Source organism: Olivibacter sp. SDN3 (assembly GCF_014334135.1).
In the GTDB taxonomy this organism is placed as follows: domain Bacteria; phylum Bacteroidota; class Bacteroidia; order Sphingobacteriales; family Sphingobacteriaceae; genus Olivibacter.
The window spans coordinates 5,880,209-6,110,894 of the sequence record NZ_CP060497.1 but is presented as its reverse complement, the minus strand read 5'-3'; the positions used below and the strand labels follow the sequence as shown (position 1 = coordinate 6,110,894).

The 230,686-nt window shown below is 40.0% G+C and carries 203 protein-coding genes, 3 tRNA genes, 2 pseudogenes and 1 riboswitch (1 of these 209 only partly in view); of the genes and pseudogenes, 113 read left to right on the top strand and 95 right to left on the bottom strand.

Features of this window, described 5'->3' with window-relative positions:
- Positions 1–337: 337 nt before the first annotated feature.
- The gene (locus H8S90_RS25850; protein WP_187340616.1) at positions 338–1,435 is read right to left on the bottom strand and encodes a pseudouridine synthase; all 1,098 of its coding nucleotides are present in this window, start codon (positions 1,433–1,435) and stop codon (positions 338–340) included.
- A 212-nt stretch (positions 1,436–1,647) separates the two neighbouring features.
- On the opposite strand from H8S90_RS25850, the gene H8S90_RS25845 reads away from it, so the two are divergent.
- From H8S90_RS25845 to H8S90_RS25835, 3 genes are all read left to right on the top strand, one after another.
- Positions 1,648–2,439 carry a lytic transglycosylase domain-containing protein gene (locus H8S90_RS25845; protein WP_187340615.1) on the top strand — a complete coding sequence of 264 codons (792 nt, stop codon included), beginning with the start codon at positions 1,648–1,650 and terminating at the stop codon, positions 2,437–2,439.
- A gap of 364 nt (positions 2,440–2,803) precedes the next feature.
- The gene (gene uvrA, locus H8S90_RS25840; protein WP_187340614.1) at positions 2,804–5,635 is read left to right on the top strand and encodes an excinuclease ABC subunit UvrA; all 2,832 of its coding nucleotides are present in this window, start codon (positions 2,804–2,806) and stop codon (positions 5,633–5,635) included.
- 20 nt (positions 5,636–5,655) lie between these two features.
- Positions 5,656–5,976, top strand: coding sequence for an iron-sulfur cluster assembly protein (locus tag H8S90_RS25835; protein ID WP_187340613.1), 321 nt, complete (start codon positions 5,656–5,658; stop codon positions 5,974–5,976).
- A gap of 70 nt (positions 5,977–6,046) precedes the next feature.
- Here the strand turns inward: H8S90_RS25835 and H8S90_RS25830 are convergent, their stop codons facing one another.
- Both H8S90_RS25830 and H8S90_RS25825 read right to left on the bottom strand, forming a co-directional pair.
- Positions 6,047–7,327, bottom strand: a complete 1,281-nt coding sequence (locus tag H8S90_RS25830; protein ID WP_187340612.1) for a cation:proton antiporter — start codon at positions 7,325–7,327, stop codon at positions 6,047–6,049.
- Between the two features lie 34 nt (positions 7,328–7,361).
- Positions 7,362–7,856, bottom strand: a complete 495-nt coding sequence (locus tag H8S90_RS25825; RefSeq protein WP_187340611.1) for a cation:proton antiporter regulatory subunit — start codon at positions 7,854–7,856, stop codon at positions 7,362–7,364.
- A 202-nt stretch (positions 7,857–8,058) separates the two neighbouring features.
- Positions 8,059–8,260, top strand: a riboswitch (cobalamin riboswitch).
- Between the two features lie 162 nt (positions 8,261–8,422).
- Between H8S90_RS25825 and metE the strand changes: the two genes are divergently transcribed.
- Both metE and H8S90_RS25815 read left to right on the top strand, forming a co-directional pair.
- Positions 8,423–10,747, top strand: a complete 2,325-nt coding sequence (gene metE, locus H8S90_RS25820) for a 5-methyltetrahydropteroyltriglutamate--homocysteine S-methyltransferase (protein ID WP_187340610.1) — start codon at positions 8,423–8,425, stop codon at positions 10,745–10,747.
- 71 nt (positions 10,748–10,818) lie between these two features.
- Positions 10,819–12,309: an NAD(P)H-hydrate dehydratase gene (locus H8S90_RS25815; protein WP_255501746.1), complete on the top strand. Its 1,491-nt coding sequence runs from the start codon at positions 10,819–10,821 to the stop codon at positions 12,307–12,309.
- A 36-nt stretch (positions 12,310–12,345) separates the two neighbouring features.
- Here the strand turns inward: H8S90_RS25815 and lipA are convergent, their stop codons facing one another.
- Positions 12,346–13,227 (bottom strand): lipoyl synthase, encoded by an 882-nt coding sequence (lipA, locus tag H8S90_RS25810; RefSeq protein ID WP_187340609.1) that lies wholly within the window; start codon positions 13,225–13,227, stop codon positions 12,346–12,348.
- A gap of 105 nt (positions 13,228–13,332) precedes the next feature.
- On the opposite strand from lipA, the gene H8S90_RS25805 reads away from it, so the two are divergent.
- Positions 13,333–13,746, top strand: coding sequence for an OsmC family protein (locus tag H8S90_RS25805; RefSeq protein ID WP_187340608.1), 414 nt, complete (start codon positions 13,333–13,335; stop codon positions 13,744–13,746).
- Here H8S90_RS25805 and ytxJ read toward each other — a convergent pair.
- The 4 genes from ytxJ to H8S90_RS25785 form a co-directional block, all read right to left on the bottom strand.
- A complete protein-coding gene (ytxJ, locus tag H8S90_RS25800; RefSeq protein ID WP_187340607.1) occupies positions 13,730–14,062 on the bottom strand; it encodes a bacillithiol system redox-active protein YtxJ in 333 nt (110 codons plus the stop codon). The genes H8S90_RS25805 and ytxJ overlap by 17 nt on opposite strands.
- Before the next feature lie 6 nt (positions 14,063–14,068).
- On the bottom strand, positions 14,069–14,824 hold the full coding sequence (locus H8S90_RS25795; protein ID WP_187340606.1) for a hypothetical protein: 756 nt from the start codon (positions 14,822–14,824) through the stop codon (positions 14,069–14,071).
- A gap of 386 nt (positions 14,825–15,210) precedes the next feature.
- Positions 15,211–15,702, bottom strand: a complete 492-nt coding sequence (gene ribH / locus H8S90_RS25790) for a 6,7-dimethyl-8-ribityllumazine synthase (protein WP_187340605.1) — start codon at positions 15,700–15,702, stop codon at positions 15,211–15,213.
- Between the two features lie 18 nt (positions 15,703–15,720).
- Positions 15,721–16,374: a tetratricopeptide repeat protein gene (locus tag H8S90_RS25785; protein WP_187340604.1), complete on the bottom strand. Its 654-nt coding sequence runs from the start codon at positions 16,372–16,374 to the stop codon at positions 15,721–15,723.
- A gap of 120 nt (positions 16,375–16,494) precedes the next feature.
- On the opposite strand from H8S90_RS25785, the gene H8S90_RS25780 reads away from it, so the two are divergent.
- The gene (locus H8S90_RS25780) at positions 16,495–17,622 is read left to right on the top strand and encodes a DNA replication/repair protein RecF (RefSeq protein ID WP_187340603.1); all 1,128 of its coding nucleotides are present in this window, start codon (positions 16,495–16,497) and stop codon (positions 17,620–17,622) included.
- Positions 17,606–17,896, top strand: coding sequence for a DUF721 domain-containing protein (locus H8S90_RS25775; RefSeq protein WP_187340602.1), 291 nt, complete (start codon positions 17,606–17,608; stop codon positions 17,894–17,896). The genes H8S90_RS25780 and H8S90_RS25775 overlap by 17 nt, the downstream gene beginning before the upstream one ends.
- Here H8S90_RS25775 and H8S90_RS25770 read toward each other — a convergent pair.
- The 3 genes from H8S90_RS25770 to H8S90_RS25760 are packed head-to-tail and all read right to left on the bottom strand — an operon-like array spanning position 17,886 to position 20,179.
- Positions 17,886–18,404, bottom strand: a complete 519-nt coding sequence (locus H8S90_RS25770; RefSeq protein ID WP_187340601.1) for a shikimate kinase — start codon at positions 18,402–18,404, stop codon at positions 17,886–17,888. The two genes, H8S90_RS25775 and H8S90_RS25770, sit on opposite strands and share 11 nt — an antisense overlap.
- 18 nt (positions 18,405–18,422) lie before the next feature.
- Complete coding sequence (locus tag H8S90_RS25765) at positions 18,423–19,610, bottom strand: BT_3928 family protein (protein ID WP_187340600.1); 1,188 nt, start codon at positions 19,608–19,610, stop codon at positions 18,423–18,425.
- Between the two features lie 8 nt (positions 19,611–19,618).
- Positions 19,619–20,179, bottom strand: a complete 561-nt coding sequence (locus tag H8S90_RS25760) for a DUF1599 domain-containing protein (protein ID WP_187343194.1) — start codon at positions 20,177–20,179, stop codon at positions 19,619–19,621.
- A 399-nt stretch (positions 20,180–20,578) separates the two neighbouring features.
- Here H8S90_RS25760 and folP point away from each other — a divergent pair, with 399 nt between their 5' ends.
- Both folP and H8S90_RS25750 read left to right on the top strand, forming a co-directional pair.
- On the top strand, positions 20,579–21,358 hold the full coding sequence (gene folP / locus H8S90_RS25755; protein ID WP_255501745.1) for a dihydropteroate synthase: 780 nt from the start codon (positions 20,579–20,581) through the stop codon (positions 21,356–21,358).
- Between the two features lie 18 nt (positions 21,359–21,376).
- Positions 21,377–22,396 carry a YCF48-related protein gene (locus H8S90_RS25750; RefSeq protein ID WP_187340598.1) on the top strand — a complete coding sequence of 340 codons (1,020 nt, stop codon included), beginning with the start codon at positions 21,377–21,379 and terminating at the stop codon, positions 22,394–22,396.
- On the opposite strand, the gene H8S90_RS25745 is transcribed toward H8S90_RS25750, so the two are convergent.
- Both H8S90_RS25745 and H8S90_RS25740 read right to left on the bottom strand, forming a co-directional pair.
- Positions 22,385–23,530: an MFS transporter gene (locus tag H8S90_RS25745; protein ID WP_187340597.1), complete on the bottom strand. Its 1,146-nt coding sequence runs from the start codon at positions 23,528–23,530 to the stop codon at positions 22,385–22,387. The genes H8S90_RS25750 and H8S90_RS25745 overlap by 12 nt on opposite strands.
- Positions 23,531–23,584: 54 nt before the next feature.
- Positions 23,585–24,700, bottom strand: a complete 1,116-nt coding sequence (locus H8S90_RS25740) for a M42 family metallopeptidase (RefSeq protein ID WP_187340596.1) — start codon at positions 24,698–24,700, stop codon at positions 23,585–23,587.
- 196 nt (positions 24,701–24,896) lie between these two features.
- Between H8S90_RS25740 and H8S90_RS25735 the strand changes: the two genes are divergently transcribed.
- The 3 genes from H8S90_RS25735 (at position 24,897) to H8S90_RS25725 (ending at position 27,460) form a co-directional block, all read left to right on the top strand.
- Positions 24,897–25,745, top strand: coding sequence for an alpha/beta fold hydrolase (locus tag H8S90_RS25735; RefSeq protein ID WP_187340595.1), 849 nt, complete (start codon positions 24,897–24,899; stop codon positions 25,743–25,745).
- Between the two features lie 85 nt (positions 25,746–25,830).
- Positions 25,831–26,355 carry a pyridoxamine 5'-phosphate oxidase family protein gene (locus H8S90_RS25730; RefSeq protein WP_187340594.1) on the top strand — a complete coding sequence of 175 codons (525 nt, stop codon included), beginning with the start codon at positions 25,831–25,833 and terminating at the stop codon, positions 26,353–26,355.
- A gap of 139 nt (positions 26,356–26,494) precedes the next feature.
- Positions 26,495–27,460: an isopenicillin N synthase family oxygenase gene (locus H8S90_RS25725; RefSeq protein ID WP_187340593.1), complete on the top strand. Its 966-nt coding sequence runs from the start codon at positions 26,495–26,497 to the stop codon at positions 27,458–27,460.
- A 69-nt stretch (positions 27,461–27,529) separates the two neighbouring features.
- Here H8S90_RS25725 and H8S90_RS25720 read toward each other — a convergent pair whose 3' ends face one another.
- On the bottom strand, positions 27,530–28,969 hold the full coding sequence (locus H8S90_RS25720) for an NAD-dependent succinate-semialdehyde dehydrogenase (RefSeq protein ID WP_187340592.1): 1,440 nt from the start codon (positions 28,967–28,969) through the stop codon (positions 27,530–27,532).
- A gap of 214 nt (positions 28,970–29,183) precedes the next feature.
- Here H8S90_RS25720 and H8S90_RS25715 point away from each other — a divergent pair, with 214 nt between their 5' ends.
- From H8S90_RS25715 to gldN, 4 genes are all read left to right on the top strand, one after another.
- The gene (locus tag H8S90_RS25715) at positions 29,184–30,221 is read left to right on the top strand and encodes a DUF4271 domain-containing protein (RefSeq protein WP_187340591.1); all 1,038 of its coding nucleotides are present in this window, start codon (positions 29,184–29,186) and stop codon (positions 30,219–30,221) included.
- Positions 30,222–30,242: 21 nt separating this feature from the next.
- Positions 30,243–31,007, top strand: a complete 765-nt coding sequence (locus tag H8S90_RS25710; RefSeq protein WP_187340590.1) for a uroporphyrinogen-III synthase — start codon at positions 30,243–30,245, stop codon at positions 31,005–31,007.
- 247 nt (positions 31,008–31,254) lie between these two features.
- On the top strand, positions 31,255–32,553 hold the full coding sequence (locus H8S90_RS25705) for an SUMF1/EgtB/PvdO family nonheme iron enzyme (protein WP_187340589.1): 1,299 nt from the start codon (positions 31,255–31,257) through the stop codon (positions 32,551–32,553).
- Positions 32,554–32,561: 8 nt separating this feature from the next.
- On the top strand, positions 32,562–33,428 hold the full coding sequence (gene gldN, locus H8S90_RS25700) for a gliding motility protein GldN (RefSeq protein WP_255501744.1): 867 nt from the start codon (positions 32,562–32,564) through the stop codon (positions 33,426–33,428).
- Positions 33,429–33,524: 96 nt separating this feature from the next.
- Here the strand turns inward: gldN and uvrC are convergent, their stop codons facing one another.
- Genes uvrC through H8S90_RS25685 form a run of 3 tightly spaced genes read right to left on the bottom strand, consistent with a single transcriptional unit; the run spans position 33,525 to position 40,292 of the window.
- A complete protein-coding gene (gene uvrC, locus H8S90_RS25695) occupies positions 33,525–35,321 on the bottom strand; it encodes an excinuclease ABC subunit UvrC (RefSeq protein ID WP_187340588.1) in 1,797 nt (598 codons plus the stop codon).
- Between the two features lie 2 nt (positions 35,322–35,323).
- Positions 35,324–37,561, bottom strand: a complete 2,238-nt coding sequence (locus H8S90_RS25690; RefSeq protein ID WP_187340587.1) for a penicillin-binding protein 1A — start codon at positions 37,559–37,561, stop codon at positions 35,324–35,326.
- Between the two features lie 13 nt (positions 37,562–37,574).
- Entirely contained in the window at positions 37,575–40,292 is a 2,718-nt protein-coding gene (locus H8S90_RS25685) for a tetratricopeptide repeat protein (RefSeq protein ID WP_187340586.1), read from the bottom strand.
- Positions 40,293–40,674: 382 nt separating this feature from the next.
- Here H8S90_RS25685 and H8S90_RS25680 point away from each other — a divergent pair, with 382 nt between their 5' ends.
- The 10 genes from H8S90_RS25680 (at position 40,675) to H8S90_RS25635 (ending at position 48,430) form a co-directional block, all read left to right on the top strand.
- On the top strand, positions 40,675–40,974 hold the full coding sequence (locus H8S90_RS25680; RefSeq protein ID WP_370525674.1) for an AtpZ/AtpI family protein: 300 nt from the start codon (positions 40,675–40,677) through the stop codon (positions 40,972–40,974).
- A 437-nt stretch (positions 40,975–41,411) separates the two neighbouring features.
- Positions 41,412–42,584 (top strand): F0F1 ATP synthase subunit A, encoded by a 1,173-nt coding sequence (gene atpB, locus H8S90_RS25675; RefSeq protein WP_187340584.1) that lies wholly within the window; start codon positions 41,412–41,414, stop codon positions 42,582–42,584.
- Positions 42,585–42,632: 48 nt separating this feature from the next.
- The gene (gene atpE / locus H8S90_RS25670; RefSeq protein WP_105727133.1) at positions 42,633–42,836 is read left to right on the top strand and encodes an ATP synthase F0 subunit C; all 204 of its coding nucleotides are present in this window, start codon (positions 42,633–42,635) and stop codon (positions 42,834–42,836) included.
- A 134-nt stretch (positions 42,837–42,970) separates the two neighbouring features.
- Entirely contained in the window at positions 42,971–43,465 is a 495-nt protein-coding gene (locus H8S90_RS25665; RefSeq protein ID WP_187340583.1) for a F0F1 ATP synthase subunit B, read from the top strand.
- A 33-nt stretch (positions 43,466–43,498) separates the two neighbouring features.
- Positions 43,499–44,035, top strand: a complete 537-nt coding sequence (gene atpH, locus H8S90_RS25660) for an ATP synthase F1 subunit delta (protein ID WP_187340582.1) — start codon at positions 43,499–43,501, stop codon at positions 44,033–44,035.
- 48 nt (positions 44,036–44,083) lie between these two features.
- Entirely contained in the window at positions 44,084–45,658 is a 1,575-nt protein-coding gene (gene atpA / locus H8S90_RS25655; protein WP_187340581.1) for a F0F1 ATP synthase subunit alpha, read from the top strand.
- 36 nt (positions 45,659–45,694) lie between these two features.
- Positions 45,695–46,582, top strand: a complete 888-nt coding sequence (gene atpG, locus H8S90_RS25650) for an ATP synthase F1 subunit gamma (RefSeq protein ID WP_187340580.1) — start codon at positions 45,695–45,697, stop codon at positions 46,580–46,582.
- Positions 46,583–46,675: 93 nt separating this feature from the next.
- Positions 46,676–47,326: a hypothetical protein gene (locus tag H8S90_RS25645; RefSeq protein ID WP_187340579.1), complete on the top strand. Its 651-nt coding sequence runs from the start codon at positions 46,676–46,678 to the stop codon at positions 47,324–47,326.
- 62 nt (positions 47,327–47,388) lie between these two features.
- Entirely contained in the window at positions 47,389–47,607 is a 219-nt protein-coding gene (locus H8S90_RS25640) for a hypothetical protein (RefSeq protein ID WP_187340578.1), read from the top strand.
- A 163-nt stretch (positions 47,608–47,770) separates the two neighbouring features.
- Positions 47,771–48,430 carry a hypothetical protein gene (locus H8S90_RS25635; protein ID WP_187340577.1) on the top strand — a complete coding sequence of 220 codons (660 nt, stop codon included), beginning with the start codon at positions 47,771–47,773 and terminating at the stop codon, positions 48,428–48,430.
- 26 nt (positions 48,431–48,456) lie between these two features.
- Here H8S90_RS25635 and H8S90_RS25630 read toward each other — a convergent pair whose 3' ends face one another.
- A complete protein-coding gene (locus H8S90_RS25630; RefSeq protein ID WP_187340576.1) occupies positions 48,457–49,488 on the bottom strand; it encodes a gliding motility lipoprotein GldB in 1,032 nt (343 codons plus the stop codon).
- Between the two features lie 107 nt (positions 49,489–49,595).
- Between H8S90_RS25630 and H8S90_RS25625 the strand changes: the two genes are divergently transcribed.
- The 3 genes from H8S90_RS25625 to H8S90_RS25615 all read left to right on the top strand — a co-directional run bounded on the left by H8S90_RS25625 (position 49,596) and on the right by H8S90_RS25615 (position 52,794).
- Positions 49,596–50,291: an outer membrane beta-barrel protein gene (locus tag H8S90_RS25625; protein WP_187340575.1), complete on the top strand. Its 696-nt coding sequence runs from the start codon at positions 49,596–49,598 to the stop codon at positions 50,289–50,291.
- A gap of 97 nt (positions 50,292–50,388) precedes the next feature.
- Positions 50,389–52,032: an NAD+ synthase gene (locus tag H8S90_RS25620; RefSeq protein ID WP_187340574.1), complete on the top strand. Its 1,644-nt coding sequence runs from the start codon at positions 50,389–50,391 to the stop codon at positions 52,030–52,032.
- Positions 52,033–52,233: 201 nt separating this feature from the next.
- Positions 52,234–52,794 (top strand): DUF4136 domain-containing protein, encoded by a 561-nt coding sequence (locus tag H8S90_RS25615; protein ID WP_255501743.1) that lies wholly within the window; start codon positions 52,234–52,236, stop codon positions 52,792–52,794.
- A 40-nt stretch (positions 52,795–52,834) separates the two neighbouring features.
- On the opposite strand, the gene lnt is transcribed toward H8S90_RS25615, so the two are convergent.
- The 3 genes from lnt to rsmI all read right to left on the bottom strand — a co-directional run bounded on the left by lnt (position 52,835) and on the right by rsmI (position 55,868).
- Positions 52,835–54,469 carry an apolipoprotein N-acyltransferase gene (gene lnt, locus H8S90_RS25610; RefSeq protein WP_187340573.1) on the bottom strand — a complete coding sequence of 545 codons (1,635 nt, stop codon included), beginning with the start codon at positions 54,467–54,469 and terminating at the stop codon, positions 52,835–52,837.
- A 1-nt stretch (position 54,470) separates the two neighbouring features.
- On the bottom strand, positions 54,471–55,103 hold the full coding sequence (locus H8S90_RS25605) for a PH domain-containing protein (protein WP_187340572.1): 633 nt from the start codon (positions 55,101–55,103) through the stop codon (positions 54,471–54,473).
- Between the two features lie 99 nt (positions 55,104–55,202).
- Complete coding sequence (gene rsmI, locus H8S90_RS25600; RefSeq protein WP_187340571.1) at positions 55,203–55,868, bottom strand: 16S rRNA (cytidine(1402)-2'-O)-methyltransferase; 666 nt, start codon at positions 55,866–55,868, stop codon at positions 55,203–55,205.
- Between the two features lie 239 nt (positions 55,869–56,107).
- Here rsmI and serS point away from each other — a divergent pair, with 239 nt between their 5' ends.
- The gene (gene serS, locus H8S90_RS25595) at positions 56,108–57,379 is read left to right on the top strand and encodes a serine--tRNA ligase (RefSeq protein ID WP_187340570.1); all 1,272 of its coding nucleotides are present in this window, start codon (positions 56,108–56,110) and stop codon (positions 57,377–57,379) included.
- Positions 57,380–57,416: 37 nt separating this feature from the next.
- On the opposite strand, the gene H8S90_RS25590 is transcribed toward serS, so the two are convergent.
- Together H8S90_RS25590 and H8S90_RS25585 are read right to left on the bottom strand one after the other, a co-directional pair.
- Positions 57,417–58,622: an FAD-binding oxidoreductase gene (locus H8S90_RS25590; protein ID WP_187340569.1), complete on the bottom strand. Its 1,206-nt coding sequence runs from the start codon at positions 58,620–58,622 to the stop codon at positions 57,417–57,419.
- Positions 58,623–58,688: 66 nt separating this feature from the next.
- Complete coding sequence (locus H8S90_RS25585) at positions 58,689–59,015, bottom strand: hypothetical protein (protein WP_187340568.1); 327 nt, start codon at positions 59,013–59,015, stop codon at positions 58,689–58,691.
- 231 nt (positions 59,016–59,246) lie between these two features.
- On the opposite strand from H8S90_RS25585, the gene H8S90_RS25580 reads away from it, so the two are divergent.
- Positions 59,247–59,957: a hypothetical protein gene (locus H8S90_RS25580; RefSeq protein ID WP_187340567.1), complete on the top strand. Its 711-nt coding sequence runs from the start codon at positions 59,247–59,249 to the stop codon at positions 59,955–59,957.
- Positions 59,958–60,021: 64 nt separating this feature from the next.
- A complete protein-coding gene (locus tag H8S90_RS25575; protein WP_187340566.1) occupies positions 60,022–60,681 on the top strand; it encodes an HAD family phosphatase in 660 nt (219 codons plus the stop codon).
- A 17-nt stretch (positions 60,682–60,698) separates the two neighbouring features.
- Here H8S90_RS25575 and H8S90_RS25570 read toward each other — a convergent pair.
- The 4 genes and pseudogenes from H8S90_RS25570 to yihA form a co-directional block, all read right to left on the bottom strand.
- Positions 60,699–61,276: pseudogene (locus tag H8S90_RS25570) on the bottom strand (TIGR00730 family Rossman fold protein).
- Between the two features lie 7 nt (positions 61,277–61,283).
- Positions 61,284–62,987, bottom strand: coding sequence for a M3 family oligoendopeptidase (locus H8S90_RS25565; protein ID WP_187340565.1), 1,704 nt, complete (start codon positions 62,985–62,987; stop codon positions 61,284–61,286).
- Positions 62,988–63,248: 261 nt separating this feature from the next.
- Positions 63,249–64,103, bottom strand: coding sequence for a UbiA-like polyprenyltransferase (locus tag H8S90_RS25560; protein WP_187340564.1), 855 nt, complete (start codon positions 64,101–64,103; stop codon positions 63,249–63,251).
- Between the two features lie 11 nt (positions 64,104–64,114).
- Positions 64,115–64,729: a ribosome biogenesis GTP-binding protein YihA/YsxC gene (gene yihA / locus H8S90_RS25555; protein ID WP_187340563.1), complete on the bottom strand. Its 615-nt coding sequence runs from the start codon at positions 64,727–64,729 to the stop codon at positions 64,115–64,117.
- A 160-nt stretch (positions 64,730–64,889) separates the two neighbouring features.
- Between yihA and ubiE the strand changes: the two genes are divergently transcribed.
- The 12 genes from ubiE (at position 64,890) to H8S90_RS25495 (ending at position 76,768) form a co-directional block, all read left to right on the top strand.
- Positions 64,890–65,624 carry a bifunctional demethylmenaquinone methyltransferase/2-methoxy-6-polyprenyl-1,4-benzoquinol methylase UbiE gene (gene ubiE, locus H8S90_RS25550; RefSeq protein ID WP_187340562.1) on the top strand — a complete coding sequence of 245 codons (735 nt, stop codon included), beginning with the start codon at positions 64,890–64,892 and terminating at the stop codon, positions 65,622–65,624.
- The gene (locus H8S90_RS25545) at positions 65,621–66,445 is read left to right on the top strand and encodes a hypothetical protein (protein ID WP_187340561.1); all 825 of its coding nucleotides are present in this window, start codon (positions 65,621–65,623) and stop codon (positions 66,443–66,445) included. The genes ubiE and H8S90_RS25545 overlap by 4 nt, the downstream gene beginning before the upstream one ends.
- A gap of 31 nt (positions 66,446–66,476) precedes the next feature.
- Positions 66,477–67,241 (top strand): SDR family oxidoreductase, encoded by a 765-nt coding sequence (locus tag H8S90_RS25540; RefSeq protein WP_187340560.1) that lies wholly within the window; start codon positions 66,477–66,479, stop codon positions 67,239–67,241.
- A 147-nt stretch (positions 67,242–67,388) separates the two neighbouring features.
- Positions 67,389–67,844 carry a GatB/YqeY domain-containing protein gene (locus H8S90_RS25535; protein ID WP_187340559.1) on the top strand — a complete coding sequence of 152 codons (456 nt, stop codon included), beginning with the start codon at positions 67,389–67,391 and terminating at the stop codon, positions 67,842–67,844.
- A gap of 108 nt (positions 67,845–67,952) precedes the next feature.
- Positions 67,953–68,711: an alpha/beta fold hydrolase gene (locus tag H8S90_RS25530; protein ID WP_187340558.1), complete on the top strand. Its 759-nt coding sequence runs from the start codon at positions 67,953–67,955 to the stop codon at positions 68,709–68,711.
- A gap of 178 nt (positions 68,712–68,889) precedes the next feature.
- Positions 68,890–69,555, top strand: a complete 666-nt coding sequence (locus H8S90_RS25525; RefSeq protein WP_187340557.1) for a CBS domain-containing protein — start codon at positions 68,890–68,892, stop codon at positions 69,553–69,555.
- A gap of 154 nt (positions 69,556–69,709) precedes the next feature.
- The gene (locus tag H8S90_RS25520; protein ID WP_187340556.1) at positions 69,710–70,600 is read left to right on the top strand and encodes an NAD kinase; all 891 of its coding nucleotides are present in this window, start codon (positions 69,710–69,712) and stop codon (positions 70,598–70,600) included.
- A gap of 73 nt (positions 70,601–70,673) precedes the next feature.
- Positions 70,674–71,498 (top strand): DUF6089 family protein, encoded by an 825-nt coding sequence (locus H8S90_RS25515; RefSeq protein ID WP_187340555.1) that lies wholly within the window; start codon positions 70,674–70,676, stop codon positions 71,496–71,498.
- An 8-nt stretch (positions 71,499–71,506) separates the two neighbouring features.
- On the top strand, positions 71,507–72,247 hold the full coding sequence (locus H8S90_RS25510) for an isoprenyl transferase (protein WP_187340554.1): 741 nt from the start codon (positions 71,507–71,509) through the stop codon (positions 72,245–72,247).
- A gap of 115 nt (positions 72,248–72,362) precedes the next feature.
- The gene (gene bamA, locus H8S90_RS25505) at positions 72,363–74,927 is read left to right on the top strand and encodes an outer membrane protein assembly factor BamA (RefSeq protein ID WP_187340553.1); all 2,565 of its coding nucleotides are present in this window, start codon (positions 72,363–72,365) and stop codon (positions 74,925–74,927) included.
- Between the two features lie 541 nt (positions 74,928–75,468).
- Entirely contained in the window at positions 75,469–76,005 is a 537-nt protein-coding gene (locus tag H8S90_RS25500; RefSeq protein WP_187340552.1) for an OmpH family outer membrane protein, read from the top strand.
- Between the two features lie 130 nt (positions 76,006–76,135).
- Positions 76,136–76,768 carry an OmpH family outer membrane protein gene (locus tag H8S90_RS25495; RefSeq protein WP_187340551.1) on the top strand — a complete coding sequence of 211 codons (633 nt, stop codon included), beginning with the start codon at positions 76,136–76,138 and terminating at the stop codon, positions 76,766–76,768.
- A 67-nt stretch (positions 76,769–76,835) separates the two neighbouring features.
- Here H8S90_RS25495 and H8S90_RS25490 read toward each other — a convergent pair whose 3' ends face one another.
- On the bottom strand, positions 76,836–78,089 hold the full coding sequence (locus H8S90_RS25490; RefSeq protein WP_305082283.1) for an MFS transporter: 1,254 nt from the start codon (positions 78,087–78,089) through the stop codon (positions 76,836–76,838).
- A 216-nt stretch (positions 78,090–78,305) separates the two neighbouring features.
- On the opposite strand from H8S90_RS25490, the gene hemA reads away from it, so the two are divergent.
- The 9 genes from hemA to H8S90_RS25445 all read left to right on the top strand — a co-directional run bounded on the left by hemA (position 78,306) and on the right by H8S90_RS25445 (position 87,729).
- Positions 78,306–79,550 carry a glutamyl-tRNA reductase gene (gene hemA, locus H8S90_RS25485; RefSeq protein ID WP_187340550.1) on the top strand — a complete coding sequence of 415 codons (1,245 nt, stop codon included), beginning with the start codon at positions 78,306–78,308 and terminating at the stop codon, positions 79,548–79,550.
- Positions 79,551–79,696: 146 nt separating this feature from the next.
- On the top strand, positions 79,697–81,340 hold the full coding sequence (gene hemC, locus H8S90_RS25480) for a hydroxymethylbilane synthase (RefSeq protein ID WP_187340549.1): 1,644 nt from the start codon (positions 79,697–79,699) through the stop codon (positions 81,338–81,340).
- Between the two features lie 235 nt (positions 81,341–81,575).
- Positions 81,576–82,544, top strand: a complete 969-nt coding sequence (hemB, locus tag H8S90_RS25475; protein WP_187340548.1) for a porphobilinogen synthase — start codon at positions 81,576–81,578, stop codon at positions 82,542–82,544.
- Between the two features lie 76 nt (positions 82,545–82,620).
- Entirely contained in the window at positions 82,621–83,985 is a 1,365-nt protein-coding gene (hemL, locus tag H8S90_RS25470; RefSeq protein WP_187340547.1) for a glutamate-1-semialdehyde 2,1-aminomutase, read from the top strand.
- 30 nt (positions 83,986–84,015) lie between these two features.
- Positions 84,016–84,882 carry a sensor histidine kinase KdpD gene (locus H8S90_RS25465; protein ID WP_187340546.1) on the top strand — a complete coding sequence of 289 codons (867 nt, stop codon included), beginning with the start codon at positions 84,016–84,018 and terminating at the stop codon, positions 84,880–84,882.
- Position 84,883: 1 nt separating this feature from the next.
- The gene (locus tag H8S90_RS25460) at positions 84,884–85,594 is read left to right on the top strand and encodes a response regulator transcription factor (RefSeq protein WP_187340545.1); all 711 of its coding nucleotides are present in this window, start codon (positions 84,884–84,886) and stop codon (positions 85,592–85,594) included.
- Positions 85,595–85,597: 3 nt separating this feature from the next.
- A complete protein-coding gene (locus H8S90_RS25455) occupies positions 85,598–86,110 on the top strand; it encodes a tol-pal system YbgF family protein (protein WP_187340544.1) in 513 nt (170 codons plus the stop codon).
- A 3-nt stretch (positions 86,111–86,113) separates the two neighbouring features.
- The gene (gene hemE, locus H8S90_RS25450; protein ID WP_255501742.1) at positions 86,114–87,151 is read left to right on the top strand and encodes a uroporphyrinogen decarboxylase; all 1,038 of its coding nucleotides are present in this window, start codon (positions 86,114–86,116) and stop codon (positions 87,149–87,151) included.
- Positions 87,152–87,195: 44 nt separating this feature from the next.
- The gene (locus tag H8S90_RS25445) at positions 87,196–87,729 is read left to right on the top strand and encodes a CopD family protein (RefSeq protein ID WP_187340543.1); all 534 of its coding nucleotides are present in this window, start codon (positions 87,196–87,198) and stop codon (positions 87,727–87,729) included.
- Between the two features lie 330 nt (positions 87,730–88,059).
- Here H8S90_RS25445 and H8S90_RS25440 read toward each other — a convergent pair whose 3' ends face one another.
- The 9 genes from H8S90_RS25440 to rpmB all read right to left on the bottom strand — a co-directional run bounded on the left by H8S90_RS25440 (position 88,060) and on the right by rpmB (position 96,731).
- Positions 88,060–91,107 (bottom strand): DUF2723 domain-containing protein, encoded by a 3,048-nt coding sequence (locus H8S90_RS25440; protein ID WP_187340542.1) that lies wholly within the window; start codon positions 91,105–91,107, stop codon positions 88,060–88,062.
- A gap of 95 nt (positions 91,108–91,202) precedes the next feature.
- Complete coding sequence (locus H8S90_RS25435) at positions 91,203–91,553, bottom strand: MmcQ/YjbR family DNA-binding protein (RefSeq protein ID WP_187340541.1); 351 nt, start codon at positions 91,551–91,553, stop codon at positions 91,203–91,205.
- Between the two features lie 4 nt (positions 91,554–91,557).
- A complete protein-coding gene (locus H8S90_RS25430) occupies positions 91,558–91,707 on the bottom strand; it encodes a hypothetical protein (RefSeq protein WP_187340540.1) in 150 nt (49 codons plus the stop codon).
- Positions 91,708–91,830: 123 nt separating this feature from the next.
- Entirely contained in the window at positions 91,831–93,423 is a 1,593-nt protein-coding gene (gene bshC, locus H8S90_RS25425; protein ID WP_187340539.1) for a bacillithiol biosynthesis cysteine-adding enzyme BshC, read from the bottom strand.
- Positions 93,424–93,515: 92 nt separating this feature from the next.
- A complete protein-coding gene (gene rimO, locus H8S90_RS25420) occupies positions 93,516–94,847 on the bottom strand; it encodes a 30S ribosomal protein S12 methylthiotransferase RimO (protein WP_187340538.1) in 1,332 nt (443 codons plus the stop codon).
- 14 nt (positions 94,848–94,861) lie between these two features.
- On the bottom strand, positions 94,862–95,824 hold the full coding sequence (gene ftsY / locus H8S90_RS25415; RefSeq protein WP_187340537.1) for a signal recognition particle-docking protein FtsY: 963 nt from the start codon (positions 95,822–95,824) through the stop codon (positions 94,862–94,864).
- A gap of 181 nt (positions 95,825–96,005) precedes the next feature.
- Positions 96,006–96,191: a DUF4295 domain-containing protein gene (locus H8S90_RS25410; RefSeq protein WP_187340536.1), complete on the bottom strand. Its 186-nt coding sequence runs from the start codon at positions 96,189–96,191 to the stop codon at positions 96,006–96,008.
- A gap of 42 nt (positions 96,192–96,233) precedes the next feature.
- Positions 96,234–96,416, bottom strand: a complete 183-nt coding sequence (gene rpmG, locus H8S90_RS25405) for a 50S ribosomal protein L33 (RefSeq protein ID WP_187340535.1) — start codon at positions 96,414–96,416, stop codon at positions 96,234–96,236.
- 81 nt (positions 96,417–96,497) lie between these two features.
- A complete protein-coding gene (gene rpmB / locus H8S90_RS25400; protein ID WP_187340534.1) occupies positions 96,498–96,731 on the bottom strand; it encodes a 50S ribosomal protein L28 in 234 nt (77 codons plus the stop codon).
- A 269-nt stretch (positions 96,732–97,000) separates the two neighbouring features.
- Between rpmB and H8S90_RS25395 the strand changes: the two genes are divergently transcribed.
- From H8S90_RS25395 to lpxB, 7 genes are all read left to right on the top strand, one after another.
- Complete coding sequence (locus tag H8S90_RS25395; protein ID WP_187340533.1) at positions 97,001–98,584, top strand: MFS transporter; 1,584 nt, start codon at positions 97,001–97,003, stop codon at positions 98,582–98,584.
- Between the two features lie 11 nt (positions 98,585–98,595).
- Positions 98,596–98,823 (top strand): DUF6814 family protein, encoded by a 228-nt coding sequence (locus H8S90_RS25390; RefSeq protein WP_187340532.1) that lies wholly within the window; start codon positions 98,596–98,598, stop codon positions 98,821–98,823.
- Between the two features lie 176 nt (positions 98,824–98,999).
- Positions 99,000–100,922, top strand: a complete 1,923-nt coding sequence (acs, locus tag H8S90_RS25385; RefSeq protein ID WP_187340531.1) for an acetate--CoA ligase — start codon at positions 99,000–99,002, stop codon at positions 100,920–100,922.
- 76 nt (positions 100,923–100,998) lie between these two features.
- Positions 100,999–101,184, top strand: coding sequence for a CsbD family protein (locus H8S90_RS25380; protein WP_187340530.1), 186 nt, complete (start codon positions 100,999–101,001; stop codon positions 101,182–101,184).
- Positions 101,185–101,283: 99 nt separating this feature from the next.
- Positions 101,284–102,057, top strand: a complete 774-nt coding sequence (surE, locus tag H8S90_RS25375; protein WP_187340529.1) for a 5'/3'-nucleotidase SurE — start codon at positions 101,284–101,286, stop codon at positions 102,055–102,057.
- Between the two features lie 71 nt (positions 102,058–102,128).
- Positions 102,129–102,398, top strand: coding sequence for a hypothetical protein (locus tag H8S90_RS25370; RefSeq protein WP_187340528.1), 270 nt, complete (start codon positions 102,129–102,131; stop codon positions 102,396–102,398).
- 16 nt (positions 102,399–102,414) lie between these two features.
- Positions 102,415–103,539, top strand: a complete 1,125-nt coding sequence (gene lpxB / locus H8S90_RS25365) for a lipid-A-disaccharide synthase (RefSeq protein WP_187340527.1) — start codon at positions 102,415–102,417, stop codon at positions 103,537–103,539.
- On the opposite strand, the gene H8S90_RS25360 is transcribed toward lpxB, so the two are convergent.
- Complete coding sequence (locus H8S90_RS25360) at positions 103,516–105,603, bottom strand: TonB-dependent receptor (RefSeq protein ID WP_187340526.1); 2,088 nt, start codon at positions 105,601–105,603, stop codon at positions 103,516–103,518. The genes lpxB and H8S90_RS25360 overlap by 24 nt on opposite strands.
- Positions 105,604–105,708: 105 nt before the next feature.
- On the opposite strand from H8S90_RS25360, the gene H8S90_RS25355 reads away from it, so the two are divergent.
- Positions 105,709–106,551, top strand: coding sequence for a hypothetical protein (locus H8S90_RS25355; RefSeq protein WP_187340525.1), 843 nt, complete (start codon positions 105,709–105,711; stop codon positions 106,549–106,551).
- Here H8S90_RS25355 and H8S90_RS25350 read toward each other — a convergent pair.
- On the bottom strand, positions 106,548–106,904 hold the full coding sequence (locus tag H8S90_RS25350; protein ID WP_187340524.1) for a hypothetical protein: 357 nt from the start codon (positions 106,902–106,904) through the stop codon (positions 106,548–106,550). The two genes, H8S90_RS25355 and H8S90_RS25350, sit on opposite strands and share 4 nt — an antisense overlap.
- A 196-nt stretch (positions 106,905–107,100) precedes the next feature.
- Between H8S90_RS25350 and H8S90_RS25345 the strand changes: the two genes are divergently transcribed.
- Positions 107,101–108,642: a peptidase M61 gene (locus H8S90_RS25345; RefSeq protein WP_187340523.1), complete on the top strand. Its 1,542-nt coding sequence runs from the start codon at positions 107,101–107,103 to the stop codon at positions 108,640–108,642.
- A 93-nt stretch (positions 108,643–108,735) separates the two neighbouring features.
- On the opposite strand, the gene H8S90_RS25340 is transcribed toward H8S90_RS25345, so the two are convergent.
- The 3 genes from H8S90_RS25340 to H8S90_RS25330 form a co-directional block, all read right to left on the bottom strand.
- The gene (locus tag H8S90_RS25340; protein WP_187340522.1) at positions 108,736–109,110 is read right to left on the bottom strand and encodes a GreA/GreB family elongation factor; all 375 of its coding nucleotides are present in this window, start codon (positions 109,108–109,110) and stop codon (positions 108,736–108,738) included.
- Between the two features lie 447 nt (positions 109,111–109,557).
- On the bottom strand, positions 109,558–110,031 hold the full coding sequence (locus tag H8S90_RS25335) for an OsmC family protein (protein WP_187340521.1): 474 nt from the start codon (positions 110,029–110,031) through the stop codon (positions 109,558–109,560).
- Between the two features lie 18 nt (positions 110,032–110,049).
- On the bottom strand, positions 110,050–110,517 hold the full coding sequence (locus H8S90_RS25330; RefSeq protein WP_187340520.1) for a nucleoside triphosphate pyrophosphohydrolase family protein: 468 nt from the start codon (positions 110,515–110,517) through the stop codon (positions 110,050–110,052).
- Positions 110,518–110,903: 386 nt separating this feature from the next.
- On the opposite strand from H8S90_RS25330, the gene H8S90_RS25325 reads away from it, so the two are divergent.
- Complete coding sequence (locus H8S90_RS25325) at positions 110,904–111,254, top strand: single-stranded DNA-binding protein (protein ID WP_187340519.1); 351 nt, start codon at positions 110,904–110,906, stop codon at positions 111,252–111,254.
- A gap of 63 nt (positions 111,255–111,317) precedes the next feature.
- Here the strand turns inward: H8S90_RS25325 and H8S90_RS25320 are convergent, their stop codons facing one another.
- The 4 genes from H8S90_RS25320 to H8S90_RS25305 all read right to left on the bottom strand — a co-directional run bounded on the left by H8S90_RS25320 (position 111,318) and on the right by H8S90_RS25305 (position 113,996).
- Positions 111,318–111,803, bottom strand: a complete 486-nt coding sequence (locus H8S90_RS25320) for a hypothetical protein (protein WP_187340518.1) — start codon at positions 111,801–111,803, stop codon at positions 111,318–111,320.
- 49 nt (positions 111,804–111,852) lie between these two features.
- Positions 111,853–112,557 carry an SDR family oxidoreductase gene (locus H8S90_RS25315; protein ID WP_187340517.1) on the bottom strand — a complete coding sequence of 235 codons (705 nt, stop codon included), beginning with the start codon at positions 112,555–112,557 and terminating at the stop codon, positions 111,853–111,855.
- 183 nt (positions 112,558–112,740) lie between these two features.
- On the bottom strand, positions 112,741–113,658 hold the full coding sequence (locus tag H8S90_RS25310; protein WP_187340516.1) for a lysylphosphatidylglycerol synthase transmembrane domain-containing protein: 918 nt from the start codon (positions 113,656–113,658) through the stop codon (positions 112,741–112,743).
- Positions 113,659–113,669: 11 nt separating this feature from the next.
- Complete coding sequence (locus H8S90_RS25305; protein WP_255501741.1) at positions 113,670–113,996, bottom strand: hypothetical protein; 327 nt, start codon at positions 113,994–113,996, stop codon at positions 113,670–113,672.
- A 370-nt stretch (positions 113,997–114,366) separates the two neighbouring features.
- Between H8S90_RS25305 and H8S90_RS25300 the strand changes: the two genes are divergently transcribed.
- The 6 genes from H8S90_RS25300 (at position 114,367) to H8S90_RS25275 (ending at position 122,345) form a co-directional block, all read left to right on the top strand.
- Entirely contained in the window at positions 114,367–114,885 is a 519-nt protein-coding gene (locus tag H8S90_RS25300) for a hypothetical protein (protein WP_187340514.1), read from the top strand.
- A 113-nt stretch (positions 114,886–114,998) separates the two neighbouring features.
- A complete protein-coding gene (locus H8S90_RS25295) occupies positions 114,999–115,148 on the top strand; it encodes a hypothetical protein (RefSeq protein ID WP_187340513.1) in 150 nt (49 codons plus the stop codon).
- 49 nt (positions 115,149–115,197) lie between these two features.
- Complete coding sequence (locus tag H8S90_RS25290) at positions 115,198–115,761, top strand: RNA polymerase sigma factor (RefSeq protein ID WP_255501973.1); 564 nt, start codon at positions 115,198–115,200, stop codon at positions 115,759–115,761.
- A gap of 66 nt (positions 115,762–115,827) precedes the next feature.
- Positions 115,828–117,009, top strand: coding sequence for a FecR family protein (locus H8S90_RS25285; RefSeq protein ID WP_187340511.1), 1,182 nt, complete (start codon positions 115,828–115,830; stop codon positions 117,007–117,009).
- Between the two features lie 219 nt (positions 117,010–117,228).
- Complete coding sequence (locus H8S90_RS25280; RefSeq protein WP_187340510.1) at positions 117,229–120,540, top strand: TonB-dependent receptor; 3,312 nt, start codon at positions 117,229–117,231, stop codon at positions 120,538–120,540.
- An 11-nt stretch (positions 120,541–120,551) separates the two neighbouring features.
- Positions 120,552–122,345 (top strand): RagB/SusD family nutrient uptake outer membrane protein, encoded by a 1,794-nt coding sequence (locus H8S90_RS25275; protein WP_222852195.1) that lies wholly within the window; start codon positions 120,552–120,554, stop codon positions 122,343–122,345.
- Positions 122,346–122,383: 38 nt separating this feature from the next.
- Here H8S90_RS25275 and H8S90_RS25270 read toward each other — a convergent pair whose 3' ends face one another.
- Entirely contained in the window at positions 122,384–125,416 is a 3,033-nt protein-coding gene (locus H8S90_RS25270) for a DUF2723 domain-containing protein (RefSeq protein ID WP_187340509.1), read from the bottom strand.
- Positions 125,417–125,789: 373 nt separating this feature from the next.
- Here H8S90_RS25270 and H8S90_RS25265 point away from each other — a divergent pair.
- The 7 genes from H8S90_RS25265 to H8S90_RS25235 all read left to right on the top strand — a co-directional run bounded on the left by H8S90_RS25265 (position 125,790) and on the right by H8S90_RS25235 (position 131,799).
- A tRNA-Gln gene (locus tag H8S90_RS25265) sits at positions 125,790–125,860 on the top strand.
- 69 nt (positions 125,861–125,929) lie between these two features.
- Positions 125,930–126,886 (top strand): ribose-phosphate pyrophosphokinase, encoded by a 957-nt coding sequence (locus tag H8S90_RS25260; protein WP_187340508.1) that lies wholly within the window; start codon positions 125,930–125,932, stop codon positions 126,884–126,886.
- Positions 126,887–126,938: 52 nt separating this feature from the next.
- Entirely contained in the window at positions 126,939–127,526 is a 588-nt protein-coding gene (locus H8S90_RS25255; protein ID WP_187340507.1) for a 50S ribosomal protein L25/general stress protein Ctc, read from the top strand.
- A gap of 317 nt (positions 127,527–127,843) precedes the next feature.
- On the top strand, positions 127,844–128,404 hold the full coding sequence (gene pth, locus H8S90_RS25250; protein ID WP_187340506.1) for an aminoacyl-tRNA hydrolase: 561 nt from the start codon (positions 127,844–127,846) through the stop codon (positions 128,402–128,404).
- Between the two features lie 24 nt (positions 128,405–128,428).
- The gene (locus H8S90_RS25245) at positions 128,429–128,773 is read left to right on the top strand and encodes a Spx/MgsR family RNA polymerase-binding regulatory protein (protein WP_187340505.1); all 345 of its coding nucleotides are present in this window, start codon (positions 128,429–128,431) and stop codon (positions 128,771–128,773) included.
- A 176-nt stretch (positions 128,774–128,949) separates the two neighbouring features.
- Positions 128,950–130,905 (top strand): M1 family metallopeptidase, encoded by a 1,956-nt coding sequence (locus H8S90_RS25240; protein WP_187340504.1) that lies wholly within the window; start codon positions 128,950–128,952, stop codon positions 130,903–130,905.
- Positions 130,906–131,067: 162 nt separating this feature from the next.
- Entirely contained in the window at positions 131,068–131,799 is a 732-nt protein-coding gene (locus tag H8S90_RS25235; protein ID WP_187340503.1) for a hypothetical protein, read from the top strand.
- 7 nt (positions 131,800–131,806) lie between these two features.
- Here H8S90_RS25235 and H8S90_RS25230 read toward each other — a convergent pair whose 3' ends face one another.
- The 9 genes from H8S90_RS25230 to hisG all read right to left on the bottom strand — a co-directional run bounded on the left by H8S90_RS25230 (position 131,807) and on the right by hisG (position 140,541).
- Positions 131,807–132,724, bottom strand: a complete 918-nt coding sequence (locus tag H8S90_RS25230) for a WD40 repeat domain-containing protein (protein ID WP_187340502.1) — start codon at positions 132,722–132,724, stop codon at positions 131,807–131,809.
- 424 nt (positions 132,725–133,148) lie between these two features.
- The gene (hisIE, locus tag H8S90_RS25225; RefSeq protein ID WP_187340501.1) at positions 133,149–133,736 is read right to left on the bottom strand and encodes a bifunctional phosphoribosyl-AMP cyclohydrolase/phosphoribosyl-ATP diphosphatase HisIE; all 588 of its coding nucleotides are present in this window, start codon (positions 133,734–133,736) and stop codon (positions 133,149–133,151) included.
- A 42-nt stretch (positions 133,737–133,778) separates the two neighbouring features.
- Positions 133,779–134,567, bottom strand: coding sequence for an imidazole glycerol phosphate synthase subunit HisF (gene hisF, locus H8S90_RS25220; RefSeq protein ID WP_187340500.1), 789 nt, complete (start codon positions 134,565–134,567; stop codon positions 133,779–133,781).
- Positions 134,537–135,286, bottom strand: coding sequence for a HisA/HisF-related TIM barrel protein (locus H8S90_RS25215; RefSeq protein ID WP_187340499.1), 750 nt, complete (start codon positions 135,284–135,286; stop codon positions 134,537–134,539). Before H8S90_RS25215 ends, hisF begins: the two co-directional genes overlap by 31 nt.
- Before the next feature lie 20 nt (positions 135,287–135,306).
- A complete protein-coding gene (gene hisH / locus H8S90_RS25210) occupies positions 135,307–135,897 on the bottom strand; it encodes an imidazole glycerol phosphate synthase subunit HisH (RefSeq protein ID WP_187340498.1) in 591 nt (196 codons plus the stop codon).
- A 51-nt stretch (positions 135,898–135,948) separates the two neighbouring features.
- Positions 135,949–137,094: a bifunctional histidinol-phosphatase/imidazoleglycerol-phosphate dehydratase HisB gene (hisB, locus tag H8S90_RS25205; protein WP_187340497.1), complete on the bottom strand. Its 1,146-nt coding sequence runs from the start codon at positions 137,092–137,094 to the stop codon at positions 135,949–135,951.
- A 153-nt stretch (positions 137,095–137,247) separates the two neighbouring features.
- A complete protein-coding gene (gene hisC / locus H8S90_RS25200) occupies positions 137,248–138,297 on the bottom strand; it encodes a histidinol-phosphate transaminase (protein ID WP_187340496.1) in 1,050 nt (349 codons plus the stop codon).
- A gap of 26 nt (positions 138,298–138,323) precedes the next feature.
- The gene (gene hisD, locus H8S90_RS25195) at positions 138,324–139,625 is read right to left on the bottom strand and encodes a histidinol dehydrogenase (RefSeq protein WP_187340495.1); all 1,302 of its coding nucleotides are present in this window, start codon (positions 139,623–139,625) and stop codon (positions 138,324–138,326) included.
- A 64-nt stretch (positions 139,626–139,689) separates the two neighbouring features.
- Positions 139,690–140,541, bottom strand: a complete 852-nt coding sequence (gene hisG, locus H8S90_RS25190) for an ATP phosphoribosyltransferase (RefSeq protein ID WP_187340494.1) — start codon at positions 140,539–140,541, stop codon at positions 139,690–139,692.
- Between the two features lie 524 nt (positions 140,542–141,065).
- Here hisG and H8S90_RS25185 point away from each other — a divergent pair.
- The 9 genes from H8S90_RS25185 (at position 141,066) to H8S90_RS25145 (ending at position 153,066) form a co-directional block, all read left to right on the top strand.
- On the top strand, positions 141,066–143,513 hold the full coding sequence (locus H8S90_RS25185; RefSeq protein ID WP_187340493.1) for a glycoside hydrolase family 31 protein: 2,448 nt from the start codon (positions 141,066–141,068) through the stop codon (positions 143,511–143,513).
- 136 nt (positions 143,514–143,649) lie between these two features.
- Positions 143,650–145,563, top strand: a complete 1,914-nt coding sequence (gene glgB / locus H8S90_RS25180) for a 1,4-alpha-glucan branching protein GlgB (protein WP_187340492.1) — start codon at positions 143,650–143,652, stop codon at positions 145,561–145,563.
- 57 nt (positions 145,564–145,620) lie between these two features.
- Complete coding sequence (locus tag H8S90_RS25175) at positions 145,621–147,045, top strand: glycogen synthase (protein ID WP_187340491.1); 1,425 nt, start codon at positions 145,621–145,623, stop codon at positions 147,043–147,045.
- Position 147,046: 1 nt separating this feature from the next.
- A complete protein-coding gene (locus H8S90_RS25170; protein ID WP_187340490.1) occupies positions 147,047–148,321 on the top strand; it encodes a glucose-1-phosphate adenylyltransferase in 1,275 nt (424 codons plus the stop codon).
- A 219-nt stretch (positions 148,322–148,540) separates the two neighbouring features.
- On the top strand, positions 148,541–149,815 hold the full coding sequence (locus H8S90_RS25165) for a dihydroorotase family protein (RefSeq protein WP_187340489.1): 1,275 nt from the start codon (positions 148,541–148,543) through the stop codon (positions 149,813–149,815).
- A gap of 8 nt (positions 149,816–149,823) precedes the next feature.
- Positions 149,824–150,495, top strand: coding sequence for a hypothetical protein (locus tag H8S90_RS25160; protein WP_187340488.1), 672 nt, complete (start codon positions 149,824–149,826; stop codon positions 150,493–150,495).
- Between the two features lie 7 nt (positions 150,496–150,502).
- Positions 150,503–151,096 (top strand): DUF4199 domain-containing protein, encoded by a 594-nt coding sequence (locus H8S90_RS25155; RefSeq protein ID WP_187340487.1) that lies wholly within the window; start codon positions 150,503–150,505, stop codon positions 151,094–151,096.
- A gap of 14 nt (positions 151,097–151,110) precedes the next feature.
- Positions 151,111–152,061 (top strand): glycosyltransferase family 2 protein, encoded by a 951-nt coding sequence (locus H8S90_RS25150; protein ID WP_187340486.1) that lies wholly within the window; start codon positions 151,111–151,113, stop codon positions 152,059–152,061.
- Between the two features lie 18 nt (positions 152,062–152,079).
- Complete coding sequence (locus tag H8S90_RS25145) at positions 152,080–153,066, top strand: glycosyltransferase family 2 protein (protein WP_187340485.1); 987 nt, start codon at positions 152,080–152,082, stop codon at positions 153,064–153,066.
- A 5-nt stretch (positions 153,067–153,071) separates the two neighbouring features.
- On the opposite strand, the gene H8S90_RS25140 is transcribed toward H8S90_RS25145, so the two are convergent.
- Positions 153,072–153,428 carry a PleD family two-component system response regulator gene (locus H8S90_RS25140; RefSeq protein ID WP_187340484.1) on the bottom strand — a complete coding sequence of 119 codons (357 nt, stop codon included), beginning with the start codon at positions 153,426–153,428 and terminating at the stop codon, positions 153,072–153,074.
- Positions 153,403–154,965: a PAS domain-containing protein gene (locus H8S90_RS25135; RefSeq protein ID WP_187340483.1), complete on the bottom strand. Its 1,563-nt coding sequence runs from the start codon at positions 154,963–154,965 to the stop codon at positions 153,403–153,405. The genes H8S90_RS25140 and H8S90_RS25135 overlap by 26 nt, the downstream gene beginning before the upstream one ends.
- 474 nt (positions 154,966–155,439) lie before the next feature.
- Between H8S90_RS25135 and H8S90_RS25130 the strand changes: the two genes are divergently transcribed.
- Entirely contained in the window at positions 155,440–155,802 is a 363-nt protein-coding gene (locus H8S90_RS25130; protein WP_187340482.1) for a two-component system response regulator, read from the top strand.
- A 46-nt stretch (positions 155,803–155,848) separates the two neighbouring features.
- Positions 155,849–156,049 carry a YwbE family protein gene (locus H8S90_RS25125; RefSeq protein WP_187340481.1) on the top strand — a complete coding sequence of 67 codons (201 nt, stop codon included), beginning with the start codon at positions 155,849–155,851 and terminating at the stop codon, positions 156,047–156,049.
- A 76-nt stretch (positions 156,050–156,125) separates the two neighbouring features.
- Here the strand turns inward: H8S90_RS25125 and H8S90_RS25120 are convergent, their stop codons facing one another.
- Positions 156,126–156,791, bottom strand: coding sequence for a DUF4397 domain-containing protein (locus tag H8S90_RS25120; protein ID WP_187340480.1), 666 nt, complete (start codon positions 156,789–156,791; stop codon positions 156,126–156,128).
- Between the two features lie 344 nt (positions 156,792–157,135).
- Here H8S90_RS25120 and H8S90_RS25115 point away from each other — a divergent pair, with 344 nt between their 5' ends.
- Positions 157,136–157,861, top strand: a complete 726-nt coding sequence (locus tag H8S90_RS25115) for a 3'-5' exonuclease (protein WP_187340479.1) — start codon at positions 157,136–157,138, stop codon at positions 157,859–157,861.
- Entirely contained in the window at positions 157,858–159,339 is a 1,482-nt protein-coding gene (locus H8S90_RS25110; RefSeq protein WP_187340478.1) for a DUF294 nucleotidyltransferase-like domain-containing protein, read from the top strand. The genes H8S90_RS25115 and H8S90_RS25110 overlap by 4 nt, the downstream gene beginning before the upstream one ends.
- A 7-nt stretch (positions 159,340–159,346) precedes the next feature.
- Here H8S90_RS25110 and H8S90_RS25105 read toward each other — a convergent pair whose 3' ends face one another.
- The 7 genes from H8S90_RS25105 to H8S90_RS25075 all read right to left on the bottom strand — a co-directional run bounded on the left by H8S90_RS25105 (position 159,347) and on the right by H8S90_RS25075 (position 175,808).
- Complete coding sequence (locus tag H8S90_RS25105; RefSeq protein ID WP_187340477.1) at positions 159,347–160,660, bottom strand: gluconate:H+ symporter; 1,314 nt, start codon at positions 160,658–160,660, stop codon at positions 159,347–159,349.
- A gap of 290 nt (positions 160,661–160,950) precedes the next feature.
- Positions 160,951–162,579 carry a RagB/SusD family nutrient uptake outer membrane protein gene (locus H8S90_RS25100; RefSeq protein WP_187340476.1) on the bottom strand — a complete coding sequence of 543 codons (1,629 nt, stop codon included), beginning with the start codon at positions 162,577–162,579 and terminating at the stop codon, positions 160,951–160,953.
- 12 nt (positions 162,580–162,591) lie between these two features.
- Entirely contained in the window at positions 162,592–165,666 is a 3,075-nt protein-coding gene (locus H8S90_RS25095) for a TonB-dependent receptor (protein WP_187340475.1), read from the bottom strand.
- Positions 165,667–166,098: 432 nt separating this feature from the next.
- Positions 166,099–167,604, bottom strand: coding sequence for a RagB/SusD family nutrient uptake outer membrane protein (locus H8S90_RS25090; protein ID WP_222852194.1), 1,506 nt, complete (start codon positions 167,602–167,604; stop codon positions 166,099–166,101).
- 18 nt (positions 167,605–167,622) lie between these two features.
- Positions 167,623–170,805 carry a TonB-dependent receptor gene (locus H8S90_RS25085; protein WP_255501740.1) on the bottom strand — a complete coding sequence of 1,061 codons (3,183 nt, stop codon included), beginning with the start codon at positions 170,803–170,805 and terminating at the stop codon, positions 167,623–167,625.
- A 329-nt stretch (positions 170,806–171,134) separates the two neighbouring features.
- A complete protein-coding gene (locus tag H8S90_RS25080; RefSeq protein ID WP_187340474.1) occupies positions 171,135–172,646 on the bottom strand; it encodes a RagB/SusD family nutrient uptake outer membrane protein in 1,512 nt (503 codons plus the stop codon).
- A 24-nt stretch (positions 172,647–172,670) separates the two neighbouring features.
- Positions 172,671–175,808: a TonB-dependent receptor gene (locus H8S90_RS25075; RefSeq protein WP_255501739.1), complete on the bottom strand. Its 3,138-nt coding sequence runs from the start codon at positions 175,806–175,808 to the stop codon at positions 172,671–172,673.
- A gap of 416 nt (positions 175,809–176,224) precedes the next feature.
- Here H8S90_RS25075 and H8S90_RS25070 point away from each other — a divergent pair, with 416 nt between their 5' ends.
- Positions 176,225–177,241, top strand: coding sequence for a LacI family DNA-binding transcriptional regulator (locus H8S90_RS25070; RefSeq protein WP_187340472.1), 1,017 nt, complete (start codon positions 176,225–176,227; stop codon positions 177,239–177,241).
- Positions 177,242–177,258: 17 nt separating this feature from the next.
- Here the strand turns inward: H8S90_RS25070 and H8S90_RS25065 are convergent, their stop codons facing one another.
- Entirely contained in the window at positions 177,259–177,822 is a 564-nt protein-coding gene (locus H8S90_RS25065) for a UbiX family flavin prenyltransferase (RefSeq protein WP_187340471.1), read from the bottom strand.
- 28 nt (positions 177,823–177,850) lie between these two features.
- Positions 177,851–179,752, bottom strand: a complete 1,902-nt coding sequence (locus H8S90_RS25060; protein ID WP_187340470.1) for a gamma-glutamyltransferase family protein — start codon at positions 179,750–179,752, stop codon at positions 177,851–177,853.
- Between the two features lie 395 nt (positions 179,753–180,147).
- Here H8S90_RS25060 and H8S90_RS25055 point away from each other — a divergent pair, with 395 nt between their 5' ends.
- From H8S90_RS25055 to H8S90_RS25025, 7 genes are all read left to right on the top strand, one after another.
- Complete coding sequence (locus tag H8S90_RS25055) at positions 180,148–181,470, top strand: glycoside hydrolase family 71/99-like protein (protein WP_187340469.1); 1,323 nt, start codon at positions 180,148–180,150, stop codon at positions 181,468–181,470.
- A 22-nt stretch (positions 181,471–181,492) separates the two neighbouring features.
- Positions 181,493–182,059 (top strand): LacI family DNA-binding transcriptional regulator, encoded by a 567-nt coding sequence (locus H8S90_RS25050; RefSeq protein WP_187340468.1) that lies wholly within the window; start codon positions 181,493–181,495, stop codon positions 182,057–182,059.
- An 85-nt stretch (positions 182,060–182,144) separates the two neighbouring features.
- Positions 182,145–183,422 (top strand): Gfo/Idh/MocA family protein, encoded by a 1,278-nt coding sequence (locus tag H8S90_RS25045; RefSeq protein ID WP_187340467.1) that lies wholly within the window; start codon positions 182,145–182,147, stop codon positions 183,420–183,422.
- Positions 183,423–183,563: 141 nt separating this feature from the next.
- Complete coding sequence (locus H8S90_RS25040) at positions 183,564–183,947, top strand: hypothetical protein (protein ID WP_187340466.1); 384 nt, start codon at positions 183,564–183,566, stop codon at positions 183,945–183,947.
- Positions 183,948–184,032: 85 nt separating this feature from the next.
- Positions 184,033–188,382: a CusA/CzcA family heavy metal efflux RND transporter gene (locus H8S90_RS25035; RefSeq protein WP_187340465.1), complete on the top strand. Its 4,350-nt coding sequence runs from the start codon at positions 184,033–184,035 to the stop codon at positions 188,380–188,382.
- A 1-nt stretch (position 188,383) separates the two neighbouring features.
- Positions 188,384–189,541, top strand: a complete 1,158-nt coding sequence (locus H8S90_RS25030) for an efflux RND transporter periplasmic adaptor subunit (protein WP_187340464.1) — start codon at positions 188,384–188,386, stop codon at positions 189,539–189,541.
- 79 nt (positions 189,542–189,620) lie between these two features.
- A complete protein-coding gene (locus tag H8S90_RS25025) occupies positions 189,621–189,905 on the top strand; it encodes a GNAT family N-acetyltransferase (RefSeq protein WP_187340463.1) in 285 nt (94 codons plus the stop codon).
- 13 nt (positions 189,906–189,918) lie between these two features.
- Here the strand turns inward: H8S90_RS25025 and H8S90_RS25020 are convergent, their stop codons facing one another.
- Together H8S90_RS25020 and H8S90_RS25015 are read right to left on the bottom strand one after the other, a co-directional pair.
- A complete protein-coding gene (locus H8S90_RS25020; RefSeq protein ID WP_187340462.1) occupies positions 189,919–190,524 on the bottom strand; it encodes a DUF502 domain-containing protein in 606 nt (201 codons plus the stop codon).
- A gap of 41 nt (positions 190,525–190,565) precedes the next feature.
- Entirely contained in the window at positions 190,566–193,034 is a 2,469-nt protein-coding gene (locus H8S90_RS25015) for a bifunctional UDP-N-acetylmuramoyl-tripeptide:D-alanyl-D-alanine ligase/alanine racemase (protein ID WP_187340461.1), read from the bottom strand.
- A gap of 58 nt (positions 193,035–193,092) precedes the next feature.
- On the opposite strand from H8S90_RS25015, the gene H8S90_RS25010 reads away from it, so the two are divergent.
- From H8S90_RS25010 to H8S90_RS25000, 3 genes are all read left to right on the top strand, one after another.
- Positions 193,093–193,581 (top strand): regulatory protein RecX, encoded by a 489-nt coding sequence (locus H8S90_RS25010; protein WP_187340460.1) that lies wholly within the window; start codon positions 193,093–193,095, stop codon positions 193,579–193,581.
- Between the two features lie 100 nt (positions 193,582–193,681).
- Positions 193,682–193,754, top strand: a tRNA-Gly gene (locus tag H8S90_RS25005).
- 51 nt (positions 193,755–193,805) lie between these two features.
- A tRNA-Leu gene (locus tag H8S90_RS25000) sits at positions 193,806–193,891 on the top strand.
- Between the two features lie 42 nt (positions 193,892–193,933).
- Here the strand turns inward: H8S90_RS25000 and H8S90_RS24995 are convergent.
- The 7 genes from H8S90_RS24995 to H8S90_RS24970 all read right to left on the bottom strand — a co-directional run bounded on the left by H8S90_RS24995 (position 193,934) and on the right by H8S90_RS24970 (position 198,647).
- Positions 193,934–194,320, bottom strand: a complete 387-nt coding sequence (locus H8S90_RS24995; protein WP_187340459.1) for an L-rhamnose mutarotase — start codon at positions 194,318–194,320, stop codon at positions 193,934–193,936.
- A gap of 6 nt (positions 194,321–194,326) precedes the next feature.
- The gene (locus H8S90_RS24990) at positions 194,327–195,247 is read right to left on the bottom strand and encodes an MFS transporter (protein ID WP_222852193.1); all 921 of its coding nucleotides are present in this window, start codon (positions 195,245–195,247) and stop codon (positions 194,327–194,329) included.
- Positions 195,248–195,255: 8 nt separating this feature from the next.
- Complete coding sequence (locus H8S90_RS26065; protein ID WP_222852192.1) at positions 195,256–195,582, bottom strand: hypothetical protein; 327 nt, start codon at positions 195,580–195,582, stop codon at positions 195,256–195,258.
- Positions 195,583–195,836: 254 nt separating this feature from the next.
- Positions 195,837–196,772 carry an IS3 family transposase gene (locus H8S90_RS24985; RefSeq protein ID WP_255501942.1) on the bottom strand — a complete coding sequence of 312 codons (936 nt, stop codon included), beginning with the start codon at positions 196,770–196,772 and terminating at the stop codon, positions 195,837–195,839.
- The gene (locus H8S90_RS24980; RefSeq protein WP_187339052.1) at positions 196,700–196,999 is read right to left on the bottom strand and encodes a transposase; all 300 of its coding nucleotides are present in this window, start codon (positions 196,997–196,999) and stop codon (positions 196,700–196,702) included. The genes H8S90_RS24985 and H8S90_RS24980 overlap by 73 nt, the downstream gene beginning before the upstream one ends.
- 16 nt (positions 197,000–197,015) lie before the next feature.
- Complete coding sequence (locus H8S90_RS24975; protein WP_187340458.1) at positions 197,016–197,705, bottom strand: alcohol dehydrogenase catalytic domain-containing protein; 690 nt, start codon at positions 197,703–197,705, stop codon at positions 197,016–197,018.
- Between the two features lie 9 nt (positions 197,706–197,714).
- On the bottom strand, positions 197,715–198,647 hold the full coding sequence (locus H8S90_RS24970) for an aldo/keto reductase (RefSeq protein ID WP_187340457.1): 933 nt from the start codon (positions 198,645–198,647) through the stop codon (positions 197,715–197,717).
- Positions 198,648–198,788: 141 nt separating this feature from the next.
- Between H8S90_RS24970 and H8S90_RS24965 the strand changes: the two genes are divergently transcribed.
- From H8S90_RS24965 to H8S90_RS24950, 4 genes are read left to right on the top strand one after another with little or no spacing between them, the layout of a single operon-like run.
- The gene (locus H8S90_RS24965; RefSeq protein ID WP_187340456.1) at positions 198,789–199,325 is read left to right on the top strand and encodes an AraC family ligand binding domain-containing protein; all 537 of its coding nucleotides are present in this window, start codon (positions 198,789–198,791) and stop codon (positions 199,323–199,325) included.
- Positions 199,326–199,364: 39 nt separating this feature from the next.
- A complete protein-coding gene (locus tag H8S90_RS24960; RefSeq protein ID WP_187339052.1) occupies positions 199,365–199,664 on the top strand; it encodes a transposase in 300 nt (99 codons plus the stop codon).
- Positions 199,577–200,527 carry an IS3 family transposase gene (locus H8S90_RS24955; RefSeq protein ID WP_187342851.1) on the top strand — a complete coding sequence of 317 codons (951 nt, stop codon included), beginning with the start codon at positions 199,577–199,579 and terminating at the stop codon, positions 200,525–200,527. Before H8S90_RS24960 ends, H8S90_RS24955 begins: the two co-directional genes overlap by 88 nt.
- A gap of 39 nt (positions 200,528–200,566) precedes the next feature.
- Entirely contained in the window at positions 200,567–200,923 is a 357-nt protein-coding gene (locus tag H8S90_RS24950; RefSeq protein WP_187340455.1) for an AraC family transcriptional regulator, read from the top strand.
- A 60-nt stretch (positions 200,924–200,983) separates the two neighbouring features.
- Here H8S90_RS24950 and H8S90_RS26345 read toward each other — a convergent pair whose 3' ends face one another.
- The 5 genes and pseudogenes from H8S90_RS26345 to H8S90_RS24935 form a co-directional block, all read right to left on the bottom strand.
- On the bottom strand, positions 200,984–201,928 hold the full coding sequence (locus tag H8S90_RS26345; RefSeq protein ID WP_255501972.1) for a RagB/SusD family nutrient uptake outer membrane protein: 945 nt from the start codon (positions 201,926–201,928) through the stop codon (positions 200,984–200,986).
- A 15-nt stretch (positions 201,929–201,943) separates the two neighbouring features.
- Positions 201,944–202,366 (bottom strand): annotated as a pseudogene (locus H8S90_RS26340) (RagB/SusD family nutrient uptake outer membrane protein); the annotation flags it as partial.
- Positions 202,367–202,642: 276 nt separating this feature from the next.
- Positions 202,643–204,997, bottom strand: a complete 2,355-nt coding sequence (locus tag H8S90_RS24940) for a SusC/RagA family TonB-linked outer membrane protein (protein ID WP_255501971.1) — start codon at positions 204,995–204,997, stop codon at positions 202,643–202,645.
- On the bottom strand, positions 204,912–205,694 hold the full coding sequence (locus tag H8S90_RS26335) for a TonB-dependent receptor plug domain-containing protein (RefSeq protein ID WP_255501737.1): 783 nt from the start codon (positions 205,692–205,694) through the stop codon (positions 204,912–204,914). The genes H8S90_RS24940 and H8S90_RS26335 overlap by 86 nt, the downstream gene beginning before the upstream one ends.
- A gap of 671 nt (positions 205,695–206,365) precedes the next feature.
- Positions 206,366–208,009, bottom strand: coding sequence for an alpha-L-fucosidase (locus H8S90_RS24935; protein ID WP_187340453.1), 1,644 nt, complete (start codon positions 208,007–208,009; stop codon positions 206,366–206,368).
- Between the two features lie 459 nt (positions 208,010–208,468).
- Between H8S90_RS24935 and H8S90_RS24930 the strand changes: the two genes are divergently transcribed.
- The 3 genes from H8S90_RS24930 to H8S90_RS24920 all read left to right on the top strand — a co-directional run bounded on the left by H8S90_RS24930 (position 208,469) and on the right by H8S90_RS24920 (position 210,170).
- Positions 208,469–208,681: a hypothetical protein gene (locus tag H8S90_RS24930; protein ID WP_187340452.1), complete on the top strand. Its 213-nt coding sequence runs from the start codon at positions 208,469–208,471 to the stop codon at positions 208,679–208,681.
- 56 nt (positions 208,682–208,737) lie between these two features.
- Positions 208,738–209,052: a type II toxin-antitoxin system VapC family toxin gene (locus H8S90_RS24925; protein WP_255501736.1), complete on the top strand. Its 315-nt coding sequence runs from the start codon at positions 208,738–208,740 to the stop codon at positions 209,050–209,052.
- Positions 209,053–209,684: 632 nt separating this feature from the next.
- Entirely contained in the window at positions 209,685–210,170 is a 486-nt protein-coding gene (locus H8S90_RS24920) for an SRPBCC domain-containing protein (protein ID WP_222852190.1), read from the top strand.
- Between the two features lie 214 nt (positions 210,171–210,384).
- Here H8S90_RS24920 and H8S90_RS24915 read toward each other — a convergent pair whose 3' ends face one another.
- From H8S90_RS24915 to H8S90_RS24875, 9 genes are all read right to left on the bottom strand, one after another.
- Positions 210,385–211,737: a TolC family protein gene (locus H8S90_RS24915; RefSeq protein WP_255501735.1), complete on the bottom strand. Its 1,353-nt coding sequence runs from the start codon at positions 211,735–211,737 to the stop codon at positions 210,385–210,387.
- A gap of 73 nt (positions 211,738–211,810) precedes the next feature.
- Positions 211,811–214,978: an efflux RND transporter permease subunit gene (locus H8S90_RS24910; protein ID WP_187340450.1), complete on the bottom strand. Its 3,168-nt coding sequence runs from the start codon at positions 214,976–214,978 to the stop codon at positions 211,811–211,813.
- Between the two features lie 28 nt (positions 214,979–215,006).
- The gene (locus tag H8S90_RS24905) at positions 215,007–216,089 is read right to left on the bottom strand and encodes an efflux RND transporter periplasmic adaptor subunit (protein WP_187340449.1); all 1,083 of its coding nucleotides are present in this window, start codon (positions 216,087–216,089) and stop codon (positions 215,007–215,009) included.
- Between the two features lie 162 nt (positions 216,090–216,251).
- Positions 216,252–216,665: a hypothetical protein gene (locus tag H8S90_RS24900; RefSeq protein ID WP_187340448.1), complete on the bottom strand. Its 414-nt coding sequence runs from the start codon at positions 216,663–216,665 to the stop codon at positions 216,252–216,254.
- Positions 216,666–216,773: 108 nt separating this feature from the next.
- On the bottom strand, positions 216,774–217,958 hold the full coding sequence (locus tag H8S90_RS24895; protein WP_187340447.1) for a class I SAM-dependent methyltransferase: 1,185 nt from the start codon (positions 217,956–217,958) through the stop codon (positions 216,774–216,776).
- A 2-nt stretch (positions 217,959–217,960) separates the two neighbouring features.
- Positions 217,961–219,232 (bottom strand): aspartate kinase, encoded by a 1,272-nt coding sequence (locus H8S90_RS24890; RefSeq protein WP_187340446.1) that lies wholly within the window; start codon positions 219,230–219,232, stop codon positions 217,961–217,963.
- 22 nt (positions 219,233–219,254) lie between these two features.
- Positions 219,255–220,052, bottom strand: coding sequence for a DUF3298 and DUF4163 domain-containing protein (locus H8S90_RS24885; protein ID WP_187340445.1), 798 nt, complete (start codon positions 220,050–220,052; stop codon positions 219,255–219,257).
- A gap of 56 nt (positions 220,053–220,108) precedes the next feature.
- Positions 220,109–220,558 (bottom strand): GNAT family N-acetyltransferase, encoded by a 450-nt coding sequence (locus tag H8S90_RS24880; RefSeq protein ID WP_187340444.1) that lies wholly within the window; start codon positions 220,556–220,558, stop codon positions 220,109–220,111.
- A gap of 71 nt (positions 220,559–220,629) precedes the next feature.
- Positions 220,630–221,295: a YggS family pyridoxal phosphate-dependent enzyme gene (locus H8S90_RS24875; RefSeq protein WP_187340443.1), complete on the bottom strand. Its 666-nt coding sequence runs from the start codon at positions 221,293–221,295 to the stop codon at positions 220,630–220,632.
- A gap of 163 nt (positions 221,296–221,458) precedes the next feature.
- Between H8S90_RS24875 and H8S90_RS24870 the strand changes: the two genes are divergently transcribed.
- A complete protein-coding gene (locus H8S90_RS24870; RefSeq protein WP_187340442.1) occupies positions 221,459–222,088 on the top strand; it encodes a DUF4296 domain-containing protein in 630 nt (209 codons plus the stop codon).
- Positions 222,089–222,141: 53 nt separating this feature from the next.
- Here the strand turns inward: H8S90_RS24870 and H8S90_RS24865 are convergent, their stop codons facing one another.
- A complete protein-coding gene (locus tag H8S90_RS24865; RefSeq protein ID WP_187340441.1) occupies positions 222,142–222,846 on the bottom strand; it encodes a DUF1080 domain-containing protein in 705 nt (234 codons plus the stop codon).
- 502 nt (positions 222,847–223,348) lie between these two features.
- Here H8S90_RS24865 and H8S90_RS24860 point away from each other — a divergent pair.
- Complete coding sequence (locus H8S90_RS24860; protein WP_187340440.1) at positions 223,349–225,721, top strand: endonuclease MutS2; 2,373 nt, start codon at positions 223,349–223,351, stop codon at positions 225,719–225,721.
- Between the two features lie 36 nt (positions 225,722–225,757).
- Here the strand turns inward: H8S90_RS24860 and H8S90_RS24855 are convergent, their stop codons facing one another.
- Complete coding sequence (locus H8S90_RS24855) at positions 225,758–227,257, bottom strand: MDR family MFS transporter (protein WP_222852189.1); 1,500 nt, start codon at positions 227,255–227,257, stop codon at positions 225,758–225,760.
- A gap of 231 nt (positions 227,258–227,488) precedes the next feature.
- Here H8S90_RS24855 and H8S90_RS24850 point away from each other — a divergent pair, with 231 nt between their 5' ends.
- The 3 genes from H8S90_RS24850 to H8S90_RS24840 all read left to right on the top strand — a co-directional run bounded on the left by H8S90_RS24850 (position 227,489) and on the right by H8S90_RS24840 (position 229,504).
- Entirely contained in the window at positions 227,489–227,647 is a 159-nt protein-coding gene (locus H8S90_RS24850; protein WP_187340439.1) for a hypothetical protein, read from the top strand.
- A 453-nt stretch (positions 227,648–228,100) separates the two neighbouring features.
- The gene (locus tag H8S90_RS24845) at positions 228,101–228,796 is read left to right on the top strand and encodes a CoA transferase subunit A (RefSeq protein WP_187340438.1); all 696 of its coding nucleotides are present in this window, start codon (positions 228,101–228,103) and stop codon (positions 228,794–228,796) included.
- A gap of 48 nt (positions 228,797–228,844) precedes the next feature.
- Entirely contained in the window at positions 228,845–229,504 is a 660-nt protein-coding gene (locus H8S90_RS24840) for a 3-oxoacid CoA-transferase subunit B (protein ID WP_187340437.1), read from the top strand.
- On the opposite strand, the gene H8S90_RS24835 is transcribed toward H8S90_RS24840, so the two are convergent.
- Both H8S90_RS24835 and H8S90_RS24830 read right to left on the bottom strand, forming a co-directional pair.
- Positions 229,501–230,136, bottom strand: coding sequence for a uridine kinase (locus H8S90_RS24835; protein ID WP_187340436.1), 636 nt, complete (start codon positions 230,134–230,136; stop codon positions 229,501–229,503). The two genes, H8S90_RS24840 and H8S90_RS24835, sit on opposite strands and share 4 nt — an antisense overlap.
- 94 nt (positions 230,137–230,230) lie before the next feature.
- Positions 230,231–230,686, bottom strand: partial view of a LysM peptidoglycan-binding domain-containing protein gene (locus tag H8S90_RS24830; protein WP_187340435.1) — the 3' portion only. The gene runs 489 nt beyond the window's last position; the window shows 456 of its 945 coding nt (coding positions 490–945); its start codon lies beyond the right edge, outside the window — the gene reads right to left on this strand; it ends in the stop codon at positions 230,231–230,233.

The following is a 230,686-nucleotide window of genomic DNA, read 5'->3' as shown; positions in this document are numbered from 1 at the left end:
ATGTCACCGTGGTCCCCGACGGGTATGTTCGTGTGCGTCAGCTCCAGTGAAGTTGTAGGGGGGCTCCTGATCTGCTCGGTTAGTTGGGTTTTGTGATGCTCCGTATCCCTTTAGGTGTACATGCAAATCTAGCAGTATAAAATGAGATGACATTGATACTGTAAGTAGCTCAATAGCGGTGTGTTAACAAATAGTTTAATGGTGGTGATTAACTAATCAGAAGAGGGTAAATGTACGCTTAAGGAATTCGTTATGACTTTCCTTTTCCTCAAAAGCGTGTGAAGTGAAAGGGCGTCATCATTTATATATAATAACGCCCTTTTGATGTAATGGTAGTTTATTTAATAAAATGTTTTAACTGCACAATTTCTTTTTCTTCAAGATATCTCCAGCGCCCTCTAGGTAGATCCTTTTTGGTAAGGTTAGCATAAATTACCCGATCTAACTTAAGTACATCGTAACCTAATGATTCAAAAATACGCCTTACAATCCTATTCTTTCCACTGTGAATTTGAATGCCAACCTCTTTTTTACTGGCACCAACCACATAACTTATATCATCTGGTTTAATAAAACCGTCTTCTAACTCTAATCCAAAGCCTATTTTATTGAAGTCGCCTTGCGTTAGGTTTTTGTTTAACTCTACCTGATAGATTTTCATTATACTATTTCTTGGATGAGAGAGTTTCTCCGCCAAGTTTCCATCATTGGTGAGTAACAATAAACCAGTTGTGTTCCGGTCTAAACGTCCTACGGGATAAATACGTTCTTTAGAAGCTTTTTCTACTAAGTGCATAACCGTACGGCGTTCTTGAGGATCGTCTGTGGTCGTGATATAATCTTTTGGTTTATTGAGTAAGACATAAACCATTTTTTCTCTTTTAAGTTTTTCTCCATTGTAACGAATTTCATCCTTTGCCACATCTACCTTTGTGCCTAATTCGGTTACGACAGAACCATTTACTGTAACTACACCAGCCTGTATCAATTCATCTGCTTTTCGGCGAGAACAAATGCCCGCGTTGGCTATATATCTGTTAAGGCGAATCAGCCCGTTATCTTCTCGTTCTTTCGAAAAATTGCTATCATTTACTCTACTGCGGCTTTTGCCGAAGCTTTTTTTATAGGTATTTGAAGGGCTATACTTCCGATCGTCAGCGTCTTTATCTTTATAATCTTTATGAGAAAGTCTTTTAGATGATTTAAAATAGGAGCTTTCATTTCCTTTCTTTTTCCAAGAATCCTTATAATCACTCTTAAAAGAATCATTTTTAAAAGACTTTTCTGTAGCTTCGCTCTCATTACGTTTTCTACCCGGCCGGCTATCACCTTTATGAGTATCTTTACTTTTGTAACCAGATGTTCCCTTGGAAAAAGATTGTTTTTGAGAGGTGGATTTGTCGTCCCGACTGTTCCTTTTGTTCCTGAATGGCATAATTTTTTTTGTACGTATGATGTGTGCGCAAAGATACTTAAAAATGTTGATAAATAGTTGTTTGTGGATTGTTTTAGAAAAAAAACAGACCTAAAGTATAGTTAAAATCTTTCGCTTTTGCAAATGGTTTTTTGTAACTATTTGTATTTTAAGTAAATAATTTGTATATTTGCAACCGCTTTTTTGCTTAACCAAAACAGAGAGGTAAAAAAATGATAAAAAAACACCTATGTACTTGCATGGTGGTTTTATTAGCTTTGGTTCTTTCAAAGATGTTTATCTATAGTACGCCTATAAATAAGGAAGCTAAAAATACCATTCCGTCCGGTACACTAAGTGTTGTAGAAGCTGTCAAAAAAGAGACAGGTTATTCAACATTGAATTTTGCAGATGAATATTTACCAACTGGGGATGTAAATATTGAGAAGAAGATAAAACGTTCTTTAAAGGCTTATTCTTTTGAAAAGTTGAGAACATATAAGTTACATAAAAATGCAAAAGCTTGGTTCCCGATAATTGAGCCGGTTCTGGAAGAATACAACATTCCCGAAGATTTCAAATATATACCTTTAGTTGAAAGTGGTTTAATAGAAGGGACTTCTCATAGAGGAGCATCTGGTTTATGGCAATTTATGCCTGCGACTGCTCGTGCTTTTGGCTTGAAAGTGAATGGTGCGGTAGATGAAAGACATGATGTACAGAAGTCAACTGTTGCGGCGTGTAAGTATCTAAATGCACTTTATAAAGAGTTTGGTAATTGGACATTGGTTGCAGCAGCGTATAATGTAGGAAGTGGAAGCTTGCGAAAAACTATACGCATGCAAAATCAAGATGATTATTATCAGCTAAAGCTCAATAAAGAAACGAGTAATTATGTGTATAAGCTCATCTCTACCAAGGAAGTAATTGAAAATCCGTGGGATTATGGTTATAAGATAGAAAAGAGAGATACAAAATTAGCCTTGGAAGATGTAGCTAACGCTAATGAGAATAACCAGATGTGATCGCTTTCCGTAGAAATGCAAGAAGAATAGGCTGAGTTCTAGATTTAAATAGGACAGCTTCATAGAGAAGCGAATAATAGATACCTGTTATTCGCTTTTCTTTTTTCTGACGTTATGCTGAAGATTTGATTTTTAATAAAATTGAGTGATTACCATATAAGTAAGCCTAACGTAAATTTATTAATGCAGATTGGGGTTTTTAATGTAGAGATGGGGTTAGCTGTTTATTATACGGGTTTTTAGACCATTTTCAAAAGTTGTTATGAGTTCCAATTACGGACAATTTTGTCTAAGTTTGTATTTGTCTAGCAACTCCATTTGTTAGAGTTGAGTTAGGGCATAAAGCTATTTTTTGTATATATACATGAACGATAAATTACCCGTTGATTTAGGTGATCAAAGTGAACTGGAAGTATTTGGCGCTAGGGTGCACAATCTTAAAAATATAGATGTTGTTATTCCAAGAAATGAATTAGTTGTTATTACCGGATTAAGTGGCAGTGGGAAATCTTCGTTGGCATTCGATACGATTTACGCCGAGGGTCAACGTAGATATATGGAGACCTTTAGTGCTTATAGCAGACAATTTATGGGGGGAATGGAACGGCCAGACGTTGATAAAATTGCCGGACTAAGCCCTGTCATAGCTATTGAACAAAAAACAACTAGTAAAAATCCACGGTCTACTGTCGGTACAATTACGGAGGTATATGATTTTTTGCGACTATTATATGCGCGAGCAGGACAGGCATTTTCTTACGTTACGGGGAAGAGAATGGAACGCATGTCGGAAGACCAAATAGTTGATCAGATATTAAACCAATTCAATGGTGAATCTATTAATATTTTAGCGCCATTGATTAAGGGACGTAAAGGACATTATCGGGAATTGTTTGAACAAATCAGAAAGCAGGGATATGTTAAGGTAAGGGTCGATGGTGAAATTGTTGATTTGACGCCGAAGATGCAGGTCGATAGATATAAGATACATGATATCGAGATGGTTGTCGACAGACTTCTTGTAAGTGAAAAGGATAGGAAACGTTTGCACACGTCCTTACAACAGGCAATGAAGGCAGCAAAAGGGATTATCAAAATAAGTGATCAAGGTAACAAAGAATATTTCTTTAGCCGTTATTTGATGGATCCAGAAAGTGGAATATCATATGATGAACCCCAACCAAACACATTTTCTTTCAATTCTCCGTACGGTGCCTGTGAAAAATGTGATGGTTTAGGTTATACCTTTGAAATCGACGAGCAATCAGTAATACCTGACCCGAAAATAAGTATACTAAAGGGGGGGATCGCCCCTTTAGGAGAGTATAAGGATAATTGGACTTTTCAACAGTTAAAGGCCCTGGCTAAGAAGTACGAATTTTCGCTGTCTTCTCCAGTAGAAAGTTTGTCTGCGCAACAATTGGATATATTGCTTAATGGTGCACCTGATTTAATTACAGTGCCTGTTACCTATAATAAATGGAATGTTAAAGAGTATAAGGTTAGTTTTGATGGTATATTTAAGTTGTTAGAGGAACATGCGGAAAAGAAGAGTGACGATTTAGACCTTTTCCGTGCAAAGAAAACTTGCCCGGTATGTAATGGTGCTCGACTTAAAAGAGAGCCACTTCATTTTAAAATCGCTGGAAAAAACATTTTCGATTTAGCCTCAATGGATATTGCTTCTTTATCCTCTTGGTTTGATCATGTTGACGCTAAATTAGACGAGCGGCAAAAAATAATAGCCGAAGAAATTTTAAAAGAATTAAGAAGCAGACTACGTTTTTTATTAAATGTAGGGTTAAGCTATCTAACTTTAAACCGTACTGCAAAAACGCTTTCGGGGGGAGAAGCTCAGCGGATACGGCTAGCCACTCAGATAGGTTCGCAGTTGGTAAATGTGTTATATATTTTGGATGAGCCAAGTATAGGCCTTCATCAACGTGATAATGAAAGGTTGATAGAAGCGTTAAAAAACCTACGTGATATTGGAAACTCTGTATTGGTAGTTGAGCATGATAAGGATATGATTCTTGAAGCGGATCACGTTATTGATATGGGGCCAAGCGCTGGATTAAACGGTGGTTTAATTGTGGCACAAGGTACGCCTTCACAAATAAAAAACGCTGAAACATTGACAGCGGATTATTTGAATGGAAAAAGGGAGATCCGTGTGCCAGCAGTTAGGCGGTCTGGTAATGGACTCAAGCTTCGATTGGAAAATGCAAATGGCAACAATTTAAAAAATGTAACAGTGGAGTTCCCACTAGGAAAATTATTGGCGATTACCGGTGTATCAGGAAGTGGAAAATCTACCCTTATCACGGAGACCTTGTATCCTATTCTAAACCATCATTTTTTCCGAGCAAAGAAAATACCTATGCCCTACAGAACGATTGATGGGTTAAATCATATAGACAAAGTTATTGAAATCGATCAAACACCTATTGGGCGGACACCGAGATCAAACCCTTCTACCTATACAGGTGTTTTTTCTGATATAAGGAGTTTGTTTGTTCAGCTTCCGGAAGCGAAAATTCGAGGGTATAAACCTGGACGGTTTTCGTTTAACGTGAAAGGGGGACGATGTGAAGTGTGTCAGGGAGCGGGAATGAAAGTTATTGAAATGAATTTTCTACCCGATGTACAGGTGCCTTGCGAAGCATGCAATGGGAAGAGGTATAATAGGGAAACGCTGGAAGTAAGGTATCGTGGTAAATCTATTAGTGATGTGTTAAATATGAGTATTGATGAAGCAGTTCCTTTTTTTGAATCAATACCGTCAATATACAGAAAGATAAAGACTTTGCAAGATGTTGGACTGGGATATATTACTTTAGGACAATCTTCCGTAACTTTGTCTGGAGGTGAAGCGCAAAGAGTTAAGTTGGCTACTGAATTATCTAAAAAAGATACGGGAAATACTTTTTATATACTTGACGAGCCTACAACTGGCTTGCATTTTGAAGATGTTAATGTTTTATTGGGGGTGTTAAACCGTTTAGTAGATAGGGGTAATACAGTGCTGGTGATCGAACATAACTTAGATGTTATAAAAGTGGCCGACTGGATTATTGACTTAGGTCCGGAAGGGGGGGCTGCAGGGGGAAATGTGTTATTTAGCGGAACTCCTGAGGAGATGTTGAAAAATCGGAAAAGTGAGACTGCCCGATTCTTGAAGGCCGAATTAAATTAAAAGTTAAAGGAGGAAATCTTATGATTGTAATTGATAAATTAGGTGTTGCCGATAAGATTACGGAGCAGTTGGAGACGATATTTGACCCAGAAATCCCTGTGAATATTTGTGAGTTAGGCTTGATTTATGAAGTAAACACAAAGGAAGACGGTACCGCAAAGATTATTATGACCTTGACAGCTCCTGCTTGTCCGGTAGCGGGAGAACTTTTGGATGAGGTACAAAGAAAAGTAGCAGGAATTGACGGCGTAAAAAATGCTTTAGTGGAGCTTACTTTTGACCCTAAGTGGGATAAAAGTATGATGAGTGAGGAAGCTCGTTTGGAACTGGGTTTTATGTAAACGCCAGTGGTCAAATGCAGGAGGCAAGTAAGACTAGCCTTGTACTAATAGTTAATGTGATAAGTTTAATTTAAGTTTCCTTATCTGAAGATAGCTGTTCTTTGTTCGCTTCGGCCTCAGCTTCCAAAGCTTCAAGCGTTTTTACCGGCTGTTTGTTTTTCGCGTATAATCCCCCGCCAAATATTCCGTGCCATATGTTTCTCGATTCTTTGGTTAAGATAGGAGCCACGATTGCCAGTATCAAGACGTAGACTACTACGAAAGATTGAATGATAGGATTCAGACCGCCTGCCTTTCCAATATTTGCCATGATAATAGAAAACTCTCCTCTAGCGGCTAACGTAAAACCTATGTCAAAGGATGTCTTTGTTTTTAAGCCAGCAAACCGCGAGGCAAAATAACCAGAAGCAACATTTCCAATAATTGTGACGACAGCAGCTATAGTGGCCCATACCACGGCGCCGCTAAGGGTGAAAGGATCGATAGAAAGTCCGAAACTAAAAAAGAACATTGCGCCGAAGTAATCCTTATAAGGGTATACCATTTGCTCTATTCGTTTGATGTATTGAGAATCCGCAAGAACTAGCCCTGCCATGAGTGCTCCGATCGCCTCGGCAACGTGAATGGTTTCGGAAAATCCAGCTACCAGGAAAAGTAATGCGAAGATGATTAAAATAAAAATTTCAGAAGATTTGACATTTAATATTCTGTCGATATAAGGAACTAATCTTCTGCCTAAGATCAAGAATATGAGGATAAAACCTAATGCGAGCAAGGAAGTACTGGCTACCGTCCAAAATGACCCGCCGCCAGTTAGCACTAAACCTGATAAAAAAGAGATATGCATGGCAATAAATAAATCATCAAACATGATCATCCCCATGATAACTTCTGTTTCTGCGTTTGCAGTTCGTTTTAAATCCGTTAACACTTTTGCTACTATCGCAGTGGAAGAACTGGTCATGATTCCACAAAGAATCATCATTTCTGCAAATGGAAGGTCCATCAACCATCCTACTACAAGACCAGACGTAAAATTTAAGGCAACGTAGATAGATCCTCCCGATACGATTGCTTTTCCCGACTTTAGGAGTCGGCCAACAGAAAATTCAAGACCTAAATAGAAAAGCAAAAACAGCACTCCCAGCCTACCCATGAAATCAATGAAAGGTTTACTTTCGGTGAATTGTAAATCGACAATTCCTAACTTTGGTGCATGATCCCCCAAAACCATACCTATTAAAATAAAAAAGGGTATGACAGAAAAACGAAGTTTATTGGCAACGGCTCCAACGAAAGCTACAAGGCCAACGGCAATTCCTATTTCTAATATAAGGGTCTCTGTATGCATATACTCACATGGTTAAAAAAAAATAGGATCAGTGTTAAACGGTTTGATAACCTCGAAGAAGTTCCTTTAAAGCTTTGATATTGCTGCGCTTTCCCGCAACAACTAATGTAGTGCCAGGAGTAATTTTGTAATCGGGACCTGGGTTTATTATGCTCTCTTCATCCTTTATCGCCGCAATGATAGACGCTCCGGTTTTTTGCCTAACTTCAAGCTGACCAATAGTTTGCTGATTGATTAAAGCCTTGTCTTCTACCTTTAACCATTCAATCACCAAATCATTAACGGCAAGCTCCATAGTTTCCAGAGCTTTTGGCTTATATGATAGCCCTCCGATTATACCAGCGATTTGGCGAGATTCCTCGTCATTGAGTGTCATCACACATTTTGACTCGTTTTCTTCCTCGTCTAATCGGTATAATTCACGGTTCCCGTCATCATGGATAACCACCACCATATTGTCACCTGCTCCAGTTACAATTTGGTATTTTTTACCTATACCAGGTAAGTCACTTTCCCTAACGATAGACATTTTTGACTTAAGTTTAATTTAATAATAAATCTTAAATGGTGTGTTCTACACCAAGCTACTCCTTTTTTGACAGCTCGAATTGGAATCGTTCCGCCTTATCCAAATAGTAAAGAATATACATCTAGATGTATACTTTTTACAAATGAATTGCAAAGTTACAGAATTTATCTTAGGTTTGAGGCGACTTGTTAATAACAATTACTCAGATTGAGCACTTAGTGGTTTCTCTTAAGGAGAATTAATAAGGAACCGTGTGAGAATCACGGGCTGTCGCGCAACTGTAAGCATTCTCCCAATAATAATGGGATAGGTTTTACATACCACAGTCACTGTTCCAATGGAATGGGAAGACGTAAAACGGACGAATGCAAGCCAGGAGACTTGCCTTTAAGTAGTTTGACAGGCTTTCGCGAATAGAAGCAATGTCAAGGCCCAAAATAGAGCAAACCTTTCCAAAAAAGAGATGTTTTGGTAATAGGGTATGCTATGCCTTGCTGTATACTTTGTTGAAAGCCCGAGGAAGTTTTATAGAAACAAGAATATTTGTTTAATTAAACTATTAATTTATGTTGCTTACAAACAATCTGGGTTACCCGCGTATTGGTGCCCAACGGGAATTGAAAAAGGCTTGCGAAGCCTTTTGGAGTGGTAAAATTTCGAGGAAGGAATTGCTGGAAGCTGGACTTAAAATCCGTACTTCCAATTGGAAAATTCAGCAGGAAATGGGGATAGACCTTATACCTTCTAATGATTTCTCATTTTATGATCAAGTGTTGGATATGACCCTAATGGTAGGAGCAATACCCCAACGGTACTATAACCTTGCCGCTAACAAAAGTGCTGAGCACGAATTGGAACTTTATTTTGCGATGGCCAGAGGTTTTCAGCATGACGGTATAGACGTTACGGCTATGGAAATGACTAAATGGTTTGACACGAACTATCATTATCTGGTGCCGGAGTTTATCAAAAATCAAAACTTCAGTTTGTTTTCTGAGAAAATAATCAATGAATATTACGAAGCTAAGCAGTTGGGTATTGAAACAAAACCAGTCTTAGTTGGTCCTATCAGTTATTTATTACTAGGGAAAGAAAAAGAGCAAGGTTTTAATCGCTTGGATTTAATTGATAGTCTATTACCTGTATATGAGCGGATTATTGAGGCATTGAAAAATTATGGTGTCAAGTGGATTCAATTAGATGAGCCTTTTTTATCGCTGGATTTGGATGATAAAACCCTGGCCTTGTACAAGCAGGTTTACAAGCGACTGGCGAAAAGCACAGGTGGAATTAAAGTGATAGTAGCAACTTATTTTGAGGGTTTAAAAGATAATGCTGAAGTAGCGTTAAACCTTCCGGTTGACGCCTTACATATTGATCTCGTAAGAGATCGGCAACAGCTGGAAACGATACTGCGTTTAATTCCTGAAAAATTGACACTCTCTTTGGGGGTGGTTGATGGCAGGAATATTTGGAAAAACAATTATGATAAGTCCTTAGAGCTGATTGACACAGCTACAAAAAAACTAGGTGAGAACCGGGTGTGGGTTGCACCTTCATGCTCTTTACTTCATGTTCCTTGCGATTTGGACAACGAAGATAACGAGAAGACCTTACCCAAGGAGGTGAAAGATTGGTTGGCTTTCGCTAAGCAAAAATTAGAAGAAGTAAAAGATCTTTCCGTATTAGCTGAAAATAGGCAAGAAAGTTCGCCTGCCTATCAACATTACATTGAAAATCAAACCTCTCAGGAACGCAGAAGAACTTCTACCCTTATCCATCATATTGATGTGAAAGAACGAGTTGCGACAATTGCAGATGAGGATATACAAAGAAAGAGCACTTTTCCAGAAAGGAAAGCAAGACAATTGGAAACACTGAAACTACCGTTGTTTCCCACCACAACTATCGGTTCTTTCCCCCAAACAAAAGAAGTGAGAAGCTGGCGAGCGAAATTAAAAAAGGGAGTTATTACCAGGGAAGAGTATGACGAGCTAATAAAAGAGGAAACCAAAGATGCGATTAAGTGGCAAGAAGATGCTGGGCTGGATGTTTTGGTACATGGGGAGTTTGAGCGTAACGATATGGTAGAATATTTTGGCGAGCAGCTGCAAGGTTATGTGTTTACAAAAAATGGTTGGGTTCAAAGTTATGGCTCTCGTTGTGTGAAACCCCCTGTTTTATTTGGAGATGTGAGTAGGACACAGGATATGACGGTATATTGGACTTCTTATGCACAATCGCTTACATCGCTACCAGTAAAAGGAATGCTTACTGGGCCGGTAACTATTCTGCAATGGTCATTCGTGAGAGATGATCAACCTCGTTCTGAAACTACGTTTCAGATAGCATTAGCCATAAGAGACGAGGTGCTCGCTCTGGAAAAAGCCGGGATTAAGATTATTCAGATTGACGAGCCGGCGATCCGCGAGGGTTTACCTTTACGTAAAGCTGACCAGCGTAACTATTTGAATTGGGCAGTTAAAGCATTTAGACTATCTGCTGCGGGTGTTGCAGATGATAGGCAGATTCATACACATATGTGCTATTCTGAATTTAATGATATCATTGCTGACATTGCAGCACTCGATGCAGATGTGATTACAATTGAAACGTCGCGATCGCAAATGGAGCTGCTAGATGCTTTTGCTAATTTCAACTATCCGAATGATATTGGTCCCGGAGTGTATGATATTCATTCACCACGTATTCCCAGTAAAGAAGAAATGATCCTTTTACTGGAAAAAGCTAAGGCAGTGATAGATTATAAACAGTTATGGGTAAACCCAGATTGCGGTCTTAAAACCAGGGCATGGCCAGAAACAAAAGCAGCACTCGATGCTATGGTTGGTGCAGCTAAAGACTTGCGTAGCGTGAAAGAGACCGTTTAATAGGGTATTCATTTTATACCTTAAAGCAGTATACTATTTGTATACTGCTTTTTTTCTCGCTAACTTTCGCTATGCGTAATTTACTAAGAGCACAGCAAATGCGTGCGGCAGATGTTTATACTATTGAAAATGAACCTATTTCTTCCATTCAGTTGATGGAAAGAGCTTCCGCGGCATTTGTTGAAAAGTTGGCTTCGTTATTACCTTTAGATGGTCTTTCCGTTTTAGTGTGTTGTGGAACAGGTAATAATGGTGGAGACGGTTTGGCTATCGCGCGTTTACTTTATCAAGTTTACGCTGCTGATGTGTATGTTTGGATTATTATGTATAATGATCGTAAAACGGAAGATTTTGAAGTAAACTATCAGCGATTACGGGCTTTACCGATTCCTATAAAGGAAATAGCTGAAGCAGAAAGTTATCCTGATGTTAATCAGGATGTTATTGTGGACGCTATGCTTGGTTCGGGGCTTAATAAACCTCTTGCCGGTAACTGGCTGGCTTTAGCGAATTATCTCAACCAAACTGGGAAGAGAACGATTGCCGTTGATATCCCAACGGGCATGGCTGCAGATGGTAATATAGCGGCAACGTGGAGTTCGATAATTGCAGAGGATGTAATCACGTTTCAACGTCCAAAAATTAGTTTTGTTTTTCCGGAGTCTGCCCGTCTAATGAAAAGGTTTCACGTCGTAGATATTGGTCTAAACGAGAAATTTATTGAGCGTCTGCCAAGTGATTTTATCGAAGTTACCAACCAAGATATCCGGGAGATATTGAAGGAAAGAAGTCCATTTAGTCATAAAGGAACGTTTGGACATGGTTTAATTGTTGCAGGCAGTGAGAATACTATGGGTGCAGCTTTATTAAGTGCGGAAGCTTGCTTATTTACGGGGGCGGGGTTAAGTACTTTATGTGTTCCAAAGAGTGGTTTTTTAGCAATGAATACTCGTTTGCCTGAAGTAATGTTATTGGAACGTGGTAAGCAAATTGACGTTGTAAAATACAATGCCTTGGCTATCGGGCCTGGACTTGGAACAGGGGAAAAGGAGAGGAAACTGCTGAAGGAATTGATTTTTACCGAATCGCTCCCTGCTTTGGTATTGGATGCGGATGCTTTAAATATCCTGTCTATAGAAAAGGAATTATTGAATCACTTACCGATGGGTACTATATTAACACCGCATATGCGAGAGTTTGATCGTCTGTTCGGAGCAAGTGATAATTGGTTTGAACGGGTGAGTAAAGCCAAGGAGGAGGCATCAAAGCGGAACTTGATGATCATTTTAAAAAATAGGTTCACGTTCATTGCAGCGCCAGATGGTAAGGTATATGTGAATTTTACCGGTAACCCCGGTATGGCCAGTGGTGGTATGGGAGATGCGCTTACCGGTATTTTAGTTTCCTTATTAGCGCAGGGTTATACATCGAGTGAAGCAGCCATTTTGGGGTGTTATTTGCATGGAAGAGCGGGCGACCTATTGGCAGAAGAAGGGTTTGCGGTAATACCGGCCAGCCAATTAATACAAAAGCTCCCCAGTACCCTGGGGAGCTTTTTATAAGCTGACGGGGAATGAAATATGTTATATATTTAATAATTATTGCATGTCAAACAAATGCTTTTCAGCGTGGTAAGAAGACCTAACTAATGGTCCACTTTCAACATACTTGAATCCCATTTTTAAACCGATTTCCTGATAATATTTAAACTGATCAGGTGTGATCCATTCGACTACCGGATGATGTGCTTTCGTGGGCTGTAAATATTGGCCAAGCGTAAGGATATGTACGCCAGCGTCATATAGATCCTGCATTGCTTCAATAATATCTACTTCTGTTTCACCAAATCCAAGCATAATACCTGACTTTGTCCGTAAACCGGCAGCAGCTATTCTTCGCAGACACTCCAGACTTCTGTCATATTTCGCTTGAATACGAACCTCTCTTGTCAGGCGTCTAACGGTTTCGAGGTTATGAGAAACAACTTCTGGCCTTACGGCCAGAACCCGTTCTAAATTCTCCCAGTTTCCTTTAAAATCAGGGATAAGTGTTTCAAGCGTAGTATCAGGACTTTCTCTTCTAATAGCATTTACTGTTTCTGCCCAGATCGAAGATCCACCATCTTTTAGGTCATCCCTATCAACTGATGTGATGACACAGTGTTTTACTTGCATTAATTTTACAGAAGTAGCAACACGCATGGGTTCATCTAATTCAACGGCTTTAGGCCTTCCCGTAGCTACAGCGCAGAATGAACAGGAACGTGTACAAATATTTCCTAAGATCATAAAAGTGGCAGTGCCTGCACCCCAACATTCACCCATATTTGGGCAGTTTCCACTTTCGCAGATGGTGTGAAGCTTATGTTCGTCAACTAAACCTCTTACATGTTTGTATTCTTTACCAACAGGTAATTTTACACGTAACCAATCGGGCTTGCGTTGCTTTTGATTGGCGGGAATAACAGGTAGTTCAATCATAAGACAAAAGTAACTAATAATTTTTTATTTTAGCGACGTATTAGCACAAGGCTTGAATATTGATCAATTAAAATTCATGCATATTACATTCTTATTATAATTCAAATGGCAACCGTAGACACCGTTTATTTAGGAGATTTAAGAACTGAAGCAAAACACGTTCAATCCCAAACAAAAATCATAACAGATGCACCAGTGGATAATCAGGGTAAAGGAGAGGCTTTCTCGCCAACGGATTTGCTGGTAGCATCGCTAACAAGCTGTATGTTGACTATCATGGGTATCGTATCAAGAACACATAATATATCATTGGGCGGTATCAAGGCAGAAACAACTAAAATTATGCAGGCAGAACCCCGAAAGGTATCTGAGATTCACATTATATTTCATTTTGCTGATGATATTGTTTATAACAGCAAAGAAAAAGCACTGCTGAAGAAAGCGGCGGAAACGTGCCCTGTTTATTTAAGCTTAGCTTCAGATATTAAGAAAACAATTACCTTTAACTGGGTATCTTGATGCTAACTTTTGCTGCCTCGATGTCATTGTGTGATTCGCTATAGATACATTGGTTGCCTTTTACCAATAAAACCTGTGGCGATTCATGCCTGATGTTCCAGCGTTCCGCTATTTCATTTGAAATTGATCGGTGTTTGATAAGATCTAACAAATAGATTGGTGTTTTCTCAGGAATTAAGTCTCCTTCAAATTCAAATTGTCTTTTAGCCATGCTACTAACCGGGCAGCGTGTGCTGTGTTTAAAAATAACCGTATAAGAACCTGAGTGAACTATGCTATCCAGCTCCTCAATACTTTCGAGTTCAATCCATTTCATATGAATCTATGGCTTGGTAAATTTATCTGCTTCAACATTGATTAATGCCGAAACAATTGGGTAAGAAATGTTAACACTGCTATTGGCATCAGCAAAATTGGTTGGCAGAATTAATCCGCCGCCCACTTCTTTAAAGCTAGATGTATTAAAGTTATAAAGAACACTACCGTCATTAGCAAACGCCTGCCATTGGAAAATACGCCCGGTATTCGTGTCTATAAACAATTTTGAAGGGAATTCTCCAAAGTTTGGACGACGTATCTTGATATCCACAACATAGTAACGGTTGCTACCAATAAGTTCCTGTTCATTAGTTGCAGTAACGTCAGCTGCCTCTATAAGTTTTGGTGGGAATAGCCAAAATGAGTCGCTGTAAAAAGCATTTAATATTGGTTTTAACCATCTTGAGGATGAATCACTATCCGCAATTACGCTATTATTTACGTAAACCTTACCAGCTCTTGTTTTCGTATTAAATAGAACGGTAAGCTTCTGTTGATCGTTAGTAGTTCCTTCAAATCTACAGTTATTGTTTACTCGGTCCCAAATGTACGAATGCTCTCCGGGAATCATATCATGTAGCTCTGTTTCACAACTAAACATAAAATACCGGGCTTCTTCCCAACTTTGCCGGCCGCCCATCCCTTTCCATAACAGCTCCAGAACCTGATCTCTTGTTTGGGCGCTAATTGATAAAGGAAAGGAGAGGGAGATAAATAGGAGCAGTGTATATCCTAAGATTTTTTTTTGGTGAATAAACATTTGTCCTCGTAATTATTTATAACACTTAATTCTGATGTAACAGTCTAGTCAAAAGATAATCAATGAGCTAAGAACTAAATGCCTTTGTTATAAAACATTAATGGAAACAAGCTTGGTAATAAATTGTTTTTTCAGCATTGTAGCATTTCTGATATTTTCTCTGAATAACCATATTAACGGATGCCTTTTGTTTTAGGGTATGTGTTATACGCTGGGCAAGTCTTATGAGAACAGCTTTGGAGTGTCATCAGACCTAGTGACAAAAAAGCGATTGCATCAAGAAATTTTTTCCCCATACTGGTAGACCTTATAGAACACTTGGTAAACATACCCTAAATAATAATCACTATCAAGTTTTTTACGTAATAGCGATTCAATGCTTAAAATCAGTTTATCGTTTTGCTGATATGCGCCATTTGAATAGCTGTTACCGCTGCTTCCTCTCCTTTGTTACCGTGTTTGCCTCCGGAGCGGTCCAATGCTTGCTCTAAGGTATTTGTTGTTAAAACTCCGAAGATTACAGGCTTATTATATTTCAATGAAACGTTCGTGATACCATTTGCTACAGCGTCACATATGAAAGTGAAATGAGGAGTATCTCCCTGAATAACACAACCAATGCAAATGACAGCATCAATATCCTTTTTTCGTAAAGCTATATCAGCTCCTGAACTCAGTTCATAACTCCCTGGTACCTGTATTACCAAAATATTTTTTTCCAGAGCACCTTTACTTAATAATAAGTTATAGGCCCCTTCATAAAGAGAACCGGTAACTTGCGCGTTCCATTGCGCTACCACAATAGCTATCTTTAAGTTTGCTGCAGAACCAACCTCTATATGTGAAAAATCTGACAGACTTTTTAAATGAGTAGCCATATCTATTATTTAACTGATTTAGTGCGTTGAACTTCTAGCAATGTAGCCATCAATGATTGATGCCTCATAACTTTGTGGATAGTCGCTTTTGATTTTGTTATAAGCCTCTAATGCTGATTTATAGTCGTTTTGCGCTTCGTTAACTAAGCCTAATTTCTTTAAGAAAAGAGGGGATGTAAACGAATTGTCACTTTTATTGGCAGCTTTTTTATATTGATCAGCGGCTTTTTTATAGTCTTTTAATTCAACATGGGCATCGCCTAACAGGCCAGCTATAAGTGGGTCTAATACCGGACTTCCGGTGTCACTATATTTAGACAACGCAGCAACGGCTTCTTGATATTTACCTTGACGTAAATATAAACCGCCCAGATAAGCATTGGCTATATTTGCAGATTTGGTATTTGAATATTCTTCAGCTATTTCTTTAAAACCTGGATAAGACCCGTCTCCATCAATCGCTCTACCCTGAAGAGAGTCGATCAAAGCGTATTCTTCTGCTTTAAACATCTCGTTAGTAGCGCGTTCCGCTCTTGGTGCTAGATAGAATCTCTGGTAGCCAATATATAATAATATTAAGATTACAATGCCAATTGCGATAAATGCTAGGCTTTTTTGATTGTCGCGGACAAAACTTCCAGTACCGCTACTTTTTGTGTTATTAACGCTCACCTTATCTTTTGGTTAATTTGAATTGTTCAGTTTTAATTTAAGATTGCAAAAATACATTTTTAATACTTAGATACAATAGTGAAACGTGAAAACACCTATTTTTCTTTACCTTTGTGTTATATGTGGGTAAAAGAATTAACAGCTATAAACTTTAAAAATTATGCAGAAGTTTCGTTAGCCTTTACACCGGGTGTCAATGCCTTTACTGGAGATAATGGAGCTGGTAAAACAAATATATTAGATGCGCTACATTATTTGTCGTTGTGTAAAAGCTACTTTAACCCAATAGATTCTCAGCAAATAAAGCAAGGGACAGATTTTTTTATGTTACAAGCGGTTTTTGTAAAAGACGAACAACATGATCTACTGGCTTGTAGTTTGAAGCGAAATCAAAAGAAACAATTTCGAAGAAATAAAAAAGATTATCAGCGCTTAGCTGATCATATTGGGGTATATCCATTGGTTATGATAACACCAAATGACTCGGTGATTGTTACCGATGGAAGTGAAGAGCGTAGAAAATTTATTGATAACGTTATTTCTCAAACAGATAATCGATATTTGGATGATCTTATATTTTATAACAAATGTCTTTTAAGTAGAAATATGGTGTTGAAGCAACAAACGGAGGCTGGTCGATACGATGACGAACTTTTAGGTGTTTACAATGAACAGCTGGTTTCTGTTGGGCAGCAGATCTTTGAAAAGCGGAAGTCGTTCATGTCAAAGTTTGTGAAAATTTTTAATAATCATTATCGTTTTCTTACGGACGACGTAGAAAAGGTTGAGTTGGTTTATGAGTCGCAGCTTTTACAAAAAGATTTCAAGCTTTTGTTGCAGGAGTCTATCAAGAGAGATAGAGCACTTGAACGTACCACAACAGGCATCCATAAAGATGAACTGACATTTTCTATTAGTGGAATGCCACTTAAAAAGTTTGGATCTCAGGGGCAGCAGAAATCATTTTTAATTGCGTTGAAGCTAGCTCAGTATAGCTTTTTATGTGAAGAAAAGGGCTTTAAGCCCTTGTTATTGTTGGACGATATTTTTGACAAGCTAGATGAGAAGCGCATCAAAAAGTTAATGAAGATGGTTTCGGACGATGATTTTGGGCAAATATTCATAACCGACACCAGTACTGAACGTGTTGAAAATACTTTCCGGGATATCGCGATGGATGTTCGTATCTTTGAAGTTGTAAGTGGAACAATCGATGCGGCAATAAAAGAATATGGGCAGAACGAATGACAAAACATTAAAGGAAGCGATCAATCAATACCTCGATGTACTTAAATTACGGAGAAAGTTTGATGAAACCTATTTGCTAGCGGCCTGGCCAGACCTCATGGGCCAGGCAATAGGTAATAGAACAAAGCAGCTCTTTATCCGAGATAAAAAACTGTTTGTTAGAGTCGAATCATCCGTGATTAAAAGCGAATTATTGTTAATGAAAACGCAGATCATAGGAAAGATGAACGAGTATGTTGGTCGCCCGGTGATAGAAGATGTGATCATTCTCTAGCGGTGATTTTTTTGGCCAGTTCCTCTAAATCAAGCTCAAGAACGTTTACGTAATGATGGGCTTTAGCATAATATGGATCTCTTAAAAGCATTCTCTCATTAATGAGCGATAGTATTCCATCTTCATCTAGATGTTTGATTAAAGGTCTTTTATCTTTCTTACTTGCCGCAAGTCGTTGTGCAAGGGCCTGGGCAGGCATTTGTAGATAAACCGTTATTCCATGTGTGTTCATCCAATCCATATTATCAAAAAAGCAAGGAGCACCTCCACCTGTAGCAATTACAGCCGGTGGTATTGTATGAAGACTCTTTAGAATTTCTCTTTCTCTTTCCCGGAAGGCCGTTTCACCATGCTGTTCGAAGTAAGTAGTAATTGGCATTTCCTCTTGTTGAACGAAGAGCTCGTCTAAGTCGATAAAACTGCTATTTAAAATACGGGCTAATTTTTTACCATTGGTCGTTTTGCCAACGCCCATGAAGCCAACTAAAAAAATGTGTTTCGTTAACATGATAGCGGTAATACCTTCTTAATCTAAATTGGAAAAATAGTTGTCGGCCAATGCTTCATATGTTGGAAGGGTATGGTAATGCCATTTCTTTATGACATAACCGTTCTTCATTAAAATAATTCCGGGGTTAGCTCTTACCATGCTCTTTAGAGGAACCGCGTCTGCATAGAAAGTCTCCATGAACAGGTTTATATGATCGTTTAGCTCGTCAACTTTTTGTGCAGCGCTAGAGGTGAGTAAAACTGTTCGGATATTATATTGTTCGGCAGCGTTAATAGCGATTTCGTTTATTTGCTCTAGGGCATTTTGATTTGCTCGGTCTAAATTATAGCTAACGATCAAAAGGTTGTAATAAGGATTTTCAATGATTTCTTTCGTATATTCTACACCTCGAGCATCTGTAATATTTAAATCTTTTATAGGAGCATCATACCCGACTTTAACAAGTTTACTCTCCGGATCACCAATGATTTCCCAATTTTCATCCTTCCAAAATTCCTGCGCCAGATATATCTTGTCCGTCACCTTTTTTATCTCTCCTGATTCTTTATGTTTTAGCGTGTAAGAAATTTCATATTCGTCCATAGGTGCTCCTTCGGGGATACGCATTAACTCAGGCAAGTTATTACCTTCTTTATACGGTAGAAAATCTATGAAAGGAAGGAAATTGTAGGTATAGACCCCTATGCCTAGACTGAAAACAATAGTGGCGGATAGCGTAAGTGCTTGACTAATCTCATGATGGAAAAGTGGTATAATTTGTTCCCGAAAATAGAAAATTATACCAATAAAGACTAAAAGAATAAGATCCTTACTGAACGATTGCCAAGGTGTTAATGGAATGGCGTCACCAAAGCATCCGCAGGAGGTTACAACGTTGAAAAATGCAGAATAAAACGTAAGGAATGTGAAAAATAAGATGAGTATCAGTAATCCGAGGGCCACTTTTTTTCCATATAAACCCAATAATAATAATATGCCAAGCACCATTTCTAAACTGCATAATAGGATAGCCCACATGACGGCTTGGTTCTGGAAAGCGATGAGATGAAACACTTCGAAGTATTCCTGTAGTTTGTAGCCAAAACCTATAGGGTCATTCGCCTTAATAAGTCCGGAAAAGATAAACAAACAGCCAACAAAAATTCGGCTAAATACTAGTAAGTAATTTCTTTTAGGGCTGTATTTGTACGAAATAGCCTGCATAATAATTGCTAGATTTTTTTTGTAGGGAGTCCGTTTGAAAGAGTCAGTTTAATGAGCGCAAAAACTGCATAATTTAACATGTCCTGATAATTGGCTTTCACACCCTCTGATGCCAATGTTTTGCCATAGTTATTTTCTATTTGTTTTACTCGGAAAATTTTCATTAAAATAAGATCTGTTAGGGAACCGATTCTTAGATCTCGCCATGCTTCGCCATAATCGTGATTCTTAGACGACATTAAATCCTTTGCTTCTTTTATGCAGTGGTCGTACAGGTTTTCCACAGTCTCGATGGAGAGATTTTCGTCGGATCCACTAGGCAATTCCAGTTGTATTATGGCAATTACACAATAATTGATTATGCCGATATACTCTGAAGGAACGTCGTCTGCCACCTTGGATACTTTGTTTTCTTCAATTGTCCTGATTCGTTGGGCTTTGATGAAAATCTGATCGGTTACCGAAGGCAGACGCATAATACGCCAAGCCGTTCCGTAATCGACGGCCTTTTTTAGGAATAGGTCTTTACACTGCTTTATTATCAAGTCATAATCAGCAGAGGTGTTCATTTCTCTTGTTTCTGTACTTATTTTCATCCTAACAGGTAAGTTCAAATGCAAACCTACTATAAAATTTCTCTTTTTCGAATTATTTAGCCCCTAGAAATAGAAAAAACTGATGTTTACTTCCGCATCGCTAAATTTTGATGGCGATTGTGAGATTGTTGTATTTAATAGGAATGTGAGCGTCTTTTAAAAAGCCCTGTATTATAGTAGATATTTTGAGGATATTGTACAGGAGAAGCAATTGCTCATGAAGCTTTTTTCGTTATTATGTATTCATGAATGCAAAGCATTTTATATAAGTTTGCGCTATAGAGATTGAACTAGGTGTTTAATTTATTTTTTTGTTGTATGCAACTGTGTAATATAAACGGAAATTTATTGGACTTCAAAAGCCCTAAAATAATGGGTATACTCAATATAACTCCGGATTCTTTTTTTGACGGAGGTAAGTATCTTCGCATAGACGATGCTCTTCATCATGTTGAGCGGATGCTGAACGAAGGTGCTGATATCGTTGATATAGGGGCTTATTCGTCCAGACCGGGAGCGGCAGATATCAGTTTACAGGAAGAGTTGAATCGGTTAATACCTATTATAGCCCGAATTTCGACAGCTTTTCCAGAGGCAACGCTATCGATCGATACTTTTCGATCGGTGGTGGCCAAAGAAGCGATTAATAGTGGTGGGCATATCGTTAATGACATATCAGGAGGTAATTTAGACGAAGAGATGTTTTCTACTGTCGCTAAATTAGGGGTGCCTTATATTTTAATGCACAGCAGGGGCAATCCCAATACAATGCAGAGGGAAACGGTTTACAATAATTTAATTGACGATATTATATTAGATTTTTCAAAGAAAATAAAATTACTTCATGCATATGGGGTGAAGGATGTGATATTGGATCCAGGTTTTGGTTTTGCGAAAACATTACATCAGAATTACGAGTTATTAAATGGAATTGAAAGATTAAAAATTTTAGGTATGCCGATTTTAGGAGCATTGTCTAGAAAATCAATGATATATAATTTGCTGGAGATTTCATCTGCCGATGCCTTGAATGGAACGACCGTATTGAATACGTTGCTGTTAACCAAGGGTATACAGATTATTCGGGTGCACGACGTCAAAGAAGCCGTGCAAGTCCGAAAGCTAGTTAATGAAGTAAATTCTTATAACTAAATAATTTGAACGATATAAATGAAAAAGGTTTTTTTTATTTGTTTATTTTTAGCGTTACGTATACCAACGTTAAGTGCTCAGGAGTTTGAACTAACTAAATTAGCAGAAAAAGAAGGTGTGAGCTTCAGGGGGATTTCTATTCCAACAGACCGTGTTGCTTGGATTTCTGGCACCAATGGAGCCATTATTAAAACCGATGATGGGGGAGAGAATTGGCAATGGTTGACAGTCGATGGATTTGAAGAGATGGATTTTAGATCGATAAAGGCATTCTCCAAAGAAAAAGCAGTTATTGTAAATGCAGGTAGTCCGGCAGTGGTGTTACTAACTACGAATGGCGGAGAGTCGTGGGAGCGCGTCTATAGTTATGATCATAACGATGTGTTTTATGATGGGATTGATTTTTGGGACGATGAAAGGGGGATTATTTTTGGTGATCCTATAGAGGGAAAACTTCAGTTGCTGATAACCGAGGACGGCGGAGAGAGCTGGAGCGATCAGAGTGATCAAGCAAATGTAAAGTTGAAAAAAGGTGAAGCAGGCTTTGCAGCAAGCGGTACGAGTATCCGCACAGAAGAAGGTGGATTGGTGTGGATAGGAACCGGAGGCACACAAGCACGTCTTCTTTTTTCATTTAATTATGGTGAATCTTGGAATAGCTATAAGGTGCCCATAGAGCAGGGTGCGGCTTCACAAGGTATTTTTTCCTTAGCTGTTAATGGTCAGAAGCAATTAATAGCTGTTGGGGGAGATTACGAGCATTATAAAAACAACAATAATGTGATCCAGCTGTCGGGCAACGGTACATCGTGGACTGTGCCAAAAACACGTCTATCTGGATACAAATCCTGCGTTGAATATATCGACGACCAAGTGGTGGTTGCAACTGGAACTTCTGGAACCGATGTTTCTATAGATGGCGGGCAGCATTGGAAAGCATTGTCGGATATGGCTTTTCACGTGGTAAAAGCTTCGGCCGACGGTAAATTGGTGTTGTTGGCAGGGGAAAATGGAAAAGTTTATCGCCTATCGTTTTAGCCAATTGAAATAGGCGTTTATTAAAATTAACAAGCTTATTCCTACGCAGAATACCTCCCATCCTCCAATGAGGAACAAGCATATACCCATGGCAGACCCTAAGGCTCCTCCTAAAAAGGTAGCGGTCATAAAAACGGTATTAAACCTGTTTCTCGCATCGGGGTTTAAAGAATATATAAGGGTTTGGTTGCTGATCTGTAAAGCTTGATGGCCTATATCGATCAGTATAATACCAACGATCAATAAAAAAATATGGTTATTGGTAAAGTAAAAACCAATATACCCTAGGAGCTGTAATAATAGGCCAAAGAGTGATATTTTCCTAACTGTGGTATTGTTTCCTGAACTTCTTTTTCCTATCAGTGGTGCTGCAAGTGCGCCAGAAGCTCCTATTAGACCAAATAAACCAATCTCCACAGTGTTGAACTCAAATGGTTTATCCGTTAGTAGTAAGACCATAGTCACCCAAAACGCGCTTAAGCATGCAAAAGAGATGGCGCCGCTTATTGTAGCGGTTCTGAGCAGTGGATAGGTCTTTACATAATTAAATATAGATAAAAGCAGATCGCGATAATTCCCTGTGTATGTTGGCGTGTTTTTCGGGAAGGTTTTCCTCATGATCAGAACCAGTATAAAACACATGGTAGCTGCGATGAAATACATTTGGCGCCATCCGAGCACATGACCTACATAACCGCTTAATGAGCGAGAAGAGACAATGCCAATGAGTAATCCCCCCATAAGTACACCTATGGTTTTGCCACGTTTTTCATTGCTAACCAAAGTTGCAGCTAGGGGTATAATTAGTTGTGGTACAACGGAGAATAGGCCTATTAAAAAGCAAAGTATCTGCAATAGAAGAAATGATTTTGCAAAGGCCGCGGTCAACAATGCAACTATTGAAATTGTGGTAGTCACCACAATTTGTTGTTTCCGTTCAAAAAGGTCTCCCAGCGGGACGAAGAACAGGAGGCCTGCAGCATAGCCAAGTTGCGTAATATAGGTGATGCTGCCAGCCATTGTTTCACTTACCCCAAAATCATGAGCTATAAGTGGTAATAACGGCTGGCAGTAGTATAAGTTCGCTACGGTCAAACCGCAACAGATCGACATAAAAAGTGTCAAGTTTCTCATTTTGTATCATAACCCGGATACCCCATTTGCAAAAACACGTTGTTCAAGCAATGGTTATGCCTTAAATGACCTGAAGTCCTGACCATTTTTAATTTTTTGTAAGACTTCGTAAATTAACCGTATGACATTGTCTACATCTTCCTTGTGAATCATCTCTACTGTAGTGTGCATATACCGTAAAGGTAAAGATATAAGCGCCGAAGGAACACCGCCATTAGAATAAGCGAATGCATCTGTGTCCGTCCCTGTTATTCTGGAGGAAGCCTGTCTTTGAAAAGGTATTTGTTTTTCTTCCGCAGTTTCTATCAGTAATTTATTTAAGTTAATCTGAACAGCGGGAGCATAAGAAATTACTGGACCTTTGCCACAGGCAAGGTCACCTTGCGTAATTTTGTTGATCATTGGTGTTTGCGTATCATGTGTAACATCCGTTACGATAGCAATGTTAGGTTTGATGCGTTGGGTAATCATTTCGGCACCTCTTAAGCCAACTTCTTCCTGTACTGCATTTACGATATACAAGCCAAATGGCAATTTTTTTTTATTTTCTTTCAATAAGCGGGCTACTTCTGCAATCATAAAACCACCGGCTCTATTGTCCAGTGCCCTGCCCACATAGTACCTGTCGTTGAGAACCATAAATTCGTCTTCATAGGTGATTACAGATCCAACATGAATACCAAGTTGTTCTACTTCTTCCTTAGTTGTACATCCGCAATCCAGAAAAATATTTTTCAATGAAGGGGATTCTTCCTTTTCACCTCCTCTTGTGTGTATTGCGGGCCAACCAAAAACAGCCTTAATAATTCCTTTATCGCCGTGTATGTTTACTCTTTTGGATGGAGCGATTTGATGATCAGATCCTCCATTACGTATCACATATATAAGCCCTTCTTTTGTGATATAATTTACAAACCAGGAAATCTCATCCGAGTGAGCTTCTATAACCACTTTATACTCAGCTTCCGGATTTAGGACGGCAACAGCTGTGCCATAATTGTCGATAAACGTGTCGTCTACATAGGGTTTAATGTAATCTAACCATAAACGTTGTCCTTCCCATTCATAGCCTGTTGGAGAAGGGTTGTTTATATATTTTTCGAAGAATGTTAACGTTTTTGCTGTAATAACAGGAATATGTTGCTGTTCGTTATTTTTTGTTTTTGCCATAACTCATTTATATAGTAGTTGCTGTTGAGGGCGTTTTAAGAAACCCTGAACAAAAGAGTAGGCAAACTTACAAAATATTTCCTGATGACCCATAAGGTAGTTTTATACCTTAAATGAGGACTACTGATAGTTACTAATTAAAACATTCAGTTTTGGTATATGTTATTAATCGTATGACATATCAAAAATTTCTATCATGAATTTTATCGAAAAAAACAGTAATCAGCAAAAGCAAGACCGACTGGTGCTTTGTTACGAAGATTTGGGAGAAGGGCAACCCATTCTATTTATTCATGGCTGGCCCTCTAACCATTTGATGTGGGAAGCGCAAGTGAGTTTTTTTGTTGAGCAAGGTTATAGATGTATAGCATATGATAGAAGAGGTTTTGGCATGTCATCCAGGCCCTTGCATGGATATAACTATGATAATTTTGCCGACGACCTACGTGAGATTATTTTACAGCTTGATCTTCAAGAGGTTCTTCTAGTAGGTTTTTCAATGGGTGGAGGAGAAGTTGCACGCTATTTTACGCGATATGGGAGCGACCGTATAAGCAAAGCTATATTATTAGGAGCCGTAACTCCTTATCTCTTGAAGAGCGAAGATAATCCTGATGGAATAAAGAAAGAGGTATTTGACGAAATGGTTGCTGGGGTAGAAGCAGATAGGCCTGCTTTTTTAGAAACCTTCTTTAATGATTTTTTTGGCGTGAACTTAGTTAACAGAGCGGTAAGCAAACCTATGTTAGAATATCAGCGCTCCATCGCATTAGGAGCTTCACCAAATGCTACTTCACAATGCATAAGGGCTTTCTCTGAAACCGATTTCCGGAAAGATTTGACCAATATCGATGTGCCCACTTTAATTGTTCATGGTGATGCCGATAAGATAGTTCCTGAGGACGTTAGTGCCAATATATCAAGTGAATTGATTAGCAATAACCAATTCATCCTGTACCCTGGGGCTCCACATGGCTTTTTCTTAACCCATAAGGAACGATTAAACAGCGATATACTGAATTTTATAAGAGATAATCTTAGCTGATTTACAAAGACAAAAAGGTAGAACCGGCATTGGAGATACTAACGGTAGTATCAATCAATGGGTATTAAATAGTAATTAATTTGTTATGAAAAATAGAACAGCAGTGAAAAGTCTAGAAGGAACGGAAGCTTTAGATAGAATCAAAGAACTTATTGAGCGTATAGAAACCTGTTTCTTTTGTAGTGACATAAAAACAGGCGTTCCGTTATCTGCGAGGCCGATGACAGCTTTAGAAGTTGATAGTAAGGGTGATATTTGGTTTATCAGTAAGAGAGACAGTACAAAAGATGTTGAGATAAAGGAAGATCCATTCGTTCATCTGCTGTTTCAAAAAGATCAAAAGAACGGCTTTTTGAATATTTACGGGTTAAGTGAGGTCCAAAATGATCGAGAAAAAATAAAAAAGCTGTGGTCGCCCGGATCGATGGGGGTCTGGTTTGACGGTCCAGATGATCCGGAGATCTCCCTGATAAGGGTCAGCCCGTTACAAGGTCACTATTGGGATGACGCCTATGGAGGGCTGGTATCAATGCTGAAAATTGCCACCTCCAGTTTACTGGGAACCGCATATGGGGAGAATAATGATGAAGGAGAGTTGAAATTTGACTGAATCGAAATTAAGGGGGATGTTTTGTTGTGGAAAACGTAATGAATTGAAACTTAACGATCGATCGGGTTAATCCATAATTAATTTACCCGTATTGAAAAAGCTTTGTATCTTTAGGTTATTACTTAATATGAGCACTTTTATGGCAAATACTGTTAATATCCCCCGATTAGATTTATTACATTATACGGAAGGAACTATTGAGCAAAGAAAGCAGTTTTCGGAAGATATAGGCCAAGCCTTTGCTGAGACAGGTTTTGTAACTATAGGTAACCATGGGATGGACAAAGCATTAATAGGAGAACTGTATGACGTGGTACAACAGTTTTTTGCTTTACCTGAGGAAGAGAAAAACAAATATGAAATACCCGGCCTAGCTGGTCAACGTGGGTATACCGCGAGGGGAAGAGAAAAAGCCAAGGATGCCAATACTCCTGATTTAAAAGAGTTTTGGCAACGAGGGCAAACCGTTATCGGTGACGATGTATTGAAGGAATCGTATCCTGATAATGTAATAGTGGAAACGTTGCCCCGTTTTAATGCCATTACGGAAGAAGTTTATCGGAGATTAGAAATTATTGGTAGATCTTTGTTAAAAGCGATTGCGATATATTTAAATCTTGATGAGGATTATTTCGAAGACAAAGTGAAAAATGGAAATTCCATTCTGCGAGCTATTCATTATTTTCCGATAGAAAATCTGGAAGAGATAGCATCAGATGCGGTGCGGGCAGGTGCTCATGAAGACATTAACTTGATCACATTGTTGATTGGGGCAAGTGCGGATGGTTTACAGGTGTTAACTCGGCGTGGAGATTGGTTTCCTGTGAAGGCTCAGGGGGAAGATATCGTGGTAAATGTAGGTGATATGTTACAACGGTTAACGAATAACCAGCTAAAATCCACCACACATAGGGTGGTAAATCCTCCAAAGGAACTGTTGAAGACTTCTCGCTATTCTGTACCGTTTTTTTTACATCCCAAAGCTGAAATGAGTTTAGCGGCACTGTCTAACTGCGTGGATAAGGATCACCCTAAAGTATACGTTGAATGTACCGCAGGAGAATATTTAGAAGAAAGACTACGGGAAATCGGATTAAAGATGTAGTATCAATAGCTGTTTGTTATCAGCGATATAAGGTTAAATATCGTTTTAACCTTATATCTTTTTATTTTCTCATTCCAGTCCAAAACATAAGTATTTCATTTCCATATATTCCTCTAAGCCGTACTTAGAACCTTCTCTTCCTAATCCAGATTCTTTTACCCCGCCAAAGGGAGCTATAGCTGTCGAGATTCCACCTTCATTAATACCGACCATGCCGGCCTCAAGGGCGGTTGCCACACGCCAACATTGTTTTACATTGTCACTATAAAAATAGGCTGCTAACCCGAACTCGGTGTCATTGGCGATTTGTATAGCTTCTTCTTCGGTATCAAACCTAAATAGTGAAGCAACGGGACCGAACGTTTCTTCATGAGCTATTTTTGCATTTAAGGGAACATCAGTCAACACCGTTGGCTCATAAAATAATCCTGTAATAGGCTTTGCACCAAGTAGCACTTTTGCTCCTTTTTTTATGGCATCGTCGACATGCTCTTTTACTTTCTTTAGGCCATCTTTGTTAATCAGTGGACCTATTTTTATATTTTTTTCTAAGCCATTCCCTACTTTAAGCCGACTGATTGCTTTGGTGAGTTTTTTCGAGAACTCATCGAAAATACTATCTTGCACTAAGAAACGGTTTACTGCCACACATGTTTGTCCAGAGTTTCGAAACTTTGATGCAATAGCACCTTCCACAGCGGCGTCAATATTGGCATGTTCAAATACAAGGAATGGGGCATTCCCTCCCAATTCAAACGATACATTTTTTATAGTGGAAGCGGCTTGTTGCATGAGTGTTTTACCAACACCGGTAGATCCGGTAAAAGATAACTTTCTAACCTTACCATTTGTGCTAAGTAACTTGCCGATGCCCTTAGAATCCTTACTCGTTATAACGTTGAATACACCATCCGGTAGGCCGGCCTCTTGAGCAAGATGGGCAATTGCGATTGCTGTTAAAGGCGTTTGAGAAGCTGGTTTAAGTACTACGGTGCATCCGGCGGCCAATGCCGGAGCGACCTTTCTCGTGACCATCGCTAAAGGGAAGTTCCAGGGGGTAATAGCCGCTGCCACACCGACTGATTGACGTAGTGTCACAATTTGTTTACCGTTTTCGGGAGGCGTAATCTGGTCCCCGTATGCTCTGAATGCCTCCTCGGCGAACCAGCTGATGAAAGAGGCACCATATTTGACTTCCACTTTACTTTCTTCAAGCGGTTTACCTGATTCTAAAGTCATTATCTCGGCAAGCTCCGAAGAATGTTTAATGATCAGGTTATACCATTTACGTAGGATCTCACTCCTTTTAGCAATGTCCGTTGTTCGCCAGGTAGGCCATTTGTCAAAGGCTATATCGATGGCTTTTTCCGCTTCTAGCAAGGAAAGGTCGCTTACTTCAACAATGATCTCACCTGTTGCGGGGTTTATGACGTCAAATGTTTTTTTACTTTCTATAGCACGTCCATTGATAAAGGCTGTACCTTTTATTAATTTATTTTTAGATCGCATCTTATAAGATATTAATGTATACTAGTTTGTTAGACATGTCTTAAAATTAACAGCTGGCAATGTAGATAGTTTTTTCTATAGGAGAAACCACAAGCCTGCAATAAAAAAACTGAATTTTTCATATTAATGAAACAAAAGCGCGAATAATTTATAGTAATGAGAATAAAGCATTAATTTTGTAAATTATTTTTTCTATACAACGTTTAAACGCTAAATGCTAAAATTGCGATTGTTATTTTCATTGTTATTTTCGTTGATACTAACGTCAGCTTATACACAGCAAGATAGCGCAGTGAAACGGGATAGTGCTGTACCGGAGCAACGGAAGGTGTCGCCTGCGGCGTCTCTCAGGTATTTAGTGCAGGATTCTGCTCGATTTGCTAGAGTTTTAGAGAGACAACGTGTAAAAGATTCTTTGGCAAATGTAGCAGACTCGTTAAAAGCGATTCGTGATTCACTGCAATTTTTGTATTTAAAACCATTGCCGCCTGACAGTAGAAATCAATTTTTAGATAGTTTACGAAAACATTATATTATTAAACATGGCGACGCACTTACCTGGGGTAAGGATATCACTTTTATTAGCAGTAAAAGTTTGGGAAATCCAAAGGTACAGCGGCAACCCTGGGTGTTAATGATCATATTTTTATTGCTGCTCTTTTTAGCACTTATACGTCTGTTCTTTATGAAGGATTTGCACGCTATTGCAACATCTTTTTATAGTAATCGTGTACTGTTACAGATTAGTAAAGAAGACAATCTAATTACTTCATGGCCTTTTATTTTTTTGTACCTGTTGTTTGGGTTTACTGTAGGACTTTTTCTTTATCTATATGTTAATTATTCAGGAGTGCAAACTGCCTATTATAACATTGCGTTATTTTTCAGTTTATCATTGATGGTGTTGGTTTTGTTTACCTTTAAAATATTGATCACCAGGGGTATAGGTTTTGTTTTTGGGATACAGCGATTAGTTAGAGACTATATTTCTATATTATATTTAAGTTATTTTAATGCCGCTATAATTTTCCTACCACTTATTTTGGTGTTGAGTTTAATACCCACATATATGGTAAAATATTGGTTATTAATATCTTGTGTTATTGTTTTTTTAGTCTTTATGATGCAGTTCTTTAGGGCATTCAGTACGGTATTAAAGAGCTATCAATTTTCAAAATTTTATTTATTTATTTATCTTTGCACCCTCGAAGTTGGTCCAATCCTTATATTGATTAAGGTGTTGGGCGTTTAACCGAAACTAAAATAGACTCACGTGGTAGCAGAAGACAGAGAAAAAAAAGTAAAAAGTATCTTAGTAACTTTACCCAGGCCTGAGAATGATAAGTCGCCTTATTTTGCTTTAGCAAACAAATACAATTTAAAGCTAGATTTCAGAGCCTTTATACATGTAGAGGGGGTTCCGGCAAGGGATTTTAGAAAAGAGAAGATAAATTTGGCTGATTTTACCGCCGTAATTTTTACCAGTAGAAACGCTGCAGATCACTTCTTTAGAATTTGCGAGGAAATGCGTTATGAAGTGCCAGCCGATTTAAAATATTTTTGTTTATCGGAAACGATTGCGCTTTATCTACAAAAGTATATTCAATATAGAAAACGTAAGATATTCTTTGGTAAGCAAACGGCACAGGATTTAGAAGAGGTGTTAAAAAAACATACCAAAGAGAAATTTCTTTATCCTTGTTCTGATGTAGCAAACGAAGAAACCCAGAATTGGCTTCAGGACAATGGCTATGATTTTACTCCAGCGGTGTTGTTTAAAACAGTTGTCAGCGATCTTTCAGACTTGGCTAATGTCTTTTACGATATTATTGTTTTCTTTAGCCCTTCCAGCATTCAGTCGTTGTTTGAAAACTTTCCTGATTTTAAGCAAAACGACACACGTATTGCCGCATTTGGTCCTACTACGCATCAAGCCGTTGCCGACAGAGGGTTGATCTTAGATATTGCTGCTCCCACACCAGAGAACCCGAGTATGACAATGGCTGTTGAACAATACATCAAGAAAGTTAATAAGTAATTTCAGTACACATTACCTTTAATGTGTTATAGCATGATATCGTAGGCCCAGTGTAATAAGCACTGGGCCTTTTTTCGTTATGTGGTGTTCCGGGATAGGGTAATGCTAGCATGTCTTTCAAATAATGAACAAAATGAACGTCAGGCCTGCTATTAACTCCATTTATATTTGTTGAAAGACTGCTTGTTCGGCAAACAGAGATGCTTACTACTATGTTAGTGTCTCTCAGCGTTCATTGTTAAAAAATATGAGGAAATTTTACTTTTGTTGTTTCGTGTTGATATCGTTAGTACTTGTTATGGGATGTGGTAACCGAAAAGCAGGTGGTGAACTAACTGGGGTACGATTAAAAGGTTTGAAAACGAGCAAAGCTCCAAGAGGCATGGTCTTCATTCCTGCAGGAAGTTTTATAGCAGGTCAATCTGATGAGGATATTACCAGTGCACAAATTGCGCAGAATAGGCAATTCACCCAATCTGCTTTTTTTATGGATGAAACCGAAATATCAAATAGTCAATATCGGCAATTTGTGAATTGGGTGAGGGACTCCATTGCCATTACTCAATATTTGAACGACGCATCTTTTTTTATTCAGGGGACGGAAGGGGAAAGCAGTGGACAACGATTTATTGACTGGCAAAAAGTAGGTGATGGCAGTGGGATATGGGGTGGAAAAAATGACAATAGAGCTGCATTGAATCAGATGTACTACCAGGGAGACGATCGCATATTTGGGAGAGATGAATTAGATGTACGGTTATTGAAGTATCATTACGAAATTTATAATCATCGCATGGCAGCAGCGAATAAAAACAATAAATCGATGCGGCGTTCTGATTTCATTGTTCGAGATACCATTGGTATCTATCCAGATACCCTGGTGTGGTTAGCAGATTTTTCATATGCGCAAAATGAACCTATGGTGGAGGGGTATTTTTCTCATCCGGCATTTCAGGATTATCCTGTCGTTGGTGTTAATTGGCGGCAAGCGAGGGCCTTTGCGGTTTGGCGTACTCGGTTATATGAAAACTATGCACAGCGAATAGGATTATCTCGCCTGGCACGTTTATCGTACGAATTACCCTCTGAACATCAATGGGAATATGCAGCGAGAGGCGGTCTAAACGGAGCTCCATATCCTTGGGGAGGTCCCACTATAAGAAATGCCAAAGGATGCTTAATGGCAAACTTTAAGCCAGGAAGAGGTAATTATGCAGACGATGGCGGTGCATATACTGTTCCTGTTCATTCTTATTTCCCTAATGACTATGGCTTATATAATATGGCAGGCAATGTTGCCGAATGGACGGCTTCTTCTTTTGAGGAGTCTTCTTCTTCTTTTATACATGACATGAATCCTACATACCCGTATGAAGCCAAAGGTAGCGATCCCGAAATATTAAAACGTAAAGTAGTAAGGGGTGGTTCATGGAAAGATATAGGTTATTTTTTACAGAATTCCACACGGACATATGAGTATCAGGATACGGCTAAATCGTATATAGGTTTTCGATGTGTAACCTCTTACGCCGGGCGTGATTTATAGCATGACACATGATGAATAGACCTTTTTTTATTATTTTACTTATATTAATAAGTAGAGCATATGGACAGCAAGAAAATCTATCTAATAGTGTAACTCCTATAGCAGATGGCCCACCTATCGATGGTTACTATCTTAAATCTGATATGGAGAACAGAAAAGTAATTCCATACTCCGATATCCGAAGTGTGGATGTTATGTACAGTAAACGTGTGTGGCGTGAGATCGATTTACGTGAGCGATTAAATGCCAGTTTCGCCTCTCCTAAGTCGAGGCTTATCGATGTGTTAATGCGAGCGATACAGGCTGGAGAATTAACCGCATATGATCCTACTCCTACGGTTGAAGATCCTAATGGAGATAGCTTTAAAGTGCCATTAAATCCAGACGAATTAATGGCCAATTTGGCGGATAGTGTTTTTGTCCCTGAGTTTGACAAGGAAGGAAACCAAGTAGGAGGGACCTTTCAGTCTGGCGAATTTAACGCAGACAGTGTGGTGAAGTTTCGAATCAAAGAAGATTGGATTTTTGATAAGCAGCGCTCCGTATTCGAGCCTCGTATAATAGGTATAGCTCCTTTAATCAGTATAAAAGCAGCCGATATCTATCTTGAACCTCAACCGGCGTTTTGGATTTATTTTCCAGAGGCAAGGCACATCTTAGTTAATAAGGAGGTGGTCAATAGAAATAATGATGCGACAGGTTTGAGCTATGACGATGTGTTCGTTAAAAGGATTTTCTCAAGTTATGTGATTAAGCAGTCAAACCCGGAAGATTTACGTATAAAAGATTATAAGCAAGGTATTGACCGTTTGTATGAGTCTGAACGGATAAAGCAGGATTTGATGGACTATGAACATGATTTGTGGAGTTATTGACACTGTTGCAGTAATTGTACGACCTCTTTTTACTGTATACCCTTTTACCGTAGCTTGCGGCAGGTAATTGACCGCTGAGATAATTTGACCATTGTGTCAGGCAAAATAAGTTATTACAGCATCGGCTTGTTTGGGGCTAAGGACCTTCAATAAATCTTTTTTTGCCGCCTCTTTTATTTTCTTCACGGATTTAAACGTCAGTAACAGTTTTTCTGCACTTGTTTTGCCAATACCGGGGATTTGTTCCAATTCTGTCTGAAAGGTTTTACGGCTTCGCTGGTTCCTGTGAAAAGTAATTCCAAAACGATGGGCCTCATCGCGTAAGTGCTGGATTATTTTTAATGTTTCCGATCTTTTGTCCAAATATAAAGGATACTGATCGCCAGGGTAGTACAATTCTTCTAAACGTTTTGCGATACCTATTACGGTTACTTTGGAGGCAATAGCTAATTTTTTTAAACTTTTCATAGCCGCTGATAGCTGACCTTTACCACCATCAATAATAATCAGTTGAGGTAAGGGATTGTCTTCTTCCAACAATCGTTTATAACGGCGGAATACCGCCTCTTCCATGGTAGCAAAATCATTAGGTCCTTCCACGGTTTTGACGTTAAAATGCCGGTAGTCTTTTTTTGAGGGCTTACCATCTTTAAAAACCACTATAGCCGAAACAGGATATTTTCCCTGGAAATTGGAATTGTCAAAACATTCGATATGTTTAGGCAGTACATTTAAACGTAAGTCTTCCTTCATTTTGTGGAGAATACGTTCTGTTCTAACTTCGGGATTTAGTTTCTCGTATTGGTCTAATCGTTCTTTCTTGAAAAAACTTACATTTTTATGAGATAGGTCCAGTAATTTTTTTTTATCGCCTAACTGCGGAACTGTCTGTTTAAAATCGGGACTTTCTATGTCTAGCGTAAAAGGGACAATAATTTCTTTAGATGAACTTTTGAAACGCGTTCTCAGTTCCTGCACAGCCAGACCGAGGAGTTCTTGATCACTTTCATCTAGGCGTTTTTTCAGCTCGATGGTTTGGGTTTGTATAACTGTGCCGTTCATCACTTTCAAAAAATTAACGAAGGCGTAACTTTGATCGGATGCAATACTAAATACATCGACATCGTTGATGCTATTGCTTACGATAGTAGATTTACTTTGATAGTTACTTAAAAGTGCCAATTTCTGTTTCAGGTGATGGGCTTCCTCAAAGTCTAAATTCGCAATGGCACGATCAAGGTTGTTTTTTAGTTGTTTAAAGACAACAGTTGTTTTTCCATTGAGAATATCTTTGATACTTTCAATGCTTCGGTTATAATCTTCTTCCGTTTGGTACGCTTGGCAGGGGCCTTTACAGTTGCCGATTTGATATTCCAAACAAACCCTGAATTTACCTTGTGCGATATTCTTCTCTGTAAGGGGTAAATTGCAGGTGCGTAACGGAAACAGTTCTTTGATCACATCAAGTAGCGCATGCATCATACCTACCGAAGCATAAGGGCCATAATATTTTGATCCATCTTTGATAATTTTCCTTGTCCAGAAAATTCTTGGGAAACGTTCGTTTTTGATAACAATCCAGGGATAGGTCTTGTCATCCTTCAGCATCACGTTATACCTTGGCTGGTGTTTTTTTATCAAGCTGTTTTCCAACAGCCAAGCGTCAGTTTCGGTATCAACGATGGTAAACGTAATCCGATTGATTTTGCGTACCAGTACACTCGTTTTAGTGTTATAGGTATGTGCATCTTTGATAAAATAAGAACCGACCCGATTCCTTAAATCTTTGGCTTTACCGATGTATATAAGCGTTCCCTGTTTATCATAATATTGATAAACGCCAGGTTTGTGGGGGATCTTTTTTAACTCACTTCGATAATCAAATACTTCCATGTTTAGAAATCCAATCGATCATCAATCTTCGATTCACTTTCTGTTGGATAGTCATATTGATACTTGTTGCAATCTAGTTCACGCTGTAGCCCGCCGGGCGGTAACTCAAAATCACCTTGCGAGTAGTTGAGGTCTTTGTCGGCATACACCTTTTGCATATACAACCCAAACATAGGTAGCGCCGCATTGGCACCTTGACCTAATGCAGTACTGCTAAAATGGATACTTCGTTCGTCAGCACCCGTCCATACACCACTTACCAGTTCTGGAGTAACACCAATGAACCAGGCATCTGAATTACTTTGGGAAGTACCCGTTTTTCCACCAATGGGATTCGTCAAATGGTATTTCCAACGCACACGCCCACCGGATCCCTCGTTAACAACTCCTTTCAGCATATCCACGATTACATAGGCTGACTGATCGTTCATCACCACCTTGACTTTTTTCTGATGTTCGTAGATAACCGTTCCATTCTTATCTTCAATACGTAACAAATAAATCGGTTGGGTCCATACACCATGGTTTACAAAAGCAGAATAAGCACCCACCATGTCGTATACCGAAGCGTCAAATGTCCCTAAGCTGATAGAGGGGTAGGCGGGTACGTTGGAGCTGATACCTAAATTTTTAATGAGATTAGCTACATTCTGAGCGCCTACGCGTTGTATGACATCAGCGGTGGCCCAGTTCTGTGAGTTAGCAAGCGCTTTTTTTAGTGTAATCGGCCCAGCAACTGTGTTTTCGCTTTTTGGTTGCCAGCCGTCCACATTGATCGGTGAATTTGGCACGCGGAAACAGGGCGAATAGCCATTATCTATGGCTACAGCATAAGTGAAGGGCTTTGCGGTAGAACCTACCTGACGGGTTCCCATCCGTACCTGATCATATTTGTAATGCTGGAAATTGATACCGCCCACCCAAGCTTTCACATGACCTGTTTGAGGTTCCATAGACATCATGGCATTTCGTAATATCAATTTATTATATTTGATAGAATCCAATGGCGTCATGACGGTGTCTATTTCGCCCTTCCAGCTGAAGACGGTCATTTTGGTAGGTGTATTAAAATCCTTTTTAATTTCCTCTTCTGAGTGGTCGCTATATTTCAACCATCGGTAGCGATCCGATTGTTTAACACCTCTATCCAATAGATTTTCGAGTCCTTTAAAGGGGTCCCTGCCTTTATATTGATTGTTGAAGGTGACTTGTAGTTCACGCATCATTTCTTTTTGTGCTTCTTCAGCATGAGCTTGCATGCGCGAATCGATAGTTGTGTAAATCTTTAACCCGTCTCGGTCAAGGTCATAAGGTGTCCCATCTGCTTTCGTGATCGATAGCTGATTGAAGACGTTTTTGATATCATTCTTTAAAACTGCTCTGAGGTAGGGTGCTAAGCCGTCACCATAAACACTTGCCCGGAATGTTAACCCAATAGGTTTCTCCTTATAAGCGGCAGCTTCTGCCGAGGTGATAAAACCTGCGGTCCGCATTCTGTCGAATACTGTATTACGGCGTTTAAGAGCGTTTTCAGGATAGCGAATCGGCGAATAAATACCGGGTCCCTTTAACATGCCTACTAGCACTGCCGCCTGCGGTGCGGTAAGTTCTGCAGGAGTGGTGTTGAAATAAGTCCTCGCAGCGGATTTTATTCCATAAGTGTTATAAGCACCAAAATCTACGGTATTTAGGTACATGGTGAGAATTTCTTCTTTCGTATAATTTCTTTCCAGTCGTACCGCCGTAATCAGCTCCTGAAATTTTTGGATAATGCGTTTGCCAGGAGTGCGGGCACGCCCATCAGAAAAGAGATTAAGTGCCAACTGTTGCGTAATGGTACTAGCGCCTTGCTTTTTTCCTATAAGATTATAAAAGATAATGGTAAAAGTACGTTTAAAATCTACACCCGAGTGCGAATTAAAGCGTATATCTTCTGTGGCTATAAGCGCTTTTATCAGCGCAGGAGACAACTCCTTATAAGTAACATTAGACCGATTTTGTACATAATAGGTTCCAAGTAACGCGCTGTCTGCAGAAATGATTTCAGAGGAAAGGTTACTTTTAGGGTTTTCGAGGTCTCTGAAAGATGGTAATTCTCCGAATAGACCAAGTCCGACACTTACGAAAAATAAAAAACCTAACAAAATTAGTCCGACAAACAATTTCCAGAAAGAAAAAGTATAACGTTTAATATCGCTGTTGGTTAACTTATTGTTTTTTTTCTTGGTGTTTCGTTGCATTTTGTTTCTTACCTTAGAATTGTTCTGTATACTTTATGAAATAATCATTTACCTGATCGAAGTCTGTTAACAGTTGAAGGTTGTGTTCTGTAATGATAAACGTATGATAACTTCCACTTGGTATTTTCATGATTGTTTTTAACAAGGGGCTGATCCGTTCTTGATATGCTATTACCTCATCAAAAGTATTAAATTTGCTAATATATAACAGTTGCAGTTCATCATCTACCCGCTTTATCTGATGCATTAAATTCTTCGATGAATATTGTCCCCGGTTGAATTGCCCGATTCCATATCTCGAAGGACTTAGGTTCACTTTTGCACTCGCTACGTTAATAACGAAACAGTAAGTTGCTGAGTCTGGAAGCATATCAAGATCTCTGAAACTGTTGGTATGCTGAGGTCTCTGATAGGCGCCTACATTAACCTTACCTAAACTTACTGTCCGATTAAAAGGTGTCACCTGTATTTCCGGTTGATTGCCCGGCAAATTTCCTGCCAAAATACGGCGAGCGGAAGGACCGGCTGATTGATGGTTAAATACGAGTTCAGGCCATTTTGTTAATATGGGTTCGTCTACAAACTGTTCTCTTCCTTCTTCAATAACCATCAATGCTATGTTTCTATCCTGCAAAGATAATCTATTCGAATCAATATAGTTCAAATGTTGTGACACTAAGGGAACAATGAGTTGATCATCAGGATAGTTTAATTGAATATTTTTCAATGATGTTTCGAAGATTTCCATCGTTTTTGTTTTACCTACTGCCATTGCTCTTAAGTAAGCCATTTGTGCATAAATACTTTTATATTGATCGTTTTCAATAATCGTATTTAGACTGTCTGCTAATTGCATCACCTGTTGGTATTTGCGATCAACATATAAGTTGTAGGCGGTTGTGTATATATCATTGAGCACCTGGGATTCTTTGGCCAACTTATCCAGATATTGTGGGTCTCTGATAATTTTTGTATATATTGATTCAGGTGAGGAGATCAGAAGTTGTTCTTTGTGATATTCCTGTTTTTCGTCTCCCTGTTCGGTGTAAAGCCTATACAGATTATAATCTATCAGATCTTTTTCTTTTAATTCTGGAAAGCGATCGATCAATTGTGTATAGATCTTTATAGCGGCCACACCATCTCTGAGATTGTCACGGTATATTTCGCCGAGGCTTAAATGCGCATCAATAATTTTTCTATTCGATGAGTCCCTAGCGGTAGAAGTGAGTGGAATAGTTCTGATGAAGTTTTCCTTCAGGGACGTTAATGTTTCGATATTGTTTACAACAAGCTCTTGTTGCGGAGCGGCTGATGTGGGATGGTCTTCTGTTCCGGTATTGGATGAATTGCTGTTGGAAAAACGCCAGTTATCGGTTAACGAACGGTTGCCCCAGCGTCTCTTAAATGCGGTAGTTCCACTGCTTATAGCTGCAGGATTATTGAAGTAGAAGCGGTTATCAGCATGGCCGGTATAGTGATCGGGAGAGAGGTGTTGTCCGTCAAACACATTCGTATTCGCTTGCGGAGTATCGTTTTTTACAATATCTTTTTGTATGGTTTCTTTACGTTCAAAGATACTGTCGACTGCGTTGATGCGGGAATTTTCAGGTAATTCTGCTAGTTTTTGCAATTCATCTTGCTCGGCGATGATTGTATACTGTGCGATCAAATCGTCAAGATGATCTACTTTTGCACGTATGATGTTATACTTAGGAAAGTCGCTAGAAGCTAGTGTTAACGTGCTGTCGTAATAATTTTTGGCCAGTTGGTAGGCAGCTTGATCAAAATAGAGATCGGCCAAGCGGTTGTAAGTTTTTGCCCGCTGAAAACTATTATTACTGTGTGCGCTAAGAGAGAGATTATAGTGTTTGATCGCTTCTCCTTCATTGTTGTTAGCAAGGTAAGTTTCGCCTATGATGTAGTAAATCTGGTCGGTAAAATCTTTGTACTTATCATTTCTGATCATTTTACTCAATTTAGCAAAGGTATTTGTCTGTAACGAGTCGCCAGTAATTTTTTGCATATCAATCTGATTCAGCCCTGCGTTGAAGGCCATCTCAAAAGACGCATTACTTTTCACTACTTTGTTGAAATGTAGGTCTGCTTCCAAATAGTTGTTTTTTTTCTGTAATAACTGGCCAATAAGATAATGCCATCTAAGTTTTTCTTTCTTTTTATTGCTCGTTGCTATTGCTTGATTTAAAAGATCTGTAGCGTTTTCATTATCGCCTATAGCTAAAAGATATTGTGCTTTTGTAGCGTAATACAATGGAGGGATATTTTTTCTGGTCGAAGTAATCATTAAGGCCGAGTCAAGCGCCTTACCAGCCTGTTGTAGGTAACCTATTTGTAGTAATGATTTTCCTTTCCATACAAGTGATAACTCCAGTAATTTACCTTGCTGTTCATTTACAGTGTTGGCAACATATGAGAAGAATTCAGCCGCATGGTAATAATTACCTTTTTCAAAGTTTGCTTTCGCCATTAAAAAGTAGGCATCATTGACATATTTGCTATCACTTTTGTCGTTTATAATCGTTATCGCCTTTTGAATAACAGAATCCATTGCGTGGTTGTTGGTGGTAATGCTCGACTCGTATGGCTCTATAAAAATGGGGAGTAAACGCTGATAGTTTTCTTTATATCCACCTATTCTATTTTTTTCTGCCTCATTAAGCAGTTTATTTGCGTGATATAGAATATTAAATTTGGTTGTCAGATTTTGCATCAGATCAGTTCTGTTCTTTTTTTCCTGCTTTGACAGAAAGCAGCCTGACGCGGACATACAAAGAATTATGAGGGAAATGAGGTACTGAAGCCTGCACCTCAGGTATTTACTTTTTAGCGCATTACCGAATTGCAATGTGGTAGTTGTACTGGTAAAAGCGGTGTGACCTATGGTGTGTTTCTGGCGACGGTCCATCAAAAAAATATATATGCAAAGTTAAGTTGCTCAATAGTAATCTAAAAATTTTCTTGATTTGGATTTCGTGATCAGTAATCCGTACCCGATTGCTACAAAGCCCGCATAAACTTACTATAAAATTCTGTTATTTTTCAATAACTTTTCATCCATAAAAATGAACTGATAAGGAGTAAACTATAAGGCTATGTGCTTTTCAAGTTTTTGTATATTCACACGCATTTCCCTAAGTTTGCAGGATACTATGAGCCAATCCGATTTAAATAACAATAGGCCATCGAAAAAGCAAGGATATAATAACTATGTATATTATACAGGGTTAGGCTTTCAAATGATAGCGACTATTGGTTTGTTCGCTTTTATAGGTTATAAAATAGACGTTAATAAAGCGGGAGAGGTTGGGTTATATACGGCTATTTTATCCTTGATTGGAGTTTGCGTCAGTTTGGTTGGAACGATATATGCTGTCACGAAGAAAAATAAATAGCCTATTTAGTCGGCCGTTTCTATTATAGCACCTATGGGATTAACAAGGTTTACCATTTATTACATAGTCTTCGGGTCATTTTTGGCTGGACTAGTGGGACTGATTAAATTTTTTTTTCCTCAGGTACTGCTTTTCACTCCCAACTTTTGGATGATTTATTTCTTTTTGTTTTTGCTGACCTATATCGCTTATGTAATTTCTTTTTTAGGCATAAATAGGAGCGCCCAAATAGGTGTTTTTGCTATCATGGGAGGAATAATTATCAAATTATTATTTGCCATGACCTTTGCATTGGTCGTTGTTCTTAAACTTTCTGAGAACCAGTTAGTTTTCGTTCTGAACTATTTTTCTTTATATTTATTATTTACACTCTTTGAAGTTATGTGTTTGTTGCGTAACTTGCGCCACCAAAATAATAAGTAAAAATCACTGAATAAATGAAATTTAGCCACTTTTTGACTTCAAAAAAAATAGGAATACTTGCTTTTTTCGCCGTTTTCTTCACTTTTTTGAATGCCAATGCCCAAGATCATGCACATGACCACTCGGTTGATTCTATTTCTGAAATGCCTGTAGCACCAGGCCATCAGGACAACCATGAAGAAAAGGCGTTTGATATTAATAGCTTTATTTTTCATCATATTGGAGATGCCCATGAATTTCATTTTTGGGGACATGGTGATAAGTGGACAGGATTGTATTTACCTATCATCTTATATACAGACAATGGTTTGCTAAGTTTTAGCTCGAAAGAGTTCCATTTGAATGATGATGGGAGTGTAGTGGTAGAAAAGGCGGGTATGCGTTTTGTCCGTTCGCACGGTAAAATTTACTATGCGTCGGAAGAGCCTTCGCATGGAAGTTATGTACATCATACTACCAATGAAAAAGGGGAAGAGACAGTTACCAATAAACGTCCGATTGATTTTTCTATTACAAAGAATGTATTTACGATTTTTTTTTCTGTAGCCCTGCTTCTTGTTATTTTTCTAACAGTGGCTAACGGTTACAAGAAAAGGGAGGGGAGAGCACCGAAAGGCTTGCAGTCTGTTTTGGAACCTATTATACTTTTTGTACGGGATGATATTGCCAAGCCTAATCTAGGGCATAAATACGAACGTTATATGCCCTATTTACTTACCGTATTCTTTTTCATTTGGGTGAATAATATGTTAGGATTGGTTCCTTTTTTTCCAGGTGGAGCAAACGTTACGGGAAATATTGCAATAACGATGGTGTTAGCATTATTTACACTTATTATCATTTTGTTTAGTGGGAATAAGTATTACTGGGGGCATATATTTAATCCGCCGGTTCCGTGGTGGCTAAAGCCGTTGATGATTCCTGTAGAGATGATAGGTGTATTTACAAAGCCATTTGCCTTGATGATCCGTTTGTTTGCAAATATAACAGCAGGTCATATTTTGGTATTATCCTTATTGTGCCTTGTTTTTATTTTTAATTCGCTAGCAGTGGCTCCCGCTTCAGTTTTCTTCGTTGTATTTATAGGAGCTATTGAACTGTTGGTGGCATTTATACAGGCATTTATCTTCACCATATTATCTGCACTTTTTATCGGTATGGCTATAGAAGAGCATACTGATCATTAGCATTATATTAAACATTATTGTTAAACTAAATATATAAATTAAATTAAAATGACTGGAACATTAGCTGCAATTGGAGCAGGTCTAGCAGCCATTGGCGCTGGATTAGGTATTGGTAAAATTGGCGGTTCTGCTATGGAAAGCATTGCTCGCCAGCCGGAAGCTGCTTCAAAAATTCAAACTGCGATGTTAATTGCGGCTGCCTTCATTGAGGCGGTAGCTTTATTCGCTGTGGTTGTTTCTTTAATTGCTTAATTAGGGAAATAATTGAAAAACCATTCATCAAGGAACCTGCCTTCGGGATTGCCGTCTGTGGGTTCTTTTTTGGTATGTTTATTTAGGTATTTAACGTTTAGTGTAATAGAATTGAATTTTAAATAACAAATTATATGGATTTACTTATCCCCGAAATTGGTTTGATTTTTTGGCATACCATTTCCTTTCTTCTTTTATTGTTTCTTTTAGCTAAGTTTGCGTGGAAGCCGGTTATGAAAGCTATCGGAGAGCGAGAGCGCTCCATTGAAAATGCATTGGATGCAGCAGAAAAAGCAAAGCAGGAAATGGCACGCTTGACCAGCGAAAATGAGCAATTGTTAAAAGACGCTCGTGCTGAAAGGGATCTGATTTTGAAAGAGGCCAAGGAAATCAAAGAGCAATTGTTAAAAGATGCCAAAGATCAGGCACAGGTTGAGGGTAACCGGATGATCGAGAAAGCACGTATCGAGATAAACAATCAAAAGGCAATAGCTTTAGCCGATGTTAAAAACCAAGTGTCGAAGTTATCCTTAGAAATTGCCAGCAAAGTTTTACAACAGGAGTTATCTGATAAGGGTAAACAGGAAGCCTTAGTAGGAGAATTGTTAAAAGAAGTAAAGTTAAACTAATAGGGTCAGTCCATTAGCTAATAATTGAAAGACATGTCAGAATTTAAAGTTGCATCCAGATACGCAAAAGCTTTATTAGATCTTTCTGTAGAACAACACGCAATTGATGAGGTTAAAACAGATATGGAGTATTTCATTTCCGTATTAAAGCAGAATTCCGAATTGCAGGCTGTATTAAAAAATCCGATCGTTCAGCAGGACAAAAAGAATACTATCCTGTCTTTGTTGTTTCAGGAGAAATTTCATCCTAGCGTATTGGCCTTTTTTAAGATCATGGTGAATAAAGGGCGTGCGGAAATTTTGTATGGTACGTCCAAAGAGTTTATTAGAGCGTACAACGAATACAAAGGCATCGTGCATGCGAAGGTTGTTTCGGCAACAGCTTTATCTGATGAAAATAAAACTGTATTAACAGCGCTTATCAAAACTTCTACTGGCCATGAAGTAATTTTGGAGAACCAGGTAGATCCAACACTTATTGGTGGATTTGTGGTAACTGTAGGAGACAAACAGGTAGACGCGAGTTTATCAGGAAGATTGAATAAGCTGGAGCGGGCTTTTCATTCGTAGTTAATCGTATTATTATTGTATAAAAAATATTAAAATTAAGATAAAACAATGGTAGAGGTAAGACCAGATGAGGTATCGGCAATCTTAAGGGAACAATTGTCGAACTTTAAATCAGAAGCCGAGCTTGAAGAAGTGGGTACAGTACTCCAAGTGGGTGACGGTATTGCAAGGGTTTACGGCTTAACCAAAGTTCAATCAGGCGAATTGGTTGAATTTGACAACGGGTTACAGGGAATAGTATTGAACCTTGAAGAAGATAATGTGGGTGTGGTATTATTAGGTCCGTCAGATGAAATTAAAGAAGGGGACACGATTAAGCGGACGAATAAAATCGCATCGATACAGGTTGGAGAAGGGATGCTGGGTAGGGTAGTTAATACCTTAGGCCAGCCGATTGATGGGAAAGGGCCTATAGCTGGAAAAACCTACAACATGCCTATCGAGCGTAAAGCGCCTGGTGTTATCTATCGCCAACCAGTAAATGAACCTCTACAAACAGGTATTAAAGCGATAGATGCAATGATTCCGATTGGACGTGGTCAACGGGAGTTGGTTATCGGTGATCGTCAAGTAGGTAAAACTGCGGTTTGTATCGATACGATTATCAATCAGAAAGAATTTTACGATGCAGGTGAGCCTGTTTTCTGTATTTATGTAGCCGTTGGTCAGAAAAATTCTACCGTAGCGAACATCGTACGTACATTGGAGGAAAAAGGAGCTCTTGCTTATACGGTAGTGGTATGTGCTTCTGCTGCAGACCCAGCACCGATGCAGTTTTACGCCCCGATGGCGGGTGCGGCTATTGGAGAGTATTTCCGAGATACAGGGCGTCCGGCATTAATTGTTTATGATGATTTATCAAAACAAGCGGTAGCGTATCGTGAAGTATCTTTACTCCTTCGCCGTCCTCCAGGTCGTGAAGCATATCCCGGTGACGTATTCTATTTGCACAGCCGTTTATTGGAGCGTGCAGCTAAAATCAATGCGTCTGATAATATTGCACGCGGTATGAACGATCTACCTGATTCGATTAAAGATATAGTAAAAGGTGGAGGCTCGTTAACGGCTTTGCCTATTATAGAAACGCAAGCAGGAGATGTATCGGCGTATATTCCTACCAATGTTATTTCCATTACTGATGGACAGATCTTTTTGGAATCCAATCTTTTCAATGCTGGGGTTAGACCTGCTATTAATGTAGGTATATCGGTGTCACGTGTTGGGGGAAATGCGCAGATTAAATCGATGAAAAAAGTTGCAGGTACGCTGAAGTTAGATCAGGCGCAATACCGCGAGCTGGAAGCTTTTGCTAAATTCGGTTCCGATCTTGACGCTGCCACTAAAGGAGTGCTTGATAAAGGGGTGCGTAATGTAGAGATACTTAAACAAGGTCAATTTGCACCGGTAGCTGTGGAGAAACAAGTGGCTATCATCTATGCGGGTGTAAAAGGTTTGTTCCGTAATGTTCCTGTGAATAAAGTGAAGGAGTTCGAAGCTAATTATTTGCAACAACTAGAGTTACGTCATCCAGAGGTTTTGAAAGATCTCAAGGCTGGTAAATTTACGGAAGATATTACGGCTGTTTTAGATAAGGTAGCAAAGGAGATTGCGGCGAGTTATTAATAAATTTATTTAGTTCGCAACTCACAAATTTAAAATATGGCTAATTTAAAAGAAGTAAGAAACCGGATAACCTCTGTAAGCTCCACACAACAGATTACTAGAGCGATGAAGATGGTATCTGCTGCTAAATTAAAGCGGGCGACAAATGCTATCGTTCAGCTGCGTCCGTATGCAGACAAGCTACAAGATATTTTGTCGAACTTGTCTTCTTCTGTAGAAGGAACATCTTCTCCTTTTATGACTAACCGTAAGCCACGCAAGATATTGCTGGTAGTAGTTACTTCGAATAGAGGTTTGGCTGGAGCATTTAATGCAAATGTTATAAAAACCGCTAACTTACTGATAACTAAAAAATACAGTGAGCAACATAAAAAGGGCAATGTAAAAATTGTTGCAATAGGGAAAAAAGGACAAGATTATTATAAAAAAAATAAATACGAAGTTCTGGGTAATCACGTCGAGCTATTCTCGAAGTTGAATTTCGAAAATACAGCTAAGATCACGGCATCCATTATGCAGGGCTTTTTAGATGGCGAGTTTGATAAAGTGGAACTGGTATATAATCAGTTTAAGAATGCAGCGGTTCAGGTATTAAAAACAGAACAGTTGTTGCCATTATTGCCCGCAGTTACGGTAGAAGAAGATAAGGCTCCGTTAGCCGTTGATTATATCTTAGAACCTTCGAAGGAAGAGATCATCGAGCAACTTATTCCTAAATCTATTAAAATACAGTTGTACAAAGCGGTACTGGATTCCCATGCTTCGGAACACGGGGCACGGATGACTGCTATGGATAAAGCAACAGATAACGCGGGAGAGTTGCTAAAGTCGTTGAAATTATCATATAACCAAGCAAGACAAGCGGCTATTACTACTGAACTTACAGAGATCGTGAGTGGTGCGGCTGCGCTCTCAAACGGCTAAGAGACGTTTGTGTCTAACTACTTGTTGATTGTCTAAAAAACCTCTTTGGAAACAGAGAGGTTTTTTTTTATTTTCATCCGTAAATATCATTGGATGATCTATCGCTGTCGCTTTATCTGTTTATTTCTTGCTTTGTTCACGATAACGAACATACAGGCACAGCAAAAGCGCCTGAATTTTGAAGTCGAAGGCGGTATTTCCCGCTATCAGTCAAATGAAATCAATGGTATATTCCCCTTGGGGATTAACCTATTCTTCGGTCCAAAGTGGGTGATTGGCACAGCAGAACGTATTTATATTAAAGGATCGATAGGTATAAAATGGCATTTTCATAACTTGGATGATAATTTTACAGAACATTTAGCCACTTTACGAGGAGGACCGGAATTTCAATATGAGGCGTTTACTTGGGGAGATATGGTGCTTATTCCTACCTTTAAGCTGGACTTTGCCTGGTGTACAAATTTTGATACCCAGGGAAATATTTATGATGCAATAAATGACGAATTTGTAAATGTGCACTCGGAAGATTATATGAGCGGTTGGGGCTTAGGAAGAGAGCTCGGTTTAAAAGTTGAAATAAAACGGAGATGGTATTTGCGAACCAGTTTTGAGTTGTTCAGACCTCGTCTTGTGGTAAGGAATACCGTTATACAGGGCGATATGGGCGCATCATATATACATTTACCAGCAAAGTCTTTTAATCTGAATAGCTTTAACCTAACCATTGGTTTTAATATTTAAAAAACGAGCAGCATATTACCCGTTTTAGAGAAAAAATTTTACTTTTGTACAAACAATACATTATGGCAAACCCAACAGAACAAAGACCGCACGTTAGTACCGATAATAACGCAAATCAAACGCATTATTATGTAACTTTAGTAATCGCTGTAGCTTTTGGCTTGGCGGGTGCTTTTTTCCGATTCATACAAGATTCATTTTTATTTACTTCCATTGCTAATATCTTATTGATCATTGGAAGTTTTATTGCTTTTAGAACGGTTTTCCGTATTATGAAGTAAAATTTTCTAACAAGGATAATATTAAGGGTACAGGCTTTCGCCTTGTACCCTTTTTTTATGAAGATTAAACCCTGTCGGCCTGCAGTAGTCCAACTAAATGAATCAAGTGGCGGTCAAACCGTTGGTTAGTTCATTTGTTTGATAAAATAAATGTATGTTAGTGATGAAGGCACAAATAATCATAGCTGGCTTGTTGATATGTTTCTCCATAAGTTCGGCTTACGCACAGGAGGGAGATAGCGTACAGTATATTCAAAAGCTCGAAATAGACAAGAGAAAAAAGAAAACCTTTGCCGTAAAACAGCGGGACTCAACGATGCTGTTAACTATCGATACCCTGATAATGAAAGATAGAGCTACCTTGGAATTCTTTGGTAAGAAAAAGGTGCAATTGACTGTAAAACATGCCGAAATTCCGGAAGAGGCGTATATTGTTGGTACAGATAGCAAGAATAACGGAAGTGATATGGATATTGATATCCGTTTCGAAAGATTGGGTAAACTATACATCTTAGCTGGTGGGAGAGATGCCAACAACGGTTCACGTACCCATCCCAATGGTAACGGAGGGAATGTAAAGGTCCGCTACGATCAGTCTGGGATAATCCCTCAGCAAGAAAATAAGCATAAAACTGGCTACCTAAAGATCGACACCCGCGCAGGTGGCTATCGTGTTAATCCGCAGACAGATCTTTATAATATCTATACGCAAATAGGAATGGGAATACGTAGCGGTGCAGGTCGGTTAGGTGGGGTGCCGCAAGGGCAGATTTATTCTGGTTCGCCGGGAAGGGACGGAAAGAGTGAAATAGTAGGATACTAGTAAAGGGTATTCGTTTCGCATGGCAACTATCTGCCCTTGTACTTGGCGTCTTTTAAAATTTGTTGGGCGTCTTGCATCGCTAGCAGTTCCTGCAATGATGAAGCATTTTCCTTCATATATTTTTTTACTATTTGCCACCCAATAAAAACACCTAACTTAGGAGCAGATTCGTTGTTTTTACCTAGGTCTGGCGTGAAGGGAGCTTCTCCCAGGTGTTTTTGTATTTGATGATAATCAGTATTGAAGAGTAAATCTTCTGTTAAGAGCCAGGCCCATATATCAGTTTCATAATTTTGCGCCCAAGCCATTTGAGCAGACGTGTAACCCAATTTCAAGCTATCAGCCAACGCTGGCACTACCTGGTCCATCAAATACATTATTTTTCCATTATAGACCATCAACGATAACAGGTCGGGTGTTGTGAATGATGGCTCGGGATATATTTCTTCTCGTATATACGCTTCTACAGTTCTTGGAAGGATGTTTTCGGGAGTGAACCTCCGGGAAACGTATCGGGGAATACTTTGGATTAATGCCGGATAAAATTTGGATTCACTTCCCAGGAACATATCTAAACCGATGCCGATATATTCGTCATTAACCGGAGTTTGCACAGTAAAGCCAGAAAAAAAGGAAACAAATCGAGGGATTTTTACCTCAGGGAAGTAATATAAGATATGTTTGAATGCTCCAGTTAATTGCTCGTCGTATGAAGAAAGGTCGGGGAAAGTCTCTGAAATATTTTTTTTCAGCTCTTTATAATCACGATTCTGTAATATTTCCCTAAAATTAGTGAAAAGTTCAGCTGTGTCTTGTAGATTTCCAACTTGAAGCATGTGCATAATATAGTCGCCATAGAATTGCCCATACTGTTCTTGCCATTTCCGGTGTTTGGTTGGTATGTTGTTGGGGTTAAGGCTGTCAAGCGCCTGGTCTAAACGTTCAATTTTTATATTTAAGGTTATTTTGCTGAGATCTGGCTTATGTTGTCTGGTGCAAGATACCAGGATTAGAGTAAAAAAAAAGAGGTAGATTTGCGTACTTTTGAATACTATCATAAATATGGATGTGCATGCTAAAATACAAACATTAAAGACGCAGTCCAAAAAAGATCTAACAGCGCTGGATATGTTAGCAGGTAACAATAACGAGGAAAAATTTTAAGATGAAAATAAATTTATTTATGCCCTTAGCAAAACCATTATTAGGAATCGTTCTTTCTTTTTTTTCTTTTTATGCGGTTGCTCAAGACTATAATGAATCTTTTTATGACAGTAAACGTATGAGCCTTGGTATTACATTTTCACCCAATGTTAGTTGGTTGCGCTATGGAGATGTTGATGTAGAAGGAACTAAAGCCAAAATGGGATATGCTTATGGTTTACTTGCAGATTTTGCTTTTTCAGAAAACTATTATTTTTCTACCGGGTTTTTAATCAATACACTGAATGCGGAAGCCCGTAGATATACGACGGTGCCGGAGAATCAGCAAAGGTTTGTCGAGGTAAATGACTATAGGCTTCAGTATGCAGAGATCCCTTTTGGAGTAAAGCTAAAAAGCACGCAGCGCTATTACAGAAGTTATTATGGCTTATTTGGTTTTACAGCGGGTATAAAAATTAATGCTAAACAGGAAGTTACCGCAGAAAATGGTACGTTGCTTCAGGAATCGAGGAATTTAAAAGGACGGGCAGATTTGTTCCGGTTAGGACTTCAGGTTGGAGGCGGAGTAGAATGGCAACTGGATCATAACTTACGTTTGATGACAGGGCTAAGTTTCAACAATGGTTTTACACGGGTTATAAAATCTGATAGTCCAAGAAATTCATTTGTATCATTTAACTTTGGGATTTTATTTTAATCCAAGCGACCGATAGTTCATTGTAAGTAAGACGCGATAAACGTGTTAAGATAACGTAAAAAACAAATTACCTCAACATAAGAAGGAAAAAAACACCATGATTGTAGCGATTGCCCAACTCAATTATCATATAGGGAATTTTGAAGAAAATACTGAGAAAATTATCGACACCATTTATGAGGCTAAAGCGCAAGGGGCCGACCTCGTTGTTTTTTCTGAATTAATTATTGGAGGTTATCTTGCTAAGGATCTGCTAAAATATAGCGCTTTTTTGGATGCGTGTGAAGAAAGTCTTCACCATATAGCCCAAGTTTGCGATGGCATAGCTTGTATTGTAGGCGCGCCAATTAGAAACAGCAGTAAACACGCCAAGAGTCTATTTAATGCAGCGATATTTATTGCAGACCAGGAAATTAAGCATATTGTGCATAAAACCCTGCTTCCAGATTATGATATATTTGATGAGCATCGTTATTTTGAACCGAATAATACCTTTAAGCCAATTACCTTTAAGGGGGTTAATATCGCCTTAACCATTTGCGAAGATCTTTGGAACAGCCTACCCCCATTTTTATATAAACGGGACCCCATGAAAGAGCTGTCGCGCTCGCAACCTGATGTGATGATCAATATAGCGGCTTCTCCTTTTTCTGAAAAGCATTTCCCTACCAGATTATCCGTTGTGGAGAGTCAGGTTCAGAAATATGAGATACCCGCATTTTATGTAAATGGTATCGGTGCGCACGCGGAGATTATTTTTGATGGTAGATCAATGGTTTTTGATAAGGATGCTCATGTTCTGGATATTTTGAATGACTTTGCAGAAGATATTCGTTTCTATAAGGTTGAGAAAGATAATATACTTCCTTTACATACGATTGTGCCCTATCGGGAAAGTGCCGATATTGCTCGGATTCATCAAGCTTTAGTGCTTGGTATAAAAGATTTTTTTGGTAAATCTGGTTTTCAAAAGGCCATACTAGGTTTGTCTGGAGGGATTGACTCGGCTGTTGTTGCTGCCTTAGCTTGCGAAGCTTTAGGTGCTGAAAACGTGATGGCTGTGCTTATGCCATCTATTTATTCAACCGATCATTCCATAAAAGACGCTATAGATTTAGTAAAGAATACAGGATGTTTGCACGAGGTTATACCGATAGGCGATGCTGTCTCATCTTTTGAGCGTACAATGGCTCCTGCATTTAAGGGAAAAGCACCCGATATTACGGAAGAAAATATACAGGCACGGGTACGTGCCATTGTATTAATGGCGATGTCTAACAAGCATGGATATATTTTGCTTAATACCTCCAACAAGAGTGAGGCCGCTGTTGGTTACGGTACGCTCTATGGAGATATGGCGGGTGCACTGGGCGTAATAGGTGATGTGTTTAAAACCAAAGTGTACGAGCTGGCAAGATATATTAATCGTAGCCAGGAGATAATACCAGAGAATACCATTGTTAAGGCCCCATCCGCTGAACTTCGCCCCGATCAAAAAGATGCTGATTCTTTGCCGGACTACGCCGTTTTGGATGAAATACTGTATCAATATATAGAGCTGGAACGGAGTGTTCAAGATATTATTAATAGAGGGTTTGCTGACGAGCTGGTTAAGCGGATTGTCCAAATGGTGGTTAGGGCGGAGTTTAAGCGCTTTCAATCACCGCCTATACTTCGCGTTACACGGAAGGCTTTTGGTACAGGAAGATCAATGCCTTTAGTTGCACACCATTCATTTTAGTTGGGTTCATGTAAAAATGTTACAACTGATTAAATTTTTCTAATTTGTAGCATATTGGCATTAAATTCGTTATTTTTATAGTGTAATTTCCTCTATCAAAAGTATGTCGCTATAGTGGAGGGAAGACCGATTAAATTGCTTTTTACATGCAATGTAATTGGTTTGTATATAAAAAAGCAATTTATCTAAGTTTGGGAGGGTATGAAAATGAAAAATAAATGGTTATTTATGGTGCTGGCGGCTATGGTTATGGCAGCCTGTTCACCTTATAGGTATTATAATACGCAAAGTAAGAATAGTGATTTTTCTAATTACAGAACCTATGCATGGCTGCCTGAGTTGGATTCTTTGTCAAAATCATACTACAATAATGCAATAGCGCAAGAAAATATATATGAAACTGCCGATGCAGCTTTACAGGCTAAGGGGTTAACTTATGATCAAGCTAATCCTGATTTGCTATTTCGTTATAAGGCGATCGTTAACAATACCAGTAGAACAGTTTATGCTCCAATGTGGGGAGGCTGGGGCTGGGGTTGGGGCTGGAACCCTTACTGGGGTATGGGTATGGGAGGTGGTGTAGGTACCGAGCGTTACCGTGCCGGCCATATCATTATTGAGGCCATTGATGCTAAAACAAATAAAGTAGTTTGGCAGGCTAGAGGCAGTGGAGAAGTTAGGAATCCGGAAAAAGCTGTAAATGATTTGCCCTATGTGATTCAGAATATTATGAAACAATATCCCGCGCTAGCGAGAAAATAGTTTTATAATAAATTTTACATAAAACAAAAAGGCCGTAATGTTAAATCGTTGCGGCCTTTTTGTTTGTTCGTTTGATAGTACCTATTAATAGCACAAAATAAATAGCTGCTCCGAAACTGCTGATGTAAGCCAGATAATCGCCTGTTGCGGTATAAAAGGTTATTTCTTCATTTAGATTAATATTTTCGCTCAGCGCGGTTGCTGTCCACCAGGTACTTTTTTTAGTGACATCTCCTCTTTGATTAATAAATGCGGATATTCCGGTATTGGCCGACCGTGCAACCCAACGTCGATTTTCAATTGCACGTAGTTTTGCGTACTGCAAGTGTTGGCTTTTACCGGATGTGTCGCCCCACCATCCGTCGTTGGTAACTACCGCGATGAACTGAGCACCCTGTTTTATATATGCTGCAACATAATTACCCCAAATAGATTCGTAGCATATAACCGGTGCAGCACCTATACCACTTTCGGCATAAAAAACAGACGGTTTATCTTGCCTTCCGTAGCTCCCTGTGCTGCCACCAAAAGCAGCAAAAAGTGGTTTAAGAAATGATAAAGAAGCGAAAGGTGTTTGCTCTACGCCAGGCACCAGCTTGGATTTATGGTAAAATTGCACTTTCGAAGAATTGTCAATTAGTACAGCGGCATTAAAAACATCGTAATATTTATCAATGTCGACAAATTTACGCGCGGAGCTAGTTTCTAGCGAATCGTAAATAAGCATGGATTCGATGCCTGATAATACGTTTCCATTCTTATAGTCGTTTAAAAAATGCTGGATGTTAAGGTAATTTTCGTTACCCCTTATTTCTTCTTCATTTACTCCCGGAGGCCTTTCAGGAATAGCAGATTCCGGCCAGAGGAAAAACTCGGTATTGGGCTGCGCTTGCTCTTTCGAAAGACGGATTAAATTTTCTACCTGCTGCTCAATAGGCATGCTCCACTTGGCATATGGATCTATATTGGGCTGCACGACCACCATATGAGAAGGGTTTTCACGTTCTTCATAAGTGAAATATCGAATGAGTGAGGAAATAGTAGGTATCAATATCAAAAGCAGGAAACCAAGAGTTTGTCTAAAGGTTAACCTAAATGAAGGATAGACAAGCTTTTTACGGACCAGCAGGAACAGTGCGATATTGCAAAACCATATCCAAAGCGAGCCTCCGTAAACACCAGTATATTCATACCATTGGATGAGCTGATGGGTGCTGGCAAAACCATTTCCAAGGGTCATCCAGGGAAATGCAAGTTCCCATGTTTGATGTAGGTATTCGTAAGCAATCCAAAAACAGACAAGACCAAAAAGACTAATTATAATGCTATATCTTTTTCTCAGTTGGTAGTAAAGTCTAAACGCAAATGCCATCAACAAGGCCGCCAGCCCAAAAGGGATAAGCGAAATAAAAATGGCGATATAAGCTGGCATCACGGCACTAATGGCGTTATACACCCAGTAGATAGAAGCCGTATTCCATACAACCGCAGTGACACTTGCTACCAGAAACACTTTGCTTCCAGATTTACTTTTTTCGAAAAGAATAATCTTTTCGATGGCTATCAACAATGGAACAAAAGCGATTAATAAAAGAGGAGAGGTATAAGGGATAGGTGGCCAGCCAACCCACAATAGAAGGGCACTTAGTAATGCTAACAGGTAATATTTTTTCACGTTAAAACTGCGATAGTATGTCGTTCTTTTTGTTTTCGTATTCTGCTTGAGTGATTAATTGTTTTTCAAACAAGGATTTTAGTTTTTTCAGTTTAATGGTGACTTCATCGTCTTCAACAGGCTTTTTTATGACAGGCTCTTCTTCAGGCTTCAGTGGTGGCTCTTTTGCTTCTTCCGGGACAGGTTTAAGCATTACAGGAGGTGTTGAAGCCTTTTTGATTTCAAGATCTTTTAGTCGCTGCTCTTCCTGTTTTTTCTCCAAGGCATCACTGGCCAGTTGGTATAGTTTTCTGACCTGAATCTTTGGAAGATATTCGACAGAGAAGTTTTCTGTATGTTGGGGGACTACAATAAATTTAGCTCCAAAAAACTCTTCCTTGAACGTAACACTTTTGATGTCTTGCCAATTATAGATAGTGAAATTGGTTGTTAAACCTAATTTGGCAGCTTTGCATAAGAAAAGACGCTTGTTGCTCAACGCCAAGCAATCAGGTAAAAGGGTGACTGCAGGTTTTTTCTGAACAGCGATGTAAGTAATTACTTCGCCAGAAGTAAGGATGTCTTTCAATTTTACCAACAGTTTTTCAACTACCTTTGGATCCTGTTCTTCGTTTAGATATTGTTCGATATACATTTTTACGATGTTTAGAGCCAGATAATGGCATCAAGATAACGTATTGTCAGGTTTGTTGTGCATCAATTGTTACACTTTATCCCTATATAATATGCTAATTTACGGTTTTCCGCCTACACAAATTACAAACTCTCCTTTTATGATATTGTTTTGAAAATGTTCAATAAGTTCCCTAAGTGTGCCACGTACATTTTCTTCGTAAACTTTGCTCAATTCCCGCGATACCGAGGCGCGTCTTTCTTCCCCTAAGATGGAACTGAAATCTTCCAATGTTTTTAGGATGCGATGAGGAGATTCATAAAAAATCATGGTTCGCTGTTCATCACTCAATGATTTCATCTTGGTTTGGCGTCCCTTTTTTACCGGAAGAAAACCTTCAAATACAAAGCTGTCGGCAGGAAGACCGGAATTAACCAATGCAGGTACGAAGGCGGTAGCTCCCGGAAGACAACATACACTTAATCCATTTTTTATTGCTTCACGCACCAAAAGAAAGCCAGGGTCGGATATCGCAGGTGTTCCGGCATCGGAAACCAGCGCGACGCTTTTGCCTTCTTTTAAGAAACGAATGATCTCATTAAGGGCCTTATGTTCATTGTGCTGGTGGTGGGCATAGGCTTTCTTGTCGATTCCGAAGTGTTTGAGCAGCGGTGCACTGGTACGCGTATCTTCTGCTAAAATAATATCAGCTTCTTTTAAGGTTCTTATCGCCCTAAAAGTCATATCTTCTAAATTACCGATTGGTGTGGGAACGATGTATAGCATGCGTTAAATATGGATTACCCTTGTTAATTTTAAGTGATCTGCGATGAGTTAAATCTTATGCTCACAGTCTTTCAGCTTTCATCTTTAAACAATATCTTTGTTGCAAACTTAGATAAACTGTCTTTTATATACAATTATTCACAAGCGTATATAATTTAAAGGTGTTCATGAGAAGAGCTACGCTGTTTATCGATCTCTCATCGGCAGATGAGAGCTTATTATTAAGATGAAAATTAAATATGTTGCAAATTAGTTATATCCGCGAAAACAGAGATGAGGTTGTCAGACGTTTATCTGTACGTAACTTCACAGAAATTGAATTGGTAGATGATGTGATACGTCTTGACGAAGAAATCCGTTCTACGAAATCAAAATCTGAATATATTTCTTCGGAAGCTAATGCAGCGGCCAAGCAAATAGGTGAATTGATGCGGCAAGGGAAACGTGAGGAAGCAGAAGCGATCAAAGCAAAGTCAGGGACCTATAAAGAGCAGGTAAAAACATTGCATGAAAAGCTGAATGAATTGGAACATGTTTTTCAGCAGAAAATAATATTATTACCGAATTTACCTCACGAAAATGTTCCTACGGGCAAGTCTGCCGATGATAATGAAATTGTCTTAACGTATGGTGAGAAAACGCTGCTATCAGAAAAAGCCTTGCCACATTGGGAATTGGCTACCAAATATGATATTATTGATTTTGAGCTTGGAGTAAAAGTAAGTGGTGCTGGTTTTCCGATATATAAGGGAAAAGGTGCTCGCCTGCAAAGGGCTTTGATTAATTTTTTCTTAGACCAGGCATCTGAACAGGGGTATCGTGAGGTTCAGGTTCCGGTATTGATCAATGGAGATTCCGGTTACGGTACAGGGCAGCTACCCGATAAGGAAGGACAGATGTATCAAGTAGAAGCAGATGATTTATATCTCATACCGACGGCGGAGGTCCCTGTTACTAATATGTATAGAGACCGGATTTTGAAAGAGGAAGATTTTCCTATAAAAAACACAGCATACACTCCCTGTTTCAGGAGAGAGGCAGGGTCCTATGGCGCACATGTACGTGGATTGAATAGACTACATCAATTTGATAAAGTAGAATTGGTGCAATTGGTCCATCCCGATAATTCGTATGCAGTGTTAGAAGAGATGAGTGCATATGTACAATCTTTATTGCAAAAACTTGAATTACCCTATCGTGTATTGCGTTTGTGCGGCGGAGACATGGGATTCACTTCGGCAATGACTTATGATATGGAAGTATGGAGCGGAGCCCAAAAGAGATGGTTGGAAGTTTCTTCTGTTTCTAATTTTGAGACATTTCAGAGTAATCGCTTAAAAGCCCGGTTCAAAGGGAAGGATGGGAAAATGCATTTGGTACATACGCTCAATGGCAGTGCCCTGGCTTTACCTAGAATTGTAGCTTGTCTCCTAGAGGAAAATCAGCGTGACCAGGGTATAAAAGTACCAGATGCGTTAGTGCCGTATACTGGCTTTGAGTGGATCGATTAATATTGTTTGTTATTAGTAGTGGGATGTCGTCCTGCTGCTATCTTTCAAACCCAAAAACCTGTTCGCGGTTATCCCGGTTTCCAAATATTTTGTTGCGAATCAATTGAGCCGCGATCATGCTAAAGGTAATGCCGTTTCCTCCGTATCCCAGGGCGAAAAACACATTCTTCCTATCTTTATATTCGCCAATGTAGGGTAAACCATCACTTGTTGAGCTGAAGGTCCCACACCAGGAAAAGTCGGTTACCATAGGTATGTCTGGGAACAGCCCTTTGAATTTTTTTTCCAGAATTTTAATTTTTTTCGGAAGTTGCGCGTCCCGTAATTTTGCGTTTTTAAATGGTATATCTTCGCCGCCCATCATAATTCTGTTATCGGAGGTCGTGCGCATATAATAATAAGGTTGTTTAGTTTCCCAGATTAGACAACGTTCTGGCCATAACGACTTAACTGTTAAAGGTTCGGATGCCAGTGCATAGGTAGAAATGAGGTTCATAACCTTTTCAGGTAGAAATTTACCGGCTTCAAAACCAGCAGCAATCACCATGTATTTACAGGTTATCTTAAACCCTTTTGATGTTTGCACCGTAAAGCCTTTATCGCTCTTGCTATAGGCAACGATCTCCGTATAGGGAAAGAGTTTTAATTGATTTTCTTTCTGGTGATGGTTAAACAACCCTATAGTGGTTTTATAACAGTCTATTTGTGCAGATGTATTGTTCCAAAGCGCTCCGTGGCGATCTATATTATATTGTCCCTTTAAGGTCGCTGCATCGAGAAATTCGACTGGGAGTTTATTTTTTTTTCTAATGGTATATTCTTCCTTTAGCTCCCTAAGACCTTTACGATTGCTAGCAAGTAGCAATGTGGGTATCTGTTGGAATTCTCCGTCGACCCTGGTTTGTTTTAAGACTTTTTTCAGATCGTTGATGGACTTTAAACTCGCTTTGTAGGCGGCAACGGCTTTTTTCTCATCCATTTTTTTTACCAATTGATGTAGAGGTACGTCGATTTCGTATTGCAGTTGCGCAGTACTGGCGCTTGTGCTTCCTCCGGCAATGGAACGTTTGTCGACCACCACACAGTTCATTCCCGTACTGCACAGTTCGTGTGCCACCAAAGCACCCGTAATTCCTGCTCCTATGATTAAAGTCTCAGTTGTTAAATCTTTGTCCAATGCACTGACCTGTTGAAGCATGGGGTTTTTTATACTCCAATACGGAGATCCAGAATGTAAGTCCATAAGTTTTGTCCAGTTTTTTAACTGGATGAATAACCCGGTGACGCCGATAATGTTTGGAGAAGTCTATCAGTTTCCGTATTTGATAGCTTCTGCTTTGTTGTAACGCTTGGCATGTTCGCCCCCGGCGTGTTCGGATCCAACGATGATTACACCATCGGCACCAACAGCCTTTGCTTTTGCAATAATGTCCTTCTTAGATCTTTCATCCCTGAATGAAGCGGGTGCCGATAAATGGCCGATGACCTTGTATCCCTTTTTAACGTCTTTACCGGCGTAATATACATCGATAGCATGTGTTGGTTGGAACCTATCTCCGATGTAAGTTGCCGTAACACAGGAAGATATCATGAAAAAAACAACAAAAACGGCTATATAATAACGTATAGGTGTCATATGATTAAATATTTTAAGGTTTAGACGTTTTAATAAATGATAGGTTTAATCAGATAGCGCTATGTTTAAGCGATTATGATCACTTTACTATTTCAGATCAACGTATGAGACAACCCTGGAAGGTCTGAGCAAGCGATGCTGCGGGCTCAGACGGTGAATATTTTATGAAATGGTCATTTGATAATTAAAAAAAAACGCCTAACTTAATAGGAGTAAAAATAGGAGGTAATAATGGCTAAGTTAAACACCGACTGGTTTATCGAAATCCCCTTAGATTTTGAGTATAAAAAGTATCAGCTTTTGGGTTATTTAAAAGAGATCAATTATCATTTTTATAAAACGAGGTTGTACCCTAATTTGAATGATTTAGTCTTCCACTATAACAACTTACATAAATTTAAAAAGGATAAAAAGACTTTGCAGAATTCGTTTCCGGTACGTTTAACACACGCAGATACAGAGGCTGTCAAACTTACCTACGAAAAACTGGTGAACGATGATGTAATGATGACGGAAATCGAACAGATTATTACCTATGCATTGGGAAAATTGGATATCGCATTGAAAGAAGGGAAGGAGATTTATGATTTTGTTGAAAGTCGTTTAACAATTGAATCAATAGGTATGATACCGCTCAATTCTCATTTTGGATATATGTTGCTTCGTAATGGGCAGGAAAAAGGGACCTTGGTGTACGAGTATCAAGTGACATTATTTGAAGGAAAAGATGAAAAATATAGGGGGGTACATATGGATTATGTCGATAAATATGACAGTCATTTTATATACGGTTCACCAGAGTCGATTCGTAAAGATCTCATTCAGAAAAGAACAAAACTACCTAATCCTGCCGTTTATCATATTGAAAGTGATATCACATTTCCACTCAATCAAACCCTATTGCCAATGGCAAAGCGTACATTGATGCGTAAAATTGCCTGATTATTTTGGTGGTGCGTGAATAAACCTGTATCAACATGTCGGGTTCATTTTTTATCTTTGCCGTATGAAAGATCATGCGGTAATTTTTGATATGGATGGTGTTATTTGTCACACCAATCCCTACCATGCGGAAGCCTTTAAAGTGTTTTTCGATAAAAGAAGTATTCCTTATACAGACGAAGAATTTACGGAACATATGTATGGTAAGCACAATAGTTATATTATGCAGTATTTTCTTAAACGAGCGTTAAGTAAGGAAGAGGTAACTGTGTTGGAAGATGAAAAAGAATCGCTTTTCAGGGAAATATATGCACAGCACGTGGCACCTATTAATGGTTTTTTAACGTTTTTGAGGGATTTAAAAGTGCATGGGTTTAAAACTGGTGTAGCTACCTCTGCGCCGCGTGCGAATCTCGCGCTTATTTTAGAAAAGTTGATGTTTGCCCAGCAGATGGAATCTATCTTATCCAGTGAGGATGTAAGTACACACAAACCCAATCCGGAAGTGTACCTCAAGTCAGCAGAAAATTTACAGGTAACCCCGCAGCATTGTGTGGTTTTTGAAGATTCATTTTCTGGCGTGACTGCAGCACTTCAAGCTAACATGAAAGTAGTAGGTGTGCTATCTTCACACACACAACAAGAACTACCACCCTGTAGTGCCTACATCAAGGATTACTCCGAGGTAGATGCCCTTTTTATAGAAGAGTTATTGAGCCGCTAGATTATATACATAACGCGTTAAACCTCTTCTTTTGCTATCCATTTACCCACTGTTGGAGCTTGATAGTTTTTCATTTGACTTAGCAACCCCGCAATGTGTTCATCTATTAGGAGCATTTTTCGGTTAATTTCTTTTAGGAAACCATTGCTTACCATATTGTCTAGCAAATGTATTAAGTCATTATAGAAACCTTTGGTATTCAGCAGGCCTATTGGTTTTTTATGCAGGCCTAATTGGGCCCATGTGATGATTTCAAACAGTTCTTCCAGCCAAAGCCGCCTGGTAAGGCTATAAAACCATCACTGAGATCATGCATCATTGTTTTTCGCTGATGCATGGTTTCTACAATATGTAAATCGCTAACTCCTCGATGGGCCAGTTCCTTCTTCTGGAGGAAATCAGGTATAATACCCACCACGCGTCCGCCTTTGCTTAACGCACCATCAGCAACTGCTCCCATCAGTCCAACTTTGGCACCTCCATACACCAGTTGTATGTGCTGTTTTGCCAAAGTCTCGCCTAATAGAATAGCCTCTTTTTGGTAAATTGGCTCTACCCCCGTGCTAGACCCGCAAAAAATCGTAATACTATTCATTTTGAATTTATCTAATGGCTTCGAGCTCTTGTTTTGTAAAGTCTATCAACTCTTTAACATAAGCCTGACTAAAGTTAAACTCAATTCCTGCCGTTTCGTATATTTCAGGAATTGTTTTGGTATATCCCAGTTTTAAGGCTTCCATATATTGTTTTAAGCCTTTTTCGCGATTTTCTTTATAATTTCTCCATATAGCAATCGCACCTAATTGAGCCATTCCATACTCTATATAATAGAAAGGCACTTCATAGATATGTAATTGCTTTTGCCAAAGGTAAGCCTTTGCTTCTTCTTCTCCGGTCCAATCAGCGAAATTTTCACCGAATTGATTAAAGAGCTGATTCCACGCCTGGTTCCTTTGTTTTTCGGTATGATCCGGGTTCGTATAGAGCCAGTGTTGAAATTGATCCACAATGGCCACCCAAGGAAGGGTTTTCAATATATCCTCCAACTGCTCTTTCTTGGCGCGTTTTAAGTCATCCGGATTATCGAAAAAAAGATCCCAGTGATCCATGGAAATAAGTTCCATACTCATTGAAGCTAATTCAGCAATCTCGCTTGTGAGGTGTTTAAAATCGTTCAGCTCTAGATGGGCAGAGAGAAAGGTATGCAAAGCATGTCCTCCTTCGTGTACCATGGTCGTTAAATCTCGGAATGTACCTGCGGCATTCATGAATATGAAGGGAGCCCCTCGCTCGGCCAATGGATAGTTGTAACCGCCGGGAGCCTTTCCTTTTCTACTTTCAACATCGAATAGGTTGTTGTCTCGCATCGTTTCGATGCATTTACCGACATAGGGGTCTAGTTTGCTAAAACATTGTACTGTCTTATCAATTAACTCCTTTCCGCTATCAAAGGGTTTAAGTGCGGGTTTGCCCGTGGTATCTACTTCAAGATCCCAAGGCTTCAGGCGATCTGTTTTTAACCTTTCTTGCCTGATTTTTGCCCGCTCCTGTAGTAGTGGCACAACCTCTTTTTCTATTGCGGCATGAAAAGCGTAGCAGTCTTGGGGGTTATAATCAAATCGGCCCATTGCCTGAAACATATAATCCCGGTAATTTTCAAATCCTGCATTAACTGCTATTTGATGGCGAAGCTTCAATAAGTCACTAAACAAGCTTTGCAGCGCTACTTTGTCTTGAAGACGTCTATCTGTAATTTTTCTCCAAACATTTGCTCGTTTTATCCTGTCTGGATCTTTTAGAAAAGAGGCTGCCTGTGGGAGTGTATACTTTTGGCCAATGATTTCTACTTCCATATTTCCAGTTATGGACTGGTATTTCTGTTGCTTTAGCTGAATTTCGGTTTGTAATGCAACGTTCTCTTGTCTAAAGATTTCCAGCGCTTTTTTTACACTCCTCAAGTAGGTGAAATATTTTTCTTGGTCGAGGTTTTCCCGATATTTGGAATCTATCAGCTTTTTGTTAAGACTATTGCTAATCGGGGCTATTTTAGGCTCAATTTCCGAGGCAAAATACTGAAAATTTTTAAGGAGAGTTTCATCGGTGGTGTCACAGGTCATCCGAATGTAGCGCCAGGCAAAATCTTCTTCCAAAACAGCTTCCAGTTCGCTTCGATCTAGCATCCATTTTTCAAGTTCTTCTTTAGATCGTATAGGGCGATCTTCTAGTTCTTTGAATAATGGCGATAAATTATCCCAGGTTATTTGAAGGTTTACGGGGACGTATTGACGTTTTTTATTCGTTAACATTTGCATAGATAAATTCACTATTTGATGTGAAAAGTAGAGCTGTTAAGAAGTATTCCTTCTTTCGCCTTACAAACATAAGAACGACTTTGTAAAGTTTTAATTTTTTTACTAAAAATGATCATCAAAAGAGAAAAACTTAATCGTTTCTTCGGGAGGGTACCAAATCAACTAACCCTCCCGAATAAATGCGTATACCGCTTCGTTCCGAAATATATCATGTGGATATATGTATGTTAAAGGGGTAGCGCCGGGCATGTGTATTTACCTGAAAAAATAGATGTCCAACAAAAAGAAAATAGCGAAAATTACGGAAGCAATGCCGTTAGTGGTCATAAAAGCACGATTTACACGGCGCAAATCTGTCGGACTCACAATGATATGCTGATAGATTAACAAACTGCAGTAGAAGATGATTCCAGTTATATAGAACCAACTTAAATGCATGTAAAACATAGGTATAATCACACATACCGCAGACAATACGTGTAGCAGCTCAGAGACGCGTAGGGCTCCCTTTTTACCAAAATAGGCTGGTATAGAATTTAAACCATGTTCACGGTCAAATTCTTCATCCTGTAAGGCGTAAATAATATCAAAGCCACTTACCCAAAACATTACGGAAAAAGCATACATTATCGGCACAATGTTAAAACTGCCGGTAACAACAAGATATGCTCCTAGTGGAGCCAAACCCAAACCGAGTCCTAATACCAAATGGCAAAGTGGCGTAAAACGTTTGGTATAACTATAGAACAATACAACAAAAAGTGCAATCGGAGAAAGGTAGAAACAAAGCGGGTTAATGAAATACGTTGCGATAAGGAAAATAAAGCAATTGATAAGGGTAAACAGCAGTGCACTTTTGGCGCTGATTCTACCTGCAGGAATATCACGCATGGCTGTGCGCGGATTAAGTATATCGATATCGCGATCGAGGTAGCGGTTAAAGGCCATTGCCGCATTACGAGCGGTAACCATGCATATCAACATCAGTAACAGCAGCTGCCAATTGAAGGAATGCTTAGTGGTGTGCACGGCTAAGAAGAATCCTATGAAAGCAAAGGGCAGTGCAAAGATACTATGTGCAAAGAGTACAAGAGATAGATATTTCTTCATTTATTAATGTTTCAACTTTCGTAAGATGAATAGAATTTTTGGTTAACGTCATCGATCAACTCCATCACCTGATCGCATCCTAAACGGCTTTCTGAGGAGGTGAGAAAGTGTGGCGGAATTTCTTCAAACCATTGCTTCAACGCTTTACAAAAAAGGGCGATATGCTGATCAGATTTTACCCGCGATTGTTTGTCGGCTTTAGTAAAGACCAGTATGAAAGGAATACCTTTTTCGCCCAACGTATAACAAAAATCTAAGTCAATTTTCTGAGGTTTTAACCGGCTATCGACCAGTACGAAGACACATTGTAGATTCTCTCGTGTAAAAAGATACTTTCTTATGAATTTCTCCCATTCATTGCGGTTGCTGCGTGAAGTTTTGGCATAACCATAGCCGGGAAGATCAACCAAATACCAACGGTTATCGATCAAAAAATGATTTATCAGTTGTGTTTTTCCAGGAGTCTGTGAGGTTTTTGCCAGACCTTTTCTCTGGGTAAGAGCGTTGATTAGCGACGATTTGCCGACATTCGATCGGCCTATAAAGGCGTATTCAGGTAAAGTGGGTTGGGGTAGCTTATCTACATTTGTGTTGCTGCAAATAAATTCCGCACGTTTTATCATCATGCAACAAAGATAATCATTTTAGTTGTCTCCAAGGGGAGGTACGCTAAGGCATTAGCTATGAAGGGTAGCCATAAAACATTATTAAATGCGTCAATGCTGCTGTATAACAGCTGAGAATGTATTTGGCGGTAATAGCAATTTTATCTAAGTTTGCGTACACATGACTTCAAAGACAGTAACTCCATACAGAGACGATAAGGCTGGAAAAAAACAGCAAGTTGCTACAATGTTTAATAAGATCTCCGGGACCTATGATTTTTTGAATCATTTTCTTTCATTGGGAATCGATATTATCTGGCGTAAGAAAGCCATCAGTTTGCTTAAAGATGCTCGGCCCAAGTTCATATTGGATGTAGCTACAGGAACTGGTGATTTTGCTTTTGAGGCTCTCCAAAGGTTAAACCCCGATCGGATAATAGGCGTAGATATTTCGGCAGGTATGCTAGCTGTAGCTAAAGAAAAAATAGCGAAGCGCAATCTACAGCACAAGTTTGAGGTCGTTTTGGGAGATTCCGAAGGACTGCCCTTCGAGAGTGAAACATTTGATGCGGTTACAGTTGCTTTTGGAGTGAGGAATTTCGAACATTTGGAGAAGGGGCTTAGCGATATGTGCAGGGTGTTGAAACCGGGAGGAAGGGCCGTTATTTTAGAATTCTCTAACCCTAAAGTTTTTCCTGTAAAGCAATTGTACAACCTCTATTCGAAAACATTGATGCCCTTCTTTGGACGAATGTTTTCCAAAGATAAAAATGCATATAGTTATTTACCTGAATCAGTTGCGCAATTTCCTGACGGAGAACGATTTACTTCTATTTTAAAAAAAGCAGGTTTTATTGATACCGTTAGCAGACCGCAAACTTTTGGCATCTGTACGATATATATAGGTGTAAAATGATATTGAAAGGAGGTATAGTTATGGTCTTTTTGTTGGGTTCTTGTTTTGTGCTACAGGCGCAGAAAGTTGCTATACCTTTTGGAGGTGCCTATGATGAAAATCAAATTTTACATGTGGGTTTCTTTTTTAATTATCAAACTTCATACTATAAAGTACGTAAATCAAGTGGTTGGCAAAACGCAGACGGGGGCATACCGGGACGTCGTTTGGTAGGGATAAGTACACCGACAGCTATGGGCGGACTGGGATTCGGTATACCAGTAGACGTTCGACTGGGCGGGAATACTAACTTTATATTCAGGCCTTCCTATATTATATTTGCCAATCAGCCGTTAAACTATCAATTTAGGGAGGGAAGCAGCACCTATACCGTTTCAAAGTACCATAAAGAAGAAATGGAAAGGGAAGGGGGAAATGATGAACTTGACCGAAACTTTTTTGTTTTTGATATGCCTGTCCTATTGAAGTTCAAATCAGACATGAAGCAGCTCTATGGAGAAGATAAATATAGGGGGTATGTGGTCGGTGGTTTTAAGTTTACAAGGAATATAGGTAGAAACAAATATTATAACCGATTGATAGATACTCCAAACCCTGCTGATAGGATGCCCTTAATTGTGCAGCCTTCTTATTTTTCTTATGAAGCAGGTGTTGGTGCAGACTTTTTTTTTGAATACTTCAAGATGTCGACAGAATTGAAATGGTCGCAAAGTATGCATAGTATATTGGACAAGAATTTTAGCGGAAGGTCCAACCCTTTTATGGATCCAATAGACAAGCTGTTATTGCGAAGCATTCAGTTTAGTTTAATATTTGAATGATAACCAAGAGTTAATAAAAGTGTTAAAGCATATGAAAACGGTTTTTATAACGGGTGCAAGTTCAGGTATAGGGTTTGCTTGTGCTGAAATATTTGCGCGCGAAAAATATAATCTTTTGCTGGCCTCTAGACGTGTTGATCGGTTACATGCAATGGCCAATGATCTTCAGGATAAATACGGCGTTAAAATTCATGCGGTAGGTTTAGATGTAAAAGATAACGCATTGGTTGAAAAGGCATGGAATGAATTACCGGATGCATGGAAGGAGGTGGATGTGCTCATCAATAATGCTGGGTTGAGCCAGGGACTTGATCCTATACACGAAGGTGATATAGCCGATTGGGACCGGATGATCGATACCAATGTTAAAGGCGTGCTGTATATTACCCGAATAGTTGCACCAATTATGAAAGAGCGGGGGAGTGGACATATTATTAATGTAGGCTCAATAGCTGGAAAAGAAGTCTATCCCAATGGTAACGTGTATTGTGCAACAAAACATGCGGTAGATGCGTTAACTAAAGCTATGCGTATAGACCTATTACCCTATAATATAAAGGTAACGAGCGTAGATCCAGGAGCGGTGGAAACAGAGTTCTCCATTGTTCGATTTAAGGGAGATGCGGAACGTGCAAGAAAGGTTTACGAAGGTTTTACTCCATTAACAGCGGAAGATGTTGCCGAAGCGATTTGGTTTACCGCTTCACGACCCGCACATGTGAATGTAAACGATCTTTTGTTAATGCCTACGGCGCAGGCTTCGGGCACCTTATTCTATAAAAATAGTAAATCTTAAGTAAATACTTATTTCAAAGTAGCTATTTTAGCCGTAAAATAAGTAGTTTTGCCATTTGCAAATATTTTGTATAATGGAAATATTCCCACTGTAAATAAAGGAAAAAGCATTACTTTTAGTGGTTTGATGCGGTTAAATAATAAATATATGGCATTAGAAGAAATCATAAATAGCGATATAAAGGCTGCTATGTTGGCTAAAGATAATACGCGACTAAGAGGGTTAAGAGCTATAAAGTCTGCGCTATTGTTAGCAAAAACAGAAAAAGGGGCCGGAGATGCGCTTACGGAAGAGGCGGAGATAAAGGTGCTTCAAAAGTTGGTTAAACAACGTAAGGAGTCGGCCGAAATTTATCAGCAACAAAATAGAGAAGACCTCTATCAGATTGAAAAAGAGGAGCAGCAGGTTATAGAAACCTATTTGCCCAAACAGCTGAGTAGGGAGGAGATCAGCGAAAAAGTGAAACATATCATTGGCCTAACAGGTGCTGCGAGTATGAAAGATATGGGTAAGGTGATGGGGGCAGCCAATAAAGAACTTGCAGGAAAAGCAGATGGTAAAACGGTGTCTGAGGTAGTAAAAGAACTATTAAGTGCCTTATAGTACTTATTGAGATCTGTATCGCTTGTTCTTCTACAAAGATTTAATATCAGCATTGCTTAATAGCTTAATATTTAAAAGTTAAAAAATATCGAAATCATAATTAATTATATGGAATTGACCATTAAGGAAGATAAAGGTTATAAATATATTGACGAAGGAGAAGGACAGGTTTTGCTTTTACTCCATGGTTTAATGGGAGCATTGAGTAACTGGGAAGAAACAGTGGGAGAGCTTAAAGGAGAATATCGGGTAATTATTCCTATGCTGCCTATTTATGATATGCCAATTATATCAACAGGAGTTAAGAGTTTGAGTAAGTGGTTGGAGAAATTTGTTAACCACATGAATTTGAGGGATTTTGTTCTTGTTGGCAATTCTTTAGGTGGGCATATTGCTTTGATGTATGTTGTGGAACATCAAGATAAAATTAAAGCCTTGGTGCTTGCAGGTAGTTCCGGTTTATATGAAAACTCTTTTGGTGGCTCTTTCCCCAGGAGAGAAAGTTATGATTTTATAAAGGAACGTGTAGAGTTTACTTTTTATGATCCTAAAACAGCAACCAAAGAACTAGTAGATGAAGTTTTTGCTACCGTTAATAATAAGGAGCGTGTAATAAAAACGATCGCAATGGCGAAGTCAGCAATTAGACATAATATGGCAAAGGAATTGCCAGGTATCCATGTTCGGGTTGGTTTGATTTGGGGTAAAAATGACAAAATTACGCCTCCTGATGTAGCCGAGGAGTTTTTAGCTTTGCTGCCAAATGCTGAATTAACATGGATTGATCAATGCGGGCATGCACCAATGATGGAGCAGCCACAGGAGTTTAATCAGCAATTGCGAGCTTTTTTGGATAAAATAGTATAAGACGAGGATTTAGCTAATCTGATTCATTTATTTTTTTATCAGTTTTACTCAGAAAGTATGCTATATAAAAATAATATAAACCAAATGCTCTCTTTTACCGTATTAATATATAGTTATAATAAATACAGACGAGATGTTTGAGTTGCGTACAAATGTTTTTTAACTTAGCATAGAAACGATGACTACCGGTGAATTAATAGTAAACGATATTTATCCTGTCAATTCAGATGATACCTTAAAGTATTTATTAGATAGAATGACAGAATATAAGATCTCCCAGCTACCAGTAGTGCAAGGTAATCTCTATATGGGGCTGTTAATGGAGGATGAGTTACTAGAGCAGACTGCCGATTTAGAAATGAAAGCTATAGCTGTACCCCATACAATGAAACTAATTTTTGTTTATGAGAATCAGCACATTTATGATGCACTACGTCTATTTCACGTGCATCAACTGGATATATTGCCAGTGGTTGACGAGCAACAGCAATATAAGGGCGTGCTTACCTTGAAAAATGTGCTTGATTACTTTGCAGAAAGTTTGGTTTCGGATGAACAGGGTGGAATTGTTGTTTTAGAAATCGGCAGTAGGGACAACTCTATGTCACATATTGCACAAATTGTAGAATCTGATAATACGCAGATTCTCAGTTCAAGTGTCCGTAGCTTCCCGGATTCAACACGTTTGGAAATAACTTTAAAATTGAATAGATCTGATATCTCGTCCATTATTGCTTCGTTTTTGCGGCACGATTATATCGTTAAAGCCATATATAATGATAAAAGGGGTTATGATTCTACTAGAGATCGTTACGATCAGTTAATGAACTATCTGAATTTATAAGCGCAGCCTATACCATCTGCTCACCAGTTTAATGAAATAAATAGCAGAAAAAATAATTATCTCGATGAAACCTGCATGAGCTGTCACTCACAGAAGGAAATAAAAAAGATACAACTCGTGTAAGGTTCATTGTCATTTAAAAATAAACTATCTGATGAAAATAGCCGTGTATGGTAGAGAGTTCCAAAATCAGGTTATTCAATACGTTCAAGAATTATTTGACCTGATGGCCGAGGAAGCAATCGAAGTATGGGTTTACCTCCCTTTTAGAGAATTTCTTGTTGACAAAATAGACTATCCTCAATCCATACACGCCTTTCAATCGAATAGCGATCTTCCACCTGATATTAAGTTTATGTTAAGCCTTGGAGGTGATGGTACAATGCTTGCTGCAGTATCCATTATCGCCGATAGTACAATTCCCGTAACGGGAATAAATTTTGGTAGATTAGGTTTTTTGGCAAGTATCGGGAAAGACAATATAAAGGACGCTTTTCGGGAACTGTTATTGGGTAATTATGATATCGAAAGGCGGGTTCTCTTGAGCTCTTATACATCCAGTGAAGCGCATAAAAATAAGAAAGACCTTTGTTTTGCCCTGAACGATATCACACTTGTTAAAAAAGACAGCTCGGCCATGATGACAGTTCATGCTTATGTAAACGATGAACTGTTAAATTCTTATTGGTCGGACGGTCTAATAATCGCCACACCTACGGGATCAACGGCCTACTCATTGAGTTGCGGAGGACCTATCGTAATGCCGGGATCAGGAAACTTTATTATTACGCCAATTTCACCTCATAATTTAAATGTTAGGCCAATAGTTGTGTCAGATAGTAGCATTATACGCTTAGAAGTTGAAAGTAGAAGCGACGAATTTCTTTTTTCCTGTGATTCGGACACACGTCCCGTTAAAACCAATATATACATTCATATTCGTAAAGCGGATTTCGCTGTGAATCTCATTCGACTTAAGAATGAAAGCTTTTTCAGAACATTGAGACAAAAGCTGCTTTGGGGTTTAGATACTAGAAATTACTGATTAGATGGGTGTATTATTTCTAATAGCTCATTATAAATTAATTCTTTTATCTTTACCAACTTTATTTGGATGAATGGTTACTAGTCTGAAGAAAACACTTTTTGTTTGTTTACTCCTTTCAGGGTGTATAACCAACGTAAGTGCTCAAGATTGGGAATTGGGTTTGGGTGGAGGTATGTCGGGCTATATGGGAGAGCTAAATCAAGATAATCCGTTGAATATAAATGATTGGACTATCGGTTTACTTATCAGGAAAAATCTGAGTAGACACTGGGCGGTTCGGATGAATTTTATACGGGCAAATGTGCAGGGAGACGCTTCTTCTAACTCAAACGAACATCTCCAACAGCAGAAATTGTATTTTAAGACATCTTTATATGAGGCGTCTATCGTTGGAGAGTTTAATTTCTTTAAATTTGAGCCCTCGTATAACCGAGTTTCATATACACCTTATCTATTTGTGGGGGTAGGGGGCTTTCACTTTCAACCAAAGAATTATAATTTTGATGGTGATTTGGTTAACCTTCATCCTTATCAAACAGAAGGAGTGACATATAATAGGTTTGAGGTAAGCGTACCTTTTGGTATCGGTTTTCGATATAATCTAAAAGGACCTTGGAGTGTAGGCGTGGAGTTTGGATACCGGGTAGCCTTTACAGATTATTTAGATGATATTAGTGGGAGCTATATCAGTGCATATGATGGCGTTCCGGAAAGGTACGCTTTAGGAAACGAAGCTTTAGCGCAGCGTAGATATTTTATCGATCCTTCATATGAGACATTGATAGGCACACAACGCGGAGATGGAAGAAAGAGGGACGCCTATATGTTGGCAAATTTTACGTTGACATACGCAATATTCAGGGCAGGGTGTCCTATTTATATAAAAGGGAACTAGTTTAGAAAATGACTAATATTGAATTGATTGACCGCAATAAATTGCCCCAACATATCGCTATTATAATGGATGGTAACGGAAGGTGGGCAAAAGAAAAGGGTAAATTACGTGTATTTGGGCATAAGGAAGGAGTAGAGTCTGTTCGTGATGTGCTGGAGGGAGCGGTAGATTTGGGTGTGCCTTATTTAACTTTATACACATTTTCTACAGAAAACTGGAAACGTCCAAAACTAGAAGTAACAGCTTTAATGGAATTGTTGGTGTCTTCTATTGCTAAGGAAACGAGAACCATGATGAAGAATGGCGTACGCCTGAATGCCATAGGCAATTTAGATGAATTGCCGTCGAAAGCTGTTAAATCATTAAAAAAGTGTATGGAAGATACCTCCACTAATACAAAATGTACGCTTACGCTGGCATTAAGTTACAGTGCCAGGTGGGAAATAACGGATGCGGTTAAATCAATCGCTAAAGCTGCTGTTGAAGGAGAGGTCGATGTAAATAATATTACGGAAACCACCTTTGCGCAATACTTGAACTCATATCCTTTACCGGATCCGGAACTTATGATCAGAACCAGTGGCGAGAAACGTATCAGTAACTATTTGCTTTGGCAATTAGCTTATGCGGAGCTTTATTTTACAGACAAGCTATGGCCCGACTTTAGGCGTGCGGATTTATACGAAGCGGTACTTGAATTCCAAAACCGGGAACGTCGGTTTGGTTTAACAAGTGAACAGCTAAAATAATTGAATAGATAAAATAAAAAAATAGTAATTGCTGAAAATAGAAACGGTTGAAAAAAAATAGTTTAACAAAAATTAACAACTGTTTATTTTACTTTAGCGGCAATAAATAATTTCGATGAAGCGACTTTTTCTTTTAATAGGTATTTACGTTATAGGGGCACAGATAGCTTCTGCTCAGTTTCGAAGATCTTCCAAACCTGATGATGATCTTAGCTATTTGAATCCCAAAGATTACATTATTGGAGGAGTAACGATTAGCGGTACGCAGTTTTTAGATAATGATGTATTGCTTACCATATCAAAATTGGCTATAGGAGATCGGATTGAGGTGCCTGGAGAAGCAACATCCAATGCTATCAAAAATCTGTGGGCGCAGGGCTTATTTGATAACGTGGAGCTTACAGTAGACATGATAAAGGGCGATTCTATCTTTTTTAATATCGATGTAGTGGAGCGTCCCCGTTTAACACGCATTGATTTAAAAGGACTTAGTAAGAGCCAGACCGAAGAGGTGCGTAAACGCTTAAATGAAAATACGGGTAAAATCATTAATGAAAATTTATTAAACACTACCCGTAATACCATTAGTCGTTATTTAAGAGAGAAAGGGTTTTTATATCCCGATATTACTACCACCCAAGTGAAAGACAGCACCGAGGCTAACAACCAGATATTACAAGTGCAGGTCAATCGGAATAAAAAAGTAAAAGCAAAAAAAATCAATTTTACCGGAAATAAAGATTTCTCCAATTACAAGATGCACCGATACCTGAAAAAGGTAAAACAGAAGAGATGGTGGAGATTTTGGGGGCCAGGTAAATTTAACTATGAGAAATATGACGAAGGTAAGGAGGCTCTTTTAGCAAAAATGCGCGATAAAGGTTATCGTGACGCGGTTATTTTACGCGACTCTGTAACACAGTTAGATCGTAAAAATGTACGTATAGATATCGATATTTACGAAGGACCTAAGTATTATTTCGGGGATATTTCCTGGTCTGGAAATGCAAAATATACCGATGAGCAATTGACGAAAATACTAGGTATTGAAAAAGGAGAAGAGTTTAGTGAGGAAAAGCTAAATACAAAGTTACTGGGCGGTGCCAAGCAGACAGGGGCTGACGTTTCCGCGTATTACATGGATGATGGTTATCTTACCTTTCAGGTGGATCCTGTACAGGTAAAAGTATATGGTGATACCATTGATCTGGAGATGCGCATGTATGAAGGACCGCAATACGATGTTAATCGCATCCTATTAAAAGGAAATGATGTAACGAATGATAAAGTGGTCAGGAGACAATTACAGACAAAGCCTGGGCAAAAGTTTTCCAAAACCAATATCATGCGCGATATACGGGAGATTGCCACACTGGGTAATTTTGACGAATCTAAAACGTCACCGGTGCCTAAACCAAACCCTGGTGATGGTACGGTTGATATTGAATATACGGTGGCTGAAAAACCATCTGACCAGGTAGAACTTTCAGGAGGTTTTGGCGCCGGGCGTATCATTGGTACCTTAGGACTAACCTTTAATAATTTCTCCACCGCTAATTTTTTCAATAGAAAGGCCTGGCGGCCACTACCGAGAGGTGATGGACAAAAGCTGAGTCTTAGGGGGCAGACTAGTGGACGGTCTTATCAGTCCTTCAGCTTCTCCTTCTCCGAGCCTTGGTTGGGTGGTAAGAAACCGGTATATTTTGGAGTAAGCGCCTTCACTTCGATGTCCACCTTAGGTGGTTGGGACCCTTATACAGGCAGGGAGCATATTACCGAGACCACACCGCGTATTCGGATGAACGGTGTTACGTTAAGCTTGGGTAAGCGTTTAAAATGGCCTGATTATTTGTTTCAGATTAATTATTCCCTCAACTTGCAGCAGTATAAGTTGAACAATTATAATTCATATTTCTTGTTTGCTAATGGTACTTCTTATAATATCAACTTAACGCAAGAAATCAGCCGTAACTCTTTGAGTGACCCTATTTTTCCTACTTCGGGTTCAAATTTACGTTTTACTGTACAGGCTACGCCACCGTATTCGTTGTTTAACAAAATTAACTATCCTACGGCTCCAGATCATGAGCGTTACCGTTGGGTAGAGTACCACAAATGGAAGTTTGATTCACAATGGTTTCAGACGATAGTCGGCAAATTGGTTTTCAAAGCACAAGCACAGTTCGGTTTTATAGGTTCATATAGTAGTGTTACAGGAACATCGGCCTTCGAGCGTTTCAAATTAGGGGGTGATGGTATGATGGGCTTTGATTTTTTACAGGGCTCTGAAGTTATAGCCATGCGTGGTTATACCAATGGTATGGTTGTACCGGAAAGTATGACCAATAATAATGAGATTACTATCGCTCGTAACTCGGGTAGTCCAATTTATACCCGTTATCAGATGGAATTGCGTTATCCGGTGATGATGAATGAGCAGGCTAAGGTATTCTTATTGGGCTTTGCAGATGCCGGTAATACTTGGGATCAATTCAGAGACTTCAATCCCTTTAAAGTACGGCGTACCGTAGGGGTTGGTGCACGGATCTTCTTGCCAATTTTTGGACTGTTGGGTATCGACTATGGTCATGCCTTTGATCCAATTCCTGGTGTACCGGATAACCAATGGCGGCAGCCGTTTACTTTCAGTATTATGCAGCAGATGGGCGGGTTTAATTAAGAATTGTTATAAAATACCTAAAAATTTCCCATCAAATTCGGATATTTATTGGATATTAAGTGGTTTTTATCAGGTATTGATCAGGTAAACCTGATCAATACCTGATAAAAACCTGGTAAATACCTGATGAATGGCCGAAACAAGCATGAAGATGTTACGATTTTATTAGGAGCTTTTCAACATATTTTGTCAGAACAGCACGGATGCGTCAAGGTTCCAGATCATTTGTTTCAGGTGTCTCCGGTAAGACGGTGGAAGCGCGTACTAGTCTTTCCAGATTGGACCTTACATTTTTTCCAATAGATACGCCTTGCTCAAACGGTTCTGAAATTTGCTATTGGGGTGTTGGGGAAAAAAATGAATTGCTAAAAAATGTTAAATTTTATGCTTACTATCTATTTATGGTATTATCTTTGGCATTAAATTTTGATGAGTATATCAATAGCTAAAGATAGGGGCAAAGATTCTTGCAGAAGAGATTAAACTATTTTGTCTAATGCCTGTCTTTAGAAGAACTGATTGAAGGATTAAATTGCATATTATGAACACTAAAAAAATATTATTTACGTTTGCTTTTTTATTGATTACAGGAACATATGCGTTTGCGCAGCGTTTAGCTTATGTAGATAGCGAATATATCCTGAAACATATTCCGGAATATGTTTCGGCGCAAAAGCAATTAGAAGATATGTCTGAAAAATGGCAAAAAGAAGTGGATGGGCGCTATAGCGAGATTGAAAAGATGTATAAAGCTTACCAGCAGGATCAGGTCATGTTAAGTGATGATATGCGTAAGAAAAGGGAAGATGAAATTGTTCAGAAAGAGCGGGAGACTAAGGATTTTCAACGAAAGATATTTGGTTTTGAAGGAGATCTTTACCAGGAACGATTGAAATTAATTAAGCCGATACAGGAGCGCGTTTCGAAAGCGATACAGGCTGTAGCGGAAAGCCAGAATCTTGAGATGGTATTGGATAAAGGAAGTGAAGTCACCTTTTTATATTCCAACCCAAAACTGGATAGAAGCGATGATGTCATCACAAGATTAGGTTATAAGCCGGAAGGACTTGCAAAATAGGGAATACTTGCTTAAAATTGCACCATTATTGTATGTGTCTTGTATTTATGCAAATATTGGGTATTTCAAACGTAATTAACTTAAACAAATCAGATAGCCTTAAGGGGCCTAGTAAAAACAAATTAAATCAATGAAACATTTATTAAAGTCGGTTTTAGTAGCTGCAGGATTATTTTTAGCCGTTGGCGCGGTAAACGCTCAACAAAAAATTGGTCATATTAATACACAGGAAGTTTTATTCCTGATGCCGGAGTATAAAACCGCTAACGAAGCATTAGAAAGTTTTGTTGGTACGAAACGTACAGAAATTCAGCAAATGGATGCTGAGCGTCAGAAAAAGATTACTGCTTTTTATGACAAACAGAAAACAGTTAGTGAAGCGAATAAAGAAGAAGTAGGGAAAGAGTTGCAAGCATTGCAAGGTGATATCCAGGAGATGGAAGAACGTATGCAGCAGATACAGCAACGTGCAGAGCAAGAGGTAGGCCAAAAGAGAGAGGAAGTATTCCAGCCTGTTTTTGAAAAAGCAGAGCAAGCTATTCAGGCGGTAGCAAAAGAAAAGGGTTATGCTTACGTATTGGATATCTCGCAGCCAGCAACAATTTATTTTGACGGTGGAGAAGATATTAGTTCAGAGGTGAAAACTAAATTAGGTATTGATCCGAATGCTAAGCCTGTTGCTCCAGCTCCCGATGGTGGTGCGGCTCCAGGTGCTCCTGGAACAGGTACACAACAACAACCTGCTATTCCACCAGCAAATTAGTTTTTGAGTATTAATTTGATGGCAATAAAAGAAAGGGGAAGCAACCAAAAGTTGCTTCCCCTTTCTTTTATTGCTTTGGTTTTTTAACATTTGGGAGAAAGTAGGTTAATATACCAATTAAGGGCAGGTATGCACACAGACTGAATACAAAGTTAATGCTGGTATGGTCTGCCACTGTTCCGAGAACTGCAGATCCTAACCCGCCCATGCCAAAGGCAAAGCCGAAAAATAAACCAGAGATCATACCTACTTTTCCAGGTAATAGCTCTTGTGCATAAACTAAGATTGCAGAGAAAGCCGAGGCTAGTATAAAACCGATAACAATAGCAAGGACTGCTGTCCAGAATAGATTAGCATGAGGCAAGAATAATGCAAAAGGTGATGTTCCCAAAATGGAAAACCAGATGATGTATTTTCGTCCAAATCGATCACCCAAAGGGCCTCCAAAGAAGGTGCCGGCAGCAACAGCAGCAAGAAAACCGAAAAGATATATTTGAGATTGCTGCACTGAAACGTTGAACTTATCTATCATGAAAAAGGTAAAATAGCTGGTCATGCTGGCCATATAAAAATATTTAGAAAAAATAAGCACCAACAAGATAATGATTGACCAACGAATACGTGAAGGCGATAGTGTTGGTGCAATTTCACTTACTGCTTGTTGTTTTTTTGATCGGACAATGAGATGAGCACGATACCAAGTTCCCACTTTTAGTAGTGCAATAACGCCTACTAAAGCAATGAGTACGAACCATAAAATAGCCGATTGACCATTCGGTATAATGAGTAATGCCACAACCAGCGGACCGATAGCGCTTCCGGCATTTCCCCCGATTTGAAAAATAGATTGGGCGAGTCCTCTCCTGCCTCCTGAAGCGAGGTAAGCCACCCTTGATGATTCTGGATGGAAGATGGACGAGCCTATACCCACAACGCTAACAGCAAGTAGAATAGTGCCAAAATCAGAAGCCATTGCCAAAGCAATCATACCCCCAAGTGAGAAGAGCATGCCTACCGGTAGAGAGAAAGGAGTGGGCTTTTTATCGGTGAAAGATCCTACGAAAGGTTGCAGGATAGAAGCCATTAATTGATAGGTTAAGGTGATAAGTCCTATTTGCGTGAAACTTAAACCATAGCTTGTTTTAAGAAGAGGGTATACAGATGGAATAACCGATTGTAACATATCATTCACCAAATGCGAAAAGCTGACAGTAAATAAAATGGGATATACGGTTTTTGAAACAGATTGGTTAGAGGTAATCACCTTTTGTGTAGGTGTTTGTTGTGTAGGTGTTTGCTGCATGAAAATTATATTTGACATGCAAACTTAATAATTTACTTAAACTATCGATTGGGAAAAAAATTCACATTTAGTTTACGAAATACGTATTATTTTATTTCTTTGTAGTTGCAATCAACCGGGTGGAAGTTAATTTAAAAACATTCTAAATAAGTGTGTTTGACAAAGTTTTGACAGAGCAACACATGTATAGATGTACTTTTGTCAACTGTATAATATAAAGAGGGTAAAGAGACCTTGGAGCATCTTAAAGTAATAGCATTTACGCATAAACATGTTGACCTAAAAGATTTAGGTAATCTGGTTATTTGCAATGAAGAGCTTGAAAGTAGATTGATTAATGTTAAGAACCATTTTGACATTACCGAGCTTTTCTATATAGGGACCTGTAACCGTGTTGAGTTTGTTTTTTATGGCCAACATCCTCTAACTGATGATTTCATCAAAGGGTTCTTGAGAGGACTGAATTTCTGTGTTCCTAATGAGCAGTTTGATCAGTTCTTAAATCAGGTAACTACCTACGAAGGTCTCGATGCGCTAAACCACCTCTTTCGAATGTCATGCTCTTTAGAAAGCCTTGTAGTTGGTGAAAAGGAAATTTTGGCTCAGGTACGTAGAGCTTATGAGCGATGTAGGAAAGGAGGTTTTACGGGTGATTTTATGCGCTTGATGATGAACAGCTTAGTGAAAACGGCTAAAGAGGTGTATACCCATACCCGCATATCGCGTAATCCTGTGTCGGTTGTTTCCCTAGCCTACCGTAAAATGCGGGATTTAAAGTTTGTTGAAAATCCAAGGATATTAATCGTTGGTGCTGGCGAGACAAACCAGAATATTTCTAAATATCTCCAAAAACATAAGTATTCAAATTTTGCGGTTTTTAACCGTACATACGATAAGGCGAAGCGTCTGGCAAGGGAATTGCATGGAGAAGCTTATACGCTGGCGGACCTATGGAAGTATAAGAAAGGTTTCGATATATTGATTACCTGTACAGGCTCAACAGATCCCGTGATTACTCCAACTGTTTATGAATCACTTCTTAATGGGGAAACCTCCAAAAAAATTGTTGTTGATTTAGCTATTCCCAATGATGTATCGGACGATGTAGTTAACAATCACCTGATGCATTATATAGAAGTGAGTGGGTTACAGGCCATTGCTAATAAAAATCTCCAGGAGCGTTATAATGAACTTATTCATGCTGAACGTATTATCGAGTCTAATATTGCTGAATTTATGCCTATATTGAAGCAACGTAAGGTGGAGTTGGCTATGAGGTGTGTACCCGAAAAAGTGAAAGAGATAAAATCGTTTGCGCTGAATACTGTTTTTGCCAATGAGCTCAATACACTGGATGCAAATTCCCGTGAGGTACTGGAGAAGGTGATTAATTATATGGAGAAAAAATATATCAGTGTTCCCATGATTATGGCCAAAGAAATACTGGTGGCAAAGAGCAAAGAAACTTCAGATAATTAAAGATTGCTTATTACAATCGCATAAATTTTTTATTTTTATGGCACATTAAAGATGGTTTTGATCACAAACCATCTTTTTTCATATGTTGCGGAGTGTTTTTATTAGAAAGAAACCAGATTCTTATTGTAGGAAAAATTTATTAGAAAGTGGATAGAAAGCTTATTATTGGAACCAGAGGTAGTGAATTAGCTTTGTGGCAGGCTAATTATGTAAAAGACCGTTTAGCAGCGATCGGTATTTCTGCGGAACTTAAGGTGATCAAAACCCAAGGGGATAATATTCAGCATCTACGTTTGGATAAGTTAGAAGGCAAAGGTTTTTTTACGAAAGAACTGGAAGACGAACTTTTGTCTGGAAAAATCGATATTGCAGTACATTCACATAAAGATTTGCCTACTACTAATCCTCCAGGTTTGAAGGTTGCAGCCGTTTCTGAGCGAGAAGATCCTTCGGAATTGCTGATCATATTAAAAGACTGCGTCGATTCTAAAAAGCGTTTGTCTGTTAAGCACAATGCCACCGTAGGCACGTCTTCCAATAGGCGCAGGGCGCAGTTGCTCGCTTTACGCCCCGATTTGGAAATAGATGATCTGAGGGGGAATGTTAATACACGCATTCAGAAATTACGGGATGAGAAATATGATGCGATTATGTTGGCAAAGGCCGGTGTGGATCGTCTCGAATTGGACCTCTCTGAATTTTATGTCGAAGTAATTCCGCCAACAGAGCTTATCCCAGCTCCGGCGCAGGGTGTGCTGGCGGTGCAGATAAGGGAGTCAGATGAAGCTTTGGAGCAGGCGCTTCAACCTTTGCATCAGGTAGAGGTGGCGGAAGCGATAGGAGTGGAACGCAGAGTACTTAAACTGTTTGAGGGAGGCTGCCATATGCCACTAGGCTGTTATTGCCGTAAAACTGAGGACGGGTTTGAATGTTGGACGGCAAAAGCCAAAGATGGTGAAAGTTTTCCTGCACGTTTATATTTAAAAGTGGACGATACCATAGGATTATCAGAAAAAATTGTTGCTAAATTCGATCCTCAGCGTAAACTCCCGAGCACAGTTTTTATAACCCGCGATCTTTCGGATACCAGTTACCTGAGAAGAGCACTGAATAATCACCAGATAAAAGTTGAAAGTCGCTCGCTCATTAAGGTGTTTTCTATCATCAACACCTTAAATCCTTATATTTTAAAATATGTAAGATGGGTGTTCTTTAGCAGTAAAAATGGTATTGAAAACTTTTTTCGGTTGAAGCCACGACTAAGTAAATATGTACAATATGCTGTAGTCGGGAGAGGCTCTGAAGAAATGTTGCGATCATATGGTATCACCCCTTCCTTTACGGGGGAAGCAGAGGGGATAGCGATGGAAAAGGTGGGAGATGCTTTTGCAAAGGTGGCCGCCGGATCAACCGTTCTTTTTCCCCGGGCAAAAGGATCCTTAAAAACAATTCAAAGCAGATTAACTCCAGATACTAAAGTTATAGATTTACCTGTTTATGAAACGCGTATAGATGAGGAGGTAGAACGTTCGAGTGCCGACGTATTAGTCTTTACCAGTCCTACCAATGTAGAAGCATACTTTAAAGATAACTTAGTAGAGCCTGGACAGAAAATCATTAGTATTGGCAATTCTACGGGCAAAAAACTAGCCGAAATAGGATTAACCTATACCTTGCCTTTTTCGCCAGATGAAATAGGTTTAGCGGAGGCGGTGTTCAGCTTGGATTTTGGTGATATAAATCCTACTAATGGTGGAGAATCATCTAAGACTGTCACCCCATTGCTATAAAATTTTTTATGTTTCGGCACGGGCACTGTTTACTTTTATCTTTGTAAAACATGAAATTTTAGAGCTGATCATGAACATTGGCTTCCCTCGCTTTATGTGAGGGGGCAATCCGATATAGAACATGCTGAGAGACACTCAAAATCATTGAAAATTTATATGGTCTTTAAGGGGAGAACGGATCGTTGTCCAGCCTGTTCATTGCTTCACGTATCGCTCTTTTATAAATACATAGAACATGATTTATCGTCAACGTAGATTAAGAAAGAACGCGGTTATCCGTGAAATGGTGGCTGAAACCCGTTTAGTAAAAGACATGTTTGTCTATCCTTACTTTGTCGTTCCAGGCAAAGGGGTTAAGGAGGCTATTGATGCCATGCCGGGTATTTATCACTTTTCGATCGATACACTGTTGGCAGATGTTGAACTCGGTTTAAAATTGGGTGTCAATAAGATCATGCTATTTGGTGTAGGCGAGGAAAAAAGTGCTGATGCACACATTGCTTACGACAAAAAGGGGCTTGTGTCTCAGGCAGTTCGTACCCTCCGTGATAAATTTGGAGAAGACCTTTATATTATCACCGATGTTTGCGTTTGTTCTTATACCAGTCATGGTCATTGCGGAATCCTGGTAGACGATTATGTGCAGAATGATGAAACGATAGCCGTTTTAACCAAAATGTCTTTAGCCCATGCCGATGCAGGAGTAGATATGTTAGCTCCTTCTGACATGATGGATGGTAGAATAGGTGCTATAAGAACGGCATTGGATTTCGAAGGGTTTACCAACGTGGGAATCATGTCGCATGCTACTAAATTTGCATCTGCTTATTATGGTCCTTTTAGAGAAGCAGCAGATTGTGCTCCCGGTAAAGGAGATAGAAAAGCGTATCAAATGGATTTTCGAAACCCGCAGGAAGCCATGCGAGAAGCGTTACAGGATGTGAAAGAAGGTGCTGATATTTTGATGATCAAACCAGCTTTAGCTTATTTGGATATTATTAAAGCTATTAAAGAGGAAACGAATCTGCCTTTGGCCTGTTACAATGTTTCTGGAGAATTTGCGATGATTAAAGCTGCTGCCCAGAACGGCTGGATCGATGAACAAAAGGTAGTAATGGAGACCATGTACGCTTTTGCTCGCTCAGGAGCGAATGTGATAACTACCTATCATATCCGGGATATGGTGGAACAAGGATGGATTTAAACGAAATTTTAATTGTAAAAATGAGATATAAAGTCAAGAGCGAAGTGCTTATGGCTGAAAGCTAATTGCTAAACAAATGTTAGGATCTATAAAAAAGATGTTTTCAGGAACGGAGGAAGAAGCCCGTTCCGCTCGTTCGAAAGCCGATATATCACGCGAGAAATCTGCTGTATTATATGAAAAAGCAAAAAGCTATTTTCCTGGGGGGGTTAATTCTCCCGTAAGAGCATTTAAGTCGGTTTATGGTACACCTTTATTTATTGAAAAAGGCGATGGCTGTTTTATCTGGGATGCGGATGGTAATCAGTTTATAGACTTTTGCTGTTCTTGGGGGCCGCTTATTTTAGGCCATAACAATAGTAAGATCCGTGAATCGGTAACAGCGGCTTTACCGTATGGCTTAAGCTTTGGAGCGCCTACAGCCTTGGAGAATGAGCTGGCGGAGTTGATTCTGAAGAACAATAAATATTTGGAGAAGCTACGGTTTGTGAGCTCTGGGACGGAAGCGGTGATGTCTGCTATACGTTTGGCCAGAGGATATACAAAGCGAGATAAAATAATTAAATTTGAGGGATGTTACCATGGGCATTCAGATTCTTTATTGGTTAAAGCTGGTTCAGGCTTAGTCACTTTTGGTGAAACCTCGTCCGCCGGTGTGCCAAAATCTTTTGCGGAGCAAACCATCGTTATTGCTTTAAATGATAAAAATGCGTTGACTGAAGCTTTTGATAGGTTTCCGGGTGAAATTGCTGCGGTTATTATTGAAGGGGTACCAGCAAATAATGGGTTGTTGCTGCAAGATAAAGAGTATATCCACTTTTTAAGAGCTATTACCAAAGAGCAGGGGGCATTGTTGATCTTCGATGAAGTAATCACTGGTTTTCGCCTAGGATTTGAGGGAGCAGCAGCCTATTATGACGTGCAGCCAGACATTATTACTTATGGGAAAATTATCGGTGGGGGAATGCCTGTTGGTGCTTATGGTGCTTCTGCGGAAATCATGGGCCACATCTCACCGGATGGTGGTGTTTATCAAGCTGGTACTTTGTCTGGAAATCCTATTGCTATGGCTGCGGGCATCGCCCAGCTTACAGAGCTGAGCAGAAATGGTTTCTACAAAGAACTTAACAAAAAGACGTCGGACTTTGCTGCATCTATACAACGTTACGCTGATGCGAAAAACTATAAGATAAAAGTGTTTAATATAGCCTCTATTTTTTGGATAGCTTTTACCGAGAAAGAGCATATTCGGGCAGCAGCTGATATTGATCATGCGAGCATGGAAAAATATAAGGTCATGCACCGCGAATTGCTAAATAGAGGTATTTATATGGGCCCCTCCGGTTATGAAGTTGGATTTATTTCTGCTGCACATTCTAAAGTTGAACTTGAAAAGGCTAAAAGAGCTATCTTTGAGAGTTTAGATGTGGTATTCAAGTAGTTTGGGGTTACTTTAGCTAAATTTAATATTATGCGTAAGTCACTATTTTTGTTTTACTTCCTTGTTTTTTACGCCATTGCGCAGATCGTTTGGTGGGGGATGCTGTTGATCGATGCTGAGCCTTTACGGAGAGGGATGATTATTGGTGAAGGATTTATTTTTATGACCATTTTTTTGGTGGGTGCCATCAAACTTAAAAAGGCTTTTGTGCATGAGCATAAAACACATAAGCAACAACATAATTTTTTACTTTCTGTTACACACGAATTAAAGTCTCCACTAGCTTCTATTAAATTATATATTCAAACAATCTTAAAACGCGAATTAAACAAGGAGCAACGTAAGCAATTTCTGTTAAATTCGTTAAAAGATATAGAACGTTTGGATGATTTGGTAGAAAACGTCTTGTTGGCTACTAAATTGGAGAATGTTGGAAAAAGTATACCGAAGGAGTCTTTCGATTTTTCGGAATTAACCTATAGAATTACTGATAGGTTGCAGGTGCACTCTTGTACCTCTCAGATTATTAAAACGGATGTAGAATCAGGTATCCATTATGTTGGGGATAAACTTGCTATTACATCTGTTATTACTAATCTGGTGGAAAACGCGATCAAATACTCGCCGCCATGTGCTCATGTTAACGTAAAACTCTATAAAAATGATCGTAATCAAATACGTTTTTCTGTTGCAGATCTCGGTATAGGTATCAACGACGAAGAAAAAAAACGTATTTTTAATAAATTTTATCGGGTGGGTAGTGAAGATACCCGGAAAACCAAAGGAACCGGTTTGGGGTTATATATAGTAAAATCAGTTTTAGATAAACATAATGCACAGATTAAAGTTTTAAACAACACTCCTACAGGGAGCATTTTTGATGTAACATTTAGTTAATATGCAAGCAAAACAACGAATACTTCTAGTAGAAGATGAAGAACATCTATTGGAGGCCATCAAGCTAAATTTGGAGCTTGAAGGGTATAAGGTAACTACGGCAACAGACGGTAAAAAAGCCTTGAAAAAATTTAAAGAAGAGCGGTTTAATCTTATCATCTTGGATGTGATGATTCCTGAGATCGATGGCTTTCAGGTAGCAGAAACGATTCGATTGGAAAATTCAGAATTGCCTATTATGTTTTTAACCGCTAAAAATACCAGTGAAGACCGTATTACTGGGCTAAAAAAGGGTGCCGACGATTATCTGGTTAAACCCTTTAATTTGGAAGAACTTATTTTACGAGTGGGGAATTTAGTGCGTAGAGGGATGAAAGGAGATGATTTGAAAGAGCTTAATTCTTATCATATCGGCGATAAAACGATCTACTTTAACTCTTTTGAATTGCATCACGCTGACGGAACGGTTACAGCGCTGACAAAGAAAGAAACGATGCTACTAAAATTGCTGATAGAACGCAGAAATGAGGCCGTTTCGCGTGAGCAAATTTTAGAGACCGTTTGGAACTACGACGTTTATCCCTCTACCCGTACCATCGATAACTTTATCCTGACTTTCCGTAAATATTTCGAACCTGATCAGAAAAATCCTATTTATTTTCATTCTATAAGAGGCGTGGGATATAAGTTTACGGATAATAAGACCGCTTAGCCTATGATGACTTCCAAAGCTCGATTGGGTGTTGTAATTATTGCATTTTTACTGTTAATTTATACGGTTTACGCAAGAACCTATCAGTTAACAGCTTTAATGTTGGGGCTGATGGGCTACACGATTTGGAGTTATTACCGCGAAGGAACGGTGTTATTGGCCTCTGAGGCTTTTAAGAAAAAGCAATACGATCAGGCCAGAACCTTATTGGCGGATATCAGAAACCCTGATCACCTGAGGAAAAGGAGACGCAATTATTACGAGTTTATCAGTGGTAGCTTGGCTATGCAATTGTTGGACTATGAGGCTGCTGAACGGCATTTTCAACTAGCCAGTAGGTTGCCTTTCAGAAGAAAGAGCGATAAAGCTTTGATCTTTGTCAATTTAGCCAATATCAACCTGAGCATGAAGCGATATGATCGTGTAAAGGTTTATTTAGAAAAAGTAAAAGAGCTTGAAGTAAGTAGTAGGATAGCGCAGATTGTGAATAGAATAGAAAACGAAATACCCAAATAAAGAGTGACCACAGCTATTAAAGACAGTTTATTTATAAAGTCTGCATTTTCGCAGTCAACAGAACGACCTCCGGTTTGGATGATGCGCCAGGCAGGTAGATTTATGAAAGAGTATTGGGCCATTAAGAATAAGTACTCTTTTCTTGAAATGTGTAAAACACCTGAAATTGCAGCAGATGTTACCATGTTACCAGTTGATCTATTAGGAATCGATGCCGCTATACTTTTCTCTGATATCTTGGTAACAGCTGAGGCTATGGGGGGCAACCTGGATTTTATTCAGGGTGTAGGGCCGAAATTTTCAAACCCTGTAAGGAGTAAGCAGGATATAGATGCACTTCAGACCGAGGTGGAAGATAGGCTTCAGTATGTGGCAGATGCTATTAAGGTTATTCAGCAACGTTTGGCGGGCAGTATACCGCTTATAGGTTTTGCAGGTGCTCCCTTTACCGTACTCAGTTATCTGATAGAGGGAGGTTCTTCGAAGGATTTTAAACGCACAAAACTGTTTTTGAATAATGAACCTGCCCTGGCCCATCAATTATTGGCAAAAATTGCGAAAGTGACCGCCGATTACCTGAATATGCAAATAGCTGCAGGTGTGAATGCTTTACAGTTATTTGACAGTTGGGCACTAGCCCTTTCATGGGATGATTACCGCGAATTTTCACACCGCTATAATGTGGATATTATTTCGCAGCTTGATAGACAGGATATTCCGATTATTTCGTTTTGTAAAGGAAGCTCGGTATTCGCTCCGCTTATGGCGGAAGCAAGGCCGGATGTGATTTCTGTGGATTGGAATGCTGATTTGAAGCATGTGAAGAACAGCTTGCCAAAAGGAGTAGCCGTTCAGGGCAATTTAGACCCTTACGTACTTTATGCGGATAGGGCGGTGATCAAGAAAAAAATCCTAAACCTTTTTGAACGCATGCGTGGGGAAGAAGGATTTATTTTTAACCTAGGTCATGGTATCATGCCGGACATTCCCTTTGATAACGTAAAATATGCCATTGATTTGGTGAAGGGGTTTAGGTATTAGTTTTTTGCTTTGTCAAATACGGTATTCCCAAACGGATAAGGTTTATGTACTTATACGCAAAAGCCATACATATTATTTTTGTTATCTGTTGGATGGCAGGTCTGTTCTATATGGTAAGGCTTTTTATCTACCATACAGAAGCCAAACTTAAATCGAAGGTAGCCTATGATGTTCTACATGAAGAGTATCAACGTAATGAACGTTTACTCTGGTGGGTAATAGCAACACCTTCTATGTATCTGACGATCATTGCAGGTGCCATCATGCTTTATTTGAATCCGGCATGGTTGCAGCAACCATGGATGCACGTGAAACTGATACTTGTTTTGGGCTTGATCATTTACCATTTCATATGCCAGCGTATCCTATTCAGGTTAAGTGATGAGACTAATCGCTGGACATCTATTCAATTGCGTTTATGGAATGAATTGGCAACGGTCTTACTGTTTGCTATTGTTTTTGTTGTGGTATTGAAGAGCGCTGTCAATTGGATATATGGTGTAATAGGATTGGTATTGTTTGCTGTTATACTGATGATGGCAGTGAAACTGTATAAGCGTATAAGGGAGAGAAAATAAAAATCTTTTTATTTAGAAAAAGCTGAGCAAAACCGACCATTGAAAGCTCATGAACTAAGCAAAGCGACCTCACGAATGCCCCTTTACCATAAACGAACAAATGAGTAATACCTATGAAAACAAGCACTTAATGAATAAAACCCTAAACTATTCCACGCTATGCTCCGATGCCGTTCTGCCAGCCGCATAATTCCTTATGCCTGCCCGTAGCGCCCTTTCGTATTGCTCAAAAACCGCCTTAGACAGCTGCGATTTGCAGGTTACTACCTTTGAGCAGCTGTCTACAGCGGGAGCTTTTGCCTACTTTTTGCGGAAAAAAGTTTTATAAAATTAAATCGTTTCTGCGATTTCCTTTTCCAGTTTTGCATATTGCTGAGCAATGTGGTTTTCTATAGCGGTCTGTTTGTACTTTTTGGTATTTTCCAATAGGGCGTGTATAATGCCCATACCTAATCTTAAAGATTTTTCATCTATCGTATGGCTTCCCTTTTTATCCTGAGCTATGGCCAGTTGGTAAGTAAGTTGCTCCGAGACATAATCGGCATTCCGCTTAACCAAATCGTTCGCTTTTTCGGTATCATCTACTTCATACAGTGTATCTGATAGAAAATAGAAATCTACCGCCTGATTCATGGATAAGATCTGTTTGGGTAACACATCCAAACATTTATTGGCTACTTGTTTGGCTTTCTCCCGTTGGTTTTTTACTAGAAGTTCTCTTGATAGCAGATTAAAATTACTGGTGAATTGGGGAATGATATTTCGGGTAATAGGGTCCAGATAGGCGAGTTTATTAATGTTTGCCCATTGATATTTGTGCATAAGGTTATCATGAAGTGCATCGATATTGCTGAGTTGTCCGGCCGGCGGTATTTCATCTGCCTCTCGTTCTTGATTAAAGGCTACCGGCATCAATTTTAAAACCAGTCCTTCATTGACCAGATATTTATCCAGGCCCATTAACTCACTGGATGGCATGGCATTGAAATAGATAGGGCGTTCCCACTTATTGTTTACTAAAATATCAAAAAAGGCTAGATGCGTTCGGGTAATGTAATCTTGATTGAAATCCCATTCCATACTATCGGTGATAGCGTCTTCCCATGCTTTCGGAACGACTTTATTTTTTAAGACGTCCTGTTTGTCGACGGCAAGCTTCATTTTTTTTGTCGGCAGAAAATTCCGGCCGCTCTGTGTGGATTTATCACTGGGATGATCAGATAACATCACCTCCAATAGATCTTTGATCTCAATGCGTTGTGAGATACCGTAATCTTCATATTCCAGATAATCTCTAATGCCTTTATCAATTTTCTCCGGCGGAATGTTTATGGGGAGCGGGGCAGATGCGTTCATCTGTTCGCGCATCTGTTTGACATACCAATCGGAGCTTAAATAACCCAAGTTTACGATCCTGACATCGGGTCGGATATTTTCTACCTCCTGCGCATACCAGAGGGGAAAGGTGTCGTTATCGCCTATGGTAAACAGGATGGCATTCGGTTCGCAAGACTCCAGGTAGTTGCGGGCGTATAAATCTCTTGCAGTATGCCGATGCGAGCGGTCGTGATCGTCCCATCCTTCTTTGAGCATTAATGCCGGCGCCATAAGGAAGGCAAGTATTACAGCTGCGATAGTGGCGACTTTTGGCCGCAGCTTATGTTTTAATAGCTTAATAATAGCCATCACGCTTAATCCGATCCAGATGGTAAAGGCGTAGAAAGCACCTGCATATACATAATCGCGTTCTCGTGGCTGCATAGGTGTGTCGTTTAAGTACAATACAATGGCCAGGCCTGTAAAGAAAAATAATAGCCCTACTACTGCCATATCTTTTTTACTGGATTTATAGTGCCACAAGAGCCCCACGATACCCAAAAGTAGCGGTAGAAAATAGAAATGGTTAGTTGATGGCTCGTTTTGTGCCGATTGTGGTAGCGCATATTGTCCGCCCAAGCGCAAATTGTCGAGTGGTTTTATACCGCTTAGCCAGTTGCCGTCTGTAAGATTGGCCAGTTGACCACTTTCATCATTCTGCCGACCCACAAAATTCCACATAAAGTAACGCCAGAACATGACCCCGGACTGATAGGTGATGAAGAACTGTAGATTACTAATAAAGGTAGGTTGCTCGGAAGTTGTCAAACCCAACCAGCTACGGTAAAATTGCGGGTGGCTGCGGCCGGCTTCACTACTGTGCACACGGGGAAACAGTGTTGATCGATCGTACTCATATACCGGTTTATTGCCTATGATCGTATATTTATCCTGATCTTTCCGGTAAATGTTTGCGCCGTTTTTAACAGCTATTGGTTTAGAATCGAAATATTTGCCCGTAATTAATGGAGTAGCCACATATTGATCACGGGCAACGTATTCTAAAAAGGAAAAAATATTGTCCGGTGCGTAATTATTGAGAGGAGGATTGGCTGCCGCCCGGATAACTACCATGGCGAATGAGCTATAGCCAAAAAGCACAAAACTGAAACAGATAAGCGCTAAGTTTAATCGCGGTTTATTTTTATTTATCGAGTAGCGAATGCTCAGCACAATGGCAGCGATCAGCAGCATGGCGAAAACGGTGATGCCACTTCCAAAGCCTAAACCGAGCTGATTAACAAAAAAGAAATCAAATTGTGCCGCTGCCATAACCAGGTATTGAATTACCCCCCACAGAATAAAGGCCAATATCAAGAAACTTACACCCAATGTTTTTAATACGCCCTTTGTGGAACTTTGCTCATGGGTTCTAAAATAAATGACCAACGCTATTACGGGAATAGTCAACAAATTCAATAGGTGCACGCCGATGGAAAGCCCCATGATGAAGGCAACTAGTATCAACCATTTATCCGAACGTACCTCATGGGCGTGGTTTTCCCATTTGAGAATGAGCCAAAAGACAAGAGCTGTAGATAAGGACGACATGGCATATACTTCACTTTCAACGGCGGAAAACCAAAAGGTGTCTGAAAAAGCATAGGCTAAAGCACCTACGATGCCCGAACCCATAATCTGTGCAGTCTGCAGTACGCCAGGTATCTCCTGATTTTTTATCATGGCTTTCTTCGCCAGCGCCGTAATGGTCCAAAATAGGAATAAGATGGTTAAACCACTACATAGTGCGGCACCCGTATTCATCCAATAAGCAATATGGCCAGTGCCGGCAAAAGCGAGGTTTGAAAATAAATTCTGAATCAGTAGAAACAAGGGTGCGCCGGGTTGGTGAACAATTTGCAATTTATAGGCGGCTGCTATAAATTCTCCACAGTCCCAAAAGCTGGCCGTGGGTTCTTTGGTCAAAAAAAATACGGTGCTTGCCAAAAAGCAGCATATCCATCCAAGAAGGTTGTTGAGTTTTGTATAGGAGATCTCCATAAATTCGGGTTTTTATTCCCTTAAAAGTAGTGGGAGAAAGTGTTAAAAACCGAATGTTAAATGTTAAATATTAAAATCGCTTTGTTTTTGTTACACTAGAGAATGTCTTTCACGCTTTTCGGTAGGCTATTGAATACCAGTTCATAACTGTGGTCGACCATTTTTTCGAGCTGTTGTCGATGGAGTTCGCCATTCACGCGAATAGTGTTCCAATGTTTTTTGTTCATATGATAACCAGGCAACACACTATGTGGGTGCTGTTCACGTAGTTCAATGGCCCATTCTGGATCACATTTGACATTGAAGGATAGGGGATTCGAATCTAAGCCTGTAAGCAAGAAAATTTTTTCTCCTACTTTGAAAACCAAGGTGTCTGGGCCGAAAGGAAAACCTTCGGTAACCCCTTTTTTGCTTAGGCAATACGTTCTTAGTTCTTCGATATTCATTGCTTTAATAGTCTTTATATACATTCAATTGTCTACCCACCAAATCAAAACCCAGGGATTTCGCTTTAACAAGATTGGTTTTGCGCCCGTTGCTCCACGTCTGGATCCGGGCGCGCTCCGCTGCCGCCTCCAAGGTCGTGTCTGTAACGGTCACAAAACCTGTTGGAAGTTCGGAGGCAGCTTTGGATGCGCATAAGCAAACTTGTGGCGTGAGCAGAGCGAGCGTTGCAGCTACGTGGCGTATCCAAAGATTAACAGCGAAATCCATGAATCTAAATTAATATAAAACGGTGAATTTCATGTCCAAGGGATTAAAATAGCGTAGTAAATCGGATATAAGTTCATCGCCATATTTTACATAGAGTAATCCAAAGTTCTCTGTCCTTTCCTGCAATTGACCGTTTGGAAAGAATTTTTCTTTAATCTTATCAATCTGTGAGATTGCATCGTCAAAATTCAGTTTATCGGCTTTCACAAACTTTCGTTCCAGGTTATTGATTGCTTTGCATAATCTTGTTTTTATAGCATCGGTACTTGGTTTAAGTGTCGGGTCAATTTTTCCTGCCCGTTCTTTTATCCGTTCAAATACCTCTTCAATTTCCAGCCATTCCTCATTTAGGTTAAGCCGGTGTTTTGAGTGAACACGTACGTATTCTTTTTTTAGATCATCTGCATCTCTGAAAATACTTTTAAAGGTAAGGTTTAATCTAAATATTTTATAGTCGAGATGTTCATTGGAGATCAGGGCCGAATTGCGCGGTAATAATATGGGGTAATCAACTTTATAGCATTCAAAATTACTTTTCAATTGCAACCAGTACACAATTTCGGCACCACCACCAACATAACAGAGGTTTGGTAACAGAACTTCCTGATAAAGTGGACGCATGACTACATTCGGACTGAAACGCTCAGGATGCTCATGAATTTCCTTTAACAGTTCTTCTTCGGTAAAAAACTTGTTCTGATGAAGTACCTGGAACTTTCCCTCTTTCGTAGCCACAATCCGTTCACGTATTTCATCCGTGAGATAGAAGAAGTTGATTTCTCTGGCATGCACCTGTGCTTCAAAACCTTGTTTTTCTAAGGCTTTTGTTGTTTTGACAATTTCACGATAGCTGTTTTGCCGAAGAATATCTTGTTCTATATAAGGTGCAAAAGTCTTCTTTAGCTGTTGCCTATCTCCATCCAGGATCACCAAACCGTATTTTCCGAATAGGCCGTTGACCAGATAACGGGTGGCATCGGCCAAAGTGTTATGATTGGAGAGGTAGGCTTTTTCGACTAGCGTTGCCAGTTTATCCGAATTATGGGAAAGGCCTAAAATTCTTTTGTATTTCTTAACAGTACGCGCCATGGAGAGTGTTTCCATGCGACCGGTAGCTGCCTGAGCAGGTATATCCCATTTAATGGTTTCTCCCTGCAACTCGGTATGGTTGATTTCTTCAAAATCATGGTCTTCGGTTGCCATCCAATAGATGGGTACGAAGTTATATTCTGGAAAATGTTTCTTAAGCTCGTTGCACAGTTTTATAGTGCTAACGATTTTAAAGATAAAATAAAGCGGACCGGTAAAGATGTTGAGTTGATGGCCTGTTGTGACGGTAAAGGTGTTTTCGTCTGCCAGAAGTTCAATATTGGTATTTACAGCACTGAAATGTTCATCAATCTCCCGATATTGCTCCTGTAGGTTATTTACTAGTAGGGAGCGATCTGTTTTTCCCTTTTTTTGAGCGATCTGGTTCTTAAAACCATCTAGGGTTGGCCGGTTGCCAATAAATGGGGCCAACTTTTTGTTATTTGCTATATAGGCTATAAGGGTTTCAGAAAAACTATTGGTGTCGCTATAATTGATGTAACTTGCCTTCACTTGATTATGTTTTAATAAAAAAACAGATCGGTGTTCACCAACCTGTTTAACAAAAATAGCATTTCAAATGGTTTAGCAAGTGTACCGAACACTTATTTTACAATTGTTCCATAAAGATCAAAATCTTCTGCCCTGTTAACTTGTACTTCTACAAATCTGCCTACACTGGCATAGTTTTCTGTTACTGAAATGAGCACTTCGTTATCGACTTCGGGTGAGTCATACTCTGTACGACCAATAAGGTAATCGCTTTCTAACTTATCAATCATCACTTTGAAGGTTTTGTTTACCTTGTTTTGGTTGATCTCGTATGAAATTCCCTGTTGGATGTCCATGATTTCTTCTACCCGGCTTTCCTTTACTTCTTGCGATATGTTGTCGTCTAGGGCATAGGCATGGGTTTTTTCTTCATGTGAATAAGTGAAGCAGCCCAGGCGGTCAAACCTAGTATTTTCTACCCATACTTTCATTTCTTCGAAATCTTTTTGCGTTTCCCCCGGGTACCCACAGATAAGGGTTGTCCTCAAGGCAATATCAGGCACTTTATCGCGAATGGCATTCACTAAATCGATAGTTTTTTGTTTAGTGGTTCCACGGCGCATTGATTTCAACATACTGTCTGAGATATGCTGTAAGGGCATGTCCAGATAATTACAGATATTATCCCTTTCGTTCATCACCTCTAATATGTCCATCGGAAAACCTGATGGATAAGCGTATTGTAATCGGATCCACTCGATTCCTTCTACATCCGAAAGGTGCCTCAACAAGTCGGCAAGGTTACGTTTACCATAGATATCCAACCCATAATAAGTTAAATCCTGTGCAATTAGAATAAGTTCTTTTGTGCCGTTTTTTGCCAAATGTTTAGCCTCCTTTACCAGATCTTCAATAGGTTTTGAAATATGTTTTCCGCGCATAAGCGGAATTGCACAGAAAGAACAGGGCCGATTGCAGCCTTCAGCTATTTTAAAATAAGCATAGTGATTGGGTGTGCTAAGCATCCTTTCGCCCAAGAGCTCATATTTATAATCAGCCCCCACGGTAGTTAACAGGTTTTGCAGGTCATTTGTCCCGAAATAGGCATCTACGTTCGGAATTTCTGATTCAAGCTCGGGCTTATATCGCTCGGAAAGGCAACCGGTAACAATAACCTTATTTAGTTTGCCTTCATCCTTTAATGCACTATATTGTAAAATGGTGTCAATTGATTCTTGCTTGGCATTGTCTATAAAGCCGCAGGTGTTTATGACGACAATATCGTCCTTATAGATGTTATTAGCTTCATGTACAACTTCCATGTTGTTGCCTTTGAGTTGCCCCATGAGCACTTCGCTATCATGAATGTTTTTCGAGCAGCCCAGTGTAATCACGTTGACACGTGGTTTTTGCGGCTGTATTGGTGTCTTTTTTTTTGTCCTCATCTTATCCCTTTTCCCTATTTAAAGAGGGAGTCCACAAATTCTTTTTTATTAAATAGTTGTAAGTCGTTTATACTTTCGCCTACACCGATATACTTTACAGGTATTTTGAATTGATCAGATATACCTATTACCACTCCACCCTTGGCCGTGCCGTCCAGCTTTGTCAAAGCCAGCGCATTAACATCGGTAGCTTGGGTGAACTGTTTACACTGCTCAATGGCATTTTGCCCGGTAGAAGCGTCGAGCACCAATAATATTTCGTGTGGAGCACCTGGTACTACCTTTTTCATAACATTTTTTATTTTGGTAAGCTCGTTCATAAGCGCCAGCTTGTTATGTAGACGACCGGCAGTATCAATAATAGCCACATCTTCACCGTTAGCAACGGCGGATTGGACAGTGTCAAATGCAACAGAGGCAGGGTCTGATCCCATCGATTGAGCAACCACTCTTACACCAACCCGTTCACCCCACAGCTTTATTTGATCAACAGCTGCGGCCCTGAATGTGTCTGCTGCTCCGAGCACTACCTTGTTATCGGCCTCTTTTAATTTATGGGCCAATTTGCCAATGGTGGTAGTTTTACCTACGCCATTAACCCCGACTACCATGATTACGTACGGTTTATGTTTGCCGTATTCAAAGTTTTCAAAATCTTCACTGTTATTTTCAGCTAATAATGCCTGAATCTCATCCCGTAAGATGCCGTTAAGTTCAGACGTATTAACATACTTGTCTCTAGCTACCCGATCTTCTATGCGTTCTATTATTTTCAGCGTGGTAGTAACACCAACATCAGACGTTACCAATATCTCTTCCAGATCATCTAACACGTCATCATCTACTGTTGATTTGCCAACCACAGCTTTGGTGATCTTCGTGAAGAAACCTTCTTTTGTTTTTTCTAAACCTTTTTCTAAAGCTTCCTGAACTTCGGGGGTCTGTTCCTTTTTTTTAAAAAAATCAAATAATCCCATAATTAAATAATGTACAAGAAATAAATTGCTATACCCTGTAAAGATACTGTTTTAACTTGATTATATGACCTGCTAGATATAATGATTCGGACCTTGGGAAAACAAATAGTAGCAGCAGTTTAAACAAAAAAAGCCCTTCCAATATAAATCGGAACGGCCTTATATATTTTAGGTCACTTTATTACTGAGCGGCGTTTTCTGCAACAATTTCTTTTGCTGCTTCAACGGCGTCTTTAATATGATCGTTGTGAGCGATTAATTCTTTGAACGTATAAGCACCAGTTTTTGGTGATTTAACGGCGGTAATTACTTTTGTGTAATCTTTACCTTTACCTGTTTTAAGGGTTGCAACGGTTTTCTTAGCCATTTCTTTTATTCTTTAGGCCCTTGGTGGGCAATTATTAAAGATTTACTTAATCTCCTTATGAACGGTTACTTTTTTAAGTACGGGATTGAATTTTTTCAATTCCAAACGTTCTGTAGTATTTTTCTTATTCTTAGTGGTGATATAACGAGACATGCCCGGTTGGCCACTTTCTTTATGTTCGGTACACTCTAAAATTACCTGAACTCTGTTACCTTTTTTAGCCATTTTTATTTTGTCTTAATGCCGCAAATCTGCGGGATATATTTTGTACTACAGGATAAATAGATTTTAGCGTAATACCTAAAACTAAACGTATCCTTTTTTGATAAACTTGTTAATCACTGCTGTAATACCATTTTTGTTGATGGTTTTGATCGCAGATGTAGATACTTTTAAAGTAATCCAACGGTTTTCTTCCGGGATAAAGAACCTTTTTGTTTGAAGGTTAGGGTAAAATTTACGCTTGGTTTTAACGTTAGAATTAGAAACGTTGTATCCGTTTAATGCTGCTTTACCTGTTAAATCACAAATTCTTGACATGACTATATGCTATATTCGTTCTGTTAAAAACTTCTTTTCTTAAAGAGTTTGCAAATATCAGAAAATGTTTTTGTTTATGCAAGTATTTTTAGTTTATTGCTGAAAAAGCCTGTTCGCATGTTATTGATCTAATATAGAGCCTGTTGATGAATTGTTTCTTTTTTCTTAATAAAATTAGGTTTAATTGTTATTTTGCCGAGCAGTAAAAATGCTCCCGGTTTCGTAGAAATAGGGAGAGTAATTTAAATTAAACCAATTGTAAGAAAGTTATGAATGAAAACGATACTTCCGTATCCCGTAAGCCAGGTGAGTTGTGGAAAGTGATAGGAGCATCTTCTTTGGGAACACTCATTGAATGGTATGACTTTTATATTTTTGGCAGTTTAGCCGTAATCATTTCTACGAAATTTTTTCCATCCGACAATCCAACTGCGGCTTTTCTATCGACACTGGCCACTTTTGCAGCTGGATTTGTTGTAAGGCCCTTCGGTGCGCTTTTCTTTGGTAGATTGGGCGATATCATAGGTAGAAAATACACCTTTCTCACTACTTTATTGGTGATGGGGCTATCTACAGTTGCTATAGGCTTGATTCCAGAGTATAAAACCATTGGTTTTGTAGCCCCAATATTGGTGTTAATATTAAGGCTTTTGCAAGGACTTGCCCTTGGCGGTGAATACGGGGGAGCTGCTACTTACGTTTCCGAGCACGCAGAGCCCCATCGAAGGGGAGAGCGAACCTCATGGATACAGACTACTGCCTCATTTGGATTGTTTATTTCACTAGCGGTAATATTGTTGACCCGCAATGCCATGTCAAATGAGGCGTTTTTGGAATGGGGGTGGAGGGTACCGTTCCTGATCTCAATCTTCATGGTAATTGTAAGTTATTTCATCCGCAGAAATATGGATGAGTCTCCCCTCTTTAAAAAAATAAAAACGGAAGGCAAGTTGTCTAGTAACCCGTTAAAGGAATCTTTTGGTAACCGGTATAACCTGAAATTTGTATTGCTGGCACTATTTGGCGCAGCCATGGGGCAAGGGGTAGTTTTTTATACCGGGCAATTTTACACTTTATCTTTTTTACAAAGAGTTTGTAATATCGATTTTGACCAAACGAATTACATTGTTGGTATTGCCATATTTTTAGGTACCGGTATGTTCATCTTTTTTGGATGGCTTTCTGATAAGGTAGGTAGAAAGGTTATTATGATGAGTGGCATGTTATTGGCAATACTTACTTATCGGCCAATTTATGATAAGTTATATCAGATAGCTGATGTAGACCAAAAAAAGGAAATAACCGCAAAAGGCTACACCTCAGAGAAAACGGAACCTGTGCTAGATGGTGATTTTGGCGCAAACGAGGCAAAGATACTAACGAGGTACCGATTTTATGCGGACGGTACGCAGTTAGCCGATGTACGAAAAGAATATCTCGATCCACAAACTGGAAATACGGTTTATACCAGTGAGAGTTTATCGGTCAAACTAACGAAAGATAACATGAGCCTGATGGTTCTACTTATTTTTTTGCAAGTGCTTTACGTGACGATGGTTTATGGGCCCATAGCTGCTTTCTTGGTGGAAATGTTTCCTGTGAAGATCCGATATACTTCGATGTCCTTGCCTTACCATATAGGCAATGGTATTTTTGGAGGGTTGATGCCAACCGTTGCTACCTATCTGGTGGCAAGAGCACAAACGGCCAATGAACTAGCAGCAGAAAGAGGTGAACAGCTACCTTTTGATAAGCCATATCTGGAGGGATTGTGGTATCCCATCATTATTACCGGCGTGAGTTTTTTAATAGGTGTGCTTTATATAAGTAACAAGAAGAGAATCGATGTTTAAAAAATTAAGAGATGGATCTTTTAAAAAAGTATTTAGGAATTTTATGGATGTTATTGGGTATTGTGGCAGGGTATTACCTCATCGTTAGCCAGGCTATACCGCAGTTTAAGAGCGATAATCCGGAAGATTTAGTGCCGGCTATTGTTTATACATTTGTGCTGATGCCAATTATTAGCGGTGGCCTGTTGATCTTTGGTTGGTTTGCTTGGAAAGGGGAATATGATGATGAGGGATTATGAATAATAAAATGGCTTAAATGAATAAACAGGGCGTTATTTTGTCGAATTTCTTTTGGAAAGGCTTTTAAAGATTGCTAACTTGGTTGCGGAAAAATTAAAGCTAACAAATTTAAAGCTAGCCAGACTGCAAGCTGCAGGAAGGGTGATAACAACTAAATAAACTAAATTAATTGCTGATGAATTTAAAAGTAAGGTCATTTGAAGATTATAAGGAAACCTATAAGAAAAGTGTGGAAAGGCCGGAAGAATTTTGGGCAGGTGTAGCAGAGGAGTTTAAATGGCGTAAGAAATGGGATAAAGTGTTAAACTGGGATTTTAAGGGGCCGGATGTAAAATGGTTTGAAGGAGGGAAGCTGAATATCACTGAAAACTGTTTGGATAGACATATCACAGAATTGGGGGATAAACCAGCCATTATTTGGGAGCCAAATGACCCAAATGAAAGCTATCGAATATTAAGTTATAAACAGTTGTTGTTTAATGTAGAGCAGTTTTCAAATGTTTTGAAGAATAACGGTGTTGAAAAAGGTGATAGGGTTTGTATATACTTACCTATGGTACCTGAACTGGCAATTGCTGTATTGGCCTGTGCCCGCATAGGCGCGATCCATTCCGTGGTATTTGGCGGTTTTTCTGCCCAGTCTATCGCCGATAGAATAAATGATGCACAGTGCAAGCTGGTTATAACAGCTGATGGCAGCTTTAGAGGTACCAAGGTGATTGAGCTTAAGGATATTGTAGATGATGCCTTAGGGCAATGTAAATCAGTTGAAAAGGTCATCGTTTTAACCCGCACGCGTACGTCGGTCTCGATGATCAAAGGAAGAGATGTGTGGTGGGAAGATGAAATTAAGAGGGTAGAAACTCAGGGAAACCCGCATTTTCCGGCAGAAGAGATGGACGCTGAAGACATGCTCTTTATTCTTTATACCTCTGGTTCAACAGGTAGCCCGAAAGGTGTGGTACATACCTGTGGAGGGTATATGGTCTATACGGGTTATACCTTTGCCAATACTTTTCAATATGATCGGGGTGATGTATATTTTTGTACAGCGGATATAGGCTGGATTACCGGACACTCGTATATTCTTTATGGCCCACTATCGCAGGGGGCGACCTCTTTGATGTTCGAGGGAATACCTACTTACCCCGATGCTGGACGTTTATGGGATATTGTGGAAAAACATAAGGTAAACATCGTGTATACCGCACCTACAGCAATCCGTTCATTGATGGGAGCTGGAGATGAGTTTGTGGAGGGAAAAGATTTGAGTACCATTAAAACGTTGGGCTCAGTAGGGGAACCTATCAATGAAGAAGCATGGAAATGGTTTGATGAAAAAATTGGGCATGGCAAAGCGCCGATAGTAGACACCTATTGGCAAACCGAAACCGGTGGTTTTATTATCAGCCCAATTGCAAACATTACACCTACCATACCGAGCTATGCCATGTTTCCGCAACCTGGTATTCAGCTTGCGTTGATGGACGAGCAGGGCAAGGAAATTGAAGGCAACGATGTGAGTGGTAATCTATGTGTGAAATTTCCATGGCCGGGGATGTTACGTACTACTTATGGTGATCACGAGCGTTGTAAGAAAACTTATTTTTCAACCTACGAGAACATGTATTTTACCGGCGATGGTTGTTTGCGTGATAAAGACGGCTACTATCGTATTACCGGACGGGTAGACGATGTGCTGAATGTTTCCGGGCATAGGATAGGTACGGCGGAAGTAGAGGATGCTATTAACAGGCATAGCGATGTCGTGGAGTCTGCTGTAGTCGGGTACCCGCACAGCATAAAAGGGCAGGGAATTTACGCTTTTGTAATTGCTGGGGAGCATAAAAAAGATGCAGATTTGATGCGTGGAGATATCAATAAAACAGTGTCGCGAATTATTGGGGCTATTGCTAAACCTGAAAAAATTCAATTTGTAAAGGGGCTACCTAAAACGCGCTCGGGCAAAATAATGAGGCGAATTCTGCGGAAAATTGCCGAAGGTGACACTAGTAATTTAGGCGATATTACCACATTATTGGATCCTGAAGTGGTTGATGAAATAAAACAAGGAGCTGAAGAATTAAGAAAAAAATAAGCTTCAAACAATTTTTATTGTCTCCTGTTTAACTAGTAGCTAATAAAAAATATTTACTTATTAAAAAACAGATAAAATGAGCAATTTAAAATTAAAAGGCATTTGGAATGAGGTTAAAGGAAAAGCTAAACAAAGTTATGCTGATTTAACTGATGATGATTTGCTATACGAAGAGGGAAAAGAAGATGAATTAATTGGTCGTTTACAAAAGAAAACAGGCAAAACACGGGATGAAGTAGTTGATTGGTTGAATAGCCTGTAGTAAGTAGGCTTTTAAGTTTTTATACGTGTATGAGGCACTCCACATGAAAATGGCGGAGTGCTTTTTCTTTTTAATTGACAAATCCTTTAACTTCGCAGCATGACAAAGCAGAAACCTACCATTTTAGTAGTTAATGATGATGGTATAACAGCCCCCGGCATAAAGGTGCTTATGGAAGAAATGCAAACCCTGGGCAAAGTAGTCGTAGTCGCGCCAGACAGTCCGCAATCCGGCATGGGGCATGCGATTACCATTGGGAAGCCCTTGCGTATCGATCCGGTTTATATATATCCGGAAGTAGAAATGTACAAATGCTCAGGAACACCAGTAGATTGCGTGAAACTTGCCGTAAATAAAATATTTAAAGGACGAAAACCAGACCTGTGTGTTTCTGGAATTAACCATGGTCTCAATAACTCTATTAACGTTTTATATAGTGGTACCATGTCTGCCGCGGTGGAAGGTGCTATAGAAAGTATACCGTCGGTTGGGTTTTCGTATGACGATCATACACTTGATGCAGATTTTGATAAATGTCGGCCTTATGTTAGAGAAATTGCTAAACAGGTATTAAAGAACAGCATTCAGCAAGGAACATTGTTAAATGTTAACTTCCCCCAGGGAAATATTAAGGGCGTGAAGGTTTGCAGACAGGCAGACGCAAAATGGGCAGAGGAGTTTGAGGAAAGAGAAGATCCCTACCATCGCCCGTATTACTGGTTAACTGGTAAATTTGTATTAAATGATAGAGGAGAAGATACTGACGTTTGGGCTTTGAGGAATGGTTTTGTTTCGTTGGTGCCTGTTCAATTTGATATGACGGCTCATCACGCTATTCCACAGTTAAATGCTTGGTCTTTTGACGTAATTTAAGGTTTAGGGCTGGAAACGGATGTTAATGGGGAACCGTCTTAAAGTCACTGCAAGAAATTAAGGTTAGAAAAATGATGAAAAAAAATCATTTGTTTGCAGGAATTATTGTTGGCGCTATTGCTCCTATCATAGCCTGTTTATTTGCAGAACATACCGTATTACATGAGCGTTTTGCCGATAAACCGCTTACTCTTTATATGATAGCAGGGACCGTTAATTTGTTACTGTTACGCTATTTTTATAAAAAAGATGCAAGTCAAACTGCTGGGGGGGTTATTGCGATAACTTTCATGGGTATCATCCTATTGCTGGTGTTTAAAGAAAACATCACTATTTTTTGAAGCGATAAAAATAAGTATGAATTATTATCTTATAGCAGGAGAGAGTTCTGGTGATCTACACGGAGCTAATTTGATTAAAGCGCTAAAAGTACTGGGTAAAACTGCGAAATTCCGTATCGTAGGAGGTGATAAGATGCAGCATGCAAGTAATGAAAAGGCTATTTTACATACTTCGCAGATGTCTTTTATGGGATTTGTTGAAGTTCTTTTCAACTGGAGAAGTATCTTTAAAAACCTGAAGAAGGTAAAAGAAGATTTAATCGCACATCGACCTGATGCATTGATCTTAATTGATTTCCCTGGCTTCAACTTAAAAATAGCATCTTTTGCGAAGGCTCATGGTATAAAAGTTTTCTACTATATATCGCCAAAGGTTTGGGCGTGGAATACCGGCAGGGTAAATCGGATCAAGCGTGTGGTTGATCATATGTTCTGTATATTGCCCTTTGAAGTTGATTTTTATGCAGAATGGGGCATGCATGTGGATTTTGTTGGTAACCCCCTGCTTGATGCCATAGCTAAACATACATTTAATAGCGGTTTTAAGGAGGCCAATGAATTACAAGATAAACCAATTATAGCTTTATTGCCTGGGAGTAGAAAGATGGAAATTAGCAAACTCATGTCAGAAATGATGCGTGTGGCACGCCTTTTTCCAGGCCACCAATTTGTAATTGCAGGTGCACCCAATTTTGATACTGCATATTATAGACAGTTTATGGGTGGGTTTGAAGTTCCGGTGGTCTTTAATCAGACCTATGACCTTTTGAAAGTGGCCGAAGCGGCCGTTGTAGCTAGCGGAACCGCTACTTTGGAAACGGCTTTGTTAAATGTTCCGCAGGTTGTGGTATATAAGGCAAATGCCGTATCTATTGCCATAGCACGAAAAGTGATTAAAGTGAACTTCATCTCATTGGTAAACCTGATCATGGATGAGGAAGTGGTAAAAGAGCTCATTCAGAAGGATGCTAATCATGATGAGATAGCAGACGAGCTGGATTTACTGCTTAATAAAAAGTCGTATAGGCAGCAGATGCTAGATAATTACGTTAAATTGCAGGAAATTATGGGGCAGCCGGGGGCTTCATCACGTGTAGCTGAACTAATCAATAAATACCTAAATCCTGAGGTTAAGTCCTAAGTAGTAATTGCGGGGCATGGCGGTATTAAAAAATCTATTTCCGAAGGCATTGATATCGTTTCCTAAGCTATAGCGCTGGTTCAATAAGTTGTCGGCACCGGTGAATATAGATAGGAGTATCTTTTTTGATACTTTGCAATCCCACATCAGTTTACCTTGTAAAAGCTGGTAGCTGTCTGCAAAAGCGGTGTTGGCATCATTTAATGGAATACGTGCGGTATAATTATGTTGAAGGTAAAAACTGATTTTTTTTGGGAATAAGGTATGTATGCTACTAACAACAACCTCTCCGGGTACCCCAGTGAGCTTATTGCCAGAGTAATCGTTATTATTGTCTATGTAATTGCTGAATCTAAAATGGCTCCAAGTGATGTTACTTGAAATACGAAGTCCGTTTATCAAGGTATGTTTACGAGGTTGGATGATCCAAGCACTTAGAGCGGCTTCCAAACCACGTTGTCGGACCCCACCGGCATTTGTAAAAAATTCCGCGCCGTCGTCATTTACTAATCTTACGATAGCGTCTTGCATGCGGTACAAAAATACAGACGCATCGGCCTGAAACCTATTCCCATTGCTCTGCCAGCGGAAGCCGGTTTCATGATTCCAGCCAGTTTCCGGCCGGAGAGCAGTATTGATAATATTGTCTGAAGACCTAACTTCGGCAGCTGAGCCCGGAGAGAAACCTCTTCCGGAGGATAAACGCCAGCTGCTGTTGGAATTAATGGTGTAAGATAAGGCGAAGCGCGGCATCCAGGCTGGACTAAAAGATACTTTCTGATAATCGCTGGTCTCGGGAAATAAGTTTTTATAGGCGTAATGATAGTAATTTAAACTCAAGGCAGTTTCTATATTTAAGCGACGGTTCACTTCTCCCCGAAACCTGACAAAATAGAAGTGTTGATCGTTTTTTAAAGCGTCGCCGGCCTGTTCATTCCCCTTAGTGCCCTGATTGTTATCGTAATTTAGTATATCTGCGTTGCCCTTTTGCCATTCTATACCTGCATGGGCCGTCCACATGAAATGCTGATTTTGGTTTTTTTCATAACTTAGATAGCTCCTGAAACCCATATTGTTTTCATAGCGATTTTCGTAATTCGTTATAAAAGGATTGGTGAAGTCGGTATACGAGCCGAAAATAGACACTACATGTTTAAATGAGTTGCTTAGGGCAGCTTCGTGTATTAATCCACCTTGTAGCGTTTTATTATAAATACCTGCCCTTTGTTCCACCGCTCCTGGAATAGGGCCGGCAGCTGGACGTGCCTGCCGGGGGTTTTCCAGGAACTGACTTTCAGTAAGCCCTCCCGGTGTTCGGTAATCCATGTTAGAATAAAAGCCTACTAGACGTAACTCGCTGTTATTTGTATATCTATAGCGTTGCACTGTTTGAAAATAGTGGCGTTTACTGGAGGTATTCTCCCGGTATCCATCGGCACGTTGAAAAGCATAGTTCATGCTGAAATGATATTTTGGGTTGACCACAAAATTTCCACTTAACTGTTGGTGATACAGCCCATAGGAGCCGCCACTACTGGTGATATTTAGACCCGTTTGACTGCTAATGTTAGGATTAATAAGTACGACACCGCCTGAGTTGGCACCAAATAAACTTCCGTCAGGTCCTTTTAAAACAGTGAGGCTTTGCAATGCGGAGGGGTCAAGTAAGTTAAGATAGGTGTTTCCCCCAGCATCCGTAAGTGGGATCTCATCAAAATATGTCTTAACATTTCTGATGCCAAAAGGTGAGCGCAATAAACTTCCGCGAATAGATAAACGATAGCTGCCGGGAGAGCGTTCTTCCATGCGTACGCCAGGTATGGTGTTCAGTGATGGGAGTAAGGTATTCCCTTGCTGTAATTTTAATAAGCCGGTGTCTATTAAGCCGATAGAGCTAGTAATATGGAGATAGGGTTGCGTACTCAGATATGCGCTAACTGTTGCCGACGGCAGTTCCCGTACGGTGGTGTCAATAGCTAATTGTTGTGCAAAGGTTTGGTTGATCAATACGGTTAATATGGAAAGCGCGGAGAAAATTAAACTATAGATATAACGGATCGTCATTTTATTGTGAATATTAAGCAATTAACGGTAATAAATTTGTCGCGTTATTTACCTGAAATGGTGTATTCAAATATAATTAATTATATTTATGAAAATCTAGAATGTATGAATAAGTATGTATCATTATTATTGCTTTTTGCTGTCGTATTTTCCTCTTGCTCTACCTATTATGTGAGTACTTTAGATAGTGTAGATATCAAGAAGGATGCGGAGACGGGTGTCTTTATATTTGAAAACGACTCGGTGATGGTATCGTATAATTTTTTTGGAGAGCATGCGCCGGTAAGTATTGCGGTTTACAATAAATTGGAGGAACCTTTATACATTGATTGGCAACGCTCGGCGTTGATAGTAGACGGTCAGGCCGTTAGTTATATGGGTGATGAAGTGGCCATCAGTGGAGTGACGAGGAATGTGGAAACCAGCTATAGAACATTTAACAATTGGCGTACATCGCGTGGGATCGGTACAATTGATGCTACCGCTAAATTGCCGAAAGGTTTAAGTTTTATTCCACCACATGCTACCATCGAGAAGACACAATTACAAATATCACCATCATTTCACCAGGATGTCGCCGACAGTGCTTACACGAAAGCTGATCTCGCAAAATTTGACGGCACCTTGGCCAGGATTAATCATAAGAACTACACAGATGCAAGTACGCCACTGGCATTTAAAAGTTACTTAACGCTGTATGTACTTGATGAGGCCACGGAGAAACCTAGGACAATGACCTTTGCCGAAGATTTCTTTGTGTCTGAATTGATTAAAACAACAGTTAATCCAGATAATTTGCTGAATTATAGGAATAAGCGCGGTGATACCTTCTTCGTAAAGAAGACGAAGGGCAAAGGGTTGGCGGTAGCGGGTGCTGTTGTTGCTGCAGCCGGTGTCGCTGCTGCTGCGGAACAGATAGATAATCATAACAACAAAACAGCTAATTAATAGCGACTGTTTTGCACAACGAGGAGTACTTCCTGGTCGTCAATGATTAGGTATCCATATTCATAACAGAAGAAATAGACACGACCTTTTGAAGTCTCCAGTAAGTTGGTAAAATAATGGAAGTTGAAGCCGTTTTCAAGTAGTTTTTCTTTTGCTACTACTTTTTTGCCATAAGGGTTTAAAGCGGCTAATATATTCCTGTTTTTCTTCAAAATACTATTTACTGATCGAATGTGCCGATGCTGTATGTAATTTCGCTTATTATTATAATTACTTCTGCACGCATCATTGCAGAATTTTTTGTCTGATCGGCCGATGAGCGTGCGTTTGCAGTCTAGGCAATTATAATCCATTGTCCGATTAAGGTTATTGTAAATGAAAGCTAACGGCAATTTAATTAAACAATTGGGTTTGCTAAAGCGAAACCAGTAAATGAACGAAAATGAACAACACTGTTTTTCATCTTTGTTATGCCAGTTGTACTGTAACAATTGGAGGAAGCTGCAGTCTATTTTAAAACAGCTATTTTGCAAAAAAAATATTATTCTGATGAAACGAACATTACTAATATTACTCTTACTGCATATTTTTAACAATCTTTTGTTGGCACAAGGCTATCGATATTCGGTTGACCTTAAAAATATCCAGAACGATAAGCTCTCCGTAACGTTACTTACACCAAATTTGACAGAAAAAAAGGCTGTTTTTGCGTTACCGAAGATTATTCCCGGTACTTATGCTATCAGTGATTATGGCAAATTCGTGACCGATTTAGCGGCTTACGATAAGAAGGGCAAAAAACTACAGGTAAAACAATTGAACGAAAATCAATGGGAGATAAAGAGGGCAAAGCGGCTTAATAAAATCACCTATGTTGTAGAAGATATATTTGATACTGAGATACCACATGAAATATATCCAATGGCTGCTACCAATATTGAAGCGCAAAATATCGTGATACATTCGCCAGGTATCTTCGGTTATTTGGAGGGAAAAAGCAAGCTGCCTTTTGAGCTGACTTTTGAAAAGCCTGCTAATTTCCATGCTTCTTCTAGCGGTGTTCCCGTTTCCAGCAATGCTGGGCAGGATGTCTTTAAGATGGAACATCTGGATGAATTATATGACACTCCTATTATGTATGGCATAGCGGATACAGCGAAAATACAAGTTGGAAACTGCGAAGTATTGGTGTCTGTGTATTCACCCAATCAGTTAATGCGAGCATCGGAAATAGCCGAGTGGCTGGCCGACTTACTCAAAGGCGCGAGAAAATATTTAGGAGGCAAATTGCCGGCCGATCGTTATGCATTTCTTTATTATTTTAAAGACCCGGCAGTGGAACAATCTTTTCCGCCCGGATTGGGAGGTGCACTTGAACATACTACTTCCTCTTTTTACTATCTTCCGGAACTCCCTGCCGAGAAGCTAAAAAATATTGTGGTAGACGTATCTTCCCATGAGTTCTTTCATATCATCACACCGTTGAACATTGCCTCCAAAGAAGTGAAGGAGTTTAACTATGATGAGGCGGTATTATCTAAGCATCTTTGGTTATATGAGGGAACTACAGAATACACAGCTCATCACGTGCAGGTAAAAAATGGATTGAATACGGTTCAACAATTCCTTGATAAACTGTCTGACAAAATTGTCGATTCGAGAGAAAGTTATGACGATAGTTTGTCTTTTACGCAGTTAAGTGCCCACGCCGCTTCAATACATGCCGGTCAATACGGGAATGTTTATCAAAAAGGAGCGTTAATTGCTGCCTGCTTGGATGTTTACTTGTTACATTTGTCGGAGGGAGGATACGGTTTAAAGGATTTAACACATGATTTGGGCATACGTTTCGGTAAAGACCGTTATTTTAATGATGATGAGCTATTTGATGAAATTGAAAAATTGACATATCCTGAGATTAAGCAATTTTTAGTTAAACATGTTCAGGAAGGTGTACCTATCCCATATGGCGAATATTTTGGATTGGCCGGGATAAAGTATTTGTCGTCGGAAGAAAAGGCATTAGTCTTAGACGACCAAGCAGGCGAAGAAGCAAAGTTGATACAAAAGGTTTGGTTGCTGGCTGAATAAAATAAGCTTAAGAAAGAAATATCCTTTAAGGTAAACAAAAGATAGCACGCGAAGCCTGTACTGTGCTATCTTGTTGTCCTTACCGGCTGTAGTTTAGTTAACCTTTATTATTTTATACTTTTTGAGGCCTGCAGGCATTTTCCATTCCACTTGATCGTTCTCCTTAAACCCAATCAATGCCGATCCTATTGGCGTTAAAACAGAAATCTTCTGTTGTTTGATATCTGCCTGTTCCGGAGGAACGATGGTAAGGACGGTTTTTATGTTTGTATCGAGGTCTTTTATTTCTACTACCGAGTTGATTTTTACTCTGTCTTTTGGGATTTCAGCTTGGGGTAAAATCTTCGCACGGCCCAGCTCGTATGCTAAAGACATGGTATTGTCGTTATTTTCTGTTGGTTTAACGTGTTTTGTCAGTAGGTTATAGTCTTCTTGACTTAACACTACTTGATTTTTGAGATTATTCATTTTGTTTTTTTTATATAGTTTTCAAGAGATTAAATTTGATAGAACACTTAATAATAGCTATTGGGTACTCCTGGATATAAAGCTCTTAAGTATTGTGAAAAAATGTTAAAGTGTCGTCCCCGAACTTTAAGAAGGTTAAAAAGTTAAGTTCGGGGATAATGATTCGAATATTTTTGGTCTGGAAATATCGAGAAGAGAGAAGCCCTCGTTAGACAAAACAGTAGGTGTGGATTTAAGACAGGAACCAGCCATTATCGCCTTAAGGAATATGATCCCATAAGGCAAAGTTGTAACTCCATATTTTAAATCTTCAGTCATTATCTATAATAAATACGATTCATTCGACTTATGGAAAGCTTCTCTTTATGTTAATTCTAAAAGAGATATAGTAGCACCCAAGTTGCAAGTTACACAAATAAGCGATAACATGCAATGAGATGGGCCGACTTATTTAATTGCCGAACAAGACGGAGTGTGATGCACAGGGAAATTTACAGAGTTGGCTATAAAACATAATTTGTTCGCTTGTTTATGCAACTCCAATGCTTTGCTTATCATCGTCTCTTCGACTACGGCTACTTGAGGTTTTAGCGTTACTTCCGAAAAATATCCACTGCCATTGGCTGTTTCTATCATAAGGCCCGACGCATGATCTTGATAAGATTCTACGATAATTTTAGCTTCAGCACATAGATGAAGATACCATAACATATGACAACTCGAAAGCGAAGCTAATAGAAGCTCCTCGGGATTATATTTTGTCCGGTCACCGCGAAAAGCAGGATCGGACGAACCTTCAATAACAGGCTTGTTTTCAATGTTAATGAGATAACTGCGATCAAATGACCGATAGTCTTTGGTTCCTACACCTGTATTTCCAGTCCACTGGTTGGTTAATTGATAGCTATGTGTTTTTTTCATAGGTATATAAAAAGCAATTTATTCTTCCACAATACTTTTGAGATCGGCAGGGGAGTAGTTTACTGACTTTAATGTTTTTTTATCTTCTTTTCGGTATACCAGATATAAACCATCTTGCTGTTCATAGTAGCATGCTACCCCTTTACTATTATAGTGTAAAATGGTAGCTTCGGCTTCTTCGAGCGTTTTACAAGCCTTACTCATATTGGAACGCTGAACTTCATCAAATAATGCTTTGAATTTATCTGCCAATCCAAATTCTAAAATGGCTCCAGATAGGACATACTGTATATCGCATAAAGCATCGGCGACTTCCACTATGTCATTGTTCTGGATGGCTTCTTCCAACTCTTTTAATTCTTCGGCTATGAGTGATACCCTTAGTTTGCAACGTTGCTCACCAGGTATTGCCGGGTGTTCTAAAATGGGATGTTTAAATGTTTTATGAAATTCTGCTACAGAAGTCAATGTGATCGGGTCTTGCATATGATGTTTTTTTTTCAAACTTAAAAAAAATGAATGAACCGTCCATGCTTAAAATTTCATTTCATTCATATGGGGAATGTGAATCTCTGCTGTAATAAGCGCTATACGAGCAATGGATAGCAAAATAACTACTAGTTAGGCTCATGGCTACCACTCGAAATTAAATACTGGTGAAAAATTATTTATAGGTGAAATATAGGTTTCGGAATTTTAGCAAAGGTAGCCAGCTTTACTTATAATAGCCGATTATATACGTATATATACGGTTATATCCGTGTATCTTCCGAATACTTTCAGTAGGTATCTGACCTTTGTGTCAACGTAAGAAGGACTATATAGCGTTTTATTACACAGTGATTTTGAAATAAAATTAAATATCAATTTTTATGAATACATTAAAAAATAGCGTCAGATTAACGGGCTTCCTAGGGAATGACCCTGAGGTGAGAAAATTTGGAGAAAATAAAAGTTTAGCCCGGGTTTCCATCGCAGTTAATGAGCGATTCAAAAACCATCAGGGAGAATGGTTAACAGACACCCAGTGGCACCATTTGGTGCTTTGGGGAAAACATGCAGTTTTTGCCGAGAAAAGTTTGCGGAAGGGGAGTGAAGTTGCAATTGAAGGGAAATTGATCAACCGAAGTTATATGGACAAGGACGGAGATACAAAATATGTAACGGAAATCGTTGTAAATGAAATTCATACTTTTCAACGTAAGACAACGTTGTCAGAATAGATAGGTAAAACTCACCGGGCGCTGAATACGCTTCGGCGGATCCACAGTCCGGTGGTTTATTGGCTAAAGACTTTTTCTGAAACTATCGCGGGTGTATGGCCCAGGAACGGCATGGTCGCCTTCTTTGAAGTTGAAGTTTACTACCTTTATGTCAGGTAATTCCGTGAAAGCATACGTGGCCTCTGCTAAATAGGTCAGTGCTCCGGTTGTACCATACTGTTGAGTTAGAAATGTAGCGTCATCGATATTGACCTGCAAGGTGTCATGACTTGATGCTCCAAGCTTTAAATCGATATCCGGGTATTTAATATTCAAAGCTTCCAGCAGTTCTTCTTTATTTAAAGGAACTTTACTTCTCTGCGGGTTTTCTTCGATTTCAATGGCGGCTGTTTCGGTATCGGCCACTACAATATAAGGAAGGGTCAATGTCTTTGCTTCATCAAGTGCATGTGGGTCTGCATCTGCCTTTTGTTCTTGCAGAGACTTATCTTCCGCTTCTCGATCTTCTCTATTGCTCTGACAGGCCATGAAGAAGAATGTTATTATCATTGTTAAAATAGTTATTAAGCTGTTAATATGTTTCATGATAAAAAAGAATTTAAGGCGTGGTAACTGCTACCGGCAGCACCTTACCGTTAAAAAATTTGTGCCCTGTTAGCGCAAAATCTGCAATATATTTACCCATTTCAAAGGCGGCAATGGGTGATTCATAGTTAGGGAACGCTTTTTCCAGCATTTCTGTTTGCGCAGATCCAATCGCCAAGCAGTTTACATGGATCTTTTCCTCACTAAGCTCAATTGCTAAACACTCTGTAAGTGCATGTAAAGCTGCTTTACTGGCAGAATATCCCGCAAGTCCTGGAAACTTAATGCTTCCTTGAAATCCTCCCATGCTACCGATGTTTACAATATGACTGCCTTTTGGCATTATAGGCACCAATTGCCTGATCATTTTTACATGTCCCAAGATATTGGTTTGAAGCATTTCTGCAAAATCAATCGTGCTGGTTTCCATAAATGGTTTGTTAATGAGAACACCCGCATTATTTATAAGTATATCTACATGACCTATTTTTTCTTTTATAAATGGTAATAATCCCGTTTCATAGTCATCATGCACAATATCAAATCTAGCGGGATAGATATTGCAGTCTGGATTTAAGCCTTTTGCGATTTCATACAGTTTCTTAAGTTTATCGTGGGATCTCGCTAAGGCAACAACATGATTTTCATTACGTAAAGTAAGCTCCAAAACGGCCTCAAAACCTATTCCACTGCTTGCTCCTGTTATTATTATATTCATTCTATTTTATTATTTTCAGTAGTCCCTGCCCATTATAGGCGAACAGGGAACATTTACCGATTTTATGTTTATTGTATTATGCTAATTGCATATAACCCCTTAACACAATTACACTGCTGCGTAATAAATGTTTGAATACCTGTTAAATTCTAATATGCCAAAATGAGGGATATAGTTGGTCATCTAATCATTTTCCTCCATATCTTGTAATGCTATTTCATCTGTTTCAGGTAATTTCTCCTCTCCAAGTGCTTTGGGGTAAAATGTGAAATAGGAGCCTGATAATGAAATAATTGCAGATATAAAATAGGAAATTAAACTAATCAAAACAGCACGGTGGGGATCAAGCTCAAAATAATCAGATCCGTAAATAAAAACCACTTCTCTAGCGCCTAAACCGCCTATAGATAGGGGGATTACCGCTATGATCTGCGAAAGTAAAAATAGTAATAGGTAAGGTGAAAATTTACCTTGAAAGTCAAGACCGTATAATATACAGATGGCACAAATGATCTGTAAGGATTGTACACCGATAGCCTTGAAATGTTTAAAAATAAACTGTGTGCTATATTCGGAAAAGAACCGGTGCATAAGCAAGTAGTATATGATAGTGCCTACGAAGACACCGCCTATGGGAGCCCAATTCGGGATGCCTAAACGTGGTATAAAAATAACTAAGGCAGCCGTTATTAAACATAAGGCCCACATACCGCTTAGCCGATCAAAAAAAACGCATGATAACAATTTCCTTCCCTTGACTTTAAATTTTTTTCTTAAGAAATAGATTTTGTAGCCGTCACCTCCGATTCCTCCGGGAAGGGAAAGATTATAAAACATACCCAGCAAATATAATTTGAAATTGTATACCTCAGGTAATTCCAGTTTAATCCCTTTAAAGAATGTATTGAGACGCCACGCCGAAATGACAATGGAAGTGAAGAAACTCAAAAAGCCCAATAATAGAAAAATGGGGTTTGATTTGGTAAAAACCTCTTTCAAATCTTTCAAACTAACTTTAGAAAAAACCAGGTATAATGCGAAAGCGGTAACAGCTAATTTAAATATAAATTTGGAAGCGTTCCAAAATTTTTGTCGACTCATCAGTAATAAATCTACTTGTATATCAGCGGGTATAAACGTACAAAAAGAAGAATGATATATACAATTAACAGTAGTGTATTAAGTGATAGCATCCAGTTAAGATCTGTTTTTTCGTGTTTTGCCCTGCCTGTTAATACAAGTAAGGTTAGGAAGCTGAGAAACAAAATCAACGGGAAGATAAAAACCCATTTGTTCTCAATGTACACATATGTAGTTTCCATTTTAGCGGCTATTTCATTGTCTATAAACATAGGAGCGATAGCTGCTGCTAGCAACAATATAAATAGTCTAACCAATAATTTGGCTGTAAACTTACTTATGGTATGATTTTTGGGCATTTTTTTCATCCGTGTTTTAAATTTTATAATATCGCTGAGCTGAAATCAATTTCGATCAATTCATTTTATTGAGTTTTGAAGAATGATTTCAAAATTCATTTTCCCCCCTGTTAAATTGTTTCACAATTGCGGAGGAGTGATTGATAAATTCTTTTAATGCCATCTTTCGGGGCTTTTATATAAAAGAATTTTATCTAAGTTTGCATAACAACACCATAACGTGAATACATGTAGTATGCCGATTGTATTGTTAAAGGAAACAAATGTACAATTTTATTGCATTAACAGTAAAATTATGACAGGCGATTAAGCGATAAAACAAGTATGTTACGATAGTAAGGTGATATTTCAGAACAATAAATTGAATTAAATGAAAACAACTGTAAAATTTTCGGCTTTTTTTTTAGTGTTGGCACTGTTTCTCAGCGCCTGTTCGTCTTCTAGGCAAACCAGCAGCTCTTCACCAAGTGCAGGACAATGGAAAAGAGGTGTGCGGGGGCAATGGGTATTGAATGCTGTTGAAAAACAGAATTTCCCTGCCGGAGCCAGTGTAAAACGTATTTTTGATGAAGCGCCAATTGAGTGTTTTATTGGGAGTACCTGGAATCTCGTAGCTAATGGAAATGGAGGGATAACTTTTGCGGCAAACGGAGAGCTATGTGCTCCCGGAGCAACAAGAGATATCTTCTGGTCTGTTTATACACCTGAAGGGGGTGAGGCACAATTTCAGTTTAAAAAATTATATCCGGGAGAGAAGGCGAAAAACGTAACTGAAGGATATCGATTAGATTTGGCTTATGCCGATGAGCAAACGCTCACTTTGCACATGCCGGTAAATGTGGGGGGAAGTGATGAAGCCTTTTTAGAGTTTCAGTTTGCTAAAAAATAAATCTGTTACAGAGATAGCTAATTATTTAAAAAAAAACGGTGTTAAGCAACACCGTTTTTTTTATGCTTAAAATAATAAAACAACTACATTTACCGACCTAAAAATATACACACATGATAAAATTTAATAAAACAGCTATAGTTTTGGCTGTTGCGATATTTATGGCCGGCGGTACGGCGACTTTTGCTCAGGACAATTTAGTTAAATCGCTGAATGAGAATCTAATTTATTGGCTTTTGATGGAAAACAAGTTAACTTTGTAGCCTGTCTAGATACCAGCAATTATTGCAATAGTAAACCTAATTTATATTGATGGGCATAGTTGGTGAAAATAACCCTAGAAATTTTATAAATGATAATGCTGAGAAGTTATTTAAAACACATTATCGTTCATTATCTTACTTTGCATACCAATTACTTCAGGAAAAGCATACAGCCGACGATGCGGTGCAAGAGGCCTTTTTAGCGTTATGGGATAAGAAGGAAATTCTTTCAGATCATCCTATCGCTATCAAGAATTTTTTGTATACGCACGTAAAAAATATCTGCCTTAATATACAAAGAAGGAAAAAAGTGATAAATAGATATTTCGAGACAAGGGAAGAAGTTGATGACGAAGAGGATACCGTATTAGAGGCGCTTATCAACGCGGAGGTATTAGATGAACTCTATCAAGTCGTTGCTACATTGCCGGAGAACTGTCAGGAAATATTCAGATTGGGCTATTTAGAGGGGCTTAAAAATGCGGAAATAGCTGAAATGCTTGGAATAAGTGTTAATACCGTAAAAACTCAAAAACAACGAGGACTCAAGATTCTCAAAAAGAAGCTACATCCCTCGGTGCTGAATGTTTTAATTTTTTTTCTAAATTTTTAATGTCTGTTGTCATCCTTTTCTTTAGACTTGGTTTCTTTATCCATGTACTAATCTAGAAACCAACGTTTGAAAAAGGAAGATTTTCATATTGCACAAATAATTGCCAATTATATACGTAGTGAATCCACGCCTCTGGAAGAAAAGGAGCTAAATGAATGGTTGAATCAAGATGAAACTCATCATAAGATATTAGCAAATTTTAAAGATGACCGAAAAGTATTAGACGGAATATCTTATATCGCTGACATTGACGTGGACGTGGCCTGGAAAAAGCAACGTAGGCTAAATACGATAAGAGCCAAAAAGAATAAGCGGTTATACCTATCGTACGCGGCAGTATTCGCGGCAATAGTTTGTACACTCCTTGGTATATATCAATTTCACTTTAATAAAGAAATTTCTGATCGTATAGTTCCTTATGTAGGTAGTGCACATGCAAATGATATATTGCCAGGATCAGATAAAGGTATATTGATTTTGTCGAATGGAAAGAAAGTACCGTTGGGGCCGGAGGAACAAGCACTTAACGAAACAAATGGCATTCAGATTAATAGTGACAATAATTCGGTAGCTTATCATAACGGCGCGATAGTTAGTCAAGGAGAATTGTTGTACAATGAGTTACATACGCCAACTGCTGGTACTTATCAGTTGACGTTATCCGATGGAACAAAGGTTTGGCTCAATGCGCTGTCGGAACTACGTTTTCCTATTCAATTCTCTTCTGATGAGCGAAAGGTTTTTTTGAAGGGTGAAGCCTATTTTGATATAGCCAGAGACCCCGACAGACCTTTCAAGGTGATGGCAAGTCAGGTGACTACGGAAGCTCTCGGTACGCAATTTAACATTTCTGCTTACGATAAACAATTTCAAGCGATCCTGACGGAGGGGGTTGTGAAAGTTGTGGGCAATAAAAATTCGGCGAAGCTTTATCGCGGACAAGAAGCTACACTTGCAAAAGGTAGCTTAAAAGTTTCTGTTGCTGATATAGAAAAAGCTACCGCTTGGAAAGAAGGATACTTCTACTTCAACGAGCAACCGTTAAAAGAAGTCCTGGAGGAAATTAGTAGATGGTACAATGTAGATATCAAGTATAAGAAGAATGTTAGAAAACAGCGAATTACCGGAACAGTCAGTCGAGCAGATAAATTAAGTGAAGTATGTGACGTTCTCGAAGTTGTTAGTGACTATAAATTCTATATTATAAATAATAAGCTAATAGTTTATGCTAAAGAGACTACATTATAAAATAAGAGAAGAAAGGAGGCTGAAACATATGAAATAATACATGTTATCTAAAACAAAAAACCGGAAGTGTGCGGGCACTCCCGGAATGAATTACGGCTAACTAATTACAATCTAAAATTTAATAACCATAATCTTACCAAAATTATGAATAACTTTTCTCTTGGCCAAGTGCCGGAGGGTGAAAGCTTTTGCCCATTTATACCTAAGATTATACTAATAATGAAACTTATAGTTGTTTGGGTGTTACTTTTTTCATTTGCAGCCCATGCAAATCTAAAGGCACAAAAAATATCGATCAATGTTAAAGAACTCCCATTACCGGATTTTCTGGAGGTGGTTAAAAAACAAACTGGAATACGGTTTATTTATGATAGTGATATAATGCGTAGTAGTAAGCCTGTCAGTATACAAGTAGCTGATATGGACTTCTTAAAAGTATTAGATCGGGTATTGGCAGAACAGTCACTCTCTTATAAAAAAATAGCGGGCACAGTAGCTTTAAGGAAAAAAACAACAATAACACTGGTAGAAAAAGCAGAGCAGCAAGAGACTATTACTGTTACAGGTACAATCACTGATAGCACAGGAGCTGTTTTACCAGGGGTGTCTATTCGGGTTAAGGGAGAGCAGCGAGGCACTACTACCAATGAGGAAGGAAAATATGTGATAGATGTTCTCGAGAACGCTATTTTATCCATATCCTATGTTGGGTATAAATCGAAAGAAGTATTTGTCGATAAAGAAACGTTGATCAATATCGAATTGCAGGCCGACGCCAGTAGTTTAGAAGAAGTAGTTGTAGTGGGGTTTGGCGTGCAAAAGAAATTAACCAGCATTGGTGCTCAATCTACGGTACGCCCTACAGAGTTAAAAACGCCAGTAAGGAATCTATCTACTGTACTTGCGGGACGACTATCAGGGATAGTAGGGGTGCAGCGGTCAGGTGAGCCCGGGTATGACAATGCAAATATTTTTATTCGTGGACAGGCAAGTCTAAGTGGTTCCAGTGCTCCTTTGGTTTTGGTTGACGGGGTGGAACGACCCTTTCAAGATATTGATCCGGAGGATATTGAGAGTTTCTCCATCTTAAAAGATGCATCTGCCACGGCTGTATATGGCGTAAGAGGTGCCAATGGTGTTATTCTCATCAACACAAGAAAAGGGGCTGTGCAAAAGACAAAGGTCGTAGCGGGTTATAACGAGGGGATCTCTGATTTCGTTAGGGTGCCTCAATTTGTTGATGGCCCTACTTATATGTCCTTGACAAATGAAGCACTAACCAATAGGGGAAGGAGTGCTGCTTATACTGCTGAAGAAATTGAGCTAACGAGAACAGGTATAGACCCCGACCTTTATCCCAATGTGAATTGGATGAACGAACTGTTTGAAGATTTTGGTCGGAATCGGCGGTTTAATTTAAATATGACGGGAGGATCTGAAAGGGCAAATTTTTATGTTTCTGCCGCCTATTTTAACGAAGTAGGGCTATTCAAAAGAGATGAGTTGCAGCGATATAATTCGAAAATGGCGCTCGATCGTTATAATTTTACTGCCAACCTATCCATGCAGGCAACTCCTACCACCAAGGTTGATTTGGGCGTGCAAGGATTTATACTGGATGGCAATTATCCGGGCGCTGGTACAGAAAATATTTTTGGTCGGACAATGGATATTACGCCGGTACTTTTTCCTTTAAGGTATACTAATGGGGCTCTGGCTGAAGCTAGAGTAGATGCAGGTGGACCAAATAGTTTGAGTAATCCCTACACGATGTTAACGCAAACTGGCTTTGCAAAGCACGTAAGAAACCGGGTAAACTCGAATATAAGGGCTACACAAGATTTTAATTTTATAACTCCAGGCCTAACAGCTTATGCTATGTTCGCTTTCGATTATTATAATAGTACGACGATGCGTAGACATCGGGTTCCAGACACCTACTATGCTACGGAGCGTAACGAGGCTGGTGAGCTTATTTTACAGCAAACGAACGTCGGTAGCCCGTATTTGAGCTTTGAACGAACAGGTAATGAAATGGAACGTCGCTTTTATACGGAGGCGGCGATCAATTATGTGCGGAGTTTTGATAAGCATAATGTTACCGGGATGTTTTTATTCAATCAATCGGACTTTATAAACTCTATAGCTAATGATTTCATAAACTCCCTTCCTTATAGATATAGAGGCTTTGCGGGAAGAGGGACATACGATTTTGACAATCGGTATCTATTGGAGCTAAATTTTGGCTTTAATGGATCAGAGAATTTTCTGCCTGAGAGACGATATGGCTTTTTCCCTTCGCTGGGCCTTGGGTGGGTGTTGTCGGAAGAATCTTTCTTTAAGTCTTTAAAAGGTTTTGTTCCCTTAGCTAAATTTCGCTTTTCGCACGGTGTTGTTGGCAATGCGGATATTGGTGGGAGGCGTTTCGCATATATAGGAACAGTAGGAGAAGGTTCTGGAGGATATCAATTTGGAGAAACTTATAATCGCCACTTTGATGGAACAGATTTCGAAGAGTATGCCGTAGATGTAACATGGGAAAGGTCAACCAAGACCAACCTGGGCATTGACTTCGATATTTTTAAAGGTGACCTAAATGTACAGTTTGATCTATTCAGGGAGCTACGGGATGGTTCTTTTTTGAGGAGGAGTGCAGTTCCGGCGTTTGTTGGACTGATTAACAACCCATACGGTAACCTTGGAAGAACGGAGAATAAGGGTTTTGATGCTTCCATGACGTATCGCAAAGATCTGTCCAATAGTTTTAGCTTGAATTTTCAACCGACAATCACTTATAACAGAACAACTGTAATTGAGGATGATCTGCCACTTTGGAATTATCCGTGGCGTGAAAGAAAAGGTCAACAGATTGGTCAAAGATTTGGCTACATAGCGGAAGGTTTTTTTACTAGTGAGGAGGAGATACAAAACAGCGCGACACAGGTGGGAGATACCAGGCCGGGTGATTTAAAGTATGTTGATTTAAATGGCGACGGCTTAATTGATGCAAATGATGAGGCTCCTATTGGCTATGGATCTTTTCCTAGGTTGGTATATGGAATGCGTTTCGGATTTAATTATAAGCGATTTTCTGTTGCTGCATTTTTTCAGGGCATTGGAGATGTGGATATTTTATTAAACGGCGTAGGCTTTGCTCCTTTCCAAAGAGGTGGTTCGGAAGGGAATGTTTTTACCTTGGTGAACGAAGATCGCTGGACAGTAGAAAACCCAAACCCAAATGCATTTTACCCAAGATTATCTTTTGGTGACGAAAATATGAATTATCGTACAAGTTCTCATTGGGTTCGGAACGGTGCTTTTTTGCGCTTAAAGACCGTTGACGTCAATTATACGTTTAACCCGAAGCTCGTAGAAAAGTTAAGGTTGAGTTCTGCCACCATTTTTTTTCAGGGATTTAATTTACTGACGTTCTCAGATTTTGACCTTTGGGATGTTGAACTCGGGGATGGTAGGGGCGCAATATACCCTCAACAAAAAATATACAGCCTGGGTTTACAGGTAACCTTTTAAACCAAATAACTATGAAAATTTATAATAGATTCTTCTTTAAGATTTGTATGGTTTGCGGCTTGTTGATTATTCTTTCTTCTTGCCAAAAAGATTTTTTTGATCAGGTGCCAGATGATCGAATTACAATGGAGGACGTGTTTAACCGCCGCGTGGATTCAGAGAAATATTTAGCGAATATTTATAATAGAATAAAAGAAGAGGGAAATCAATGGACAGAAAACCCTTGGGTGGGAGTTGCGGATGAAGCAGATATGACTTGGGCCCAACATTTTACAGCTTTTATTAATCTTGGTTCTTGGGATCCCAACGCGAATTATGCACAGCATTGGCAACACTACTACCAGGGAGTTCGCTCAGCTACTTATTTTATGGAAAATATAGGAGGGAATGAAGAGATTTTAGCGCTTGGTCAGCAGGGTGAACAGCTAATTGCTCGTTATACCGCGGAGGCAAGATTCTTGAGAGCATACTTTTACTTCTGTTTATTGAGACAATACGGACCTATTATTCTTGTTCCCGAGTTGATCGCTCCTGATGCACCGTTGGAAGAAGTCCAGTTTCCACGTAGTACCTACGATGAGTGTGTAAATTATATCGTGGGCGAGCTGGATGAAATAGCTGAGCAATTGCCAAGCGCATATTCAGATCCTACGGAAAAAGCTCGTGCTACATCCGTGTGGTGCAGGGCTGTTAAATCTAGATTGTTATTATACGCTGCTAGCGCCTTATATAATGGGAATACAGATTATGCCGGGTTTACAAATACGGATGGTACGCCGTTGATTAACCCGCAATACGATGAAAATAAATGGCGAGTGGCAGCTGAAGCGAGTAAAGCGTTGATTGATTTAGGGATGTTCGAATTATATAAAGAATATGACAGTGAAGGAAATATTGATCCATTTTTATCCTATCAGAACGTTTTCTTGGAGCATTGGAATTCAGAGCAGATTTTTGTGCGTATGGATTGGGATCATCAAGGCTGGGAGAGGTACAGCACACCACGGATAGCGAGCGGTTATAGCGGTGTTGGTGTAACACAACAACAGGTAGATACTTATTTTATGGAGAATGGAAAAGCGATAGATGAAGAGGGATCAGGATACTTGGAGGAGGGCTTTGCTGCAAGTGATGGTAAATATCATCATCGGCATGATTATAATATGTATGCAAATCGTGAACCTAGGTTTTATGTTTCCATAGTCTACAATGGTTCTTATTGGATCAATACCAGTGAAGGGGATAGACAAATCGGACTACATCGAACAGGAAACTCGGGACTTCAAGGTTCTTGGGATCACAGTAAAACCGGTTATCTCGTTAGAAAAAATATTCACCCAAATTCAAACCCTCGGATTGGTTTATGGAATAGAAGACCGTATGCGCATTTTCGATTAGCAGAAATCTATCTAAATTATGCAGAGGCATTGAATGAATATGATCCGGGTAACATTGACATCACAAGGTATCTGAATTTGGTCAGAGAGCGTGCGGGGTTACCCCCGGTAGAAAATGGCCTGTCTCAAGAAGAGATGAGACAACGGATTCGGCAAGAGAGGCGTGTAGAGTTGGCTTTCGAAAGTCATCGTTTTTTTGATACACGCAGATGGAAAATAGCAGAAGAAACAGACGGAGGAAACTTCTACGGGATGAATGTCGAAGAAGGAAACAGCTATACAGATCCTTCATTTTACCAACGCACCGTATTTGAACGACGTGTTTTTCAGTCCAAACATTATTTGTGGCCTATTCCTCAGTCAGAAATGGATAGAAATAGAAACTTGATCCAAAATCCGGGATGGTAATAACAAAAGAAAGCGGGATATCCTGCTTTCTTTTGTTATTATTGAGAACCCCCAAATAGTTTCTCGATTTCATTTAATGAATCTTCTAGCGCTTTTGCCTGCTTTTCCTGTTTGTATTCTTTGGCAAGCTCTGCGGAACTGTAGATAACCTGTGTACCCATTTGGATATTCTGCATTTCTAGATTTGGCTTGGTCTTCGATATGGAAATGTAGTACTTTAAGAGATCACTTACATATTTACCGTTTCTTTCGACCAATTCATTTGCCTTTTCTATAGAGCCCGCTTGGTATAGTTGCCTATTTAAGAAATAAAGTACCCGGGCCTCGCGGAGCGAGTAAATACGTTCTGGTATAACTTCTAAGCACCTGCTCAAGACCTTTTGTGCTTCTTCCGGTTTGCCTTCTTCGATCAACGACTGGCTAAGGGTGCTGAAATTATTAATAATGAGCGATAGCATGCCGTAAGATTCAGGATCTAGGTAGCGGGCATCTGCCAGATTTCCCCAAGCAAATTTATTCATGGTGTTTTCGTAGAGCGCTTCTGTATTAACCGATTCTCCCATGGACATTTCCTCTTCTGATGGCTTGTCTAATCGTATAGGCATGAGCCGCATAGCGAATCCTTCATTGATCAAATAATTATCTAATCCTAGATAGTTACTATTAGGAACGGTTGTGGCAAAATAAATTGGTCTTTTCCAGTCGTTATGCACCAAGATGTCGAATATTGCCAATTCTGCTTTTGAAACATAGTCTTTATTATAGTCCCAAACCATAGTGTCTACAATATTGTCTTTCCATTTGGCTGGAACGACGTTGTTGCCCACTACATCTTCTTTATTCACAGTTAACTGAAATTTTTTGGTAAAAAGATAGTTAGATCGGCTTCCGTCTTGATATTCAACCTGATCGTTGGGATTGTCAGAGAGCAACACATCTAATACACTACCTAGCTCAACAGGTGTTTTAAATCCTCTATCCATATAAGACATACCGTCACGGGTGCCCTGTTTAAATTGACTGTCTGTCATGGTGATGGGTAGCCCTTCTGCTTCGTTTACTTTTTCTTTCATCTGGCGTACATACCAATCGGCACTTAATAGACTTAAGTTAACGATGCGTACGTCTGGTCTGAAATTTTCTACTTCCTGCACATACCATAACGGATAGGTGTCGTTATCTCCATAAGTGAACAATATGGCATTGGGAGCACAGGATTCCAGGTAATTTTTGGCAAGATCGCGTGCGACGTATTTGGTTGATCGGTCATGGTCGTTCCATCCTTCTTTTGCCATTAATACCGGTGCAACTAATAAACCAATGACAGTTGCTATTATTCCAGCATTTTTTTGGTTCGTTTTCTTTTGAAAGAAGTCTGCCAGACCAATTACCCCTAGACCTATCCATATAGCAAAGGCGTAAAATGAACCTGCATAAGCGTAATCCCGCTCGCGTGGTTGCATCGGTGTCTGGTTGAGATAAAGCACAATGGCCAAACCTGTGAAGAAAAAGAGTAGACCTACAATACCTGCATCCTTTTGGTGCCTTTTGAAATGCCATAAGGCTCCTATAATACCCAATATGAGTGGTAAGCCATAATACTTATTATTGGAAGGATCTGTTTTAAGGGATTCCGGTAAGACCTCCTGGCCACCTAAGCGCGCCTGATCGATGGGTTTTATTCCGGTGATCCAATTGCCTTCGGTAAAGCTGCCATCTCCTTTTTGATCATTTTGTCTGCCAACAAAATTCCAGAAGAAATAGCGGGCATACATATGACCGATCTGATAGGTGAAAAAGAAATTGAGGTTGTTACCGAAGGTTGGCTGCTCATTTTCGCCCATATTAAGCCAGCTACGATAAAATTGTGGGTGGCCACGACCGGCATCACTGCTGTAAATACGTGGAAAAACAGTTTCACGATCGTATATGTAGTTGTACTTACGACCGATATTTTCATACTTTTCTTCACCTTTTATATAGGTACTACCTCCTTCGCTTCTGTCGATTGGTTTAGATGTAAAATAGGGGCCTTTCACTAATGGTTCTTCTCCATATTGTTCTCTGTTGAGGTAACTTAGGAAAGAGAAGGCATTATCGGGATCACTATTGTTTAGACTGGTATCTGCTTTGGCACGCACTAAGATCATGGCAAAAGAACCATAACCAAAGATGATAAAGCAAATGGCCAATAAGATGAGATTTAATCGTGGTTTCAGCTGTTTGATCGAATAAAAAATGCCATATGTTAGTCCGCCGATGATCAACAGGGTAAAGAATACGACACCGAAACCAAATCCAAATCCCAAACTGTTTACGAAGAAAAGATCAAAGTAGGCCGCGAATTTGATAAGGTACTGAATAATTCCCCATAATACAAAAGCTACTATGACAATACCTATGAGAAGTGCCTTAAATATACCACCATTGGTAGCCTGTTTGGTTCTTTTGAAATATACAACTAGTGCCAATGCGGGAATTGTTAAAAGATTGAGCAAGTGAACACCAATTGATAGCCCCATAATATAAGCAATGAAGAGTAGCCATTTATCGGCACGGGGTTCACCTGCATGCGCTTCCCATTTCAGGATAGCCCAAAAAACGATGGCGGTACATAACGATGACATCGCATAAACTTCTGACTCTACTGCCGAGAACCAAAAAGTGTCTGAAAACGCGTAGGCCAGTGCGCCGACTAAACCCGCTCCGATAATCTGTATTAAGTTACCTTGCGTGAGCTCGGTACCATTTTTCCATAAAACCTTTCGCGCTAACGCGGTGATCGTCCAGAATAAGAATAAAATGGTAAGACCGCTGGATACAGCGGAACCAAAATTCATCCAGTAGGCAAGAGCTTCTTTATTACCAAAAGCTAGATTGCTGAAGATATTCTGCAACATCAGAAATAAAGGTGCTCCAGGCTGATGCACTATCTGCATTTTATAAGCTGCGGCGATAAATTCTCCACAATCCCAGTAACTAGCAGTAGGTTCCAGTGTTAACACATAAACGATGGTGGAAATCAAAAAGGTTATCCATCCAAATAAATTGTTCGTCTTGTTATAATCCATTAGCTCTTATTTGTTTGTTCTTGTTGACAAATCGTCTTTTTGTTGAAATTTCTTTCAACGTATAACGCTTAAAATGTTTGAAAGTACAATTATGTGCCGAAAATAAGTATTAGTATTGATATAAGTAAAAATTAGAAAGCAAAAATGAAAAAGCATGGGTTTTGTAGAAGCAGGTGGAATAGGCTACTGTGTGGGCTTCGTGACCTAATGTATAGTGTTTTGATGCGTCTAGCTAGGTATTGATAGAAAATCTGACTGAGAATCAATGTGATTATGCTGTAGGTAAAAAAAATGGTTTAAATATTTTGTGTATTTAAAATATCGCTTTATATTTGCACTCCGTTTACAGCAAAAACCTAGTAAACGAAAGGATTGCCCGATAGTATAAAGGTAGTACAACTGATTTTGGTTCAGTTTGTCTAGGTTCGAATCCTGGTCGGGCAACAACAAAAAGAGAGTCGGGTCGTTAAGAAAAAAACGGCCCGAATTTTTTTAAACACCAAACCCGCACTCATGCCTCTGCAATTTAACACGGTTAAATTATTTGCTGGATCAGGTACCGTTGAACTGGCAAACAAAATCTCAAAATCTTATGGTAAAGAACTAGGAGAAATGACTCTTTCGCGCTTCAGTGATGGGGAATTTCAACCTTTCTACAGCGAGTCTATTCGTGGTAGCGATGTGTTCCTGATTCAGTCTACTTATCAACCAACAGACAATCTTTTTGAACTATTATTAATGATTGATGCTGCTAAGAGGGCATCGGCACATTACATTACCGCTGTGGTGCCTTATTTTGGTTATGCTCGGCAAGATCGTAAAGATAAGCCCAGAGTTGCTATAGGAGCAAAAATGATTGCCAATCTACTGACTGCTGCTGGTGCTCATCGTATCATGACTATGGATTTACATGCAGCTCAGATACAGGGTTTTTTTGATATCCCCGTTGATCATTTAGATGCAGCTAGTATTTTTGTGCCACATATAAAATCGCTTAATCTTCCTAACCTAACTATTGCTTCACCTGATATGGGCGGCTCTTATCGTGCACGCACTTTTGCAAAATATTTTAATGCAGAAGTGGTTATTTGTGATAAGCAACGGAAACGGGCAAACGAAATCGAGTCGATGTCTATTATCGGGGATGTGAGCGGACAGGATATCGTTTTGATTGATGATATCTGCGATACTGCAGGAACGTTGTCAAAAGCGGCTTCATTGATTATGGAAAAAGGTGCGAGTAGTGTTCGCGCGGTTTGCACGCATCCTGTTCTCTCTGGAAAGGCATATGAAACGATTGAAAATTCTGTTTTAAGCGAGTTGATTGTTACGGACACGATTCCATTGAAAAAACAAGGCGGTAAAATTAAAGTCTTGTCTACTGCCGATCTGTTTGCAAGAGCCATCACTAATATCAACGAACATGGCTCAATAAGTGAGTTGTTTAAGATTATTGATCAAAATAAATAGTGATTTGTGAATAGTTTTTTCTATCTTTGCGACCTTTAAAATTAGAAATAAAATGAAATCAATTGCTATTAGCGGTTCTCTAAGAGAGAACGTAGGGAAAAGAGGCGCAAAAGAATTACGCTACGAAGGTAAAGTTCCAGCGGTTCTGTATGGTGGTGAGAAACAACATCACTTTGCTGTGTCCGCAGCTGATTTGAAATCGGTGATTTATACGCCAGATGTTCATTTCATAGACCTTGACATAGAAGGAAAGAAGTTTAATGCTATTGTTCAGGAAACTCAATTTCATCCATTGACTGATCAGGTTATCCATGTTGATTTTTTGGAACTGGATGATAAAAAAGAGGTTTCTACGTACATACCAATAGAATTGACAGGTACTTCTCCTGGTGTAAAGATGGGAGGGAAGTTGGTTCAGAAGTTGCGTAAGCTTCGTGTAAAAGCACTACCTAAAGATATGCCGCAAACAATCGAGGTAAGTTTGGAATCTCTAGTGGTTGGTAAATCTGTTCGAGTTGAGGCTATTTCGCTAGAAAATGCCAAAGTGCTTAACAATGCCGATGATACTATTGTATCTGTAGTTATGTCTCGTGCATTGAAGCAGGCTGAGCAGGAAGCTGCTAAAGCTGTTAAGAAATAATAGGATAACATTTGTTAGAAAAAAGCGTTCGTCGATTTGGCGGATGCTTTTTTTTTGCTATTTTTCCCTGAGATCAAATATTTTTTAATAAAAAAAGAGTGAGAACTTATTTATAATCATGAACTGCCCATGTTTAAAATTTCATTTTCATCACGCAGGTAAATGTAAATTTATTCACGGGTCTTAATGTTAAATTGGTGTTCATCAGCCCTTCGGGGTTTAAACATGGTAAGCCCCATCTGGCAGATGGATAAAAAACCACTTTGTGTTTCATGAGTGCCGTTAATAAAATAAAAACGACGAATAATTATTTATAGATGAAATACCTGATCGTAGGATTGGGCAATATAGGCCCGGAATATGCTGACACCCGTCATAATATAGGTTTTATGGTGGCAGATGAACTTGTGAAGGAGGCACAGGCATCTTATTCTACATTAAAATATGCGTTCTATTCTGAATTTAAACTTAGGGGAAGGACCGTTTACGTTGTTAAACCAACCACCTTTATGAACCTTAGTGGTAAAGCAGTTAATTACTGGATGCACGAATTGAGAATACCACTTCAGAATATATTGGTAATTGTAGACGATTTAGCACTTCCCTTCGGAAGCATCCGCATCAAACCAAAGGGCAGTGCCGCGGGCCACAATGGTTTAAAAAGTATCGAAGCCCTGTGTGGAGGACAACAGTATCCACGACTGAGATTCGGAATAGGAGATAGTTATCCCAAAGGTAGACAAATTGATTATGTATTGGGGCCCTTTGATAAAGAGGAGCAGTTGGAACTGCCGGGTCTTATTCAACATGCAGTTGGAGCAGTAAAGAATTTTGTGAGTGTGGGTATCGAGTTAACCATGACAAATTTTAATAAATAAAATAATTCTTAAAACAATACATATATGAAAGTATACGGAATTAAAAACTGCAGTACAGTAAAAAAAGCCCTAGATTGGTTAAATGACCATAAAATAAGATATGAATTTCAAGACTTTAAAAAATTAGGGGTAAATGAGGATACCTTGAAGAGTTGGGAAAAACAGGTAAGCTGGGAAATTTTGGTAAATAAAAAGGGTATGACATGGCGTAATTTGACAGACGAAGAGAAGCTAGCAGTTGTAGATGAAGATACTGCTAACAAATTAATGAAAGAAAAGACCAGTGTCATCAAACGCCCAATTATTGAATCCCCAAAAGGGTTAATTATAGGCTTCGACGAAAAGGAGTATCAAAATAAACTAAAATAATTGTTACAAAGGTCTAAAAAATTGAAATTTCAGACTTCTCTATTAAAAAGAGGTGTTAAAATGTACTATATTAGCCTCGGATATGCCAAAACGTAGATGTTGTAGATTTGTCATCATACATTGGCCGCAATTAATTCGCGTTAACGTATATTTTAGATTACTAAACCCTTATTCACATGATTAAAAAGAATATTTTAGCTGCTGCTGTTTTTCTCTTTATTAATTCTTTTCAAATTTTTGGTCAAGATAGTCAAGAGCCAGGTAATTATAGTTATAAAGAAGCCTTTGCACCGATTTTCTATTCGCATAATGGAAATGACTATAGGTCAGCCAGTGGTAAGCCAGGGCATAAATATTGGCAAAATCGTGTGGATTATAAAATCAAGGCTAGCTTAAATGATCAGACAAAGGAGATTGATGCCATAGTTGAAATGGATTATACCAATAATAGTCCGGATAACCTTGATTTTATATGGATTCAGTTGGATCAAAATATGTTTTCAAAAAAGGGTAGAGGAAGTCAGATTGTACCGGTTGGTAAGAGTAGGTATGGTTCTCATGATGATCCTTTTGACGGAGGTTACACGATTGAGTCAGTGAAATCGGTAAATGGTGATGATTTAGCGTATACCATTACGGATACCCGTATGCAGGTCTTTTTGCCGCAAGAGCTTTCTTCCGGAGGAGGAAATACCGGAATTCAGATTGCTTACAGTTATACTATACCAGATTACGGTGCCGATAGAACTGGGGTATTGTCTACAGCTAATGGAGCCGTTTTCTCCGTGGCGCAATGGTATCCTCGCGTGGCTGTTTACGACGATATCTTGGGCTGGAACGTGCAACCTTATACCGGGCCTGGAGAGTTTTATTTGGAGTATGGTGATTTCGAATTAGAAATAACGGCACCCGCCAAGCAGATTGTTGTATGTGGAGGAGAACTTTTGAATCCGGGAGATGTGTATACAAAAGAACAGTTAAAACGATGGGAGCAGGCAAAAAATAGTGATGAGACCGTATTAATTAGATCGGCAGAAGAGGTGACTGAAGCTTCTTCCAGACCTGGAAAGAAAGAGCTGACATGGAAATTCAGGTTAAATAATAGCAGAGATGTTGCTTGGGCTGCTTCTGCTGCTTTTATTATTGATGCCGCTCGAATTAATTTGCCCGATGGCAAGACTTCAATGGCAGTATCTGCTTATCCTATAGAAAGTAATGGGAATAATGCTTGGGAACGTTCTACAGAGTATACAAAATCTTCAATTGAATACTATGCCGAGAAATGGTATAACTATCCGTATCCGGTAGCTGTTAACGTGGCCTCTAACGTTGGGGGAATGGAATATCCCGGGATAGTTTTTTGCGGGAGTAAGGCTACGGGCGCAAGCCTTTGGGGCGTTACTGACCATGAATTTGGTCATATTTGGTTTCCCATGATTGTTGGTAGTAACGAGCGTCTACATGCTTGGATGGACGAAGGGTTTAATACACTGATAAATTCTCTTTCAAGAGATGTTTTCAATAATGGTGAGTATAAAGCAGCAAAATATGATGGGCATAAACTAGCACCGTTATACTTTGACGATGAACTGGAACCTATTATGTCATCCCCTCAGAACATGCAAGAGCGGCATATTGGTACGCTAGCCTATCGTAAGCCTCAGTTGGGTCTGACCATACTTCGCGAGCAGATACTCGGAGAGGAACGTTTTGATCACGCTTTTAAAACATACATCAATTACTGGGCATATAAACACCCAACGCCAGACGATTTTTTCCGCACCATGGAAAATGTTGCTGGGGAGAGTTTGGGTTGGTTTTGGCGCTCTTGGTTTCTCAATAATTGGAAATTGGATCAGGCTATAAGAGAGGTTTCCTATGTAGACAATGATCCGTCAAAAGGTGCAGTTGTGACGGTAGACAATTTGGAAAAAATGCCCATGCCTTTAATTATAGACGCCACCACTGTTAGCGGAAAGAAGGTCAGGGTAAAATTGCCTGTTGAGATCTGGGAACGCAATAGGGCATTTTCTTTTAAAATAGCTACAGATGAAGCGTTAAGTTCAGTGGTGATAGACCCCGACAAGGTTTTTCCTGATATTAATCCCGCAAATAATACGTGGTCAAATTAATGTTTGTTATTAATAAAAGCTAACACTTTTGGATTACTTTTGTTATTGAATAGAGCACAGGTAGCTATCCTTTATTAAATACCTGTAGCAAGCTGAGATCAAAAGTAATATGGTCTATTTGGGCTAATAAGAAGAGACAGCACCGATACTATGAAAACTACTATGATAAAATTTATTTTACTTTCGATAACGACATTGGTGTTAGGTTTTTCAAGTTATGCGCAGGATAATCTAAAAGGGATTATTTTAGAGTATAAGAGTAATGAGACAATGCCACAAGTTGTGGTGAAGAACATTAATAGCGGTGATAGCGTTTCCACGAATAACGACGGGGCTTTTAATATAAATGTTAAAAAGGAAGATATCTTGGTGTTTTCTTATCCTGGCTATCGAAGAGATAGTCTGGTCGTAATAGACTTTGCTGTTAAACGCGTTTATTTAACTCCTGTTGATGACCCAAGGATGTTGGAAGAAGTGAACATCACCGCTTTGACCAATAATAGATTAGCTGAAGAAAAAGAGCGGGTGAGAAAACAAGGGCAATTTGGTAGTACGCCATCAGGTGGTGGAATTGGGCTATCGCCTTCTAGAATTTTTGGAAGAGAGGGGAGGGAAGCGAGGAGACAGTATAGATTATTGGAGGAAGAAAGTAATAACCGAATTATAGACACCCGGTTTAATGAAGCAACCATAACCGAACTTACACCCTTATCAGGTGAAGATTTGACCTTATTTATGGCAAAGTATCGACCAAAGGTCTCATTTGTTGAGGGGTCAGACGACGAGCAAATGCGACTGTATATTATGGATGCTTATAATAAATATAAGGAACTGAGTCCATCAGCAAAAGAAAAAATAAAGCTAACGATTGACAACAAAAATGGTAAGCAATAATAGTAGGCTAGACGTTTGTGTCAATATCCCAAATAATGGCACTTTTATCATCGCTCACCGAAATTAGCATATCTTCTTCCCAAATAATGCCGTTTATAGAGAGCCGATGCGATTCGTAGCCTTTCTCCTGACTAATGATCTTTAACAACGAGAAATCGTCAGCGCGCCATATTTTTATACTTTTATCACGACTTGCGGTAGCAAATAATGGTAGGTATGGATGATAAACAATTCCATATATGCTGAACATATGAGCAGTAATATTCTTTTCAAGTGCATAATTAACCGTATTGAAGATGTTTAATTGTGCATCCCGACCTCCAGTTAACAAATGTTTATTATCAGGAGAAAATGCCAATGCCGTTATTGGCATAGTGTGCTCATGTATTTCATGAATTATTGAATATTCTTTCGCATCGAATATTCTTATTTTACTGTCTTTCGATCCCAGGGCAAAAACATCTTCTTTCCCATTAAGGGCGATACAACGTACGGTTTCTGTAGAAACTTTAAAGTTGTACAACAGCTTGAAAGTTGAGGTCTCCCAAACAGAGACTGTTCCGTCTTCGGAGGAAATGATCAATTCAGGTTTTGAATGAAAGGATTGGATGCAGAAAATTGGTTTCCTATGGTGGCTTAATTTTGCTACAATTTCTTGGTTTGTTGTATCTATGATAGTTACCTGACCGCTGCGTTCGCCAACAGCCAATAACTTACTGTTTTGTATGTGGTGAAGACTGTATACAGAAGTCTTAACCGGAAGTATGATTCTTAGAAATTTTCCTTCCAATGAGTCCCACTCAACCACACCTTTATCATTGCCTCCAGTAAATACTTTGGAAGACTCAACGCCTTTCTCCACTGCAAAAACAGGATTTTGATGTCCTGTTAATGTGTGTCTTTTTTTTATTTCGATTTTGGCCATTTTCTTTGAAAATTTATTTTATCCTTTATTTATTACTTTCTTTTTTCTCATCGAAGTATTTACATTAAAAGGCATTCGAGCTTTCCCTAAAGGGAAGGTCCGCAAAAGAAATATAACCAAAGAACTTAGCGAAGCGTTCTCATGAACCGAATGAAATGAGCTCATGAACATCTTTTAAAACAAGCCCTTGATGAATAATACCTCTTAAAACAGATAATCTATAAATAAAATTCGCAGCTTAACCTGCTTTTGCAAACTTCATCACCATTGACAACAGACACTTTCAATGAACAACATTTTTGAAAGATTGTAGGTTTATTTAGCTTGTGCTATCCAAAAGTTTTGAAGCTGCATTAGTCTGTATATGACCATATTTTATCATGATAATGACGGTTGCGTTATAGATAAAATCCGACACGCATACTTATTTTTTATGTCGATCTTCTAAATTTTTAGCTAGCTTACCGAGATTGATGTTCTTTTCTCTGAGAAGGACTAATAAGTGAAAAATTAGGTCTGAAGATTCATTAATGAAATCCTCTTCGGTTTCATTGAGTGCGGCAATTACCGTTTCTACAGCTTCTTCACCAACCTTTTGTGCTATTTTATTTATCCCTTTATGATGAAGTCTATTAACGTATGAATTCTCAGTTGGATTCGTATAACGCTCATTAATGATGTTTTCAAGCTTAAAAAGAAAATTTTGATTATATGCAGTGTTAAAACAACTGCGGGCTCCGGTATGACAGGTTGGGCCATTTGGTATTACTTTAATTAGCAAGGTGTCGCTGTCGCAATCCACTGCATAACTTACCATTTGTAAATAATGACCACTTTCCTCGCCTTTCGTCCATAGGCGATTTTTGGTACGAGAGAAGAAAGTTACTCGTTTTTCCTGTTGGGTTTTCTCCCAGGCCTCTTTATTCATGTAGCCCAGCATGAGTACTTCCAGTGTTTGGTTATTTTGTATGATTACGGGAACCAATCCCGCGCCTTTCTTGAAGTCTAACATTGTTATTTCTTTAAGCTTAAGCTTCTTTCATAATTATTGTTGTTAACGAACTTGGATACCATCATCCCGAAGCTTGCATTTAAGATCCGGAATTAGTATTTCTCCATAGTGGAACACCGAAGCTGCCAGAGCCGCATCCACATTTGCTCGTTGGAAAACATCACTGAAGTGTTGTTTGTTGCCCGCTCCACCAGAAGCAATCAGTGGAATAGATAGCTTTTGATTGATTTTTCCTAACAGCGTACAATCAAAACCATTTTTAGTGCCGTCATGATCCATTGAAGTTAACAAAATTTCTCCAGCACCTCTACTTTCCACTTCTATTATCCATTCTTCGGTAAGCCTATCTGTTTTTATTCTACCACCATTGAGGTGGATGTAGTTTTTCCCATCAATAGCCTTGGTGTCAACTGCGACCACGACGAACTGTATTCCGAATGCACCTGCAAGGTCATTGATGAGTTGAGGATTTCTCACAGCTGCGGAGTTGATTGAAATTTTATCGGCACCGGCGTTCAATAAAATTTCTGCATCTGCAAGCTCGTGTATACCGCCTCCGATGGTAAAGGGTATGTTAACATTCCTCGCCACAGCTTTTACCATATCCACAGTCGTTTTACGCTTCTCATGAGAAGCCGTAATATCAAGAAAAACCAACTCGTCGGCATGTTGTTGAGAATATTGCCACGCAAGCTCCACTGGGTCACCTGCATCTTGTAGATCAACAAAATTAACACCTTTTACCGTTCTTCCATCCTTAACGTCTAAACATGGTATGATACGCTTGGCTACGTTAGCATCTAAAAGTTGATCAGTGAGCGTAGGTTCCATTCCTTTATTTCATCTATACTTATGCGATTTTCGTAAATAGCCTTACCTACAACGCAGGCTTCGATCCGGAGTTCATCGAGCGCTTTGATATCTTCCATGGAACTGATACCACCAGACGCAATCAGTTTGATTATGGGCGAATGCTCTAATAGTTTTTTATACAAGTCGATGCCCGCTCCACCCAATTTTCCATCTTTATTGATGTCGGTGCACAAAAAGCGGAAGAATCCCAAACCTAAGCAACGACCTATATAATCGATCAATTTTACCGGAGAACTTTCCATCCATCCGGAGTATTTGATAACTTCGTCGAGAACGTCTATTGCCACCACAATATGATCCGAGCATTTAATGCCATTACAATATAAGCTGCTTAACTCGTCTAGAAAAGCTGGGTTGGTAATCGCTTGTGTGCCTACGATGATTCGATGCAATCCGGCATCGATAAGCTCTTTTACTTTATCAATACTCCGCACTCCACCGCCATACTGCACTTTCATATCTGTTTTACGAATGATGTCAAACAAATACTGTTGATTACTGAAATCACCTTTCGCTCCATTTAGATCAATGATATGTACAAATTCGGTACCATTTGACTGGTATTTTTCTATCATCTCTTCTAAATTGATATCATAAGTGGTAACATCGTCATATTTGCCCTCGCGCAAACGAACCACTTTTTTATCGAGAATATCTATTGCTGGAATAATATACATGGTTATATTTTAGATTTTAACTATATCGTAGAAAAATTTCTTAACAATTGCTCGCCAGCTTGCCCTGATTTCTCAGGGTGAAATTGTACACCATAAAAATTCCTGTGCTGTATGGCAGAAGAGTATTTTATACCGTAATTCGTATAAGCGAGTGTAAAAGTAGGATTATATTCAATAAAATAAGAGTGAACAAAATAAAAATACGCTCCATGATCAATGTCTTGAAACAAAGGGCTGCTACGGTTCGTATGAACCCTGTTCCAACCCATATGTGGAACTTTTAGAGAGACCCTATTGGCAAAATGTAAGGTGCTGATATCCATAATGTCTAACAAATCTGTGTTTCCCTCTTCTGAAAAACCTGTTAGGAGCTGCATGCCCACACATATACCAAGCACCGGTTGTTTTAAGGTTTTAATTGTTTCTACTAAACCGCTCTCCTGCAGTTTTTTCATAGCGGCACCCGCATGGCCCACACCAGGTATAATAATGTGGCTATATACATCCATGTTATCTTCTACATTAACCATACCATGTTTTAGATTTAAACGGTCTAAGGCTGCCGTTAACGAAAAAATATTACCTGCTCCGTAGTTTATAATCCCAATCATCTTCGTTTAGTATCTCTCCTTTTTAGTATGTCGAATCGCATATACTGTAAATTACAACACCCCTTTGGTACTAGGTAGCTGCATACGGTCCGTGTCGCGTTTAACAGCCATTTTTACAGCTTTTGCAAAAGCCTTAAATATAGCTTCTATTTTGTGATGTTCATTCTGTCCTTCTGCCTTAATGTTTAAATTGCATTTTGCGGCGTCGGAGAAAGATTTAAAAAAATGAATAAACATTTCCGTAGGCATTTCGCCAATTTTTTCTCTTTTGAAATCCGCATCCCAAACAAGCCAATTTCTACCTCCAAAATCGAGGGCTACTTGTGCTAGGCAATCGTCCATTGGTAAGCAAAATCCATAACGTTCAATTCCTCGTTTATCGCTCAGCACTTTTAAAAAGGTTTCGCCTAAAGCTAAGGCCGTATCCTCAATGGTATGATGCTCGTCAATATGCAAATCGCCTTTTGTGTGTATGGTTAAGTCCATACTCCCGTGTCTTGCCAATTGGTCTAACATGTGATCAAAAAATGATAGGCCAGTCTTTATATCGGCTTCCCCCTTTCCGTCTAAATTGATACGAATGTAAATGTCCGTTTCATTTGTTATTCTTCTATGTTCAGCTGAACGGTTCCCTGCCTTTAAGAACTCATATATTTTTCTGAAATCAGTAGTTTTTAACGCAATGACCTCTTGGTCAATACGAACGTTTTCTGCTGCGCCCAAGAGGTCATTGGTGTGTAGCCAAATGGCTTTTGCTCCGAGATTTTGAGCTAAACGTACGTCGTTTACACGGTCTCCAATAACGAAAGAATGTTTGAGGTCGTATTTCTCTTCATCGAAATACTCTTTTAGCATCCCAATTCCCGGTTTGCGGGTGTCAGCATTTTCATGTGGAAAGGTTCTATCAATGTGTTCCCGGATAAAATGTACACCTTCGCCAGCAAATGTTTCCATAATAAAACGATGGACTGGCCAAAAATTCTCTTCAGGATGAGATGAAGTACCCAAACCGTCCTGATTACTTACTAAAACCAGTTCAAAGTCCAGTTCCTTTGCTATTCGGGGTAAATATTGTAAAGCGCCAGGAAAAAATTTAAGCTTTTCAAAAGCATCTATCTGCTCGTCTTCCGGTTCAAGAATCAATGTTCCATCACGGTCGATGAACAACAAACGTTTTTTTATGTTACCTGTAGACATATTATTAAATACTATCTTTTCTCTTTTGTAGGTTGAATAACGAATTTGTAAAGGTACAAGTTATTCCGTTTAAAACTGTCCAATTATTGGTTTCTTTGTAAGAGATATTGTTTTTAGTTGTTGATATTCTTATTTAACTCTCAAAAGATTATTTTATTTGTAATTTGTGAGGGTGTCTAGTAAACGTTGATTTTCCTCAGGCGTACCAATAGTGATACGCAGACAACCCGTACACAATGTTACAGACGACCGGTCTCTGATAATGATTCCCTGCGTGACTAAAAATTTGTAAATTTTCTGTGGATCAGTCGTTTTAATAAGTAAAAAATTAGCATCTGATGGGTAAACATGTTGTACAAATGTAAATTCTAAAAGTTTTTTACTTAAGGTGTTACGTTGTGTAACGGTTTCTTTTATCCAGCTATTGATTTTTTCAACATCTGTTAACGCTTTCAATGCTAATTGTTGAGATGCTTCATTAATATTGTACGGTGGCTTTATCCTATTAAAGATTGTTATAATCTTTTCCGAAGCGAAGGCCATTCCGATACGTAAACCTGCCAAACCCCATGCTTTGGAAAGAGTTTGCAATACAACCAAGTTGTTGTATTCTATAAGCTCTTGGATAAATGACTTCTGGCGGGCATAATTGATATAGGCTTCATCAATAACTACTAGTCCATTGAAATTATTAAGTACGGTTTCTATATCTTCTCTATGAATAGAATTGCCTGTGGGGTTATTGGGCGAGCATATAAAAATCAATTTTGTATTTGCATCAATCGCCTCGGCGATTCCAGCCAAGTCTAATTGAAAATCTTCTGTAAGTGCCACTTTTTTTATCGCGACATCATTAATGTTAGCAGAAACTTCATACATGCCATAAGTTGGTGGCACAATAATAATATTGTCTATTGCAGGTATACAGAAGGCCCTAAACAATAGGTCTATTGCTTCATCACTTCCATTTCCTAAAAAGATGTTTCTTGGAGGAACACCTTTAATTGTACTTATCCTTTCTTTTAGTTGCAATTGTAATGGGTCGGGATACCTGTTGTAATTACTGGATAGCGGCGAACCGTATGCGTTTTCATTGGCATCTAGCAGTACGGATGCTTTCCCTTTAAATTCGTCGCGTGCGGAAGAATAAGGGGTTAGTCGTTTAATATTTTCCCTAACGAGGGTGTCAATATCTATATTCATGTCAATTATAAGAATAAAAACGGCAATCAATGTTTGTTACTTTGCGTGTTCCTAATGGTAACAGCATTTTTATGAGCTTGTAAGCCCTCCAAGTCTGCCAATGTTTCCACAGTACTTCCGATATTGTTTATTCCTTCTGCTGTTATATATTGAAAAGTGATCTTTTTTATAAAAGAGTCTACTGATACACCGGAGTATGATCTGGCAAAACTACCGGTAGGTAAGGTGTGATTAGTGCCTGACGCGTAGTCGCCAGCGCTTTCGGGAGTTAGGTGTCCTAAAAAGACTGACCCCGCGCTAATTATTTTACTAATAAGCGACGACCAATTGTCTACCGCGATAATGAGATGTTCGGGAGCATAGTGATTACTATAGTCTATGCATTTTGTTAAGTCATCGCAAAGCATAGCATAGGAATTATTAATTGCTACTTCTGCTAATGGGGCCCGTGGTAGTACGCTAATCTGTTCCCTTAAAGATACGTTTACCTGATCTATTAATTGCTGGCTATCAGTTACGAGTATGGCTTGACTATCTTTTCCATGTTCTGCCTGTGCCAGCAAATCGGCAGCAACAAATGCTGGATTACTACTCTCGTCAGCTATAACTAGCACCTCAGATGGTCCTGCTGGCATATCAATAGCTACGGAAGCATTGGCTTGTACAATTGTTTTTGCCTTGGTTACAAATTGGTTTCCAGGTCCGAATATTTTATCAACTTTGCTAATACTATGCGTGCCATATGCCATTGCTGCAATTGCTTGTGCTCCGCCGACTAAGAAAATACGATCTATTTTTAGCAATTGCGCACAGTATGCAATATACCCATTAATTTTTCCATCTGCCTGGGGAGGAGAACAGACAATAATTTCTTTGCAGCCGGCTATTCTTGCCGGAATGCCTAACATTAGAAACGTGCTGGGGAGTACCGCCGTTCCGCCAGGGACATATAAACCAACGCGTTCTATGGGACGTGGTTCCCGCCAACACGTTACGCCGGGCATCGTTTCGATTTTTTTTTCTTTTGATAACTGGCTTTGATGAAATTTAAAAATGTTATTAAACGCAATTTCCAATGCCCGCTGTGCTGTTCTATCAATGGTTGAAGCTAGGTCTTTTATTTCATCAGCTTCCAGATAAAGTTTATGGAGATTTACCTTATCGAACTTTAGGGCATAGTTAATAAGGGCGTGATCACCCTCCTGTCTGACTTTTTCCAAAATCTCTTCAACTGATTGTTGAATGGCATTAGCTGGATCTGTATTTCGGGATGTTAACTCTGCGCGCTTTTCCTGCGAGAGATCATTATATACATATGTCTTTAACATTTCAGTGATATGTTTTTAGGAATTCTATGAAGTACCGGCATGTAAATATTGTCTACATTTCGCGCTACATGATAATTTTTTCCACTGGCATAACAACAATACCCTGGGCACCCTCCGCTTTCAATCTATTTATTTTTTCCCAAAAATCACGCTCCTGTATTACCGTGTGCACTGCTACCCAGTTTTCTTCTGCCAAAGGTACAATTGTAGGACTCTTAACACCTGGCAATAACTGTAGAATGGTGTCTAAGTTGCTGCGATCTACGTTTAAAACTACGTATTTAGTTTCTTTGGCAGTAAGAACCGACTGTATACGCTGCATTAATTCCTTGACAACGCCATCCCGATCTACACCGTCTTTTCCAATTAGAATAGCTTCTGAAGATAATACTTCGGCAAAGGGTTTTAAACCGTTGCTTTTTAATGTCCCGCCAGTTGAGACAATATCACAGATTGCATCGCTTAAGCCCAAGCCGGGAGATATCTCAACCGATCCTGATATAGTACGTATGGTCGCATCGATCTTATTTTGCTGAAGATATTTCTTAAGGATTACCGGATATGAAGTCGCAATGGCTTTTCCTTCAAGGTCATGTATTTCTTGAAGATTGCTTTCGTTTGGTATAGCAATTTTTAAGGTACACTTCCCGAAACCTAAACGTTGTAAATATTGTACATTAACTTCTGTTTCATTGATGACATTCTCTCCAACGATACCGAGATCTGCTATGCCGTCTTGTACATATTCCGGTATATCATCATCCCTCAAAAAAAGAATTTCCAATGGAAAGTTTGAAACAGTGGAAATAAGGGAGCTTTTATAGTTTTCAAAATTTAAACCACAGTTTTTTAGTAGTGCAACAGATTTTTCGTTTAATCTGCCTGATTTTTGGATGGCAATTTTTAAAGGTGTCATCTAGTGGAGGTTATTTTAATTTATAAAGTTTAGTATATCTTGGCCGTAAATGCAAGATATAAATTGTAAACAGGAAAAAATTATAGGGTTTTTGTGCTTCACGTAGAAACATACTAATTACATATCGCCACAAGGGCGATGATGGAAATGTATGTGATGTGTGAAGACTTTGATCATTGTAAACAAAAATACACCTCTGCGAGGAATGGTACAAATATAGTGGATGGATTTTATTTTACAAATAAAAAATAGATTTTATTAATAAATGTATGTTGGATATATTTTTTTAATGATAAATTCATAATATATGTGTTTGCTTAGCTCCTGCCGAAAAAAGCAACCTTACGCCTATTTTATTTTTGTCTAGCTTAAATAATGTAGGATGTTTTTTTAATCTTATACCGCCAGAAAATAGTTAACCATGGTCTAGCGTGAATTACCTAGGTAACATTTTAATGTTTCGAGTATTGTTTTCATTAGGCAAATGGTGTACATTGGCAATGTAAATTCCAAGTAAGTGAAAAATGGCAGAAACAACTAACCCCAAACCCACAGCACCTATAGAAGAGACAACTTTAGAATCTGGTATTCAACATGTTAATAATCCGGTGCTTGATCTACCCCAGATAGTTAAGAAGTACCTTCAAAAGGTTACTGGATACACGCAGAAAGATAATAGTTATTATTTTACTGATGGATCTGCTACTGTTGAGGTAAAAGTGGTAAGTGACGAAATTATCCGTATACGATTGGCTCCCCATGGGCAGTTTTTAGACGATTTCTCCTATGCCGTTCCGAACCCGGATCAGCATGTTACGGTATATGCTTTTCAAGAAGATGAAAACTCATATAGCGTTAGTACCAATACCGTCACATGTGTTATAAACAAACAAAATTTTCATATCTCATTTCAAGACCGAGATGGAAAAGTGGTTAATCAAGACCAGTCGCCAATGCATTGGGAAGAAAATCCTGATTTTGGTGGCTATTACGTCTATTGCACTAAGTTAGCAGAAAGTGATGAAGCCTTTTATGGATTGGGAGATAAACCTACACATCTGAATTTAAGAGGAAGACGTTTGATAAACTGGAACTCTGATACCTACTCGTTTGCCTTCAATCAAGACCCATTGTATCGCAGTATACCATTTTATATAGGTTTGAATAAAGGAAATGCCTATGGGATTTTCTTTGATAATACGTTTAAAACCTATTTTGATTTTGCAGGAGAAGTATATGACCAAACCAGCTTTTGGTCGGAGGGTGGAGAGTTACAGTACTATTATATTCACGGGCCGCATATGATGGATGTGGTAAAACGCTATCATAGTATTACAGGTACACATTACCTGCCGCCTTTATGGGCGCTCGGGTTTCATCAATGCCGATGGAGTTATTATCCAGAAAGCAAGGTGTATGAAATAGCTGAAGGGTTTAGGTCGCGTAATATACCCTGTGACGCAATCTATCTTGACATCGATTATATGGATGGGTACCGCTGTTTTACATGGAACAAGCATTATTTCCCCAATCCTAAGAAAATGATTAAAACGTTGGCTGATGACGGCTTCAAAACAGTGGTTATCATAGATCCAGGAATCAAGGTCGATGATAATTACTGGGTATTCAAGGAAGGAAAAGAACATCGTTATTTCTGTAGAAGGGGAGATGATTACTTTATGGAAGGGCACGTATGGCCCGGAAGGTGCCAGTTTCCTGATTTTACAAACCCGGAAACCCGTGAATGGTGGGGCTCGTTATTTAAAGGATTGATAGAAGTTGGTGTCGCTGGAGTTTGGAATGATATGAACGAACCGGCAGTTTTTGGAAGAGGAACTTTCCCAGATGACGTGAGACATAACTATGAAGGGTATAGAGGATCTCATCGTAAAGCGCATAATGTTTATGGCATGCAAATGGTTCGTGCAACCTATGACGGGTTAAAAAGACTGAACCATGGCAAAAGGCCCTTTACCATTACACGTGCAGCCTATGCCGGCACCCAACGTTATTCTTCTGTTTGGACAGGAGATAATGTGGCCACTTGGGAACACCTACGTTTGGGAGTTTTACAGTTGCAAAGATTATCGGTTTCCGGGATGCCTTTTTGCGGAACAGATATCGGAGGATTTAGTGGAGAGCCAGATGGTGAACTGTTTACGAGATGGATACAATTTGGTGTTTTTTCTCCTTTTATGCGTGCCCATTCTGCTGGCGATACAAGGGAGCGAGAACCTTGGAGTTTTGGAGAAGAACTAGAAAAAATTAATAGAAAATTTATTGAACTTCGCTACAAGTTATTGCCTTATATCTATTCTGTGTTTTGGGAACATTCGAAATATGGATTCCCGATTTTAAGACCTATTACCATGCAAGAGCAGGGTGCTCTAGGAAATATAGCGCGTGAAGAGGAATTTTCTTTTGGCGATAAGATCTTGGTTTCGCCTGTAGTTAATCCCGGCCAGTCTTCCAAAACAGTTTATCTGCCGCAAGGAGAGTGGTTTCATTATTGGTCTAACAAGCTGTTTATAGGAGGTAAGGAATATGAAATTGAGACACCTCTGGATGAAATGCCTATATTCATAAAGGGAGGAGCTGTTATTCCAGAATTTCCAGTGATGCAGTTTGTAGACATCAATAATGTTGACGCATTAAAGTTGTCCGTTTATTATACTGATAAAGAAATTAATTCATTTGTTTACGAGGATCATGGTGACACATTTGCCTATGAACAGGAAATCTATCTTGAAAAAAAGTTTGTTGTAAAAGGTAACAAAAGCAGCCTGTTGGTAAACCAAAGTAAAGAAGGATTGTTTACAGAAAGGTACGAGACTTATAAATTTCATTTTGTTGGTCTGCCTTTTAAAGTAAAAAAAGTTATGGTAGATGATAAACCGACACCTATAAGCTTGATTAATAATGTGCTTAATGTACAAGTTAGTAAAGATTTTAAGCATCTTGTTATTTCCTAATGACTAAAAAAGACATATGATCATAATTGGGCCATGTGCCGGATTACTTAAGATCAAACCCTATATGAGCCATTGTAGGCGTTTGTTTTATGGGGTGTCGCGCTAATACAGACTATTAATCACTAAGAACGAAATTATGCACAGCCCCGTAGAGGTGTATTCCTTGTTTACCGAATTTGATATTACGCTTTTTCAAGCAGGTAAACATTATAAGCTTTATGAAAAATTTGGATCACATAGCTTAACGAAAAATGGTAAAGAAGGAACTTATTTTGCAGTATGGGCTCCTAATGCAAAGGCGGTTTATGTCATTGGCGACTTTAATGGGTGGAATCCGCATGCTCATCTGCTGAATATTCGTTGGGATGGTTCAGGGATATGGGAAGGATTTATAGAAGGCGTTACAATAGGGCAGCATTATAAATATTTGATTCGTAGCACAAACGGTGAGAACTTAGAAAAGGGAGATCCTTTTGCGCTTTGTTGGGAAGAGCCACCCAAAACTGCTACTACCGTTGCTACCACATGGTACGAGTGGCAGGATGAAGAGTGGATAGCCAAAAGACACCTACACAATGCTTTGGATAAACCTATTTCCGTATATGAGCTTCACTTGGGATCTTGGATAAGAGATCCTGACAAACCGGAAACAATATTGAGTTATGGGCAGGTAGCCGATAAACTTATTCCTTATATCAAAGAAACAGGCTTTACACACGTAGAGTTTATGCCCCTTATGGAGCACCCTTATTACCCTTCTTGGGGATATCAGGTTACTGGATACTATGCAGCTAGCTCACGATATGGATCCATGCAGGAATTAATGTACCTTATTGAGCAGCTACATTTGCACGACATTGGTGTGATATTGGATTGGGTGCCGTCTCATTTTCCAGGTGATGCCCATGGATTGTATAAGTTCGATGGAACGCATTTATATGAACATGCCGATCCAAGAAAAGGGTATCATCCAGATTGGAGTTCTTATATCTTTAACTATGGTCGGAATGAAGTACGGTCTTTCTTAATAAGTAATGCACTGTTTTGGTTAGACAGGTATCATATCGATGGATTGAGAGTAGACGCTGTGGCATCTATGCTTTATCTCGATTATTCCAGAAAAGAGGGAGAATGGATACCCAATGAGTATGGAGGTAGAGAAAATTTGGAGGCAGTGAGTTTTCTAAAAGAATTAAATGAGGCCGTTTATAGCCATTATCCAGACGTGCAGACGATCGCAGAAGAGTCTACGGCATGGCCCGGTGTAAGCCGGCCCACTTTTGCAGGAGGTCTCGGTTTCGGAATGAAGTGGATGATGGGCTGGATGCATGATACCTTGAATTATTTTAAGAACGATCCTATTCATCGTAAATATAATCACGGGCAGATTACCTTTAGTACTGTTTATGCTTTCCATGAAAATTTTATGTTGCCCCTATCTCATGATGAAGTGGTACACGGTAAAGGTGCTCTTATCGGCAAAATGCCCGGCGATGAATGGCAGCGTTTTGCCAATTTACGTACTCTTTACCTTTACATGTTTACTCATCCAGGTACTAAATTATTATTTATGGGGGGAGAATTTGGACAAACATCTGAATGGGATTATAATCAGTCATTAGATTGGCACCTGTTAAATTATAGACCTCACTTGGGTATGTTCAGGTTTGTAACAGCCTTAAACGAATTGTATAAAAGTCAGCCAGCTTTGTATGAAAAGAGCTTTTCTCCTGAAGGTTTTGAATGGGTTGAGCTCGGAGACCAGGATAACTCTGTTTTAATATATTATAGAAAAGGGCACGACAAGGAAAATGATTTAGTGATAGTATTGAACTTAACTCCAATAGTTAGGTACTACTACCGGGTAGGCCTACCGCATAAGGGAGAATATGAGGTGCTGCTTAATTCGGATGATGAGGTATATTATGGTAGTGGAGTAAAACAGGAAAGTATAGTTGCTGAGGCATACCACTGGATGAACAAAGCATATTCAGGAAAGTTAACATTGCCTCCATTAAGTGGTCTGGTTCTCAAGGTGAAAATTAAATAGATCTAGCCCTAATAAATTGAAATGCTAACGAATTTTGAACAAAAAAGATAAAATTAAATGCACGTTATTCATTTTGCTGCAGAATGTTACCCGGTTGCAAAAGTTGGAGGCTTAGCGGACGTACTGGGTGCCTTACCGAAATATCAACGACAGTTAGGCATCAACACATCAGTCGTTCTTCCCTTTTATGATAAGACTTTTGTTCGTACTCACTATCTCGAAAGAATTTATGAGGGGCGCATATATCAAGGTGGAGAACGGTTAAACTATGAGGTCTTAAAAGAAAAGGATGATCTCCTGGGTTTCAAGCTTTTTTTGATTCGTATACCTGGTTTGTTAGATCGTGAAGAGGTCTATAGTTATCCCGATGAGCAGGTTCAATTTTTGGCTTTTCAACATGCAGGTCTCGATTGGCTGTGTAACGCCAAGATGCTGCCGGATATTATCCATTGTCATGATCATCATACCGGACTCATTCCATTCTATATGGAGCATGCCGATCAATTTGATCTCCTAAAAGGCACACCTACAATAGCAACAGTACACAATGGGCAATACCAGGGGTGGATGGACTGGAAAATGGCAGCGTTGTTACCCGCGTTTGATACCTGGCGTTGGGGGCTATTGGATTGGAACGGGTTGATTAACCCGTTGGCGGCATTAATAAAATGCTGCTGGGCATATACTACCGTTTCCGAGGGGTATCTTTCAGAATTATATCAGGAAGCAAACGGACTGGAAAGTCTTTTTTTAGCGGAAAAAGATAAAGCGTATGGGATAGTCAATGGGATCGATACTGAACTTTGGAATGCTTCTACAGACTCCATGCTTGCTTATAACTTCAATTTAGTTAGCATTGCCAAGGGTAAAAAAACGAATAAAGAGAAGCTTTGCTCGGATTATGGTCTGAATCCATTATTGCCGCTTATTGTTTTTATTGGCCGGTTTGCTTTGGAGAAAGGAGCGGATCTCCTTGCAGATAGCATAAGATACAGTTTGGCACAACATGAAGGTGAGGTGACTTTTTTCATATTGGGATCCGGTGATCGGTCAATTGAAAGTAAGCTTGTGGAACTTTCCGAAAATTACTCCCAACATTTCGGCGTGCATATTGGTTATAATGAAGAGCTGGCACATCAGGTGTATGCTTCGGCCGATTATCTGCTAATGCCTTCGAGAGTTGAACCCTGTGGTTTAAATCAGCTATATGCCATGCGTTACGGGACTATCCCTGTGGTGCGGGCTACTGGCGGCTTAAAAGATACTGTAAAAGACATTAATATATACGATGGTTACGGTATGTTGTTTGATGAAGCATCTGTTGAAGCGGTTTTTGGAGCCATTCAACAAGCGCTTTCATTTTGGAAAGCAACAAAAAAAAGGGAGCTGGGTACACTGCGAAAAAAAATCATGAAACTCGATTTTTCTTGGGATAAATCGGCAGCTAAATATATAGAATTATATAAAAAACTAATTGAATAATATGGCTCCTAAAGTAATTTCTATTGTACTAGGTGGGGGACGGGGGACCCGCTTGGCACCACTAACAGATAAACGGTCCAAACCTGCAGTTCCTATCGCAGGTAAATACCGGTTGGTCGATATTCCTATTTCCAATTGTTTGAATTCAGGATTTAACAGGATTTTTGTGCTTACGCAGTATAACTCCGCTTCATTGAATACGCACATCAAAAACACTTATAACTTCAGTGTTTTTAGTAAAGGGTTTGTTGATATTATAGCTGCAGAACAAACGATGGAAGGCGACAAATGGTTTCAAGGTACTGCCGATGCGGTGAGGCACTCGTTGAGGTATATGGTCAATCATGACTATGATTTTATCTTGATCCTTTCCGGTGATCAACTTTATCAGATCGATTTTCAGGAAATGATCGAATATCATATTAGTAAGAAGGCGGAGATTACCATTGCTACCATTCCTGTAAATGCCAAGGATGCAACATCATTTGGAATACTTAAGTCGGATGAAGAAGGGGATATCACTTCATTTATTGAAAAACCGAGAACAGAATTATTGGTTGATTGGGCATCTGAGGTCAGCAATGAGATGAAAGATGCGGGCAGGGAGTACTTGGCATCTATGGGGATTTATGTCTTCAGTAAGGGGGTGCTGAATGATTTGCTAACCATGAATAAAGGCTTGGATTTCGGAAAGGAACTCATTCCAGATGCGATTACGGATGAAATGAAAGTAATCAGTTATCAATATGACGGTTATTGGACAGATATCGGTAATATCGATTCGTTCTTTGAGGCAAATATTGGTCTAACGGACGAGATCCCAGCGTTTAATCTTTTTGATAAGCAGAGTATTTTTACCCGCCCTAGGATGTTACCACCATCAAAAATAGCCGCCACAACGTTGTATAATGCCATAGTAGCGGATGGTTGTATTATAGCTGCTAAGCAGATAGAGCGATCCGTTATAGGTGTGCGATCACGCATAGGAAGCGGTACGGTTATTAAAAACACCTACATGATGGGCAGTGATTTCTATCAGAACTTAGAGGAACTCGAGGATGCTAAGCAACAGCATAAACCAATTATCGGTGTAGGAGAGAACTGTTATATTGATACAGCGATCTTAGACAAAAGCTGCTTTATCGGTAATAATGTTCAGATTAAAGGTGGGGCACATCTTCCTGATGGTGAGTTTGAAACTTATACTATTAAAGATGGTATCATTGTTATAAAAAAACGTGCTATAATTCCCGATAACACCGTTATAGGTGAATAGCTAAATTGTTTTTGATATAAAGTACAAAATATTTGTTCCCATTAACGACTATTTTGTACTTTTGTTTTTTAATGGAAGTTCATTACGACGTACTTCATTCCTTTTACAAATTTATAACCCGTCCGGTTGTTATAATTCAAATTTTTCTTAGTATAATGCAAGCAGCCCTGAGAAAGGGAAAGCTATCATTTTATATCATCAAAACCTTTTCTTTTTTACATGGATAAAATATTGGTAAAATCAGCAACGTTGGTATTTCCTGGACACGATAGACATGGCCAAGCGGTAGATGTGTTGATTGTAAACGGTGTTGTTTCAAAGGTAGAAGGTGGGGATGCGATTCATGATGAGCATGCCCTTACAATTGATGGAAAGCATCAATATCTATCACCAGGCTTCTTTGATTTAAATGTTAATTTTGGTGAGCCGGGTTTGGAAACTAAAGAAACGATAAGTACAGGTTGTACAGCGGCTGTTGCGGGAGGCTATACGGGTTTAGCTGTTCAGCCCAACACCGTCCCAGCCCTACATAGTAGAGGGGAGATAGCAATGATCGTTAATTTAGCAAAGGGCAATCTTGTTTCTGTGTATCCCATTGGAGCGATCAGCAAAAATAGGTCGGGCGATGATTTAGCAGAACTTTATGATATGCAGCAGGCGGGAGCAGTGGCTTTTAGCAACGGCAATAAGAGTGTACAACAGGCGGGTCTTATGAGTAGAGCTTTGTTGTATTGTAAGGGTTTTGAAGGTTTGGTGATGTCGTACGCTGAAGATGCCAGTATTGCCAATGGAGCAAAAATGAATGAAGGTATCACAAGTACTTTTTTAGGAATGAAGGGCAATCCAAACCTTGCGGAGGAGTTAATGGTATCGAGGGACTTATACTTGGCTGCTTATAATAATGCCCCGATACACTTCAGCACCATATCTACGAAAGAAAGTGTTGAGTTGATTCGTCTTGCGAAAAAAAAGGGAATAAAAGTTACATGCGATGTCGCGGCGCATCACTTAGTACTTACTGAAGAATCGGTGAGTGGTTTTGATAGTAATTATAAGGTGAGTCCACCGCTTCGGACAGATGACGACGTTAAAGCGCTAAAGGATGGTTTGCTGGATGGAACGATCGACGCTATAGTATCGCAACATACTCCACATGAAGTAGAATTTAAAAAGGTAGAATTTGAAATAGCCAAGAACGGGATTATTGGTTTACAAACTGTTCTGCCTCTTTTATTGAAGGCAGGTTTGCCCGTAGACTTAATTGTTGAGAAACTTGCTATTGCTCCTCGTGCTATTTTGAGATTAGCGCCACCTACATTGGCAGAAGGTAGTGACGCAAATTTCGTGTTGTTTAATACCGAAGAAAGTTGGACCTTTGATGCTTATACGAATCGTTCAAAAAGTACGAACAGTCCGTATTATGGCTCAATACTGAAAGGAAGGGTCAACCTAGTACTTAATAATAAACAGGTTTACAATAGCAACCAAGAATAATATAAAATATGGATAATCGTATTGCTAAGGCATTGAAAGCTTCACTTTCAGCGTATAAGGAAAATGTTCAAAATGAAATAGAAGATGTTGAAGCGGAACTGATAGCTGTATTTGAAAGTGAAGAGAGTTATATGCAAAAAGTTGAACTGCTGGATCAATTTTTTGATAATCATCCTGTTTATGACGCGCTCAGGGAAATTACTTTTGATTTATTACTAATGAACTTCTTTGCGGCAGATGTGAGTAAGTTGGAAGAAGATTATTTGGAATCGGAGGAATGGGAATTTATTGAAGAGCAAACTATTGACAGAGGAACCGAACTGTTGAACCTCTTATTATACTTACGTGAATGCCTCGACGAAGATTTGGAGCCTGAGTTGGATGATTTCCTGAAGGAGTTTCTGCTGGTTGATGAAGATGAGTTTCAGGATGAGTACCGCATTTATGAACCCTTGCTCGCGAATCAGATTCTAATAGAAAGCAGCTTTCAGGAAATTTACAAGGTTGCTGATAAGATTGAGGAGAACCAGGAATTGGTTGAGTTATTTTATCCTATAATGAGCTTTTTTATGGAAAAAGAGCCAGATAAAAAGCAACTTGAAGAGTACACGCACATCAGCAATAACCGTGCTTTTGATACGGCGATTTACGCATTAATTATCGCTTATTACCAAAAATAAATTGATTATGGAAAATAATGAAAGTGCATTACGAAGAGAAGGGGCCTTTATGGGGCTTTCCCTGGGTGTATTGGTGGTCGTTTTAACTATTTTACCCATGTACTACTATGCTTCGAGTTCATCATTTTGGACGGTTATTATAGGTCCCGTTATTACAGGTTTTTTGTTTCCTTTAGTAATTGCTATCTTATTTACCTTTCGGTTAAGAAAAAAAATAGGAGGTTATTGGAGCTTTAAACAAGCTGTAGTTAGTATTTTTATGATGTTGCTTGTCGCGGCGGCTATTTCCTCTTTCACCGGATTTGTTTTTGAAAAGTATGTGGAACCGGAAATGCGTGAACGCTATATGCGTAATATCGCAAATAATTCGATCGAATTTATGGAACGGTCAGGTGCGGATGCTGAGCAAATCGATGCGCAAATAGAAAAGATAGATGAGCAAATCGCACAAGCTGGAGAAGTAAATATTACCAATACACTTAGGGGGTTGGGGATTTCCATCATTGTAGTATTTGTGCTTGCCTTAATTTTTGCGGCATTGTTTAAGAAAGAACGGCCCATATTTCAAAGCTCGGATAATGATCCAATAGATCAGCAGTAAAAGACTATACAGCTATGGATATATCTATCGTAATACCTTTATACAATGAAGTAGAATCGCTGCCAGAATTATTAGCTTGGATTAGGCGAGTAATGATAACACATAGTTACAATTACGAAGTCGTGATGGTAGATGATGGTAGTACAGATGGATCTTGGCAATTAATTGAAATGCTTAAAGATAGTTACCCGGAGATATATGCTATAAAATTCAGAAGAAATTATGGGAAGTCTGCCGCATTAAATGTTGGTTTTGCAGCTTCTTCCGGAGAGGTTGTCATAACTATGGATGCCGACCTTCAAGATAGTCCGGATGAAATTCCTGCTCTTTACTCCCGCATGAAGGAGAAAGATCTGGATTTAATATCTGGTTACAAACAGAAACGTCATGATCCACTAAGTAAAACTGTACCTACTAAGGTGTTTAACGCAGTAACCAGAAAAATGTCAGGTATTGCGAATTTGCATGATTTTAATTGCGGATTGAAGGCTTACCGCAAAGAGGTGATCAAGAGTATTGAAGTATATGGGGAAATGCATCGATATATACCAGTTATTGCTAAATGGGCTGGATTCACCAGAATAGATGAGCAGGTGGTAAAGCATTATCCTCGAAAATATGGGACTACAAAATTTGGTTTTAGTAGGTTTATTAATGGGTTCTTAGACCTGTTGTCCATCTTTTTTGTTGGGAAATTTAGTAAGAGGCCCATGCATTTTTTTGGCACCATGGGGGTGTTAAGCTTTTGCGGTGGTTTTTTTATAACACTCTGGCTCATATTTGATAAGTTAATTAGTATCGCGAAGGGTAGTACTTATCGAAATATTACAGATCAACCTTTATTTTACATAGCCCTAGTTGCCATTATTATCGGCTTTCAATTATTTCTGACCGGATTTGTATCGGAACTCTTATCACGTAATGCGAATGATCGCAATCATTATCAAGTAGAAAAAGTGATTTAATTCAAGGATACCATCTGTATGTTTTTTTCTATTATAATTCCCTTATATAATCGTCCTCAGGAAATTGATGAACTGCTTTTTACTTTGGAACAACAAAACTATCGGCTATTTGAAGTACTTGTTATCGAAGATGGTTCGACGGTAGACGCCAGAGCTATTGTTGATAAATATAAAGGTAAGCTAGACGTTCATTATTATTTTAAATCTAATGAAGGGCAGGGGTTTAGTCGGAATTTTGGATTTGAGCGCGCTAAAGGGGATTATTTTATTGTATTTGATTCCGACTGTTTAATTCCTGTTGACTACCTTAAAACAGTAAAAGAGTTTTTAGCAGAGCAGAAACTCGATGCTTATGGAGGCCCAGATGCGGCGCACGAGTCTTTTACGCCCATACAAAAAGCCATCAGTTACGCGATGACTTCACCTTTTACTACGGGTGGGATCAGGGGTAATAAAAAACATGTCGGGCAATTTCATCCGCGGAGCTTTAATATGGGTGTCTCAAGGACCGTTTGGGAAAAGGTAGGCGGTTATAAATTGACCCGTTTAGGAGAAGATATAGAATATAGTATCCGTATTCATGAGGCTGGATTTAAGATAGGCTTAATCCCCGAGGCAAAGGTGTTTCATAAAAGGAGAACAGACTTTATCCAATTTTACAAACAACTGCATTTCTTTGGTCGCGCTAGGATTAATATATATAAGCATTTTCCTGCTGAATTAAAGTTGGTGCATTTTTTCCCAACACTCTTTACCTTATTTATCGGGCTGACCCTTGCACTCAACATCTTAGAAACACTACATATAACCTTAATCCCTTATTTGACGTTATGGGCTAATTTAACATTAGTTTGCTATGTTTTGTTATTGTTTTTTCACGCCTGGCTAAAGACGCAATCGGCCAGTGTTGGTCTGCTAAGTGTTGCAGCTGCTTTTATCCAGCTAATAGCCTATGGTATGGGGTTTTTACAGGACTTTTGGAAGCGGGTGATCAAGCATAAATAGTATCCCTATTCCAAAGCCTTGATTTTTTTTGTTAAGTCTTCAATATCAAATGGTTTGGCAATATAATCGTCTGCACCAACTTCAAAGGCGATTTTTTTACTTTCTCTACTAGCCGAAAACATGATCACAGGTATGTTAGCTGTTTCTATATTTCTTTTTAACATGCGAACGATTTCATCGCCCATTAGCACGGGCATCCAAATATCAATTAGCAGCAGGTCGGGTTTTTCAGACTTAATCCTTGAGATCAGGCGTGCACTATCAGGTTCCAGTAAAACTTGGTACCCATAGCTTTCCAGCAACAAACCTGTAATATCTAAAATGCCTTCATCATCATCACATATCATTATCTTTTTTATCATGGTATTTACGTTTAAGAGGTAAAGTAAAACTAAATGTAGCTCCTTGGCCTGCAGTACTTTCTACCCATAAGGACCCGCCATGGTTCTTAATAATTTGGTCACTCACATATAAACCGGTCCCTATACCCGGGTATTGCTTTTGTATCTCATCTACACGGAAAAAATTTTCAAATATCTTTTCCTGGTTATGGTAATCCACTCCTAAGCCATAATCCGTAATCGCCACCTTTATGAAATCGCTTAGTCTAGAAAGATGTATGTTGATATTACCGCCCTTTGGTGAGAATTTCACCGAATTCTTTAAGAGATTTAATATAACCTGTTCCAGACGCTTTTTGTCTCCTACATAATAATTACTTGCGAAGCCGCTGATATTAAAGGTGTATTTCGCGTGGGTTAGGTGAAGCTTTTTTACCACCTTAAAAATCATGGCATCTAAGTTAAAAGCTTCCATGGAAAGGCGAATTTTTCCAGATTTAATCTTGGATACATCGAGTAGATCGGTTATCAGATGTTCCAACTTATCAACGTACTCCTTCGTTTTTATCAATGTGTTTTTTAACCTTGCATCACTGCTATCAGGTAGCATTTTTTGACTTAACTGTAAACAAGCCATAATCGTTGTCAATGGTGTCTTTAATTCGTGACTAGCTGCACTTAAAAAATCGTCTTTTCGTCTTTCTATTTCTTTTAATTCTGAAATATCTTCTATTGCCAAGATAATCTGTAACGTGTCGTTCGTATAACGAACGGCACTGGCATTGCAACTTAACGTCTTCTTCCCTACATTCGGAAAGGTATGTTCAAGGAGATAATTTTGGATGTTTTTGTCTTGTTTTATTAGCTTATCAAAGAGGTTCCTGATAGCCATTGTGTCCCACCTTCCGTTTCCCAGTTGATAGATTGATTGGTTGACTACCTCGTCTTCCGCAATATGGAACATCTTGAGAAATGACGGACTGGCCGTCGTAATTTTTAAATCCTCATTCAATATTAATAGCGCCTCGTTCATGGTATTAAGAAAGGCACTTAAATAGTTATTGTTTGCTAGGACATTCTCAGTTTCTTTGATGTGTTTTTCTATTTTTAATCGCTCTACTCTCAACTGTTGTTCAACCAGTCGCTGGTGAGTAATGTCATTTTGAACACCTATATAATAAATTACCTGATTTTGAGCATTTTTTATCGGTTTTAGATGTAATTCATTCCAAAACAGTCTGCCGTCCTTTTTATAGTTCCTGATGGCGACATTACATTCTTTCCCTTCACTGATCGCTTGTTTTATAACAGCTCGTTCCTCCTCGTTATCGTCATTCCTTTGGAGGAATCTACAGTTGCGTCCAATGACCTCATCTCTGGAATATCCGGTTAGATCTTCAAAAGCTAGATTGCAGTAAACGATAGGATTATCAGGCTGTGAACAGTCTGTAATAATCATACCTGCCTTCGTGGTATTCAGCGCTGCAAGAAGTAAGCTTAATTCCTGATTAGATGAATGGGCAGAAAATGAAAATTTATTGTCGTCAACATGCTTCATATAGTTAACACTTATGACCAGCCTCCTTAACCGCGATAAAACAGGTCGGCCTGTATTAAAAAATAGTCATTCCTTCTTTTTTATTCGTATAAAGTAAACTATGCAAACTTCAAACCAAAATAGGCCTAATATGATGAATATATGACTTCACAATGGGTCTATGTACAGCATTGCATCTAATAGTCGATCGGCCTTGGAAATGAGTTTTTTGATCATATGAAATAACGACGTAATGCAAAAGTGAAAATAACAGAAAAATGATAAAGCTATTGGCCGTTTAAAATCAATCACTTGCGCGTTTAAAGCCAGCGTAAGTGTAAATAGACTAAGTTTTGGTAAAGTATTTGTTCATAACGACATACTTATTGAGTGTTTATAGCCGTTATTCTTCTAGTTGCTTTGAACAATAATAGAATAGGGTTGGGTTATTCTTAATAGTGCTTAATAGCTTTTGACGGAAAATAACAATAGTTAATGAAGAATATTCTTTGCGTTGATGATGACGCAGATTTTGCTGAGATGATTACTGAGGTTCTTAAACCTGAAGGATATCAGGTGAAAGTTGATACAGGAAGGAATATGCATAATATCCTTCGAACAGAAAAATACGGACTTATATTATTGGATGAACAGCTTATGTGGATGTGGGGCAGTGATCTGTGTTTAGAATTAAAGCAAAATCCCGAAACCAAACATATTCCTGTTGCATTGGTTTCTGCGGCAGATGATATCGCAAAAATTAAGGATAGATGTGGTGCGGAGGCCTTTGTAAGAAAACCTTTTGATATTTCGCATCTGGTTACTGTAGTAGACCAACTGTATTTATTTCAGGAATAAAATAATGTTGTAATCTTGTAAAGTATTAAATTTACAGTAAAAAATCATGAACGGTCAGCATAGAAAAGACATTTATCCTGGTTTGGAAGTAGCCATTATTTTGAAAAAAGATCAGCGAAGTGGCCATTTAACCTATGGTTGTGTAAAAGATATTTTGACCTCTTCGAGTTTCCATTCTCGAGGTATTAAAGTGAGGCTGGAGGATGGACAGGTAGGTAGGGTGGCAGAAATAATGGGCAATGAGTGAGCACGGGAACAGTTGTTAAACAAGGCAAAAAGGGGGGAATAGAAATACTCCTTTTTGCCTTGTTTTTGATAAATATCTAATTATGACTTATTTGCCTTGTTTGTACGTCACCACTTCCCGCAATGATGATAGAATAAATTTTTTCGGGAGCAAAGGCAGTAACCGATACATCTTTGTAGTCGGAGGTGCCGGTTGGGGCTATTCTCAACGCAGTAATGGAGGGGTCTATTTCTATAAAACTACTTACCGAATTATAGGCTACATTACTTGCCAAGACAACCCCTGCGGAGGTATAAATATCAACTGCTTCAGGCAGAACGTCACTTACATGTATAAATCGAATTTTTGCCCGATCATTTGCGGGTTCCTCTATGTTGTCATCGATAGATACAATACGGGTGTTCTCTCCGGAACCCGCCAGTACAATAGAATAATGTAGGTCTCTTTCTAAATTTACTTCACCAGAGGCATATATGTTTTCCGTACCTATGTTTTTAAACTCAGCAGTTAGGTTATCTCCCGCAGTTGTCATGATATAATCGGTAGCAGAGCCAAAGGCAACAGCTTGGTCACCAGTAATTTTGTTGTTAGCAAGGTAGAAATCTTGATCGTTTGAACCTTGCGAAGCATTGATTATTTTGATATTCGTATTCCCTCCAACATCTATATCATTTTCCTTCGAACAAGAAATTGTCAAGGCCGAAATTGCCAGAATAAATGCACCATTTAGAAAAATTTTCATACTTCTTTTTTTTGTTTTCATGTTTTTATTTTAGGTAAAATATTTTCCTACATTGCAAGTACTAGGCCGTTTTGTCATCTTAAAGTATAAATAACGTGTAATCGGTTGCTTTATAGTGTTTTGTAAATGTTACGTGTATGTTAACAATAAAAAATATTATGTCTTTTTTTTGGGACGTTTATAGGCGATGCTCTTACATGTACAGGTCTTTGTTGATTTTTTTCTAAAAAACACTGTCTCCAATGGCCAGAGATAGGCTGATAAAATGTTTATATGGGTTTTTATAAACCGCATATAAAACATTTTATCTAAGTTTGTTAGCTATAAAGTAGAGCATTTTTTGCATGCAAAACTACATACTCTTCATAGATACAGAAACCACAGGGCTTCCCACAAACTGGAGTGCTCCCCATAGTGCTAGTGACAAATGGCCTGCTGCTGTGCAGGTTGCATGGATGATATATGACGCCGGAGGGCAGATCATAAAACGAGAAAATTATTACATTAACAACAACGATATACCTATAAGCAAGCAGGCGGAGCTTGTACATCATCTAGATATAAAATTCTTGACTCAATATGGCCGCTCAAGAGCATTTGTTATGGAATTACTTGCCAAAGATTTGATGATGTATGAACCTTTGGTAGTTGGGCATTTTGTTGAGCTGGATTTTCACGTTATAGGAGCAGATTTTCATAGATGTAATATAGTGAATCCAATGAGACATATGCCATTGTTTTGCACTATGCTGATCAGTGCGAAGTATGCAAGAAAACCTTGGGTTAAGTATCTTAAGTTAAACGAGCTCTATCACGAAGTTTTAAGTAAGGATTTGATAGACTCACATAATGCAGCTGCTGATGTCGAGGCAACAGCACTATGTTTTTTCGCCCTTCAAAGGAGGGGGGATATTACTGAAGAAGTTATAAAAGACCAACAAAAGAAAATTAATGAGCGTGGAACTAAAGTGATGCATAAGAAGAACAATATAGGCATCCTTCTAATAGGAATGCTTTTAATGCTGTTTCTCTTATTCGTTATTTATCTGAAATTCAATAATATTATATGACCGATCGCAAACAAACGTTGTTTCAGGAAAACTATCTAATATCTAATCAACTTTACTCAAAAAAGATTGGGCAACTGGCTTATAGGAATATTGTTTATTGTAAAGGGACTACTCCGGTTTACGAAGCGGCCAGAATAATGGCTTCTAACAAAGTGAGCTGTTTGTTTATTACAAGTGAAAGTAACCATATTGATGGTTTTGTGACCGATTTAACGCTTCGAGACAAGGTGATTGCACGACAGGCTGATTTAAGTAAACCAATTTACTATTTTATGGATAGGACGATCCTTTCGGTCAACACAGATACCTATGTTTACGAAGCCCTGCTGTTGATGTACGAAACCAAATCACGTTATTTACTTATTACACTTGATGATCAATATGTAGGTTTTTTAAGTCGTAATAAGCTCATGACGGAGCTTGCGCAATCACCGTTGGTATTTATACAATCGGTAAAATCTTCTCGAAGTAGTGAGGAATTAAAGGATAAATGGGCGCGGGTACCTTTTATCGTGGATCAGTTGCTGAGTAAAGGTGTACAGGCCGAAATTGTTAATCAGTTGATTACAGTTATAGCAGATACGATTACGCAGCGTGTGGTGGAAGAGGTTTTGCAGGAAAAGGGACCTGCGCCAGCTAAATTTGTTTTTATGGTGTTAGGTAGTGAAGGGAGGAAAGAGCAGACACTAAAAACTGATCAGGATAACGCACTGATTTATGAAGATATGGTGGATCAGTATAGAATTGAAGTGCGGGATTGGTTTCTGGATTTTGCTTCTAAAGTCTCTGAACGACTGCATGATATTGGTTTTGCCTATTGTACAGGTGGGTTTATGGCAAGTAACCCCCAATGGACACATTCATTGTCCCATTGGAAGAATAATTATAAAAAATGGATGGAAGATGCCTTACCAGAGACAGCAATCAAGTTTTCGACTTTTTTTGATTGTAGATTTATTTATGGGGAAATAGCTCTTATGCAAGAGTTACGTGATTTTTTAGACGTGGAATTGCAGCAACCTTTGGAGAAATTTTTTGTGTATCTAGCAAAGAATGCCTTACAGTATATTCCACCTTTAGCGTTCTTTAAACCTATAAAGACGATTACTGTGGCGGGGAAAGAAGTTTTCGATATCAAGAAGGCGATGACCCCTGTTGTGGATTTGGTACGGGTATACGCTTTAAGAAACCGTATTTTTTTAGAAAATACCGGTGAACGAATGCAAATGCTCCGGGATATGGGCGTTTTTTCAGAAAAGCAATTCAAGGAGTTAAACCAATCGTATTATTATCTCATGACCCTGCGATTGAAAAATCAAGCTAAGCAAATGATTGTCGATAAACAGACGCCCAACAATTATATTGATATAAAAAATATCACCCGTATAGAACGGGCAACATTAAAAGAAATATTTAAGACCATAGAGAATTTTCAGGCAGGTATTCGTATCAAGTTTACCAATAGTTTGTTAGGATAACATCTAATCAGATAAGGGCATTTAACAGTAAGACACCTACTAAACCAACTAATGCTACCAAAAATTCCATAGCAGACCACGATAATACGGTATCACGTATACTCAGATTGAAATATTCTTTAAACATCCAAAAACCAGAATCGTTCACGTGTGAAAAAGCGAGACTACCCGCTCCGACAGCCAGAACCATTAAATTGGGGTCTGTTCCTGTGGATGCTATAAGCGGAAGAATCATGCTCCCGGTTGTTAAACCAGCCACGGTTGCGGAGCCCACACATGCCCTGATAATAGCAGCAATGAACCATCCAAGTGCGAGAGGAGGAATAGGCAGTGACTGGAGGGAAGAAGCAATATCTTCACTTACGCCTGTATCGGTAAAAATCTGTTTGAGTGCTCCAGAACCTGCAATGATTAAGATAATAGCGGCTACATCTTTAACAGCTATTGTACAGCTGGTCATAATAGTTTCGATGCGATTACCTTGTAGAATACCTAAAGAAAAAAGCGCATAAAAGAATACTAACATTAAGACAATGGAAGGGGATCCAAAAAATAAAAAAAGTTTATGCAGATAAGTGCCTTCCGGTGTTAGCCACTGCATAACAGTGGTAAATATCAGTAAAATAACCGGTAGCAAGGCAGTGAAGAAGCTATTCAAAACGCCAGGCAGTTGTTCTTCCGGTAGATCTTCCGCTATAAAAGTTTTCAGAGGTTCGGAATGTATTTTTTTTAAAAATTGTGCTAAAAAAGGACCAGCAACTATGATAGCAGGTATCGCAAGACAAAAGCCATATAATAATGTTAGACCCATATTTGCTCCAAACTGTACAACTAATGCCGAAGGAGAGGGGTGGGGCGGTAAATAGCCATGCGTTACCGATAACGCGGCCAGCATGGGTAAACCAATAAAAACAGCAGGCAGCTTGTACTTATAGGTTACCGAAAAGATAAGTGGAACCATTAATACGAAACCGACGCCGTAAAACAAGGGTATACCTACAATGAAGCCAACTACCATCATTGCCCACTGAATATTTTTTGCCCCAACAATATTCATCATGGTAGTAGCTATGCGTTGCGCAGCACCGCTTACCGCAATGATTTTACCGAACATGGCACCAAAAGCAATGAGTATAACCAAGGATGATAGCATATCACCAATACCTTTTTCCAGTGAGCTCGCTATTTGCTCAACCGGTAAGCCCAGCAATACTGCAGCTAAGACGGAGGCGACTAAAAATGAAGGGAATGGGTGTATTTTAAAAACGCTAATAAGAAGAACAAGTACTACAATGCATAGTGCGATACAAATTAGGGTCATATGGTTTCTGTTTTTGTGTTGCTTCGGCGTTCTAAACCGTATTTGTGAAGCGTTTCATAATAAAAAGGTCAAGTTACAAAAATAATGGAAAAAATGCTTGGCATTCACGAGTGCCAATAAAAATAAATGGAATAATATATCCTGTCCTAAAATTTTACAGATAAAAAATAGGTGCGACTTGTTGTTGAGTTAGATCGCTGTTAATATCGGATTTTCAGACTAAACAGCAAAAATTGAATAATTAAAAAAACAGGCGGAACAACGCATAATTGTTCCGCCTGTTTATGAAATTAATACCCAGGATTTTGTTGTAAATTAGGGTTAATTGCAATCTGGGTATTTGGTATTGCATATAACTCTTTGTTGGGATCGTTACCTGGTGTATGATCCCACCAAGACGCTGTGGTGAATTTTCCAAATCGGATGAGGTCGGTTCGCCGCTTTCCTTCAAAAATAAACTCTCGTCCGCGCTCAGCTAATAATTCATCCAATGTTAAGGTAGCTGTTGTATATTGCGCTTCTGGCCAGTCTTCGGTTGAAAAAGCACGTCTTCTGCTTTCATTGATCAGGTTAACAGCTTCTTGTGTCGCAGTTCCTCCATTTTTACGCATGATTGCCTCGGCTTTATTGAAATAGATTTCCGTTAAACGATAGATGATATAGTGGTTCTCCAAATAATTCTCGTCGCTTAGAGTCCCCGATTTATATTTATGAAAGCGGGCACCACTGTTTTCCTCACCTTCTGCCATACTCCCTTCACTGGTGGTGTCACCTTCACTTTCCCTTCGAATGCTGTTTACTATTATGAAAGGTTGGCCGTCGTATTCTTCCGTACCCAATACTGGTGTTGTGGTGCCATATCTATACTGAGGTCCAAATAGAAACCATTCTTCTTTGCGAAGATCGTTTTCCGCGTAAGCATCAAAAGCCGTAGGTACAACAACAAACGCGTTGATTCCACCGTAACCTACATTTAAAACTTCTCGCATATAATCATAGCCCGACAACATAGAAAAGTCAATACTAAATCCTCCTTTCCGGCTGTAGGCAAACTGAAACAAATTTTCGGGGGAGCGCTGATTCGTATTACTGAAGTTCTGTTTCAGATCATCAGCTAAATTCGGTCCGCCAGCCAGGCCACCGCCATCTCCATTGATAACTTGATCACATGCGGCGATACATTCATCCCACATAGCTGTGCCAGTCCATTTTTCAGCATTAAGGTATAATTCTGCCAACGTAGCATAACCTGCCGCCTTTGAGACGCGACCGATGAGCTCTTCAGAAAGTGGAAATAGCTGTGGGACGTATTCTTCCAACTCTGTTTGGATGAATTCGAAAACCTCTGCCCGTGCTTTGGTTTCGGGGTTGTCAATGCTTTCAGCAACTTCGATGGCGATCGGTACATTGCCCCATAAGTCCATGATTTTCATATAGTGATAAGCACGTAAAACCCTTAACTCTGCAATAATAGCTGATAGCTCTTCCTGTTCCATTCCTATTTCCTCTGCATTGACAGCCTCAATATTTTTCAATGCATTGTTTACATAGCCTACTCCGGTCCACATGAGTATCCATGTTTGCCGCATACGTGTTTCATTGTCTGTCCAAGTGTGGTAATGCTGTCTAAAATGGTCTCCGGCGTCATAACCATGTCGGCCTTTCTGTGGCCATGCCAATTGATCTGCAGATAATTCATTGTGGTAATAATAACCTTCACCTGCGTTCAGACCGAGCCAGGCCTGCATATGTGTGAAAGGACGTAGAGCGGCTTGTAAAACTTCTCTTCTATTGTTAAGGAATTCATCTTCCCTGATCTCGCTATATGGGTTTTCATCAAGCTTTGTACATGCTTGGAAAGCAATCAGACATGTACTGATTAAGCTGATAGAAATTGATTTTTTTATATAATTTCTCATTTTTCTTCTTAATTAAAATCCAATATTTAAGCCTAAAGTCCAAGAGCGTGTGCGTGGATAAAAGCCTCTACCATCTATCCCTGCCGTGAAGCCTGTGTCTTGAAGTTCCGGATCAATACCGCTATAACCAGTAAAGGTTGCGATGTTTCGTCCGGTAGCGTAAATTCTAAGGTTTCTTATATAGTTGGAATTAAGCTTGAAATTATAACCTAAAGTCACATTATCGATCTTCATGAAATCACCTTTTTCAATATAATAATCAGAATATTGAGGGTCATCATCCAATTCATCGTGTGTAGTTAAAGCACTTTCAAAGATGTTATTTGGCAGCCATTTCTGATTACCAAAGTACATTTCTTTTGTGTTTAGGATGTCAAAGCCGAATTTACCTCTTAAAAAAATGGTAAGGTCGAAATTTTTGTAGGTCAATCGGTTGCTGATGGAGAGGTTGTATTTCGGTACCCCATTGCCAATAACAGTTAAGTCATCTGCGTTCATTTCGCCCGCTGTTCCTACTGAACCATCTGCTTTATGAAACAACCATTGGCCACCATCTGTAAAGCCAGCAAAACGTTTTCCAAAGAAATTACCCACTTTACCACCTTCTTCCAATCGAATAGCATTACCTAAGTTTCCAGGCGAAGGAAGTCCTCCAAATTCTAAAAAGTTGGCTTGAAATACATCGCTTGATAGTTTGTCTAATCTATTGTTTTGTACACTTCCAATGACATCAACAGTCCAATTCAAGTTCTCGTTTTGAATAGGTGTTCCACTCAATAAAAGTTCAACGCCTTTATTACTGATAGAACCTACGTTGGTCATGATCAGATCACGCACGTAACCGGGTTGCTGTGCATTATATTCGTACAACAAGTCATTCGTTGTACGGTTGTATACATCGATCGTACCCGAAATTCTGTTTTCCAGTAAGGCAAAATCTAAACCAAAGTTCCATTCAGCTTTACGCTCCCAGCGGAGATCTGGATTGGCATTTCTTGATGGGCCAAAGGTTTGATAGTATACACCATTTTGTGGATAAACACCACCGGTGCCTAAGGTAAGTAACGATTGATAATTTGCAATATCCTGATTGCCCGTTATACCATACCCCGCTCTGAATTTTAGATTATTGAATATGTCGAGATCACGGATAAAATCTTCTTCGCTCAACGTCCATCCAACCGATGCAGCGGGAAAATTACCCCATTTATGATTAGCACCGAATCTTGAGGAACCTTCACGTCTTAAAATGAACTGAGCAGAATACTTCCCTAGATATGAATAGTTAACACGTCCGAAAAAGGCAACCAATGTATTATCGTCTTTAAAACTGCCCATGCCGGGTCTTGGAAGTTGGGTGTTGTTTATAGCGCTACCTCCTCCTAGGTCCCAGTCTAAAGTGGCGTCTGTAGTAAAGCCATTATTATCGACGTTAAAGCTTTCAACCGTTGAATACTGATAACTGTACCCCAAAGTGGCGTTAATCGAATGGTCATCGGCTATAGTGGTTGTGTAATCTATAGTCGGTTCTACCGTTTGGGTCCAGGATAAGAAATTGTATTTGGCGGCGTAGCCCATCCCTTGGTATTCAGAAGCTTCTCTTTGATCCCAATCATTAACAGAGCGGTAGCGTCTATCGTTATATTGATTCCGCAAATAAGAACCAAAAATTGAGGCCTTCAACCCCTCGGCGATATCTAATGTAAAAGTGGCATCACCACTTAGGGTTGATTGGTTTCTTTCGAATATGCGGTTTTCTAACCTGGCTACCGGATTATAATTGTTAAAGCCTTGTGTTTCCAGGAAAGATCCATCGGGATTCCGGAGTGGAGCAGTAGGATTTCTCTGTATGGCTTGTTCGAAGTCACTCCCTGTTGTTGTTCCATAATCAGCAGCATTTACGTCATCATTTACACCACCACCAAGCAGATCAGCCTTATTTAAATTAGCCGCCAAATTAAACTGCATTGTCAAACGATCTTGTAAACCCGTTTGATTGATGTTTATACGCCCACCAAATTGTTCGCGACTATTTCTTTTGGCTATTCCTCTGGCATCGTTATAATATAAAGATGCTCTGTAGTTGGTTTTGTCGCTTCCGCCAGAAGCAGCGAAATTATGGTATTGGCTTAGATTATTTTTATTGATCAATTCATCATACAAATCTGTTGATCCACCTAGATCCAAATTTTGGCCAATCGTACCTTGGTTAATCAGGTCTCTAAATTGGGAAGCTGATAAATAATCTGGTTTCCGATCCACGGCTTCATGTTGTAAATAGGAAGAATAGTCATACCGGGGATCGCCTGCTTTTCCTTTTTTTGTTGTGATCAAGATAACTCCTGCGTTCCCCCTTGTGCCGTATATAGCTGCTGCTGAGCCATCTTTTAGTACAGAGAAAGATTCAATGTCATCCTGTTGTATCAAATCCAGATTACCACCGGGGATGCCATCAACTACAATTAAAGGCATTGTGCCTCCTACCAGTGAATTGATGCCACGTAATTGAATGGATGCGCTGGAATTAGGATTATTACCTTGGGTTCTCGTGATATTCAAGCCAGCAACTTTACCTTGAATAAGATCCATTGGAGAGCGGGCGCCGCCTTCGTTGAAATCCTCTGCGGTGACGTTAGCTACTGCAGAATTAATTTCATTCCTTTTTTGCGTGCCATAACCTACAACAACAACTTCTTCTAAGTTGTTGCTTTCTTCCCGAAGCGCGATATTTACAACAGTACGCTCGCCAACGTCTTGCTCTGCGCCTAAATAACCGATGTAGCTGAATACCAATACATCATTTGGTGTCGCCTCTATGGTAAAGCGTCCGTTTTCATCTGTTGTAACACCTTTGTCGCTTCCTTTAATCAATACAGAAACGCCAGGTAAAGGTGCTTGGTCTGTGTTACTGGTTACCACCCCAGTTATCTGTTGTTGACGTTTCTTAGTTTCTACAAGGTGTGTTGTGTTGTTTAAACTCACAGCCATCGCTTGCTGCCCGGATAGGTTGCTCGCGAGGGCAACTATCAGGGCCGAAGCGCTTGAAATGAGTGTCTTTTTAAGAGGTCTGTTTTTTTGATAGGTCATAAATGTAATTCATATTTATACATAATTGGAAGAGTTATTGATTAGCTGAGTTTGCTTTGTACTCCCCTCATTAATTATCCTTAACCGCAATGTTTGCCTCAACATGGGTCATTTTAAGCAGCATAAGACTAAACCGGTTTAGTTTATTTAATATAGGAGGTGGCCTATATTGTTTTATAGTTAGATGCATATTCAAAGGTTTACAGGCTATTTGCTATAGTAATCACAGCTCAACAGCGTATGGGTATGTTTAAACAGCTAAAGTGCTATATGTTAGTTATGCGTTGAATATATAACTCACAGAGGGAAGGAAAATTGCCTTTTAGGGTTAACGTAACGAATATGCTACAGGATAGAGAGGGTCGTTAAGGGGATGTACGATCGGATAAAAAAGTCCCGGAGTAATATATTATTCCGGGACTTACCAATTTTTTACCAACCAGGGTTGTTTGGTGCTAAATTTGGATTAGCTTGTAATTCCCGTTGAGGGATTGGAAGTAATAAATACTTTTCACTCCAAGTTGTTCCAGCTTCATTCCGGAAGCCAATAAGATCAACAAAGGTATTATTAGCTAGGTCATAAGCTTTATGCGTACGTTGGATATCGAAATAAGCTTTATTCTCGTAACACAGCTCGTGATACCGTTCTTTCCAGACAGCTTGTCTGAATTGCTCTTGCGTTAATCCGCTTAAAGGATCTAATCCTGCACGTTCACGCACAATATTCAGCGATTCGTAAGCAGTTGCTGTTGGACCACCATTAGCTTCGTTTTCAGCTTCGGCATGAATCAAATAAACTTCAGGCATTCGCATCAAGGTAAAGTTTATATCGGGAGTGAGGTCACCATTGGCACCGGAGGAAGCTTCTAACCAATACTTGTACAATGCGGGTGAAAAAGTTACCGTAGCATTAGTGCTCAAACGCCTGGCACTGGTAAAAAAGAAACCTCTTTCCTCAGCACGTAAATCACCAGCTTCATAAGTGTCGACAAATGCACGTCTTGGATTCAACGCACCGAACTCATCCCCATGACGGGAAATTCCGATATTGTAAGGGATGATCATCTGCGTGATGTTGTTATCGGCAATGCCCCCCAGATATTGAACCTGTAGAATAAATTCTCCCTGATTCTTGTTGGGGCGGTCATGTAAAAAATCGAGATTATTGAATAGGGGGTACCAATCTTCATTAGCCACTTCCGCAGCTTTATCCGCCGCAAGACGATAGTATTCTTCTCCGAGATTTAGAGGGTAACCGGCCATTGTTAGGTAGACATTCGCAAGCAGTGATTTAACTGCACCTAAGGAGGTTCTACCAGTCCGGTCAACATTTGGCAGGCCGGATGACTCCGCAAAGGTTAAATCTGCAATAATCACTTCGTAAATTGCTTCCCTAGTACTCCTAGCTGGTCGTAGTTCTTCTTCAACCTCAGGATTTACGGGAGCAGTTACCAAAGGGATATCACCAAATAAGCGTGTTAGGAAAAAATAATAGTAAGCACGTAAAAAATGAGCTTCTCCAAGCAAAGCATTTTTTTCTGCTTCATCCATGTCAATTTCAGGGATACGGGCAATTGCTACATTACTTTTCGCAATTCCTTCGTAGAATTCCTGCCAGTAGCTATAGAAGCCCGGGTTTTCTGTTCCCGCAGTATGGTTAATAACTCCCAGGTTGAAGTTACTCTGGGAGTTAGTAGTGGCATGCCCTGTTAGTAGTTCTAACGTTACCCAAGGGGTTTCTCCGTATCCGTTTGAGGCTGTATTGGCGCGAAGACTGGTATAAATCCCTGTCACAAAGGCTTGTGCCTGATTAGCGTTTTCAAAATAGCTGTCTTGCGTAGGATTACTTTTATTGTTTTCGTCGAGAAAATCTCTACTGCACGAGCTGGCAACGAATATCGTTGCGGCTGTAACCATATATATAATAGTTGATTTCATTTCCTTCCTTTTTTTTAGTTAAAATGTGGCATTTACTCCAAATGTAAAAGTTCGTGGTTTCGGATAGTCGTGAAACTCGATACCTTGCACAAAAGCGTCGTCATAGGTTGTTACTTCCGGGTCATAACCATTATAGTCAGTTAAAAGGAAGAAGTTTTGGACAGAAGCATACACTCTTAATCGGCTCAGCTTCATCTTGCTTAATATATCAGGAGAGAAATTATAACCTAACATGAGGTTTCTACCACGAATGAATGAGCCGTCTTGTACCATATGCGAATCTAATAATGAATCATAGCGTGCACCGGCACCGCGGATTTGTGCGATAGGTGTGTTTTGGTTCTCTGGAGTCCAGGCATTCAGTACTGTCGCATAGCTATTGGCAATTCCTGTTCTGTCTTCAGAGGAGTGATTGCTGAGACGGAACACATCATTGCCTTGCGAATACTGCAATTCAACAGTTAAGTCCAAATTTTTGTAGCGGAAGGTATTGAAGAAACCACCATAGAAGGTAGGAATACCCTTACCTATAATAGTTCTGTCGGCATCATTGATTTGTCCGTCACCATTAACGTCCCGGTATTTGACGTCTCCAGGTAGACGATTGTATTGTGCCGCTTCTTCAGCTTCATCTGAGCTCCAAGTCCCTTCACGTACCAAGCCCCAAAACGTTCCTACTGGGTTACCAACCCGCAAAATATTACTAGCACTTCCTAAAAAGCTAGGATCCATGAACACATCTTCGTTATTGGTTCCCAAAGCAGTAACTTCATTCTTTAAATAGGAGAAGTTAAAGGAAGTAGTCCAAGAGAAGTTTTCATTTTCAATGTTTACACTATTAATGCCGACTTCGAAACCGGTGTTGCGCATATCGCCAATGTTTGACATGAGCTGTGTATAGCCACTGGAGGCTGGAACCGGTGCCGCTAATAATAAATCCGAAGTGTTCTTAATATAAGCATCAAATTCTAAGTTGATACGGTTGTTCAATAGGCCAACATCAATACCAGCATTGTATTGCGCTGTTTTCTCCCAACGCAAATTTTGATTCGGCAAAGTACCTATTACAGTACCTGCGGCGAGCCTTCCGTCAAAAACGTAGTTTCCAGGAGCAAGATTGGCGTTTGCTAAGTAGCTGCCAATTTCGGAGTTTCCAGTCAACCCGTAAGAAAGTCTCAATTTTAAATTACTCAATATGCTATTACCCTTCAGAAAATCTTCTTCTGAAATACGCCAGGCACCAGCTACGGACGGGAAAAAGGCAAATTTATTATTTTCTCCGAAACGGGAAGAACCGTCAAAACGTCCGGTTACCGTCAATAAATATTTGTCTTTATAGCCATAGTTCGCGCGCGCAAAATAAGATTGCATCTGATAGTTGATCACGTCCGATGTTGGCGGAACAGGAGTTGCACCGGTTTCTAAATTGTGCCATTGATAGAAATCATCTGGTATGTCATTTGCTGCTGCACGCCATTCTAAAACCTCGAACTTTTGAGCTTCAGTACCTAAGGTTGCACTGATGTTATGATCGCCAAAGGTTTTGTTATAGTTGATATGGTTTGACCATTGCCAAAAGAAGGATGTGAAGCCATCAATATGTGCATAAGATCTTCCTAGGCCGCCATCAAAATTCGAGAAAGAACCGGCCGAATAAGGTCTATTCTCATCACGTAAATTTACACCGATAGTCGAAGTGAAATCTAGCCCCTCAAGAAGGGTGACTTTAGCATAAGAATTTCCATTAAAGACGTTCTTCCGGTATAGGCGTGTAACTTCATTTGCGTGCATTAGCGGATTATCTCCTGTTTCCAATCCATCGTAATCTTCACGCCTGCCGTAAGTACCGTCAGGATAACGGTAGGGGATAAACGGAACCATCTCAATCATCATCCTTGGAGGATTATTTCCTCCAACACCGTCATCTTGCCTACGTTCGGTGTTGTTTGAAAAGCCTAAAGTTCCACCTACCTGTAGCCAATCGCGCACGTTATGATCTACCACTGCACGGGCCGTGTAGCGTTTATTGAAGCTATTTACAATAATTCCCTGATCATCGAAATAACCTAAATATAAGCCGTAATTAGAGTTGTCACCGCCGCCGGTAAACGACAAATTGTGCGATTGACCGATTGCGGTGCGGGTCAATAAATCTTGCCAATCCACATCGTATAGCGGTTGACCATCCGTGGTGAATAGTTCGGGATTACCTTGAGTGTTACCTACGGCATATCGCTGACGCTTTTCAAAAGGGTTTTCATATCGACCAGCAGCAAAGCCGTCAGGATCATATTTTTCCGCGTTAATATAACCCAATTCTTCAATGTCCATCCATTGACGGGAATTCAGTACGTCCTGTTTATTAGCCATTGTATTCACCGTCATGAATCCGTCATAGTTGATCTGGCTTGTATTTCTTTTTCCCCGTTTTGTGGTTATCATAATAACCCCATTTGCACCACGGGTACCATATATAGCTGTTGAGGAAGCATCTTTCAACACATCTACGGATTCAATGTCGCCGGGGTTGATAGTTGCGATATCTTCAGTGAAGATGATACCATCGACTATGTAGAGGGGTTCATTGGTCGCATTGATGGAGCTAAATCCTCTGATCCGCACACGTGTCCTACCACCCGGCCGGCCGGAGTTTGTGGAGGCATTGACGCCCGACATACGACCACCAATTGCTTGATTTACGTTTTGAGCAGGTCGTTCTACGAGTTGCTCAGCCTTTACTCCTGCTACAGAACCCGTAATATCCACCTTCCGTTGCGTACCATAACCCACCACGACAACTTCATCCAGACTTTGGCTGTCTTCCTGCAAAACAACTGTTAGGTTCGTACGTTCACCTACTATCTGCTCTGTACTTAGGTAACCTATATAGCTAAAAACAAGTGTTTCATCAGCACTAGCTTCGATACTAAATTGACCTTCTTCATCTGTAGTTGCTCCGCGGTTCGTACCTTTTATTAGTACGGAAACACCGGGTAACGGAACGTTGTCGGAAGCTCCGGTAACTACTCCTGTTATCTGTTGTTGTTTTGGCGCAACCATCTCCGTAAGCTTTCCACCGTTTGCGGCGTAAGCTGCCATGCTTGATAGCGCTCCTCCCACGCTGACAGCCAGGGCTATCCCCGTTGTCAATGCCATTTTTTTAATTGGTTTTTTAAATTGATTGGTCATGTTTTTTTCCATGAATTTGATAATTTGATTAATATGTGTTAGTTAGCAAACTAAATCGATTTAGTATTCCTAGTATAGGAGGAGGCCTGTATTGTTTTATAATCAGAGTCATATTTAAAGGGTTTATTGGCTATTTTCCATAGCCATTACAGCTCAAGCAGTGAAAAGCTAAAGCCTATATAATGCGTTAGAATATATAACTCACAGAAAGAAGGAAAATTGCCTTTTACGGTTAACGTAACGAATATGCTACAACGAAGGTGGGTAGATATATGGACAGCGGGGGAGGGTATGGAATAAGAAAAGTCCCGGAATATTACTCCGGGACCTATTATTATTTTTTACCAACCGGGATTGTTTGGTTCCAAATTTGGATTGGCTTGTAATTCCCGTTGAGGGATCGGTAATAAAAGATATTTCTCTGTCCAAGTTGTTCCGCTTTCGTTACGGAAACCTATCAGATCAACAAAGGTGTCATTGGAAAGATTGTAAGCTTTACGCGTACGTAGTATATCAAAATAAGATTTGTTTTCGTAGCATAGCTCGTGATATCTTTCTCTCCACACCGCCTGTCTAAACTGGTCTTGTGTCAGTCCACTCAACGGTGCTAGATTGGCACGGTCGCGTACTTTATTTAAAGAAGCATAAGCTTCGGGAGTAGGACCTCCGTTCGCTTCATTTGCTGCTTCAGCATGAATGAGGTAAACTTCCGGCATTCTCATCAAAGTAAAATTTATATCCGGATTGAGGTCACCGTTTGCACCCGAAGAAGCTTCCAACCAATATTTAAATAGTGCAGGAGGGAAAGTTACGGTAGCAGAAGTACTTAACCGTTGTGCTCTGGTAAAGAAGAAGCCTCTTTCTGCACTACGAAGATCACCCTCTTCGTAAGTGTTCACAAATGCAGGAAGCGGATTAATAGATCCATATTCGTCACCATGGCGGGATATACCGATGTTATAAGGTATGATCATCTGTGTGACATTGTTGTTGGCTACACCACCTAGGTATTGTACCTGGAAAATAAATTCACCTTGATTTTTATTCGGGCGATCATGTAAAGCATTTAGATTATCAAAAAGCGGATACCAGCCGTCGCCTTCATTGGCTAGCTCTGCAGCTTTGTCAGCCGCTAACTGGTAGTATTCTGCTCCCCTGTTTAGCGGGTAACCAGCCATTGTAAGGTATACATTCGATAATAATGCTTTTACAGCTCCTAAAGAGACTTTACCAGTGCGGTCCACATTTGGTAAACCTGAACCTTCGGCTATTGTTAAATCGCTCACTATTAAATCGTAAATAGCCTGTACCTCACTTCTGTTAGGCCTCAGTTCTTCCACATTCGCAGGATCAACCGGCGCTGTAAGTAAAGGTATATTTCCGAATAAGCGGGTTAAAAAGAAGTAATAATACGCACGAAGAAAATGTGCTTCGCCGAGCAAATTAGCCTTCTGGGCCTCATCCATTTCTATTTCCGGAATACGTGTAATTGCCACGTTCGCTTTTGCGATGCCGTTGTAGAACTCGCTCCAATAACTATAAAATCCGGGATTTTCTGTACCTGCTGTATGATTGATTACACCGAGATTAAAGTTACTTTGTGAATTAGTCGTTGCATGACCAGTTAAAAGTTCCAAAGTTACCCAGGGCGTCTCTCCGTAACCGTTTCCCGCCGTGTTCGCACGTAAACTAGTATAAATACCCGTTACAAAGGTTTCTGCTTGCGCAGCGTTTTGAAAATAGTTTTCTTGTGTCAGGTTACTTTTATTATCCTCATCAAGAAAGCTTTGGCTACAGGAACTTAAACCAAATAAAGTTGCTGCAGTAATAATTGATATGATCGTTGTCTTCATCTTTTATCCTGTTGAAATTGATTGTTAAAATGTAGCATTTACTCCGAAGGTAAAGGTTCTCGGTTTTGGATAATCGTGGAACTCGATACCTTGTACAAAAGCGTCGTCGTACGTTGTTACTTCTGGGTCATAACCTTGGTAATCGGTTAACAGGAAGAAATTCTGTACGGAAGCATACACCCTTAATCTGTTTAATTTTATTTTGCTTAATATTTCAGGAGAAAAATTATAACCTAACATTAAGTTTCTACCACGGATAAACGATCCGTCCTGTACCATGTGTGAATCAAGTAAAGAATCGTAACGCACTCCAGCGCCTCTAATCTGTGCGATGGGGGTGTTCTGATTTTCCGGTGTCCAGGCATTGAGTACTGTAGCGTAGCTATTAGCAATTCCGGTACGGTCTTCTGAGGAGTGATTACTCATGCGGAATACATCATTACCCTGAGAGTATTGCAGTTCAACTGTTAGATCTAAATTCTTGTAACGGAAAGTGTTGAAGAAACCACCGTAGAAGGTAGGAATACCTTTTCCTATAATTGTTCTGTCAGCGTCATTGATTTGTCCGTCACCATTGATATCACGATACTTGATGTCGCCAGGTAAACGGTTGTATTGTGCCGCTTCTTCAGCTTCATCTGACCCCCACGTTCCTTCGCGTACTAATCCCCAGAAAGTGCCAACAGGATGGCCTACACGTAAGATGTTACTGGCACTACCAATAAAGAAAGGATTCAAGAAAACATCCTCGTTGTTGGTTCCTAGAGCAACGACCTCATTTTTCAGGTAAGAGAAATTAAATGATGTAGACCATGAGAAGTCTTGGTTGTCAATATTGATGGTATTGATATTCAACTCAATACCTTTATTGCGCATATCGCCAATATTTGTCATTAAGGTTGTGTAGCCACTTGAAGCAGGTATTGGAGCTTGCAACAAGAGATCTGACGTTTTCTTAATATAGGCATCAAACTCCACATTAATTCGGTTGTTTAAGAAACCGATGTCAAGTCCGGCATTATATTGAGCTGTTTTCTCCCATCTCAGATCCTGATTAGGTAATGTGCTGATAGTTGTTCCTGCCGCTAAGCGACCGTCGAGCACGTAATTACCGGCTTGTAAATTGGCGTTGGATAGGTAACTACCAATTTCCGAATTACCGGTTAAACCGTAACTTAAACGTAGTTTCAAGTTGCTTAACGTTGAATTGCCTTTCAGGAAGCTCTCTTCAGAGATACGCCAAGCACCTGCAACAGAAGGGAAGAAGGCAAATTTGTTGTTTTCTCCAAAACGTGAAGAACCATCAAAACGGCCGGTTACTGTCAAAAGGTATTTATCTTTATATCCATAATTGGCACGTGCAAAATAAGATTGCATTTGGTAGTTTACAACATTGGAGGTTGGTGGCTGAGGAGTTGCCCCCGTGGCTAAATTATGCCACTGATAATAATCATCGGAAATATCATTGGCTTGCGCTCTCCAATCTAAGATCTCAAATTTCTGAGCCTCTGTTCCGAGTGTTGCACTGATGTTATGATCGCCGAAGGTTTTGGCGTAATTGATATGGTTAGACCATTGCCAGAAAAATGATGTGAAGCCATCAATGCGCGCATAGGCTCTACCTAGGCCACCATCAAAATTTGAATGTGTACTAGCAAAATATGGGCGATTCTCGTCACGTAAGTTAACTCCGATAGTAGACGTAAAGTCAAGGCCTTCCATCAAGGTTATTTTGGCATATGAGTTTCCATTAAAAACATTTTTCCGATATAGTCGAGTGACCTCATTGGCCTGCATTAGTGGATTATCCCCGGTCTCTAGGCCATCATAATCTTCTCTTCTGCCGTAAGTGCCATCCGGATACCGATAGGGAATAAAAGGTACCATTTCGATCATCATACGCGGAGGGATATTGCCACCAACACCATCGTCCTGTCTACGTTCAGTGGTGTTTGCGAATCCAAGCGTACCGCCTACCTGTAACCAGTCGCGTACATTATGGTCCATTACCGCACGAGCGGTATATCTTTTATTGAAACTGTTCACGATAATCCCTTGGTCGTCGAAATAACCGAGGTATAAGCCATAATTGGATTTATCGCCACCTCCGGTAAAAGATAGATTGTGCGATTGTCCAATTGACGTGCGGGTCATCATGTCTTGCCAGTCTACATCATAAAGCGGCTGACCATCCGTTGTGAATAGTTCCGGATTGCCTAAGGTATTACCTACCGCGTAGCGTTGACGTTTCTCGAAAGGGTTTTCGTAACGGCCGGCAGCAAAACCCGTCGGGTCATACTTCTCTGCGTTGATGTAACCCAATTCTTCGACATCCATCCACTGACGCGAATTAAGAACATCCTGTTTGTTGGCCATGGTATTCACCGTCATGAAACCATCATAATTAATTTGGCTCGTATTTCTTTTTCCGCGTTTGGTGGTAATCATGATTACACCATTAGCTCCTCTGGTACCGTAAATTGCAGTTGAGGAAGCGTCTTTCAATACATCAACAGATTCAATGTCTCCTGGATTGATCGTGTTGATATCCTCGGTGAAGATAATACCGTCAACAATGTAGAGCGGCTCATTGGTAGCATTTATAGAGCTAAATCCCCTGATGCGTACACGCGTTCTGCCGCCTGGGCGGCCAGAGTTAGTAGAGGCATTTACCCCAGCCATTCTACCAGCCATCGCTTGGTTGACGTTAAGTGCAGGTCGTTCGGTGAGTTGTTCTGCCTTTACACCGGAAACAGAACCGGTAATGTCCACCTTTCGTTGTGTACCGTATCCTACTACGACTACTTCATCCAAGCTTTGGGAATCTTCCTGTAAAACGATTGTCAATGCCGTGCGGTCTCCCACAGTTTGTTCGGTTGTTAAATAACCAATGTAACTAAATACAAGGGTTTCTGAGGCGTCGGCGTCTATGCTGAATTGTCCCTTCTCATCCGTTGTGACTCCTCTACTGGTGCCCTTTATTAACACAGATACACCTGGCAGTGGTGATTGATCTGCTGCTGCTCTCACCACACCCGTAATCTGTTGTTGGCCGGGTACAGCCATTTCGGTACTCTTCATACCATTTGCGGCGTAAACTGCTTGGCTATGAACAGCTCCTCCCAGTGTAACAACAAAAGCTAAGCCTGTTGTTAACGCCATTTTTTTGATTGGTTTTTTAAAATGATTGGTCATAAGTTTTATCCATGAATTGATAATTGATTAATTATTAGTTAAATAGATCGCTAAATCGCTTTAGTTTTTCGCAAAAGTAATGTAATTCATCGATTTTGATGCATTTGACGTTTGGTTTTATAGGTTTTTACTCTTTAATTTATAGGTTTTACTCTTTCAAGGTGTTATTAGTTTTAGATTTCGTTAGCTAACTTCTTAATAAAAAACTGAATTTCAAAACACTTTTGTAAAAAAAAATCTAAACTGTGAATAAGTGAGCATTGTTTACCTGTTTAAAAAATTCAAAAGATATAGGTATCTTCGTGTAAATTCTTAAGTTTAATCTTATCTTTATCCCGAACCGCAACAATACAGAAACGATCCGAATTTTATTACACTAGTCAATGAAAAGAAATAGAATCTCTATTAAAGATATATCGAAGGCTTTAGGTTTATCAAATACTACCATATCTTTTATTCTTAACGGCAAAGCAGAGGAAATGCGAATAAGTCCACAAGTTACGGAGCGCGTATTGGCTTACGTAAAAGAAGTAGGCTATACCCCAAATTATTTAGCGCGGGGACTTGTTACCGGAAAAACCAATACCATTGGATTTATAGTAGAAAGTATTGGGAACCCCTTTTTCTCTCAAATAGCTTCATTAATAGAAGAGCAGGCTTATGTAAATGGATATAAAATTATTTATAGCAGTACCAATGGTCGGCCTGAAAAAGCGCTAGAACTAATTCGTATGTTCAGGGACAGGGGAGTTGATGGTTATATTATTTGCCCTACAGAAGGTTTGGAAGAAGAGATCGCTCAGCTGAAAGAAGAGAACAGACCAGTTGTTTTATTTGATCGGTATATTCCTGGTGTCAATGCTCATTATATAGGTTTGGCCAATGAACAGGCAATGTATGAAGCGTGTTCGCATCTTACCAAAAAAGGACGAAAAAATATAGCGCTGGTAACAACCGATTCTTCACAAACCCAAATGCTTAGTAGGCTTGCCGGATATAAGAAAGCCATCGCAGAAAAAAAACTGAAAGAATATGTGCTTGCTATTCCTTATGATAATAGAGAAGAGCAGATGAAACCCGATTTTGAGCAATTCATCAGGGGGCATTCGAAAATTGATGCCATCTGCTTTGCTACTAATTATTTGGCGGTAAGTGGATTGGAAATTATGCGGGAACTTAATTTGCAAATGCCTGTTAAGATCGCAGTAGTAGCTTTTGACGATAACGAAGTTTTACGTTTGTTTCAACCGAGTATTACGGCAGTTGCCCAACCATTGGCAGAAATGGCAAAACTAATTATCGATCGGTTGCTGTTAGACTTAAAGCTGGGTAAATCAAATGAAAAGGTTGTCCAGAAAGAAGTTCCTGCACAGCTGGTTGTAAGAGACTCTACACGCTAGAATGGATAGTGAAAACTTTACTGATCTTTCCACCTAGGAATAGCGATATCAAAACCGAATAGATCCAAAGCTCTGGCTACCGTATGGGTCACCATCTCGTCAATAGACTGAGGATGCATATAAAATGCTGGTACGGGAGGCATAATAATTCCTCCCATCTCCGTTACTTGCAGCATCGTTTTCAGGTGCCCGGCATGTAAGGGGGTTTCCCGGAAAAGTAATACTAATCTTCTTCGTTCCTTTAAAGTAACATCTGCAGCTCTCGACAATAGCGAACTGGTTACCCCTGTTGCTATTTCAGACATCGTTTTGACAGAGCAGGGGGCAATAAGCATACCCATGGTTTTAAACGATCCACTGGATAGTGCTGCCCCCACATCAGCTGTTGCATATACTTTATCTGCTAAAGAGACAATGGCATCGTGTTTAAGGTCTGTTTCGTAACTACGTACCAGCTCAGCAGCTTTGCTAATGATCACATGACTTTCGACATCCAATGTACGCAATAGTTCTAAAGCCTTTATACCGTACTGTATACCTGTTGCCCCACTAATACCAATAATTATTTTCCTTTTGCTCATCTTCTAATCGTTCTTTTTCTATGGTATATTACCAGCCAATGCCATAATCTTCTCCATGGTTACTGCTCGCTCCCCAAAAGGTGCCATGCTCACTGTCAAAAAAAATCGCATTAATAGGGCCACTGGTACGTTCATCAAAGCTCATGTCATATCCTATGCTTTTCAATTTATCGCGCGTTTCCTTTGGTGTATTTTTATTTAATAAAATGCTACCTATTTTTGGTAGGCGATCTTTTAGTTGGGTCCCGCCCAAAGATAACCATAATTGATTGGAATTAATGTTGCTTGCTTCCGCAGCTTGTTGCACAGTCATATCAAATTCCACAATATTTAAGAAGAATTGTAAAAGATTCTGATCCTGTGTGTCTCCTCCCTGAACGGCAAAAGATAGGTAAGGAGCATTGTTTTTTAATGCAAGGGAAGGTGTTAGCGTTACTCTTGGTCTTTTTCCAGGAGCCAATACGTTAAATGGGTTGATAAGAGAGTCTAGCACAAAACTCTGTAAGCGTTGGCTCATACCAACACCCGTATTACCAGCAATACAGGCAGGTACCCACCCGCCGCTAGGAGTAATAGACACCACCCAACCTTCTTGGTCTGCTGCTTCAATACTGGTAGTCCCCCGCCATAAACGGTCATGGTATAAACTATCCACCAGTACCTGAGAAACTACTTGATCGTTTACATCGTGCTTAGGTACAAAATCATCTACTTTTTCTGGTTTTATTGTATCAATCAATGATGTTCTAGCCTTCAAAAGACTAATAAAAGGATTAGTTCGACCTTCGTAAGGATAGGGGTCACCCGGTTCATATATTGTATTTTCAGCAGTTATCAACTGGGCCCTTTCTTTTGCATATGCCTTATTCAATAGGCCTTTTATCGGTGTTTTTTCAAAATAAGGATCACCGTAGTAAAAATCCCGATCTGCAAAAGTAAGATTCATAGTCTGATAAAGCGTGTGGATATATTCTGCGGAGTTATAGCCCATTTTTTTCAGATCAAAGTTTTCCAGGATATTGAGTCCCTGTAGTAATGACGGGCCTTGCGTCCATTCCTGTAGCTTATATACATCTATCCCTTTGTAGTTAACATGCAAAGGCTCTTCCTCTATGGGAGTCCATTGTTTTAGGTCTTCCAGCGTAATTAGCCCTCCTTGCTCTTGGCTGCCTCTCACAAATTCCTCAGCGATGTCTCCCTTATAAAATCTGTCGTAGGCTGCCATGATGGCTTCGGCTCTACTCTTACTCTGTGCCAAAGCCTTCTGCTCTGCTTCTACTAATTTGTTTAACGTAGCGAGTAATTCCTTTTGTATAAAGATTTCTCCTGCTTTAGGTGCTTCTCTTTCCTCGCCGGTATGCGGTAAAAATACTGCTTTACTATAAGGCCATTCCTTGATACGATCTTTGCTTCGTTCGATACTATTAGCTGTTTGGGCATCTATGGGATATCCTGATGCCATTTCAATAGCCGGGGCCAAGACTTCCTCTAAACTTAAAGAGCCATATCTGGCCAGCATGAAGCATAAACCGCCGGGCGTTCCCGGTGTCACAGCTGCCAGCGGACCATACTCAGGGGGAAAGTCGTAGCCTTTTTCTTTAAAGAAAGATACTGTTGCTCCTGATGGTGCAACACCTAACGCATTTAAAGCTATAACTTTTTTTGTTTTTGGATTATATATCAAAGCTTGAGTTTCTCCTCCCCAACTTAATACATCCCACATGGTACAGGTTGCGGCAAGCATAGCGCAGGCGGCGTCTATTGCATTACCACCTTTCTGAAAAGTCATCGCACCTGCGGTAGCTGCTAACGGTTTTCCAGTTATCGCCATCCAGTTTTTCCCATGTAATGGCGGACGCTGTGTGGGTTGGGCGCGTCCTTCTGCGGAGATTACCAAAAGAAAAAGAAAAAAAAGTATAAAATGTTTCATCTGTAAATAGTTTTATTCCATCGGCTAGATGGAGCTCTCCAGGCATAAAGTTTTATTTTCATCACATGAGGAAATATAAATTTTAAACATGGACGGGTTCATTTGAAAAATTTAAAGAATTTCATGCAAACAGTAACAGCTAAGCATTTAGGAAAACATTATTTCGGATTTCCCGATCTAAAAGCTCAATAATTAATGAGAATCAAAGATAAAAAAAATGTTGTAGGCCACTTAATGGTTGCTTTAATTTTTATAAAGAGCCTAATCGAATCAGCCAATTTGGTTTTTTTTGTTTCATTAATGAATAATTAATCTTTTATTAAGCATGGAAATGTATCATTGTGAATCTCTTATAAACATTATAATATAAACTAAAGCCAATTTATCTAATGAACATGAAACTCAGTATCCTTTTTGTATGCTTTATAGCTGTTTTTTGTGCTTATGCACACTATGGGAAACAGTACAAAATAGCAAATGAAAAACCAGGAAATCGTTTGGTGGACACCGCATACGATGAAACTGGGTGTTTGTATACATCGTATACGAACTTGGTAATGGCAGGTTACCAAGGCTGGTTCAGCGCTGAAGGTGATGAATCTAACAGGGGGTGGTACCATTATAAAGGCGGACATTGTGGCGGTTTTTTTCCGGAATGTACGAACGTCGATTTCTTTCCGGATATGAGAGAGTACAACAAAACCTATAAGACACCTTTCGCTTATCCCGATGGTTCCAAGGTTTATCTATACAGTTCTTATGACGAAGAAAGTGTCGACTTACATTTTAAATGGATGAAGGATTATGGAATAGATGGTGTGCATATGCAGCGTTTCGTCGGAGAAATTAAACCAGGGAATGACGCTGGTAGGAAACATTTTAACAAAGTGTTAAGCAACGCTTTACGGGCAGCAAAAAAATATGGACGAGCGATCAGTGTAATGTATGACTTAAGCGGTTGCACCAGTGAAGACGTAAGCTACCTTGCAGAAGACTGGCAGGCATTACAACATTTATTTAATCTTTTCTCTAATACCGAGCACCCGACTTATCTAAGACATCGAGGAAAGCCATTGGTAACAATATGGGGTGTTGGTTTCAATGATAATAGAAATTACTCCATAGCAGACGTTGACCGACTGGTTGATCAATTGAAAGGCCCGAATAATCGCGTGTCCATTATGTTAGGTGTTCCCTATTATTGGCGTACATTAGATAAAGACACTGAAAGTAATCCTGCTCTTCATGAGCTTGTCAAAAAAGTGGATATTATTATGCCTTGGGCTGTTGGACGATACGATATGGAGAGTTATAAATATTCGCTTACTATGCTCGCTGACGATATCAAATGGTGTTCGGATAACCAAGTAGACTATGTGCCACTCGTCTTTCCCGGCTTTAGCTGGGGAAATATGCATCAGGACTCTACATTATACAATTCCATACCGCGCTACGGAGGAGACTTTTTTTGGAAACAAGTAACTGGAGCAAAAAAGGCAGGGGCACATTCCGTTTACGTGGCGATGTTTGACGAGATTGATGAGGGAACTGCAATTTTTAAATGTGCGCGAGCAGATGAAGTTCCGCTAAATGGTCGGTTTAAATTTATAGGTGTCGAAAACGAACTGAAATCCGACCACTATTTATGGTTAACAGGACAGGCGGCAAGATGGTTTCACGGTGAACAAGAATTTGACATAACACAACCTAATCGTTAATACAAATAAAAGATTATTTACTATGCGCATTCCTTCCATACATGATGTAGCTAATCACCTAGGTTTGTCTATTTCAACAGTGTCTTTTGTCATTAACGGGAAAGCAAATCAACATAGAATTAGCACTCATACGGTCAAAAGAGTGAATGATTATATACAGAAAATTGGATTTATGCCAGATAAACGTGCGCAAAGTTTCCGGACTAAAAAAACAGGGATTATCGGTTTGTTGGTGGAAGACTTTATTGATTACACTACGATAGCGGTAATGAAGGAGTTAGAAACTATATGTTTTCGCTACGGCTATAAAATTGTTGTGCAGCAATTGGATAGTTCTGATAAAGCGGTTCACATACTCAATTCATTACACGACAGACAAATAGAAGGTTATCTTATTATGTTAAGTCAAAAAATTCCTAAACTGTATTTAAATCGGCAACAGCGTTACCCGATTCCTGTCATTTTCTTTACTTTTAACAAGGATAGTAAAAATGATTTGGATTCATCTGATGACAAGCAGATATCTCTTGCTGTTGTAGACGCATTGTCTATTAATAATATGTTTAACCGTCTCAAAGAAATGCTTTGATTTTTTGGTATCTTGTGATGAAGGACGAATATAGATAACGACATATAATAAAACAAAGTCAGTATATTTTAACATTAACGCAGTAATGGAAAGAAAAGAATTTATAAAAAAAGCAATAATTGGCGCAGCAGGTATTACCGTATTGCCTAGACATGTTTTAGGTGGGCAGGGCTTCTTAGCACCGAGTGATCGAATAAATTTGGGTTATATAGGTACAGGTAAACAGAACATGTATCTATTAGGTGCAATCAATCAATGTCCAGAGACTTTGGTGTTAGCTGCAAGTGATGTAGACCAGCATAAGTTACAAAGTTTTGCTGCGGCGGCCACGACAGAAAATAAGAAAAAAAGTGCGGTAAGTGTCGCTGCTTATGCCAATTACCGTGAATTATTGGAAAGAAAGGATATTGATGCTGTGGTGATCGCGTCACCAGATCATTGGCATGCGCAAATGGTAGTGGATGCAGCGAAAGCTGGCAAGGATATTTACTGTGAAAAACCCTTATCACTTACTGTGGCAGAAGGAAGGGCTATGGTGAGCGCAACTAAAAAGTACAAAAGGGTTTTCCAGACCGGTAGTATGCAGCGCTCTATGAAATACTTTAGGGATGCGGTGAATCTCGTTCGCAATGGCTATATCGGTCAGATCAGAGAAATCAACGTGTCAATAGGTAAACCGGTGGTCGCATGTGATTTACCAACAATGCCGGTCCCAGACTATTTAGATTGGAATGCATGGGTAGGCCCCTCGCTATATAGAGGATATCACCCAACCTTAGCGCCCCCGTTGGGAGATGAGGAGTGGGCCGGTTGGAGAAATTATCGCGGTTTTGGCGGAGGTTATGTGACCGATTGGGGAGCGCATATGTTCGATATTGTGCAATGGGCTTTGGGTATGGATGATTCAGGTCCTGTTGAGTTTGTGCCTCCTCAGGAACCTAACGCTGAAGAAGGTTTATATTTTCGTTATGCCAATGGCATTCAAGTAAATCATAAAAACTGGGGGTCACCTAACGCCATACAATTCTTGGGTACTGATGGAACAGTTGAAGTTGCGAGGGAGTTCCTAAGGTCATCGCCGGATTCGTTGGTAGAGATTGCGTTGCAGCCGAGTGATCAAAAGGTGTATCACAGCGAAAATCATTACCAAGACTGGATTGATGCGATCAAAAAAAGGGAAAAGCCAATTGTAGATGTTGAGACGGGTCATCGTACCGCTTCTGTTTGCAATATCGTAAATATAGCTTATGAATTGCAAAAAACCTTGAAATGGGATCCGAAGAAAGAACAATTTGATAACGCTTATGCCAACATGATGCTCTCTAGGCCTTATCGTAGTAATTGGGATTTTAATGATTTTTAGAAAATACAGTGATTACTCAATTATCAGTAGCGGGTATCGGATAGTTTTAGCTCTATTGTTGATAATTGTTCAAAAAGTAAAGATGATTTTTTTATTATTTTTACTTTTTGAATGCAAAGCATTTTATCTAAGTTTGCCTTAGTGAAAAAGAAATTGTCCATAATCTTTGTGGTAATCGTATTGGCTGGCAGTACAGAACTGGGTCAGTTTTTGCGATTACCGATATTGGTGCAGCATTTTTTTGAGCATAAACAGCAGGACAGGGCGATTTCGTTTGTGGATTTTTTGATACTCCATTACGAAACAAGTGATGATAAAAAAGAATTCGATCCAAAAGATAGCAGTTTACCCTTTAAGTCTGTACAATTTGCGATTTCCGCGCAGTTGATTGCCCTACCGCCCACGGTTATCGAACTACCGCATAAGTCGATATTATTGTTTTCTTCTACGGATATTTCTAGAAATGACGTAGGAACGTATTCCTCCTACCTGTCTTCCATATGGCAGCCTCCAAAATGCTGCTAGTCTTCCTAATTACAGACATAACCCACTTCTTTAGATAGGGTTTAGATTTTCTATTATATCAACAGCATTATCCTAATAATATATTATGCTAAATAAGATTATAGGGTTTTCCATCAGGAATAAACTCGTAATCGGCATGTTTGTCGTAGGGCTCATCATATATGGAATTTATGAGTTACGTAAACTGCCGATTGATGCGGTACCTGATATTACCAACAATCAGGTTCAGGTGATAACGCAGGCTCCTTCTTTGGGAGCAACAGATATTGAACGTTTGGTTACTTTTCCTATTGAGCAGGCAAACAGCAATATAGCCGGATTGGAAGAAATACGTAGTTACTCTAGGTTCGGTTTATCGCTCGTTACCATCGTTTTTGAAGACGGCGTAGACATTTATTGGGCTCGGCAGCAAGTAACCGAGCGCTTGCAACAATTACAAGCAGAAATCCCCGCCAATATCGGTACGCCGGAGTTAGGTCCCATCAGCACAGGTTTGGGAGAAGTATATCAGTATGTTGTACGTCCTGAAAAAGGTTATGAAGACAAATATGATATTACAGCATTGCGTACAATTCAGGACTGGATTGTACGACGACAGCTGTTAAGCGTCAAAGGGGTGGCTGAAGTGAGCAGTTTTGGTGGTAAACTGAAACAATTTGAAGTAGCCGTTGATCCGGCGAAACTCCAAGCCAATAATATTAACATTCATGATATTTTTATCGCATTAGAACGTAATAATGAAAATACCGGCGGAGCTTATATAGATGAGGGGAATACGGTGCTCTATATCAGAAGTGAAGGGTTAATAAGCAATATTGACGATATTGAATCAATCGTAATACGAAGAGTGAATGGAACCCCCTTACTAATTAGAGATGTTGCAGATGTTCGCATAGGCCATGCTATTCGTTATGGAGCTTTGAATTACAATGATCAAGGAGAAGTTAGCGGAGCTATTGTGATGATGCTAAAAGGAGCCAATAGCAATGAAGTAATACAGGCCATTAAGGAACGTGTATCACAGGTTCAGGAAACACTTCCAGAAGGAGTGGTAATTGAACCTTTTCTTGATCGGACCAAAATGGTAGATAATGCCATAAACACGGTAAAAAATAATCTCTTAGAAGGGGCACTAATCGTCGTTTTCGTATTGGTACTCTTTTTAGGAAACTTGAGGGCCGGTTTTTTGGTAGCATCTGTCATTCCCTTGGCGATGCTATTTGCCTTCATTATGATGAATGTTTTTGGGGTCAGCGGTAATCTGATGAGTTTGGGGGCATTGGATTTCGGGTTAATTGTCGATGGCGCTGTTATCATCGTTGAAGCGGTTATGCATCGGTTGACGGGTTTGAAAAATACGACTACAACTAAGTCCTTTACACAAAAGCAGCTGGATGTTGAGGTGGAAAAATCTGCCGGTAAGATGATGAATAGCGCGGTGTTCGGTCAGATCATTATCCTGATTGTGTATTTGCCCATTCTTTCGCTCTCGGGGATTGAAGGGAAGATGTTCAAGCCAATGGCACAAACGGTTTCTTTTGCACTAATTGGTGCCTTCATTTTGTCGCTCACTTATATCCCGATGATGAGTGCTTTTTTACTTAAAAAACAAGGTGTGGTAAAAGAGACTATGTCCGATCGCGTCATGAAAAAAATAGAACGGAGGTTTAAGTATTTGTTAGAAGGCGCGCTTGCTCATACAAAAAAGATATTGGTAACGGTTATAGCGCTGTTTATTGTTGCTTTAGTGATCTTTTTTCGTTTAGGTGGAGAATTTATTCCATCTATAGAGGAAGGCGATTTTGCGGTGGAAACGCGCATTATGACGGGTAGTAATCTCCGTACTACACTGGAAACCGTTAATAAAGTTTCCCATGTCCTATTGGAACGTTTTCCCGAAGTTGAAAAAATTGTTTCTAAGATAGGTAGTAGTGAAGTTCCCACAGAGCCGCTTCCCATGGATATGGGTGATATGATTATTAACTTAAAACCAAAGGGAGAATGGACTTCAGCGAATAGCTTTAACGAACTGGCAGAAAAAATGGGGGAGGCAGCCAATGAAGTTCCGGGCGTGATGACGAGCTTTCAGTATCCGGTACAAATGCGATTCAACGAACTGATGACCGGTGCAAGACAAGATGTTGTCTGCAAAATTTTCGGTGAAGATTTAGATACACTGGCCTCTTATGCGCAGAAATTGGGTAGCATTGCGGGAGACATCCGGGGTACGGTAGGCTTGTATGTCGAGGCAGTACAGGGAATTCCACAAATAACGGTGCAATATAATCGTGCAGCCATTGCCCAATACGGTGTGTCCATCGATGAACTGAATAAAACGGTTAATGCCGCTTTTGCCGGGCAAGTTGCCGGTCGGGTTTTTGAGAAGGAAAGACGCTTTGATCTGGTGGTACGATTGAATCAGAACTTACGTCGGCATCTTCTAGATGTACAGCAACTACTTATCTCCACACCATCTGGATTACAGATACCGCTAAGTCAATTAGCAGAAGTGTCGTTGCAACCTTCACCTAACCAGATACAACGAGAAGATGCAAAGAGACGTATTTTGGTAGGGTTCAATGTCAGGGGGCGAGATGTGGAAGGTACGGTGAAGGAGCTTCAACAAAAGGTAAACGCAGCGATGAAACTTCCAGTTGGTTATTATATTAATTATGGAGGTTCCTTTGAAAATTTGAATGAAGCTAAATCCCGGTTAAGCATAGCCGTTCCGGTAGCTCTCGGACTAATATTTCTGTTACTGTATTTTGCTTTTGGCTCTATCAAACACAGTATGCTGATTTATACGTCCATCCCTTTGTCTGCCATCGGGGGAGCCTTTCTGCTGGCAGCAAGGGGCTTACCTTTTAGTATCAGCGCGGGAGTTGGGTTCATTGCGCTATTCGGGATTGCAGTGCTGAATGGCATCGTATTGATAGCAGAATTCAACCGCATTAAAGCTCGTGGAGAAAGCGATCTTAAAAAGATTGTAGTGGAAGGAGCAACCTCCAGGTTACGGCCTGTGTTGATGACGGCTTCGGTTGCATCGTTGGGCTTTTTACCAATGGCCTTAAGCAATGGAGCAGGAGCAGAGGTACAACGCCCACTAGCTACGGTTGTGATAGGCGGGCTTCTGTTGGCTACTTTTCTCACCTTATTTGTTTTGCCTATCTTATATATATTGGTGGAGCGGGGTTTTAAATTAAAAAGCCTACTGAAAAAATCGGTTCATATTTGGCTGCTTCTGTGTTTATCCGGTTTAGCAACAACTGCAGCTGCTCAGCATGGCGATGGTATACCCCTTGAGGTTGCCCTCGATACCGCTTTACAGAATAATTATAATCTTCGCAGTAGTGAATTAACCATTGCTTATCAGGAGGCAATGAAAGGTGCTGCTTTTGATATTGCTAAAACGGATGTAAATGCAGAATATGGACAATTTAATAACAATTACAATGACAACCGATTTAGTGTCTCACAGCGTTTCGAGTTTCCTACAGTTTACAAACGTCAAAAAGCATTTTACGAGGCGGGTTACCGTACTGCCGTAGCTAATAAACAATTGGAAGAGGCCGAGATTATACGTCAGGTATCGCTTACTTATTATGCATTCGTTTACCTCGATCAAAAACAACGAATATTAGATGAGACTGATCAGATATATGAAGATTTTCTGCGGGTAGCTTCACTTCGTCTGGAAACTGGCGAAAGTAACGCATTGGAGCACGCCAGTGCGGAGACGCAACGTACGCAGATTGCCATTCAGAAAGAGCAACTGCACAATGATAAACGCATATTACAGGCACAATGGCAATGGTTGTTGAATTCCAAGCAGTTCTTGGCGCCGAAAATTGACACGGCGATCCAGCAGACGGCACTTGTTATCGATACGGCTGAATTATCACAACATCCACAGGTTCGAGTTGCTTCGGAACAATTGGCCATAGCTCATGCACAGACCAGATTGACGAAAGCTAGCATATTGCCGGAAGTTATGGCGGGGTACAACAATATGAGTCTACTTGAATTAGATCATACATCACTTCGTCATCGCTTCCATTCCGTACAGGTAGGATTGGCAATTCCGCTATTTTACGGTGCGCAGCGAGCTAAAATAAAAGCTGCTGGTGTACAGGAAAAGCGGATGGAAAATGAGCTCGCTGCTACGCAGCTATATTTAAGCACGCAGTACCGGGAAGCCATCGAAAATTATAACAAGTATATGAAAGCAGTTCAGGCTTACGAAAAGCGTGCCTTAAAAAATGCAGATCTTATCCAACGTACGGCGAAATTGCAGTTTACGGAAGGAGAGATAAATTTTATGGAATGGACCGTGCTGAACAACCAGGCACTTACCATACGTACTGCGTACATTGACGCTATCCGGAATTTGAATAATAGTGTGATTACATTAAACTACCTTTCAACACAAAATTAAAATGCGCTATATAGGTTTAATATTATTATTACTTGTTCTGCAATCTTTGGGATGTAAGAACAAGGAAGAGACGAAGGAAGAAGGATCTTCTCAAGCGTCTGAAGTAAAAGAACTGGACATTATTTCATTAAGCGATGCCCAAATGAAAAATGCAAATGTAGAGTTGGGGGGGATCGAGCAAAGAACGATTTCATCAACTATAAAGGTCTTTGGTAAAGTGGATGTACCCCCGCAAAACTTAGTATCTGTTAGTATGCCTCTCGGAGGTTATCTAAAATCGACAAAACTATTACCTGGGATGCACATCGCTAAAGGAGAAATAATTGCAAGTATGGAAGATCAGCAATACATCCAATTACAACAAGATTATCTGACGACGAAAGCTCAGATGATTTCACTGGAGAAAGCATACGATCGACAAGTAAAGCTCAATGAAAATAAGGCGGGAAGCGACAAAGCCCTTCAGGAAGCGGAAGCAGCTTATAAAAGTGCGCGTATCACACTAAGATCCTTGGAAGAACGGCTGCATCTCATTAATATTAATGCGGGTAAATTGGAGGAAGCTACAATTTCCAGAAGCATTCCTGTCCTATCACCCATTAACGGTTTTGTAAGTAAAGTGAACGTCAATGTCGGTAAATACATTAATGCGACAGAAGTGCTGTTTGAATTGGTCAATCCAGATGACATTCATTTGAATTTGACTGTTTTCGAAAAAGACCTTGATAAATTAACTATTGGTCAGAAGGTTGTGGCGTTCAACAACAGTCATCCTGAAAAAAAGTATGAAGGGGATATTATTCTAATCAGTAAAAATCTCGATAGCGCTCATACGGCCGAAGTGCATTGTCATTTCGATAATTACGACCATACGTTAATGCCCGGCATGTATATGAATGCACAGATCTCCCTGAATTTGACGCAAGCATCTGTTGTTCCTTCGGATGCGGTTGTGATGAAAGGTGAAAAAAATTATGTATTCGTACATCAACAGCAAAATATCTTTCAGCTAATTCCTGTCGATGCTGGAGAAACTGATAATGGTTATACGCAAATAAAAAATGATCAGATGCTTGAAGAAAAAGAAATTGTCATAAAAGGCGCTTATGCCATTTTAATGGAAATAAGTAAGGGGGAAGATAACGAAGAAGTAGAATAGGTGAAAAAAGCGGTGATAACGGTAAGAAGTGAGGCACGAAAACATTATGTTATCAACAGATGTTCTATAAATAAAATATATGAACATACAACATCAACAAGATAGCAAAAGCGGCTCTTTTTATTATGAAAATGATGGTGTAAAACTTGCACTGATGGCCTACGTATGGGCGGGTGATGATAAGATTATTGTAGACCATACGGAGGTAGACGACTCTTTAAAAGGACAGGGAGTAGGTAAGAAATTATTAGAAGCATTAGTGCATTTTGTAAGAGAACGCCATGTGAAAGTTATTCCGCTTTGCCCCTTTGCAAACAATGCCCTTAAGAAAGAAAAAGAGTGGCATGATGTGTTGTTGCAGTGATTGTATTCTTCTTTTATTTTAACTCTTCAAGTCCGCTTACTCCCCCGGAAACTACTAATTTCATGGCGTCGGTAGCACTCAATTTTAAGCGTGTAACACGTTTTATGTTGACAATACATACCTGCCCAGCAAAAGAATAGGAGTAGGGGAAATAAACAACAACTTCACCAGGTAGATCTATTTTAGTTAAATCCTGCTGCGTAAGGAACCCGATTTTTTTTAGTCCGGTTTCGTTAATTTCCACCAGAACAGGTTCGTTAAATTTTTTTTCATCGCCTACAAAAGCTTCTGTGAAATCTTTTATAGACGAATATAATGTGTTAAATAGTGGGATTCTGTTAAAAACTTTAGAAAATCTCTTAAACAAAGGCTCTGTAACGAAATTCGTGACAACAATACCCGCCAAGACTAAAATAATCAGCAAAATAATGATGCCCAAACCTGGGATGTATAAAGGCCTGCCCATTTCATCACGAATTAGCCAGCTCAGATTAAGCGCCGTGTCAATAGTTGCAATAATCCAAAAAACCAGTAGTAAAGCACCTGCCACCGGGACTAAAACTAAGATGCCCTTAATTAAATAATTTAAAAGTAGTCTAATGGTTCTGTTAGATTTCATTTTGTATGTAATAATTCCCGCAAAGGTAAGCAATATCGTTCTTATTCGTAGTAATAAACACGCTTCACCCTTTGCGAAATACTGGTCAATATTTCGTAGGGTATTGTACCGGTTTTTGCGGCCAGTTCTTCGGCCGTTATCTGCTCCCCCATAACAATAACTTCATCGCCTACATGAGCCGTTACCGCTGTTACATCCAACATGCACATATCCATACATATATCACCCACTGTGGAAACGGTCTGACCGTTAACGCACATTCTTCCGATACCATTTCCTAGCTTACGGTTGTAACCATCAGCATAACCTATTTTGACTGTGGCAATTTTACTATCTCGCGTCAATTTTCCACTCCGATTGTAACTCACGGTGTCACCCTTTTTAACAGTTTTTATCTGCGTAATACTGGTTTTTAACTGGGCTGCTGCTTGTAGAGGTTGATGAAGTCCATCGTCCGTTTGGATACCATAAAGTCCAATTCCTAGGCGCACCATATCAAATTGTGCTTCTGGAAACCGGGAAATTGCTGACGTGTTGGCTATATGCTTAATAAAGTCATATCCCAGTGCATTAAGCAGTTGTGAATTGAAAAGGCGAAACTTATCTATCTGCTCCTTGGTGAAGTTGTCATGCTGGCTATTGCCGCTACCTACTAAATGAGAAAAAACACTTTTGATCTTGATGGTATCGGTGTTGGTAATCAACGTGATCAGTCTCAAGAGATCGTCTTCTTCAAAACCAAGCCGGTGCATACCTGTATCCAACTTTATATGAACAGGGTAATGTTTTTGGTTTAGTATATCTAGCTGTTTGATATAGGCTTCAAGCTCATCAAAACTATATATTTCTGGTTCTAAATGATGCGTTACCAATTGTTCTAACGAACCAATTTCAGGGCTCATGACCATGATAGGTAGATTAATTCCAGCATTTCTAAGGGTAATACCTTCGTCTACATAGGCAACAGCCAGATAGTCAACCTTGTTGAATTGTAGTAAGTTGGCAATTTCAAAACTTCCGCTGCCATAAGAAAAAGCTTTTACCATAACCATCAATTTCGTGTTTCTATCCAATAGCCTTTTATAATAATTAAGATTATGTTCTAAAGCATTGAGGTTGATTTCAAGTACCGTTTCATGGCTCTGGAGAGTTAATATTCTACTGATTCGTTCAAAACCAAATGTGCGAGCTCCTTTGATTAAAACCGCGCTGTTGCTGAAGTCGAAAGACTTAATGTTGCTTAATAGATCCTTGACCTCGTTAAAGAATACGGTATCCTGTCGAAAAAAATGTCTGACTTTAAGAATATCTTCACCTATTGCAATGAGCTGATCAATTTTATATTGCTGTATCAGATCGGCCGCTTGTTGGTAAACAAGACCTTTATTATTTATAGCTGCAGGTATATCAGAAAGGATTAATATTCTTCTGTGATGTTGGTTCTGCTGTTTGAGGAAGTCGAGTGCTATTCTTAGAGAAGAAATGTCGTTGCTGTATGAATCGTCAATAATAGAAGAGTTGCTGATACCTTTCTTGAGCTCAAGTCGCATTTTTATGGGATGTAACTTTGCTATCCTCTTAGCAATGGTAGCTGTTGAATAACCTAGAGCAAGTAGTGTGGCCCAGCAGCAGATTACATTTTCAATAGCGGCTTGATCAGTGAATGGAACGGAAAGCGCCACTTCTATACCTTTAAATTTTGCTTCTAATAAGGTGTGATTTTCCCGTTGTTGTTGTCGTAGTATCCTTAAATCTGTTGTCTCTTCTACACCCCAGGTGAAATGTACTTTTCCCGGCGTCTTATGGTTAAAAGGTCTTAGATATTTTGGCGCATATACCAGTAGTTCTACATCATGAAATAAACGCAGCTTTTCGATAGCTTTGGTTTCCTGTGAGCTAAATCCATCATCATGGGCATGGCCTAGATTAGTAAAAATGCCAATCGTTGGGTTGATCATTTTTGCCAACTTTTCCATTTCATTTTTTTTGCTAATGCCAGCTTCAATAATAGCCAAGTTATGTTCATGGCTCATCTGCCAAAGAGATAGCGGAACACCTAATTGAGAGTTATAGCTTTTAGGGCTTCTTACGATGTTAAAATCTGCTGCGAGTAATTGATTTAGCCATTCTTTTACGATGGTTTTGCCATTACTGCCAGTAATGGCAATGACGGGGTAATCGAATTGCTTACGATGGTAGGCGGCTAACTGTTGAAGAGCTCTTAAGGTATCGTCGACTGCGAAAAAGTTAGCCTTGTTATATTGCCTAAACGTGCCTAACGTTTGTTTATGTATAACGAAGTTTCTAATACCTAATTGAAATGCTTCCTTAATGAATTGATGGCCATCGCGATGATCGCTTAATGCAAAGAACAAAGAGCTTTCTGGATTGGTGACTTTTCTGCTGTCGTAACAAAGGGTGTCGATCCTACAATTTGGATCGTTTAATTCAACATACGCGGCCTGGATAATATCCGCAAGTTCTTTTACATGATATGCTATGTTGCCCATAAAACAACAAAAGTGATGAATTTTTAGGAATGCAACAATTTTTTACGATTTTAGAGCAATGCAGAAGGATGAAAAAGCAAGAAAAAGTATACTTACCGTGCGCCAGGCTAAACTAAAAGCCGCGAATTATTGTGCCTATCAGGAACGCTCGCAGCAGGAAATGCGTGATAAGTTATATGCCTGGGGGTTGCACACACCTGAAGTCGAACAATTGATCGCAGAACTTATTCTTGAAAACTTCCTCAATGAAGAGCGTTTTGCCCTAGCATATGTCTCGGGTAAGTTTAATATAAAGGGGTGGGGTAGATTAAAAATAAAACAGGGGTTACAGCATAAAAGAATTTCTTCCCGATTAATCAAAGATGCATTGCTTACGATAGAAGAAGACGTATATATAGAAAAATTACGTTCAATTATCCAAAAAAAAGGAGAAACTATCACGGAGAAAGATATACATAAACGCAGGTATAGGCTAGCCCAATATGCTATGGTTAAAGGATATGAAAACGAACTTATTTTTGATATCTTGAATAACAATGACTTATAATTTTAAACGATTTTTTTTAAAAAATAATTTGGTAGGAATGTAAATCTACCTATATTTGCATCACCAAAAGGGAAAAAGGCTTGAAAAAAGTCAAAAATAAGCGAAAGTAGCTCAGTTGGTAGAGCGCAACCTTGCCAAGGTTGAGGTCGCGAGTTCGAACCTCGTCTTTCGCTCCGGATCCTTTCTGAAAAGAAAGGATTTTAATTTTAAAAGCTATACTAGCTGCCTAGGTGGTGGAACTGGTAGACACGCAGGACTTAAAATCCTGTTCGCCTTAAAGCGAGTGCGGGTTCGATTCCCGCCCTAGGTACGGTTAAAGCCCTCTCTACAGGACGTAGGGAGGGCTTTTTGCTTAAAGGTGAAAAATCCGCTCCATTATCTTCCATTTTGCGGAAGCCAATATTGAATCGGCATCTTGAAAAATATTCATAGACTTCTCCCATTCGGCCTGTCTGGGCTTTTTGGACAATTCTTTAAATGCTTGCTCCCAGTTGAAATCCAAAGGGGTTTCTATAACCATGAAAAGCGTGGTACCTACATGATAAATTTCCATTTCTAGAATCCCTACAGAACGGATACCCTCTCTTATTTCGGGCCAGTGATCCGGCAGACTGTGTCGCCTGACATATTCATCGATGAGCAAAGGGTCGTCTTTCAATTCTAGCGTCTGGCAGTAGCGTTTGGTCTGAAATCCGTTTTTCTTCTGCGGATAACCCATATCTTTTCTAACCTCTTCCATAAAATATTAATCGCTAATTTTATATCCTTTCCAACCATAATATGCACAGAAAACAAAACATACCAGCGGCACAATGTATGCCCGTTGGTATTGCCCCGAAAAATTGTCCATAACGTAAGCTGTCATTTGCGGCAAACATGCATTGCCAACGATGGCCATCACCAGAAAAGCGGAACCGCTTTTTGTTTTTTCCCCCAGATCTTTAAGTGCCAATGAAAATTGTGTAGGATACATGATCGACATAAAGAATGAAACAAACAGCATGGCGTAAAGGCCTGTCATACCACCAAAAAACATGATAACCAGACACAGAAAAATATTGGCCAGGGAATAAACAAGCAGCATGTCCTGCGGCCTGAACCTGACCATAAGGGTCGTGCCCATCCACCTCCCCAACAAAAAGGCGAGCATGTAGAACCCGAAGAAGGTTGTAGCGGTGGATTCGCTGATACCAACATAAGTGCAGCAATATACCAGAAATAGACTGTTGATCGCCGTTTGGCCACCATTATAAAAAAACTGGGCGATAACGCCGCGTCGGAGGTGGGAGCGTTTTAAAACATCAAAGTCGATCAAACGGTTTCCCTGACCGGCATTTATCCTGCCGGCATCCTCATTTATGGCGGGAAGTCTGGAAAATATAAATACAACAGCTAAGATCAGTAAAATTGCCGCCAGTACCAGATAGGGAAGTTTCATTGCCGCTGTCTCAAAATCAATATATGCTTCCCAGCCCCCATGATAGGAAACTGGAAGCGTCTCCTTGGTGAAATTATGTCCGCTCAGGATCATTTTGCTCAGAAACATTGCTGCAACGAAAGCCCCCAGGCCATTAAAGGATTGGGCAAGATTCAACCTGCGGGAAGATGAATTGCGATCTCCGAGCACCGTGATGTAAGGATTGGCGGCTGTCTCTAGAAAGCACATTCCGGTGGCTATAACAAAAAAATGATGAGATAGAGCCAGTAAGACTTAAAGAGCGCTGCCGGTAAAAAAAGCAGCGCCCCGAAAGCGGCTATAGTCAGTCCGACAACAATCCCTGCCTTATAGCTGTACCTTTTCATGAACATCGCTATGGGTATGGGAAACACAAAATATGCGAGCCAGTAGGCCGTTTCCGTAAATGAAGCCTGAAAGGCATTCAGGTCGAAGGTTTTCATCAACTGGCGGATCATGGTTGGCAAAAGATTGCTGCTGATTGCCCAGATAAAAAACAGGCTGAAGACGAGTGCAAGGGCCGGGGAATAATTGTTCTTTCTCAAAACGTTAATTGCTATGGTAAACGGAAGGGGCGACTAACATGAGCTCCGGCTTTAAAATTCAATTAAAACCCTAAATACTTCGGCAGGTTTTTTATTCCAGTTCTCCAGAGCCTGCTGGGCAGCTTCTGGTGGGTAAACTGCAGTTACCAGGTCATCAGTAGGACATTTCCCTGTCTTCAGATAGCGGATTACTGCCTCAAAGTCCTTCATGGTGGCATTGCGTGTGGAATTGCAACTTAAAATAGGAGACTTTTTTATGCTGCCATTTTCTCTTTTTCCAATAGCATCTCTTCGATCTGCTTAGGGGTTTTATATCCCAGGGCAGAATGTGTTCTTTTGGTATTATAAAAACCTTCAATATATCCAAAGATCTCCAATTTAGCCGATTGCTGATCGATGAATTTTCTATGGTAGATCATTTCAGCCTTTAGTGTCTTGAAAAAGCTCTCAGCTACTGCATTGTCCCAGCAATTGGCCTTCCTACTCATGCTTTGAAGTATCTTGTTTTTTACAATTACCCTCCTGAATTCATCGCAGGCATATTGGATCCCTCTATCCGAATGGAAGATAAGACCATCTTTGATACCTCGGTTTCTAATAGCCATTTTGATGGCTTGTACAGAAGTGTTTTTAGTCGTCATATCGGTGCTTAAAGACCATCCAATGACTTTTCTGTCCGCCAGATCGATAACCGTTGTTAGATAAAGCCACCCTTTGCCGGTATGGATGTAAGTAATGTCGCTAACCCATTTTTGCGATAGGGAATCCGCTGAAAAATCTCTTTGGAGGAGATTTTCAGCTATCCTATAACTATGGCTCGAATCTGTGGTCACCCTATATTTTTTCTTAACCTTACTTCGTATCCCATGTTTCTTCATCAATCTTGCTACGTAGCTTCTTGATACCATTTCACCTTTTTTGTGCAGCTCTGCGGTTATCCGTGGGCTGCCATAGATATACTTACTGTCACTGTGTACCTGCTGTATTTTATCCACAAGTGCTTTACTGCGTTGTTCCCTGGGGGATTCGGGCCAAACCAGCCAACGGTAAAAACAACTGCTGCTAACGTTCAATACTTCGCACATCTTCTCTACGGAATATACTTCTCGGTTCTCCTTTATGAACCGGTATATGGACCGTCTCCCCTGGAGAAGATGGCTATGGCCTTTTTTAAGATATCGCGTTCTAATTCTGTATCTCTTAATTTCTTGCGTAAAATCCTTAACTCCTGCTCCTCCGGACTGATCTTGGGATTGTCAGGTAAAACCTTATTCCCATTATAACGTGGATTTCTACGCCATTTACTCAGTAAACTGGGGTCTATGTCTAATTCCTTAGCTACATCGGCTACAGATCCCTTAACAACGCTCAAATCGACCGCCATTATCTTAAACGAATCATCAAATTTTCTATGCATTTCTACAAATTTAAAATTACTGTCTAAATCTGTCTCGCTTTAAAGGTAGCAACTCCAGTGAGCCCATAATGTTAAATTCCTTTTTCACAAAATATTGCGTATCAAAAGGTATCTTCTCTTTGGCGTAACCGATATAAACCACCCGTCCGGTAAAGGCAGCTTCTGAAATGGCTGCTACATATGTTTCAGGTCTGCCTACCGCTTCGATGACCACATCTGCTCCCTTTCCTCCGGTGGTTTCCGATAATCTTTCATGGAACCCTACGCTCAGCGGTTCCACCAATGCCAGTTCGTCGACCCGGATTGCCGCCTCGGTAACTACCTTTGTCCAGGGTACCAATAGGTACTCAGCCATGGCCCCGTCGCGCTGAACACCCAGGGTTTGATTAAACTCGCAGGCATTTGGTCTCAAATTATTGCAGGCAGGACATTTACCACAGCTCGTGTAAGGGTTTACGGTAACGCTCATGCCGGGCTTCAGAAATGATGGCACCTCTTCACCGACTTCATGGATACGGGCACCGATCTCGTGACCGGGAACTATGGGCTTTTTTGCCAGCGGGTTCAGTCCCGTGAAAGTATTCAGGTCCGAGCCGCAAAAGCCGACAAATTCCATTTTCAGCATCACATGTCCCGATATTATTTCGGGCTTTTCTATCTCTATCAGGGCCACTTCTCCGGGTCCTTTGATCTGGATTGCTTTCATCGACTTATTTCAACTGTTCACCCAGCTATCCCCGAACCCGGGGTCAAAAATATGGCGCACCTGTTTTAAAACATCCTCATTCAGCTGCGCCCGGGCATATCCGATGGTTTGCATAACATTTTCGGGATTGGTTGTACTGAACAGCGTAGTAGCGATCCGGGGATTGTTAACGGCGTAGGATATGGCCAGCTCTTCTATTGAAATCCCCCGCTGCAGACAGAAATCAACTGCTTTTCTGGCCAGACGTTTCAGTGCCGCAGGAGCAGGATGCCAGTCCGGCGCCCCCCTTACCGTAAGTAGGCCCATGGAATAGGGAGAGGCATTGATCACACCTACTTCTTTCCGTTCAAAATAATCCAGGTAATCAGCCAACGCATCATCATTGAGGGTATAATGGCAGAACGATAGTACACTTTCCACCGTTCCCGGTGGCACCCGGTCTATTATATACTGGAAATGCCTTAAATTTAAATTGGTGATACCCACATGTTTCACCAATCCTTCATCCCTCAATTCACACAGGGCGGGGAGTGTCTCGTCACAGATCTGGTCCAGATCCGCAAACTCTACATCGTGCACGTTAATGAGGTCTATATAATCTACATGCAGGCGCTGCATACTCTCATATACACTCTCCCTGGCTTTTGCGGCCGAATAATCCCAGTAGTTAACCCCATCCTTGCCATAACGGCCAACCTTGGTGGAGATATAATAAAGTGACCGGTCTATTTTCTTCAGGGCCTTACCCAATAACACTTCTGCCCTGAGGTGTCCGTAATAAGGCGACACATCGATAAAATTGATACCGTGCTCCACTGCCGTTAACACAGAATCGATGCCCGCTTCTTCTTTAAGTGAATGGAAGACACCTCCAAGGGAGGAGGCTCCATAACTAAGATTTGACACTTTCATGCCTGTTCTGCCTATTTCTCTATATTCCATGGTTTATTAGATGGTTCAAATCATGAAAGCAAATGTACATAATGCCGTTTCGTTCTCCAGTATTCTTTTTCGATAAAATGATGCACTTTATCGACTTTTTATTGTTACTTTTATTCGTTACAGACCATTACGAAAGGACACATGATCAAACGTGATTTTATCTTACTGAATATTGGACATGCCATCCACCATGCGGATTGGAACTGGAAGAACATATACAGTCCTTTTGCCCGTATTCATTTTGTGGAAAGCGGATCTGCCGAAATTGTCCGTGAGAACGACCGGTACGTCTTGAAAGAAGGTCATTTGTATCTGACTCCGCCCTATACCAAACATGGCTATTCGTGTACAGGCGACCTATCCTTGTACTACATTCATATTTATGAAGCCCTGGAAAAGCAATTGAGCATTTTTGACATACTTGATTTTCCGGTCGAGTTGGAAGCGGATGAGATGACCGTAGGGCTCGTCCGGCGACTGATAGCAGTGAACCCCAAACTGGAGCTGAAGGCATATGATCCCAAAGACTATGATAACTCGCCGACACTGATGAAGAATATCAGTCAGCATACGCATGCATTGCCGGCACTGGAAATGGAAACAGAAGGCATCCTGAAACAGATCATTTCGCGCTTTCTGGCAGGGGCGTCCGAAAAGAACTGGAGTTGCTACCTTTAAAGCGAGACAGATTTAGACAGTAATTTTAAATTTGTAGAAATGCATAGAAAATTTGATGATTCGTTTAAGATAATGGCGGTCGATTTGAGCGTTGTTAAGGGATCTGTAGCCGATGTAGCTAAGGAATTAGACATAGACCCCAGTTTACTGAGTAAATGGCGTAGAAATCCACGTTATAATGGGAATAAGGTTTTACCTGACAATCCCAAGATCAGTCCGGAGGAGCAGGAGTTAAGGATTTTACGCAAGAAATTAAGAGATACAGAATTAGAACGCGATATCTTAAAAAAGGCCATAGCCATCTTCTCCAGGGGAGACGGTCCATATACCGGTTCATAAAGGAGAACCGAGAAGTATATTCCGTAGAGAAGATGTGCGAAGTATTGAACGTTAGCAGCAGTTGTTTTTACCGTTGGCTGGTTTGGCCCGAATCCCCCAGGGAACAACGCAGTAAAGCACTTGTGGATAAAATACAGCAGGTACACAGTGACAGTAAGTATATCTATGGCAGCCCACGGATAACCGCAGAGCTGCACAAAAAAGGTGAAATGGTATCAAGAAGCTACGTAGCAAGATTGATGAAGAAACATGGGATACGAAGTAAGGTTAAGAAAAAATATAGGGTGACCACAGATTCGAGCCATAGTTATAGGATAGCTGAAAATCTCCTCCAAAGAGATTTTTCAGCGGATTCCCTATCGCAAAAATGGGTTAGCGACATTACTTACATCCATACCGGCAAAGGGTGGCTTTATCTAACAACGGTTATCGATCTGGCGGACAGAAAAGTCATTGGATGGTCTTTAAGCACCGATATGACGACTAAAAACACTTCTGTACAAGCCATCAAAATGGCTATTAGAAACCGAGGTATCAAAGATGGTCTTATCTTCCATTCGGATAGAGGGATCCAATATGCCTGCGATGAATTCAGGAGGGTAATTGTAAAAAACAAGATACTTCAAAGCATGAGTAGGAAGGCCAATTGCTGGGACAATGCAGTAGCTGAGAGCTTTTTCAAGACACTAAAGGCTGAAATGATCTACCATAGAAAATTCATCGATCAGCAATCGGCTAAATTGGAGATCTTTGGATATATTGAAGGTTTTTATAATACCAAAAGAACACATTCTGCCCTGGGATATAAAACCCCTAAGCAGATCGAAGAGATGCTATTGGAAAAAGAGAAAATGGCAGCATAAAAAAGTCTCCTATTTTAAGTTGCAATTCCAAACCGGGGTTTGGACGAACGCGTACTCCAGGCTATCCACTTTATCCACAGCAATATTGATAAGCCGATAAAAATAGAGGAACTGGCTAAAGTATCCTGCCTGACTGAAGACCATTTTATCCGTCTTTTCAAAAAGCAGATGCAATCTACCCCTGGGAAATATATCAACCAAAAAAAAATCGAGCAGGCACAACTGATGATGCTTGTCAGGAACCTGAGCATCAAGGAACTTGCCTATCAATTGGGTTTTGAAAACGTTTCCTATTTCAACCGACTTTTCAAAAAGATTTCAGGGGAGAATCCGGGAAAGATGCAGCGCAGGATGTCAGAGCTGAACGAACCTTCTTCCTCCGTCATCCCAAAATGATAAAAGCAGTGCTCTCGATAAGAAGCACTGCCTGCAGTAATTAACCTTCCATTATTGCGATCAGTAACCGGGATTCTGCGTGAGGTTCCCGTTCACCTGCAGCTCCGAGAGCGGGATAGGCCACAGTTCATTCACCCCCTCCTTAAAGTTTCTCCGCTGATAAATGAGATAGCCTTCTGCGTCCACCGGGAAATCATTGTAACTGCCAGGATTATTGGTAAGCTTCATACCGGTAAACTGCCTATTCAGCTCCTGGGTGGCAATTCCCCAGCGCAGCACATCATAGTAGCGTAATCCTTCAAAAGCAAACTCCACCCTGCGTTCCCTCCAGATAGTTTCGCGCAGCGCATCCGTACCAGTTACGGTAACAGCGGGCATGGCAACATTCTGCCTTCCCCGCACCAGATTGATGGTTGCATCCAGCAATGCCTGATCGATCGGATCACCAGCCTCCATTTTGGATTCCAGATAGCCCAGCAATACTTCCGGATAACGGATAACAGCAAAATTGCCCCCGAAGTTCATCAAGTTCCCCTCGAAGTTTTCATCCATAAACTTGCGTATGCAGTAGCCGCTCCAGTTATAGCGGTTAAAACGGTCTGGCGAGGTTGTCCCGGGCCTGGCAATATAGGTCTGCCCCTTAAAGACACTCCTGTCGGAAATGAGTACGGTATAATCCAAACGGGGATCTCTGTTGGTATAGGGATCTTCCGGATCGTATAGGTCCGATTCCTCGATTGGCCTGCCATCGCTACACGCATACGCCTTTACCAGTTCGTTGTAAGGGGAGAACTGGTGCCATCCACCCCATGTTTCCGGGTAAAGGTATTGCGGCAGCACATGCCCGTACACATCTTCGAGGTATTGGGAGGTAAGAACAAATTCACCGTTGGCAACGTTGCTGGCCGCGAAAAGCGCTGTAAAATCGGGGTGGATACGGTACACGTCAGAGTCGATGATCTTTTTGTAGCTTTCGGCCGCCTCGGCCCATTTCTGTCGTGCCATCTGTAAGCGTCCGAGGATAGCCAGTGCTGCCCCCGCAGTGATGCGCCCCTGTTCACTGGCAGATCTGCTTGTTGGCAGAACAGCTGCGCTTTCCTGCAGGTCCGATTCTGCCAGATCCCATACTTCGTCACGCGAGGCACGCATAACACTGTTTGCCTCTTCTATGCTCAGCACTTTGGTAACTAAGGGAACGCCGCCAAAATAAAGTGCCAGATTGAAGTACTCATAAGCCCTTAAAGTCTTGACTTCACCCACCATGGCCGCCTTTGCGTTTTCGTCCATTTCCACCTGGTCGATATGATCCAGGAAGTTGTTACAGGCCGACAGCTTTTGGTAAGCGTTGCGCCAGTATCCCTCAGTCACCCAATAGGCTGAATTCAGGGCGCCATCCGTTACCCGATCCGGGATCAGCTCTTTTTCCGAGCCGCTTCCCGCCATCAGGTCCAGATATAACAGACTACGGGGTGTCCAGAAATCTTCACCCTTCCAACCGGCCCCCGTGTTGTAACAGCCGATCAGCGCAAGCAGCGCATCTTTTTCTGTTTTCCAGAACGTAGCGTCCGAAACGGCATCTAATGGCTGCTTATCAAAGAAATCTTTGCTGCAACCTCCCAGAAGTACACATATAGCCAAAAGCAAATGGCATAGCTTTGTTTGGCTTGAATATTTAATGAATTTCATGATCCTTTTCATTTGGTTATTATTTCGCTGCAATTAAAAATTAACGTTCACCCCGAAAGTGTATACGCTTGTTATGGGATAAAACGGCGTATTATCGCCTACTCCCTGTCCCATTTCCGGGTCCCATCCCCGGTAAAAGCTGTTTATGGAGAACAGGTTCTGACCACTAAAGAACACACGCAATCTGTTCAATCCCATCTTATCGGTGATTTTTTCCGGAAACGAGTAACCTAGCTGTATGTTCTTCAACCGGAGAAAACTTGCGTTCCGGTTCCAAAAAGTAGATGGCATGATGGTTCCAGAGCCCATATTCAGGCTAGTAAGTTTGATATATTCCGCATTCCGGTCGGGGTTTTCTGCTGTCCACCGGTTATCGGCCTGCCAACGCTGGATCTGCCCGCCATTGTAGAAGGCAAAGGCCTGATAAGAGCCCATCTGCCGGTCAAAGCCTGCCAGACCATGTAACAGCACCGAAAGATCAACACCTTTATAATCTAAGCGAATGGTGGCGCCATAACTAAATTTGGGTACGGTGTTGCCGATGATCGTACGGTCATTGGCAGGGTCGACCACGCCATCGGGCACCCCGTCGGGACCGCCGATATCGGCATACCGGACGAATCCGGCCTGCGCGGCATAGGGCTGCCCCGGGTAGACCGCAATGTCGTTCTCATCCAGGAAAAGACCATCGGCCACATAGCCGTAAATGGCGCCCAACGGCTGTCCGACAAAAAGGCCTTTGGCGATATCCTGCATTAGGCCATCGGCCAGTTTTGTGACACGGTTCTTCGTATAGGTGAAATTGGGACTAAAACCGATGTTTACCTTTCCAATGGAAGTGCGATAGTCCATCAGGAATTCAAACCCGTTGTTCCTTACCGAGGCGGCGTTTACTTCCGAAGGCGTCAACCCCAGCACACTCGATACCGTAAGATTATACAGGATATCCCGCGTCCGCTTGTCAAAATAGTCCGCTACGAAAGCGAGCTTACCCTGCAGCAGTGAAAAGTCAAGCCCTATTCCCCTGACCTCGGTCGTTTCCCAGGTAATATCGCTGTTGGCCAGTGTCGTCAAACGGGCACCCGGGAGCAGGACACCGCCGACGGGGTAGTTATTGCCCAGGCTCAGTACATTCTGGTAGGGATAGTTCCCGATATTCTGGTTTCCGAGCGTTCCCCAGGAGGCACGCAACTTGAGATTGTCCACTCCGCGGAAATTTTCTTTAAAGAAGGCTTCTTCGGAAATACGCCAGGCGGCCGAGATCGAAGGGAACAGGCCCCAACGGCCTTCGCTTGGAAAGCGTGAAGTCCCATCATAACGTGCATTCACCTCAAAAAGATAGCGGTCGTCCAATATATAATTTATCCGTCCGAAGAACGAGCGCAATGCCCATTCGGCAGCCGAACCTGACGATTGCATATTGGCCGAAGATCCCGCATTCAGCTCATGCAGCAGGTTGCTCGGAAAATCATCCCGGAAAGCGGACGTCCAGTCAGAGCGGAACCTTTCTTCTGAATAGCCTCCCAGCGCATTGATCGCATTCTTTCCATAAGTCCTATTGAACTGCAGCAGGGATTGGAGGGTCACTAACGAGTTGTCTCCCGAGTTGACGGTGAGATTATTCGGGCCTAAGCGTTTATTGGCATCGAAAATAAAATCAGAAGCAAAACTGTTATTGGTGTAGTTTGTATAATTGTATCCGGCTTTTCCGCTTAGGGTAAGTCCCGAAACAATTTCCCAGGCAAGCTCCGTGCCGCCCAGGAAGAACCTGTTGGCGCGGTTCACGAACGATTCGCTCGATAGCCATGCCTCTGGACTGTAGTTATCCTGATAGCCAAAAGTGCCGTCCGATTTCCGTCCCGCATAGATGGGACCCTGCCTTACTGCAAAACCGATCATGCTCATCATTTCCCCATCGAATTGCCTGGGCTCATTGGTCCTCGCGTCATTCCCCGTCATGTTCACCTTTAGGGTCAGGTTATCCAAGATTTTGCTATCCGAGTTTAGCATGAAATTATAGCGTCGATAATTGTTTTTGGCCACCACGCCATCCTGATCGAGATAGCCCAAGGAGAATAGATAGGAATTCTTTTCGGAACCGCCGGAGAAAGAAACATTATGGTTCATCTGAAAACCCGATCCGGAAGATAACAGGTTTTTAAGATGAGGTACGTCCGGATAGTTGTCCGGGTCGGTTCTCGAACGGAACTTATCAATCTCCTCATCCGTATAACTCTGCGCCTGTCCCACATTGCGGTTAGCTTCATTGAAAAGTGTGGCATAGTCGGCCGAACCCACAAAATCAGGGAGCTGGGTCACCTGTTGCCAGCCGATAGTATTGTTGTAAGAAACACGGAGCCGGCCACTGGTACCGCGCTTGGTCTCTATCAGGATGACCCCATTGGCGCCGCGTACCGTAAATGGAAGCAGAAGCTGCATCCTTCAGCACGGATATACTTTTGATATTATTGGGATCGATATCGTTCATCGAGGCAGCCAGCCCATCTATCAGTACCAGCGGTTCGTTACCGGCGCCCGAAAAAGTACCCTGTCCCCGGATGCGGATAGCGGCGCCATCATTTCCGGGCCGCCCCGCACTCTGGGAGACCGAAACACCGGTGGCCAGGCCTGCCAAGGCCTGCGAAGCCTGCGTAATGGGCCTATCCTCTATCTCTGCTGCGGAAACCGAGGAGACCGAACCGGTCAGGTTCACTTTCTTCTGGGTACCGTAACCGACAACAACGACCTCATCGAGATCTGCCGCCAGTTCCACCAGCGGAATGGTCAGTGTCTTCTGTTCCGTTACATGGACTTCTTTTCTTTCAAAGCCTGTAAAGGTGACCACCAAAGTAGCCGGTATGGTGGAAAGTTTGAGGCTGAAGCGGCCCTCGTTATTAGTGGAAATTGCTTGCGGGGAGCCCTTCACTGTTACGCTCGCTCCCGGCAAGGGCGCGCCCTTGGTATCGGTCACCTGTCCCGAAAGGTCGTGCGTCTGCTGACCATGGGCCAATATTACGCACCAGCATAGCAGCAGGATAGACATCATGCCCTGTCTGAGCGATGTGGAATAGTTTATTTTTTCCATCAGATTTTAGTTTTGGTTATTATTTGTCCCTACCGCCCATTCTGGATGCCGTTGGGAGAGGTATTAGCGGTTAGCCTACCCGGTAAAGGCTTCGCAGGCCATCTATCGGGATATCATTTTATCGGTTTAAAATTTGGTTACAGGATTAACGTAAACGGTATCATCCATAACGTATGCAGTTGTTTCTTCTGGTAATCATATATTTAGTTTTAAGGGCATCCCTGTTTTCCTATTAGTGTCAAAAAGACAATAAATACATTGGTAACTGCAAAGGCTTTCCCGCCAAAAAATGCTTGGCTGACCGGATAAAATATTGAATATCAGGAATTAGCTATATAAGGTATCAGCAGTTTTAAATCGGTTTTACACAATAATCAAAGGTAACTGCTTTTACTCCACTTATTTGATCCCTTTTTCGACTATTTATTGCACTTTATCGATATTTTAGATCTATCGATATTTTTTGCCAGACTGCTTCATCACCGTTTGCAGCGCAAGGTTAGAAGGCATTCCATTTCCAACCTAAAGCAGGAACATGAAATCGCTTTACTTTTCTTTGATGCGTATGACTCTTGAAGCGAAGTGGGGCCCTCAAAAACAGTGTGCCCCTTCCGGGGCACACCAACCATTATGAACCAATTAACTAATTCAGGAATTTAACACCATAAAGATCAGCTGATCTTTAGTACATATGCAGGCTGGCTTCCATCTGCAACCTGCGGCCATGTGACCTCAAGACCATCGGCTGTCTGTTTGAATTTCAGCTTTTCATTTGTTCCCACAAACGTTACGCTTTTAACCCTGCGGTTGTTAGCTGTTAGGCTTTTGACCAACAGGTTTTCCGCCTCTGGCCATCCCATGACAATGGCATACAGCACATCACCCTTAGTCGTAAATCGTATATCCTGCGCGGTGAAAGGCTTGTTTTTTCCTTCATTGAAACCCTGGGCAGAAAGCGGCGCGGCACCTTCCATCGCAGGCCCTTCCCCGAAAAGCTTCCAGGGTCTGGTACCGATGATGGACTCGCTGTTAACGTCCATCCAGGAAGCAATGCCCTCAACGGTTTTCTGCGCCTCCGAATCAATAGAACCGTCTCCTCGAAGGGGAACGCTCAGTAACAGATTCCCGTTTTTACTGACCACATCAACCAACATATGGATAACGGTCTTCGCGCTCTTATAGCTTTTATTATCATAGATCCGCCTGTCATAATGCCAGGCGCCGATGCATGTACAGGTCTGCCAGGGATCTTCCTCGATCTGGTTGCTCTGCCCGCGTTCGATATCCCACACCATGCATTTACGTTGCTGTTCATCCAGAATTTTCCCATTTATAACCGCCTCCAGCTTGCCCTTATGTTTTTGCTGATTGGTGTTGTAATAATGGGCGGCAATCCGGAGTCCGGCATCATCGATGGGCCACAAAGGCAGGGCCGTATCATCAAAGTACACCAGGTCAGGCGCATACTTATCGATCAGTTCGACAGTCCGGTCATGAAAAGTATCACAATAGTTCTTCGTAGGAACATTGACGCCCTCGCCCCAATGCCACTGCCGGTGAATCATCCCGTCGTCCAGGCTATTCTCACTCAGGGGATGATTCTGTGCATAGAGGTCCTGCGGGTCAAATCCTTCCCACCATTTACCCTTTCCGTCAGATTCGGTTACTTTTCCGTCATAGGGAACACCCTTCAGCGTCCCTTTTTTGTCTGCCCGTTGAGCGGTCTCGTACCATGTCCAGGCATGTGCAGCGTGTACGCTTGCACCGAAACGTAAACCCCGTTTCTTTGCCGCTTTCGCCCAGCCCGCCATCAGGTCCTTTTTCGGCCCCATCTTAACGGCATTCCACGGCTGATGGCTGCTATCGTAGAGGTCCATATTGTCATGATGGTTGGCCAGTGCAACAAAATACTGGGCACCCGCGCGCTTATAAAGATCTAATAGCGATTCGGGGTCCCATTTATCAGCCTTCCACTCATTGATCACATCCTTAAAGCCAAACTTGGATGGGTGCCCGTACTTTTGCACATGGTATTTGTACTGATCGCTTCCTTCCTGATACATACCCCTGGCGTACCAATCGCCTCTTTCTGGCTGGCATTGAGGACCCCAGTGTGCCCAGATACCGAATTTTGCATCACGGAACCAGTCGGGAACCCGGTACTGCTCGAGCGACTTCCAATCTGGCTTAAAGTTGGCTTTGGCAATCGGAGCATTGGCATGCAGGGTGCGCAAACCTGAACCAGCGGCCGACCTGCTCAGCCAAAGGGCGGGTATTGCTATTCCCAGGGCTTTTATTACACTTCTTCTTTTCATTGGATTCTCTTCTTACTTTTCAGTCTTGGTATGAAATCAGTTTTCTGAAATTTTGTTCTGAAAACGTGGTTTATAAAATGGCGTGAAATATTATCCAAAGCTAAGGATATTATACAGAACACTCTTGCCCAATTTCGACGAGATATATCACTTTATCGACTTTTTTTAACCCAGAGGTCAGTCTCCAGCGGGCCTGAAACTCCTTGGCGGTAGGGAATCTCCCTCTTCCCTCCAAATTTTGAAAGTCTAGATGTTCTAAAAAAATCCCACAACTAATAACTCATTTCTCACTCTTTTTCGATGTTATTGATTTTAAAATCTTTAAGAAGCTCATCAACAGTTCTAAAAAGACCCCGTTCTCTGTACTGAAAACGAATGACCGTAAGTTCAACGTATGTTGGGTTTACGGTTTTTTTGTTACAGGTGATTATTTAGTAGAATTTTTATAAATTTGTTATTATGGAAAGGCTAGTTGTCAATATCCCCGAAAGCAAAAGTTCTTTGGTAAAGCAAATACTTAAAGGGTTGGGTGTGACCATTCAACAGGAAAGCAAATCTAACGCGCCCATTTACAAAAAAAAACTGACTAAAGTAACAACTTGGTCCGATGAAGACGTCAACATTTTAGAAGAAAGTAAGAAAGCCTTTGGGGGTTTCAAGCCACAACAATAGTAATTGACACGGGTATATTCATCGAGCATCTTCGGTCTAAAGATAAAACAGTTACCATGCTGTATCGCCTTTCGGATCAACCTTATTTATACATTTCCGCAGTTTCGCTTTATGAATTGTATATGGGAGCTACAACAAAGGAAAAAGAACATGATGTCAAAATGTTGACGGAGGACCTCACTGTTCTCCCTTTTACAGATGCCGTTTCTATCAAGGCAGCCCAAATCTATCATAGATTAAGGCTCAATAATCAAATGATAGAATTTAGAGACATATTTATTGCGGCTACCTGTATAGTGAACGAACTACCTATTGTCACATTCAACAAAAAGCACTTCAAACGTATTGAAGGGTTAAAAATCACGAGGTAGTTATTCGACAACGATTCTGCTTTCATTTTTAGAATCTGTTTTCTATGTCTCCCAAAACCGCAATTCTCTTCAAACTATTGATAAAATCGTTCGACAACAATCCTGTTTGGAGTACAACTAAAACGATAAGTAAGAGCTAACATGTTGAAGCATGTTAGCTCTTTTTTGTTTATTATAGATTTAAGTGTGTACTTTTCGACCTTTTAACGGCATACTGGCGAAAGCCCGATGAAATTACCGTTTTATCTGCCTATATTAGTATAGTTGACAAACTATCATATTTGATTGCAAAAGGGCCTCATATGGCTGTAACGCTCTACAGTTTTTGGCTAAAACCAAGAGCAATGATGAAAGAACATCGGCTTGACTTATAAGCCACATTATAAGGCAGCTTCCTGATATTAAGAAAGATAAGAAAACAACGAACCGCTAACAAGGTATTGCCAAAAGGCTGGCTGAAATTTAAAACTTATCTTCGCGCTACTATTTTGCCTTCGTTTTTATTCGCTGAAATAAATTAAATTAACAAACAAAAACGGCTTCGGCTTGCTATAGTGCTATCATCTTTTGTAGAGGTGGGCAGCCCTTCGCTAACTTTTGGAAAAATCATCACGGACGGACAATCATCTAACATGACCGTAACGATTGACAAACCTCAAATAGATAATGGAATGAGAGATAAATTTTCAACGACTGTTACAATAAATTCTGATCCTGCTAAAGTTTGGAATACTTTGACTAACCCTGAAGTAATGAGAGAATGGATGGGAGAACCAGAAATGAAAATAAAAGTGAATACTGATTGGAAGATTAATTCCCCAATCCTGATTAGTGGTTTTCATCATGTTAACTTTGTATCTAAAGGCTTTGTACTACAATATGACACAGAAAAAAAATTGAGCTATAGTCATCTAAGTTCGATATCCCGACTTCCGGACATATCAGATAATTATACAATTCTTCAATTTATTTTAATACCTGTTGACAAACAGACACAATTAACAATCAGCATCGAAAATTTTCCTACAGAGACAATTCGCAAGCATCTGGAATTTTATTGGAGAACGACCATTGTGACGATTAAAAAAACGGCGGAAAAACTAATAGAACAAAAATAGGCAAACAAACGAAGAGCCAATTCCTACTTCGTTATTGGACAAAACAAGAAAATTCTTTTTGCAGATAGAAGGTGGCGACTATAAAAAACCGATTGACCGAAAAATGTTTTTAGTGGCGTTGAACAACTCGTTCCGGAAATGCATAACGTTACTATTATTTATTATAAAGAGCCCCGCGAGTGCGGGGCCCTTATAGACAAATGCCAAACCACATTTAATTCCAACCGCCTCCCAAAGCTTGATAGATATTGACCAGGGCATTCATTTGTTGCCTCTTGGTTTCTATTAGCTCGAATTTTGATTCCAGCGCATCCCTTTGTGTTAACAGCACTTCCATATAATCCGCTCTTGCTGAACTGAAAAGACTGTTGGATATATCGATTGATTGGGTCAATGCTTCCACTTGCTTAGCTTTCAGATCATAACGCTGTTCGAGATTGTTGATCTTGTTCAGTTGGTTAACGACTTCAACATAAGCATTTAAAATGGTCTGCTCATAATGGTACACCGCCTGTATCTGTTCGGCATTGGCACTATAGTAGGTGGCTTTTATGGCATTCCTGTTAACCAGCGGAGCTACCAAATCACCAACCAAGGAGTAAGCCAATGATTCCGGTGTATTGATGAGGTATCTCGGGTTAAAAGCTTGGTAACCAATGGATGCAGAAATGCCCAAAGACGGATAAAAAGACGCCTTAGCTACTTTCACGTCTAGCTTTGAGGCGGCGAGATCCATTTCTGCCTGTTTGATATCTGGCCGATTGGCTAATAATTGTGAAGGGATGCCTGCATGTACAACTGGCGGAACTGCGTTTTCGAAGTTTTTGCTATTCCTTGGAATCGGTTGGGGGTACCGGGCCAGTAAAAAGTTAATCTTATTTTCAGTTTCGGTGATCTCCTGTTGGATGTCGTATTGCAGACTTTTGGTATTGAATACCTCGGCTTGAAACCGACGCACCGCAAGCTCAGTGACCCTTGTTGCCGTTTTTTGTAATTTCATAATTTCCAAAGCATTACTTTGTATATCCATGTTCTTTCTAACGATATCCAGTTGATTGTCAAGCGCCAATAACTCGTAATAGGCATTGGCAATTTCGGCAATGAGATTTGTAATAACGAAGTTTTTGCCTTCCACGGTCGATAAGTATTTGCTTATTGCAGCTTTTTTGGCATTATGTAGCTTTTTCCAGATATCCACTTCCCAAGTGGCGTAGGCACCCAAAAGATAGTCGGGCAGGGGTTCTGGCATTTCCTTACCCGGTTTGATGTCTGTGGTGGCTTCGCTGGCGCCTCTACTGGTATAGCGGCCTACCTTTTCGAAACCGGCAGCACCTCTTACACCAACAAAGGGCAGGTATTCTCCCTTTCTGGCTCTGATTTCGTTTCGGGCTACCTCAATCTCCTGTAGCGTGATGTTCAGTTCCTGATTGTTTTCCAAGGCTGTATCTATTAAGGCATTCAGGTATGGATCGGTAAAATATTCTTTCCATTGTACTGTTGCGCTATTGATGCTATCCTGGGAGTTGCTGTAACGCGTAGGGATAGCTTTATCCTCGGTTTTTTCCACTAAGGAAGGTGTTTTACAAGCCATGTACGTTAGGGATACACAAAAGATCCCTAAGTATTTATATATGCTGTTTTTATGCATGGTGATTCATTTCTTCGGTTAACGGATTTTCATCTTCATGTCTGATTAGCTGCCTGTTTTCTGCCAGTTTGCCGAATATGTAGTACAGTCCGGGAACAATTATTACACCGAAAATCGTCCCGAAAAGCATACCTCCAGCTGCAGAAGCACCGATGGTGCGATTACCTATGGCACCAGGGCCATGGGCGAAAACCAGTGGGATCAAACCTGCGATAAAAGCGAAAGAGGTCATTAATATCGGTCGGAAACGTACTTTGGCGCCTTCGATGGCTGCTTCAAGCACTGTTGCTCCATGATGATGTTTTTGTACGGCAAATTCGACGATCAGCACGGCATTTTTACCTAATAGTCCAACAAGCATGACCAGCCCTACCTGCGCATAGATATCGTTTGCAAGCCCCATTAACTTGAGCAATAGAAAAGAACCGAATACGCCTACGGGCAATGAACAGACTACCGTTAGGGGAAGTATGAAACTTTCATACTGTGCAGCCAAAACAAGGTATACGAAGCCTAAGACGATCAAGAAAATATAGAGCGCTTCGTTTCCACGGCCGACCTCATCTTTAGAAAGACCTTCCCAGTCAATGTCATAACCACGGGGCAAAGTCTTTGCGGCCACCTCTTGGACGACTTTGATTGCTTCGCCACTGCTGAATCCCGGTGCGGACTCTCCTCTAATAGCCGAAGAGGTATACATATTGAATCGGGTAATTTCATTAAGCCCTTGCGACTTCTTTATTTTCATGAATGCCGAGTAGGGAACCATTTCGTCGCGGTTATTTTTTACATAAAGTTGCATCAGGTCGCTAGGCAACCTCCGGTATTCAGGTGCAGCTTGCACATATACTTTAAAAAAATTGCCGAATTTGATGAAACCGAGCTCATAACTGCTCCCTATCAATACGGACAGGTTGTCCATGGCTTTCCCGATAGAAACACCCTTTTGCATCGCAGCCTTGTTATCTATCTCCAATTCATACTGTGGATAGTTGGCACTGAAAAAGGTAAACAGTCCTTTCAACTCTTTACGCTTGCCCAGCGCTGCCATAAAATCGTCGTTCACCTTTTCCAGTTCTTTGTAGTCATCGTTATTGGTTTTGTCCAATAAACGTAAAGAAAAGCCACCAGCCGCACCGTATCCGGGTACTGCCGGAGGGCCGAAGAATTCAATTGTGGCACCAGGGATTTCCTTGGCTTTTTCTTCCAGTTCCTCAATGATTTCATCAACAGTTTGTTTGCGTTCCGACCAATCTTTGAGGTTAATCAGACAGGTTCCAGCATTAGAACCCCGCCCTTCTGTCAGTACCTCGTAACCGGCCAATGAAGAAACCGATTGAATACCTTCTACCTGTTCAGCAAGTGCCTGCAATTTGCGGGATAGATCATTGGTCCTTTCCAAGGTTGATCCCGGAGGTGTTTGAACGATGGCATAAATCATACCTTGATCTTCGTTGGGAATAAAGCCAGCGGGAAGGTCATTACTTATTCCTAATATGCCGATACCGAAGATCAGTAACACGCCGAAGGTGATTACCTTGCGGTGCACAATTAACTTCAGCAATCGGGTATACCTGCCGGTGAGTCTTTCGAATAGCCGGTTAAAGCCGTCCATGAATTTGTCTATTGGCGTCTTCTTTTTGGTTTTTCCATGTGTATTCTTTAATATCATGGCGCAGAGAACCGGCGTAAGCGTAAGCGCCACTACACCGGAGATGACGATAGCACAGGCCATTGTAATGGAAAACTGCCTATAAAATATACCCACCGGGCCAGTCATAAAGGCTACAGGAACGAATACGGCTGTCATGAGTAAGGTAATGGCGATAATAGCTCCGCCAATTTCGTGCAATACTTTCTTTACCGCTTTATACGGAGATAGGTGTTCTTCTTCCATCTTGGCATGTACGGCCTCCACAACGACAATGGCATCGTCTACGACCACACCGATGGCCAATACGAGCGCAAATAAGGTGATAAGATTAATGGTAAGTCCGAAAAACTGCATAAAAATAAAGGCGCCGATCAGCGATACCGGGACAGCCAGCGTGGGGATAAGGGTGGAACGCCAATCGCCCAGAAACAGGAATACGACAATGGATACCAGCAAGAAGGCTTCTACTAAGGTGTGGATAACCTTATTGATGGAGGCGTTCAGAAAGCCGGAAACGTCATAACTGATCTCGTAATCCATTCCCGGAGGGAAAGAACTGGCCTTGATCTCATCCATTTTTGCTTTTACTTCCTTGATTACATCGCTGGCATTGCTACCGTAGTTCTGTTTCAGCATGATAGCTGCAGATGGATGACCGTTCAAGTTCGAATAAATGTCATAAAATTCACTTCCCAGCTCAATATCTGCCAGATCTTTTAGATGGAGGATTTCTCCGTCTGCATTGGCCCGCACAATGACGTTCTTATATTGCTCCGGGTCATTATATCTTCCCTGATAGGTTAATACATATTCTAGCGCTTCTGAACGTTTACCATCACTTCTCCCTATTCTTCCAGGCGAACCTATTACGCTTTGATTGTCCAAAGCTTCCATCACCTCATCTGTTGAAACATTATAGGCGCGCATACGATCTGGCTTCAGCCAGATACGCATAGCGTATTGCCGACTGCCCAATATGGTGGCTTGGCCCACGCCAGATAGGCGCTGCACTTCCTGCAGAATATTGACATTAGCAAAATTGTAAAGGAAGTTTTCATTTGCTTGGGCGTCAGTGCTGTAAACATTGACGTACATGAGCATATTGGGTTGTACGATATTGACAATGATCCCTTCGCGTTGTACTAATTCCGGCAGCCTGTTCGTCACCTGCTCTATGCGATTTTTTACCATGACCACTGCCTGATCAGGGTCTACGCCGAGATCAAAAACCACCTGTACGGTGGCTTCTCCCGCACTCGTAGCATCGGAACTCATATATTTCATGCCGGGAGTGCCATTAATGGCTTTCTCCATTGGGATGAGCACGGATTGCACCAGCACATCTGCACTAGCGCCAGGATAGGCTACGCTGACCATAACCCTCGGAGGAGCTATGGAAGGAAATTGGGATATAGGTAAGGTATTTATGGACAGAAAACCCATAAAAATGATGACAAGCGATATGGCTATCGCAAGCACCGGCCTTTTAATGAATATATTAAACATTTTTGCTTCTTCTTTAAAAATACGTACGTTATTCTGTTGGTAAGTTTAAGTGGGCAATGACCGATTTAGGGTCTTGGTAGCTATAGGAAATTTTGTCCTTATTTTCTACTTTCCGTAAACCTTCGAGCAATAGCTTATCGTCTGCGCTGAGCCCTTGGGTAACAATGTATAAATCCGGTATTTCGGCCCCAACAGTAACAGGCGTTAGGTTTACCCTATCCTCTTTATCCAAGAGGTAGACGTACTTTTTGTCCAGCACTTCAAAAGTCGCTTTTTGGGGGATGATCAACACGTTTTTTAATGGTTCCAGCATTTTTATGTTGCCGGTTTCTCCGTGCCTTAACAGTCCGTCGGGATTCGGAAATGTAGCTCTAAAGGCAATGTTTCCTGTTTCGTTGTTAAAGTCTGCTTCAATGGTCTCTACCATGCCGGTGTGTTCGAATAACTTATTGTTGGCCATGAGGAGCTTTACCGGTATAGGATTGTCTTTCTTTACGGCCATTTTATAGTCGAGGTATTCGGCTTCCGGAACATTGTAGTAAACCCACATTTTGCTATTATCTGAAAGCTCAGTAAGTAAATCTCCTTCGTCAACAAGACTTCCCTGTCGTACATGAAAGCGGTCGATGATGCCGTCGAATGGAGCCCTGATCTCGGTAAATTCGAGGTGGACTTGCGTCAATGCCAGTTCGGCCACAGCCTTGTCGAATTTTGCTTTGGCCATGGCCAGTTCGTTCGGAGAGACAACATCTCTGTCTGCAAGCGATTTGGTGTTATCATATTCAATTTCAGCGGCCTTTGCTTCGGCCTTTGCTTTTTGCATCTCGGCTTCGTATAACTTAGGCATGATTTTAAACAGTAGTTGTCCTTTTTTGACAAACTGACCTTCGTCTACGAAAATATTTTCTAGATAACCTCGTTCCTGGGCCCTGAGCTCGATATGGTGTATGGAACGGATTTGACAGACATAATCTTTGGTAATAGCGGTATCCATCTGTATGGGGCTGGTAACGGAAAACTGGGTTTCTTCTTCCTTTTCTTCCTTTTTAGATTGACAGCTTGTATAGCATAACAGGCTGTACAAGCTCATAAATATGAGTAATTTATTCATTGTGACGTTGCGTTAAAGCAATAAGATTATCTTAATGATCACTTAAAAAATGATGCGCCTTGTGGCATATGTTGATATCAGTTGTGGCCAACAGGGAAGGTGTCAGCACGTATTGAAGCTTAGCGTATCAGGCGTAGTATTACCTGTTTGCTTTTCGGCAAATCAAATCTTAATTACTCGGAATAGGAGATATGTGTGAGATGAAAAATAGGAGAAATGCTCACAGGAAGGTAAGCTTTTTCTGAAATAGAGACACAATTGGTTGAGTGCTTGAGCGTAAAAGATATTAAAATACTTACAGATAAGAGAAGGTTTTCTCAATGAGAACCAATCGTCATCTTTATCCTCACTATCCTCTATGGCTAAATTGTCATGCACATGAGGTAAGCCAAACGGATCAGCTTTAGTGACGGTAAGAGACTTTCCCCCTACTGATCCAAAACTCGTATGTGTTAACCTTTCGGTTTGCTGTTTGGAGTAGTTTCTAGCATCCTGATACGGATGTATAAGTAGTTGGTTACCTCCAACTAACAGAAAAATACAAAACGATAGTAATCTAACTAGCCATTTCATCATTTGGTGTCAAAACTACACAAAGTTGATGTTACAGACAATGCCCAATTGTTAATTATTGTTAATTGTAACAAACAAGTGGCTCGGTGTCTTCATTTCGAGTGCTCACTATCACGTAATTTTTTTACAGCGAATAACCATCAATTCCTTTTGAAAACCTGTGCAGAAAAATAAATAGCTGTCTCCTCCGTCTTTTATGCGATGCTTTCTTTTTATCTCCTCTGGTTTGAGCGGGAAATTTCTGGTGCTTATATTAGCCTGTTGCCGCTCCTTTCTTTTTTTAAATGCCGCATAGGTTTCGAAAGACAACACTTCAAAGGTTCTACCCATAAATGTACTATTCAAATGAGCAGATGTGTATAGGTGGGTATGTTTTTGCAATTTCTCCAGGTGAAAAAAGTTGGCTAAATATTTAAAGCAGCCTGCCTTTAAAAGTGAAGCATCTGGCTCATATAGGTACTTTTTGGGATTTGTATATCTAACAACAGCATTTTCTTCCTGTTCCTTAGAGAATGTTAGTAGTTGCTGTTCTTGCTGTGGGTGTAAGGCTGCGCAACAATATCGAGGAAGGCCGTTATATTTGTGCTCGATTACAAAGAGTAACTCTTTACATTCGTTTTGTACACTCAGGATATGCACCTCTTTTACATATTTGAGTTCTTCCAATGCGGCCTTAATATCAAGTAGAGGTGCCGCTTTAATTAAGAGTATATCGCCCTTTGTTTGTAAAAAAGCCTGCTCTTCAACAACGTTCGGTTCACCGTCACTCAAACGGAATACCTTCTGTTGTTTTACACGTCTTGATGGGTCTATATAAATAACCGTAAATTGTTGTTCGGCAGTTTTTAAGTAGGCAAGCCCGTCGCCAGCAATAAACTGGATGTTTTTTGCGCCCAATTGGTCGGCATTATGCGCTGCTATGAGCGAAAGCTCGGGTTGGCGCTCACAGTGGATCACCTCTTTTGCTTCGATTGAGAAATAATAGCTGTCGACCCCAAAGCCTCCGGTGAGATCAATCACCGTACAGTTTGGCGGGATAAGGCTGCTTTTGTATCGAGCCGTCAGGCTAGAGGAAGATTGCTCTAACGCAAGCAGTTCAGGAAAATAAACTCCTGGTGTATGGTGCCATAAGGGTAACTTCTTTTGACTTCGTCTTAGACCATCTAATTGACTGGCGAGTTCGCGGGAACTGACAGCAGTAAAAGGACTCTTACTTAACGCTAGGATAGCAGGAGACATGGTGATATGCTTACGCAAAAAATCCTGTACCGCTGCTGTCAATATTGCAGTATTCATTCCTAGGCAATCGACTGAATGAGCATTTGACAGGTGTAATTATCTTGTAGCTGCATAATAACTTTTTTATTTACCAGCACCCGTTCAATCGTTTGTTGGTTATGGTACCTGATCGTAACGAGCTCCAGATCACGTTTAAACTCCACATCGTATTGTTTTCTGAGTTCTTTAACAAGTGATACAATATGCTGTTCATCATAGTCGACACTTACCGAAAAACTAACGGCACTATTGTGCATCATATTGATTTTCAATCGGTGTTTAGCAAAAACATCAAAAATATGGCTGAAATTATCTTCAACAATAAAAGAAAAATCTTTCGGAAGAATAGAGATAAGCACTTGATTTACCTTAAATATAAACGACGACACAGGAAGTGTACTGTTGGTACTTTTTATAATAGTACCCGTATTCTTTAGATCAACAAACGATCGCACAGCTAATGCGATGCCTTTATTCTGTAAGGGTTTAATAGTTTTTGGATGGATAACTGTTGCACCATAATAGGTCAGTTCAATGGCATCTAGATAGGATAGTTCAGGAATTAGTTCCGTGGCGTCAAACCATTTTGGATCGGCATTGAGTACACCGGGAACGTCTTTCCAGATCGTTACCAGCGACGCGTTCAAACAAGCAGCAAAAATAGCTGCGGTATAATCGGAGCCTTCGCGGCCGAGTGTGGTTGTGAAGTTTTCAGACGTGCTACCGATAAAGCCCTGAGTAACCAGCACGTGCTTTTCTACTAGAGAAGGAATGGACGATAGTATGCCGCGTTCCGTCTTTTCCCAGTCTACATTTCCCTCTCTGAAAGTATTGTCTGTATGAATATAATTTCTGGCATCTAGCCACAAGCTGTCGATCTGCTGCTTTCTCAAAAAAGCCTCAATAATACGTGATGAAACAAGCTCACCAATAGATACTATCTGGTCGTATAGGTAATCATAGGTGTCTTGTGGTGCTTCTTCAAGAATCCAGTCAATTTCTACAAAAAGGTTGGAAACGTCGTTGTAAATAGCGTCTGTTCGATCCTCAAACAGCTCTTCCAGTATGTTTTGATGAAATTCTTTTACTTGTTCAAAGTAGAGATGTGTTTGCTCATCTTGATTATAATATGCTTTTGTTAGATTTTCCAATAGGTTAGTGGTTTTACCCATAGCGGAAACCACGATGATGAGTTGTTGTTCTTTATCTTTATGCTGTGTTATTATGTGGGCTACATTTCTAACCCCCTCCGCATCTTTCACGGATGCTCCACCGAATTTATATATTTGCATTAATAAGAATATTCTAAAGAATCTATTTTAACTCTGCCCGGATCTTTTTTCCTTTTTCAGTCATCAGCTGCTCGATAGACGGATAAGGAATCAATAGTTCTGTTGTTCCCGCAGCATAGGGTTTTATTTCATAAACATTATACAAAAATAATAATCCTTTGGAGTTAAGTGTGAAGTTTGTGTTTAAATGAAACGTATTATCTTCAAAAAAGTATGCATCAGAAAGATCCTGGCTGGTCGAAAGGTTTTCTTGCTCTCTGAAAATCACTTCTGCTATACTATCCAGTGTTTCCCAATGTTCTGTCGGAATAACCTCCCCTAAACCCAAAGTGTCTCTTCGAGAGAGGTCGTAATTAAAGAACAAAGTAGCGTAATTTCCGTGGGCGCCACCAGTGTATTCACTATGATCAATGCAGAGCGCTAAATAATTTGGCGTATTCTGAATAACCTTAGCTTGAATATCCGTAAACCAGGCTCTAGGATATTCATCCATTTCAATGAAGTCGTCAAAATTACTTATAAAAGCTTCTGCTTCTTCTTCGAGGGAATCATAAGTACTGTCTGGATTATTGTTGCTCGTGATGTTTCTGGCAACTAAACCTTGTATTGCCTGATCTTCAAACCTGGGATAAGCGGCATTAAAATATGTAGTGTCTTTTTTCTCCTCGTTATCAATAAGATGTTTGCTTTGTAGGGAATAGGTTTGGTAGCTATACTGAAGCGTGTCTACTCCAGAACTGCCCGCATCGCTACCGGGCCTTGTCTCACATGCGGTAATAATAATAAAAGCGAAAAAAAATATTAGGTATAACACCTTCATAATAAATAATTTACTTGTCAGTTATTATTAATAAATAATAGTAACAAGATTCATAACTAATTGTTTATCGAAACATTTACCCACTCTGAGTCGAAAGAAGCATTATATTTTTTATAAAAATTAATGGCTGTTTCATTCCAATCTAATACCTGCCAGGCCATACCACTGTAGCCTTTCCTTTTTCCCTCTTTCAATACGCAGTCAAAAAGTAGCTTACCTATACCTTTACCTCGCATCTCTTCAGTTACAATTAAATCTTCTAGGTAAATCCTTCGTCCTTTCCAGGTTGAGTACCTGATATAATACAATGCGATACCCTGTATCACGCCAGCAGTTTCAGCTACAAATGCTTCCCATACTGGCTGTGATCCAAATCCGGCATCCTCCATTTCCTTCAAGGTAACCGTTACTTCATGTGGCGCTTTTTCATATAACGCTAATTCATGTATTAACGCCAAAATTCTGGGGCAATCGGCTTTAACTGCTTTTCGTATGTTTATATTCATGTCACTATTGTTTTTTGCTCAGTTAGGATCTTTTTAGAGGGTGTCGTTTCTTCCTAAAACACATTGATCACTTAACGGGAACCAAAAATCGTACTGCCCAAACGTATCATCGTACTTCCTTGTTCAATGGCTATTTTATAATCGGAAGACATGCCCATAGATACCTCCCTGAAGCTATCTTCTTTCCTGAAGAAACTATCCTTTATTCCATTAAAAAGTGTTTTTAATTCGTAGAATTCTTCTCTGATCACTTTTTCTCTGTCGGTATTTGTAGCTATTCCCATAAGGCCAATAACACGCACGTTTTGCAAATCTGCTAATTCGTCCGAACGTAACAGCTCGATAACTTCATCATAGTCTAAACCAAACTTCGTTTCCTCATCTGCAATGTGAATCTGTAACAAACAATCAATAATGCGATTATTTTTCAATGCCTGTTTATTGATTTCTTTTAGAAGTTTTAAACTATCTACCGAGTGTATTAGGGTAATAAATGAGGCGATGTATTTAACCTTATTTGTCTGGAGATGACCCACCATATGCCACTCAATATCCTTTGGCAGTGCTTCGTGTTTTTCTACAAGTTCCTGCACCTGGTTCTCGCCAAATGCACGCTGTCCGGCATCATAAGCCTCCTTAATGTCTTCTAAGGGTTTGGTCTTGGAGATCGCTATCAGCTGAACTTGTAATTGATCAGTTTCCTTCTTAATTTTTTGTATATTGTCTGTAATACTCATATTTAATGTTAGCAACTAGTATTTCAGCTTTAGCATGCTATTTGTTTAATTGTGTTTCTTAAGTATTTATAAATAAGTGTTTTAAAATATTTGTCTTTCGCTAATTGGAAGCCTTGATCAAAGCTCCGTATTAAATTTGTAATTTTACGGCGAATTTAAAGAAATGAGTCGGTTATTAATAGGATTTATTGCATTGATTTTGTTAGCGGCCTGTAATAAAGACAGGAAGCCTGCAGATATTGTTAGTCAAAAGGAGATGGTATCTCTGTTGAGCGATTTCCATTTGGCTGAAGGATATATTTATTCCCTGCCCCAAGATTCTTCGCGATTATTGGCTAACAAATATTATCAAGCGGTTTTTGATAAATACGGTGTCGATTCGGCTTCCTTTCATAAAAGTTTAATTTACTATTCGCAGGATCCGCAAACACTTAATGGTATTTATGCTCAGGTTGAACAACACTTGCAGCAAATGCAAACAACAGAACAAGGTATAAGGGATGCTAAAACACGCGAAATCTATATTGCCGATTCCATAAAAAATGCAGCTGTACAGGATAGTGTGCTGCGGATCAAAGCTGACTCCCTTGATTGGCAACTCACCAAAAATCTTTTATTCTGGAAAAATAAGGATTCGATAGCCCTTCAACCCAAACCATGGTCAAGGGAAGCGTATCAAGCCTTTGTAGGACGTATGTTTCTTGTCAAAGGTAGTAACGAAAAGTTAGCAGGGCTGTTGGGGCAGGATACCGTTTCGCAAACAACCTCGTTGGATTCTTTGAAGAATAAATAAATATACTAACGTTGTTGCTATATTTTGTAATAACCCACATTCACGGTGTCCTACTATAAAACCTTTATCTTAATGTTTCTAAAAGCGATAGGAGTACCTTCATTTTGAAAAAGTATATGGCCCTTTTCCTGCTGACCGAAATTTAACATATCCTTATATTTGCTTTTCATAATCAAGTCCTTAAAGTCTTTTTTATTGCGATCGTAAGTTACTACTTGGTCGCCGTTCAGCCAGTGTGTAATATGATCTCCCTGCACCCTGATTTTGGCAATATTCCACTCTCCAAGCGGCCTTGTCTGCTTTCCGTCATCAGCTGGAATGAGGTCGTAGAGTGAAGCTAGAGAACGCAGATTCCCTCGTTCAGCGTATCGGTAATTAAGATCATCTAATAGTTGATATTCCAAACCTAGATAATTGCCTTTCTGGTTGGGTAAGTTATTTACTACTAGGTATTTAACTCCACTGTTGGTGTTTTCCGATAGCTTGAATTCAAAAATTAGTTCGAAATTGCTGAACTGCGTTGCTGTTATGATATCCATCTGTTTACCATGTGGTATGACCGTGGCCAAAAGTTCGCCATTTTTTATCTCCCAACCACCACTGGCTATTTGTTTCAAGCCACTAAAGCTTTTTCCATTAAACAAAAGTTGCCATCCGTCCGCTTTTTCGTCAGTGCTCAACGTATTTGGTGTCTGAGCCTGTACCTGGCAAGCATATAAGGTTATTATAATAACGGTCTTTAAAATTCTTATCATCATTTCTAAAATCTAATCTAATATTGTTTTGTTGCTGTTTTTTAGATAGACCTTCATAGTTTTATAGCATCGACATCACTATAACTGGCTATTTCTGGGGGCTATTCTTAAATCTCCGCCTACTTGCCACGCAGTGTTACTTTAACAACATCGCAATTGAAAGGGCAATTATTTCTTATAAAAACGATGGTTGTGTAAAAGGCGTTAATTAGCTTTGATAAATAGCGAATTTAGTAAATGATTTTAATTTTTAAACAAAGTGCGGCCATTTATCAATAAACATGGCCAACGTTATTGATGAGGTGTTTGGGGGAGCCTGAATTTATTTAGCGATGAGCTTCAGCATAATAACTTGTATTAATTCACTACCTTTGTTCCCTGTTTTTGAAGCCTTTGGTTAATATAATGCGTCAAATTTGATGGCAGCGAAGGCTTTTCAATATCCAAAGGAAGTGTTCACCAAATGCTTGGTACGCTGTACTTTGAGCAATTAAATACTACAAGAATGATTTATCCGGAAAATGCTGTTGATAAGTTGGGTTTTACCGAGATCAAAGCACTTATAAAAACACATTGTTTGAGCGAAATGGGTAGACAAATGGTTGATAAGATACAGCCTCTGTACCATTTTGATCAGATGAATAAGTTCATGCGGCAAACGCATGAATTTAAAGAAATATTGTTAAATGATTCGCCCTTACCTATTGAACATTTATATCCTATTCGTCATTTGGCAGAAAAAGCGAGGGTAGAAGGCGTCTTTTTAACCGAGGAAGAGTTTTTTCACGTATTCCTTTCATTAAGAACGGTTTTCGCTGTTATCAGTTATTTTAATGAGCGGGATGGCATATACCCGAACTTAGAAGCCCTTTTCGAGCATTTACCAATTGAGAAATCAATTGTGAGGAGCATCGAGCAGGTTATCGATGTAAAGGGTAAGATGAAGTCAAATGCCTCTCCTCAACTCACCGATATTCTCAGTGGCATTGCAAAGGCTGAACAGGAAGCACGTAAGACAATTGATCAGGTATTCAAAAGTGCACAGCGTAGTGGATGGACGGCCGATGGAAATTTAACCGTTCGGGACGGGCGTTTATGTATTCCGCTCTTAGCTGAAAATAAAAGGAAAGTTAAAGGTTTTATACACGATGAGTCGGCCACTGGACAAACAGTGTTTATTGAACCAGAAGAAGTGTTCCATTTGAATAATAAAGTGCGTGATTTGGAATTCGAGAAACGAAGGGAAATTATTCGAATTCTTACGAGGCTTACCGATGAGCTTCGTCCAAATATACCTTTGTTATTAGCTTATCATGGATTGCTAAGTAAACTGGACTTTGTACGTGCGAAGGCACTATTTGCCATAGAATTGGGTGCTGAGATGCCTCAGCTTGTAAAAGATGCCGCATTGGAATTAATTAATGCCAGACACCCTTTGTTAACGCTTAACTTCAAAAGGGAAAAGCAAACAGTAGTACCGCTCAATGTAAAAATTGATGAGGTACAGCGTGTAATCGTAGTTTCCGGTCCAAATGCGGGAGGAAAGTCCGTTTGCATGAAAACCATTGGGCTGCTGCAGATGATGGCGCAGGCGGGCCTACTTATTCCCGCCGACGAGTCTTCAACAGTTGGCGTGTTTAGGCAGTTTTTTGCAGATATAGGTGACGATCAGTCTATAGAAAGTGATTTGAGTACTTATAGTGCGCATTTATCGAAAATGAAACATTTTACCGCACATGCAAATGCAAAAACCCTGGTGCTCATTGATGAGTTCGGTACGGGTACCGATCCGCAGTTTGGTGGACCTATTGCCGAGGCCGTACTGGAAGTGTTAAATGAAAAGAAAATTAGAGGGGTGATCACCACGCATTATTCAAACCTCAAAAATTTTGCTAACGCAACAGAAGGACTGGAAAATGCTTCAATGCTATTTGATAATGCAGCGATGAAACCATTGTATATATTGGAGATTGGAAAACCCGGCAGCTCCTATGCTTTCGAAATAGCCCAGAAAATAGGTCTCCCACAAGCGGTGCTACATGCTGCAAAACGGAAGATCGGTGCCCAGCAGAAACGGGTAGACACTTTGCTTGTTGATTTGGAACGGGAAAAGAAAAACATCTCAGACGCAAAGCGGCAGCTGGAAACGCGGGAGCAACGACTAGGTAAATTACAGCGTGACAATGAAGATTTGCGGCACTACCTCGACGAAAATAAAAAAGATATCCTGAAACAAGCAAAAATAGAAGCACAGGAGATCATTAAAAATGCTAATAAACTGATCGAAAACACCATTTCACAAATTAAAGCGAGTAAGGCCGATAAGGAGAAAACCAAAGAACTACGGCAGCATCTGCAGCAAACGCTCGATAGTCACCAAGTAGCTGAAGCTAAAATACCTACGGTCGCAGCAAAGGAACTAAAGGAAGAGTTAAAAATGGGCGACTGGGTAAAAATTATCGATTCGGGGAATGTCGCGCAAGTGTTGGAAGTGGCTAAAGATAACATCATATTGGCAATGGGCGAACTGCGCTCCGTTGTAAAACGAAAAAGGGTACAGAAAATGTCCAATAAAGAAGTGCCGAAAGCCGTTAAGCGGGCACATAGTGCAACACTTACAGAAGAGCTAGCAGGTTTCTACCCCGAATTAGACGTAAGAGGTATGCGCACCGATAACGCTTTACAGGCAATTGAAAAACATTTGGATAAAGCTATTATGATGGGCTACCCCAGCTTGAAGATTATTCATGGGAAAGGAGATGGGATTTTACGGAAGATGGTGCGTGATTACCTGCGTAAATATAGCCAAGTCAATCGTATGGAGGATGAACATCCCGACAGAGGGGGGGATGGCATCACCTATGTGTATTTAAATTAGAGGGGTGCCGTGTTCGATCCTTAGGCAATGGTCATGCTAGTCGTTTGTTTTTCTTAATACCAATTGTGGTACAAGCCAGGTAATCGCCCATGCTAAGAGCATAATGAAAAATGCCGTGATAAAAATTTGTGTGGCGGCCGTGCTGATAAGGGATTGTAATTCCATAGGTGTGGGAGCCTGGCTTCGCGTAGAAATCTCTCCCGTTAGCTCAGCAAATTGGTGTTTGCTCTTGGCCAGGTTGAAATTTAAGATGGCTCCCATGAGGGAAGCTCCAATGGCGCCTCCGATCTGTCTGAAGAACTGAACAGCACTGGTCGATTGTCCTATTTCATTAGGGTCTACCGCATTTTGCACAATGAGTGGAAAAAGAGGCATTGTAGGCCCTAAGCCAATGCCACATATGGTTAAATACATACATATCTCCCATAATTTGGTTTCCATATTCATTGTTGTAAGAAGAAAAACCCCTACAGCTGCGAATGCAATACTAATCAGTAAAATCATTTTATAGTGGTTAATTCTGGAAACTATTTGTCCAGCACCGATAGAACCTATTAACATACCTGCGGATAAAGGAACCATCGTTAAGCCAGCTGTAGTAGCTTCCATTTGCAAAACGTTGACCATGTACAAAGGCATAAAGATCACGAGAGACATAAAGCTGATTCCGATCAGAAAAGTTGCTGTATTGGCCGTTTTAAAAACACTATTACTGAAAAGTTGGAGATTTAATATTGGATTGTCTGATCGAATGGACCTGAAATAAAGGAGAATGAATGCAATAAAAGCAAAGATAAACAGCGCCGATCGAAAAATTTGTTCCGAGTGATCGCTGCCATGCATTTGCAAAGCGGTGACTAAAGGCATCAACGCAGCTATTAATAAGAGAGCAGATAGGTAATCAAATTTTTTAACTGTTTTTTTGCTTACTGAGTTTGGCATCCGAAAAGCGATAAACCAGAGAGCCAGGGCGCCAAAAGGAACGTTGACATAGAACACCCAGCGCCAACCTTCGATACCCGGCACCAGCATGCTACCATGATCTGCCAGTAATCCACCTAAGGTAGGACCAAGCACACTGGAGAGGCCAAATACTGCTCCTACCATCCCTTGGTATTTGCCTCTTTCGGCTGGAGGGAAAAGACCGGCGATAATGATGAATGCCATGGCAAATAGGCCAGCACCGCCAATACCCTGTATGGTTCTGAAAAGTATCAACTGGTTCATGCCGTCACCAATCAAGGGTAACGAACCAAATTCACCGGACACTCCGCAAAGAAAAGATCCTATAAGGAAAATGCAAATGGCAGTCAGCTCAATTTTTTTTTGGTTATACATGTCGGCTAACTTTCCGTAAATAGGTACGAGGGTAGTAGAGGCAACTAAATAGGCAGTGGCTACCCAAGAAAAACGATCGATCCCTTGAAGATCTGATGCTATTTTAGGTAAAGCTGTAGCTACGATAGTTTGATCGAGAGCACCTAGGAAAAGCGCCAGTAAAACGCCAATGAGTGTTAGCAGTTGTTGTTTCGACATATGACTATCCAAACAACTAATATACAAGAATTTTGTTTGTATACTTGTTGTTCGAAATAGCCTGGCAGGTGATATCAAAATAAAATATGCATGTTTTTTGGAAAACTTAACTTCAACAATTAAATATGTGTCTGTATTAGGCAAAAGCCTGTTAGAACAACCTACTTTTGGAGTAATGGAATTATGAAGCTAAAATACTATGTTACTTATCTGCTTTGTGTATATTTAAATATGCAGTTTGCGCGGGCCCAATCCTTCGGTTTGGGGTTTGCCGGTCAGGAAGTGGTGCAAGATAAGCGGACGGGACTCGAGATCGGTGTAGAGAGGCCGCTATTATTTATTGGGTATGCTGTCATAATCTATAACGGGGAAAGTATAAAATATACTTGACTGTTGATGTAAAGGTATGGTTGGTAGACCTGTTCAGGAGAAAAGGTTTGGATAACAATTTTCTATCCTTTAGGGCATTTTTTACAGCGTTTCCCTTTCTTATACTTCTTACAGCATTTTTTAAAATCACAGCAAGATAGGTAGGGATTGAAACCTTTATGGTTTTCGGGATCTAACGGGTTTTCTTTCCAAGTTTGAGGTTCAAAAAAACTCAATGTCTTCATCTTCATCAATTTGCGTTGCAAAGATAACTATTATTTAAATCAATTCTAAATATTTTCCAAAAAACGACAGCGTTTTTAATATGTTTTGCCGAGAGGCATATCGAAGGTCTGCGAATATGTCGGCAAACCTTCGGTATTAATAGCTGTTTTAAATTCTGTTTTTCTTTTGCCCTGTAAAATAAAAATTTGTAAATTGGACACCTGACAGCCAATTTTTAAACAATTCCATATGATAAAGAAAGTCGTTAACGATGCAGATGAAGCTATCGAAGGAATCAAAGACGGTATGACCTTGATGTTGGGAGGTTTTGGTCTGTGCGGTATTCCTGAAAAATGTATTGAAGCGCTGGTAAAAAAAGGGGTAACAGACTTGACCTGTATTTCTAATAATGCCGGAGTCGATGATTTTGGTATTGGACTTATGCTTCAAAAAAGGCAGGTAAAAAAAATGATAGCCTCCTATGTAGGAGAGAACGCAGAATTTGAGCGTCAATTGCTATCCGATGAATTGGAGGTGGAGTTGATTCCTCAAGGTACCCTTGCAACCCGATGTTTGGCTGCGGGCTATGGCATGCCAGCTATATTTACCCCGGCAGGCGTCGGTACAGAAGTGGCCATAGGAAAAGAGGTCAGGAATTTCAGTGGTAAAGACTATTTAATGGAGCTGGCATTTGAAGCCGACTTTGCCATAGTGAAGGCATGGAAAGGCGATACAACAGGAAACCTTATTTTTCGCTCAACTGCTAGAAACTTTAATCCTATCATGGCTATGGCAGGAAAAATAACCATTGCTGAGGTTGAAGAGCTCGTTCCCGTCGGATCATTGGACCCCGATCAGGTGCACACACCGGGTATATACGTTCATCGAATTTTTCAAGGAAAGAATTACGAGAAACGGATTGAAAAGAGAACGGTTAGGGGGTGAAAGTGGTTGAATAGCAACGGCATTAACAATTTACAATGCAATCAAAACATGTTAACTAAAGAAGGAATAGCGCAGCGTATTGCTCAAGAAATAAAAGACGGCTACTACGTAAACTTAGGTATAGGTATACCGACCTTAGTAGCCAATTATATACCTGATGATATAGAGGTAGTACTACAATCTGAAAATGGCTTATTGGGCATGGGACCTTTCCCTTTTGCGGGGGAGGAGGATGCAGATTTGATAAATGCTGGTAAACAAACGGTTACCACTTTGCCGGGTTCGGCAATATTCGACTCTGCCATGAGTTTTGGTATGATACGGGCACAGAAAGTGGATCTGACCATTTTGGGTGCAATGGAAGTCTCAGAATTTGGAGATATTGCTAATTGGAAGATTCCAGGCAAGATGGTAAAAGGAATGGGTGGGGCAATGGATTTGGTGGCGGCGGCCAAAAATATTATTGTAGCCATGCAGCAGGTGAATAAGGCGGGCGAAAGTAAATTACTGTCTACTTGCACGCTTCCTCTAACAGGGGTGAAATGTGTTCGAAAAATTGTTACGGAGCTTGCTGTTTTTGAAGTAGACCAAAAGCAGGGAGGTTTTCGCCTACTCGAACGAGCACCCGGAATAAGTGTAGAGCAGATCCGAAATGCTACCGCCGGTAAGTTTTTCGCCGATGCCGTCGTTCCGGAAATGAAACTTTAAAGCTGGAGTTTACTTCTCAGACTATCAGAAATTTCATCGGTAATCTTTATCATTCGCTGTGTATCATCTGTATTGTTTTCAATAATATGATCGCACAGCGATTTATAGGGAAGAAGATATTCTTTAAAGCTGGGCAATACATGGTTGAACCATTTATATTTCACATCCTCTTCATTATAACCTCGCTCCAGCAAGTCACGCTTCAAGCGGCGTTTTAGTGCTATCTCTTCCTCCGCATGCATAAAAATACGCTCATCCAGTAAAGCATTTATTTCTTTAAAATGAAAAATAAATAAACCCTCTACCAAGAGAATAGGTGCAGGCTTTAATTCCAGTAGCTTTGGCTTAATGTTAGGATTATGAAAGGTATATTCTTCCTTAAATACCGTTTTCCCGGTAATCAACGCTTTAATATCATCATAAAATAATGCGCTGTTAATGGTAGTGGGAAGATCGAAATTGTAAAGTCTGTTTTCCTCCCGTGTTTTAGTAACCACGGGTATATAATAATCATCTTGAGAGATCAAGGTGACCTCGTGCGCTTTAAAGTGATTAAGAAAACACTTTAGAAAAAAGGTCTTCCCAGAACCGCTACTACCAGCTATACCAATAACATAAGGTTTTTTAGACATGTGCTAATTGAATTCGGCTGCAAAATAACCAAAACCCATAAAAAATAATAGGTGGTTGCTTAATTTTGGTTAAACAACCAATCGGAAGTTCGTTTTAATAACTGATGTTGACTTGGAACCGTCTATCAATAACGCCAATCAAAGAAGCTACGGATTTTGATATCACAATAATAGCATCTCTGTTTTCAGACGTTTCGTTAAATTTGCCAACGACCTTAGCATAAGTAGTTCTGTTTGTCATTGGATTGGTAATCTTAATAACTGTTCCTATCGGTGCAGCATTATGCAGCGCGAGCATTTTTCCAGTTTCTCCATTTAAATCATCCATCCAAATTCCCACTCCATTGGCAGTCACTTGTTTGATGCCATATCTGTTAGCCGGTGTTTCAGCTTTTGATTCTTCCGTGTCGTTGCCTTCTTCCGCTGTCTCGCTGGACGTTAGTGTTCCTCCCGATGCCGTGCTGAGCTCTTCGTTAGTGATAACTCTTCTATTGGCGTTAGGGTCTGCTGCGGCAGCTTCCACAGGTGTGTTCGGGATTTTTATAACCTG

What these genes read in the sequence shown, in the direction of transcription:
- H8S90_RS25850 (WP_187340616.1), bottom strand. Translation starts at nt 1,435, where the DNA reads ATGCCATTCAGGAACAAAAGGAACAGTCGGGACGACAAATCCACCTCT.
- H8S90_RS25845 (WP_187340615.1), top strand. Translation starts at nt 1,648, where the DNA reads ATGATAAAAAAACACCTATGTACTTGCATGGTGGTTTTATTAGCTTTG.
- uvrA (WP_187340614.1), top strand. Translation starts at nt 2,804, where the DNA reads ATGAACGATAAATTACCCGTTGATTTAGGTGATCAAAGTGAACTGGAA.
- H8S90_RS25835 (WP_187340613.1), top strand. Translation starts at nt 5,656, where the DNA reads ATGATTGTAATTGATAAATTAGGTGTTGCCGATAAGATTACGGAGCAG.
- H8S90_RS25830 (WP_187340612.1), bottom strand. Translation starts at nt 7,327, where the DNA reads ATGCATACAGAGACCCTTATATTAGAAATAGGAATTGCCGTTGGCCTT.
- H8S90_RS25825 (WP_187340611.1), bottom strand. Translation starts at nt 7,856, where the DNA reads ATGTCTATCGTTAGGGAAAGTGACTTACCTGGTATAGGTAAAAAATAC.
- metE (WP_187340610.1), top strand. Translation starts at nt 8,423, where the DNA reads ATGTTGCTTACAAACAATCTGGGTTACCCGCGTATTGGTGCCCAACGG.
- H8S90_RS25815 (WP_255501746.1), top strand. Translation starts at nt 10,819, where the DNA reads ATGCGTAATTTACTAAGAGCACAGCAAATGCGTGCGGCAGATGTTTAT.
- lipA (WP_187340609.1), bottom strand. Translation starts at nt 13,227, where the DNA reads ATGATTGAACTACCTGTTATTCCCGCCAATCAAAAGCAACGCAAGCCC.
- H8S90_RS25805 (WP_187340608.1), top strand. Translation starts at nt 13,333, where the DNA reads ATGGCAACCGTAGACACCGTTTATTTAGGAGATTTAAGAACTGAAGCA.
- ytxJ (WP_187340607.1), bottom strand. Translation starts at nt 14,062, where the DNA reads ATGAAATGGATTGAACTCGAAAGTATTGAGGAGCTGGATAGCATAGTT.
- H8S90_RS25795 (WP_187340606.1), bottom strand. Translation starts at nt 14,824, where the DNA reads ATGTTTATTCACCAAAAAAAAATCTTAGGATATACACTGCTCCTATTT.
- ribH (WP_187340605.1), bottom strand. Translation starts at nt 15,702, where the DNA reads ATGGCTACTCATTTAAAAAGTCTGTCAGATTTTTCACATATAGAGGTT.
- H8S90_RS25780 (WP_187340603.1), top strand. Translation starts at nt 16,495, where the DNA reads ATGTGGGTAAAAGAATTAACAGCTATAAACTTTAAAAATTATGCAGAA.
- H8S90_RS25775 (WP_187340602.1), top strand. Translation starts at nt 17,606, where the DNA reads ATGGGCAGAACGAATGACAAAACATTAAAGGAAGCGATCAATCAATAC.
- H8S90_RS25770 (WP_187340601.1), bottom strand. Translation starts at nt 18,404, where the DNA reads ATGTTAACGAAACACATTTTTTTAGTTGGCTTCATGGGCGTTGGCAAA.
- H8S90_RS25765 (WP_187340600.1), bottom strand. Translation starts at nt 19,610, where the DNA reads ATGCAGGCTATTTCGTACAAATACAGCCCTAAAAGAAATTACTTACTA.
- H8S90_RS25760 (WP_187343194.1), bottom strand. Translation starts at nt 20,179, where the DNA reads ATGAACACCTCTGCTGATTATGACTTGATAATAAAGCAGTGTAAAGAC.
- folP (WP_255501745.1), top strand. Translation starts at nt 20,579, where the DNA reads ATGGGTATACTCAATATAACTCCGGATTCTTTTTTTGACGGAGGTAAG.
- H8S90_RS25750 (WP_187340598.1), top strand. Translation starts at nt 21,377, where the DNA reads ATGAAAAAGGTTTTTTTTATTTGTTTATTTTTAGCGTTACGTATACCA.
- H8S90_RS25745 (WP_187340597.1), bottom strand. Translation starts at nt 23,530, where the DNA reads ATGAGAAACTTGACACTTTTTATGTCGATCTGTTGCGGTTTGACCGTA.
- H8S90_RS25740 (WP_187340596.1), bottom strand. Translation starts at nt 24,700, where the DNA reads ATGGCAAAAACAAAAAATAACGAACAGCAACATATTCCTGTTATTACA.
- H8S90_RS25735 (WP_187340595.1), top strand. Translation starts at nt 24,897, where the DNA reads ATGAATTTTATCGAAAAAAACAGTAATCAGCAAAAGCAAGACCGACTG.
- H8S90_RS25730 (WP_187340594.1), top strand. Translation starts at nt 25,831, where the DNA reads ATGAAAAATAGAACAGCAGTGAAAAGTCTAGAAGGAACGGAAGCTTTA.
- H8S90_RS25725 (WP_187340593.1), top strand. Translation starts at nt 26,495, where the DNA reads ATGGCAAATACTGTTAATATCCCCCGATTAGATTTATTACATTATACG.
- H8S90_RS25720 (WP_187340592.1), bottom strand. Translation starts at nt 28,969, where the DNA reads ATGCGATCTAAAAATAAATTAATAAAAGGTACAGCCTTTATCAATGGA.
- H8S90_RS25715 (WP_187340591.1), top strand. Translation starts at nt 29,184, where the DNA reads ATGCTAAAATTGCGATTGTTATTTTCATTGTTATTTTCGTTGATACTA.
- H8S90_RS25705 (WP_187340589.1), top strand. Translation starts at nt 31,255, where the DNA reads ATGAGGAAATTTTACTTTTGTTGTTTCGTGTTGATATCGTTAGTACTT.
- gldN (WP_255501744.1), top strand. Translation starts at nt 32,562, where the DNA reads ATGATGAATAGACCTTTTTTTATTATTTTACTTATATTAATAAGTAGA.
- uvrC (WP_187340588.1), bottom strand. Translation starts at nt 35,321, where the DNA reads ATGGAAGTATTTGATTATCGAAGTGAGTTAAAAAAGATCCCCCACAAA.
- H8S90_RS25690 (WP_187340587.1), bottom strand. Translation starts at nt 37,561, where the DNA reads ATGCAACGAAACACCAAGAAAAAAAACAATAAGTTAACCAACAGCGAT.
- H8S90_RS25685 (WP_187340586.1), bottom strand. Translation starts at nt 40,292, where the DNA reads ATGCAAAATCTGACAACCAAATTTAATATTCTATATCACGCAAATAAA.
- H8S90_RS25680 (WP_370525674.1), top strand. Translation starts at nt 40,675, where the DNA reads ATGTGCTTTTCAAGTTTTTGTATATTCACACGCATTTCCCTAAGTTTG.
- atpB (WP_187340584.1), top strand. Translation starts at nt 41,412, where the DNA reads ATGAAATTTAGCCACTTTTTGACTTCAAAAAAAATAGGAATACTTGCT.
- atpE (WP_105727133.1), top strand. Translation starts at nt 42,633, where the DNA reads ATGACTGGAACATTAGCTGCAATTGGAGCAGGTCTAGCAGCCATTGGC.
- H8S90_RS25665 (WP_187340583.1), top strand. Translation starts at nt 42,971, where the DNA reads ATGGATTTACTTATCCCCGAAATTGGTTTGATTTTTTGGCATACCATT.
- atpH (WP_187340582.1), top strand. Translation starts at nt 43,499, where the DNA reads ATGTCAGAATTTAAAGTTGCATCCAGATACGCAAAAGCTTTATTAGAT.
- atpA (WP_187340581.1), top strand. Translation starts at nt 44,084, where the DNA reads ATGGTAGAGGTAAGACCAGATGAGGTATCGGCAATCTTAAGGGAACAA.
- atpG (WP_187340580.1), top strand. Translation starts at nt 45,695, where the DNA reads ATGGCTAATTTAAAAGAAGTAAGAAACCGGATAACCTCTGTAAGCTCC.
- H8S90_RS25645 (WP_187340579.1), top strand. Translation starts at nt 46,676, where the DNA reads ATGATCTATCGCTGTCGCTTTATCTGTTTATTTCTTGCTTTGTTCACG.
- H8S90_RS25640 (WP_187340578.1), top strand. Translation starts at nt 47,389, where the DNA reads ATGGCAAACCCAACAGAACAAAGACCGCACGTTAGTACCGATAATAAC.
- H8S90_RS25635 (WP_187340577.1), top strand. Translation starts at nt 47,771, where the DNA reads ATGAAGGCACAAATAATCATAGCTGGCTTGTTGATATGTTTCTCCATA.
- H8S90_RS25630 (WP_187340576.1), bottom strand. Translation starts at nt 49,488, where the DNA reads ATGATAGTATTCAAAAGTACGCAAATCTACCTCTTTTTTTTTACTCTA.
- H8S90_RS25625 (WP_187340575.1), top strand. Translation starts at nt 49,596, where the DNA reads ATGAAAATAAATTTATTTATGCCCTTAGCAAAACCATTATTAGGAATC.
- H8S90_RS25620 (WP_187340574.1), top strand. Translation starts at nt 50,389, where the DNA reads ATGATTGTAGCGATTGCCCAACTCAATTATCATATAGGGAATTTTGAA.
- H8S90_RS25615 (WP_255501743.1), top strand. Translation starts at nt 52,234, where the DNA reads ATGAAAATGAAAAATAAATGGTTATTTATGGTGCTGGCGGCTATGGTT.
- H8S90_RS25605 (WP_187340572.1), bottom strand. Translation starts at nt 55,103, where the DNA reads ATGTATATCGAACAATATCTAAACGAAGAACAGGATCCAAAGGTAGTT.
- rsmI (WP_187340571.1), bottom strand. Translation starts at nt 55,868, where the DNA reads ATGCTATACATCGTTCCCACACCAATCGGTAATTTAGAAGATATGACT.
- serS (WP_187340570.1), top strand. Translation starts at nt 56,108, where the DNA reads ATGTTGCAAATTAGTTATATCCGCGAAAACAGAGATGAGGTTGTCAGA.
- H8S90_RS25590 (WP_187340569.1), bottom strand. Translation starts at nt 58,622, where the DNA reads ATGGACTTACATTCTGGATCTCCGTATTGGAGTATAAAAAACCCCATG.
- H8S90_RS25585 (WP_187340568.1), bottom strand. Translation starts at nt 59,015, where the DNA reads ATGACACCTATACGTTATTATATAGCCGTTTTTGTTGTTTTTTTCATG.
- H8S90_RS25580 (WP_187340567.1), top strand. Translation starts at nt 59,247, where the DNA reads ATGGCTAAGTTAAACACCGACTGGTTTATCGAAATCCCCTTAGATTTT.
- H8S90_RS25575 (WP_187340566.1), top strand. Translation starts at nt 60,022, where the DNA reads ATGAAAGATCATGCGGTAATTTTTGATATGGATGGTGTTATTTGTCAC.
- H8S90_RS25565 (WP_187340565.1), bottom strand. Translation starts at nt 62,987, where the DNA reads ATGTTAACGAATAAAAAACGTCAATACGTCCCCGTAAACCTTCAAATA.
- H8S90_RS25560 (WP_187340564.1), bottom strand. Translation starts at nt 64,103, where the DNA reads ATGAAGAAATATCTATCTCTTGTACTCTTTGCACATAGTATCTTTGCA.
- yihA (WP_187340563.1), bottom strand. Translation starts at nt 64,729, where the DNA reads ATGATGATAAAACGTGCGGAATTTATTTGCAGCAACACAAATGTAGAT.
- ubiE (WP_187340562.1), top strand. Translation starts at nt 64,890, where the DNA reads ATGACTTCAAAGACAGTAACTCCATACAGAGACGATAAGGCTGGAAAA.
- H8S90_RS25545 (WP_187340561.1), top strand. Translation starts at nt 65,621, where the DNA reads ATGATATTGAAAGGAGGTATAGTTATGGTCTTTTTGTTGGGTTCTTGT.
- H8S90_RS25540 (WP_187340560.1), top strand. Translation starts at nt 66,477, where the DNA reads ATGAAAACGGTTTTTATAACGGGTGCAAGTTCAGGTATAGGGTTTGCT.
- H8S90_RS25535 (WP_187340559.1), top strand. Translation starts at nt 67,389, where the DNA reads ATGGCATTAGAAGAAATCATAAATAGCGATATAAAGGCTGCTATGTTG.
- H8S90_RS25530 (WP_187340558.1), top strand. Translation starts at nt 67,953, where the DNA reads ATGGAATTGACCATTAAGGAAGATAAAGGTTATAAATATATTGACGAA.
- H8S90_RS25525 (WP_187340557.1), top strand. Translation starts at nt 68,890, where the DNA reads ATGACTACCGGTGAATTAATAGTAAACGATATTTATCCTGTCAATTCA.
- H8S90_RS25520 (WP_187340556.1), top strand. Translation starts at nt 69,710, where the DNA reads ATGAAAATAGCCGTGTATGGTAGAGAGTTCCAAAATCAGGTTATTCAA.
- H8S90_RS25515 (WP_187340555.1), top strand. Translation starts at nt 70,674, where the DNA reads ATGGTTACTAGTCTGAAGAAAACACTTTTTGTTTGTTTACTCCTTTCA.
- H8S90_RS25510 (WP_187340554.1), top strand. Translation starts at nt 71,507, where the DNA reads ATGACTAATATTGAATTGATTGACCGCAATAAATTGCCCCAACATATC.
- bamA (WP_187340553.1), top strand. Translation starts at nt 72,363, where the DNA reads ATGAAGCGACTTTTTCTTTTAATAGGTATTTACGTTATAGGGGCACAG.
- H8S90_RS25500 (WP_187340552.1), top strand. Translation starts at nt 75,469, where the DNA reads ATGAACACTAAAAAAATATTATTTACGTTTGCTTTTTTATTGATTACA.
- H8S90_RS25495 (WP_187340551.1), top strand. Translation starts at nt 76,136, where the DNA reads ATGAAACATTTATTAAAGTCGGTTTTAGTAGCTGCAGGATTATTTTTA.
- H8S90_RS25490 (WP_305082283.1), bottom strand. Translation starts at nt 78,089, where the DNA reads ATGTCAAATATAATTTTCATGCAGCAAACACCTACACAACAAACACCT.
- hemB (WP_187340548.1), top strand. Translation starts at nt 81,576, where the DNA reads ATGATTTATCGTCAACGTAGATTAAGAAAGAACGCGGTTATCCGTGAA.
- hemL (WP_187340547.1), top strand. Translation starts at nt 82,621, where the DNA reads ATGTTAGGATCTATAAAAAAGATGTTTTCAGGAACGGAGGAAGAAGCC.
- H8S90_RS25465 (WP_187340546.1), top strand. Translation starts at nt 84,016, where the DNA reads ATGCGTAAGTCACTATTTTTGTTTTACTTCCTTGTTTTTTACGCCATT.
- H8S90_RS25460 (WP_187340545.1), top strand. Translation starts at nt 84,884, where the DNA reads ATGCAAGCAAAACAACGAATACTTCTAGTAGAAGATGAAGAACATCTA.
- H8S90_RS25455 (WP_187340544.1), top strand. Translation starts at nt 85,598, where the DNA reads ATGATGACTTCCAAAGCTCGATTGGGTGTTGTAATTATTGCATTTTTA.
- H8S90_RS25445 (WP_187340543.1), top strand. Translation starts at nt 87,196, where the DNA reads ATGTACTTATACGCAAAAGCCATACATATTATTTTTGTTATCTGTTGG.
- H8S90_RS25440 (WP_187340542.1), bottom strand. Translation starts at nt 91,107, where the DNA reads ATGGAGATCTCCTATACAAAACTCAACAACCTTCTTGGATGGATATGC.
- H8S90_RS25435 (WP_187340541.1), bottom strand. Translation starts at nt 91,553, where the DNA reads ATGAATATCGAAGAACTAAGAACGTATTGCCTAAGCAAAAAAGGGGTT.
- rimO (WP_187340538.1), bottom strand. Translation starts at nt 94,847, where the DNA reads ATGAGGACAAAAAAAAAGACACCAATACAGCCGCAAAAACCACGTGTC.
- ftsY (WP_187340537.1), bottom strand. Translation starts at nt 95,824, where the DNA reads ATGGGATTATTTGATTTTTTTAAAAAAAAGGAACAGACCCCCGAAGTT.
- H8S90_RS25410 (WP_187340536.1), bottom strand. Translation starts at nt 96,191, where the DNA reads ATGGCTAAGAAAACCGTTGCAACCCTTAAAACAGGTAAAGGTAAAGAT.
- rpmG (WP_187340535.1), bottom strand. Translation starts at nt 96,416, where the DNA reads ATGGCTAAAAAAGGTAACAGAGTTCAGGTAATTTTAGAGTGTACCGAA.
- rpmB (WP_187340534.1), bottom strand. Translation starts at nt 96,731, where the DNA reads ATGTCAAGAATTTGTGATTTAACAGGTAAAGCAGCATTAAACGGATAC.
- H8S90_RS25395 (WP_187340533.1), top strand. Translation starts at nt 97,001, where the DNA reads ATGAATGAAAACGATACTTCCGTATCCCGTAAGCCAGGTGAGTTGTGG.
- H8S90_RS25390 (WP_187340532.1), top strand. Translation starts at nt 98,596, where the DNA reads ATGGATCTTTTAAAAAAGTATTTAGGAATTTTATGGATGTTATTGGGT.
- acs (WP_187340531.1), top strand. Translation starts at nt 99,000, where the DNA reads ATGAATTTAAAAGTAAGGTCATTTGAAGATTATAAGGAAACCTATAAG.
- H8S90_RS25380 (WP_187340530.1), top strand. Translation starts at nt 100,999, where the DNA reads ATGAGCAATTTAAAATTAAAAGGCATTTGGAATGAGGTTAAAGGAAAA.
- surE (WP_187340529.1), top strand. Translation starts at nt 101,284, where the DNA reads ATGACAAAGCAGAAACCTACCATTTTAGTAGTTAATGATGATGGTATA.
- H8S90_RS25370 (WP_187340528.1), top strand. Translation starts at nt 102,129, where the DNA reads ATGATGAAAAAAAATCATTTGTTTGCAGGAATTATTGTTGGCGCTATT.
- lpxB (WP_187340527.1), top strand. Translation starts at nt 102,415, where the DNA reads ATGAATTATTATCTTATAGCAGGAGAGAGTTCTGGTGATCTACACGGA.
- H8S90_RS25360 (WP_187340526.1), bottom strand. Translation starts at nt 105,603, where the DNA reads ATGACGATCCGTTATATCTATAGTTTAATTTTCTCCGCGCTTTCCATA.
- H8S90_RS25355 (WP_187340525.1), top strand. Translation starts at nt 105,709, where the DNA reads ATGAATAAGTATGTATCATTATTATTGCTTTTTGCTGTCGTATTTTCC.
- H8S90_RS25350 (WP_187340524.1), bottom strand. Translation starts at nt 106,904, where the DNA reads ATGGATTATAATTGCCTAGACTGCAAACGCACGCTCATCGGCCGATCA.
- H8S90_RS25345 (WP_187340523.1), top strand. Translation starts at nt 107,101, where the DNA reads ATGAAACGAACATTACTAATATTACTCTTACTGCATATTTTTAACAAT.
- H8S90_RS25340 (WP_187340522.1), bottom strand. Translation starts at nt 109,110, where the DNA reads ATGAATAATCTCAAAAATCAAGTAGTGTTAAGTCAAGAAGACTATAAC.
- H8S90_RS25335 (WP_187340521.1), bottom strand. Translation starts at nt 110,031, where the DNA reads ATGAAAAAAACACATAGCTATCAATTAACCAACCAGTGGACTGGAAAT.
- H8S90_RS25330 (WP_187340520.1), bottom strand. Translation starts at nt 110,517, where the DNA reads ATGCAAGACCCGATCACATTGACTTCTGTAGCAGAATTTCATAAAACA.
- H8S90_RS25325 (WP_187340519.1), top strand. Translation starts at nt 110,904, where the DNA reads ATGAATACATTAAAAAATAGCGTCAGATTAACGGGCTTCCTAGGGAAT.
- H8S90_RS25320 (WP_187340518.1), bottom strand. Translation starts at nt 111,803, where the DNA reads ATGATAATAACATTCTTCTTCATGGCCTGTCAGAGCAATAGAGAAGAT.
- H8S90_RS25315 (WP_187340517.1), bottom strand. Translation starts at nt 112,557, where the DNA reads ATGAATATAATAATAACAGGAGCAAGCAGTGGAATAGGTTTTGAGGCC.
- H8S90_RS25310 (WP_187340516.1), bottom strand. Translation starts at nt 113,658, where the DNA reads ATGAGTCGACAAAAATTTTGGAACGCTTCCAAATTTATATTTAAATTA.
- H8S90_RS25305 (WP_255501741.1), bottom strand. Translation starts at nt 113,996, where the DNA reads ATGCCCAAAAATCATACCATAAGTAAGTTTACAGCCAAATTATTGGTT.
- H8S90_RS25300 (WP_187340514.1), top strand. Translation starts at nt 114,367, where the DNA reads ATGAAAACAACTGTAAAATTTTCGGCTTTTTTTTTAGTGTTGGCACTG.
- H8S90_RS25295 (WP_187340513.1), top strand. Translation starts at nt 114,999, where the DNA reads ATGATAAAATTTAATAAAACAGCTATAGTTTTGGCTGTTGCGATATTT.
- H8S90_RS25290 (WP_255501973.1), top strand. Translation starts at nt 115,198, where the DNA reads ATGGGCATAGTTGGTGAAAATAACCCTAGAAATTTTATAAATGATAAT.
- H8S90_RS25280 (WP_187340510.1), top strand. Translation starts at nt 117,229, where the DNA reads ATGAAACTTATAGTTGTTTGGGTGTTACTTTTTTCATTTGCAGCCCAT.
- H8S90_RS25275 (WP_222852195.1), top strand. Translation starts at nt 120,552, where the DNA reads ATGAAAATTTATAATAGATTCTTCTTTAAGATTTGTATGGTTTGCGGC.
- H8S90_RS25270 (WP_187340509.1), bottom strand. Translation starts at nt 125,416, where the DNA reads ATGGATTATAACAAGACGAACAATTTATTTGGATGGATAACCTTTTTG.
- H8S90_RS25260 (WP_187340508.1), top strand. Translation starts at nt 125,930, where the DNA reads ATGCCTCTGCAATTTAACACGGTTAAATTATTTGCTGGATCAGGTACC.
- H8S90_RS25255 (WP_187340507.1), top strand. Translation starts at nt 126,939, where the DNA reads ATGAAATCAATTGCTATTAGCGGTTCTCTAAGAGAGAACGTAGGGAAA.
- pth (WP_187340506.1), top strand. Translation starts at nt 127,844, where the DNA reads ATGAAATACCTGATCGTAGGATTGGGCAATATAGGCCCGGAATATGCT.
- H8S90_RS25245 (WP_187340505.1), top strand. Translation starts at nt 128,429, where the DNA reads ATGAAAGTATACGGAATTAAAAACTGCAGTACAGTAAAAAAAGCCCTA.
- H8S90_RS25240 (WP_187340504.1), top strand. Translation starts at nt 128,950, where the DNA reads ATGATTAAAAAGAATATTTTAGCTGCTGCTGTTTTTCTCTTTATTAAT.
- H8S90_RS25235 (WP_187340503.1), top strand. Translation starts at nt 131,068, where the DNA reads ATGATAAAATTTATTTTACTTTCGATAACGACATTGGTGTTAGGTTTT.
- H8S90_RS25230 (WP_187340502.1), bottom strand. Translation starts at nt 132,724, where the DNA reads ATGGCCAAAATCGAAATAAAAAAAAGACACACATTAACAGGACATCAA.
- hisIE (WP_187340501.1), bottom strand. Translation starts at nt 133,736, where the DNA reads ATGTTAGACTTCAAGAAAGGCGCGGGATTGGTTCCCGTAATCATACAA.
- hisF (WP_187340500.1), bottom strand. Translation starts at nt 134,567, where the DNA reads ATGGAACCTACGCTCACTGATCAACTTTTAGATGCTAACGTAGCCAAG.
- H8S90_RS25215 (WP_187340499.1), bottom strand. Translation starts at nt 135,286, where the DNA reads ATGTATATTATTCCAGCAATAGATATTCTCGATAAAAAAGTGGTTCGT.
- hisH (WP_187340498.1), bottom strand. Translation starts at nt 135,897, where the DNA reads ATGATTGGGATTATAAACTACGGAGCAGGTAATATTTTTTCGTTAACG.
- hisB (WP_187340497.1), bottom strand. Translation starts at nt 137,094, where the DNA reads ATGTCTACAGGTAACATAAAAAAACGTTTGTTGTTCATCGACCGTGAT.
- hisC (WP_187340496.1), bottom strand. Translation starts at nt 138,297, where the DNA reads ATGAATATAGATATTGACACCCTCGTTAGGGAAAATATTAAACGACTA.
- hisD (WP_187340495.1), bottom strand. Translation starts at nt 139,625, where the DNA reads ATGTTAAAGACATATGTATATAATGATCTCTCGCAGGAAAAGCGCGCA.
- hisG (WP_187340494.1), bottom strand. Translation starts at nt 140,541, where the DNA reads ATGACACCTTTAAAAATTGCCATCCAAAAATCAGGCAGATTAAACGAA.
- H8S90_RS25185 (WP_187340493.1), top strand. Translation starts at nt 141,066, where the DNA reads ATGGCAGAAACAACTAACCCCAAACCCACAGCACCTATAGAAGAGACA.
- glgB (WP_187340492.1), top strand. Translation starts at nt 143,650, where the DNA reads ATGCACAGCCCCGTAGAGGTGTATTCCTTGTTTACCGAATTTGATATT.
- H8S90_RS25175 (WP_187340491.1), top strand. Translation starts at nt 145,621, where the DNA reads ATGCACGTTATTCATTTTGCTGCAGAATGTTACCCGGTTGCAAAAGTT.
- H8S90_RS25170 (WP_187340490.1), top strand. Translation starts at nt 147,047, where the DNA reads ATGGCTCCTAAAGTAATTTCTATTGTACTAGGTGGGGGACGGGGGACC.
- H8S90_RS25165 (WP_187340489.1), top strand. Translation starts at nt 148,541, where the DNA reads ATGGATAAAATATTGGTAAAATCAGCAACGTTGGTATTTCCTGGACAC.
- H8S90_RS25160 (WP_187340488.1), top strand. Translation starts at nt 149,824, where the DNA reads ATGGATAATCGTATTGCTAAGGCATTGAAAGCTTCACTTTCAGCGTAT.
- H8S90_RS25155 (WP_187340487.1), top strand. Translation starts at nt 150,503, where the DNA reads ATGGAAAATAATGAAAGTGCATTACGAAGAGAAGGGGCCTTTATGGGG.
- H8S90_RS25150 (WP_187340486.1), top strand. Translation starts at nt 151,111, where the DNA reads ATGGATATATCTATCGTAATACCTTTATACAATGAAGTAGAATCGCTG.
- H8S90_RS25145 (WP_187340485.1), top strand. Translation starts at nt 152,080, where the DNA reads ATGTTTTTTTCTATTATAATTCCCTTATATAATCGTCCTCAGGAAATT.
- H8S90_RS25140 (WP_187340484.1), bottom strand. Translation starts at nt 153,428, where the DNA reads ATGATAAAAAAGATAATGATATGTGATGATGATGAAGGCATTTTAGAT.
- H8S90_RS25135 (WP_187340483.1), bottom strand. Translation starts at nt 154,965, where the DNA reads ATGAAGCATGTTGACGACAATAAATTTTCATTTTCTGCCCATTCATCT.
- H8S90_RS25130 (WP_187340482.1), top strand. Translation starts at nt 155,440, where the DNA reads ATGAAGAATATTCTTTGCGTTGATGATGACGCAGATTTTGCTGAGATG.
- H8S90_RS25125 (WP_187340481.1), top strand. Translation starts at nt 155,849, where the DNA reads ATGAACGGTCAGCATAGAAAAGACATTTATCCTGGTTTGGAAGTAGCC.
- H8S90_RS25120 (WP_187340480.1), bottom strand. Translation starts at nt 156,791, where the DNA reads ATGAAAATTTTTCTAAATGGTGCATTTATTCTGGCAATTTCGGCCTTG.
- H8S90_RS25115 (WP_187340479.1), top strand. Translation starts at nt 157,136, where the DNA reads ATGCAAAACTACATACTCTTCATAGATACAGAAACCACAGGGCTTCCC.
- H8S90_RS25110 (WP_187340478.1), top strand. Translation starts at nt 157,858, where the DNA reads ATGACCGATCGCAAACAAACGTTGTTTCAGGAAAACTATCTAATATCT.
- H8S90_RS25105 (WP_187340477.1), bottom strand. Translation starts at nt 160,660, where the DNA reads ATGACCCTAATTTGTATCGCACTATGCATTGTAGTACTTGTTCTTCTT.
- H8S90_RS25100 (WP_187340476.1), bottom strand. Translation starts at nt 162,579, where the DNA reads ATGAGAAATTATATAAAAAAATCAATTTCTATCAGCTTAATCAGTACA.
- H8S90_RS25095 (WP_187340475.1), bottom strand. Translation starts at nt 165,666, where the DNA reads ATGACCTATCAAAAAAACAGACCTCTTAAAAAGACACTCATTTCAAGC.
- H8S90_RS25090 (WP_222852194.1), bottom strand. Translation starts at nt 167,604, where the DNA reads ATGAAATCAACTATTATATATATGGTTACAGCCGCAACGATATTCGTT.
- H8S90_RS25085 (WP_255501740.1), bottom strand. Translation starts at nt 170,805, where the DNA reads ATGGAAAAAAACATGACCAATCAATTTAAAAAACCAATTAAAAAAATG.
- H8S90_RS25080 (WP_187340474.1), bottom strand. Translation starts at nt 172,646, where the DNA reads ATGAAGACAACGATCATATCAATTATTACTGCAGCAACTTTATTTGGT.
- H8S90_RS25075 (WP_255501739.1), bottom strand. Translation starts at nt 175,808, where the DNA reads ATGGCGTTAACAACAGGCTTAGCTTTTGTTGTTACACTGGGAGGAGCT.
- H8S90_RS25070 (WP_187340472.1), top strand. Translation starts at nt 176,225, where the DNA reads ATGAAAAGAAATAGAATCTCTATTAAAGATATATCGAAGGCTTTAGGT.
- H8S90_RS25065 (WP_187340471.1), bottom strand. Translation starts at nt 177,822, where the DNA reads ATGAGCAAAAGGAAAATAATTATTGGTATTAGTGGGGCAACAGGTATA.
- H8S90_RS25060 (WP_187340470.1), bottom strand. Translation starts at nt 179,752, where the DNA reads ATGAAACATTTTATACTTTTTTTTCTTTTTCTTTTGGTAATCTCCGCA.
- H8S90_RS25055 (WP_187340469.1), top strand. Translation starts at nt 180,148, where the DNA reads ATGAAACTCAGTATCCTTTTTGTATGCTTTATAGCTGTTTTTTGTGCT.
- H8S90_RS25050 (WP_187340468.1), top strand. Translation starts at nt 181,493, where the DNA reads ATGCGCATTCCTTCCATACATGATGTAGCTAATCACCTAGGTTTGTCT.
- H8S90_RS25045 (WP_187340467.1), top strand. Translation starts at nt 182,145, where the DNA reads ATGGAAAGAAAAGAATTTATAAAAAAAGCAATAATTGGCGCAGCAGGT.
- H8S90_RS25035 (WP_187340465.1), top strand. Translation starts at nt 184,033, where the DNA reads ATGCTAAATAAGATTATAGGGTTTTCCATCAGGAATAAACTCGTAATC.
- H8S90_RS25030 (WP_187340464.1), top strand. Translation starts at nt 188,384, where the DNA reads ATGCGCTATATAGGTTTAATATTATTATTACTTGTTCTGCAATCTTTG.
- H8S90_RS25025 (WP_187340463.1), top strand. Translation starts at nt 189,621, where the DNA reads ATGAACATACAACATCAACAAGATAGCAAAAGCGGCTCTTTTTATTAT.
- H8S90_RS25020 (WP_187340462.1), bottom strand. Translation starts at nt 190,524, where the DNA reads ATGAAATCTAACAGAACCATTAGACTACTTTTAAATTATTTAATTAAG.
- H8S90_RS25015 (WP_187340461.1), bottom strand. Translation starts at nt 193,034, where the DNA reads ATGGGCAACATAGCATATCATGTAAAAGAACTTGCGGATATTATCCAG.
- H8S90_RS25010 (WP_187340460.1), top strand. Translation starts at nt 193,093, where the DNA reads ATGCAGAAGGATGAAAAAGCAAGAAAAAGTATACTTACCGTGCGCCAG.
- H8S90_RS24995 (WP_187340459.1), bottom strand. Translation starts at nt 194,320, where the DNA reads ATGGAAGAGGTTAGAAAAGATATGGGTTATCCGCAGAAGAAAAACGGA.
- H8S90_RS24990 (WP_222852193.1), bottom strand. Translation starts at nt 195,247, where the DNA reads ATGTGCTTTCTAGAGACAGCCGCCAATCCTTACATCACGGTGCTCGGA.
- H8S90_RS24980 (WP_187339052.1), bottom strand. Translation starts at nt 196,999, where the DNA reads ATGCATAGAAAATTTGATGATTCGTTTAAGATAATGGCGGTCGATTTG.
- H8S90_RS24975 (WP_187340458.1), bottom strand. Translation starts at nt 197,705, where the DNA reads ATGAAAGCAATCCAGATCAAAGGACCCGGAGAAGTGGCCCTGATAGAG.
- H8S90_RS24970 (WP_187340457.1), bottom strand. Translation starts at nt 198,647, where the DNA reads ATGGAATATAGAGAAATAGGCAGAACAGGCATGAAAGTGTCAAATCTT.
- H8S90_RS24965 (WP_187340456.1), top strand. Translation starts at nt 198,789, where the DNA reads ATGATCAAACGTGATTTTATCTTACTGAATATTGGACATGCCATCCAC.
- H8S90_RS24960 (WP_187339052.1), top strand. Translation starts at nt 199,365, where the DNA reads ATGCATAGAAAATTTGATGATTCGTTTAAGATAATGGCGGTCGATTTG.
- H8S90_RS26345 (WP_255501972.1), bottom strand. Translation starts at nt 201,928, where the DNA reads ATGGCACGACAGAAATGGGCCGAGGCGGCCGAAAGCTACAAAAAGATC.
- H8S90_RS26335 (WP_255501737.1), bottom strand. Translation starts at nt 205,694, where the DNA reads ATGGAAAAAATAAACTATTCCACATCGCTCAGACAGGGCATGATGTCT.
- H8S90_RS24935 (WP_187340453.1), bottom strand. Translation starts at nt 208,009, where the DNA reads ATGAAAAGAAGAAGTGTAATAAAAGCCCTGGGAATAGCAATACCCGCC.
- H8S90_RS24930 (WP_187340452.1), top strand. Translation starts at nt 208,469, where the DNA reads ATGGAAAGGCTAGTTGTCAATATCCCCGAAAGCAAAAGTTCTTTGGTA.
- H8S90_RS24925 (WP_255501736.1), top strand. Translation starts at nt 208,738, where the DNA reads ATGCTGTATCGCCTTTCGGATCAACCTTATTTATACATTTCCGCAGTT.
- H8S90_RS24920 (WP_222852190.1), top strand. Translation starts at nt 209,685, where the DNA reads ATGACCGTAACGATTGACAAACCTCAAATAGATAATGGAATGAGAGAT.
- H8S90_RS24910 (WP_187340450.1), bottom strand. Translation starts at nt 214,978, where the DNA reads ATGTTTAATATATTCATTAAAAGGCCGGTGCTTGCGATAGCCATATCG.
- H8S90_RS24905 (WP_187340449.1), bottom strand. Translation starts at nt 216,089, where the DNA reads ATGAATAAATTACTCATATTTATGAGCTTGTACAGCCTGTTATGCTAT.
- H8S90_RS24900 (WP_187340448.1), bottom strand. Translation starts at nt 216,665, where the DNA reads ATGATGAAATGGCTAGTTAGATTACTATCGTTTTGTATTTTTCTGTTA.
- H8S90_RS24895 (WP_187340447.1), bottom strand. Translation starts at nt 217,958, where the DNA reads ATGAATACTGCAATATTGACAGCAGCGGTACAGGATTTTTTGCGTAAG.
- H8S90_RS24890 (WP_187340446.1), bottom strand. Translation starts at nt 219,232, where the DNA reads ATGCAAATATATAAATTCGGTGGAGCATCCGTGAAAGATGCGGAGGGG.
- H8S90_RS24885 (WP_187340445.1), bottom strand. Translation starts at nt 220,052, where the DNA reads ATGAAGGTGTTATACCTAATATTTTTTTTCGCTTTTATTATTATTACC.
- H8S90_RS24880 (WP_187340444.1), bottom strand. Translation starts at nt 220,558, where the DNA reads ATGAATATAAACATACGAAAAGCAGTTAAAGCCGATTGCCCCAGAATT.
- H8S90_RS24875 (WP_187340443.1), bottom strand. Translation starts at nt 221,295, where the DNA reads ATGAGTATTACAGACAATATACAAAAAATTAAGAAGGAAACTGATCAA.
- H8S90_RS24870 (WP_187340442.1), top strand. Translation starts at nt 221,459, where the DNA reads ATGAGTCGGTTATTAATAGGATTTATTGCATTGATTTTGTTAGCGGCC.
- H8S90_RS24865 (WP_187340441.1), bottom strand. Translation starts at nt 222,846, where the DNA reads ATGATGATAAGAATTTTAAAGACCGTTATTATAATAACCTTATATGCT.
- H8S90_RS24860 (WP_187340440.1), top strand. Translation starts at nt 223,349, where the DNA reads ATGATTTATCCGGAAAATGCTGTTGATAAGTTGGGTTTTACCGAGATC.
- H8S90_RS24855 (WP_222852189.1), bottom strand. Translation starts at nt 227,257, where the DNA reads ATGTCGAAACAACAACTGCTAACACTCATTGGCGTTTTACTGGCGCTT.
- H8S90_RS24850 (WP_187340439.1), top strand. Translation starts at nt 227,489, where the DNA reads ATGCAGTTTGCGCGGGCCCAATCCTTCGGTTTGGGGTTTGCCGGTCAG.
- H8S90_RS24845 (WP_187340438.1), top strand. Translation starts at nt 228,101, where the DNA reads ATGATAAAGAAAGTCGTTAACGATGCAGATGAAGCTATCGAAGGAATC.
- H8S90_RS24840 (WP_187340437.1), top strand. Translation starts at nt 228,845, where the DNA reads ATGTTAACTAAAGAAGGAATAGCGCAGCGTATTGCTCAAGAAATAAAA.
- H8S90_RS24835 (WP_187340436.1), bottom strand. Translation starts at nt 230,136, where the DNA reads ATGTCTAAAAAACCTTATGTTATTGGTATAGCTGGTAGTAGCGGTTCT.